Below are 182,475 nucleotides of genomic sequence, written 5' to 3'. Positions count from 1 at the left end.
TTTGAGAGTTTAGAAATGAATATTCAGCGTGAATATTGATTTCTAGTCTTTTGATTAGATCGTTCTTTAAAAATTTGGGTATGTGATAGAAAGATAGACTGAACGTTACTTTCACTGGTAACGGATCAGGCTAAGGTAAAATTTGTGAGTTCTCTTAATTGAGAAATTCGAATTTTCGGCGAATGTCGTCTTCACAGTATAACCAGATTGCTTGGGGTTATATGGTCAAGTGAAGAAGCGCATACGGTGGATGCCTTGGCAGTCAGAGGCGATGAAAGACGTGGTAGCCTGCGAAAAGCTTCGGGGAGTCGGCAAACAGACTTTGATCCGGAGATGTCTGAATGGGGGAACCCAGCCATCATAAGATGGTTATCTTGTACTGAATACATAGGTGCAAGAGGCGAACCAGGGGAACTGAAACATCTAAGTACCCTGAGGAAAAGAAATCAACCGAGATTCCCTTAGTAGTGGCGAGCGAACGGGGACTAGCCCTTAAGTGGCTTTGAGATTAGCGGAACGCTCTGGAAAGTGCGGCCATAGTGGGTGATAGCCCTGTACGCGAAAATCTCTTGGTCATGAAATCGAGTAGGACGGAGCACGAGAAACTTTGTCTGAATATGGGGGGACCATCCTCCAAGGCTAAATACTACTGACTGACCGATAGTGAACTAGTACCGTGAGGGAAAGGCGAAAAGAACCCCGGAGAGGGGAGTGAAATAGATCCTGAAACCGTATGCGTACAAGCAGTGGGAGCCCACTTTGTTGGGTGACTGCGTACCTTTTGTATAATGGGTCAGCGACTTATTTTCAGTGGCGAGCTTAACCGAATAGGGGAGGCGTAGCGAAAGCGAGTCTTAATAGGGCGTCTAGTCGCTGGGAATAGACCCGAAACCGGGCGATCTATCCATGGGCAGGTTGAAGGTTGGGTAACACTAACTGGAGGACCGAACCGACTACCGTTGAAAAGTTAGCGGATGACCTGTGGATCGGAGTGAAAGGCTAATCAAGCTCGGAGATAGCTGGTTCTCCTCGAAAGCTATTTAGGTAGCGCCTCATGTATCACTGTAGGGGGTAGAGCACTGTTTCGGCTAGGGGGTCATCCCGACTTACCAAACCGATGCAAACTCCGAATACCTACAAGTGCCGAGCATGGGAGACACACGGCGGGTGCTAACGTCCGTCGTGAAAAGGGAAACAACCCAGACCGTCAGCTAAGGTCCCAAAGTTATGGTTAAGTGGGAAACGATGTGGGAAGGCTTAGACAGCTAGGAGGTTGGCTTAGAAGCAGCCACCCTTTAAAGAAAGCGTAATAGCTCACTAGTCGAGTCGGCCTGCGCGGAAGATGTAACGGGGCTCAAACCATACACCGAAGCTACGGGTATCACCTTCGGGTGATGCGGTAGAGGAGCGTTCTGTAAGCCTGTGAAGGTGAGTTGAGAAGCTTGCTGGAGGTATCAGAAGTGCGAATGCTGACATGAGTAACGACAATGGGTGTGAAAAACACCCACGCCGAAAGACCAAGGTTTCCTGCGCAACGTTAATCGACGCAGGGTTAGTCGGTCCCTAAGGCGAGGCTGAAAAGCGTAGTCGATGGAAAACAGGTTAATATTCCTGTACTTCTGGTTATTGCGATGGAGGGACGGAGAAGGCTAGGCCAGCTTGGCGTTGGTTGTCCAAGTTTAAGGTGGTAGGCTGAGATCTTAGGTAAATCCGGGATCTTAAGGCCGAGAGCTGATGACGAGTTACCCTTTGGGTGACGAAGTGGTTGATGCCATGCTTCCAAGAAAAGCTTCTAAGCTTCAGGTAACCAGGAACCGTACCCCAAACCGACACAGGTGGTTGGGTAGAGAATACCAAGGCGCTTGAGAGAACTCGGGTGAAGGAACTAGGCAAAATGGCACCGTAACTTCGGGAGAAGGTGCGCCGGTGAGGGTGAAGGACTTGCTCCGTAAGCTCATGCCGGTCGAAGATACCAGGCCGCTGCGACTGTTTATTAAAAACACAGCACTCTGCAAACACGAAAGTGGACGTATAGGGTGTGACGCCTGCCCGGTGCCGGAAGGTTAATTGATGGGGTTAGCTAACGCGAAGCTCTTGATCGAAGCCCCGGTAAACGGCGGCCGTAACTATAACGGTCCTAAGGTAGCGAAATTCCTTGTCGGGTAAGTTCCGACCTGCACGAATGGCGTAACGATGGCGGCGCTGTCTCCACCCGAGACTCAGTGAAATTGAAATCGCTGTGAAGATGCAGTGTATCCGCGGCTAGACGGAAAGACCCCGTGAACCTTTACTATAGCTTTGCACTGGACTTTGAATTTGCTTGTGTAGGATAGGTGGGAGGCTTTGAAGCGTGGACGCCAGTTCGCGTGGAGCCATCCTTGAAATACCACCCTGGCAACTTTGAGGTTCTAACTCAGGTCCGTTATCCGGATCGAGGACAGTGTATGGTGGGTAGTTTGACTGGGGCGGTCTCCTCCTAAAGAGTAACGGAGGAGTACGAAGGTGCGCTCAGACCGGTCGGAAATCGGTCGTAGAGTATAAAGGCAAAAGCGCGCTTGACTGCGAGACAGACACGTCGAGCAGGTACGAAAGTAGGTCTTAGTGATCCGGTGGTTCTGTATGGAAGGGCCATCGCTCAACGGATAAAAGGTACTCCGGGGATAACAGGCTGATACCGCCCAAGAGTTCATATCGACGGCGGTGTTTGGCACCTCGATGTCGGCTCATCACATCCTGGGGCTGAAGCCGGTCCCAAGGGTATGGCTGTTCGCCATTTAAAGTGGTACGCGAGCTGGGTTTAGAACGTCGTGAGACAGTTCGGTCCCTATCTGCCGTGGACGTTTGAGATTTGAGAGGGGCTGCTCCTAGTACGAGAGGACCGGAGTGGACGAACCTCTGGTGTTCCGGTTGTCACGCCAGTGGCATTGCCGGGTAGCTATGTTCGGGAAAGATAACCGCTGAAAGCATCTAAGCGGGAAACTTGCCTCAAGATGAGATCTCACTGGAACCTTGAGTTCCCTGAAGGGCCGTCGAAGACTACGACGTTGATAGGTTGGGTGTGTAAGCGCTGTGAGGCGTTGAGCTAACCAATACTAATTGCCCGTGAGGCTTGACCATATAACACCCAAGCAATTTGTTTGCTTCGAGCTGAAAAGCGAAAGAGCACCAGATTGCGGTGTGTGAAGACGAAACGAACCGAAAGTTTGAATCTCACGGAAACACCGAAAGCTGTCACATACCCAATTTGCTGAAGCGCGGCCAGATGGCCACGATTCGGTACCCGAATTTCTTGACGACCATAGAGCGTTGGAACCACCTGATCCCATCCCGAACTCAGCAGTGAAACGATGCATCGCCGATGGTAGTGTGGGGTTTCCCCATGTGAGAGTAGGTCATCGTCAAGATTAAATTCCGAAACCCCAATTGCGAAAGCAGTTGGGGTTTTGTTTTAGTAGAAGTTCCTGTTTTTGCTGGCTTGTTACCGTGTTGACGGGCCAGATAAAGAATTTCTTGACGACCATAGAACATTGGAACCACCTGATCCCATCCCGAACTCAGCAGTGAAACGATGTATCGCCGATGGTAGTGTGGGGTTTCCCCATGTGAGAGTAGGTCATCGTCAAGATTGAATTCCGAAACCCCTGTCTGCGTGAGCAGTCAGGGGTTTTGTCATTTCTGGCCTGACCCAACCCACTTGTTCAAAGCGTTTTACGTATCTTGCTGATGCGCCTTGCCTGCCACTTACGCCACCAGATATAGACACCGGTACCTGACAAACCGGCAATCAGCACGCCCAGCACTGCAATCATCACTTGCCCTGTAACGCCAAAGATTCGGCCACCGTGTATCGGTAACTGCAGCCGATAAAACTGCTCGCCCCACGTTCCCTGCCCAGCGATTTCCTGTCCCAGTAATCGCCCGTCCGTGCCATGAAAGAACAACCAGGATTTGCCATGCGCCTGCGTGTCATGCTGTCCAAACCCCGCGCCGTAAAAGTTGTATTCGAAGCTGTAGTACAACTCCCCGATTGCCGCAGTCAGTCCTAACCGTTTCCCTTCTTCTAATGCCCTTTCATACGCCTGTTGATAACTTAGTTGCGTGACCCCCAGTTCGTCTGGAGGCATTCGGCCTCGCGCCTCATAGACACTCGGCTCAATGGGGGAAAACAACGACACGACCGGTTTGAACACCTGGCTTGGCAGGTTCATCGCCACACTGCTGACGGCGATCGGCAGCAGTAACAACCACAACCACAATCCCCCTGCACGATGCAGATCGAAATTAACGCGATAAGCATGTCCGCCTTTTACCTTCCAGGCGGTCGACCATTTCTTCCAGAACGGTTTACCACGTGGCAGCGTCAGCCATAACGCGACAAAACAATCGATCACCCAGGCGATGGCTACCAACCCCATCAGCAACAGCCCCCAGTTCTCGGGAAGCGTGAGGTTGTAATGAAACTCGAGGATGAAGGGGATGAAGTTCTCCCGCTGGAAACAGCATTCTCCCCAATAGCGTTGTCCTTTTTGCTCAGCGTCCACCGGATCCAGGTAAAACACTTGGTTCGGCTCGTCGAACGGCTTGCCGGTGGCCGGGTCCGTGCGTGGCACGGCCGCCAGCAACGCGGTATGTCCTGGTTCGTTCGGGTACTCCATGTACCAGACCTGCAGTGTTGGATGCGTAGTCTGCACTGCCTGGACCAAATCGCCGGGTGGCAGTCGTTGCCCCTCGGCAGACGCCGCGTAAAACTGCGGATTCAAGGCTTCATCCAGCTCATGGTTAAACGCCAGAATGCTCCCGGTGATCCCCGCCAGCAGCAGAAACACGGCGATTGCCAATCCGATATAGCGATGCAATACAACCAAAAACGCACGCATGAACATTTCCCTCACAGAGACGACAAAGCCAGCCCCCGAATATCAGGGGCTGGCTTTTTTATGCACAGGGCACAGGATTAGAACTGGTAGCTGACCGTCGCCGCGACATTGCGCTCTTCGCCCATGTAGCAGAAGTTCAGGCTGGCGCAGGACGCCACGTAGGACTCGTTGGTCAGGTTGTTTGCATTCAGGCGCAGGTCAACGCCCTTCAAGCCGACTTTGCCCAGGTCGTAACCGATCGATGCATCGAACAATGTGTAGGAGGGCACCTTCAGGGTGTTTTCTGCATCCGCCCAGCTGTAGCCGACGTAACGCACACCACCGCCCAGACGCAGGCCATCGAGCGCCGCGCTGTCGAACTTGTAGTCAGCCCACAGCGATGCCATGTGCCGCGGTGCCTGTGTCGGTGAGTTGCCTTTGTTCTCGATGACGTCGGTGGGTGTGCTCAGCGTGCTGACCATCGATTTGGAATATTCGATATCGGTGAAGGTGTAGCTGCCGAGCACCTTCAGGTTATCGGTCAGTTGTGTATGCGCTTCCAGTTCCAGGCCTTGAGAGCGGACGGCACCTACAGCGCGATAGAAGTTTTCCTGCGGCAGTTTGGTCGCCAGGTTTTCCTGATCGATGCGGAACAGCGACGCGGTAAACAGATTGTCGGTGCCTGGCGGCTGATACTTCAGGCCGACCTCCCATTGTTTACCGTCGGTAGGCGCAAGTGGGTTACCGGCACTGTCAGCGTAGGAATTCGGATTAAACGACTCGGAGTAACTGATGTACGGCGCCAGACCGTTATCGAACAGATACAGGGCACCCGCGCGGCCGGTCAGTTTGGTGCGACGGTCTTTGATTTCGGTGCCTTGCGGGCGACCTGCTTCGGCAATCCGGTTCTCATCAGAAGTTTCTACCCAGTCCTGACGCAGGCCCAGCGAGAAGCGCCACTGGTCCATCTCGATCAAGTCCTGCAAATACACACCGGTTTGCTCGAGGCGGCGCAGATAGCTGGTCTCGCCGTACATCTCGATCGCCGAGTTGCCGTACAACGGATTGAACGCATCGATCGGCGCCAATCCGCCGCTGGTCCAGTCGACCACCGTCTTGCGTCGTTGGTAATCGGCGCCCATCAGCACCGTATGCTTGGTCGCACCGGTGAAAAATTCGGCCTGGAGCATGTTGTCGACGATAAACGCATGCAGCCGCTCGTCGCCCCCGGTGTAATAACGGTTCAGCTCATTACTGGTCGGTGTGGTCCAGCCATACGCGTAGACCTGATCCATGTTTACTTTGGAGTCCAGGTAACGAAAGTTCTGTCGCGCAGTGAAGACGTCGTTGAAGCGGTGTTCGAACTGATAGCCGAACGACTGCTGATCACGTGAGTAGCCATCAACCCCCGGCTCGCCCTCAAAGAATTGCGGCGAGATGCGCTGGCCATTGCGCTGATGAATCGTGCCATCCGCCGGCACGCCACCGTGGTATCCGCCGTCCGGATCGTGCTGCAGGTACGCCTGCAGGGTCAGCGACGTGTCTTCGCTGAAATCGATGTTGACGGTCGGTGCGAGGGCGAAGCGCTTTTCCTTGTTGTGGTCAAATTGTGTGTCGGACTGATCGGTCAAACCGGTCAGACGATAGGCGATGCGCTTGTCGTCATCGACCGGACCGCTGAAGTCAAAGCCGACCCCGCGCTGGCCCTGCGTTCCAACTGTGGCTTGCACCTGATGATAAGCCTCGTACAGCGGCTTCTTGCTCGTCAGCGCCACCAGTCCGCCCGGCGAACTGCGACCATACAAAACCGACGACGGGCCTTTGAGAATGTCGACGCGCTCGAGAAAATACGGATCGACCTGCATGGTGCTGTAAGTGCCGCTATCGCCCATCGACTTGAGGCCGTCGAGATAGAGGTTATCCACAGAACCGTCGTTGAAGCCGCGCATCGCGACGTAGTCGTAACGGTGGGTGGCACCGTAGGGATTGGTCAACACGCCAGGGGTGTAACGCATCGCCTGGGAAACCGTCTGCGAACCTTGATCGTCCATTTGCTCGCGAGTCACCACGGACACGCTTTGCGACGTTTCCCGCAATGCCGTACTGGTTTTCGTGGCGATCTGGCTGTGCGTGGCGTTGTAGCCATCCATGCTGCCCAGCGCGTTACCGAGGGCGAAGCCCTTGATGTCGGTGGTCGGCAAGGCCAGCGCTTCGGTTTCCGCGACCGGGCGCAGAATGTAACTGCTGCCGTCCTGGCTGACCGCTTGCAAACCGGAACCGCCGAGCAAATGGCTCAACGCCTGTTCCGTCGAGTAGTCACCCTGAACGCCCGGCGACTGCCGCCCTTGGGTCTGTTGCGGGGTCATCGACAGGGTGATGCCGGCTTGCCGGGCAAACTGATTCAATGCGTCACCCAGCGCTCCGGCAGGGATGTCGTAGCGATGGCTGACTTCACTGTCAGTCAGCCCGGCCGCCAGGCTCAGGCTCGGCAACACCCCGGCGCCCAGAGCGGTAGAGAACAGCGCCGCCCGGATGGCGTGGCGTAATAAACCCGATTCAACCGGGAATTTCAGAGAATGCTTACAGGTAGCGCGGACAGTCATTGTAGGTTTCCGTAGGAAGTCGCGAAGGCTGAGTGGAACTGCTTACTGACTAAGCCGGACTCGTTGCGAAAACCCGCCAAAAAATATTCAGGCCAGCGATTCCAGCGTCACCCACCAGCGGGTGCGATAGCGCAACTGGACCGGCAGGGTCTGCGGCAGCACGGCCAGCAGCCTGTCGGTATCCTCCAGGCGAAACACGCCAGACAGTTGCAGATCAGCCACTTCAGAGGCGCACGTCAGAAAACCCTGGCGATAACGCCCGACCTCAGCGAGGAAGTCGCGCAGGCGCATATTGCGTGTGACGATCAAGCCGTCGACCCAGGCGCCGGCATCCATGGGCAGCGTCGGAGCCGGCCTTATCTGATGGCGGTCAATCAGATAGCTCTGCCCGGCAAGTGCTTCCACCGATGCTCCGCCGGTATGGATGGCGACCCTTCCACGGGTGACGCTGAGCCGTGTGCAATCATTGTCCTGACGCAGAATGAAGCGCGCATCAAGCGGTTCATAACGGCCGTGGCGGTTTTCGATGCGCAGCGGCCGATCGAACGGTGCGCCTTCATCGGCGCCGCCACAACTGACGATGATTTCGCCGCGAGTCAACTTGATCAGGCGTTGTTGCGCCGTGTAATCAAGATCCACGGCGCTGGCGGTATTGAGTTCCAGGCGCGTGCCATCGGGCAACTGAAAGCCGCGACGCTCGCCGGTTGTTGTGGCGTAATCGGCGCGCCATTGCTGCCACACCGCAGTGTCCTTGGCCAGCCACGCCGCTGAACCCATCACCAGCACGCCCGACAGCAGCTTCAACGCCTGGCGGCGGCCCAGCCCCTGTGCGCTGTTTTCCAGTGTGTTGAAGGCCACTTGCGCACCGGGTACGGCACGCAGGTTGTTGCTCAGCTCGGCTTGCAGCGACTGCACCCGTTGCCAGGCCAATTCGTGTTCAACCTGTTCGGCGCGCCATTGTTCGCATTGGCGCTGGAGGCGTGGGTTGCCGTGGTTATTACGCAGGCGCAGCAACCAGTGAATGGCCTGCTGGACCACTTTCTGCTGCGGCTCGGCGCGCCGGCCCAATGACAAGTTATCCACAGGCATCAGCTCTCATACCGCAGCACGTAACAGTGATAGAGGGCATCGGCGATGTAGCGCTCCACCGAGCGCAACGACAGACCCATCTGCTCGGCGATCTGCTTATGGGTCAAGCCTTCGCACTGCGCCAACAGAAAAGCCTGACGCACTTTCGGCTTCAGTCCTTCAAGCATGCGCGCGATGCTTTCGAGCAACTCGATCACCAGCGCTCGGGCTTCGGCACCGGGCGCCTGTGCTTCGGGCAAATGGGCGATGCTTTCCAGGTAGGCGCGTTCGATTTCCTCGCGGCGCCAGTGATCAATCACCAACCCGCAGGCAATGGTGCGCAGGAAGGCGCGGGGCGCCTTGAGTTCGAGGCGTTCGGTGCGTTGCAGCAGGCGCACAAACGTATCCTGGGCCAGATCCGCTGCGTCCGCCGCGTTGCCCAGCCGTGCGCGCAGCCAAGCGTTGAGCCAGCCGTGATGACTACTGTAAAGCGTCTGTACTGCGAACTCAGGAGAGGACATTTACGCAACAGCCCGAACGTCACAAATGATAATTAGTCGCATTGTCATCAAGGGTTACAGATTTTGCAACTGTCGCTCAACCAACACCCAGAAAAATTTCCTCGCAGGCGCTCTGGCACGCCGTTCGGCGGGAATCATGCGTAAACCTCATCCATTTCCTACGCCGCCCTAAGATTTCTTCCATGCGTGCCGACAGACTGGTGAGACATGCGTGCACCAAAGTAGAGCGGCCAGAAGAACGCTGCCTGCGCTGTACATGGAATGTTGCATCCGGAACGCATCCCCACTTTTGGCATAAGAAGTCCCATGAAATGAATCTCAAGTTCAGCCATAAAATCCTGTTGGCCGCCTCGGGCGTCGTGGTCTTGGCGTTCGCGCTGTTCACGCTCTACAACGACTACCTGCAGCGAAACACCATTCGCCAGAACCTCCAGTCTTCTGTGCAGCAGGCCGGTGACCTGACCGCCAGCAGTGTGCAGAACTGGATGAGCGGAAGAATCCTGGTGCTGGAAAACCTCGCGCAAAACGTGGCCCATCAAGGCAAGAGCGCCGATCTTCCGGGACTGGTCGATCAACCAGCCTTCACTTCGAACTTCCAATTCACTTACGTCGGTCAGGCCAACGGTGTCTTTACCCAGCGCCCTGACGCGAAGATGCCCGACGGTTACGACCCGCGTCAGCGCCCTTGGTACAAACAAGCGGTCGCCGCCGACAAGACCATGCTGACCCCGCCGTACATGGCGGCCGTCGGCGGTCTGGTGGTGACCATCGCCATGCCGGTGAAGAAGAACGGCGAGCTGCTGGGCGTCGTCGGCGGTGACCTGAGCCTGGAAACCCTGGTGAAAATCATCAACTCGGTGGACTTCGGTGGCCTTGGCCATGCGTTTCTGGTCAGCGCTGACGGTCAGGTGATCGTCAGCCCGGACAAAGACCAGGTGATGAAGAACCTCAAGGACATCTACCCGAACACCAGCGTGCGCATCGAAAAAGGCAATCAGAACGTAGTGCTCAATGGCCAGGAGCGGATTCTGTCGTTTACCCCGGTCAGCGACCTGCCAAATGCGCAGTGGTACATCGGTCTGTCGATCGATCACGACAAGGCCTACGCCGCACTCAGCCAATTCCGCACCTCGGCATTGATCGCGATGTTTGTCGCGGTGGCGGCGATTGCGCTGTTGCTGAGCCTGTTGATCAACGTGTTGATGCGTCCGTTGACCACCATGGGCCGCGCGATGCAAGACATCGCCCAAGGTGAAGGCGACCTGACCCGTCGCCTGGTGGTCGAGAGCAAAGACGAGTTCGGCGAACTGGGCAGCGCATTCAACCAGTTCGTTGAGCGGATTCACGCGTCGATTTCCGAAGTGTCATCGGCGACCCGTCACGTTCACGATCTGTCGCAACGGGTGATGGCGTCGTCCAACGCCTCGATTGTCGGCTCCGATGAACAGAGCGCACGCACCAATAGCGTCGCGGCGGCGATCAATCAGCTGGGCGCCGCCACTCAGGAAATCGCCCGCAACGCCGCCGATGCTTCGCAGCATGCCAGCGGCGCCAGCGAGCAGGCCGATGATGGCCGCCAAGTGGTGGAACAAACCATTCAGGCGATGACCGAGTTGTCGCAAAAGATCAGCCTGTCGTGCACTCAGATCGAAACCCTGAACGCCAGCACCGACAACATCGGCCACATCCTCGATGTGATCAAAGGGATCTCGCAGCAAACCAACCTGCTGGCGCTCAATGCCGCTATCGAAGCGGCGCGGGCCGGTGAAGCTGGGCGCGGTTTTGCCGTGGTTGCGGATGAGGTGCGCAACCTCGCCCATCGCACCCAGGAGTCGGCGGAAGAAATCCACAAGATGATCACTTCCCTGCAAGTGGGTTCGCGTGAAGCGGTGAGCACGATGAACGCCAGTCAGGCGTCCAGCGAACAAAGCGTTGAAGTGGCCAATCAGGCCGGCTTGCGCCTGGTCAGTGTGACCCAGCGCATCGGTGAGATCGATGGCATGAACCAGTCGGTGGCCGCTGCAACCGAGGAGCAGACCGCGGTGGTGGAAACGCTCAACGTCGACGTCAACCAGATCAACCTGTTGAACCAGCAGAGCGTCGCCAACCTCAACGAGACGTTGAAAGATTGCGATGCGTTGTCGCAGCAGGCCAACCGGTTGAAGCAGTTGGTCGACAGTTTCAAGATTTGATGGCGGTCCGTTAGATCGCGTTACCGTTCTTCGCGAGCAGGCTCACTCCCACAGGATTTTTGGTTGAACACAACATGTGTGAACACCCAATACGCTGTGGGAGCGAGCCTGCTCGCGAAAGCGGTGGTTCATTCACCGCCAATCCAAAGCCTTAAACAAACAGCTTCAAGACATTCCCCATCGCCTCATCAGCAAACCCCTGCACAAAATCCTTGAACCCCGGCAACGCTTCTTCACCTCCCGAAGCCGGCTCGGCAATGATCGTCCAGGTCGCCCGCGATTCGCCTTCGGCCAGCGATTCCACCTGCATCGCCGCCCACAGATTCGCCACCCCCAAGGTGTTATAGATCGTTGTCCAAGTCATGTTCAGCGCTTGGTCATCGCGTGAATTGAGCTGTTCGACGACGATGTTGCCGTCCTTGAAATGCTTCTTGCGCAGCGAAGACACGCCCTCGCCGGTCATCTCGATGTGCGACAGCGCCGGTATGAAACGGTCGAAACCGGCAAAATTGCCGACCACCGCCCAGACCTGCGCGGCGTCCGCCGGTATCTCCACTGAAGACACGACGTGGCAGCCGTGCGGGTTTTTAATCAGGGTATCCGGTTGCAGTTTGCTCATGGTGTTGCTCCTTTTTATGCACTAGATGAAATCGATCTGTTTCAGGTAATCGCAGCCGCGGCGTAACAGCGCCGGGGATTTGTGCGGGTAGTGCGCGCCCATCTGCCGCACGCCGGCGGCGGCGTTGGCGTGGCCGATCAGCGAGATATCGCCGATGTCTTCTTCGAAGCCGTTGAGGTAAAAACCGAGCACGCCGAACAGTGCGTTGTCGGCATCGACCCGGCTCAGTTGCTGCTGCCAGTCGGCGACGCTGACCAGCGAAAACTCGCGGCCGGTTTCCCGAAACGAAGCGACATAGGCGTCCCAGCTCAGCGGCTCGGGGTTGTGCAGGTTGAACACCGCGCGCTCGGGCGAATAGCGGCTGGCATGGAAGGCGATGAAGCGGGCGAGAAAGTCCACCGGCATCAAGTCGAAATTCAGCGCGAGGGCCGGCACCTGTCCGAGCTGGATCGAGCCTTTGAGCATCAACATCAGGCGGTTTTTGTGCGGCTGGCAGACACCGCTCAGGCTGTTGAAACTGATGTTGCCGGGGCGATACAGATTGACCCGCACGCCACGCTCGCGCGCCCGCTCGAGGAGGCGTTCGCCGACCCATTTGGACAGGTTGTAGCCGTTGCGAATGTAGATCGGCGGCGTCGCTGCGGCGGGCAGCTCCAACACTCGACCGGCCTCATCCACGGTGCTGGAGGCGGACAGCGTCGAGACAAAATTGAAGACCTTTTTGCACTGCCCTTCGCATAGCCTCAGGAGCGCGAAGATCGGCTCGACGTTGTCCGCCGCCAACGACTCGTAGTCGAGCACGTGATTGACGTTGGCGGCGTTGTGCACCAGCGCGCCGAACTCGCGATCCAGCCGCTGATAATCGTCATCGCCCAGGCCCAGCTGCGCGTGAGTCAGATCCGCCGCATAGACGCGCACCCGGCGCAGATCCAGGTGCTCGAGACGGTTCTCGCGCAGTGCTTGAGCAAAGCGCTGCGCTGCCGTTTGCCCACCGCCGTCGCGCACCAGGCAAGCCACCTCGCTGGCCCCCCAGCCGAGCAGTGCTTCAACGATGTGTACGCCGACAAAGCTGTTGGCACCGGTGACGATCACTTTGTGCACATCACCCATGCGGTTGATCGGCAGCGGCTCGATATCCAGCGTACGTTCGGCGTCGGCCATGGCCTGTTCGCTGAGCACGGCGCGATCATCGGTGCCGCGCACCAGCGTTGCCAGTTTGCGGATTGTCGGCAGTTCGATGAAGCGGTTGATCGAGATGCTGCGCCCGAACTCCTCACGCAGGCGCAGCAGCAGCCGCGACAGCAGAATCGAATGGCCGCCAAGATTGAAGAAGCTTTCGTCGGTGGAAATATCGTGGCCAGGCAGCTCCAGCAACTCCGCCCAGATTGCCAGCAGCAGCGCTTCGTCGGCATTCGCCGGCAGGCTTTTCGCTGCGCCCTCCTGTACGGTCACCGGCATTGCCAACAGCGCTTTGCGGTCGACTTTGCCGTTGCTGGCGAACGGCATGCCCGGCAGTTCGGTCCACGCTGTCGGGTGCATGTAGTCCGGTAAAAATTGCCGGGCATGCGCTTGCAGCGCCTCGCGGGCATCGTCCGACTGCGGCTGGGCGAGGAACGCCAGGATGCGCCGCTGACTGTCGATCACCACGGCAATCTGACGATACAACCGACTGTCCCGCAGGCAACGCTCGATCTCTTCCGGCTCGACGCGAAAACCACGAATTTTCACTTGGTTGTCACGTCGTCCGCACAACTCGATGCCGTGCTCGCCCCACTTGGCCATGTCGCCGCTGCGGTAGGCGCGCAAGGTCGCGCCTCCCGGCAAGGCCAGGGTCAGATAGCGTGCGGCGGTCTGCTGCGGATTGTTCAGGTAACCGAGGCAGACACCGGGGCCGACGATGAACAGTTCACCCACGGTTTGTTCGGGTACCGGTTGCAGATCGTCGTCGAGAATCAGCACCTGACTGTTGGCGATCGGCGCGCCGAGGCTGCGATTGCTGTCGCTGTTTTCGAGTCGCCGGGCGGTAATCAGTACCGTGGCCTCGGTCGGGCCATAGAGGTTATGCAACGTGCCCTGCCGGGTCAGTTGCTCGATGACGAAAGGCTCGCAGACATCGCCGCCGGTCATCACCTGCACACCTTGCAGGTGTTCCAGCGGCAGGATGCTCAACAGCGCCGGGGGCAGGAACGCATGGGTCAGTTGCCGTCGGCGGATCAGCGCAACCAGTTGCAGCGGATCGCGCCGCTGCGTGTCGTCGGGCACTACCAGTTCGGCGCCGGCGATCAGCGTCGGGAAGATGTCGATCAGCGACGAGTCGAAGCTCAGCGAAGAGAACTGCAATACCCGGCTTTCGCTGCTCAGTTGCACATAGTCGGCGTACCACGCGGTGAAGTGCGCGAGGTTGGCCTGGCTGAGCAGCACCCCTTTCGGATGCCCGGTGGTGCCCGAGGTGTAAAGCGCCATGCACGGCGCATCGAGGGCGGGACGTCTTTGCAGCAAGGGTTGGCTGAGATCGGCAGCCGCTGCATGGATGCCGCTGATATCCAGCGCCGACATCGTGCCCCCCAGCGCCTGCTCGCCATCGTGGAGCAGCAGCACCGCTGCGGCGTTCTGCACAATGTATTGCTGACGCGGCAATGGATGGCTCGGCTCCAGCGGCAAATACACCGCACCGCTGCCGAGAATCGCCAGAATCGCGGCGTACAGCGCCGGACTTTTCGGCAGGCAGACGGCAATTACCCACGGTTGCGGGTGGCGCTCAAGCAATGGCTGTAGTCGTTGTTGAATCGCCAGGCTGTGGGCCTGCAACTGGCGGTAGCTGATCGACTGCCCGTCCAGATGCAGAGCGGGCCGCCCGGCATGCTCGATCAGGCTCTGTTGCAGGCGTTCGATCACCGAGACCTGCGCCTGTTTCAGCAACGCTGCGTTGGCCGTGTCGTTGAAGCGATGGACGTACGCCAGGCTGTCGAGAAACAGCAGATCTTCCATGCGCTCGAAATCCGGCGCGGTCAGCGCAGGGGCGTGGCGAAGCGCGTCGGGGTCGCGGGAAAAGCGGCTGACCAGCAACGTCACTTCGTCCACTACCTGCGCCAGTACCCGTTGGCGCAACGCCTGACCGTTGCCGGACGGCTCATCGGCCATCGGCACGCGGCTGATCAGCGACGAGCCAAGAAAACACAGCAAGTCGAGTGACGGCAGACCACCGCTGCTCCGGGCGGCGACGCCCAATCGCAAATGTAGATGCGGGATCGCGCAGCCATCGCCGGCGGCAATAAAACCATCGTCAATGATCAGGTCCACCGCCGATGGCGCCGCAGCGCTGCGGCGTATTGAATGACCGTGTTGTTGCAGTTCTTGCGCCAGGTCGGTCATGGCCTGGCTGGTGCCTGTCAGCACAATGTCGAGACGTTTCATGTCGGCTTCCTTGTCAAACCAGATAGTCGCGCAGGGCGTGCTGCACGCAGGGGCTGTCGAGCAGCGAACTGTTGTGGAAGAACTTGACGATGTTGCCCACCAACGGGTGGTGGCGGTTGATCGGGAAGGCCAGCCCGGCGATTTCCTCGCGCAGCGATCGGCGCGTGGCATCGCTGACCGGCAGCGCGTCTATCAGGCGCAGGTCGAAGGCCTTCTGAATGTCGTGGGTCAGGTAGTGGCCGATGAATACCGGCAGGATCTGCGCGATGGTGTTGCGGTCCGCGTCGCTCGCGGTGTGCCAATAGATGCGCACCATGCGTGCCCAGAAACTGGAATGGCGGCCCTCGTCGAGCAAGTGGTCGGCCATCAGCCCCTTGATTGATGGCTTCACCGTGTCGTCGCGGGCGAACGCGGCGACATCGCCGGTCACGGTGTTTTCGGCGATGGCCACACAGATCAGTTCCACCGCGCCGCGCAGGTGCTCCGGCGCGAGCGCCACGGCGGCGGGAATCGCCCGGCTCAGCTCGATTTCGTCCGGCAACCGGATGGGCTCGATGCCGGTCAGCGCCACCGTCTGCTGCATGAAATCCATGGCCACCAGCGCGTGGTAATCCTCATCGACCACCACGGTCATGGCGTCATAGCGGCAAGCGAGCGGGAACGGCACGTCGAAGCGATTCTTGGCGATGCTGCGCGCGGTCTTGTCGACGATTTCAGTCTCGAAAATCACCACGTCGTTGATGAATTTGTACAGCGTCTGCACCAGGGCGAAATCACGTAGTTGCGGGCATTCGCGCAGGAACGTTTCGCTGAGCACCAATGGCTGGCGGCTGAGCGGATAAATCAGCCGCTGATCATCTTCCAGTACCCGCCGCGGACGTGTGCGGATGGTGGCGCGGCTCTCCCAGACATCGGCAAACGATTGATAGTCGGCAGGGTTCATCGGGCCACCTCCGCCAGTGGCGCGCCCATGCTCAGGCGCAGGCCGTCCCATAAAGCGATGCGGCTTTCAACGGCGGCGATGGCACTGGCGTAGACCTCGGCTTGTCGTTGCGGATCACCCGCGATCAGCCGCGCCAGCAGTTGCTCTGCCGCCGGGCCGTGGTCTTCGGAGTCGACCTCGATGTGCCGTTGCAGGTAGTAACGGAAGGTCGGTGCTTGTTCGATGCCGATGCCCCAATCATCGAGAATGCGCTGAAACATCGTCGGGATCACGCTTTCGCGGCCGTGCAGAAACGCGGCGGCAACGCTATGCCCCGGTGCCTGCAGGGCAGTGCGCAAGGTATCGCGGACAAACTGCGCAGCCGCCGGCTCAACCTCGACGCTTTGCAACGCCACGTCGTAGCTCACGCCTTCCTCTTGCAGCGCCACGAAGCGTTCCACTGCCGTGGTGCTGGCGCCGATTTCGCGCATCGCATCCAGATACAGTTCGAAGTGGCTGTAGTGCCCTTCGGCCAGGCGATCGTCCGATTCTTCACCAAGGACGATCTCGTTGATCAGTCGGGCGGCGTGGGGATCGCGCGGTGGCAGCCAGGGCAAACGGGTACAGGTCAGTTCCTGTTGCAGGCGTTTGGTCAGCGACATGAAATCCCATACGGCAAATACGTGGGTCTCCATGAATCGACGCAATACCGACAATGAAGTGATCTCGGAAAAGATCGGATGAACGCTAAGTTCAGCTTTCTTCAGGGCGAGTTGGTGCTTGAGGGGCATCATGATGTCCTTTATCAGTGATATGAAGTGGAAAAGCTTTATCAACTACGCAATCAGCGGAACAACAATTTGTTTATGTTCAAACGCCTAAGTTAAAAATGCCGAGGCATTGTTCAAGTGCGGTCATGCACATCTGTCAGGCTGAAGCGGTCGGCTGGTGTGGGCCTTGAGTCTGGCGCATCAGCGAGGCGATTTACCGAGGGTGAACGTTGAAGTTCAAACTTGGCGAGGAAAAATTAATACAGGCTCAAACTATTTAACAAGTTTATTTTCAATTATTTTTAGTTTGCGGTTTTCCAAGTATGAGTTGCGCCGATAAAACTATTGGTTGAAGTTTTATTTGGGCGTAGTTACTCCTTTCGGCAAATAACGGCCAAAATGGGACAAACAGAGTGAATGCCTCACTCGAAGCAACTTTCAACTGAAGAGAATTGATTGATTAAAGGGGGCGGAGGTTGGCCGTGATTGGCGCCAGAACGTCCTTTTTCCCGTGACAAGGCTCCTTCCGTAGGTTCCTGGTGCGGGGACTGCGCCGGCGGTGCGGGGCGTCGCCCGTTCTGTATTGGGTTGGCGCCTAAAGAGTGCGGGTAAATGGTGGCCACGGCTATGCCCGTTTCATTCACTCGGGGCCGGGAAACCGGGCTGATGGGGGCAAAACGGTCGGAGCGGGCAGGCGCATCCACCACCTGGCGGGGTGGCGGACAGAGCAGGGGATTTGTAAGCAGTTAATTCGAGGGGAGGGGAGCCGTTCAGGGTTTGGCTTGGCGGCTTTGACCGGCAGGGCTGTCGAGGTAGCGAGTAATGACTTCCACACCGCGATTGAGATGCTGGACCAATAGCGTCACCGAACCTTCTACGTCACCCTCGATGGTCGCTTGCAGCATCGCCCGGTGGTCGTCCTGGGAGATTTTGCCCAGACCCATGGCTTCGAGATTAAAGCGCAGGAAACGCTCCTCCTCGTTGAGGCCGTCTTCGACCAGGCGCAACAGGCGCCGGTTGGCCGCTTTGCTGTACAGGGTCATGTGGAACAAGCGATTGAGCCGACCGATTTCGCTGTAGTCGTGTTGATTTTCCAGCTCTTCGATCAGCGCGGCCGCGCGGTCATGGTCGGCGGGGGTCAGCAAAGGCACCGATTGGCGCAGTGCTTCGGATTCGAGCAGGATGCGCAATTGGTAGGTCTGCGTCGCGTCTTCTTGAATCAACGGTGCGACCACGGCACCTTTGTGTGTGGTTACGCTGAGCAGCGCCTGGGCTTCGAGCTGGCGCAAGGCTTCGCGCACCGGCATGCGGCTGACCCCGAACAGATCGGCCAGGTCCTGCTGGCGCAGGGCAGTGCCACAGGGCAAACGGCCATCGAGAATGGCCGTGCGCAGGGTTTCCTCGATGGTCGAACGGGCCAGGTGTGCGGGGATCGGCCCATCGACTTTAATGCTGTGCAGTGGTTTGGGCTTCTGAGTCACGACTACGCACCCTGTATGTCGACTGAATTTGGATCCAAATGACACTAGTGATTGCTTTACAGGTTGTCAAACCGTGTAGAAGAACGCGTCCTGTGTTGAGTTTAGCGCGTTACCGATGATCTCACGGTGCCATTGTTTTTTCGCAGACTAAGCTTCACCATCAAACGCTTTCCTCCCTGCCCTCTGGAAACTTGCTGTGGCGGTACGTTTCGCAATCCCCCGGACGTTGCGCTGGCTTGGCTGCGCACTGCTGCTGGCCGGCGTCATGCTGGGCGGCCTGCATGCCGATTGGGATTTTTCCGCGATCAGCCGCAAGGCCACGGCCATCTATGGGCCGCTGGGCGCCGGGCAGCAGCGCATCGATGCCTGGCAAAACCTGTTGGCGACGCAGAAACAGGTCAGCGAGCTGGACAAGCTCAACGTGGTGAACCGGTTTTTCAACCAACAGGTGCGCTACGTCGAAGACATCGATCTGTGGCGTGAGGTCGATTATTGGGAAACCCCGATCCAGGCGTTGTGGAAGGGCGCCGGCGACTGCGAGGATTATGCGATCGCCAAGTATTTCAGCCTGCGCCACCTCGGGGTCTCCAGTGACAAGCTGCGCATTACCTACGTCAAGGCCCTGCGCCAGAACCGCGCGCACATGGTACTCACTTACTATGCCACCCCCGACGCCATGCCGCTGGTACTCGACAGCCTGATCGACCCGATCCAGCCGGCATCGCAGCGAACCGATTTGCTGCCGGTCTACTCTTTCAATGCTGAAGGTCTGTATCTGCCGGGGGCCAAGGGCAACAAAAAGGTCGGTGACACCAAACGCCTGTCGCGCTGGCAGGATGTGCTGAAAAAAATGCAGGCCGAAGGTTTTCCGGTCGAGACGACTAACTAGGAGCACGCGCTCAGATGTCTTTGTTCAAACAGCTGTTGATCGCTATCTGTCTGTTCCTGGTGGTTGCCTTCACCGGCAGCTTCATGGTCAGTCTGGAGAGCTCGCGCACCCAGTACGTCAATCAGTTGCGCTCCCATGCCCAGGACGCCGCGACGGCGCTGGCCTTGTCGCTGACGCCGAACATTGACGATCCGGCGATGGTCGAGTTGCTGGTCAGCTCGATTTTCGACAGTGGCTATTACGCGAGCATTCGCGTGGTCGATGTGAAAACCGAGAAAACCATCGTCGAGCGAACCGGCATCCCGGCGGTGAGCAACGTGCCGGACTGGTTCGTCAACCTGATCGGTCTGGAACCGGCCGGTGGCGATGCGCTGGTCAGCCGAGGCTGGGAGCAAGCGGCGCGGGTCGAGGTGGTCAGCCATCCGATGTTCGCCGTGGCCAAACTCTGGCAGAGCGCGCTGGGCAGTCTCGGCTGGCTGCTGCTCTGCGGTGCGGTGAGTGCGGTGCTGGGGGCGTTGCTGCTGCGCCGACAACTGAAGCCGCTCGATTACATGGTCAAGCAGTCCCACGCCATCGCCCGTCGCGAGTTTCTCAGCCTGCCGGACCTGCCGCGAACCCCGGAATTGCGGCGCGTGGTGCAAGCAATGAATCAGATGGTCGAGAAGCTCAAGGCACTGTTTCAGGAGCAGGCTGAGCGCAGCGAAAAACTGCGTGCCGAGTCCTATCAGGACAACCTCACCGGGCTGGCCAACCGGCGTTATTTCGAGATGCAACTGAACGACCGGGTGAGCAATCCGGAGCAGACCAGTTCCGGTTATTTGCTGCTGTTGCGGGTGAAAGACCTGGCCGGGCTGAACCAGCGTCTCGGCGGCCAGCGCACCGATCAATTGCTGCAAGCGGTCGGCGAGCAATTGTCCCGCGAGTGCGCCAAGTACCCGGAAACCCAGAATCTCGTCACCCGTATCCGCGGCGGTGAGTTTGCCGTGCTGGCGCCGGGGCTGGTGCGCGAGGAAGCGCTGCAACTGGCGCAGAACCTCGACAGTGCCCTCAGCAGCCTGCATGCCACGGGCGCGACCGATGTGCCGGCGGTGGCGTCGATTGGTCTGGCGCCGTTCGCCCACGGCGATTCGCCGCAGCAGGTACTGACCCTCGGTGATCAGGCGCTGGCGCAGGCCGAAGGACAGGGTGAGCAGAACTGGGCCTGTATCGAGCAGAGCCTGAGCGCAGACGTCGGCGACGATCATCACGCCTGGCATCGCTTGCTTGACCAGGCCTTGAGTCAGCAGCGTTTCGAGTTGTATTTCCAGCCAGTGGTGTCCGCCCAGGACTCGCAACTGGTGCTGCATTACAAAGTGCTGTCGCGTCTGCTCGACGAGCAGGGCCAGACCATCCCCGCCGGGCGCTTCCTGCCCTGGCTGGAGCGCTTTGGCTGGACGGCACGACTGGACCGCCTGATGCTCGAACGCGTGCTCGAGCAGATGAAAACCCACGAAGATGCGCTGGCATTGAACCTGTCTTCCGCGACCCTGGCCGATCCCCAGGCGCTGAACAAAGTCTTCGACATCCTGCGCGCGCATTCCAATCTCGGCGCGCGCCTGACCCTGGAGATCGGTGAAGAGCAGTTGCCGGAACAAGCGGTGCTGGAGCAATTGACCCGACGCCTGCGCGAGTTGGGTTTTTCGCTGAGCCTGCAACGCTTCGGCGGGCGGTTCAGCATGATCGGCAACCTGGCGCGGCTGGGGCTGGCGTACTTGAAAATCGATGGCAGCTACATTCGTGCGATCGATCAGGAAAGCGACAAGCGCCTGTTCATCGAAGCGATTCAGCGCGCGGCGCACAGCATCGACCTGCCGTTGATTGCCGAGCGGGTCGAGACTGAAGGGGAATTGTCGGTGATTCGCGAAATGGGTCTGTACGGGGTTCAGGGGCAGTTGCTGGGTGAACCCAAACCTTGGCGGTGAGCGGTTGAACAGCGGCACTCACCCTGACCTGCCTGTGAAGCGAAGGCCAGGGGAGCGGGTCCGTCAGACCGCGTCCCGCGGCAGCATCAACCCTAACGGCAAGCGCACCCGCGCTTCCAGCCCGCCACCGGAGCGATTGCGCAATTCGACGTTGCCGCCGTGCATCGACGCGATCCGCTTCACGATCGCCAGCCCCAGCCCGGTGCCCTTGCCGCCGCGGGCCCGATCGCCGCGAGTGAACGGGTTGAAAATCGCCTCAAGCTCGGCAGGGTCGATGCCCGCCCCGCGGTCCATGACGCTCAGCACGACATAGGGTGCGCTGGTGTCGCCGGACACATAAGCGGCGACTTCCACGCCACTGCCCGCATGGTTCAGGGCGTTGCCGATGAGGTTGTTGAGCAGGCGCTTCATCGATACCCGACGCAGCGGAAACGGCTGGATGGGCTCCAGGCGCAAACGGACCTTTTCTTCATTCTGGTTGTACGGCGCGGCCACTTCGCGCACCAGATCACTGAGGTCGACCTCTTCGACCGACTCGTCGCGACCGTCGCGGATGAACGCGAGGAACTGGTCGAGAATCGCGTCCATGTCTTCGATATCACGGACCATGTCGTCGGTCAGGTCGTTGTGATCGCCCATCAACTCCAGCGACAACCGCAAGCGGGTCAGTGGTGTGCGCAAGTCATGGGAAACGCCCGCCAGCATCAGTTCACGCTCGCGCCCGGCTTGCTCGACGTCTTCGGCCATCTGGTTGAAGGCGCGGTAGACCTCGGTCATTTCGCTCGGCGTGTCGCTGATCGGCAGCCGCACGCTGCGGCCCTGTCCGAGTTGCCGCGCGGCATACACCAGGCGCTTCAGCGGCTGGTTGAGCTGGCTGACAAAAATCCACGCCGAGGCCGTCGACAACAAGCCGATGGCGAGGAACCAGCCGAGCACGTTCCAGATTTTCTGGCCACGCAATGGATGCGGATACAGCGGCACTTTCAGCCAGCCATCGCCCAGGCTCGGCGCGCGCACCCACAACGCTGGCGGCGAATGCATGCGCAAGCGCACTTCGGTGTCGGCACCCAGTTCCGCCTGCATCTGGCGTTGATAGATTTCGCTGTACGGCCAGTGCTGTTCGCCTTCCGGCACACCGGCACCGACCACGCGAATCAAGGTCGCGGCATCGGCAATTTTTGCGCGGTTTTCTTCATCGGCGGCCCAGTAGGCACGCAACGTCAGGGCGACGCCGTGGCTGTACTGACGGTCCACCAGCACGTCCTCGTTCATCAACAGATAAACCAGGGTCAGCGCCTTGGAAAACAGCACGACGATGAGCACCAGCCAAAGGGTGCGGGAGAAAAAACTTTGGGGGAACCAGACGGGGGTTTTCATCTTTAACCGCTACACACTTGCAGGAGCGAGCAATGCTCGCATATTGCGGATTGCGAGTCTGTGGCAATGGCCGTGCGACCAGAGCCTGGCAGACTCGCTCCTACAAATCACCGATCACTTGGTGGCGGTGCCATCCGGTACGAACACGTAACCCACGCCCCAGACAGTCTGGATATAGCGCGGTTTCGACGGGTCCGGCTCGATCATCCGGCGCAGACGCGAAATCTGTACGTCGATGGAACGCTCCAGGGCATCCCACTCGCGGCCCCGGGCCAGGTTCATCAGTTTGTCGCGGGTCAACGGCTGACGGGCGTTCATCACCAGCGCCTTGAGCACTGCGAACTCACCGGTGGTGAGCATGTGCACTTCGTCGCCACGCTTCAATTCACGGGTCGCCAGGGACAAGACGTAATCACCGAAGGTGACGTTTTCGTCCTCGCTCCCCGGCGCGCCCGGTACCGGTGCGGCCTGACGGCGCAGAACGGCCTTGACGCGCGCCATCAGCTCGTCGGGGTTGAATGGCTTGGCCAGGTAATCGTCGGCGCCCAGTTCCAGGCCCTTGATACGGCTCAGCTCGTCGCCCTTGGCGGTGAGCATGATGATCGGGATCTGGTTGTTCGCGCCACGCAGACGGCGGCAAGCGGTCAGGCCGTCTTCGCCAGGCAGCATCAGGTCGAGGACGACCAGATTGAACACTTCACGCGACAGCAGACGATCCATTTGCTCGGTGTTCGGAACGGTACGGGCGCGGTAGCCCTTGCTGACGAAAAAACGTTCCAGCAGGCTGCTCAGCCCTGGATCGTCATCAACAATAAGAATTTTTTCGCCTTCAGCAGTTTGTGCAGTGCTGCTCATTAGATGCTCCTTTTAGCTCGGCGCGCATTATGGCGTAGCTGCCGTTATACGCACCGTGTGCATTGTTAGCAGATTTTTCCTTCACTGCCAGAAAACCGGGGTTTATGCCTACAAGCTGCAACGCCCCCGAATGACAGAACGCTGGTTATAATGCGCGGCGTTTTGTGCCAGGCAACGTCTGAATCGTTACCGTAAGTGGCCGGCATTTTTTCCGGCCCTGTGCAGTAACCGTTCGATTTCACGGGTCAATGGGCTGCCTCTTGATCCAGGCAGCGGCAATTTTCTAGCCGCTCAATCAGCCTCCAGGCCTTTATTTGCGTGCCTGAGAGCCTGCTTTCACACTATGTCAGGTGGTTTTATGGACAGCATCAACAGCCGCATCGCCGAGGAACTCGGCGTACGCCCGCAACAGGTCGAAGCGGCCGTCGCGCTACTCGATGAAGGTTCTACCGTTCCCTTCATCGCCCGTTACCGGAAAGAAGTCACCGGCAGCCTCGATGACACCCAGTTGCGTCATCTGGAAGAGCGTCTGCGCTACCTGCGAGAACTCGACGAACGGCGCATCAGCATCCTCGCCAGCATCCAGGAACAGGGCAAGCTTACCCCTGCCCTGGAGCGCGACATCAAGCTCGCCGACACCAAGACCCGCCTCGAAGATTTGTACCTGCCGTACAAGCAGAAGCGCCGCACCAAGGGCCAGATCGCCCTGGAAGCCGGCCTCGGCGAACTGGCGGACGGCCTGTTCAACGACCCGAACCTCTCTCCGGAAACCGAAGCCGCACGCTTCGTCGACGCCGAAAAAGGCGTGGCTGATGTCAAGGCAGCGCTGGAAGGCGCCAAATACATCCTCATGGAGCGCTTCGCCGAAGACGCCAGCCTGCTGGAAAAACTGCGTAACTACCTCAAGCAGGAAGCGATCCTCAGCGCCCGCGTGATCGCCGGCAAGGAAGAGGAAGGCGCCAAGTTCCGCGATTACTTCGAACACGACGAGCCGCTGAAAAGCATGCCGTCGCACCGCGCGCTGGCAATTTTCCGCGGCCGCAACGAAGGCATTCTCAGTTCCGCGCTGAAAGTCGGCGACGAGCTCCCAGGCTCCATGCACCCATGCGAAGGCATGATCGCCCAGCAGTTCAATATCCAGAACCAGAATCGCCCCGCGGACAAGTGGCTGAGTGAAGTGGTGCGCTGGACCTGGAAGGTCAAGCTCTACACTCACCTGGAAACCGACCTGCTCGGCGAGCTGCGCGACGGCGCCGAAACCGAAGCGATCAATGTGTTCGCCCACAACCTGCACGACCTGCTGCTGGCCGCTCCGGCCGGGCCGCGCGCGACCCTGGGTCTCGATCCGGGCCTGCGTACCGGTTGCAAGGTGGCGGTGGTCGACGCGACCGGCAAGCTGCTCGATCACGCCACGGTTTACCCGCACGTGCCGCACAACAAATGGGATCAGACCATCGCGATTCTGGCCGCCCTGTGCGCCAAGCATTCGGTGGACCTGATCGCCATTGGCAACGGCACCGCCAGCCGCGAAACCGACAAACTGGCGATCGAGCTGATCAAAAAATACCCGGCGATGAAGATGACCAAGGTCATGGTTTCCGAGGCCGGTGCATCGGTGTACTCGGCATCGGAACTGGCGGCCAAGGAATTCCCGGACCTCGACGTGTCGATCCGTGGCGCGGTGTCGATCGCCCGGCGTCTGCAGGATCCGCTCGCCGAGCTGGTGAAAATCGATCCGAAATCCATCGGTGTCGGCCAATACCAGCACGACGTCTCGCAGCTGAAACTGGCGCGTGGCCTGGATGCCGTGGTCGAGGACTGCGTGAACGCCGTGGGTGTGGATGTGAACACCGCCTCCGTGGCATTGCTGGCGCGGATCTCCGGCCTCAACGCAACGCTGGCGCAAAACATCGTCGCGCACCGTGACGAACACGGCGCGTTCAAGACCCGTGCAGCGCTGAAGAAAGTCGCGCGTCTGGGCGAAAAAACCTTCGAACAGGCCGCCGGTTTCTTGCGCGTGATGAACGGCGACAACCCGCTGGATTCCTCGGCGGTGCACCCGGAAGCCTATCCGCTGGTGCAGCGCATCGCCGCTGAAACCGATCGCGATATCCGCTCGCTGATCGGCGATGCCGCGTTCCTCAAGCGCCTGGACCCGAAGAAATTCACCGACGAAACCTTCGGCCTGCCGACCGTTACCGACATCCTGCAAGAGCTGGAAAAACCTGGCCGCGATCCGCGTCCCGAGTTCAAGACTGCCGAGTTCCAGGAGGGCGTCGAAGACCTCAAGGATCTGCAACCGGGAATGATCCTCGAAGGCGTGGTAACCAACGTGACGGCGTTCGGTGCGTTCGTTGACATCGGCGTGCATCAGGACGGTCTGGTGCACATCTCCGCGCTGTCGGAGAAGTTCATCAAGGATCCGCGCGAAGCGGTGAAGGCCGGCGACGTGGTCAAGGTCAAGGTCATGGAAGTCGACATCCCGCGCAAACGCGTCGGCTTGTCGATGCGCATGAGCGACACCCCGGGCGAGAAGGTCGACGGCGCCCGTGGCTCGCGTCCCGGCTCGGCACCGCGCCAGTCTTCGGGCAGCGCGCCGCGCAAGGAAACCGTCAGCGCCGCCCCGGTGAACAACGCGATGGCCTCGCTGTTCGCCAACGCCAAGCAGTTGAAGAAACGCTGATGGAATTGCCGGCCGGGCTCGTCGAGAGCGCGTTTTTCAAGCTGTTGGGCTGCCGCCTGCACAGCCTCGAAACCGGGGTGGCGCAAGTCGCCCTCGCCCTTGAGCCCGAACTGCGCAACCGCGGCGGCAAACTGCACGGCGGCGCGCTGTTCAGTCTGGTCGACATCGCCATGGGGCTGGCCTGTTCCAGCACCCATGGCTTCGATCAGCAGAGCGCGACTATCGAGTGCAAGATCAACTACATCCGCGCCGTCTCGGATGGCGAGGTGTTGTGCACGGCGCGGGTGATCCACCCGGGCCGGCGCACGCTGGTGGTCGAAGCCGACGTGATGCAGGGCGACAAACTGGTCGCAAAAGCGCAAGGCACGTTCGCTGTGCTGTAGATGTTGCTCATCATTTTGAGTTAATTTCGGCGCTGTGATCGCAGCGTCGAGTTTTTCTGTGGGAGCGGGCTTGCTCGCGAAGGCGGTGTGTCAGGTGACTTTATATTGGCTGACACTCCGCCCTCGCGAGCAAGCCCGCTCCCACAGGTATTGCATGATCTTCGCGTGCATCTGCCAGATTCAGGGATTGAAGTCGGCGGTTCGAAAGTGCCTTTTGAGGCTAAAAAACCAGGCGATAACGCCAGTTTCAACTTCACCCTTGTAGACCGTCCTGCCCACCCCCATATTGGGGCGACTGACGCGTGAAGGAATCCAAATTGAGCGAACTTCTCAACCGCCGCCTGGCTCTGCTCGGCGAGCGCGCTAACCTCTCCCTGCTCAAGCAGTGCCTGCACGGTATCGAACGTGAATGCCTGCGCGTGACCAGCGAAGGTCGCCTGGCGCAAACGCCGCACCCCGAAGCCCTGGGTTCCGCGCTGACCAACGAACAGATCACCACCGACTACTCCGAGTCGCTGCTGGAATTCATCACGCCGGCCTTGCCGAACCCTGCCGACACGCTGGCGAGCCTGGACAAGATTCACCGTTTTGCCTACAGCAAGCTCGGCAACGAGTACTTGTGGAGTCCATCGATGCCGTGCCCGTTGCCGGCCGAGGAAGACATCCCGATCGCCTATTACGGCACCTCCAACATCGGTCAGCTCAAGTACGTCTACCGCAAGGGCCTGGCCCTGCGGTATGGCAAGACCATGCAGTGCATCGCCGGGATTCACTACAATTTCTCGCTGCCGGAACAACTCTGGCCGCTGTTGCGCGAGGCCGAAGGTTTCGTCGGTACGGACCGCGATTTCCAGTCAGTGTCTTACATCGCCCTGATCCGTAACTTCCGTCGCTACAGCTGGCTGCTGATGTACCTGTTCGGGGCATCGCCGGCGCTGGATGCCGGTTTCCTGCGCGGCCGTTCGCATCAGTTGGAACAGCTCGATCCGGACACGCTGTATCTGCCGTACGCCACCAGCCTGCGCATGAGCGATCTCGGTTATCAGAGCAACGCCCAGGCCGGCCTGACGCCGTGCTACAACGACCTGGCGAGCTACACCGACAGCCTGCGCAAAGCCGTAGCCACGCCGTACGCGCCGTACGTCGAAGTCGGTACGCACAAGGATGGCGAGTGGGTCCAGCTCAACACCAACATCCTGCAGATCGAAAACGAGTACTACTCCAACATCCGCCCCAAACGTGTGACGTACACCGGCGAGCGGCCGATCCAGGCGCTGATGGCGCGCGGCATCCAGTACGTCGAAGTGCGTTGCCTGGACATCAACCCCTTCCTGCCGATGGGCATCGACCTCACCGAGTCGCGTTTCATCGACGCGTTCCTGCTGTATTGCGCACTGAACGACAGTCCGCTGCTGACCAACACCACCTGCGGCAATGCCACGTCAAACTTCCTCAGCGTGGTCAAGGAAGGTCGCCGTCCGGGCCTGCAATTGCAGCGTGACGGTCAGCCGGTCGAGATGAAACAGTGGGCCGCCGAATTGCTTGAACAGATTGCTCCGCTGGCCGCGCTGCTGGACCAAAGCGTTGGCGGTGATGCGCACAGCAAGGCACTGGATGCGCAGTTGGCGAAAGTCAGCGACCCGTCCCTGACGCCATCGGCGCAGGTGCTGGCGGCGATGGCCGAGCACAAGGAAAGCTTTGCGCAATTCTCCCTGCGCCAGAGCCAGGCGCATGCCGAATTTTTTCGCAGCGAGCCATTGGCTGCGGATGAACAGGCGAAGTTCGAAGAGCTGGCGCGCGCGTCGCTGGCGCAGCAGACCGAGCTTGAGCAGAACGAGGTTGGCGATTTTGATGTGTTTGTCGGGGCGTATCAGGCGAGCATCCTCGCCATCAGCAACTGAGCAAATTCCCCTGTGGCGAGGGAGCTTGCTCCCGCTCGGCTGCGCAGCAGTCGTCAACTCATTCAACCCGGTGCACCCGACGCAACGTGATGAATGGAGGTGGGAGTCCTTCGGCCTCCAGCGGGAGCAAGCTCCCTCGCCACAGGTGCCAACCGCCAACTGCGCTTAGATTTTCTCGCTCGTACATGATCGTTCCCACGCTCCGCGTGGTAACGCCTCAAGGGACGCTCTGCGTCCCATGTGACGCGGAGCGTCACCGGCTGCATTCCCACGCAGAGCGTGGGAACGATCGGTCGGCTGCGCTTAGATTTTTCCGCTCATAAGCTCATTCTAAAAAGTTATTTATTTCTAGATTCTTAGATCATTTAGTCTCCATTCACGCCGACGCTCGGTCGCCTGATATGGAGCTCCCAATTGAAACTGAATGTCCCGCTTCGCCTGCTCGCCGCCGCTTCGCTGGCGGCCGCAAGTTTCCTCGCTCAGGCCGCCGACCTCACCGTCGCCTACCAAACCACCGTTGATCCGGCGAAAGTCGCTCAGGCCGATGGCGCCTACGAAAAAGCCACCCGTGCCGATATCAGCTGGCGCAAATTCGACAACGGCGCCGACATCATCGCCGCCATCGCGTCCGGCGATGTGCAGATTGGCTACCTCGGTTCCAGCCCGCTGACCGCCGCGATCACCCGCAAAGTCCCGGTCGAAACGTTCCTCATTGCCACGCAGATCGGCGCCGCTGAAGCCCTGGTCGCGCGTGAGGGTTCCGGCATCAAAACCCCGCAAGATCTGATCGGCAAGAAAATCGCTGTGCCGTTCGTGTCCACTGGGCACTACAGCCTGCTGGCAGCGCTGAAGCACTGGAACATCGATCCGTCGAAGGTCACCGTACTCAACCTCGCTCCGCCGGCGATCATCGCGGCGTGGAAACGCGGTGATATCGATGCCACTTACGTCTGGGACCCGGCGCTCGGCGTCGCCAAGGAAAACGGCAAAGTGCTGATCACCTCTGGCGAACTGGCCAAATTCGGCGCGCCGACCTTCGATGCGTGGATTGTGCGCAAAGACTTCGCCGAGAAGCACCCGGAAATCGTCACTGCATTCGCCAAAGTCACCCTGGACGCCTACGCCGACTACCGCAAGGATCCGAAAGCCTGGCTCGCCAATCAGTCCAACGTCGACAAACTGGTGAAACTCTCCGGCGCCAAGGCCAGCGACATTCCGTTGCTGCTGCAAGGCAACGTCTACCCGCTGGCGGCGGATCAGGTCAGTGACCTCGGTGCGCCGACCACCAAAGCCATCACCGACACGGCCGTGTTCCTCAAGGAGCAGGGCAAAGTCGAGGCGGTGCTGCCGGACTACGCGCCGTACGTCAGCGCCAAATACATCACTAACTGATCGGGAGTCGACCGCGATGGCCTTGCTACAGCTGGAGCGCATCAGCGCACAGTACCCGGGCAGCCCGGAACCTGTGTTGGCGGATATTTCTCTGACCCTGGGACCCCGGCAGTTGCTGGTCGCCCTTGGCCCGTCCGGCAGTGGCAAGACTTCGCTGTTGAACCTGATCGCCGGTTTTGTCGATCCGAGCGCCGGGCGCATTACCCTCGATGGCGTGCCGGTCAAAGGCCCGAGCGCCGAGCGCGGCGTGGTGTTCCAGGATGACGCCTTGCTGCCTTGGCAGAATGTGCTGGGCAACGTCGCGTTTGGCCTGGAACTGGCCGGCGTCGCCAAGCCCAAACGCGAACAGCGCGCCCGTGAAATGCTTGCGCTGGTCGATCTGGCCGGTTTCGAAGAGCGGCGCATCTGGCAGCTTTCCGGCGGCCAGAAACAGCGTGTCGGCCTTGCTCGTGCCCTCGCCGCCGACCCTCGGGTGCTGCTGATGGACGAGCCGTTCGGCGCCCTCGACGCGTTCACCCGCGAGCAGATGCAGGAGCTGTTGCTGCAAGTCTGGCAGCGCACCGCCAAACCGGTTTTTCTGATTACCCACGACATTGAAGAGGCGGTATTCCTCGCCACGGATCTGATTTTGCTGGCGCCGAATCCGGGGCAGATCGTTGAGCGTCTGGCGCTGGACTTCGGTCAGCGTTATGCCGCTGGCGAGCCGGCCCGGGCGATCAAGTCCGATCCGCTTTTCATCGAAACCCGCGAGCACGTGCTGAGCAAAGTGTTTTCGCAACGCAGTGCCGTGCATCGGCAGGAGCGCGCATGAGCAGTTACGACGTAAGCGCTGCGACGGTAAAGACGCCTTCGGTGATCCTCCCTGTGCGCCGCAGCCTGAGTACACGCTGGATCAGCTTGTTGACCCTCTTTGCCCTGTTGGCGATCTGGTGGGCGGTGACTGCTACCGGTCTGATCGAACCGCTGTTCCTGCCGCCACCCTCCGCCGTGCTGCAAAAAGGCTGGCTGCTGGCGACTTCCGGATACATGGATTCCACCTTGTGGCAGCACTTGGGCGCGAGCCTGAGTCGCATCGGTCTGGGCCTGGTCTTTGCGATTCTCACGGCAGTGCCGGTGGGCATCGCCATTGGTGCCAATCGCATCGCCCGGGGTGTGCTCGATCCGCTGATCGAGTTCTACCGACCGATTCCACCGCTGGCCTATCTGCCGCTGATCGTGATCTGGTGCGGCATCGGCGAGCTGTCGAAAGTGCTGCTCATCTATCTGGCGATTTTCGCGCCGATTGCCATCGCCACCGCGACCGGCGTGCGCACCGTAGACCCGGCGAAATTGCGCGCGGCGCAGTCGTTGGGCGCCACTCGCGCGCAACTGATTCGCCATGTGATTTTGCCCAGTGCATTGCCGGATATCCTCACCGGCGTGCGCATCGGCCTGGGGGTGGGCTGGTCAACCCTGGTTGCCGCCGAACTGATCGCCGCCACCAGCGGTTTGGGCTTCATGGTGCAGTCGGCCGCGCAGTTTCTGGTCACCGACGTGGTGGTGCTGGGGATTCTGGTCATTGCCCTGATTGCCTTCGCCATGGAAATGGGCCTGCGCGCGTTGCAACGCAAACTGGTGCCGTGGCACGGCCAGGCGCACTGAAATGTGCTGTGAATCCCTTGTAGGAGTGAGCCTGCTCGCGATGTCGGTGTTTCAGTCACCAGTGAGTCGCCGGTCTGCCTGAATCGCGAGCAGGCTCACTCCTACAAAAGCTTGAATCCCCCGAATTCGAAGAGAACCACCATGAGCACCCTCAATATCACCCCATTAAGCTCGGCCCTCGGCGCGCAAATCGACGGCGTCGACATCAGCCAGCCGTTGAACCCGCCAACCCGCGACGCCATCGAGCAGGCGCTGCTCAAGTATCAAGTGCTGTTCTTTCGCAATCAGCCGATCGAGCCGGCGCAGCAGGCACGTTTCGCGCATTATTTCGGCGACCTGCACATCCACCCGATCTACCCGAACGTGCCGGAACAACCGGAAGTTCTGATCCTCGACACCGCTGTCACCGACGTGCGTGACAACGCCATCTGGCACACCGACGTGACCTTCCTGCCAACGCCGGCGATGGGCGCGGTGCTCAGCGCCAAGTTGTTGCCGGCGTACGGCGGCGATACCTTGTGGGCCAGCGGCATTGCCGCGTATGAGGCGTTGTCGGCACCGCTGAAAAGCTTGCTTGAAGGCCTGACCGCGACCCACGATTTCACCCGCTCGTTTCCGCTCGAACGCTACGGCAACACGCCCGATGCGCTGGCGCAGTGGGAGGAGGCGCGGCGCAAGAATCCACCGCTGTCACACCCGGTGATTCGCACCCATCCGGTCAGCGGGCGACGTTCGCTGTTCGTCAACGAGGGCTTCACCTCGAAGATCAATGAGCTGTCGGAGACCGAGAGCGAGGCGATCCTGAAGTTTCTCTTCGCCCATGCCACCCGACCGGAATTTACGGTGCGCTGGCGTTGGCAGCAGGACGATATTGCGTTTTGGGACAACCGCGTGACGCAACATTACGCCGTGGATGACTACCGACCGGCGCGGCGAGTAATGCAACGCGCCACGGTGCTGGGCGACGTGCCGTTTTTCCGCTGAGCGCATCGCGAATGGCCCTGGCTTCAGGGAAGCATTCCAGATGTCGCGACAAATTTGATATTCCAGCAAGATATTAATAAATAGCTTCTTATTCCTTAACGAATATAAATCCTCTCCCTATACTCGGTCACGAACAGACACGACGCAGGAGAGCTCCCCATGCGCAACGAATCAATCCGCTACCTGATTGTGCCGGGCTGGCAAGGATCGCCAGATGACCATTGGCAAACCCACTGGCAAAACAGCCTGCCCAACAGCGCCCGGGTCGAGCAAGCCGACTGGCTGACGCCGCGCCGCGAAGACTGGGTCGCGGCCCTGGCCGAAGCGATCGCCGCGGACAGCACGCCGGTAATTCTCATTGCGCACAGCCTCGGCTGCATCACCGTTGCCCATTGGGCGGCCACCGCGCCGCTGCACTACCTGCGTCAGGTACGCGGTGCCTTGCTGGTCGCCCCGGCGGATGTCGAACGCCCGGCCTGTGCTCCGGCGCTGCGCAACTTTGCGCCGATTCCCACCGATTTGCTGCCCTTTCCCAGTCAAGTCGTCGGCTCCGACAACGACGCCGCCGTGAGTGCGCCACGTGCGTTGGAGCTGGCGCGCAACTGGGGCGCCGAGGCGGGGATTCTCGCCGGTGCCGGGCACATCAATGTCAAATCCGGGCACCAGCGTTGGGAGCAGGGGTTTGCTTACCTCTACCGCCTGCAAAACCGCATGGAGCATCACGCCCGCCGGCGCGCCTGATTTCTTTTTTTCAACGCCGCCGCCTCCAGGCGGTTTGGGCGGGAGTCTGCCATGAGTTTCGAAACGTTCGGCCAGCCGTTGCTGACCTTTCCCGATGCGGAAAAAAGCCCCCTGAGCATTCGCGCCAAGGCGCTGGTGTTTGTCGATCCGCGCTCGCGTCAGTTGCGCGAAGAACTCGAACAATTGGCACCGCGCTCGCTTTCCGTATTGATTCGCGGCGAGACCGGCACCGGTAAAGAACTGCTCGCCCGGCATATCCACCGCGCCAGTGATCGCAGCGGTCTGTTCGTCTCGGTCAACTGCGGGGCCATCAGCCCGACCTACGCCGATGCCGAATTGTTCGGCTATGCCGCCGGCAGCTACAGCGGTTCGGCCAGCAGTCGCGCTGGCTGGTTCGGTTCGGCCAATGGTGGCACTTTGTACCTGGATGAAATCGGCGACTTGCCGCTGCCGATCCAGATCAAATTGCTTGCGGCGCTGGAAAATCACGAAGTAACCCGCGTCGGCGCGCCTCAGCCGAGCCCGGTGGATGTCCGTCTGGTCGCAGCGACCAGCATCGATCTGGCCCAGGCTGTGGACGCCGGAAAATTCCACGAGCGGCTCTATCACTACCTCAGCGAGGGCCATCTGGAATTGCCGGCGTTGCGTGCGCGAACCGGCGATATCTTGCCTCTGGCCGAGTATTTCCTCGGCATCTACAGCCAGCGCCTCGCCTTGCCTGTGCCGTTGATCAGCGAAGCGGCGCAGCACGTGCTTGAGCAACATGCCTGGCCGGGCAATACCCGCGAGCTGGAAAACGTCATTCACTTCGCCCTGTTGGTCAGCACTGGCGATGAGATCCTGCCGGAGCATCTCAATCTGCCCGAAGCGTCTGCGCCGCCGCTTCACATCGAACGTCTGGTGAAGCAAATCAACATCGGCGGCAGCGCTGCTGAGCGTAAGGCATTGAAAGAGCTCCTGATTCGCTTGAGCGAGGGGCTGTGACCATTTTGTTCAACATGAACAAAATGGAATATGAAGCTGAATAAACGTTATTGTCCGGGAATAAAAAATCCCGGTATTGTCCGCCTCACGCCAGCGATATCACTTCACTGGCACACGTATTAATGCCGTCGTCGATGACGACCGTGATTTTCGATAAGGACACTGCATGAAAAAGGTTCTGTTGTTTACCGCATTGGCGGCTGCTCTGACGGCTTCTTTCGCCAACGCCGGCGAGAAACTGGTGGTTGCCGCAACGCCGGTGCCACACGCTGAAATCCTTGAGCTGATCAAGCCGACGCTGGCCAAAGAAGGCGTGGATCTGCAAATCAAAGTCTTCACCGACTATGTGCAGCCCAACGTACAGGTTGGCGAGAAGCGTCTGGACGCCAACTACTTTCAGACCCTGCCGTACCTGAACAGCTTCAACCAGGGTAAATACAAGGACGACAAGTCCAAGTACCTGGTGACCGTGCAGGGTGTCCATGTTGAACCATTCGGTGGCTACTCGAGCAAGTACAAGACCCTGGCCGAACTGCCGGACGGCGCGACCATCGCCATCCCCAACGAAGGTAGCAACAGCGGCCGTGCCCTGATCTTGCTGCAGAAGGCCGGCCTGATCGAACTGAAAGACCCGAAAAACGCCGTGGCGACGCCGAAAGACATCGCCAAGAACCCGCATAACTTCAAGTTCAAGGAACTGGAATCGGCGCTGCTGCCACGGGTGCTGAACGAAGTTGATCTGGACATGATCAATACCAACTACGCGCTGGAAGCCAAGCTCAATCCGCAGAAAGACGCGCTGTTGATCGAAGGCGCCGATTCGCCGTACGTGAACTTCCTGGTGGCCCGTGAGGACAACAAGAACAGCGACGCGATCCAGAAACTGGCCAAGGCCCTGACCAGCCCGGAAGTCAAAGCGTTCATCGAGAAGAAGTACAGCGGCGCTGTACTTCCGGCGTTCTGATTCAACGTTTGGGAATCCGCTGCACATATAAAAACGCCGATGACCAGCGATGGTCATCGGCGTTTTTGTGTGTGTTCGATAGAGAGTTTCGCGGTGATCGTTCCCACGCTCCGCGTGGGAATGCAGCCCGGGACGCTCCGCGTCCTATCAACAGCCGAACGCGGAGCGTCCGATGAGGCGTTCCCACGCGGAGCGTGGGAACGATCAAAAAATCGCAGCTTCCGGATTGATGTGTAATACCGGCTGAGCGCTGCGATTTTGATCTGGCCGTTACTTCAGACCCTGCGCTTTCACTGCCCGGCGCAACGCCATCAGCCACTTCACAATATCCTGCGGATCCAGGCGCTGGGGTGCTTTTACGTCAGCCATATTTCTCTTCCTTGTGATGGTTCGGCCGGGAGTCTGGCCAAAAGCTGTTCGTCCTTGGAGGGCTTTCCTGAAAAAAAGATCCTTCCTACAGCGAAAAGGAAAATAGCCTTCTTATTCCTTCCCGGCAAACCCACAGGATAGTTTTTGGGTGATATCAATATGCTTTAACAGTATTTAAGTTCTGGTTTTTATACCTATAAAGTCAGTGGCTGCCGGACAGCCACCCGCTGTCCATGGATTGCATCACCGCCGCTTACCGAGTGGCGTCAGGACGCTTCATGACTTTCGATTACGCGTTTATTCTCAGCACCCTGCCGGCCTTTCTCAAAGCCGTAGGCGTGACGCTGCAGGTCGGATTCATCGCGATCGGCACTTCGCTGCTGGTGGCGCTGCTCAATGCGACGATTCTGGTGTTGCGCACGCCTTATCTGCACAGGCTGGTCGGTGTGTACGTCGAGCTGGCGCGCAATACGCCATTGCTGATCCAGCTGTTTTTCGTTTACTTCGCGCTGCCGGCTCTGGGCATCAAGGTCTCCGGGTTTACGGCAGCGATCATCACCATGACCTTCCTCGGCGGTGCTTATCTCACCGAAGTGCTGCGTGCCGGCGTCGATGCGGTGCCCCAGGCACAACTGGAATCCGGCCGCTCGATCGGCTTGTCCCGCGGTCAATTGCTGCGCTACGTGATCCTGCCGCAAGCGGGAATCCTCAGCCTGCCGTCGCTGTTCGCCAATTTCATATTCCTGCTCAAGGAAACCACCGTAGTCTCGGCGGTGGCGGTGCCGGAAATTCTCTACACCACCAAGAGCTACATTGCGCTCTATTACAAAACCTACGAAATGCTCGCCGTGTTGACGCTGATCTGCGTGTTGTTGTTTCTGCCGCTGTCGCTGCTGCTCAGCCGCCTGGAAAGGAGGCTCCAGCATGGCCAGTTCGGGTCTTGAGTTGCTTTGGGTGTCGTTGCCGCAATTGGCCAAGGGCGCCGGGCAAACCTTGTCGATCTCGTTTCTGAGCATTGCCATCAGTACCGTCGGCGGCGTGCTCTATGGCGTATTGCGCACACTCAATGTGTCTTGGCTCAACGCAATCCTGCGGGTTTACCTGGAGCTGTTCCGGGCGATCCCGGTGCTGGTCTGGTTGTACCTGCTGTTTTTCGGCCTGCCGATTTTCCTTGGCCTGAGCCTGCCGAGCTTCTGGTGTGCGGTGCTGGTGCTGTCGCTGTGGGGTGCCAGCGAAGTCGGCGAAGTGGCGCGCGGTGCGCTGCATTCCCTGCCGCGCGGGCAACGTGAAGCCGGGCTGTCAATCGGCCTGAACGCCGCGCAGCTTTACGGCTACGTGCTGCTGCCGCAGGCGCTCAAACGCATGACGCCACCCACCATCAACGTCTACACGCGGATCATCAAGACCAGTTCGCTGGCGGTGCTGATCGGTGTGGTCGACGTGATCAAGGTCGGTCAGCAGATCATCGAGCGCACCTACGAATCGGTACTGATCTACGGCGCGCTGTTCCTGTTTTTCTTCTTCATCTGCTATCCGCTCTCGGCCGCCTCGCGCGTGCTGGAGCGGCGCTGGACGCAAGCATGAGCGCATTGATCGAGTTTCGCGGTTTCAACAAATTCTACGGCGAGCAACAGGTGCTCAACGGCATTGATCTGCGCGTGCAGAGTGGCGAGGTCATCGTCATTCTCGGCCCCAGCGGCTGCGGCAAAAGTACCCTGCTGCGCTGCCTCAACGGCCTGGAAACGGCGCACAGCGGCAGCATGACATTCGCCGGGCGCGAACTGCTCGACAAGGCCACCGACTGGCGCGACATCCGGCAGCAGATCGGCATGGTGTTTCAGAGTTACCACCTGTTCCCGCACATGAGCGTGCTCGACAATCTGTTGCTCGGTCCGCTCAAGGTGCAAAAGCGTCAGCGTCGCGAAGCGCAACAGCAGGCCGAAGCCTTGCTGGAGCGCGTCGGCCTGCTGGACAAGCGCGATGCGTTCCCGCGTCAGCTCTCCGGCGGTCAGCAGCAACGCATCGCCATCGTCCGTTCGCTGTGCATGAATCCGCGGGTGATGCTGTTCGACGAAGTCACCGCCGCCCTCGATCCGGAAATGGTCAAGGAAGTGCTGCAGGTCATTCAGGGCCTGGCCCGCGAGGGCATGACCCTGTTGATCGTCACCCATGAAATGGCCTTCGCTCGCGCGGTGGCCGACCGCATCGTGTTCATGGATGCCGGGCGCATCCTTGAACAGAACCGCCCCGAGATTTTCTTTACGAACCCGCAAACCGCACGCGCGCAGCAGTTCCTGGAGAAGTTCTCCTTCGTTGCCACACTGCCCAAAACGAATCCGACAAAGGAACTGGAACCGCTATGAAAACTGCCGCTTTTTTAATGCCTCTGCTCAGCCTCGCCTTGCTCGCCGGTTGCGGTAAGACCGAAGCACCGCCCAAACCCAAAGTTGCCAGCGAAAGTGCGGCCCCGGCGGGTTATCTGGACAAGATCAAAGCCCGCGACAAACTGATCGTCGGCGTCTTCACCGACAAGCCACCGTTCGGTTTCGTCGATGAGGCCGGACGCTACGTCGGCTTCGATACCGACATCGGTCGGCGCTTCGCCAAGGACCTGCTCGGCGATGAGAACAAGGTCGAATTCGTGGCCGTGGAACCGGCGAGCCGCATCCCGTTTCTGCAAAGCGACAAGGTCGACCTGATCCTGGCCAACATGACCGTGACCCCGGAGCGCCGGGAAGCGGTGGAATTTACCAACCCGAACCTCAAGGTCGCGGTGCAGGCACTGGTACCGCAGGGCAGCTCGGTGAAAAAACTCGATGACCTGGCGACCCGCACCACCATTGTCACGACCGGCACCACGGCGGATATCTGGCTGACCAAAAACCACCCGGACTGGAAGCTGCTCAAGTTCGAGAAAAATTCCGAGTCGCTGCAAGCTTTGGCCAACGGTCGCGGCGATGCCTATGCGCAGGACAATCTGGTGCTGTTCAGTTGGGCCAAGCAGAACCCGGGCTATCGCGTGCTGGAGGAAAAGCTCGGGGCAGAAGCGCCGATTGCGCCGGCGGTGAAGAAGGGCAATGTCGAGTTGCGTGATTGGGTCAACGCTGAGCTGGCGAAGCTTGGGGAAGAGAAGTATCTGCTCAAGCTGTATGACCAATATGTGCGCAAGGAGCTGAGTGATGACACCCGGCCTGAGAGTGTGATTGTCGAAGGCGGCAAGTGGCAGGGTTAGTTGACCGTTCATTCCCACGCTCCGCGTGGGAATGCCTCTGGGGACGCTCCGCGTCCAGTGACGCGGAGCGTCACGGGCTGCATTCCCACGCGGAGCGTGGGGACGATCAGAGCGGGGTTAGTCAGGCCAATGCCACGCCGGTTCATCCAGCACCCTCTGCCCGACAATCCCGGTCTGCCCCAGCGTCTTCTCCAGCACGATGCAGTTGCAATCCGGATCTTCCTGCAACGCCGAGATCAATCGCCGCGCATGGGACACCACCCACACCTGGCACTGCTGCGACGCGCGGATGATCAGGCGTGCCAGCGCCGGCAGCAGATCCGGATGCAGGCTGGTTTCCGGTTCGTTCAGCACCATCAGTGTCGGTGGTCGCGGTGTCAGCAATGCCGCGACCAGCAGCAGGTAACGCAACGTGCCGTCTGACAATTCCGCCGCCGATAACGGCCGCAGCAAGCCTTCCTGATAAAACTCGATGGCAAAACGGCCACCGGCCAACGGCGCGATGTTCAAGCGCGCGCCGGGGAACGCATCGCTGATTGCCGCCTGTAGCGCTTCCGGATCGCCGATTTCGATAATCGTCTGCAACGCCGCTGCCAGGTCTCTGCCGTCGTGATGCAGCACCGGCGTGCGGGTGCCCAGTTGTGGCTGACGCACCGGTGCGTCGGCGTCGCTGCGAAAGTGATCGTAAAAGCGCCAGCGACGGATGAACTCGCGCATTTGAAGGACCTCCGGCGAACCGCGCAGACTGCCGACCTGATCGAACAGGCTGTCGAAGTCCGGCGTGTGCTGCGCCAGTACCTCCCACGTGCGCTCGGCGCGGGCGCGGACCATCGGGCCGTTGCGGTCGACCAGCAGGCTCGCGGGGCGAAACACGGGGCCTGCCCAGATGCATTCGCGCTTGATTTGCGGATCGAGTGAAAAACAGGACTGGCTTGGTTCCGGCAGACCCAGACTGATCGAATAACTGAAGTCTTCCCCGGCAAACCCCAGGCGCAGACGTTTCACGCTCTGGCGAACCGTGGACTGGATGGCCACCTCGCCGCTGCGCATGCGCCGGCTGAGGGTTTCCGGCCCGGCCCAGAACGTCGAATCCAGCCCGCCTTCGCGAGCCAGCGCATTGACCACGCCACCCTGCGCGGTTTCCGCCAGCAGGCGCAAGGCCCGGTAAAGGTTGGACTTGCCACTGCCGTTGGGCCCGGTGATCAGGTTCAGCCGGCCCAGTGGAATCACCAATTTATTGATCGAGCGGTAATTGGCCACCGCCAGAGTGTTGAGCATGAAATCCTTCTCCGCATACGCTGAATCCGTCACACGATACCCGTGTCGGAGCTGGCGAAGGCTGCGATCTTTTGATGTTGTTTTCAATAAGATCAAAAGATCGCAGCCTGCGGCAGCTCCTGCAGATATAAATCTGGTATTAGGACGGGCAAGCGTGGAACCCTGTTCTAAGCTCTGAAGTCGTATCGTCTCGACAGCAGCATTACAGGCCAAGGAGTGTGCATGGCGGGTCCCGGATTGAAAGTGCTGATGGCGTTGAGCGCCATGGCGTTGCTCACCGCTTGCGGCGACAAGAAACCTGCTCAGGAATACTTGCCTAGGGTCTTTGTGCAAGAGGTCGAACCGGCGAACTACGCCGCAGCGGTGACCCTCACCGGTGATGTGCAGGCACGCGTGCAGACGCAATTGTCATTTCGCGTTGGCGGCAAGATCATCCAGCGCATGGTCGACGTCGGCGACCGCGTCACCGCCAAACAGGTGCTGGCCAGACTCGATCCGAAAGATCTGCAGACCAACGTTGATTCCGCCCAGGCCCAGGTCGTCGCCGAACAGGCCCGCGTGAAGCAGGCAGCGGCGGCGTTCGTCCGTCAGCAAAAACTCCTGCCCAAGGGCTACACCAGCCAAAGCGAATACGATTCGGCACAAGCGGCGTTGCGCAGCAGCCAGAGCGCATTGAGCGCGGCGCAGGCGCAATTGGCCAATGCCAGGGACCAGCTCAGCTATACCGCATTGATCGCCGATGCGCCGGGGATTATCACCGAGCGCCAGGCCGAAGTGGGTCAGGTGGTGCAGGCCACCGCACCGATCTTCAGCCTGGCCCGTGATGGCGACCGCGACGCAGTGTTCAACGTTTACGAATCGCTGCTCGCCGAGCGCCCGGCAGAGCGTTCGATTGTGGTCAGCCTGCTCGATAATCCGCAGATCAAAACCACCGGCACAGTGCGCGAGATTACCCCGGCGGTATCGGCGCAATCGGGCACCGTGCAGGTCAAGGTCAGCCTCGACAAACTGCCGCCGGGCATGCAGCTCGGTTCAGTGGTGAGCGCCACGGCCAAAGGCTCGGGCAAATCGGCGGTCGAGCTGCCATGGTCGGCACTGACCAAGAACATCAGCGCGCCGGCCGTTTGGATGGTCGATGGCAACGGTGAAGCGCAATTGCACAACGTCACGGTTGGCCGCTACCTGACCGGCAAAGTCATCATCAGCGAGGGTCTCAAGGGCGGTGAAAAAGTCATCGTCGCCGGTGGGCAATTGCTGCACCCGGGGATGAAAGTCGAAATCGCCGAAAACACCTACAAGGATTTGCAACCGGGAGCGCAACCATGAAGCGTTTCGGGCTGTTGTGCATGGCGCTGATACTCACCGCCTGCTCGGAAAAGGAAGCCGCGCCGGAGCCGGTGCGGCCGGTGCTGTCGGTCAAGGTCGAAGCCTTGAGCGAGGAAAATCTCGGCCGCTTTGCCGGGAGCATCCAGGCGCGCTACGAAAGCAATACCGGTTTCCGCGTCGGCGGGCGTATCGCCAGTCGTAACGTCGATGTCGGCGCCGAGGTGCAGAAGGGCACGTTGCTTGCGACCCTCGATCCGTCCGATCAGCAAAACCAGTTGCGCTCGGCTCAGGGCGATCTGGCCAGGGTCCAGGCGCAACTGATCAACGCGCAAGCCAGTGCACGGCGGCAGCAGGCGCTGTTCGATCGCGGCGTCGGCGCCCAGGCGCAACTGGACGTTGCCAACACGGATCTGAAAACCACCCAGGCTTCTCTGGACCAGGCCCGCGCGGCGGTCAACCAGAGCAAGGACCAACTCAGTTACACCGAACTGCGTGCCGACCACAAAGCGGTGGTCACCGCTTGGAACGCCGAGGCCGGGCAGGTGGTGACGGCGGGGCAGCAAGTGGTGACGCTGGCGCAACCGGACATCAAGGAGGCGGTGATCGACCTGCCCGACACGCTGGTCGATCAGCTTCCCGACGACGTGGTGTTTTCGGTCGCTGCACAGCTCGACCCGAGCATCCACACCACGGCGATCATCCGCGAGATCGAACCCCAGGCACAGAGCGCCACGCGTACCCGCCGCGCACGTCTGACCCTGACCGATACACCGGACGGTTTTCGCCTCGGCACCGCAATCAGTGTGACCCTCAGCTCAGCGATCAAACCGCGTATCGAGTTACCCGCCACGGCGTTGCAGGAGGTCGAGGGCAAAGCGCGGATCTGGGTGATCGATACCCAGAGCAAAACCGTCAGCCCTCGCGACGTCACGGTCATCAGCCGCACCGACAGCAGCGTGGTACTGGCCGGCGGTGTGAAGGATGGCGAGCGCGTGGTCAGCGCCGGCGTCAACAGTCTCAAACCCGGACAATCGGTAAAACTTGACGAGGACAGTCAATGAAAGGCTCTTTCAACCTCTCCGAATGGGCCCTCAAGCATCAGTCATTCGTCTGGTATCTGATGTTCGTCGGATTGCTCATGGGGGTTTTTTCCTACTTCAATCTGGGCCGCGAAGAAGACCCGTCGTTCACCATCAAGACCATGGTGATCCAGACCAAGTGGCCGGGCGCGACTCAGGAGGAAACCCTCAAGCAGGTCACCGATCGCATCGAGAAAAAACTCGAAGAGCTCGATTCCCTCGACTACGTGAAAAGCTACACGCGCCCCGGCGAATCGACGGTGTACGTGTACCTGCGCGACACCACCAGTGCCAAGGACATCCCGGAAATCTGGTACCAGGTGCGCAAGAAAATCGACGACATTCGCGGCCAGTTTCCCCAGGGGATTCAAGGGCCGGGCTTCAACGATGAGTTCGGTGACGTGTACGGCTCGGTGTACGCCTTTACCGCCGACGGCCTGACGATGCGCCAATTGCGCGATTACGTGGAACAGGCGCGGGCCGAGATTCGCAATGTGCCGGGGCTGGGCAAGATCGAAATGGTCGGCCAGCAGGACGAAGTCATTTACCTGAATTTCTCCACCCGCAAACTGGCCGCGCTGGGGATTGATCAGCGCCAGGTTGTGCAAAGCCTGCAATCGCAGAACGCCGTGACCCCGGCCGGGGTGATCGAGGCCGGTCCCGAGCGGATTTCCGTGCGCACCTCGGGCCAGTTCGCTTCGGAAAAGGATCTGGCCGAGGTCAACCTCAAGCTCAATGATCGTTTTTATCGTCTGGCTGATGTCGCCGATATCAGCCGTGGCTACGTCGATCCGGCAACGCCGGAATTTCGTTTCGACGGCAAGCCGGCCATTGGTCTGGCGATAGCCATGCAAAAGGGCGGCAACGTTCAGGAGTTCGGCAAGGCTTTGCACGCGCGCATCGACCAACTCACCGCGGACTTGCCGGTAGGCGTCGGCGTGCACACCGTGTCCGATCAGGCGGTGGTGGTCGAAGAGGCAGTGGGCGGCTTCACCAGCGCCTTGTTCGAAGCGGTGATCATCGTGCTGGTGGTGAGCTTCATCAGCCTCGGCGTACGTGCCGGTCTGGTGGTGGCCTGCTCGATCCCGCTGGTGCTGGCGATGGTGTTTGTGTTCATGGAATACAGCGGCATCACCATGCAGCGGATTTCCCTCGGCGCGCTGATCATCGCCCTTGGTCTGCTGGTGGACGACGCGATGATCACCGTGGAAATGATGGTCACGCGCCTGGAAATGGGCGAGAGCAAGGAGCAGGCGGCGACGTTCGCCTACACCTCGACGGCCTTCCCGATGCTCACCGGTACGCTGGTGACCGTCGCCGGTTTCGTGCCCATCGGCCTCAATGCCAGCTCCGCCGGTGAATACACCTACACCTTGTTTGCGGTGATCGCGGTGGCGATGATCGTCTCGTGGGTGGTGGCGGTGTTCTTTGCGCCCGTGATTGGTGTGCACATCCTCAGCGCCAATGTGAAGCCGCACGCTGCCGAGCCGGGTCGCGTTGGCCGAGCGTTCAATGGCGGTCTGTTGTGGGCCATGCGCAACCGCTGGTGGGCCATCGGCGTCACCGTGCTGTTGTTCGTGCTGGCGGTGTTTTGCATGCGCTTTGTGCAGAACCAGTTCTTCCCGGCCTCGGACCGTCCGGAGATTCTGGTTGACCTGAACCTGCCGCAAAACGCTTCGATCGACGAAACCCGCAAAGCAGTGGACAAGCTCGAAGCGACCCTCAAGGGCGATCCGGACATCGTGCGCTGGAGCACTTACATCGGCCAGGGCGCGATCCGTTTCTACCTGCCCCTCGACCAGCAATTGCAAAACCCGTACTACGCGCAACTGGTGATCGTCAGCAAGGATTTCGAAGCGCGCGAGGCGTTGAGTCAGCGCCTGCGCGAGCGTCTGCACAAAGACTTCGTCGGCATCGGCAGCTACGTGCAGGCGCTGGAAATGGGCCCGCCAGTGGGCCGCCCGATCCAGTACCGGGTCAGCGGCAAGGACGTCGATCAGGTGCGCAGGCACGCCATCGATCTGGCGACCGAACTGGACAAAAACCCGCACATTGGCGAGATCATTTACGACTGGAACGAGCCGGGCAAGGTCCTGCGCATCGACATTGCCCAGGACAAGGCACGCCAGCTCGGGCTGTCCTCCGAAGACGTGGCGAACCTGATGAACAGCATCGTCAGCGGCGCACCCTTGACACAGGTCGATGACGACATCTACCTGATCAACGTCGTCGGCCGTGCGGTGGATGCCGAGCGCGGGACGCCGGAGACGCTGCAAAACCTGCAAATCGTCACGCCGAGCGGCACCTCGATTCCGCTGCTGGCGTTCGCCACCGTGCGCTATGAACTGGAGCAGCCGCTGGTGTGGCGCCGCGATCGCTTGCCGACCATCACCATCAAGGCGTCAGTGCGTGACGAGATCCAGCCGACCGATCTGGTGAAACTGCTCAAGCCGTCGATTGACGCCTTCGCGGCCAAATTGCCGGTCGGTTACAAGGTCGCCACGGGCGGTACGGTCGAGGAAAGCGGCAAGGCCCAGGGGCCGATTGCCAAGGTCTTGCCGTTGATGCTGTTTCTGATGGCGACCTTCCTGATGATCCAGTTGCACAGCGTGCAGAAGATGTTCCTGGTGGCCAGTGTCGCGCCGCTGGGACTGATTGGCGTGGTGCTGGCGCTGGTGCCGACCGGTACGCCGATGGGTTTTGTGGCGATCCTGGGGATCCTCGCGCTGATCGGCATCATCATCCGCAACTCGGTGATTCTGGTGACGCAGATCGATGAGTTCGAACAGAAAGGCTATGCGCCCTGGGATGCGGTGGTGGAAGCGACTGAACACCGGCGCCGGCCGATCCTGCTGACCGCGGCGGCCGCGAGCATGGGCATGATCCCGATCGCCCGGGAAGTGTTCTGGGGGCCGATGGCCTACGCCATGATTGGCGGGATCGTGGTGGCAACGCTGCTGACGCTGTTGTTTCTGCCGGCGCTGTATGTGGCCTGGTACAAGATCCGCGAACCGCAGAAGGACGAGCAGGCGGCGCGGTGATGGCGGGCCACGCATCTTTGGGAATGGTCTGACTTACAGCAGCAACGGCTTGGGTTAACGTCCCTCCTTCATTTGAGGAGGGACGTCCGATGTCGACCGTTGCTGGCTGCTTGCGCCATCTCCTGCTGCTGGCTGGCCTGAGTCTGTCGCCGTCATCGCTGGCCGAAGTCCTGCTGGAAAACGCGCTGTGGCGAGTCGCGGTCGATCCGGCGACATTGGCGGTACGTGTCGAACCCACCGGTCGCCCCGCCGTGCAGGCCTCGACCGGTGGGCTGCGGCACACGGTCAGCCAACTGAACAGGCGCGACAACCGCCTCGACTGGCAGTGGGATGGAGGTGTCTGGGCGCTCAGTGTCGAGCTGGACCAACGCGAGGTGTCGTTCTCGATCACCGCGCGGACGCCTTCCGAACTCGAGTTTATGCATCAGCCCGGCAGTGCGATGGGCCAGGCACTGATCTGGCCGCTCGCCGAAGGGCATTACGTGCCCCGTGGCGATCCCGTCTGGCGCCGGTTCCTGATCAACCAAGGCGTGCTCGATACCACCCAGGACCTGAGCCTGCCGCTGTGGGGGATGGCGCATGCCGGGTTCAGCCTGCACTGGCTGATGACCGAGCCTTATAACAATCAGCTGCGCTTCACTGCGGACGGCGATGCGCTGGCGTTATCGGCGCGGCACCGCTTCACCTCGCTTGAACCCTCAAGGCCGCTGACGTTCCGCCTGTTTCTCGGCGCTGGCGAACCGTTGGCCGGCGCCCGACGCTACAAGCAATGGCTGATCGACAGTGGCCAGTACGAAACCTTGCAGGACAAGCTCGCGAAAACCCCGCAGGCCCGCAAGCTGCTGGGCGCCAGCCACGTCTACTTGTGGGGCAACGGCCTGTTGGGGCCGGACGACGTGCGCAATTGGCCGCTGCTGCTCGCCCGTTTGCGTGGTTCGGCGCCGCTTGCCGGCGAGCTGCGCGCCGCAATGGATGCTGAAGCGCTGCGACTGATCGCGAGCGAGACCTTGCTCAACCGCTATCAGCAGAGCCTGCTGTTGCGTAGCCTCAACCAGGCATTGAACACCCAGGCACGCAAGACCTGGCAGGCTCAAGCGGTCCCGGACATGTCGGCGCTGGTCAACAGTTACGCCGAGGTGCGCGCGCAACTGGCCAGTGCCTTGGCGAATGCGCTGACGTCCGACTCGACGCGCTGGGGCAGTACCTTGTCGCAACGTACCATCCAGCAACTGCAGGACGCCGGGCTGTCGCGTTTGTGGTTGGGACTCGGCGAAGGCTGGGAGGGCGGGCTGTGGCATCCGCAAGCGGTTCGCGCTGGGGTAAAGGCGGGCTATCTGATCGCGCCGTACGACTCTTACGAGACAGCGTTGCGCGGTGACGAAAACCCGGACTGGACCACTGCGCACCTGGGCGACCGGGCAAACCGCGATTGCGCAATTGTGTTGGAGGGCGGTGCGCTGAAACGCGGTTTTCAACAGGCGGGCCACTACACCGATCCGCGGTGCGTGCGACCGCTACTGGAGCAACGCGTGCGCGCCATTCAGCAGGCTGCCGGGTTCAACAGCTGGTTTCTTGATGCTTACGCCGCGGGCATGGTGTTCGACAGCTATCGTTCCGACGCGCCCCTGACCCAGGCGCAGAACGCCGAAGGCAATGTCGCGGCCTCCCGCTGGCTCAACGAAACCCTGCGAGTGCCGAGCGGTTCCGAGGGCGGCAACGCGACCACCGCCCGTGGCCTGCTGTTTGCCCATGGCATGCAGACGCCGGTGATCGGTTGGGGCGATGGCGAGATGCAAGAACCCGGCTCGCCGTTCTTCGTCGGTCAGTGGTATCCACCGGAACAACCGGCAGTGTTCTTCAAGCCGGTGCCGGTGAAGGCGTCGTATCGGCGCATTCACTTTGAACCCGAGAACCGGTTACCGCTGTACCAAACGGTGTTTCACGGATCGATCATTACTAGCCATCACTGGCTGTTCGACAGCCTGAAATTGAGCAACGTGCGCATCGAAAACGAACTCGCGCAGCTGCTCTACAACGTGCCACCGCTGTATCACCTGAGTGCAACGACGCTTGCGCAGCGGTTGCCGTTGATTGCGCGTCAGGAGCGGTTTTTCCGTCCGCTGCACGAGCGACTGGCGACCCAGGCGCTCAGTGCTTTCGAATGGCTGAGCGAGGACAGAAAAGTGCAGCAGACGACGTTCGAGGACGGCACGCGACTGATCGCCAACTTTGACGCCGTCCCGCGTGAACTGGAGGGGCAGACGCTGCCCGGGCATAGCGTGACGGCGCTGACACCGCAAGGTTCGGTCAGCCGTTACGAAGCGCTCGCCGCGCCGTGAATCAGACCTTGCGCCAGACGCTGGCCAGCCACGGCTGCTGCTCGCGGGGCAGCCCGGCGGGACGGTAATAGTGCTCCAGTTCGACGAACCCGGCATCCGTCAGCAATCGACGCCAGGCTTCAAGGTCGTGGTAGGCGCCGTATCGCGGGCCGTTCCAGCCCTCACGATTGTCCCCGCGCGGATTGGAACTGAACAACACGCCATCGGCTTTCAGCGTGCCGTGCAATTGCTTGAGCACCTGCGGCAACGCCTGCGACGGCACATGAAACAGCGTGGCGTTGGCGAAGACGCCGTCGAAGCGCGCGGTCGGCAAGTCCAGCTTGAGAAAGTCCTGCTGCCAGACCTCGCAACCGCTGTCCTCACGGGCCATCCGCGCGAATTCCAGCGAACCGTCGAGACCGACGGCGACATGCCCCATTCGCGTGAACGTCTGCAAGTCGCGCCCCGGGCCGCAGCCGAAATCGAGGATCGTGAACGGCGCCTGCGCCCTGATGTGGCGCAGCAACGCATCGATGTTCTGGCTGACGTCGTGGTCGCGGGTGCCTTCACGGAAGTCTTCGGCCACTGAGTTGTAGTGGCTCAGGGTCGTGGCGGTAATCTGTTCGAGGTCGGTAGGCGTCTGTTTCATGATCGGGGCTGTGTCGGCGAAGTCAGGCCTGACTATAAGCGTTTTCGCGCTTGAAAGATCGCCGACTTGGGCAGCGCCAACGGGGCCCTTGCAAGCTCTGCTGGCGCTGCCCGGGTCTGCGATCCTCAGGGCCGGTTTCAGTTGCGCTTCATCTCCAGACAGTCGATCGAGCGATCGACCATCGCCTTGGCCATCTCCAGCAAATGCCAGACCGAGAACACCATGGCCCGATCTTCGCCTCCGAGATGATCGCCACACTGGTGCACAGTCACCGAGGCGCAGCGCAGCAGGTCGGCGACATACAACTGGGCGTCCTCCAGCGATACATCATTGCTGATGCTGTACACGCGTTTTTGCCCTGGCAGGTTCATGGGGTTGCCGGCCAGATGGGTGTCCACTGCTCGGCAAAGGGCGGAGCGATCCTTGAGCAGATCCGCAGTAAAGTTCTGGTGAGAGGCAAGGTTGAACGGAGGATCGGGAAGATGTTTTTCCATAGGTAAACTCCTGACTTCAAGTGGGAGCCAACCATTTCGCGACTAAACGAGCAGGCGGCGGCTGCACGCGGGTCAGTCGCTGATCACAAGCACCGGCGCACTTGAAAGTGCCCCGCGCACAGCTGCCATCCATCAGATGAAAACTCTCTGCTGATGTCAGGTCTGACTGCACGCCCAGCGAATCCGAGCGACTACACCCGGTCACTGCCGAGCAGTGACGGTCGGAGATTAGCTACGGGATATTTCGGGTACAAGCGTCGAAAATAATCTAGGAATCGTCCTGCAAAGGGCGGTGGTCATGCCCGGTGAAACGGAAAATTACCTGTGGGAAATCTCTGGTTTTCACCAAGGATCTTGCCTTTTATTCGTAACAGCGACGTCATCAGACGAGTTCAGTGGCCATGAGCCATCGCGGTGCACGCAGCTTAGCACCTGTTAGTTCTTACAGTATCGAACCAAGGAAAACCGGCTCAGTATGGGGACACTGACCCGAGGACTCGCGTAGCCGTGAACACTCGCCGCGACACCACCACGCCGACCTTGTCGGTCATTGACCCGCGCGCATTGGCAATTCGTAGCGTTGCCTATTGTCGGCATCCGGACAAACCCGACATCGACGCGCGCATCACCCGCCAGGTGTTTGATAACGCGGGGCGTCAGGTGGCGTCGTGGGATCCGCGGTTGTGGGGCGTTGCGCCGAAGCCGAATCTGACCACAAGCTACGCATTGAGTGGCCAGGCATTGTTCACAGACAGCGTTGACGCTGGCTGGCAGGTGCGGCTGTTGAATGAAGCGGGTTCGATGTGTTCTGGCTGGGATGCGCGCGGCAGCCAGAGTCTTCGCCAATACGATGATCTGCAGCGTCCGCTGGCGCTGACTGAGCAAGCGCATGAGGGGCAGTCCTGCGTGGTCGAGCGCTGGACTTATGGCAGCGCCACGGATGATTGCGCCCAGCACAATCAATGCGGCCGTCCGATCCGCCACGATGACCCTGCCGGCAATCGGCATTTCAATGACTACGGCCTCGGCGGCGCAGTGCTGGTGGAGTCGCGACGTTTTTTGATTGAGCTGGAGACGCCTGACTGGCCAATCGAACCCGATCGGCGGGATGACTACCTCGAGAAAACAACCTACGTCACCCGGCAGACTTTCAATCCGACAGGCGACTTGCAGCATCACACCGACGCGATGGGCAACATCAGCACGCAGCACTACAACGTGGCCGGGCAATCTTGCGCAACCTGGCTGTTGCAGGCCGGCGACGGCAGGCAGCCGACGTGTCTGGTCAGTGCCATTCGCTACAACGCGCAGGGTCAGATCGAAAGTGAGACGGCCGGCAACGGCGTCATCGCCCGTGCCGAATACAGCCGCGATGACGGCCGGTTGCTCAGACTGCTCGCCAGTATCGGCGCGCGACCTGCGTTGCAGGATCTGAATTATGTCTACGATCCGGTTGGCAACATCATCAGCCTGGAAGACAAGACTCAAGTCGTGTCCTGGTTCAACAATCAGCGAATCGCTCCGGTCAGTCGGTATCGCTACGACAGCCTTTATCAGCTGGTCGAGGCCAGCGGCTGGGAGGTCAGCAAGCCGAGCCATGGCCCGGCATTGCCGGATCTGCTGCCAACGCCGCTGGACCCCAATCAACGGCGCAACTACACGCAGAAATTCGATTACGACGCAGCGGGTAATCTGATCACCCGCCACCACAGCGGTGCGACGGGGTTTTCGATGTACACCTCCCATCACAGCAATCGGAGCCTGGCGCAGCGCGACGATGGTTCTTTGCCCGGGGAAGCGGAGATAGCGCTGGGGTTTGATGCGGCGGGTAGTCAGTTGGAGTTGCAACGTGGTCAGGCCATGACGTGGAATGTCCGTAATGAGCTAACTCGGGTTGCGCTGGTCAACCGCGGGAATAAGACCGATGACTACGAATGTTATCGCTGCAGTGAACCGGGTCATCGGCTGCGCAAGACCCATGTCATTCAAGCATCCGGGAAGATGCGTCGAGCGGAAGTGCGCTATCTCCCGAACCTTGAGGTCCACCGCGGGGCGGATGGTCGAGAATGGCATGTGATCAGTGTCGAGACAGGGCTTAATCAGGTGCGCCTGCACTATTGGCCTGATGGCGATGAAATTGATCAGCAGCGTTATAGCCTTGGCGATCATCTCGGCTCCAGCACTTTGGAATTGGATGAGTCTGCCGGGCTTCTCAGTCAGGAGCACTTTTACCCGTATGGCGGTACGGCGTGCTGGGCAGGCAGAGATGCACTGACGGTAAAGCACAAGACAACCCGTTATTCGGGCCGGGAATTCGACGCTACCGGACTTTATTACTATGGATATCGATACTACGCGCCATGGCTGCAGCGCTGGATATGTCCCGACCCGGCAGGAAAGGCTGATGGGCTGAATCGCTATACGATGGTGGGAAATAACCCTGTCGGCTTTTACGACTGGCAAGGCACGGTAAAAATTCCGGCAGATATTTTCATCGGCGATATCGTCAACCCTATGGCCAAGAGCATTGGGACGGGATGGTTTGAAGAACTAATCTGGAACGACGAAGCACAATCGTTCGCGAGCACCGGCGTGGTTTATGGGCGGGGTATGCAAGTTTACGAGGGAGAGTCCTCAGTCTGGAGACCGACTGCATTCGGTGATGCAGTAGCCCTGTTCCGCGATCAAACCGGGAGGCTTCGTCTCTTTGCCAATATGTATCAACAACATATGGGCATACAGCCGGGTATGGGGTTGCCAGAGTTTGCGGGCATATTGAAAATCGATCCGCTGAACCCCGCAGGATTTTCCATCGACAATAGTTCTGGCCATTACAAGCCGGAACCTTCTGTTGGCCATGAAGCGCTGGTTGGTGAAATCGCACCGGCCCAGTCGGTCAGATTTGCCACGATTCCTGAAAGCCTGGGTTTTGGTTCGGCACTGCGAATGGATTCGATTGATTCCCCCGAGCAGTATTCAATTCTTGTCAATCGATTCAAACACGATTATCGAGGCCTTATCGGATACTTGAAGGAGCATGGTGTATGGGAGGCTGCCAAGGCGCTTTGGGAAAACAGTAAAGCGCTTGGCCTCATCTTCGAGATGGACGCGACAGGGCTGAGCGCTCAGGAAATCTATATGAAACGTTCCGTGCTGGCGACCGAACCTGTATCGGCGCCCATGTCGTCCTCACTGACCGTAAGCAATCCAGAGCCATCCACCCAACCCAAAACCAGCAAATCCTCCTTTTTCCAGCGTTTGTTTTCTCGCTAACCTTTGCTGCGGTGAATGCTATCAGCGCAAGAGGGCAGCATTCCCTTGCGCTGATTAAGTATGGACTCAACGCTTGTTCAACCCCCGCGCCAACCGATCCCCACCCAACTGGATCACCGCCACTAACGCCACCAGCAACACGATCACCGTCAACATGATCTGGCTGTCAAAACGTTGATAGCCGTAGCGATAAGCGATATCACCCAAACCGCCCGCACCAATCGCACCGGCCATGGCCGAGGAGTTGATCATCGTCACCAGGGTGATGGTGAAACCACCGACAATCCCCGGCAACGCCTCAGGCAGCAACACATGCCAGACGATGTGCCAGCGCCGGCAGCCCATCGCTTGCGCGGCCTCGATCAGACCATGGTCTACCTCGCGCAGACTGACTTCGGCAATCCGTGCAAAAAATGGCGTCGCGGCAATGGTCAGCGGCACCACCGCCGCCCACACACCGTAAGTGGTGCCGACGATCAACCGGGTGAACGGAATCAGCGCAACCATCAGAATCAGGAACGGGATTGAGCGGAACAGATTGACGAAGGCGCCCAGCGCACGGTTCAACAGCGGCGCCTCGTAGATGCCGCCCTTGTCGCTGGTGACCAGAATCACTGCCATGGGAATCCCCACCAGCAGCGCGATCAGTGAAGACACGCCGACCATCAAAAACGTATCGATAAAGCCCTGCAGCAAGCGATCAAACCACATAGCCCAGTACCTCCACCCGTTGCGCCCACTGCCCGGCGCTTTCACGTAATTGTCCGGCGTCGAGCGATGAGCCGCTGACGGCCAACAACAGTTGCCCGAGCGCATGGCCCTGAATTCGTTCAACGCCGCCCTGAAGCAACTTCACCCGGCCACCGAGCGCCGCAAATAATGCGGCCAGATCCGGTTCATCAGCGGCACTGCCAGTGAACTGCAAGCGCAACACCACAGCCGCTTCGCAAGAGGTTGGCTGCGTCAGCAAACGGCTCTGCAACTCCTCCGGCAACGCGTGTTGCAGCGGTGCGAGCAAGGTCTGGCTGACCTCGTGCTGCGGATTGCCAAACACTTCCCAGACCGGGCCTTGCTCGACGATACGGCCGTGCTCAAGCACGACCACGCGGTCGCAGATTTCACGGATCACCGCCATTTCATGGGTGATCAAGACGATGGTCAGACCCAGGCGTTTGTTGATCTCGCGCAGCAGGCCGAGGATCGATTGCGTGGTTTCCGGATCCAGCGCTGAAGTGGCTTCGTCGCACAGCAAAATGTCCGGGTCATGCACCAGCGCGCGGGCGATGCCGACCCGCTGCTTCTGCCCGCCCGACAGTTGCGCCGGATAGGCCTTGTGCTTGCTTTGCAGGCCAACCAGCTCGAGCAATTCGCGGACCTTTTTCTCGCGTTGCTCTTTCGGCACCCCCGCCACTTTCAGCGGCAATTCGACGTTTTGCCAAACGGTCTTGGCCGACATCAGATTGAAATGCTGGAAGATCATCCCGATACGCCGGCGCAATGCGACGAGTCGGTCTTCATCGAATTTGCCGATGTCCACCTGATCGATCAACACCCGGCCCGAGGTCGGTTGTTCGAGACGATTGATCGTGCGGATCAGCGACGATTTGCCAGCGCCGCTGCGGCCGATGATGCCGAACACCTCACCGCGCTGAATCGCCAGATCGATGCCCTGCAATGCCGCGACCGGGCCTTGCCCACCGTTATAGGTTTTGCCCAGGCCGATGAAGCGCACATGGGCGCGATTGAGTTCAGGATGAAGCTCGGTCTTTTCAGCGTTGTGTGGCTCTGGAATGGCCAGTCGCCGTTGGATCGCGGCCGTCATGCTCAGCTTTCCCAGCCGGCTTGATACAGCTTGCCGTGGGCCTTATCCAGCGCCGCGCGCACCACCGGTGAATGCTGGTAGATGTCGACGAACTTGATCAGGCGCGGGTCGGTTTTGCTTTTCGGCTGGATGACGAACTGAATCACGTATTCCTTGTGGTCGAGACCGTCGAACAGCAGTGCCGAGCCAGCATCGAAGGTCTTCGCCAAACGAATGTAGGCCGGATAACCCTGGACCAGATCGGCATCGTCATAGGCGCGCACCAGTTGCACGGCTTCGACTTGCAGAATCTTGATCTTTTTCGGGTTGGCGACGATGTCATCCTCGGTGGCTTTGTAGCCCACCCCCGGTTTCAGCGTGATCAACCCGGCCTTGGCCAGCAGTTGCAGGCCGCGACCGCTGTTGATCGGGTCGTTGGCGATGGCGACGCTGGCGCCTTCGGGCAGTTCATCGAAGCTTTTGTATTTCTTTGAGTACAGGCCGACGTTGTTGATGATTCCCGGTGCGAACGGCACCAGGTCAAAACCTGACGCGGCTTTGGCGTTTTCCAGAAACGGGATGTGCTGGAAATAATTCACGTCGATGTCGCCGGCGGCGAGGCTGACGTTGGGCGCGATCCAGTCGGTGAATTCCACCAGTTCGACTTTCAGACCTTGTTTGGAGGCCTCCTCGACGGCGGCTTCCAGAGGGATGGCAAACGCGGCGGTGGTGCCGATTTTCAGCGGTGCATCGGCGGCGAATACCGCCGAACTGAACAGGCCGAAGGCCAGGGCCAGTGCTTTGACTGGGTGGGACAGGAGTTTCTGGGTCATGATGGTTTTTCCAGTCAGTGCATGAATTTGTGGTGTCTGGGCGGGCCTCTTCGCGAGCAGGCTCGCTCCTACATTTGGAATGCGTTCCCCTTGTAGGAGTGAGCCTGCTCGCGAAGCTTTTAATGTCTGTACGAAGATCCGGTGTGTTGCTCAGGTAACTGCGCCCCCGCGTGAAACAACTTCTCGCGCAAGGTGCCACTGTCATACGCGGTCTTGTACGACCCGCGCCGCTGCAGCTCCGGAATCACCAGCTCGATAAAGTCGACGTAGCTCTCCGGGGTCACAATGCGGGTCAGGTTGAAGCCGTCGAGACCGGTTTCGGCGATCCACGCTTCCAGCTCATCGGCGACTTGCCCGGGCGAGCCGACCACGGTGATGTAGCGACCACCGAGCGCGTGCTGGTCGAGCAACTTGCGTCGGGTCCAGTCGTTGTTCTGCAGGTTTTTCGTCGCCGATTGAATGGCGTTGCTCTTCACGTACTGGATCGGTTCGTCGATCTGGTATTGGGAAAAGTCGATGCCGGTCGATGCGGAAAAATGCGCCACGCCTGCCTCGGCACTGGCGTAGCTCAGGTACTCGGCGTGCTTGGCCCACGCCGCTTCTTCGGTGGCGCCGACGATCACGTTGAGGCCCATGAACACCTTGACGTCTTCGGGGTTGCGCCCGGCTTCGACGGCGCTTGCGCGGACCTTGTCGACCTGTACTTTGGTCGATGGCTTGTTCTGGCCGCTGATAAACACGCACTCGGCATGACGCCCGGCGAAGAGCAAACCGCGATCGGAGCTGCCGGCCTGAAACAGCACCGGTGTGCGCTGCGGCGAGGGCTCGCAGAGGTGATAACCCTCGACCTGATAGAACTCGCCGGTGTGCTCGACCTTGTGCACTTTGTCGGGCTGCGCATAGATGCGCTGCTCGCGGTCGTTGAGCACCGCGCCGTTTTCCCAGCTGCCTTCCCAAAGTTTGTAAAGCACCTCAAGGTACTCGTCGGCCTGGTCGTAGCGGCGGTCATGTTCGACCTGTTCGCGCAAGCCCATGGCTTTGGCGGCGCTGTCCAGATAACCGGTGACGATATTCCAGCCGACCCGTCCACGGCTCAAATGATCAAGCGTCGACAGGCGTCGGGCGAACAGATACGGCGGCTCGTAAGTGAGGTTGGCGGTCAGGCCGAAACCGAGATTTTTGGTGACGGCCGCCATTGCCGAAACCAGCAGCAGCGGATCATTGACCGGTAACTGGATCGACTCTTTCAGCGTCACGTCAACCGAGTTCTGGTAGACGTCATACACGCCGACGATGTCGGCGATAAACAAGCCGTCGAACAGCCCGCGCTCAAGCAACTGCGCCAGTTCGGTCCAGTATTCAATGGTGTTGTAACGGGTCGAGGTATCGCGCGGATGCGTCCACAAGCCGTGGTTGATATGACCGATGCAGTTCATGTTGAACGCATTGAGCAGGATCTTCTTTTTCGCAGCGGGCATCAGATTGTCCCCCGCAGCGGCGGCTTTTCATCGTTGAGGTAGTAGTTGCCCACCGCGTGATACTTCCAGCGCACCGGGTCGTGCAGGGTGTGCACCCGGGCGTTGCGCCAGTGACGGTCGAGGCCGTGCTCGCTGAGGGTGGCCTGGCTGCCAGCCAATTCGAACAGTGTGCTGCCGGCGGCGAGAGAAATCTCTGTGCTGATCGCCCGTGCTTCGGCAACGGCAATCGAGGCAGCGGCGACGGTCTCGGCATTGGTGTCGGCTTGCGCGGCATCGAGAAATTCGCCGGCGCGTTCCAGCAGGGCTTCGGTGGCGTGCAGGCGAATGCTCAAGTGGCCGAAGCTCTTCAGCGTCAGCGGATCTTGGCTGGCGTTGTCGTTCCCCGAATCGATCCATGGCCGCGTCTTGCTGCGCACAAAATGCAGCGCATCCTCGTAAGCAGCGCGGGCAATACCGGTGTCGATGGCGGCATGAAGAATCTGCGCGAGCGGACCGACGGTGGTCGGGCGTTCGAAAGCGCTCTGGAACGGCAGCACATCGTCAGCCGCTACATACACATCCTCGAACAGCACCGAACCGCTGCCGGTGGTGCGCTGGCCGAAGCCGCTCCAGTCATCGATCACGGTCAGGCCTTTGCTGTCGCGCGGGACGAAAGCCAATTGCTGCACGCCGTGCTCATCGACCACGGACGTCGGAATGCGCTGCGCATAGATCGCGCCGGTTGCGTAGAACTTGCGACCATTGATGCGGTAGCCAGCACCGTCACGCTTGAGGCTGGTGACACGGTCGTGGGCGGTTTTGGTGCCCAGTTCCGCCAGCGCATTACCGAAGCGTTGGCCGGCGAGGACTTCGGCGTATAGCCGCCGTTTCTGCTCGTCGCTGCCATTCACGCGCAGCACTTCGAGTGCGTAGAAATGGTTCTGCGGAATCTGTCCCAGCGAGCCGTCGGCCTGAGCGATCAGCGCGATGACTCTGGCCAGGGTGACGTTGGATACGCCAGCGCCGCCATATGCCTTCGGCACGCTGATGCCCCACAGGCCGGAGCGGGAAAATACTTCGAGTTCCGCCAAGGGCAGGCGGCGTTCGCGGTCGCGCAGGGCACTGTCGCGTTTGAAGTCTTCGGCCAGGTCGCTGGCGACGATCAGCGCCTGCTCATCGCTGGTGATGACTGCGACGGGGTGAGAAAAAGTCATGTGCTTCTCCAGATGTCTGGTCGTTAGATCCAGGAGTGACGAGCAGGCAACGTGCCGTTCAGGCGATAGGCGCCGACCGCGTGGTATTTCCAGCGCACCGGGTCGTGCAGGGTGTGCACGCGGGCGTTGCGCCAGTGGCGGTCAAGATTGAATTCGGCGAGAGTCGCGCGGCTGCCGGCCAGTTCGAAAAGCTTTTCGCTGGCCTGCAGCGAGATTTCGGTGGTCAGCACTTTCGCCTCGGCCACCGCAATCGAGGCACGTGCGGCGGATTCGGCGGTGAGCGGCGCGGCGTGCACCTGATCGAGCACTTGCCCGGCCTTGCGCAGCAGCGCTTCGGCGGCGTGCAGTTCGATTTTCAGTTTGCCGATGTCGGCGATCACGTAGAGGTCATCGCTGGCGCGCTCGACCTTGGCATCGATCCAGGGCCGCGCGCGGGTTTTCACAAAGTCGATGGCGTCGTCGATGGCGCCACGGGCGATGCCGGCATCGATTGCTGCCTGGATCAACTGCGACACGGCGCCCTGGGTGTTCGGGCTTTCGTTGATCTTCCAGTTGTCGACCACCAACGCCGCGTCGACGCGCACGTTGTTGAGTAAGATCGTGCCGCTGGCGGTGGTGCGCTGGCCGAAGCCCGACCAATCGTCAACGATGCGCAAACCCGGTGTGCCACGACGGACGAAGGCCAGCACTTGCTTGCCGTCATCGTTGAGCGCTTTCACCGCGACCCAATGGGCAAACAGAGCGCCGGTGGAGTAGAACTTCTGGCCGTTGATCAGGTAATCGTCGCCGTCGGCGGTGATTCGCGCTTTCAGTTCCAGGGTATTTTTAGTGCCGCGCTCCGGGCCGGCATTACCGATGCGCCAACCTTCCAGAACGCTCTGGAACAGCTGTTTCTTCTGCGCTTCGGTGGCGCTGCCGAGCACCAGATTGAGGATGCCGAACTGGTTCTGCGGAATCTGCCCCAGCGCCGGATCGGCGGCGGAAATGATTGCGAACACCTCGGCCAGCGTCACGAACGAAACCTGCGGGCCGCCGTAAGCGCGCGGGATGGCAATACTGCCCAGGCCGCTGCGGGTGAACTGTTCGATTTCCGACCACGGCAGCTTGCGCTGGCGATCGCGTTTGGCCGCCTGTACGCGGGCGACCTGCGCCAGCTCCCGGGCGGCCTGGATGGCTTGGGCGTCGTTGCGCAAGACTTGTGCGGGCAACAACAGTGGGGCGATGTCCAGATCCGACTGGACGTTTGCATCGGCCAGACTGGACATCAGCGCCGCTCCCTGGCTGCACGCAATGCCCTGGCGATCTGCACTGGGGTGATTGTGTTCCGGACCATGCTACCTACCTCACATTTCATGAAAAACGCCGCGAAGTGCGACGATTGAAAGAATGTCCGGTGGTCCGGTGCATATACCCTAAGCGTGTATAAAAATTAAATAAACTAACTTTTAGGAATATGTATAGAAGGGTGTGTTGGCTGTCTGGTTAACCATTTATCGAGGAATCCTTGTGGGGCGGGGATTTTTCCAGGCCGGGTTGCGAAGCGAGCCCATGAAAGGGACTGCTACGCAGTCCAACGGGGATAAATCCCCTCGCCACGAGGCCCGCTGGCCACAGTCATTTCTTTATGGGGTCGGCGGCTTTGAGTGCTGGTTTCAGCGGCACCTTGAGGTACGGGTTTACACAACCGATTTTCAGCGTCCGTGGTGGCGCCCAGTTCGAGTTGTTGCCGACCCGGTCGATGACGCAGTAGGTCACGTCCAGACGTAGATCCTCACCGGCTTCGACGATGACCGCCGGCGGCACCCAGACCTGAATCGGCAGGTCGAGATCCGCCGCCGTGACCGGTGTCAGGTCCATGCGTACATCGCCCCAGCGCAAGGTGATTTCGTCGCCTTCGGCCATGTTCACATAGGGTTCGATAGTCAGCGGCACGCCGCGTTTGATCTGGTTCGGATTGACGCCCTGGCGGCGAATGGCGTCGGGGAGGGTAACGGGCGCCAATTGCTGGTTTTCATCGCCGCAGAGTGTCGATGGCTGGCCACCGGGACAATCGAGTTTGACCTGCACCCGAGTCGCCGCCGACAGCGCAGGGCCATGGCCGACCTGCATGACCCGATAGTGGATGCGCGCGGCGCCGCTGGCGATGAAACTCTCCGGCACGCGCAGGCTGACTGTGGTGCCGACGTCTTCGGTTGTCAGCACGCGGGAGGCGACATAGCACTTGTTCCAGAACAGTTCGATGAGGTCCCCGCAGTCCATCTCGGGGTAGGGCGGAACCTCGACAAACAGGTGTGCCGCGGCGGCCAGGTTGATAGCGGTTTTTTGCGCTGGCGCCAGAGTCGGCGCTGCCAGTTCGGGGGTATGCGAAGTGCGGGTCATCGATTTCTCTCCTTGAAGCCTTGCAGCGAAGTCCGTTTCTGAAAGAACAAAAGGGCGTGAATAAACTGGCAATAAAACCTGGAACTTTTATTCAAGTTGAATACGGGGTGGTTGAACTAATAGAGGCCAGTTGTCGACTAGATAAGAGGGCGTTGGTCGCGGTGTCAATAGACGGTTTTAGTTAACTCGTGAATTACGGGTTAATCAGAAAGTTCCTACGGCGGCGCCGCAGAATGCCTAGGCCTGAAGGCGAAACAAGCCACGTAACCAAGGCGTTTCTATGTTTTTTAGCGCAGGTTAATCTGCAGGCATTCACAGCGGTTTGGGGTGTTGCCAGACAAGGATTATCTGTTGCGGAACATGAATAGTTCACGCATCTGATAGTTTTTATCAGGAGGGAAGTGTGCGGCAGTATTTCAATGAGGCGGGGGTAACTTCCATCCGTGGAAGTTGTCGGTAGCGCAGTGAAAGTTCTCAGGCGTGGTTGAGAAACTTGCTGAGAAACTGTTGGGTGCGTGGCTCTTTCGGATTGGCAAACAGTGCTTTGGCTTCACCTTGTTCAACAATCACGCCTTTATCGAAAAACACTACCCGGTTGGCCACGTCGCGGGCAAAACCCATCTCGTGGGTGACGATCACCATGGTGCGCTTCTCTTCAGCCAGACTGCGGATGGTCGACAGCACTTCACCGACCAGTTCCGGGTCGAGGGCCGAGGTCGGCTCGTCGAACAGGATCACTTCCGGCTCCATCGCCAGCGCCCGGGCAATCGCCACGCGCTGTTGCTGACCGCCAGAGAGGCGGCGCGGGTAGGCATCCTCTTTGCCGGCGAGGCCAACCTTGGCCAGCAGCCTTTTGCCCAGGGCAGTGGCTTCGTCGCGTGGCATCTTCTTGACCACGATCGGGCCTTCAATGACGTTCTCCAACGCTGTGCGGTGGGGAAACAGGTTGAAGTTCTGGAACACGAAGCCGACGTGCTGGCGCAAGTTACGCACCAGGCTCTGCTGCTGGTTCAACGGGCGACGGGTATCGATTTCGATATTGCCGACCTTGATCCGGCCGCTGCTGGGCTCCTCAAGGAAATTCAGGCAGCGCAGGAACGTCGTTTTACCCGAGCCGCTGGGGCCAATGATTGCCACCACCTCGCCTTCCTGCACCTGCAGATCGATGCCGTTGAGCACCACTTGACCCTTGAATTGCTTGGTCAGTTTTTCCACGACGATCATGGGGTCAAGACTCCTGGTCGTGCCGGTTGACCCGCGCTTCCAACTTGTTCTGGAAGTGCGAAAGCACTGTGGCCAGAATCCAGTAGATCAGCGCGGCGGCAAGATACATGGTGAAGACTTCGAAAGTCCGGGCGGTAATCAACTGCGCCTGGCGGAACAGTTCCGGTACCTGAATGGTGGCAGCCAGCGCGGTGTCCTTGACCAGTGAAATGAAGCTGTTGCCCAGCGGCGGCAATGCCGTGCGCATGGCTTGCGGCAGGATGGCCCGGCGCAAGGTCTGCGCACGGGTCATGCCGATGCTCGCAGCGGCTTCCCACTGGCCCCGTTCGATCGAACCGATCGCAGCGCGCAGGATTTCACAGGCGTAGGCGGCCATATTCAGTGAGAAGCCGATCAGCGCTGCTGGCAGCGGATCGAGTTCCAGGCCCATTTGTGGCAGGCCGTAATAAATTACGAACAGCTGCACCAGCAACGGCGTGCCACGAAAAAATGACACATAGATGCGTGCCAGCCAACTGACCGACTTGAAGCGCGACAGGCGCATCAGCGCCAGGCCGAAGCCCAGCAGCAGGCCGAAGAACATCCCGCCGAGGCTGAGGACTACCGTGTAGTACGCGCCCTTCAACAGAAAGGGCGCGGAATCCAGCGCGAGTTGGAAAGCTTCTTCCATTATTTAGTAACGTCTGCGTTGAAGTACTTCTTCGACAGCTTCTCAAGAGTGCCGTCAGCACGCAGTTCGCCGAGAGCCTTGTTCACCGCAGCCAGCAGTTCAGGTTCGCCTTTACGCAGGGCGATACCGGATTCCTGACGGGAGAAGGCTTCACCGGCGGCCACGGTTTTCGGGGCTTTCTTGGCGTATTCGAGCGCGGCCAGACGGTCGATCAGGATGGCGTCGGTGCGACCGTTGTTGAGGTCGGCAAACTTGGTCGGATCATCGTCGTAGGTGCGCACATCGGCGCCCGGCACGTTGGCGCGGACCCACTGTTCGTAGTTGGTCCCCAGACCTACACCGACTTTTTTGCCGGACAGGTCAGCAGCGGTCTTGATGTTCAATGCCGCTTCTTTGCTTTTCAGCACCAGGGCTTGAATGCCGGAGACGGTATACGGTTCGGAGAAGTCGTACTTCTTCTTGCGCTCATCGGAGATGGTGACCTGGTTGACCACGAGGTCCAGACGCTTGGATTCCAGCGCAGCGAGAATGCCGTCCCATTTGGTCGGCTGAATCTTGGCTTTGACGCCGAGTTTTTGTGCCAGGGCTTCGGAGAGCTCGACTTCGAAACCGGACAACTTGCCGTTTTCATCGACGAAACTGAACGGTGGGTAAGTGCCTTCCAGGCCGACGTTGAGAACGCCTTTGTCCTTGATCTGCTGCAACTGCTCACCGGCCACTGCCTGGGTGATCAGGCCGGTGCTCAGCGCCAGGCCCAGCGAACCGACCAGCAGAGTGCGACGTAGTGCGGAAAAATTCATGACAAGCCCCTGTGTTTTCTTATGGAAGACGCTTAAGGAAGTAGGCAAATTCGTGATGTTGAACGACAGCGCTATCCTGCCTTAAAGCAGCTTATGCGTCTCGCCCGAAATTCGCCTGCGGCGAGACTATATGACGACGTCGTTAGACTTGAAAATAATAATTCTCTGATCCGTTAGTCTTTTCTGGAATATATCGGTGGCGAGGGAGCTTGCTCCCGCTCGGCTGCGTAGCAGACGCAAAATCTGCCACCACAATCCAATTGAACTCAGTGATGGCTGAGTTTCGGGGCGTTTCGCACCCCGGGAGCAAGCTCCCTTGCCACAGGATTATCTGCAGCCAGGAGGATCAGGTGTTCAGAAAATCCTTGTACGCAAACAACGCCGGCGCGCCACCGGTGTGCAGGAAGATGATCGGGCCGTCCTCGAAGCGCTGCCGGCCAATGCCGTCGAGCAGGCCGGCCATGGCCTTGCCGGTGTAGACCGGGTCAAGCAGCAGACCTTCCTGGCCCGCCAACAGTTTCACCGCGGCCAGTGTGCCGGCATTCGGTTCGCCATAACGCGGGGCGAAATATTCATCCCACAACTCAACCTTGAAGCTGGCCGGCAGCTCGACACCGAGCAGCTCTGCCGTGCGTTCGGCCAGACCCTGCACCTTCGGCCGCTGATCTTCTTCACTGCGCGAAACGGTCACACCAATCACCGGCAATTGTGGCAGCGCTTCCTGCAGGGCCAGCGCCAGACCGCTGTGTGTCCCGGCGCTGCCCGAGGCCAGCACCACCGCGGCGAAATCGAGGCCGCTGTCCTTGATCTGCTCAGCCAGCTCCAGACCTGCGCGCACGTAACCCAAGGCACCGAGTGCGTTGGACCCGCCAATCGGCACCAGATAGGGTTTCTTGCCATTGCTGCGCAGGCGCACGGCGAGGGCGGCCAGTTGTTCGTCGGCGTTGTCGAGGTTGTCGACCAATTCGACTTTGGTGTCGAACAGATCAAGCAGCAAGCGGTTGCCGTTGCCGGTGTAATTGCTGTCATCGGTGCCCAGCGGATTTTCCAGCAGGGCCACGCAGCCGAGGCCGAGCCTGGCGGCGAGTGCGGCGGTCTGGCGGACGTGGTTCGATTGCAAGGCACCGGCGGTGATCAGCGTGTCGGCGCCTTGGGCCAGCGCATCGGCGGCGAGGTATTCGAGTTTGCGCAATTTGTTGCCACCCATGGCCAGCGGCGTCAGGTCATCGCGCTTGATGTACACCTCGCGGCCGAGCCACGCGGACAGGCGCGCAAGTCTTTCCAGCGGGGTGGGGTGGCTGAGCAGGTCGAGGCGTTTAAAGCGTTCCAGTTGCTGTTTGAGCGGTTGTTTAAACATGGTTCCGTACTGGCGCAGAGAGATAAACGGACTATAGGCACGCCCTTTTGCAGGGGCAACCGCCAATCGCTTATAGCCAAACGAACTGAGCACAGCACTATCAGTTCTTAATTCGCCTTGGCAGGCATCCCTTAAAGTAGTTGCGGTGACGCGGCCAGACAGTCCGGCCGCCCGTGAGGAGTCTTTACCGTGAGCGAGCGTTCCAGCCATTGGCAACTACACACCATCGTCGGCCAGCTACGCAGTGCGCGGGATCAGTGGCGCGCCCAGAACGGCCGGGCCTCCGGCGAGCAGGGCGGACGCGAGTTACCGTCGCGAGCGGCGATGGCGGAGATTCTCGAAGCGCTGTGCGGCGCCTTGTTTCCGATGCGTCTGGGTCCGGTGGACCTGCGCGAGGAAAGTGAAGATTTCTACGTCGGCCACACGTTAGATGTCGCGCTGAACGCGTTGCTGGCGCAGACGCGGCTGGAACTGCGCTATGCCGCCCGGCACAGCGCGCAGCATGATAGCGAAGTCGAAGCCCGCGCCATCCAGATCGTGCAGGATTTCGCCTTGGCATTGCCGGGTCTGCGCACGTTGCTCGATACCGACGTGCTGGCGGCCTATCACGGTGATCCGGCGGCACGCAGTGTCGATGAGGTGCTGTTGTGCTATCCGGGCATTCTCGCCGTCATCCATCATCGTCTGGCGCACCATTTGTACCGCGCCGGGCTGCCGCTGCTGGCGCGGATCAGCGCGGAAATCGCCCATTCGGCCACGGGCATCGATATTCACCCCGGGGCGCAGATTGGCCGCAGTTTCTTTATCGACCACGGCACCGGCGTGGTGATCGGCGAGACCGCGATTATCGGTGAGCGCGTGCGGATTTATCAGGCAGTCACCCTGGGGGCCAAGCGCTTCCCGGCGGATGAAGACGGCCAGTTGCAAAAGGGCCATCCGCGCCATCCGATCGTCGAAGACGATGTGGTGATTTACGCCGGGGCGACCATTCTTGGGCGGATTACCATTGGCAAGGGTTCGACCATCGGTGGCAACGTGTGGCTGACGCGCAGCGTGCCGGCGGGGTGCAATCTGACCCAGGCGAATCTGCAGCATGATGATGGGACGCAGAAGTAAGCTTCTGAATGTGCTTCGCGGCTGCTGACCTCTTCGCGAGCAAGCCCGCTCCCACATTGGATCTGTAACCGGCACAAATCCCCTGTGGGTGCGGGCTTGCTCGCGAAAGACTTTCAGGCCGGATCGAGGTAGTGGCCTTCAGCCAATTCAGCAGTGAACGAATGCCCCAAAACCCACGTCATACGCCTCCCTGGGCTACTGTAGGAAATCTACCGCCCAGCCCTGCGATTAGTCCTTACCACCCTATCCATGTTTAACTTGAACGTTCATTCAAGTTAAACCGGTGGTTCGCTGCCCGCTCACAACAGGAGGCTTGCCTTTGCTGAGTCCGATCATTTCAGCCATGTTTCATTGCTTCGAGGTGCACGTTTCATGAGTGCATCGTCCACCCCCGCCAGCGGTCTGGTGCGCATGAATCCGCCGGTGTTCTACTTCGCCGCGACGGTGATTCTGCTGTTTGGCCTTGTCGTCATTGCCATGCCCGAACAGGCCGGCGCCTGGTTGCTGGAAGCGCAGAACTGGGCGGCCAATACGGTCGGCTGGTACTACATGCTCGCGATGACCCTGTATCTGGTCTTCGTGGTGGTCACCGCGTTATCCGGCTACGGCAAGATAAAACTCGGTGCCGACCACGACGAGCCCGAATTCAGTTACCTGTCCTGGGCCGGCATGCTGTTTGCGGCCGGGATCAGCATCACGCTGTTTTTCTTCTGTGTTTCCGAACCCCTGACCCACATGCTGCAACCGCCGCAGGGCGAGGCCGGTACGGCGGATGCGGCGCGACAAGCGATGCAGATTCTGTTTTTGCATTGGGGCCTGCATGGCTGGGGCGTGTTCGCCTTTGTCGGCATGGCGCTGGCCTACTTCGCCTATCGTCACAACCTGCCGCTGGCCCTGCGTTCGGCGCTTTATCCGCTGATCGGCAAGCGCATCAACGGCCCCATCGGCTATGCGGTGGACGGTTTCGGTATCATCGCCACGGTGTTCGGTCTCGGTGCCGACATGGGCTTTGGCGTGTTGCACCTGAATTCGGGCCTGGACTATCTGTTCGGCATCGCCCACACCCAGTGGATTCAGGTCGGCCTGATCACGCTGATGATGGGCGCGGCAATCATCGTTGCGGTCTCTGGCGTCGATAAAGGCGTGCGGGTGATGTCCGATATCAACATGCTGCTGGCCTGCGGGCTGTTGCTGTTCGTGCTGTTCGCCGGGCCGACTCAGCACTTGCTTAACACGTTGATCCAGAACGTCGGCGACTACCTCGGCGCCTTGCCGATGAAGAGTTTCGACCTCTACGCCTATGACAAGCCGAGCGACTGGCTCGGTGGCTGGACGGTGTTCTACTGGGCCTGGTGGATCGCCTGGTCACCGTTCGTGGGCCTGTTCATCGCGCGGATTTCTCGCGGCCGGACCATTCGCGAATTCGTCTTCGGTGTGCTGCTGATTCCGCTTGGTTTCACCCTCGCGTGGATGTCGATTTTCGGCAACAGCGCCCTTGATCAAGTGCTCAACCACGGCATGAGCGCGCTGGGCATGTCGGCCCTCGATAATCCCTCAATGAGCATTTATCTGCTGCTGGAAACCTATCCGTGGAGCAAAACCGTTATCGCCGTGACGGTGTTCATCAGCTTCGTGTTCTTCGTCACCTCTGCCGACTCCGGCACCGTTGTGCTCTCGACGTTGTCGGCCAAGGGCGGCAACCCGGATGAAGACGGGCCGAAATGGCTGCGGGTGTTCTGGGGCGCGATGACTGCGCTGATCACCAGTGCCTTGCTCTTTTCCGGCAGCATCGATGCACTGAAGTCTGCCGTGGTGCTGACCTCCTTGCCGTTCTCGTTGATCCTGCTGCTGATGATGTGGGGCCTGCACAAGGCGTTCTATCTGGAGTCGCAGAAGCAGATTGCGCAACTGCATTCGCTGGCGCCGGTCTCCGGTTCGCGGCGTGGCACCGGCGGCTGGCGACAGCGCCTGAGTCAGGCGGTGCATTTCCCGTCGCGCGATGAGGTGTACCGTTTCATGGACACCACGGTGCGCCCGGCGATCGAAGAAGTGACCGCGGTGTTTGTCGAAAAAGGCCTGAACGTGGTGACTCAGCCAGATCCGGCGCATGACAACGTCAGCCTGGAAATCGGCCATGGCGAGCAGCATCCGTTCATCTATCAGGTGCAGATGCGCGGCTACTTCACACCGTCCTTCGCCCGTGGCGGCATGGGTTCCAAGCAGCTCAACAACCGCCGCTACTACCGCGCCGAAGTGCATCTGAGCGAGGGCAGTCAGGACTACGATCTGGTCGGCTATACCAAAGAACAGATCATCAACGACATCCTCGACCAGTACGAACGGCACATGCAGTTCCTGCACCTGGTGCGTTGATCGACGACTCGGCGCTCAGCAGCTTCAGGCCGAAAAAAGCTTGATGGCGGTTGCGCGACTATGCCTGCAAAGTCTGCGGTATGTGATCCGCAGCCTTCGCGGGCAAGCCCGCTCCCACAGTTTTTTGGGTTGATACAGAGTTTGTGAACGACGCGAAATCCTGTGGGAGCGGGCTTTGCCCGCGAGGCATATTGTCAGTCGACAATTGAAGTAGCTGACACTGCGCTTTCGCGAGCAAGCCCGCTCTTACTGGCGTGCGCAATTGCGCAGGATGCTCTCGCGTTCGATGACTGTGCATTGCAACAAATTCAGCCGCTGCACCTCATCGCACGGCAGCACCCCAAGGCTTTCCAGCACCCGCATTGCCGCCAGCACTCCAATCTCCAGCGCCGGCGGCTTGACCGTGCTCAGACTCGGCAGCAGCATCTCGGCAAACGGGTAATCGCCGAAGCCCAGCACGGCGCAGTCTTCCGGGATTTTGATACCGGCGCGTTGCCCGGCGAGCAAGCCGCCGGCGGCGAGATTGTCATTGGCGAAGATGATTGCGTCGGGGCGCGGTGAGGCGTTCATCAAGACGTCCATCGCTTGCTTGCCGGCCTCGAACGGTGCGCGGTCGGCGTCTGGGGCGAACACCCATGGCTCAAGCCCTGCGGCGCGCAACGTCGCGGCATAACCGTCGCGGCGCTCCAGTGCACTGAAGTCGCCGGGCGCGCTGTTTTGTACAAACGCGATGCGTTGGTAGCCTTTTTCCAGCAGATGTCTCGCTGCCGCTACGCCCACTTCAACATGCGAGAAACCAATCTGCATCGGTCCACGTTCGGGTTGGTAATCCCAGGTCTCGATGACGGGAACATCTGCCTCGGCAATCATCTTCTCCGTGCCCGCGCTGTGGAAATGGCTGGTCAGCACCAGCGCCGCCGGCGACCAGCCGAGGAATGCGCGCACGGCGTTTTCTTCCTGCTCGATATCGAAGTAACTCGACGCCAACAACAGCTGATAACCGTGACGGCTGAGGGTGTCGCTGAAGCCTTGAATCGTATTGGCGAAGATTGGCCCGGAGATATTCGGGATCACCATGCCGACGATTTTCCCTCGCGCCGAAGCCAGACCGCCGGCGACGAGATTGGGCACGTAACCCAATTCGGCCACGACGGCTGCAATCCGTTCTCGGCGCTCGGGCGAGACCAGTTCGGGCTGGTTGAAATAACGCGACACGGTGATCGCCGAAACACCAGCCTTGCGCGCCACGGCACTTAACGTCACACGGCCGGCGCCTCGTCGTTTGCGGGGCTTTTGTTCGCTCAAGGCTCAGTCCTTTATAAAAACAAAATCGCATATAAAAGTAATTTTTCAGTATTGGACGCTCTATGCGCGGCTTGCCAATACTGACGATGTTAGCGCTAACAAAGCGCGTTGTCTGCTACTCGCTCGAGCGAATGCCGAAGACAGATTTCAGGCGCTGTCGTTGCAGAACGGCAGCGGTTCAGGGCCATTTTCGAGCGGATACACATGAATAACTTTCCTGGGGCGGGACACTCACTGGCGCAGGCGATTCGCGCTGCGGGCTGGATCTTTACCGGGTTGGCGGCGCTGCCGTTGCCCAGCGCATTTGCCGCTGACAGCAGCGATCAGGAACCGACCCTGAAATCGGTGACGGTCACCGCCACCCGCCGCGAAGAGTCGCTGCAAAAAGTACCGGTGGCGGTCTCGGTGATCGACGGCGAGCAACTGGAGCGCGACAACCGCAACGGTGTGGCGAGCATTGTCCAGCAAGTGCCGTCGCTGAATTTTCGTACCGGCGCATCGAACAAGGACACCTCGTTGTTTGTTCGCGGCGTCGGCACGATTTCCACCTCGCCCGGCGTCGAGCCGACCGTGGCCACGGTGATCGATGGCGTGGTGTATGCGCGTCCGGGGCAGGCGACGCTGGACCTTCTCGACCTGCAGCGTGTCGAGGTATTGCGCGGGCCGCAGGGCACGCTGTTCGGCAAGAATGCCTCGGCCGGAGTGCTCAATATCACCAGCAAGGCACCGACCGCCGAGACCCATGGCTACATCGATCAGGCGTACTACAGCGGCAACGAAAGCCGCACTCGGTTCGGCATTGGCGGCAGCCTGATTCCGGACACGTTGAAGGGCTCGATCAGCACGTTGTTCGGCACCTACGACGGTAACGTCGACAAGCAGCACAACGGCCAGGAGGTGAACGGTTATAACCATCGCGGCGCACGCGGCAAGCTCGAATTCACGCCGAACGATGACGTCACGTTCACCCTGATTGCCGACTACATGCAGTCCCATGATGACGGCCCTAACGGCGTCGTCAGCCAGTCGTTGACCCCGGCCTTCGCCAATGCGCTGAGCCCCGTCAATGCCACCGCACACAATCGCGACATCAACACCGACACCCGCTCTCACGTCGAGGACGTTAACAAAGGCCTGTCCGGTCAGCTCGACTGGCAACTGGGCGATTTCAAACTGACATCGATCACTGCGTGGCGCGGCTGGGACAACACCCAGTATCAGGACGGCGACCGTCTCGGCACTGTAACAGCCGCGTTCCCGGGTACGGCGGACAAGGGCGATCTGGCTTTTGACCAATACTCGCAGGAGCTGCGTCTGGCCTCGCCGAAAGGCGAATTCCTCGAATACGTCGCCGGCTTGTTCTACATGCACGGCAAGGACGACGAGACTTATCAGCGCACGTTGACCACTACCACGCGCACCGATCGCGGCGTCGCCGATTACAGCACCGCCAGCGATAGCTACGCGGTGTTCGGCGAGAGCACGCTGAATTTCACCTCGGATTTCCGCGGCATCGCTGGGCTGCGCTACACCCACGATGATCTGGAATACGATCATCGCCGCGTCTCGACTTCGGCAGCCACCGTCAGCGGCATTCAACCGGCGACCAGCAGCTCAGGCTCGGTGGACGAAGACGGTTGGTCCGGTCGCCTCGGTGTGCAGTACGACCTGAGCGACACGGTGACCACCTACCTGACCTACTCGCGCGGCTACAAAGGCCCGGCCTACAACGTGTTCTTCAACATGCAGCCGCGTGACACCGAAGCACTGAAGCCGGAGACCTCGAACACTTGGGAGGCGGGAATCAAAGCCACCTCCTGGAACAATCGCCTGACCACCAACCTGGCGGTGTTCCACAGCGAGTACGACAACTATCAGGCGAACTTTTTCGACACTGTCGCCGGTCAAGTGGTGACGCGGCTGATCAACGCCGGCAGCGTCATCAGCGAAGGTGTCGAGCTGGATTACGCCTTGCAAGCCACCCAGCAATTGAAGTTCTCAGGTGCACTGGCCTACACCCGCGCACGCATCGACGAATTCGCCTGCCCGGCCGGCGCGGCGGCATCGTGCAACGTCAACGGCAAGCCGCTGCCATTCAGCCCTGACTGGAAAAGCTACGTGCGCGCCGACTACAGCATCCCGCTGGACAACGGCCTGGATATCGAACTGGGCACCGACTACAGCTGGCAGAGCGAAGTGCAGTACGACATCAGCCAGAATCGGGACACCAAACAGGGCGCGTATGGGCTATGGAACGCCAGTGTCGCATTGGCCGATTACAGCAATGGCTGGCGCGTCGCCTTGCTCGGCAAGAACCTCGCCGACAAGTCGTATTCGTCGTTGCTGGCCAGTGGCGACAGCTACATCTATCGCGCCGTGCCACGGGATGACGAGCGCTACTTCGGCGTGCAACTGCGCAAGGACTTCTGAGATGAGCAGACAGATGAAACTCGGTGCGTTTCTCATGGCGACCGGGCATCACGTGGCGGCGTGGCGGCATCCGGATGTGCCGGCAGATGCGGGGCTGGACTTTGCCCATTACAAACGCCTGGCGCAGATCGCCGAAGGAGCAAAGTTCGATGCGCTGTTTGTCGCCGATAGCGTTGCCGCACCGACCCAGGACATCGCCAGCCGCATGGCCCGTTCCGATCACTTCGAGCCGTTGACGCTGCTCTCGGCATTGAGCGCGGTCACCGAGCGCATCGGTCTGATCGCTACAGCGACCACCAGTTACAACGAGCCGTATCACGTCGCACGCAAGTTCGCTTCGCTCGATCACCTGAGCGGCGGGCGCGCCGGTTGGAATCTGGTGACCTCGGACAATGCGGCCGAAGCGCTGAATTTCGGGCGTGATGAACATATCGGCCATGCCGAACGCTACAGCCGTGCGCGCGAATTTCACCAGGTGGTCACCGGGCTTTGGGACAGTTGGGAGGACGATGCGTTTGTGCGCAACAAGGTCAGCGGCGCTTATTACGATCCCGCAAAGCTCCACGTGCTCGATCATGTCGGCGAACATTTCCGGGTCAAAGGACCGCTGAATGTAGCCCGCTCGCCACAGGGCCAACCGGTGATCATCCAGGCCGGCTCTTCCGAAACCGGGCGCGAACTGGCGGCGCAAACGGCAGAAGTGGTGTTCACCGCGCAGACTTCGCTAACCGCTGCTCAGGTGTTTTATGCCGACATAAAAGGGCGCTTGAGCAAGTTCGGGCGCGGTCACGACGCGCTGAAAATCATGCCAGGCGTATATGTCGTGGTGGGTGCCACCGAGGCTCAGGCGCAGGAAAAGTCTGAAACGTTTCAGCCATTAGTCGAACCCGAGGTGGGCGTCGCGCTGCTTGGGCGTATGCTGGGCAACTTCGACTTGGCGAAGTATCCGCTGGACGGGCCGCTGCCGCCGTTGCCATTGACTGATAGCGGTCAGCAGAGCCGGCAGAAACTGCTGACCGAACTGGCGGGCCGGGAACAACTGACCCTCGCTGAACTCGGTCGAAAAATCGCCGGCGGGCGTGGGCATTACAGTCTCGTCGGTACGCCTGAGCAGATCGCCGATCGCCTGCAGGAGTGGTTTGAACAGGGCGCGGCGGATGGCTTCAATGTTCTGGTGCCGCACCTGCCGGGCGGACTGGAAGATTTCGCCAATGGCGTGGTGCCGGAACTGCAGCGGCGCGGGTTGTTCAGAACTGAATATGAGGGTCGGACGTTGCGCCAGAATCTGGGTCTGGTTCGACCTGCAAATCGCTTTGCATGATTGATGGGGCTTTTGTGGCGAGGGGATTCATCCCCGTTCGGCTGCGAAGCAGTCGTAAAACCAGCGCACTCGGTACACCTGACTCGCCGAAGTTCCAGGTTTTGGGGCGGCTTCGCCACCCAACGGGGATAAATCCCCTCGCCACATAGGTTTGATTTCAGCCTTCAATCTGCTGTTAATCAAACAAGAGAGGATTCGATGACTTACACCGCTGCCGAAAACCGCTACGACTCCATTCCTTACCGCCGCGTCGGCCGCAGCGGTCTGGTGTTGCCGGCGCTGTCGCTGGGCCTGTGGCACAACTTTGGCGACAGCACGCCGATCGACACCCAGCGCGCCTTGTTGCGCACCGCGTTCGACCTGGGGATCAACCACTTCGATCTCGCCAACAACTACGGTCCGCCCTATGGCAGCGCCGAAACCAATTTCGGTCGCCTGCTGCGCGAAGACTTCAAGCCCTACCGCGACGAACTGATCATTTCCAGCAAGGCCGGCTGGGACATGTGGCCCGGCCCTTACGGCCAGGGCGGTGGTTCGCGCAAGTACGTGCTGGCCAGCCTCGACCAGAGCCTGCAACGCCTCGGTCTGGACTATGTGGATATCTTTTATTCGCACCGCTTTGACCCGGACACGCCGCTGGAAGAAACCGCCAGCGCCCTCGCCACTGCCGTGCAACAGGGCAAGGCGCTCTATATCGGTATCTCGTCTTACTCAGGGGTGAAAACCCGTGAAATGGCTGCACTGCTGAAAGAGTGGAAAGTGCCGTTGTTGATTCATCAACCCGCGTACAACCTGCTCAATCGCTGGGTGGAAAAGGACTTGCTGGACACCACCGATGAACTCGGCACCGGCGTGATTGCGTTCACACCGTTGGCGCAGGGTCTGCTGACCGACAAATACCTCAACGGCGTGCCGGCGGATGCGCGAGTCAATCGTCCGGGCGGCGGTTCGTTGCAGGCCTCGCATTTGTCCGAGGCCAATATTGCCCATGTCCGGGCGCTGAATGAAATCGCCCGCCGTCGTGGTCAGAGTCTGGCGCAACTGGCGCTGGCATGGACACTGCGTGATTCGCGGGTGACCTCGGCGTTGATCGGCGCAAGCCGGCCGCAGCAGATCATCGAGAACGTCGGAGCCTTGAGCAACCTGAGCTTCAGCGCTGAGGAGCTGGCGGAGATTGACCGGTTTGCCCAGGAGGGCGGGATCAATCTTTGGGAAAAACCGTCGACGGCGGAATAAATGATGCCCGCGCCCGCTCTCTCGCCGCAGAGAGCGGGCGCGAGGTTTTCCGACGGCAAAGCGTCAGATCAAGCCGCCTTCCTCTTCGTCGATCAACTGGCTCAACCCGCCCAGCGCCTCACGCGCCTGCGTGCGGTCCATCAATTTGGCCTGGGCCGCCGGTGGCAGGTCGGTGACGCGGATCACGCCTTTCTGGGTCAGCACCTGAATCAGGTCATCGAGAACCCGAATCATTTCAAAGTCGCTCTGCTTGAGCTGCCTGAGGCTGTTTTCCACCGCCTCGTTGGCGTACCACGCCTGGATTTCATGGTTATCGGCGGGCAGCGTTTCCGTGGCCTCGGCATAGGCCGCGGCTTCCACGCGAATCAACTGACCTTGCGCATCGCGTTGCACGTAAAACATTGAGCATCCCTCGGAAGTGAACCAGCGTCATGCTGTCAGCAGCATAGCCAACTGCGCGTCAGTATGCGGTGCGACGGCGAAATCGTCACCGGGGGTGATCGGCACAGATGCAGCGGCCGCCTCGGGGCGGCCGCTTCGTCCAGGCATCAGCTGTTGTTGTGGTCGACCTTGATGGTCGGGTCGCTGCCGGCGATCAGGTTGTGCAGGCTGGCACTTGACCAGTTGTTACCTTCGAGTTTGATCGTCACGTCCGGCGTGGCCGCGGCGGCGTCAGCCGAATTGAACTTGCCGCCCGAGCTGACTTGCAACGACGACACGCCATCGACCGTGGAGATCTTCAGGAAGTTGTCGATGGTGCTGCCGGTCTCGCCCTGCAACAGGTCGCGCAGGTCGATGCGGTCGCCTTCGCTGGCTTTGAAGTCCTTGATCACATCATTACCGGTGTCGCCTGACTTCCAGACGAAGGTGTCGCCACCGGAACCGCCGATGAGGATGTCGTTGCCCCGACCGCCAATCAGCGTGTCGTTACCCGTACCGCCGAGCAGGATGTCATTGCCTTTGCCGCCGTCGAGCAGATCGTTGCCGCCGGAGCCGAACAGGATGTCATTGCCCGCGCCGCCCAGCAGCGTGTCGTTACCGTCATGCGCGCCGGACACATCGAACGCCTGATAGTGTTCGGTGATGTACTGGTGCACGTTGCTGGTGCTGACTTTGCTGACCTCGACCCCGGTTTCCTTGGCCACGAAGGCCTGCATCGCCTGATAACCCTCGCCGGCGATGCCGTTGAAACTCACCAGATCGCCGAACAGGATGTCATTGCCCTCACCACCGTTGACGGTGTCGCTGCCCGGCAGCGTTGCTTCGGTGTGGCCGATGATCGAGTTGGCGAGGTCCTTCGGATCGATGTTGGTCTGTGGCGTCTTGTCCGAATCGTACGGCTTGAGGTCGCTGAGGCTGACGTCGTTGTTCAAGCCGATTGCTTCGACGCTCGATAATCCGCTGAGCAAGGCAAAGCCGCTGGCCGAGTTACTGGTCGTCGACGTGTTGGTGCTGTTGCCGGTACCGGCCAGGTTCGACAGTTCGTAAGTGCCGTCGCCTTGCGCATGAATGGTCCCCAGGTTACTGCTGCTCCAGCCCCACCACGAGTTGTAGGTTTGCAGGGTCACGGTGCCAGCGCTGTTGATCGTCAACGCGTGAGTGTTGTCGATGTAGGTGCTGAAGGTGTCGCCCGGCTTGTAGTTGCTGGTTTTCACCACGTCATCGAGCTTCACGTTGCCGTACAGCGTCGGGTTGGTCTGCTCGCCGTTCTGGTAGTAGGTCGGCTGGCCGTCGGTGATGAAGTAGGTGAGATTCTTCGCCCCGGTGTTGGCTACCGCGTCAGCGCTCTGGAACCAGTTGGCCGTGGTCTTGAACACGTCCTCGTAGTTGGTGCCGCCGCCGGAACCCATCGAGTCCAGCACTGCCTTGAGCTGCGCCAGTGCGTTCGGATCATTGAGGTTCACCGACACCGACTTGTTGACCTGGGTATCGAAGTCGACGAGGAAGATGTTCACGGTGCCCGAGTTACTGCCGCCCAGACTTTGCTTGAGGCTGTTGAACACCGATGTCAGCGAGTCCTTGGCGGCGTTGAGCGAGGTGCTGCTCATGCTGCCGGAACTGTCGACCATGAACGCGATGTTGTAATTGGTGCCCGGCACCACCGTCAGACCGCCGATGTCGGCGACCATGATGTCGTTGCCGTCCGTGCCGTTGAAGGTGTCGTCGCCCGCCGTAGCAACCGTGGCGTTGTAGACCGCAGGCACCACGGTCACCGGGATGGTCGCGGTGCTGCTGGCCGAGCCGCCGACCTGTTCGGTGGACGTCGATGTGACGGTCAGGTTGAACTGGCCGTTGTAATAGGTTGGCGGGGTCACCGTCAGGGAGCCGAGGTTCCAGCCAGTGATATTGGCTTCGCCATTGCTCGCAGTGACGGTGAAGCTATGGCCGGCGCCATCGCTGAGGACCGAACCAACCGGGGCGCCACTGATTTTCAGGCTCAGGGTTTCCGAGCCGTCGGTGTCGGTCAGCGCTGTGGTGATGGCCGACAGTTTCACCGTGGTGCCTTCGGCGCCCGTGTTGAGTTTGTAGCCGTCGTAATAGCCTTCGCCGTTGCTGCCGTGCAGATCGGAAACGGTCACGCCGGCATTGATCAGGTCCTGCACGCCGGTGTAGATCGGCACACCTGCGCTGCTCAGGTCGATCGGCGCGCTGCCATTGACTGACAGGTTGACGTCGTAGCTGCCCGGGCCGCTCTGGTTGTGGTGGTAGATGTCCAGCGTGTAGTAGCCGCTGGTGGTCGGGGTGAACGAACCGTTGATCGCACCACCCGCGCCCCAAGTCCCCGAAGCCACGCTTTTGCCGCCGATGGTGATCAACAGGCTGTCGTCGGCGATGCCGCTGAAGGTGTAAGTCTTGCCGGCTTCCAGATAGATCAGGCCCGAGGTCTTCGATGCCGTGCCGGCGGCGACGCTGCCGTCCGACTGCACATTGGTGACGCTGCCGCTGGTGTTCGGTTTACCGGCACCGTCGATGACGTTTTTCAACGTGGTCGAGTCGGCGCCGTTACCGCTGGTGCCCAGGCCCGACAGGCCGGTCCAGACTTCCTTGATCAGTCCGGTGGACTTCACGCTGTTATCGGCCACGCCCACGGTCGGTGCGTCCGCCACGGGGGTGATGTCGATCTTGATTGTGCCGGTATTGCCCAGCGCCTGGCCGTCGGCGGGCTGGAACTTGATCTGCGCGTAGTCCGCCTGGTTGTTGCCCACACCGCTGCCGCCGTAACCGTTGGTCCCCGATTCATTGGCATCGGGCAGGAAGCGCAGTTTGCCGGCGTCGATATCGGCCTTGCTGAAGGTCTGGTTGGTGGCGACGTCTTTCCAGGTCGAACCGTCCAGATACTGCAGTTTGCCTTCGCCTGGCAGCTGGGTGATTTTCACCCCGAGGCTGCTGGCCGGGCTATCGACATCGCTCACACCGAAGGTCGACCAGCCAAGCACCAGCGGCGTGTCTTCGGTGCCGGTGACGTTGCCCGGCGCGGCGACCGGTGCATCGTTGACCGCCACCACGTTAACCGTGGTGGTCGCAGTGTTGGAGTAATTGCTGCCATCGGTCACCGTCACGGTGATGATGCGCGGCACGGTGCTCGGGTTTTCACTGCCGTTGGTGAAGCTGATGTTCTTGATGACCTGCATGTAGTCGGCCAGCGTCGCGTTGCCGGACAGCGTCAGGGTCACCGTGCCGTTGGTGCTGTTGGCGTTGATGGTGATGCCATTGACGCTGTTGCCCAGGTTCAGCGCATCGCCGTCCTGACGGTTGGTCAGTACCACGGTGGCGCCGGTCAGCAGGGTGCTGTCCGGGTCAGTGATGCTGAGGTCGGTGTCGGCAATCGACACGCCAGCGCCCGGGGTGTTCTCGGTGAACGTCACCTTGTAGTCGGCACCGGTGGCGCCGCTGGAATTGTTGGCGTCCAGGTCGAGCACGGGTGGTGCGTCGTTGTCGATGATCGAGGTGCTGACGCTGCCATTGGTGGCGCTGACGGCGAGGTTTTCAAAGTTGCCGCCGGTGGCCGAATCGATCTTGACCACGAAGTTCTCGGTGCCTTCGGTGATCTTGTCATCGAGAGTAGCGACGTTGAACTGCGCACTGCTGGCGCCCGCCGGGATCTTCACGGTGTACACACCGGTGAAGTCCGAACCGTCGGCGGCAGTGCCGCTGTAGACGATTTTCAGGGTCACTTCGGTTTGCGCCGGGTGATTCAGGCTGACGGTGTAGCTGGCGGTCTGGCCTTCAGTTACCGAAGTGCTGCCGCTGATGCTGACGGTGGTGGTGTCGACGGTGTCGGTGACGGTTGTCACGGCTGGCGTTGTGCTCGGCACCAGGTTCTCGAAGTTGCCGCCAGTGGCGCTGCTGATCGTTGCCTGCACGGAACCGGCGTCTTTGTAGACGTCGTCGGTTGGCGCCGAAACGGTCACGGTGCCGCTGGTTTTCCCGGCTTCAATGGTAATCGTGGCGCCGTTGGACAAGGTCACGGTGACGGGCGAGCCGGCGGCGTTGGTCAGTGTCGCGGTGTAAGTGATCTGACCGCCCTCGGCCACGGAACCGGTCGCGCTCAGCGACAGATTGGTGGTGTCGACGGTGTCGGTCACGTTTGTGCTGACCGGGGTTTTGTCGGCGACGAGGTTTTCGAAATTGCCACCGGTCGCGTTGGTGATCGAGTTAACCAGCGGCGCGTGGCCGGTCAGTACATCGTTCGGCACGACGGCGGTCGCGGTGCCAGTGGTCTTGCCGATGTCGATCGTGATCTGCTGACCATTAGCCAGGGTTACGACCACTGGCGAGCCGGTGACAGGGGCTCCGACTGTAGCGGTGTAGACGACATTGCCGCCTTCGGCCGCCGTAGCGGTCGCGGTCAGTTTTACGGTGGTGGTGTCGATCGTATCGGTGACGCTGGTGACGGCTGGTGTGCTGCTGGTGACCAGTTTCTCGAAGTTGCCGCCGGTGGCGTTGCTGATCGTTGCCTGAACCGAACCGGCGTCTTTGTAGACGTCATCGGTTGGCGCGGGAACGGTTGCAGTGCCGCTGGTTTCGCCAGCCTTGATGGTGATCACGGCGCCGTTGCTCAGCGTCACGGTCACTGGCGAGCCAGCGGCGTTGGTCAGGGTTGCGGTGTATGTAATCTGACCACCCTCAGCCACGGAACCGGTCGCGGACAGCGACAGGTTGGTGGTGTCGACGGTGTCGGTCACAGCAGTGCTGACCGGAGTCTTGTCGGCGACGAGGTTTTCGAAATTGCCACCGGTCACGTTGGTGATCGAGTTGCTCAGCGACGCCTGACCAGTCAGCGCATCGTTTGGCGCGGTGAAGGTCGCGGTGCCTGTAGTTTGGCCAACAGCAATGGTGATGTTCTGACCGTTGGCCAACGTCACGACAACCGGCGAGCCGGTAACTGGAGCGCCAACCGTGGCGGTGTAGGTCACGGTGCCGCCTTCAGTCACCGAAGTATCAGCGGTCAGTTTGACCGTTGAGGTATCGATGGTGTCGGTGACTTGAGTGATCGCAGGCGTCGTACTCGGAACGAGGTTCTCGAAGTTGCCACCGGTGGCGCTGCTGATCGTTGCCTGCACCGAACCGGCGTCTTTGTAGACGTCATCGGTTGGCGCTGGAACGGTTGCAGTGCCGCTGGTTTCGCCAGCCTTGATGGTGATCACGGCGCCGTTGCTCAGCGTCACGGTCACTGGCGAGCCTGCGGCGTTGGTCAGGGTTGCGGTGTACGTAATCTGACCACCCTCGGCCACGGAACCGGTCGCGGACAGCGACAGGTTGGTGGTGTCGACGGTGTCGGTCACGGTGGTGCTGACCGGGGTTTTGTCGGCGACGAGGTTTTCGAAATTGCCACCGGTCACGTTGGTGATCGAGTTGCTCAGCGACGCCTGACCGGTCAATGCATCGTTCGGTGCGGTGAAGGTCACGGTGCCGGTGGTTTTGCCAACTTCGATGGTGATGTTCTGACCGTTAGCCAGGGTCACGACGACAGGGGAGCCGGTGACTGGCGCGCCGACGGTAGCGGTGTAAGTAACCGTGCCGCCTTCAGCAACCGAGGTGTCAGCGCTCAGCTTGACGGTCGAGGTATCGATGGTGTCGGTGACAGTCGTCACAGCCGGAACATTGCTCGGCACGAGATTTTCGAAGTTACCGCCGGTGGCGCTGCTGATGGTTGCCTGCACGGAACCTGCGTCTTTGTAGACGTCATCGGTTGGTGCGGGAACGGTGGCATTACCGCTGGTTTCGCCAGCTTTGATGGTGATTACCGCGCCGTTGGACAGGGTGACCGTGACCGGCGTACCGGCCGGGTTGCTCAGCGTGGCGGTGTAAACGATCGAACCGCCCTCGGCCACTGTGCCAGTCGCGGACAGCGACAGGTTGGTGGTGTCGACGGTGTCGGTCACAGCAGTGCTGACCGGAGTTTTGTCAGCGACGAGGTTTTCGAAATTACCGCCAGTGACGTTGGTGATCGAGTTACTCAGCGAAGCCTGACCAGTCAGCGCATCGTTCGGCGCGGTGGAGGTCACGCTGCCGGTAGTCTTGCCGACTTCGATAGTGATCTGCTGACCATTAGCCAGGGCCACCACCACGGGCGAACCGGTCACAGGCGCGCCGACAGTCGCGGTGTAGGTGACGGTGCCGCCTTCAGTCACCGAAGTATCGGCGGTCAATTTGACCGTCGAGGTATCGATGGTGTCGGTGACGGTTGTCACGGCTGGCGTAGTGCTTGGCACCAGGTTTTCGAAGTTGCCGCCGGTGGTGCTGCTGATGGTTGCCTGCACCGAACCGGCGTCTTTGTAGACGTCATCGGTTGGCGCTGGAACGGTTGCAGTGCCGCTGGTTTCGCCAGCCTTGATGGTGATCACGGCGCCGTTGCTCAGCGTCACGGTCACTGGCGAGCCTGCGGCGTTGGTCAGGGTTGCGGTGTACGTAATCTGACCGCCCTCAGCCACGGAACCGGTCGCGGACAGCGACAGGTTGGTGGTGTCGACGGTGTCGGTCACAGCAGTGCTGACTGGGGTTTTATCAGCAACAAGGTTTTCGAAATTGCCACCGGTCACGTTGGTGATCGAATTGCTCAGCGACGCCTGACCAGTAAACGCGTCATTCGGTGCGGTGAAGGTCACGCTGCCGGTGGTTTTGCCAACTTCGATGGTGATGTTCTGACCGTTCGCCAACGTCACGACGACTGGCGAACCGGTCACTGGCGCGCCAACGGTGGCGGTGTAAGTGACGGTACCGCCTTCAACAACGCTGGTATCAGCCGTCAGTTTCACCGTCGAGGTATCGATGGTGTCGGTGACGGTCGTCACGGCTGGCGTAGTGCTTGGCACCAGGTTTTCGAAGTTACCGCCGGTGGCGCTGCTGATCGTTGCCTGAACCGAACCGGCGTCTTTGTAGACGTCATCGGTTGGTGCTGGAACGGTGACATTACCGCTGGTTTCGCCAGCTTTGATAGTGATCACCGCGCCGTTGCTCAACGTTACGGTCACTGGCGAGCCAGCGGCGTTGGTCAGGGTTGCGGTGTAAGTGATCTGACCGCCCTCGGCCACGGACCCGGTCGCGCTCAGCGACAGGTTGGTGGTGTCGACGGTGTCGGTCACGGTGGTGCTGACCGGGGTTTTGTCGGCGACGAGGTTTTCGAAGTTACCGCCGGTCACGTTGGTGATCGAGTTGCTCAGCGACGCCTGACCAGTCAGCGCATCGTTCGGCGCGATGAAGGTCACGCTGCCGGTAGTCTTGCCGACTTCGATAGTGATCTGCTGACCATTAGCCAGGGCCACCACCACGGGCGAACCGGTCACAGGCGCGCCAACGGTGGCGGTGTAGGTGACGGTGCCGCCTTCAGCCACCGAGGTATCAGCGGTCAATTTGACCGTCGAGGTATCGATGGTGTCGGTTACTTGAGTGATTGCTGGTGTGGTGCTCGGAACAAGGTTCTCGAAATTTCCACCGGTGGCGCTGCTGATGGTTGCCTGCACGGAGCCGGCGTCTTTGTAGACGTCATCGGTCGGTGCTGGAACGGTGACATTACCGCTGGTTTCGCCAGCTTTGATGGTGATTACCGCACCGTTCGACAGGGTCACGGTGACTGGCGAGCCAGCGGCGTTGGTCAGTGTCGCGGTGTACGTAATCTGACCACCTTCTGCCACGGAACCGGTCGCGCTCAGCGACAGGTTGGTCGTGTCGACGGTATCAGTCACGGTTGTGTTGACCGGGGTCTTGTCGGCGACGAGGTTTTCGAAGTTACCGCCGGTCACGTTGGTGATCGAGTTGCTTAGCGACGCCTGACCAGTCAACGCGTCATTCGGCGCGGTGAAGGTTACGGTGCCGGTGGTTTTGCCGACTTCGATGGTGATCTGCTGACCATTAGCCAGGGCCACCACCACGGGCGAACCGGTCACTGGCGCGCCAACGGTGGCGGTGTAAGTGACGGTACCGCCTTCAGCAACGCTGGTATCAGCCGTCAGTTTCACCGTCGAGGTATCGATGGTGTCGGTGACGGTCGTCACGGCTGGCGTAGTGCTTGGCACCAGGTTTTCGAAGTTACCGCCGGTGGCGCTGCTGATCGTTGCCTGAACCGAACCGGCGTCTTTGTAGACGTCATCGGTTGGTGCTGGAACGGTGACATTACCGCTGGTTTCGCCAGCTTTGATAGTGATCACCGCGCCGTTGCTCAACGTTACGGTCACTGGCGAGCCAGCGGCGTTGGTCAGGATTGCGGTGTAAGTGATCTGCCCACCCTCGGCCACGGAACCGGTCGCGGACAGCGACAGGTTGGTGGTGTCGACGGTGTCGGTCACGGTGGTGCTGACTGGGGTTTTATCCGCCACAAGGTTTTCGAAGTTACCCCCAGTGACGTTGGTGATCGAATTGCTCAGCGACGCCTGACCAGTCAGCGCATCGTTCGGGGCGGTGAAGGTCACGCTGCCGGTGGTCTTGCCGACTTCGATGGTGATGTTCTGACCGTTCGCCAGGGTCACGACGACAGGCGAACCGGTGACCGGCGCCCCGACAGTAGCGGTGTAAGTGACGGTGCCGCCTTCAGCAACGCTGGTGTCAGCCGTCAATTTCACCGTCGAGGTATCGATGGTGTCAGTGACAGTTGTCACGGCTGGCGCAGTGCTTGGCACGAGATTTTCGAAGTTGCCACCGGTGGCGCTGCTGATCGTTGCCTGAACCGAACCGGCGTCTTTGTAGACGTCATCGGTTGGCGCCGGAACGGTTGCATTGCCGCTGGTTTCGCCAGCTTTGATGGTGATCACCGCGCCGTTGCTCAACGTCACGGTCACTGGCGAGCCTGCGGCGTTGGTCAGTGTCGCGGTGTAAGTGATCTGACCACCTTCAGCCACAGAACCGGTCGCACTCAGCGATAGATTTGTAGGGTCCGCAATGTCTGTGACGGAAGTTGAGACTGGGGTTTTGTCCGCAACCAGATTTTCGAAATTACCGCCAGTGACGTTGGTGATCGAATTACTCAGCGACGCCTGACCGGTCAGCGCATCGTTCGGTGCGGTGAAGGTTGCGGTGCCTGTAGTTTGGCCAACAGCAATGGTGATGTTCTGACCGTTGGCCAATGTCACAACGACAGGGGAGCCAGTGACCGGAGCGCCCACAGTCGCGGTGTAGGTGACGGTGCCGCCTTCAGTCACCGAGGTATCGGCTGTCAGTTTGACCGTCGAAGTATCGATGGTGTCGGTGACTGTTGTCACGGCCGGCGCAGTGCTAGGCACCAGGTTTTCGAAGTTGCCACCGGTGGCGGTGCTGATCGTGGCCTGAACCGAACCGGCGTCTTTGTAGACGTCATCGGTTGGTGCGGGAACGGTGACATTACCGCTGGTTTCGCCAGCTTTGATAGTGATTACCGCGCCGTTCGAGAGGGTCACGGTCACTGGCGAGCCAGCGGCATTGGTCAGGGTTGCGGTGTACGTAATCTGACCGCCCTCGGCCACGGAACCGGTCGCGGACAGCGACAGGTTGGTGGTGTCGACGGTATCGGTCACAGTGGTACTGACCGGGGTTTTGTCGGCAACGAGGTTTTCGAAGTTACCGCCGGTCACGTTGGTGATCGAGTTGCTCAGCGACGCCTGACCGGTTAACGCGTCATTCGGTGCGGTGAAGGTCACGCTGCCGGTGGTTTTGCCGACTTCGATGGTGATCTGCTGACCATTAGCCAGGGCCACTACCACGGGCGAGCCGGTCACTGGCGCGCCGACCGTAGCGGTGTAAGTGACGGTGCCGCCTTCAGCCACGGAAGTGTCAGCGCTCAGTTTCACGCTGGAGGTGTCGACGGTATCGGTGACATCGGTCACCGCTGGCGTGGCGTTCGGGACGAGGTTTTCGAAGTTGCCGCCCGTGGCATCCTTGATGCTGACTTCGACTTTTCCGGCGTCCTTATAGACGTCGTCCTTCGGTGCGTCGACGGTCACGGTACCGGTGGTCTTGCCGGCCTCGATAGTGATCACCGAGCCATTGCTCAGATTCACGGTGACCGGGGTACCGGCCGGGTTGCTCAAGGTCGCCGTGTAGGTGATCTGGCCACCTTCGGCCACGGTGCCGGTCGCGCTCAGCGACAGGTTGGTGGTGTCGACGGTGTCGGTCACGGTGGTGCTGACTGGGGTTTTATCCGCCACAAGGTTTTCGAAGTTACCGCCAGTGACGTTGGTGATCGAGTTGCTCAGCGAAGCCTGACCGGTCAGCGCATCGTTCGGTGCGGTGAAGGTCACGGTGCCGGTAGTCTGGTCGACAGCGATGGTGATGTTCTGACCGTTGGCCAATGTCACGACGACTGGCGAGCCGGTCACTGGCGCGCCAACGGTAGCGGTGTAGGTGACGGTCCCGCCTTCAGCCACGGAAGTGTCAGCGCTCAGTTTCACGGTCGAGGTATCGACGGTATCGGTGACATCGGTCACCGCTGGCGTGGCGTTCGGGACGAGGTTTTCGAAGTTGCCGCCCGTGGCGTCCTTGATGCTGACTTCGACTTTTCCGGCGTCCTTATAGACGTCGTCCTTCGGTGCGTCAACGGTCACGGTACCGGTGGTCTTGCCGGCCTCGATAGTGATCACCGAGCCATTGCTCAGATTCACGGTGACCGGGGTACCGGCCGGGTTGCTCAAGGTCGCCGTGTAGGTGATCTGGCCACCTTCGGCCACGGTGCCGGTCGCGCTCAGCGACAGGTTGGTGGTGTCGACGGTGTCGGTCACGGTGGTGCTGACTGGGGTTTTATCCGCCACAAGGTTTTCGAAGTTACCGCCAGTGACGTTGGTGATCGAGTTGCTCAGCGAAGCCTGACCGGTCAGCGCATCGTTCGGTGCGGTGAAGGTCACGGTGCCGGTAGTCTGGCCGACAGCGATGGTGATGTTCTGACCGTTGGCCAATGTCACGACGACTGGCGAGCCGGTCACTGGCGCACCTACGGTAGCGGTGTAAGTGACGGTCCCGCCTTCGGCAACCGAAATGTCAGCCGTCAATTTCACCGTCGAGGTGTCGACGGTATCGGTGACATCGGTCACCGCTGGCGTGGCGTTCGGGACGAGGTTTTCGAAGTTGCCGCCCGTGGCATCCTTGATGCTGACTTCGACTTTTCCGGCGTCCTTATAGACGTCGTCCTTCGGTGCGTCGACGGTCACGGTACCGGTGGTCTTGCCGGCCTCGATAGTGATCACCGAGCCATTGCTCAGATTCACGGTGACCGGGGTACCGGCCGGGTTGCTCAAGGTCGCCGTGTAGGTGATCTGGCCACCTTCGGCCACGGTGCCGGTCGCGGACAGCGACAAGCTGGTGGTGTCGGTAACGTCGGTCACTGCGGTGGATACAGGCGTTTTATCGGCGACCAGATTTTCGTAGTTACCGCCGCTGACGTTGGTGATCGAATTGGTCAGTGCGGCATTGCCGGCCAGCGCATCGTTTGGTGCGGTGGTGGTCACGCTGCCGCTGGTTTGGCCGACGCCGATGGTGATGCTCTGACCGTTAGCCAGGGTCACAACGACAGGCGAACCGGTGACTGGCGCGCCGACCGTGGCGGTGTAGGTGACGGTGCCGCCTTCGGCGACCGAGGTGTCAGCGCTCAGTTTCACCGTCGAGGTGTCGACGGTATCGGTGATTTCCGTCACCGCAGGGTTGGTGCTCGGCACCAGGTTCTCGAAGTTGCCGCCGCTCGCGTCCTTGATCGTGACTTCGATCTGGCCGGCATCTTTATAGACGTCATCAGCCGGGGCCGGAACGGTCACGGTGCCGGTGGTCTTGCCCGCGTCGATGGTAATCACCGAGCCGTTGCTCAATGTCACGGTGACAGGCGTGCCCGCCGGATTGGTCAGGGTCGCGGTGTAAACGATCGAACCACCCTCGGCCACCGAACCAGTGGCGCTAAGGCTCAGGCCGGTGTTATCGACCGAGTCGGTAATCGTGGTGACCGCAGGCGTCGGATTCGGCACCAGGTTTTCGAAATTGCCACCGGTGGCACCAGTGATGGTGGTGCTGACGGTGCTGCCATTGTTGTACACGTCATTGGCGGCGGTCGGCACATTGACGGTGCCAGTGGTTTCGCCAGCAGCGATGGTGATGGTCGAGCCGTTGGACAGGGTGACGGTAACCGGAGTTTGCGCCGGGTTGGTCAGGGTCGCGGTGTAGGTGATCTGGCCGCCTTCAACGATGTTGTTGGTCGCCGTCAAAGTCAGGCCGGTGTTATCGACCGAATCGGTAATCGTGGTGACCGCAGGCGTGTTGCTTGGCACCAGGTTTTCGAAATTGCCGCCGGTGGCACCAGTGATGGTGGTGCTGACGGTGCTGCCATTGTTGTACACGTCGTTGGCGGCAGTTGGCACGTTGAGGGTGCCAGTGGTTTCGCCAGCGGCAATGGTGATGGTCGAGCCATTCGACAGAGTGACGGTTACCGGAGTTTGCGCCGGGTTGGTCAGGGTCGCGGTGTAGGTGATCTGACCGCCTTCAACGATGTTGTTGGTCGCCGTCAAAGTCAGGCCGGTGTTATCCACCGAATCGGTAATCGTAGTGACCGCAGGCGTCGGATTCGGCACCAGGTTCTCAAAGTTACCGCCGGTAGCGCCAGTGATGGTGGTGCTGACGGTGCTGCCATTGTTGTACACGTCATTGGCGGCGGTCGGCACATTGACGGTGCCAGTCGTCTGGCCCGCAGCGATGGTGATGGTCGAGCCGTTCGATAGAGTGACGGTTACCGGTGTCTGCGCCGGATCGGTCAGGGTCGCGGTGTAGGTGATCTGCCCACCTTCCGTGACGCTCGGGGCTGTCGTCAGGGTGACGGTGGTGGTGTCGACGGTGTCGGTGACTTGCGTCGTCGCCGGAGTGGTCGGCGGGGTCACCGTGATGCCGTTGCCGCCGGAGGTGCCGGTGACGGTCACGTCGATCTGGGTCGGGTCGTTGTACACCGTGTCGTTCGGCGCCAGCGGCACGTTGACGGTGCCGGTGGTCGAGCCAGCCGGGATGACGATCACTGCGCCGTTGGACAAAGTGATGGTCAGGTCGGTGAGTGGCGCCTGGGTCAGGGTTGCGGTGTACACCAGCACGCCGCCGGCTTCGGTGATGGTCGGCGTGGCGCTGAGGCTCAGGGTCGAGTCACGCAGTGCATTGGCGGTGGTGTCGGTGGTCTGGCCGCCCGTGGTGTTCTGCGCGACCTGCCCGGCAGCGTTGATCCCCGCTGTCGGGAAGCCAATGGTCGGATCGACACGGCCAGCGGTGGCGTCGAGCATCACGAAGCTGTGACCGCCGCCCGCCGCGCCACCTGTGCCGGCGGCGCTCGGGCCGGCGGCGGTGGACTCAAGGGCGGTGGTCGGGTCGACACCGGCGGCGATGGCTTGCTGCAGTTCTGCTACCGACGGCGCTGCCTGCGCGGTGGCTTCGGCCAGGTCGGTGCTGGAGTCGGGTGCGTTGGCGCTCCACTGGGTGTCTCGACCCAGATCCAGAGTGCGGCCATCGGCCAGTTCCAGCGACACGGCGCCGGACAGACCGGTATCGATCTGGTCGCCGACATACAGGCGATCGCCTTCAACGAGTACCCGACGCACGCCCTCTGGGGACACCACGAAAACCTGACCGACAATGCTTTTGACGACGGCAACAACACTGCTCATTGAAGACTCTCCGGGGTGCCACATTCAGTTGACTTCCATGGACCTGACGGGCCATCGCGCCACTTCAGTCTGGACGTACTTTTAAAAAATTCGATAACAAGTTGACGCTTTGTTTCGTCAATATTTTGGCTATAGTTTTTCGCGATTTACTTTATGCCAAACTATTGACCTTCTGGGAGCCATCCTAAACAATCGTCCCAGTAATGTCACATTGATATTTCCGCGGCGACCTGTCCTTCAGCGTGTGATCCAGTTCCTGTTTTGAACTTTCCGACATACGGTCATTCCGGGTTGCCATCATCCGACGCAGCGCCACGTTCTGCTGTGATTCAAGACAAGAAGTTCCGGGAAATTCCAACCATGCGTTCGCTTTTGCTCCTCGCCGCTCCCTTCGCTCTCGCCGCCTCTTTTGTACAAGCACAATCCTTACCAGAAGCCATGCAACAGGCTTTGGATGTCCATCCGGAGGTTCAGGCGGGGGTCAACAGTCGATTGGCGGCGGATTATCAGTTAAAGGCGGCGAAGGGGGGATACCTGCCCAAGGTCGATCTGCTGGGCGGTTATGGCCGTGAGGGCACCGACAGCGTGACCACTCGGGCCAACGGTGGCGGCAATCACTGGGAGACGTTGAACCGCAGCGAGTCAAGTTTACGTCTCTCGCAAATGGTTTTTGACGGTTTTGCGACGTCCAACGAGGTTGCGCGTCAACAAGCCAACGTCAGCTCCCGTGCCTATTCCTTGCTCGGCACCTCCGAGCGCACCGCACTGACCGTCGCCCAGGTGTATCTGGACGTGCTGACCCGCCGCGAATTCGTACGACTGGCCGAGGAAAACCTCAAAAGTCACCAGCGCATCTACGATCAGATCCAGTTGCGCACCCAGCGCGGCGTCGGCAGCGGTGCCGACCTTGACCAGGCTGAAGCGCGGATGGCTCAGGCCCGCAACAACCTGATCACCGAGCAGACCAACCTCGCCGACGCCGAAACCAACTTCCTCAGCGCCGTCGGCCAGATGCCTGATCAGCTGGAACGACCGGTGCCGTTCATGGCGATGATGCCGGCCAACCTCAACGAAGCCCGCGCGCAGATGCTGGAAAACAGCCCGATCCTGCGTTCGGCAGAGTCGGATATCGCCGCGGCCGAAAAGCAGTACGCCACCGCCAAGTCGACCTTCTACCCACGTTTCGATGCCGAACTGGGGCGCACCGCCGACAACGATCTCGACGGCCAGAACGGCCACAATAACGAATGGCAGGCCATGCTGCGCATGCGCTTCAACCTCTATTCGGGCGGCAGCAACAAGGCCGACCTGGAATCCAAGTCGTACCTGGCCAACCAGGCGCTGGACATCCGCAACAACGCCCTGCGGCAGTTGAACGAAGAGCTGGGCCTGGCCTGGAACGCCTTGAACAACGCCAACGCGCAAGTGCCGATCGCCCAGCAATACGTCGATCACAGCACCTCGGTGCGCACCGCGTACCAGCGTCAATTCAGCCTCGGTGAGCGAACCCTGCTCGACTTGCTCGACAGCGAAAACGAGCTGTTCACCGCCTCGCGGCGCCTGGCGGAAATCAAGAACATTCAGTTATTTACTCAGTACCGAATCAAGGCGACCATGGGCGAGTTGCTCAGAAGCCAGGGAGTGGTCGCGCCGTTGGCATCCGTTGTGCAGAACGACGTGAAGCCCAAGGTCCAGCTGCCTGGGATGAATTGAGTTATCCCTTTCAACTGTCAAAGAGTGTCGAGCGTGGAATCAGAAGTCAGTCGAGTTCATCTCAGTCATGATCCGCGCGCGTTGCACGACGATCCGTTACTGGACGGTCTGCTCGCCCTTTGCATGCTCCACCAGAAACCCGCCAGCGCGGCGATGCTGACCACCGGCCTGCCGCTGCCCAAACAGCGCCTGAGCGTCGAGTTGCTGCCGCGTGCGGCGGCTCGCGCCGGCCTGCAAGGTCGGGTGTTGCAGCGCAAGCTCGAAGAAATTCCGGCGATTGCCATGCCCGCGCTGTTGCTGCTCAAGGATGGTCGTAGCGCCGTCCTGCTCGGCTGGCAGGGCGAAAACGAAGCGCGGGTGCTGCTCAGTGAAAGCGATGGCGGCGAATCGGTGGTCAGCCGCGAACTGCTGACTGACGATTACATCGGCAAAGTGTTCTTCGCCCAGCCGCAGCATAAATTCGACGTCAACCACGGCACGCTGATTCCGCGTGCACGTTCGTGGTTTCGCGACACCCTCAAGCGTTCGCGCTGGCTGTACGCCGATGCGATCGCCGCCAGTTTCCTGATCAACATCATCGCCATGGCCGCGCCGCTGTTCGTGATGAACGTCTATGACCGCGTGGTGCCGAACCAGGCTGAGGCGACCCTGTGGGTATTGGCGCTGGGCATCACTGGCGCCTACATCTTCGACCTGATCCTCAAGAGCCTGCGCAGCTTGTGTCTGGATCTGGCGGGCAAGAAAACCGACCTGATCATCTCCGCCACGCTGTTCGAGCGCATCGTCGGCATGGCGATGAAGTACCGCCCGGCGCGGGTCGGCAGTTTTGCGCAGAACATTCATGAGTTTCAGAGCCTGCGCGACTTCCTCGCCTCGCTGACCCTGACCAGCCTGATCGACCTGCCGTTCACCCTTCTGATTTTCATCGTCATCGCAATTCTCGGCGGGCATCTGGTGTGGATTCCGGTGCTGGCGTTCCCGATTGCGCTGCTGATCGGCTACGCCTTGCAGAAGCCGCTGGTGGCAACCATGGAACGCACCATGGCCCTCGGTGCCGAGCGCCAGTCAAGCCTGATCGAAACCCTCGCCGGCCTCGACGCGGTCAAGGTCAACAACGCCGAAAGCGAGCGCCAGTATCAGTGGGAGCAGACCATCGGCACCCTCAGCCGTCTCGAGCTGCGGGTGAAAATGCTTTCCGGCCTGGCGATGAACATCACCCTGCTGATCCAGCAACTGGTCGGGGTAATCATGATTGTCTTCGGCGTGTACCAGATCATCGCCGGCAACCTGAGCATGGGCGGGCTGATCGCCTGCTACATGCTCAGTGGCCGCGCCCTGAGCCCGCTGGCCTCGCTGTCCGGTCTGCTCACTCGCTATCAACAGGCACGGGTGACCATGACCTCGGTCGACCAGATGATGGAGCTGCCACAGGAGCGCAATTTCGAGGAGCGCCCGTTGAGCCGCAAGGTGCTGCAAGGCGCGATCGAGTGCCGCCAGCTCAATTTCACCTATCCGGACCAGCAGAACCCGGCGCTGAAAAACATCAACCTGGTGATCCGTCCCGGCGAGAAAATCGGCATCATCGGCCGCAGCGGCTCGGGCAAAAGCTCTCTGGCCAAACTGCTGGTCGGCCTGTATCAGCCGGACGACGGCGCGTTGCTGGTCGATGGCGTGGACATCCGCCAGATCGACGTCAGCGAACTGCGCTACAACATCGGCTACGTGCCACAGGACATTCAACTGCTGTCCGGCACGTTGCGTGACAACCTGGTTTCCGGCGCACGTTATGTAGAAGACGAATTAGTCCTGCAAGCTGCCGAGCTGGCCGGCGTCCACGAATTCGCCCGCCTTCACCCGCAAGGCTACGAGCTGCAAGTCGGCGAGCGTGGGCAGAACCTCTCCGGCGGCCAACGGCAGAACGTTGCGCTGGCCCGGGCGCTGCTGCTCAATCCGCCGATTCTGCTGATGGACGAGCCGACCAGTGCGATGGACAACACCGGCGAAGAACGCCTCAAGCAACGCCTCGCGGCGGTGATTGAAAACAAGACCGTGGTGCTGGTCACGCATCGGGCTTCGCTGTTGTCGCTGGTCGATCGTCTGCTGGTGATCGACCGCGGGCAGATTCTCGCCGACGGCCCGAAAGCCGCGGTGATGGAAGCGTTGAAGAAGGGGCAGATCAGTGTTGCTTAAGTCCGGTGTCAAGGAGTCGATCCGTCGTTACTTCAAAGGCTCTGCCTCGCTGCAGGGTCAGCCGCTGCCGGAGGTCAACAAGGCGCTGATCGAAGACGCCCCGCGCGTTGTGCGCCTGACCATCTGGGCGATCATCGGCTTCTTTGTGTTCCTCATGCTTTGGGCCAACTTCGCCGTGATCGATGAAGTGACCAAGGGCGACGGCAAGGCGATTCCGTCGTCGAAGATTCAGAAAATCCAGAACCTTGAGGGCGGGATTGTCTCCGAACTGTTCGTCAAGGAAGGCCAGATCGTCGAGGCCGGCGCGCCGTTGATTCGTCTCGACGACACGCGGTTTGCCTCCAACGTCGGCGAAACCGAGGCCGATCGCCTGTCGATGCTGCTGCGGGTCGAGCGTCTGAGCGCCGAAGTCGACGACCGCCCACTGAACTTCCCCGAAGACGTGCTCAAGGCCGTGCCGGGTCAAGCGAAAAGCGAAGAGTCCCTGTACATCAGCCGTCGCCAGCAATTGCATGACGAGATCGGCGGCCTGCAGGAGCAGTTGATCCAGCGTCAGCAAGAGCTGCGTGAGTTCAGCTCCAAGCAGGCGCAGTACCGTCAGCAGCTCGGCTTGCAGCGCCAGGAAATCAACATGTCCGAGCCGCTGGTGGCGCAGGGCGCGGTGTCTCCGGTGGAAGTGTTGCGCCTCAAGCGTGCCGAAGTGGAAACCCGGGGTCAGCTCGATGCCACAACCCTGGCGATTCCGCGCGCCGAATCGGCGATCAAGGAAGTGCAGCGCAAAATCGACGAGACCCGGGGCAAATTCCGTAGCGAAGCGCTGACCCAGCTCAACGAAGCGCGCACCGATCTGAATAAGGCTCAAGCCACCGGCAAAGCCCTGGAAGACCGCGTCAGCCGTACGCTGGTCACCTCGCCGGTGCGCGGCATCGTCAATAAATTGTTGGTCAACACCATTGGCGGCGTGATCCAGCCGGGCAGTGACATGGTCGAAATCGTGCCGCTGGACGACACCCTGCTGGTCGAAGCCAAGATCCGCCCGCAGGACATCGCCTTCCTGCATCCGGGGCAGGAAGCGATCGTCAAATTCACCGCGTATGACTACACCATTTATGGCGGGCTGAAGGCGCAGCTGGAGCAGATCGGCGCCGACACCATCACTGACGAAGACAAGAAAACTACTTACTACGTGATCAAGGTGCGCACTGAGCGCAGCCATTTGGGCACGGATGAGAAGCCCTTGCTGATCATTCCGGGGATGGTCGCTTCGGTGGATATCATCACGGGCAAGAAGTCGGTGTTGAGTTATCTGCTCAAGCCGATCATTCGGGCTCGGGCAGAGGCGTTGCACGAGCGCTAGATCCTCGGTGCTCCTGACGGCCTCTTCGCGAGCAAGCTCGCTCCCACAGTTGATCTCCTGTGACCGAAAATTTTGTGTTCGGTAAAGATCCAATGTGGGAGCGAGCTTGCTCGCGAAGGCGTCGGTGAAATCGCCACCTCCGGCCAATTAGTGACACAAAACGTCACTCGACTCCCAATTCCATTCCTCACCATTCGCCATATCGTTATTCATTAACGGTATTTAATTTCCCATTCTTATAGCGATAAAGTCACCCACCTGCGTACCTGCCGACCAATCGGCGCGCCGCACGACCTGAACCGACACGCAATCGAGCGTGAGTGTCTGATCGACGTGCGCGCCCGTGAGCGCGCCGTGCGTGGGAGATGATTGATGTCCGCAGCTACTGCCACCCCGAGCGCCGCGACCGCCGCGCCACAAAGCTTTGAAATTCGTCCATTCAGCGGTGCCGTTGGCGCCGAAATTGTTGGTCTGGAGCTGAGTCGGCCAGTCAACGATCAGGATTTTGCGCGCATTCACCGCGCGCACCTGGATCACCATGTCGTGGTTTTCCGCGATCAGCAGATCACCCCACAACAGCAAATCGACTTCAGCCGCCGCTTCGGCGTGTTGCAGATCCATGTGCTCAAGCAATTCCTGCTGGCGGATCACCCGGAAATCCTCATCGTTTCCAATATCATCGAAAACGGCCAGAACATCGGTCTCGGTGACGCCGGCAAGTTCTGGCATTCCGATCTTTCTTACAAAGAACTGCCGAGCCTTGGCTCGATGCTGCACGCGCAGGAGCTGCCCGTCGAGGGCGGCGACACGCTGTTTGCCGACATGCACAAAGCCTGGGACGACCTGCCATCAGCCTTGCGCAATGCGGTTGAGGGACGCTTCGCCGCGCATTCCTATACCGCGCGCTACAGCGAAACCAAATTCGAAGGTAACTGGCGGCCGACCCTGACCCCAGAGCAACTGGCGCAAGTCGCCGAAGTCGTGCACCCGGTGGTGCGCACCCATCCGGAAAACGGCCGCAAGGCCTTGTTCATCAGCGAAGGCTTCACCACGCGCATCGTCGGCCTGCCGGACGACGAGAGCCGTCAATTGCTGGCCGAGCTGTACGCCCACAGCGTGCTGCCGCAAAACATCTACCGCCATCAGTGGCAGCCGCATGATCTGGTGTTCTGGGACAACCGTTCGCTGATCCACCTGGCCGCCGGCTGCCCGGCGCACCTGCGCCGAAAGCTGTATCGCACGACCATCCAGGGCGATGCGCCTTTCTGATTTGCCGGAGATTGTTGAACCATGAACGCTCCCTTGCCAGGCCACGCGGCCAGCAACCCGATTGCCCGCAGCGACGCGTTGCTGGCGGTCGATCGCGTCAGCCTCGAATACCGCACGCCGCAACGCGTGGTGCGCGCCACCCACCAGGTCAGTTTTGAAATCGATCCGGCCGACCGCTATGTGTTGCTCGGCCCGTCCGGTTGCGGGAAATCCACATTGCTCAAAGCGGTCGCCGGGTTCATCCAGCCCTGCGAAGGCGAAATCCGCCTGCAAGGCCAGCGTGTCGATGCGCCGGGGCCGGACCGGATTGTGGTGTTCCAGGAATTCGACCAATTGCCGCCGTGGAAAACCGTGAAGCAGAACGTGATGTTTCCGTTGCTCGCCTCGCGCACCTTGAACAAAAAAGACGCGGAATACCGTGCGCTGCACTATCTGGAAAAGGTCGGCCTGGCTGCGTTCGCCGACGCCTACCCGCACACCTTGTCCGGCGGCATGAAAGCGCGGGTGGCGATCGCTCGGGCGCTGGCGATGCAGCCGAAAATTCTGTTGATGGACGAACCCTTCGCCGCCCTCGACGCGCTGACGCGACGCAAGATGCAGGAGGAGTTGCTGCTGCTCTGGGAGGAAGTGCGCTTCACGTTGCTGTTCGTCACCCATTCGATTGAAGAAGCGCTGGTGGTGGGCAATCGCATTCTTCTGCTGTCGCCGCATCCGGGCCGGGTGCGCGCCGAAGTGCACAGCCATCAATACGATCTGCACAGCCTCGGCGGCGTGGCGTTTCAGGAGTCGGCGCGGCGCATTCATCGTCTGCTCTTCGATGAAGGTCAGTCGCCGGAGACCGAGCGTGACCATGACTTCAACGATATTCGCATCGCCTATTGAGCGGCCGAGAGGATTACCCGATGAGCCATTCACCCTCCGTGCGTGAAGAATTCGAAACCGTGCTCGAGCCGCTGACTGCCGTGCCGGTCGAGCGCGAATTACCGCTCGGCACGCGATTGTGGCAACAGGGCTGGCTGCGCAAAAGCCTGATCCTGATCGTATTGGCGATCGTCTGGGAAGTGGTCGCGCGGATTCAGAACAACGATCTGATGCTGCCGAGCTTTCTGCAAACCGCCCACGCCTTGTTCGACGGCCTGCTCAGTGGCGAGCTGTTGGCCAAGGTGTGGATATCCCTGGTGGTGCTGATCAAGGGGTACTTGATCGGCATTGTTCTGGCGTTTGCCTTGACCACCCTGGCAGTGTCGACGCAGTTGGGACGCGATCTGTTGAGCACGATGACCTCGATGTTCAATCCGTTGCCGGCGATTGCCCTGTTGCCGCTGGCCCTGCTGTGGTTTGGTCTGGGGCAGAACAGCCTGATTTTCGTGCTGGTGCATTCGGTGTTGTGGGCGCTGGCGCTCAATACTTATGCCGGTTTTCTCGGCGTCTCCGAAACCCTGCGCATGGCCGGGCGCAACTACGGACTCAAGGGGCTGCGGCTGGTGTTGTTCGTCCTGATCCCGGCGGCGCTGCCATCGATTCTCGCGGGGCTGAAGATTGGCTGGGCGTTTGCCTGGCGCACGTTGATCGCTGCCGAATTGGTGTTTGGTGCGACCAGCGGCAAGGGCGGGTTGGGCTGGTACATCTTCCAGAATCGCAATGAGCTGTACACCGACAAGGTGTTTGCCGGGTTGGCGGTGGTGATTCTGATTGGTTTGCTGGTGGAGAATCTGGTGTTTGATACGTTGGAGCGAGTGACCGTCAAGCGGTGGGGTATGCAACGATAGCTGTGGTGCAGCGACTGGCCTCATCGCGAGCAGGCGAAGGCCTACATTTGAAATGCGTTCCCCCTGTAGGAGTGAGCCTGCTCGCGATAGCTTTTTCAAAGACGCCGCCGATCCCAAAGGATGTTTGCTAGCATTGCACCCGGATCAATCCAGATCAGCCATGAGTGCTCAGCATGCAACTCCCGGACATGAACCTGCTGGTCGCCCTCGATGCCCTGCTCGACGAGGGCAGTGTGGTCGGTGCGGCGCGGCGAATGAACCTCAGCCCGGCGGCGATGAGCCGCACGCTGACGCGCATCCGCGAAGCCATCGGCGATCCGATCCTGGTACGTGCCGGACGCGGTCTGGTGCCGACTCCCAAAGCTTTGGAATTGCGCGAACAAGTGCGCGACGTGGTCGAGCAGGCGGCGCTGCTGTTCCGTTCGGCCGACAGCGTGGAGTTGGGCACTTTGCGGCGGCGTTTCAGCATTCGCGCCAACGACTTTTTCATCGGTGTCTACGGCGGCAAGTTGTTCGACACCCTTGATCAACTGGCACCGCACTGCGAGCTGCGCTTCGTCCCCGAAGGCGATGGCGACGACGAGGCATTGCGCGAAGGACGGATCGACCTGAGCGTGAGCAATACCCGGCCCGTCACGCCGGAAGTGAAAATCCAGAATCTGTTCTCCACTCACTTCGTCGGGCTTGTGCGCGAAGATCACCCGTTGCTCGACGGCGAGATCACCGCTGAGCGCTACGCCGGTTTCTCGCATATCAGCATGTCGCGCCGGGGTATCGCCCGCGGGCCTATTGATACGGCATTGAATGCCTTGGGGCTGGAACGGCGGGTGGCAGTGATTGCGCCGAGTTTTCATGCGGCGATGTTCGCCTTGCCGGACTCCGACCTGATCCTGCCAGTGCCCAAGGAAGCGCTGCTCAGCGTGCGACGGCTGGGCCTGAAACTGCGCTCATTCGACCTGCCGATCCCGCTGCCGATGCTGATGCTGACCCAGGCCTGGCACCCGCGTTTCGACAAGGACCCCGCCCACCGCTGGCTGCGCGAAACGCTCAAGGCCTGTTGCGATGAGACGTGGCTGGCGGCACAACCCTGATCCCGAATTTCACACAAATCCCCTGTAGGAGTGAGCCTGCTCGCGATAGCGGTACACCAGCCGACGGATTTTCAAACTGACACACCGCTATCGCGAGCAGGCTCACTCCTACAGGGATAACTGTTGTGTCTGATGCACTTATAACCTACCAATAAGTCAATTTTCGTCAGCACTAAGCCCCACTAAAATGCTCCGGTATTTCACCCCCCGGAGTTTTCATTCATGACATCCCTGACGGTCACGGCACCCCTCGCCGCGGCCAGCCCGGCGACGGCGACCACGCCCCCGGTGTTCGGGGCGCGGATCATCATCGGTCTGGTCGGCGTGCTGTTGGCCGTGCTGGTCTCGGGCCTCAACGAGATGGTCACCAAAGTCGCGCTGGCCGATATCCGTGGCGCGCTACACATCGGCTACGACGAAGGCACCTGGCTGGTCGCGAGCTACACCGCCACATCGGTCGCGGCCATGGCCTTTGCGCCGTGGTGCTCGGTGACCTTTTCGCTGCGCCGCTTCACCCTCTGCGCAATCGGCCTGTTTACCGCGCTCGGCGTCCTGTGTCCGTTCGCCCCGAATTACGAAAGTCTGCTGTTGATGCGCATCCTCCAAGGTCTGGCCGGCGGCGCGCTGCCGCCGATGCTGATGACCGTCGCGCTGCGCTTTTTGCCGGCAAACATCAAACTGTACGGACTGGCCGGCTACGCACTGACCGCAACGTTCGGCCCCGGCCTCGGCACGCCGCTGGCCGGTCTGTGGACCGAATACGTCGGCTGGCAATGGACCTTCTGGCAGATCATCGTGCCGTGCCTGATCGCTATGGCCGCCGTCGCCTACGGCTTGCCGCAGGATCCGCTGCGGCTGGAGCGGCTGAAGTCGTTCAACTGGAAAGGCCTGCTGCTGGGCTTTCCAGCGATCTGCATGCTGGTGATTGGCCTGTTGCAGGGCAATCGGCTGGACTGGTTCGAGTCGAACCTGATCTGCGGACTGCTCGGCGCCGGTGCGCTGCTGCTGGTGGCTTTCATGATCAATGAATGGTCGCAGCCGATTCCGTTTTTCAAATTGCAGATGCTCGGCATTCGCAATCTGTCGTTCGCGCTGATCACCTTGGCCGGGGTGCTTGTCGTGCTGCTGGCGGTGGTGCTGATTCCGTCGAGTTATCTGGCTCAGGTGCAAGGTTATCGCCCGGCGCAAACCGCGCCGATCATGCTCATCGCTGCGTTGCCGCAATTGCTTGCGCTGCCGCTGGTGGCGGCGCTGTGTAACTTGCGCTGGGTCGATTGCCGCTGGGTGCTCGGGATCGGGTTGAGCATGCTGGCGCTGTCCTGTCTGGGCGGTTCGCACCTGACGTCGGCGTGGATCCGTGACGATTTTTACGTTCTGCAGTGGCTGCAGGTTTTCGGTCAGCCGATGGCGGTGTTACCGCTGCTGATGCTGTCGACCGGCAGCATCACGCCGCTGGATGGCCCCTTCGCGTCGGCGTGGTTCAACACTGTGAAAGGCCTCGCTGCGGTGGTCGCCACTGGGGTGATCGAAGCGCTGACCACCGCGCGCCTGCATTTCCATTCGACGATGCTGGTCGACAGCCTCGGCAACTCGCCGCTGGCCGACCACAGCGATCCGGGCCTTGCCCATCGCCTGCACGAACAGGCCGTGGTGCTGACTTCTTCCGATCTCTACGTGTGCATGGCCGGCGTCGCGGTGACGCTGATCCTGCTGATTTTCTGGCTGCCGACGCGGATTTATCCGCCGCGCGCGCCGACCTGATTGCTGCACTGAAACAGAAGGTTTTTATGACGACTCAATCCAAACAAAAACTCGCGGTGGCCGTGGCTGCCGCGCTGGCGGTCGGCGTGCTGGTATACCTGGCGATGCCCGGGCTGTTCGGCAAACGCACCGAGCAAACCACCAATGACGCTTTTGTCTCGGCCGACTACACGCTGGTCGTGCCGCGCGTGGCCGGGTTCATCAAGCAGGTGCTGGTCGAAGATAACCAGCAAGTGAAGGCCGGGCAGTTGCTGGCGCTGATCGATGACCGTGACTTGCGTGCGGCAGCCGAAGCGGCGGATGCGCAAACCCTGGTGGCGCGGGCGCAGTTGCAGAACGCCAACGCGACCCTGGAACGGCAGGCATCGCTGATCGCCCAGGCGCAGGCTTCGGTGGTCTCGGCCAAGGCAGAAATGGCGTTCGCTCAGCAGGAGCTGAACCGCTACAACCACCTCGCCGGTGTTGGCGCCGGTACGGTGCAGAACGCACAGCAGGCACGCACGCGAATTGATCAGGCCTCGGCACGCCTCGACACGGCGACGGCGAAACTGGCGGCCGAACGCAAGCAGGTCGAGATACTCAGCGCCCAACGCAACGCCGCCGAAGGCAATTTGAAACACGCGCAGGCGGCGCTGGAAATCGCCAGTTTCAACCTGTCCTATACGCGCATTACCGCACCGCAAGACGGCATGGTCGGCGAGCGCGCGGTGCGTGTCGGTGCCTATGTGACGCCGGGCAGCAAACTGCTGGCGGTGGTGCCGTTGCAGCAGGCCTATGTGGTTGCCAATTTTCAGGAAACGCAATTGACCGATGTGCAGCCGGGGCAGGACGTGCAAGTGCGTGTCGACAGCCTCGGCGGCGAAGCCTTGAGTGGCCGCGTCGAGAGCGTCGCGCCGGCAACGGGGGTGACTTTCGCAGCGGTGAAACCGGACAACGCCACCGGTAACTTCACCAAGGTGGTGCAGCGCATCCCGGTGAAAATCGTGCTGGAACCGGGGCAGCCACTGGCCGAGCGGTTGCGGGTAGGCATGTCGGTGGAGGCGAGCATTGATACTGCGAGTTCAACGGCGTCCGGGCGCGAGGTGACGCAGCGATGAACCTGCGCAAAAACCTGTGGCGAGGGAGCTTGCTCCCGCTGGGCTGCGAAGTAGCCGCAAAAATCGCGAGTGCTGCGCACTCGAGCGGGAGCAAGCTCCCTCGCCACACAGGCCTGTTCCAGTCTCTTGTTGTGCTGAGCTTTTTCGGCCTCAGCGCCTGCACCGTTGGCCCCGACTTCCAGAAACCCGAGGCCACGCAACCTGCCGACTGGGCTAAACCGGCCCGGTCGGCCCCCAGCCAGGCCGTCAGCGAACCCCTGAATGAGCACTGGTGGGAAACGTTCCACGATCCGCAGCTTTCCGCGCTCACCCAACGCGCACTGAGCAACAACCTCGACCTGCAATTGGCCAGCAGCCGCCTGCAACAAAGCCGCGCTGCACGCCAAGTGATCACCGCCGAGCGTTACCCAAACAGCGCCGCTACCGGTAGCTACGCGCGCAAGCGCAACAGCGGCGAGGGCCTGAACGATCCATCGGGGCATGACGGCAATTCCGCTTTCAACCTGTGGGACGCTGGCTTTTCGGCCTCGTGGGAACTGGACTTCTGGGGCCGTGTGCGCCGCGAAACCGAAGCCGCTGATGCCAATCTCGAAGTGGCGGAAAACGATCGTCGCGGCGTGTTGCTAACGGTGCTCGCCGACACCGCGCAAAACTACATCCAGTTGCGCGGCGTACAGAACACTCGCGCCGTCACCGAGCAGAACCTCGACGTTGCCCGGCACAGCCTGAAACTCTCGCAGTTGCGTCTGGCCGATGGCGTGGCAACCGATCTCGACGTCGCCGAAGCTGCCGCGCAAGTCGCTGCCATCGAGGCACGCCTGCCGGCACTTGAGCAGCGTCAGGCGCAACTGATCAACGCGATCAGTCTGTTGATGGGCGAACCACCGCAGGCCTTGGCGAAGGAGTTATCCACAGACGCGGCGGTGCCGCAGTCGCCGCTGCAAGTCGCCATCGGCCTGCCTTCGCAACTGGCCGAGCGCCGCCCGGATATCCGCCAAGCCGAAGCACGCCTGCACGCCGCCACCGCCAACATCGGCGTAGCCAAGGGCGATTTTTATCCGCGCATCACCCTGTCCGGCAACCTCGGTTCGCAGGCGATGCAGCTCAGCGACTTCGGTTCCTGGGGCTCGCGCGCCTTTGGCATCGGTCCGCAGTTCAGCCTGCCGTTGTTCGACGGCGGACGCCTGCGCGGCATGCTGCAACTGCGTGAAGCCCAGCAACAGGAAGCGGCCATCGCCTACCTGCAAACCGTGCTGCGCGCCTGGCATGAAATCGACGACCAGTTGACCGCCTACAACGCCAGTCAGCGCCGTCGCGACAGCCTCGCCGAAGCCGTGCGCCAGAACCAGATCGCCCTGCGCACCGCGCAACAGCAATACGTCGAAGGCGTGGTCGATTTCGTCAACGTCCTCACCGTACAGAGCGCCTTGCTCGCCACGCAGGAACAATGGGTGGAAAGCTCAACCGGCGTTTCCCTGGCGATGGTCGGGTTGTACAAAGCGCTGGGCGGCGGATGGCAGTCGGTCTATCCAGCAGCGCAACTGGCCGCAGGCTCGCCGGACGTCGCCAAACCCTGAACCCGCAGCGACAGCTATGATCAACTCCTCTGCAACAAACGGCGTAACGCCGGGCCCGATTCCAGAGGAGTTGATCATGGAAAATCCGCAGCACAGCCTCCCGGCCCTGTTCAAACAGCTCGGCCTCGCTGACGACCCGACCGGCATCGACCAGTTCATCGCCAGCCATTCCCCGCTCAAGCCGGAATTGCATCTGGCTGACGCGTTTTTCTGGTCGGAAAGTCAGGCGCAGCTTTTGCGCGACGAAATTTTGGAAGACGCGGATTGGGCGGATGTGGTGGATCGGTTGGATGTAATGTTGCGTAAGGGGCGGGCGGGGTGATCATTGCGAATTTGCAGTCACGTCTGACGCCAAGGTTGTCCAAGTGGCATAAATAGACCAAAAATCACGCCCCAATTTAAGGTCTTTATTATGCAAAGCGTTCTCGCCGATATGGCTGTCAGTGTTTCTGAACTGAAGAAAAATCCTACTGCTGTGTTCAACGGTGCGCACGGTGGTGCCGTCGCTGTTCTCAACCACAATCGCGTCATGGGCTATATGGTGCCGGCCGAAGTTTACGAAGCAATGATGGAGCGGCTTGATGATCTTGAGCTGGCTGACATTGTTCGTTCGCGCCTTCACGAAACGCCCATTTCGGTAAGCCTGGATGACTTATAAGCTTGAGTTTCTGCCGTCTGCGCACAAACGGGATCTATCGTTTGGCATGAGGTGCAGCGTGTAAAAAAAATTGCGGGAAAAGGCTCAGATGTAAAAAAAACCTGCTTACTGTAAAAAAAACTTCGTTTTATCCCTCGCAGTAGATTTTTTCTACGGAAAATTACGAATCCGACTCGTGGGTACGCCTCCCTCCGTGACGCTCTCTGGTTGACGTATTTCTCCCATATGCATTGGGATGTCCTGTCTGTCGATCCAAATACCTTCCCACAGCGTGTCCCTCATTCGGCCAAGCGCGGCAATTTGTTTCAAAACTTGACTGAAATTCCCCTCCAGTGCGATATTGATAGTTAGCAAACTAACAGTGTCCGTTATCCCGTGCCCGATCCCCTCGACAGTCTCCAGATGAACATCAGCAGCGCCATGGTGGTGGCCGCCCGGCATTGGCGGAAGATCTGCCAGACCACGCTGGTCAATTACGGAATTTCCGAAGCCTGCGCCGTTCCATTGTTGATGATCGGGCGCTTGGGCGAGGGCGTGCGTCAGGTGCAGGTGGCGCAAGCGGCTGGGATGGAGAGTCCGTCGCTGGTGCGTCTGCTTGATCAGCTGTGCCAGGCCGGTTACGTCCGTCGCACTGAAGATGCCCAGGATCGTCGCGCCAAGTGCCTGAGCCTGACCGATACCGGCCGCGAGCTGGTGCAGGCGGTGGAGGCCGAACTGGTGCGCTTGCGCCATGAAGTGCTGGAAGGCATCGAGCGCAGTGATCTGGAGGCTACGCTTCGGGTACTCAGGGCTTTTGAGGCGGCGAGTTCGCCTGTGGTGGTCAATTCGTGAACGGTTTTTTCACTGGCATGCCGCCGGCCCGTGACTGGTTTTACGGGGTCCGTACTTTTGCAGCGTCGATGATTGCGCTGTACATCGCCCTGCTCATGCAAATGCCGCGTCCGTATTGGGCGATGGCCACGGTGTACATCGTCTCCAGCCCGTTTCTCGGCCCGACCAGCTCCAAAGCACTCTACCGCGCGGCGGGTACTTTTCTGGGTGCTGCGGCAGCGGTGCTGTTCGTGCCGATGTTTGTGCAGAGCCCGTATGTGCTGGTGGTGGTCATCGCCTTGTGGACCGGCATCTTGTTGTTCATGTCCCTGCACCTGCGCACCGCCAACAGCTACGCGCTGATGCTGGCCGGTTACACGTTGCCGCTGATTGCCCTGCCGGTGGTCGATAATCCGCTGGCAGTGTGGGACGTAGCCGAGGCGCGCACCGAAGAGATTTTCCTTGGCATCGCTGTTGCCGCCGTGGTCGGCGCGATGTTCTGGCCGCGGCGCCTGGCGCCGGTGTTCAACGATGCGGTGAGCAAGTGGTTCGCCGATGCGACGAGCTACAGCCTGAAGTTTCTCAGCCGCGACGTGCAGCCGGAAGAAGTTACCGCGCTGCGCATGGCCATGGTCGCCAATTTCAACAGCCTCGAACTGATGATCGGCCAGTTACCCCACGAAGGCGCGCGGCCGCAAACCGTGCGCAACACCAAGGAGCTGCGCGGGCGGATGATTCACCTGTTACCGGTGATCGATGCGCTCGAGGATTCGCTGTACGCCCTTGAACGTCGTACGCCGGAACTGGTGGAAAAATTCCAGCCGTTGCTCGCCGCGACCCAGGAATGGCTGAGCCATGCCGATGCCAATCTGGAACGCTGGCAAGCGCTGAGGGGGCAACTCGAGGCGCTGCAACCGAGCGCCGCAGCGCTGGAGGATCGCAAGCAACTGTTGTTCTCCAACGCCATTTACCGCCTCGGTGAGTTCATCGACTTGTGGCAGGACTGCCGCAGCTTGCAGGATGCGATTTTGTGCGAGCGCCAGGACAGCTGGCGCGCGGTGTATCGGCACTGGCGCCTCGGTCGTTTGACGTCGTTCATCGATCGCGGGCTGATGCTGTACTCGGCAACCTCGACCATTCTGGCAATCATCGCCGCTTCGGTTTTGTGGATCCTGCTCGGCTGGCCGGATGGCGGCAGCGCGGTGATTCTGGCGGCGGTGGCGTGCAGTTTCTTCGCCTCGATGGACGACCCGGCACCGCAGATTTACCGGTTCTTTTTCTGGACCGGCATGTCGGTGCTGTTCGCCAGCCTTTATCTGTTTTTGATTCTGCCCAACCTGCACGATTTCCCGATGCTGGTGCTGGCGTTTTCCGTGCCGTTCATTTGCATCGGCACGCTGACGGTGCAGCCGCGTTTCTACCTCGGCATGCTGCTGACGCTGGTTAACACCTCGTCGTTCATCAGCATTCAGGGGGCGTACGACGCGGACTTTTTTGCCTTCGCCAATTCCAACCTCGCCGGGCCGCTGGGGCTGTTGTTCGCCTTTATCTGGACGCTGGTGGCGCGGCCGTTCGGGGCTGAACTGGCGGCCAAGCGCCTGACCCGTTTCAGTTGGAAAGACATTGTCAGCATGACCGAGCCGGCCAATCTCGCCGAACATCGGCAACTGGGTGTGCAATTGCTCGATCGGTTGATGCAGCACCTGCCGCGTCTGGCCCTGACCGGTCAGGACACCGGCATTGCAATGCGCGAAGTGCGCGTCGGCCTGAATATGCTCGACCTGCTCGCCTACACCCCGCGCGTCACTGGCGTGCCGAAGGCACTACTACAGCAAGTGGTGGCCGAGGTCGGCGAGTATTTCCGCGCCTGCCTCAAATCCGGCGAACGCCTGCCGGCGCCGAGCGGTCTGCTGATGACTCTGGACCGTACCCGCCGTGCGCTGAATGGCCAGGGCGATGACGAAACCCGTCTGCACCTGTTGCACGCCTTGAGCGGTTTGCGTCTGGCCTTGCTGCCCGGCGTCGAATTCGTCTCCAGCGCCGAGCCCGAAGAACCGCTGCCCGATGGAGCGCCCCTATGATCGGTGATCTGGATATCAGCGGCATCTTCCTGCCGACCCTGCTGGTGCTGATGGGCATCACCTATGTGTTGTTTCTGCTGGTGCATGGCGTGCTCACACGTCTGCACTTTTACCGTCTGGTCTGGCACCGGGCATTGTTCAACGTGGCGCTCTATGCCGTGCTGCTGTACGGCGTGGACTCACTCAGTCGATACCTGATGACATGAAAAAACCGTTTTTGACCATCGGTCGCGTGGTTCTGACCTTGCTGATCGTGACGTTTGCCGTTGTCCTTGTCTGGCGCATGGTGATGTATTACATGTTCGCGCCGTGGACCCGCGACGGCCATATTCGCGCCGACGTCATCCAGATTGCGCCGGACGTGTCCGGGTTGATCCAGCAGGTCGAGGTGAAAGACAACCAGTTGATCAAGCGTGGTCAGGTGTTGTTCAGCATCGACCAGGACCGCTTCAAACTGGCGTTGCGTCAAGCCAGGGCCGCCGTTGCCGACCGCGAAGAAACCCTCGCCCAGGCGCAGCGTGAAGCCAAGCGTAACCGCGGGCTGGGCAACCTGGTGCCAGCGGAGCAACTGGAAGAAAGCCAGTCGCGCGTGGCCCGTGCGCAATCGGCGCTGGCCGAAGCGCTGGTGGCGGTGGACAGTGCGCAGCTCAACCTCGATCGCTCGGTGATCCGCAGCCCGGTCGACGGTTACGTCAACGACCGCGCGCCGCGTCCGCAGGAATTCGTCACCGCCGGACGTCCGGTGTTATCGGTGGTCGACAGCAATTCATTCCACATCGACGGCTATTTCGAAGAGACCAAACTCGACGGTATTCACGTCGGGCAATCGGTGGATATCCGCGTGATCGGCGACCGGGCAAAACTGCGCGGGCATGTCGAGAGCATCGTCGCCGGCATCGAGGACCGCGACCGCACCAGCGGCAGCAACCTGCTGCCCAACGTCAACCCGGCGTTCAGCTGGGTGCGCCTGGCGCAGCGGATTCCGGTGCGCATTGCGTTCGATGATGTGCCGGCAGATTTCCGCATGATTGCCGGACGCACCGCCACCGTGTCGATAATCGATGACCAACCGCAGGAGCCCCGGCCATGAGCAGGGCGCTTTTGGTCGCCGGTTTTGGCGTGATGCTCTCGGCGTGTCAGATGGTCGGTCCGGATTATCAGGTGCCCGCCGACGCGGTGGTGCAGCGCAAGGATATTCAGGGTGAACTGGCGGTCGCCGGCAAACCGGTGGTCTCGGCGCCAGTGCCGGCGGACTGGTGGCGGCTGTATAAAGATCCGCGCCTTGATCAGTTGGTGCAGCAGGCCATGGCGTCCAACACCGACCTGCGTGTGGCCGCGGCCAACCTGTCGCGGGCACGCGCTCAGGTGGATGAAGCCGAGGCCGCTGGCGGCTGGAGCGGCGGGGTGAAGATGGGCGCCCAGCGCTTGCAGGAATCCGGTCAGGCGTTCCTGTTGCCGGAAAAAGTCCCGGTGGCCAACATTGCCGATATCGGCATCAGCGCTTCGTATCAATTCGACCTGTGGGGGACTTTGCAGCGCGGCATCGAAGCGGCAAAAGCCAATGCCGATGCGACCCAGGCCGCCGCCGATACCGCGCGCATCACGCTGGTGGCGGACGTGGTTCGTGCTTACACCCAGGTCTGCGCCGCCAACGAAGAGCGGGAAATCGCCGAGCATTCCCTCGATCTGCAATCGCAGAGCACCACGTTGATCCAGCGTCTGCGCGACGCCGGGCGTGGCGATGAAACCCAGGTCACCCGTTCGCAAACCCAATTCAAATCCCTGCGCGCCGATCTGCCACGCTATGAAGCGGCGCGTCAGGCCGGGCTGTTCCGCCTGTCGATGTTGCTGGCCAAGCCGGTCGAGCAATTGCCGGCGGGCACGGCCACCTGCGCCGAACTGCCGAAAATCGCTCAGCTCGTGCCCGTCGGTGACGGCGCTGCGCTGCTCAAGCGTCGCCCGGATATCCGTCAGGCCGAACGGCGTCTTGCGGCGGCGACCGCCGGCATCGGTATCGCCACCGGCGAGCTGTACCCGGACATCAGCATTGGCGCGACGATCGGCACGGTCGGCATCATTGATGATCTTGGCGATCCGTCGACCAACCGCTGGGGCTTTGGCCCTTCACTGAGCTGGAAGGTCCCGACCAACGGCGCCCGCGCGCGTATTCGTGAAGCCGAAGCCAACACTCAAGGCGCACTGGCACATTTTGACGGCGTGGTGCTCAACGCCATCCGCGAGACCCAGACCGGTCTGGCCCAGTACAGCGCACTGCTGCAACGTCGCGATGCGCTGGCCGAGGCTGAGCAGTCGGCGAAGCTCGCCGCCGAGCAGACCCACCGCTTCTTCCAGGCCGGCCGGGAGTCGTTTCTTGCCGACCTGCAAGCCACGCGCACCTACACCGATGTCACCGCGCAGCTGGCCACGGCCAACACCCAGGTCGCGATGAGCCAGATCGATTTGTTCCTCGCCCTGGGCGGTGGCTGGGAAAGCGGACGAACGCACGCTTCTGACGCCAGCAATCCCTGAGGCCGTTGCTATGCTTTGAGGTATTGACGGGGCGCCCCGTGCAAAGCGCTCCCTGCATGCTCATTGCTCGTGCTGGTCTAGGGGAAACCAACGATGAAGAACCCTTACGCGCTCGGCTTCTGGTGTGTCCTGACGGCGCTCGTGCTGCTGTCGGCCACTTATTTCTACGGCATCATGCTGGCCCACCAGATCGACAAGGCGATGATTTTTCTCGACAGCGCCGTGGCGCTGATCGCGGTCATGGCAATCGTGGTGGTGGCATGGGCATCGGTCCAGGTTCAGCGGGTCAAGAAGCGCCAGTTGGAGCAGGGCAAAATGCTGGTGCTGATCTGGGACACCAAGGTCGCCCTGCGCCGGGTCGAAACGGTGTTCGACCGGTATTTCTGGGGCAGCTACTGGCAACCGGGGCGCACCTTCGCCGAAGTCATGGGCGAACTGACCGGAACGCCCCTGGAAAAAAGCCTCGAAGCGCTGAAAAAACAATGCCTGGAACTCGACAAGCAGATTGCCGACGAGGGTTGGCACTGGCTGAACAATGCCCGTGAGCTGTCCGATGTCGCCACGGCCATGGCCCGCGAGCGCTATCAGCTGGATTTTTGCGATGTGCGGGCTGACGGGGCGGGCGGGGCGGTGATCGACCGCGATTTTGAAGTGCTGGTGTACACCTGGACGGCGCGGCTCAAGAGCTTTGATCATCAGCTCGATGAAATCGAGGTTCAATATTCCTGATGTGTTGTGAATTCACCGGCGCTATCGCGAGCAGGCTCACTCCTACAGGGGAATGCATTCCAAATTGTAGGAGTGAGCCTGCTCGCGATAGCGCCTTTCCAAACACTGAAACTCTTAAACCCTGTCAGCTGTCAATTCCTCCCATAGACACTCTTTAACCTTTAATCATTGGGCCGTCTCCCGCGCCCGGTGCTAATCTCCACCGCTCAATTGCGCACAGTCGAGCCGCGACCCGATCCCGGGTTCAAGGAAGACGACCCCATTCACAGCCACGGAAATCGATCAGGTCATTCATGAATAAATCAGCAGGCGTGCTTCTCGGAATTGTTGTTGCCATCGGCGCGATCAGCGCAGGCGGGGCCTGGTACACCGGGACCAAGATCGAAGGGGTGCTGAACAACGCCGTCGGCAACGCCAACAAGGAACTGCAGAGCGCCATGGCCGGCTCCAACGGCAGTGCATCGCTGGAACTGCTGTCGCTGGACCGCCACACGTTCACCAGCACCGCGCACTATCGCCTGAAGGGCGAAGGCGAGATGTTCGGCGACGCGCCGGTCGAGCTGCTGTTTACCGACCGCATCGAGCACGGCCCGCTGCCCTTCTCGCGCCTGATCTCGCTGAAATGGCTACCGGTCATGGCCACCAGCAACTACGAACTGGAAAAGAGCCCGACCACCGAAAAATGGTTCGCCGCGACCAAGGGCGCCGCGCCGCTCAAAGGTGTGACCAACATCGGCTACGACGAATCGACCACCAGCACCCTCAACCTGCTGCCGTTCGAAACCGCACTGGATGAGCAGTCGAGCCTGAAATTTTCTGGCCTGACCATGGACATCGCCGCCAGCGCTCAGGCGCAAAAGGTCAAGGCTGACGGTTACATGGACAACCTGAAGCTGGTGACCGTGGCCGAAGACCTGACGCCGGTCCAGCTCGAACTCAATGGCCTGACCCTGGCGAGCAACCTGGCCAAGAGCAGCTTCGGCTACTACACCGGCGAAAACACCCTGGAAGTGACCAGCAGTAAAACCACGTTCGGCGCCAAGCAATCGGTGCTTGGGGTGAAGAACTTCGAAATGAAGAACCGCACCGAAGAAAGCGGCAGCAACGCTGCCGGCCGCGCCGACTACAAAATCGGCGAAGTGACGCTCAACGACAAGAAGATCGGTTCGGCCGCCATGGCCATGAGCCTGAAAAACCTCGACATCGCCTCGACGATGTCGCTGATGCAGATCTACCAGACCAAACTGCAGCCCTACGAAAAAGCCGCAGCCGAGGCCGAAGCAGCTGGCCTGCCGGCGCCGGAGCTGAATCTGACCGAAGCTGAGAACGCCCAAGTCAAAGCCGATTTGCAGAAGCTGCTGGCCGCCGGGCCGCAGTTTGCGCTGGAGAACCTGTCGTTCAACACCGCCAACGGCGAGAGCCGCGCCAATCTGGTGATTGACCTGACCAAGCCGCAATCGATGGATCTGCCGCCGGATCAGCTAGGCAAGCAACTGATCGCGCTGCTTGACCTCAACGTCCAGGTGTCGAAGCCGATGCTGGTCGATCTGCTCAGTGTGCAGGCACAACTCGATGGCCAGACTGACGCCAAAGCCATCGTCGACCAGTCCAAGGAAGCGGCTGATATGTTCGCTGGCATGGCGGTCGGTTCGCAATTGGCAGTCGCCGACGGCACCAACGTCGTGACCAAGCTGCATTACGCGGCGAATCAGGTTGAATTCAACGGCCAGAAGATGACCGTGGAGCAGTTTGTCAGCTTCCTGATGAGCAAGTTCGCTGGCGTCACCCAAGTGCAGTAACCCCACCGCGTGTCATCGAGACGCCCGGCCCTGTTTGACAGGCGCCGGGCGTTTTGCTGTCCGCCACCGCGGTTTTCGCTGACCTCGCTGAACCGCCTGCAGGATTCTGAACAATTATTGTGTTGTGAATTTTCGACTACGCTTGCGTGCAAGATTGCCCGGCTTTAAAGCCTGGCCGTGGATTGCACATCGCGGCCGCCGTTACGAATGGGCAAGGAGGGCATTGTGACCCGGCTGGCCATGTAAGGATGCTGACGAATGCCGCGTATTGATGTGCCTGTATTACATCGTGGTTTGCGCCCTCTGTTCCGAGTCGCCCTGTGCAGCCAGTTGCTCTGGCCGCTGCTGGCGCTGGCCGACACGCCCTACGACGAAATGGTCCGCGATGCCCGTGCCGGGCATTACACGCCGGCGCTGACGGTATTGCGCCAGGTGCCGCCGGGGCAGGCGAGTGACGGTCAGATCAGCGATCACCTGCAAATCGCCAGTTGGGCGGGGTTCGACGCCGAAGTCATCAAGGTTTATGAAACCCAGGGCCGCGACCGCGTCTTGCCGGTGCAGGCACTGACCGCCACCGCCCGCGCCTATCGCAATCTCAAGCGTTGGGATCAAGCCACTGAGGTTTACAACAAGGCCCTGGCACGGGAACCGGACAACGCCGACCTGCAACTGGGTCTGGCGCTGACTCAGGCCGACGCCGGCAAACCCGACGAAGCCGTCACGCGGGCCAAGGCGCTGGTGGCGGCGAAACCTGATGACCCTTCCCGCCGCCTCGCCCTGGGCTATGCCCTCGGTCGCGCCGGCAAACAGTACGACGCGCTGTTCGAATTCGATCAGGCGTTTATCCGCGCCGGCAACAAACCGGAAGTGGCCCGCGAATACGTGGTTGCCCTGCAAAAGGCCCGTCTGCCAGAACCAGCGCTGCGTCTGGCCCGACAGCGGCCGGGGCTGATCGATGCGGTGACCCTGCGCCGTCTCGAAGGCGATCTGGCGGCCGAGCGCGTGCGCCTCGCCGAGCTGGCCACGCGCAGCGAAAAAGAACGCTACGTAATCGCCGACCGCGCGCTGGCCGATTACGACAAATTGCTCGCGACCTGGGCACCCGATGCCGCGGCCCATGACGACGTGACCCGCTGGCGCATCGACCGCATGGGCGCGCTCAAGGCTCGGGCGCGGACCGCCGATGTCATCGCCGAGTACCAGAAATTGCAAGCCGAAGGCGTGGCGATTCCGACCTATGCCTTGCGTTGGGTGGCGGCGTCCTACCTCGATCAGCGCCAGCCGGACACCGCCACCGATCTCTACCGTCAGGTGCTGTCGGCCCCGGACGCGGATGCAGGCGATCGGCTCGTCGATACCACGGCACTGTATTACGCGTTGCTCGAAAGCGACCGCGCCGACGAGGCGCGCAAGGTCGCTGAAGACGCGGCGAAAGCCCAGCGCCCGCGCGTCGAGCTCAAAGGTTTGCCGATCGGCAACCCCAACGATGAATGGATGGACGCCCAGCAACTGGCGGCGCAGGCCGGCACCTACAGTGCCGACCTGCCCCACGGCGAGGAGCGCTTGCAGACCCTGGTCAATCAGGCCCCGGGCAACCTCGGGTTGCGTCTGGCCCAGGCAGACCTGTACCTGGCCCGGCAATGGCCGCGCCGCGCGGAAAACCAGCTCAAGGAAACCGAGAGCCTGGCCCCCCGCGATGCGGGTCTGGAAGTCGCTCAGGCGCGCACGGCGATGGAACTGCAGGAATGGCGGCAGAACGATGCGCTGGTCGACGACGTGGTCGCACGTTATCCGGACAACCGTCAGGTCCAGCGTCTGGCCCGCGAGCGGGAAGTCCACGACATGGCCGAGTTGCGCGTCGAAGCCTACGGCGGCAAGGCCAATGGCGGTGGCAGTGGCGATGCCGGTGCCGTCAGCGGCAGCCGTGATTTCGGTATCCAGAGCACCTTGTACAGCCCGCCGATCAACGAAGACTGGCGCGTGTTTGCCGGCGCCGGTTATGCCACCGGGGATTTCGCCGAAGGCACCGGCCACCACCGCTTCCAGCGGGTCGGCCTGGAGCGGCGCAGCCGCAACATGACCCTCGAAGCCGAAGTGTCGAATCACGATTACGGCTTTGGCGACAAACAGGGCGCACGCCTGGCGATTGCCCGCGACATCAACGACCACTGGCAGTACGGCGGCAGCCTCGAATACTTGTCCGCCGAGACGCCATTGCGCGCGCTCAACAGTGACATCAAGGCCAATGGCGGCAGTGCGTTTCTGCGCTGGCGCGCCAACGAGCGTCGCGAATGGCGCCTGTCGGTGAGCCCGTCGCACTTCAGTGACGGCAACAACCGCGTCGAAGCTTTGCTCACCGGCCGCGAGGGTGTCTACAGCGCGCCGAACCTGCAGGTCGACGCCGGTCTGGAAGTCGGCACCAGCCACAACTCCAAATCCGACGACGTGCCGTACTTCAACCCGAAATCCGACTTCAGCGTGATGCCGCTGGTCAACGTCAATCACGTGCTCTATCACCGCTACGAAACCGCCTGGAGCCAGCAATTCCAGGCCGGCGCGGGCACGTACAGCCAGCGTGAGCACGGTACCGGTGGCATGGCGCTGCTCGGCTATGGGCAACGGTATGCCTGGAACGATGTGTTCGAGGTGGGCGGCCTGTTCAGCGTGATCAACCGCCCTTATGACGGTGATCGGGAAACCGATCTGCGTCTGCTCGTCGACCTGACTTTGCGCTTCTAGAAGAGTTTGAAGATGCCTCTGATTTCGCGTTTCATCCTTTTGCTGGGAGCGCTGCTGATCAGCGCCTGCGCCCAGCAAGCCCCGGCCTTCGTGCCGCCCGCCGAGCGGACCGTGCCGGCCAGTGAAAAACCGTGGCCGAAAAACCATGTGCTGGGCATTGCCTATCACGATGTCGAAGACCGCGACCCCGATCAGGCGGTGGTGGCGGTGCGCACCGAGCGCCTGATCGAGCAGCTCGCCTGGCTGCGCGAGAATGGCTACCAGCCGGTCACGGTCGATCAGATCATGGCGGCGCGCAAGGGCGGCCCACAGCTGCCGGCGAAAGCGGTTCTGCTCAGTTTCGACGACGGTTATGCAAGCTTCTACACCCGCGTATTGCCGGTGCTACGTGCCTATAACTGGCATGCGCTGCTGGCGCCGGTCGGCAGTTGGGTCGACACGCCGCTCAACCAGCCGGTGGATTTCGCCGGCACACCGCGTGCGCGTTCCGACTTTCTGACCTGGGAGCAGGTGCGCGAGATTTCCCAATCCGGGCTGGTGGAAATCGCCGCGCACACCGATGCCAACCACAAAGGCATTCTCGCCAACCCGCAGGGCAACCTGCAGCCCGCCGCTGCGACCCGACGCTACGATCCGGTCAGCAAACGCTATGAATCCGAAGCCGACTTCCAGGCGCGGATTCGCACCGACGTCAACAACATCTCGGAGAAAATCCGCAAGGCCACCGGGAAACGACCGCGAGTCTGGGTCTGGCCATACGGTGCGGCAGACGGCACGTCGTTGGCCGTGGTGGGCGAACAGGGCTATGAAATGGCCCTGACTCTGGATGATGGTCTCGATGCCCTCGACAACCTGATGAGCGCTCCGCGCTTCCTCGTTGCCTCTGACCCCGACGGCGAGCATTTCGCCAACAGCATCGTCTCGGTGCAGGCCGAATCGGCTATGCGCGTGGTGCATGTCGACCTCGACAATGTGTATGACCCAGACCCGGCGCAGCAGGACATCAACCTCGGCAAACTGGTGCAGCGAATGGCTGACATGGGCGCCAACACGGTATTTCTGCAAGCCTTCGCCGATCCCAAGGGCGACGGCCTGGTGCACTCGTTGTACTTCCCCAACCGCCACTTGCCGGTGCGTGCGGATCTGTTCGACCGCGTCGCCTGGCAACTGCGCACCCGTGCGCATGTGAAGGTTTATGCGTGGATGCCGGTGCTCAGTTTCGAGCTGGATTCGAAGCTGCCACGCGTGACCCGCTGGGATCCGCAAACCGGCGTCACGTCAGTGGATCCGAGCCAGTACAAACGCCTGTCGCCGTTCAATCCCGAGGTACGGCGAATCGTCGGTGAAATCTACGAGGACGTGGCGCGCCTGGCCTCGGTCGACGGCATCCTCTACCACGACGATGCGCTGCTCTCGGATTTCGAAGACGCCAGCCCTGACGCCCTGAGGGCCTACGCTGCTCAGGGATTGCCGGGCTCGATTGCTGCGCTGCGTGACGATCCGGCGGCGATGCAACGCTGGACGCGCTTCAAGAGTCGTTACCTGATCGACTTCACCAACGAACTCACCGCCAGGGTTCGCGCGATTCGCGGCCCGCAAGTGCTGACCGCGCGCAACCTGTTTGCCGAGCCGATGCTCAATCCCGACAGCGAGGCGTGGTTCGCGCAGAACCTCGATGACTTCCTCACCACCTACGACTGGACGGCGCCGATGGCCATGCCGCTGATGGAAAAACAGACCCGGGAACAGTCCGGCCCATGGCTGGAAAAACTGGTGGAAACCGTCAAGCAACGTCCGGGTGCGCTCAACCGCACGGTGTTCGAATTGCAGGCACGGGACTGGACGCAGAAGGATCAGGCCGACATCGATGGCGCGCAGTTGGCGGACTGGATGGGGCGTCTGAAACGTCAGGGCGCGACCAGTTTCGGTTACTACCCGGACAACTTCCTCGACAACCTGCCGGACCTGAAAACCGTCAGGCCTGCGCTCTCCAATAAATGGAATCCATAACATGCTGGATAGACTGCTGGCCCTGCTTGTTCTGGCGATTGTCCTCGGTGTGCCACTGGGGCTGATCTTTCTGCTCACCGGGCAGTTCCTGATGGACTTCGTGTTCTTCTATCCGTTGTTCATGTCCGGGTTATGGATTGCCGGTGGCCTGTATTTCTGGCTGCACTGGGAGCGTCACTGGCCCTGGAAGGACGACACCTTGCCGCCGCCACTGGAAGGCGAGCCGCTGATCTCGATCCTGATCCCTTGCTACAACGAAGGCGACAACGCCGCCGACACCATTCATGCGGCGCTGGCCCAGCATTACCCGAACATCGAAGTTATCGCGATCAATGACGGCTCCAGGGACAATACGGCCGAAGTGCTCGACGCCCTGGCCAAGGAGGACCCGCGTCTGCGAGTGCTGCACCTGGCGGAAAACCAGGGCAAGGCTGTGGCCCTGCGCATGGGCGCCATCGCCGCGCGCAGTGAGTATCTGGTGTGCATCGATGGCGACGCATTGCTGGCGCCCAATACTGCGGCTTATCTGGTCGCGCCGATGCTGGATAACGCCCGTCTTGGCGCGGTGACCGGCAACCCGCGAATCCGCACACGCTCGACGCTTGTCGGGCGAGTGCAGGTCGGCGAGTTCTCATCGATCATCGGCCTGATCAAGCGCACGCAACGGGTGTTCGGGCGGATCTTCACCGTGTCGGGAGTGATCGTCGCGTTTCGGCGTACCGCGCTGAACCGCGTGGGCTACTGGAGCCCGGACATGATCACCGAAGACATCGACATCAGCTGGAAGCTGCAACTGGATCACTGGAGCATCTTCTACGAACCGCGCGCGCTGTGCTGGATTCTGATGCCCGAGACACTGGGCGGGCTGTGGAAGCAGCGTCTGCGCTGGGCCCAGGGCGGCGCCGAGGTGCTGTTCAAGAACATTCGCGGCATCTGGCAGTACCGGCACCGTTACCTGTGGCCCTTGCTGTTCGAATATTGCCTCTCGACCGGTTGGGCGTTCACCTTTTTGCTGTCGGTGATTTTCTGGGCCGTGGGCAAGTTCGTGGTGATGCCGGACGCCATTGCCGTGGATCATCTGATGCCGCCGGCGTTTACCGGTTTGCTGCTGGCGTTTGTCTGCCTGGTGCAGTTCGCGGTTAGCATCGTCATCGACCGTCGTTATGAACCGGGCCTGGGCAAGACCATGTTCTGGGTGGTCTGGTATCCGCTGGTGTTCTGGCTTGTCAGTCTGCTGACTACCTTGGTCAGCTTTCCGAAGGTTCTGTTCGGCCAACATCAGAAACGTGCGCGCTGGGTCAGCCCTGACCGGGGTATCAAACCGATTGGCGACGACCAGGAAGAGGTCATCAAATGAAAATTATCCGGACTCGTCAGCGGCCATTTCTGGTGGTGATCGATGTCATCCTCACCCTGCTGGCATGGATTGGCTTGTTGTTCTTGCTGGTGCGCGGGCTCTGGCCGCTGATCGAAACCCACGCCGGCGGACCGCGTATCGACAACTCGGCGTTCGAAGCGCTGGGGACCTTGCAGGTCTATCTCTGGGTGGCGCTGATCAACGCGGTGATTCTGATCGGTTGGGCGCGTTATCAACAGCGGAAAAGCCGCAGTTTTGCCCAGCGCCGTTTGCCATCGCCAGTGATCGACGATCAAGGGTTGAGCGAAAGTTTCAAGCTGTGCGATGAGCGTTTCCAGAAGCTGCGCACCCCCGGGGTGATGACCATTCACAACGATCAGGAGGGTGACATCAGTCACGTGGAAACGCATTTCTGGCCGGTGCAGCCGGAGCAATTGCCACCTCCGCTGGCGCCGCTGCAGCATCCGCGGGTGATCTTTGTGCATGCCGAGAAAGACGACAATCGCGAGCCGCTGAATCCGCTGGCCTGATTGATACGACAGCGGCGCCGGCGCCCTGTAGGAATCAATGTCAGGCCTGAATCAGCGTCCAGGCCTCTTTCATCCGCAAAGGTTGCTTCATCCGCTCGGCCAGCAGTGCCATCGCGCGTTGCTTGTCACATGCCACCGCCGCGACGACGAGGCCGTTGTTCACGAACAGGCCAATGAACGGCGGTTTCTGCGGCTCGCCGCTGAACTCGACTTCGTTCCATTCTTCGGCATGTCCGAGATAGTCGTAGTTCTTGCCGAAGTGGTTCGTCCAGAAAAACGGCACATCCAGATAATGTTCCTCGCCGCCGAGCATGTTGGCGGCGGCGATGCGCGCGTGTTGCTGGGCCAGGCGCCAGTGCTCGATGCGTGTTGGCTGACCGCTCAACGGGAACGTGGCGATATCGCCGATGGCCCACAGCCCTTCGCACACGCGCATGCCATCGTCGACGCGCAACGACTGGTCGTCTTCTTTGGGCAACGACGCGAATGCCTCGGTGGCCGGATGAACGCCGATACCGGCCAGCACCAGATCCGCGGCAAGCCGCAGCCCGTTGTCCAGCAACACCGCCTCGACCTTGTCTTCGCCGAGGATTTGCGTGGTTTCATGGCCGATGATGAACTTCACGCCGTGCTCTTCGTGCAATGCGCGAATCGCTTGACCCACCGCTTCGCCAAATTGCGCGGCGAAAGGCGTTGCATGCCGCGCCAGCACCGTGACGTCGAGGCCGTGCTGGCGCAGGGCCGAAGCACATTCGAGGGCGATGAAACTGTCGCCGATGATCACTGCACGTTGGCCAGGCGTGGCGGCATTCATGAGCTGTTCGGCGTGGGCCTTGGAGCGCAGAACGAAGACGTTGGCCAGCCCGGCGCCGGGCAGTTGCAGCGCATTGGGCACGCCGCCGGTGGCGAGCACGGCGGCGTCGTAACGCAGGGTGCCGCCGTTGTTCAGCTTAAGGACTTTGTCTTGCGCGTCGAGTGCGCTGACTTCGCCTTGCACCCGTTCGATGCGCTGCGCTTGATAGAACGCCTCTTCGCGCAGGTGCGGGACTTCTTTCGGCGACATCTGCCCGGCGAGAACGAATTTGCTCAGTGCCGTGCGGTCGTAGCCGGGATCCGCTTCGCCGTCGATCAACACGATGCGCCCGCCAAAACCTTTCTCCCGCAGGGCCGCGGCGCAAGCGGTGCCTGCCGCTCCCGCGCCGACCACCACGAAGGTGCGCGGATCGTCAGCCGGCGGGGTGTGTGGATCGGGCAGGGACTGGTCATCGACCCAGACGTCATCGCCGCGCAACTCCAAAGGATAACGCTTGAGGCTGTCGAGCGACGGCGGCTCGCACAGGCCGCCGTCCTCGGCGCGGAATGCGGCTTTGTGCCAAGGGCAGATCAGCCTTCCATGACACAGCGCGCCTTCCGCCAGCGGCGCCCCTGCATGGGGACAGAGGCCCTGAAACGCACGCAACTGGCCGTTGGCACGCAACAGAACGATCTTGCAGTCGCCGATTTCGACTTGCAGGCCACGGTCTTGCGGGACATCGGTGAAACGGGCGACACGGTGCAGGGACATCGTTGGCTTCCTCGCGGGCAATTTCTCTTGTGAGTTTGCGTGGCTGCGCGAGGTTCAGCCATTTGCCACTGCCACGGCACGAACGGTACCGCTATAGTTTGCAGGCCGACGACGGCCCCACTGCACAAAGGTGCTCCCGGAAATGACCCGATTGACCTCTCTCAACCCTTGGCTGGCGGCCGTTGCCGTCGCCCTTTGCGTGCAGTTCCCGGCGCAGGCCCAGGAGCGTTTCACCCTCAGCATCCCGGGCGTGTCCGATAACCGCCTGTTCACCTCGGCGGCGGCCAGCGATGCGCCCGGTTGCGGCGGCAAGAACCAGTCGCCGGCGCTGAGTTGGAACGCAGGCCCTGCCGGCACCCAGAGCTACGCGATCGTCATGCACGACCCGGACGGCCAGAAAGGCCTGGGCGTCGATCACTGGATTCACTACGGCATCAAAGCCGGCACGCGCCAGATTGCGGCCGGTGTCGGTGCAAAATCGAGCCTCGAAGGTGTCGGCGGCACCAACAGCAAGGGCAACACCCATTACATGGGACCGTGCCCGCCGGTGGGCGACAGCGCGCACCATTACATCATTCAGATCTACGCGCTGGATCTGGCCCCCGACGCCTTGCCGGCCGGGTTGACCCGCGCCGAGCTGATGGAAAAAATCAAAGGCCATGTGCTGCGCAACAGCAGCGCGGTGCGGCGTTATCACCGCTGATCGGCTGACCACACCGCGTGCGGCCTGTGGCCCACGCGGTGAGATTGCATTGCTCGATGACCGCGAGCACTCGCCAGCTGCGTCGACACGCGCCTGGCGCCTTCCCGGGTGCGGCCACGGTCGCCATCGCATCGCGCCGATGGCGATGTGCGCTACCCTTTGCAACGGTTCAACCCTGAACGCTGGAATTTGTCACCCGGACTGCTGAAGATATCGGGTGCCAGGCTAGCGACGCATGTTCATGGAGAACGCCGTGCCGATCACTCCCGGCACGTGGCGTGACGACTGAAAACGCCCATTGCTGATGACGCTTTTGCCCGACGGTATCGGTACGATGCCCGAGCGTTGGCATGGATGGCCGAGTGCAAGCGCTGGCCTCGAGGTTTTGACCTCGACGGGCGAGCGCAGTACCTAACGCACCAGGATTTGAAGCGATTGAGCATGAACCCAAGTAAAGATTCGACATTCGCCTACCAGGCTGTTTATCGCTATCTCGTCGAACTGATCGAAGCCGCCCATCCCGAAGGCGAGCAGAAACTGCCGTCGCTGCGGCAATTGGCGCAGCGTTTGAACGTGTCAGTCTCCACGACCAAATATGCCTACTCCCTGCTCGAGGATCAGGGGCGGATCTATGCGCGCCCCAAGCTCGGTTACTACACCCGGGCCATGCCTTCGGCGCTGGTCAGCGAGGGCTCGCCGAACCTGCTCGACAGCGTTTTCGCCAGTGCCCGGCAGCCCGGCATGCTGGCGCTGAGCAGCGATGCACCGGCGATGCTGCTGTCGTTGGAAAACCCGCTGCTGATGACCGAGCGCGAATTGACGCGCCAGTACCCGCGTTCCCACGCGCCGCTGTATCAGCCCTTTGGCGAGACCGAGTTGCGCAGCGTTCTGGCGGATCGCTACACCCGCTCGACGCGCTGCTACTGGCGCGCCGAGCACGTGTACATCGGCTCGGACCTGCGCAGCGTGCTGGAGTTATCCCTCGAAGCGCTGCAACTGACCGGCACCGTGGCGCTGGTGGAGTCGCCGTGTTCCTGGGCGATTCTGCGCCAGTTGCAGGCCGCGCGGATTCGCGTCATTGAACTGCCGTTGGGCGATGATGGGCGCTTTGACTTGCCGCAACTGCAGCTGTTGTTGCAGCGCGAGCCGATCAGCGTGGCGGTGCTGTCGTCGACGGTGAATATTCCCCATGGCAGCCTGATGCCGGGCGAGGACAAGAAACTGATCTGCCGCTGGCTGGCGGAACGGCGCATCTGGCTGTTTGAAAACGACAGCTACGGCGAGTTCTGTTTCGCGCCAGGCGCGACGCGCTACCGTGATTTTGCCGACCCCGAGCGTCTGGTGGTGTTTTCCACCTTCGACAAGATCATCGGTTCGGAAGCCCCCTACGGCTATGTGCTGAGCCGGTTTCAGGGCCCCGAACTGCATCGGCTGTTTCTTGAGCGGGCGTTTCGCTTGTCGCCGATCCGGCAAAAGGCGATCGCGCGCTTGTACACCACGCGCCGGATCGATCAGCACACACAAATGTTGCGCAGTCTGTTGGTCGGTCGCATGCAGCGCATGCAGGAAATGCTGCACGAACACACCGACGGTCAGTTGCGCATCGTCGCCCCGCTGGGCGGCGCCGCATTCTGGGTCGAAGCGACGCGGCCAGTGAACATGCGCCGGGTGTTCGAGCGTCTGCTGGCCAAACGCATCGTGATTGCGCCCGGCGAGATATTCAGTCAGCAGGGCGCATGGCAGCATCACCTGCGCTTGAGCTACACCCTCGACTGGAGCAAGGACATTGCCCACGCATTGAAGATGCTGACTCAGGCGATTCACGATGAGAGCGCCGTGTCCGCCGCTCAGTCGACGCCATAGCAGTGCCGGGCCTCGGGGAACGTGCCCTCGCGCACTTGCGTGGCAAAGGCGTCGCAGGCCTGAGTGATCAGCGCGCCGACATCGGCGTACTGTTTGACGAAACGTGGCACGTGGTCCCCGCCCAGGCCCAGCATGTCCTCGGTCACCAGCACCTGGCCGTCGCATGACGGCGAGGCGCCAATGCCAATGGTCGGCATTGGCGACAGCTCGGTCACCCGCCGCGCGACACCTTCGGCAACGCCTTCGAGCAGCAGGCTGAAAGCGCCGGCGGCAAGGTGCGCGCGCGCATCGGCTTCAATCGCCTGCGCCGCCGTTTCGTTCATGCCCTGTGCCTTGAAACCGCCCATGGTGTGAACGTATTGCGGCATCAGGCCGATATGCGCCATCACCGGGATGCCGCGCTTGACCAGAAACTCCACGGTTTCGGCCAGCACGGCGCCGCCTTCAAGCTTGATCGCGTCGCAGCCGGTCCGTGCCAGCACCTGCGCACAGTTACGGTAGGCCTGTTGCGGCGACTCCTGATAACTGCCGAAGGGCATGTCGGCAATCACACACGCCAGGCGCGTACTGCTGACCACCGCGCGGGTGTGCGCAATGATTTCATCCAGGCTCAGGTCCAGGGTCGACGTGCGGCCGTAACCGACCATGGCGGTGGAATCGCCGACCAGGATGAAATCGACGATCGGGTCCATCAACTTCGCTATATGGCTGGTGTAGGCGGTCAGGGAGACGATTTTCTGTTGTCCCTTCATGGCGACCAATTGCGGCACGCTCAGTCGTTTGGTTCGGGTATGCAGGCTCATGCTCTCTTTCCTTTTCAAGCCCCGTTGGCGGGGTTGTCTGTGGTTACAACCAGTCGCGTTCCCAGCCTCGCCACGCGGCGTGATCGGCCTCGATACGCGCGGACAGCGGGTGCAACAGAAACACCGCACCGGGCGAACTGTTCAGGTCAATGGTGGGCGTGATCGCTGCCCCCTCGGCGCGGCGGAATCTGACGTTATGAAAACTCGCCAGGGTTTCCAGGCGCTGGCGTGCCTGTTCCTGCGCAAACAGACCGGGGCGATGGGCGATCAGGTTCAGGCACCTGGCGTGTTGCAGCAGCTGATAGCGCTTGGGCCATTGGCCCAGACGCGCAGGCGCCAGATAGCTCAGACAGGTCAGCGCGACCTGATCGTTACCGGTCGCCGCTTGCAGGGCAGGCGGGCAGGCCAGCCCGGAAAGCCGCGCGCCGGTTTCCAGCAGACGCGGGCCTTCGGCGGTCAGAATCAACTCGGTGTGCGCCGGGCCATGGACGATGCCCAGTGCGTCGAGTACGCCCTGCACGTATTCGATCAGCTGTGGCAATTGCGAGGCGTCGGCTGGCAGCAGGTCCTCGCAGTCATAGATCTTGCGACCATCAGCAGCGAAGGTTTTCGAGCTTTTCCATACGTCCGTAATCCAGTGCTCGCCCTCATGACTGACGCTGTTGATCACGTACTCATCGCCGCTCAGGTATTCCTGTAACAGCAGCGCCTGGTTGTCGAGCATCATCAGGTTGGTCGCCCCGAGAATCGTTTCGACCGCGGCCTGCAGCTCCAGCGCGTCGTGGCAGATGAACACGTTGTCGGAGCCAGCACTGTCCAGCGGCTTGGCGACGACGCTGGCGCCGCCACGCGCCTTGAACCAGGCGAGCGCCTCGGCCATCGAGCGGGTGCGCAACTGCGCCGCCACCGGCAGTCCGGCCTGAGCGACCTGCTCGGCCATCAGCGATTTGTCACGGCGGGCCGCCGATGTTGCCGGGTCATTGCCGGGCAGGCCGAGGCGGGCGGCGAGCAAATCGGCCAGCTCGACGCCAAATTCACTGCCAGTCAACACTGCCGCCGGCTGGTGCGCGGCGAGCCTGGCAATCAACGCTTCCAGGCCTTCGTCGGCGACGCTGTAATCGGCGACGAACAGCTCCGTCGGGCAACTTGCGGCAAACGCCGCCGGCATCTGCGCGCGGGAGCGTACATGCAGCAAGCGCCGCTCGCCGGCCAGTGCACGGGCCAACAGGGCGCCCGTGGAATATGCGTCGACCAGAATGAACGGCGCGAGGCTGGAATCAATGCAAGGGTTGGTCATAACGATTTACCGTGTAATGCAACATCTGAAACAGTTCGCTGGAACTGACGCCGGGGCCGTTCAGCGACCCGCCGCTGCCACGCGGCAACGGCAGGCCGCCGGTATTGCCCCAGCGCAGCGCGCCGCGGTCGTCGATGCGGGTGGTGGCGCGTCCGGGGTTGTCCGGATGCAGGCAATAAGGGATGTCGAGCAAGCCGCGAGCGAATGCCTGGATCAGCGCCAGACCAATGTCGGCGTGCAGGTCCAGCACGGTTTCCACCAGTCGTCGCGCTTCGAAGAGGGTTTGCTCGTAGTAGCCAGCGCCGCCCGCGTCCATCGTTGGCAGCTCCCCGGCCGCCGCTTCGGCCGCCATGCGCAAGGCATCGAGGTTGTCGTCGACACTGGGGATCTGCCGCGATTCGGCGACGGTCTTGACGATCAGCCGTTCGCAACCGGCGGCCTGAGTCAGGCGCGCGCTGTCGCCAATCAAACGGCGGGCGCCGTGCTGTGTGGTCGGAAAGACGCCCATGTAGGAATACACCACGACATGCCAGTGGGCACCGTCCAGATAGTCGGCGGCCAATTCGCGTAATGCCTGCAACGCGCCGAAGTCCTGCTCCAGCGAAGTGCCCTGGGCGTAGCTGAGCGAAACACTGCGAATCCCGTGCTGGCGGAAGAACAGCGCTTCGAGCAAGGTCATGGCGACCAGCAGCGACGGCGGGCACAGCTGCCCGAGCAGGCAGCCACCGAAACTCTCGATGTGCGCATGCTCGGTCGCGTCGGCCAGTAACCGGCAGCTGTCGGCCCAGGCGCTGACCGCCTCGGCCAGCGGCAAGCGGCTGTAAGGCATGCAATACGACACCGGGCCGCCTTCCGTGGCGTCCAGCCCCAGGGCTGCGAGGCGCTGGAATACGTTTTGCGGTTTGGCCGTGCCGTGGCGGATCTGGATCGGAAACTGCGTACCGTACAGCCCGGAGAGCATGCTGCGCACCGCTTCGATAGGGTGGCTGATGATCGGAAAACCGTTCATCGGCGCAGCACTGTTGAGACACTGCAAGGCGCTCTGGTAATCGCCGACGCGGGTGTAGCTGTCCAGGGTGATGGTGCCGATGGCCGCGCAGGGCAGGTCGGCGACACTGGCCAGCCCGGCGCGCATCTGCTGAAGGGTGCCAAAGCCCATGCGCGGTTGCACCACCAGTTCGCCGCGGGCACGGGCACGCTCGATGAACTGCTCAAAATAGCCGCCGCAAGACGTGGTCATGCCTAGCGCCCCGAGACCAGTTCGACCACGGTTTCACCGGTGGCCGGGTCGTAGCGACTGACGCGGCCCTTATGCGGATCGCCGGCACGGACCCGGGCGATCAGCGTGGCATCGCTGTCGAAGTCGATCCGTTGGTGCGCATACAAGCTGCGCAACGCCGGTAACGGCAGACCGCTGACCTGGCTCAGCCACTGGCTGAGGCCCGGTTCGTTGTGTTCGCCGGCGAGGATCTGGTGCAGCAGGTCGATGTTGCCCAACTGCTGCGGGTGGCAAAGTCCTAGAAAGCTCGACAGCTCGCGGCCGCGGTCGACGAACGGGGCAAACTGCATGCAGACCAGTTGCGCCTCATCCAGTCCGAAGGCCTGCTCGGCAAAGCGCGCGGCAAGTGTGCGACGGGCTTGCATGCCCTGTTCGTCGGCATAGGCGGCCATGGCCAGATCGATCAGGCGCTGGGGCATTTCTTTTTTGCGCATCAGCGCCTGCGCCAGTTCGAGATATTCGGCAATCCCCTGGTTGTAGCGGCGGCCTTGGACGTACTCGGCTTTAAGCCCGCGAAAGTGCGCCATCAGCATTGGGTTGGCGCAGTCCGATTCGGTGAAACTGAACGCCAGCTCTTCGAAGCGGAAATCGAGAAACTCGGTGATCAGTTCCCAGTGATCCTCGACTTTGTAGCTGACCAGATCGTAAATACTGACGAACGCCGGGTCGGCATGCTCATCGCCGCAGGCGACGCGACGCTCCTCGCGCTGCTGGTCGAAGCCTTCGCCGAACAGCTCGATGAAATAGCTCTGGGCCACGCCATCGAGCGCTTGCAGCAGTCCGCGAAAACCCTGGCGGCGACACTCGTCGACGTTCAGGCCCAGGCGCTGCGCCAGACGCATGATCCAGGTGAAGTAGTGTTTCTGTTCCTTGCGCGAGTCGCCGGTGACGACCGCGTCGACCCCGCCCTGCCACCACGCTGCGCGTCCATAAAAATCGGCCACGGCCAGGTTGCAGCTGTTGCAGAAGGTCGGTCGGCCGTCGCCAGCGGTACGGTGGCCGTTCATCAACACGTCAAAACGGTTCATCGCCTGCACATTGTCAGGGAACGGCAGATGGCGTTCGAATGGGCGGATTTGCTGATGATCGACCACTAGCATTTCCACTCGCGAATCGTCGAACAGGTGCAAGGCGCGGTAGACCCGATCAATGTTGGCCATCACCGCATCCGGTACGCCGGCGTGGCGCATGTTGGCGATGCGCAGCTGAAAGGTGCGACCGTGCAACACCGACAGATGCAACTGCGTGGCGCGCAGCATGGCCACGGTGTAGGAGCTGTCCTTGCCACCGCCGTAGGCGACCATCAGTTTGTAGTCGGTCAGTCGGTCGAGGCCACCCGCCGCGGCGATCAGGCGCTCGCCGATCGTGGCGACGGCGCGACGTTCGTCGGCCTTCAGATAACGATTGAGTTCGCCCAGCAACGGTTCGTCGTGACTGGCTTGCAATTGAATGGCGTTCATAGCGCTTCAGCCTGGAATTGGTACGTCTGGGTGGTGTGGCGGATATCGTGCTCAGTCGCGACTTCGCTGCCGCCGACAAAAATGAAGCGGCCACTGTGCAGGGCGTCGTAACTGCCGCCGGCCTCGAGGATTTCTCCCGGTTGGGGCAACAGCTCGCGCCACAGGTTGGGCAATGCTTCGCGCAGTGATTGCGCCTTCACCACGCGGCAAGGCAGCTGTGCGGGTTTGGGAATGACCAGCCAGCCGCCACTCGGATCGTCGTCGATGACGGGCACGGGCACCTGATCGCCTGCGAGGCGGCGCAGCCAGTGTTCGTAAAGATTGACCCCGAATACCTTGTTGATCAGGTGCGGCACTTCACTGCCGCCAACCCGCGCGCCGATTTCGAGGAACACCAGCGACTCGTCCGGCTCGACGAAAATCTCAAGGTGAAACGCGGTACAGCGCAGGTTCAAGGCGCGCAGGATCTGTTGGCTGAACGCTTCGATGCGTTTGCGCAGGGGCGATGCCTGAACGATGACCGAGCCCAAAGGCTGGGCCTTGGCGAAATCCAGACAACTGTTGATGTAGCGCGATACCACTTGAAACGGCACGCTGCCGTCGACATCGGCAAAGCCGTCGATGTGGTAGGTCTGGCCGTGCATGAAGGCTTCGATCTCATAACGGCTGAGGTCGAGGGTGGCGAGCAGGCGGCGCAGGTCAGCTTCGTTCTCGACTTTCTCCACGCCCATGCTCGCGGCACCGTCGACCGGTTTGACGATCAGCGGAAACCCGATCTCGCTGGCAAAGTGCAGGGCCTGCTCGACCGATTGGCAGCGGGCAAACGCCGGCACCGGCAAACCCTGAGCCTGGAGGATTTCCTTCATGCGCGCCTTGTCGCGGTACACCGCCACTTCATCCGGCCCGTCTCCCGGGATATTCAGGGCCTGGCGTACCCGCGCGGCAATTTCCAGGGTGAACTCGGACAGCGCGATTAACTGGTCGACCGGCCCGACACGCGCGATGACCTCTTGGACCGCTCCCAGCAATTGCTCGTATTGATTGACGTCCTCGACCTGCACCTGATGGGCAATCTGCTGCGCCGGGGTGAGCACGCCCTGGGCGCCGGGCGCATCGACCACGTAACTGATGCGGTGCTGTTGATGATCGAAGAACGCCTCGTAGCGAGTCAGTTCATTGTCCCAGCGGCGCTCATCATGAAAACGCGGCCAGCGGTTGACGATAACGATGTGCATCGTAGTGATCCTTGAATGGGCGAAGTCGGCGGCGGTCGGGGATCAGCCCCAGGACGGCGCACAGAGGGCAAGTGCAGGTTCGGCGTCGGGTTGCGTGGGCAGGGTGCTCAGGTACGCGCTGAATTGCTCGATCGCATCGGCGCCGACGAACACCTGGTTGTAGCCGGCGTCGATCAACGCCCGGCGCACCGCCAGGGTTTGCGCCTCGGAGGTGGTCAGTTTGCCGCCGATCACACAGCGCAGATGGGGATACCGCTGGCGCACCTGACGAATCAGTTCCAGGCCTTGCGAATACCCATGGCCATTGACGCTGCTGATCACCAGCAGGTCGCTGCGACGCTGTTCAAGCGCGCCGAGTACGGCGTCGATCGGCGTGCAACTGCCCAGGTTTTTCACCTGCAAGCCGTGTTCGCCGAGCCACAATTGCAAGTACACCAGGTTCCACATGTGCGAGTCGGACTCGACGGTAGCGAGCAGGCAGTGCGGCAGGACTTTCATTGGGACGCCTCCATGGCGAGCGACGGAGCACCCAGAGCCAACTGGAAGCGCCGGGTGGTCAGGATGAACAGCAGAGTGCCGGGCACGGTCAGCACCAGCGCCAACACCAGAATCAGCACCTGCGGGCCGTAGACGTGGCCGACGCTGGCGGTGAGCAGACCGCCCAGCGGATAGGACAGCAGATTGACCAGGTAAAACGGCCCCATGACTTTGCCCAGATGGGCTTTGTCGATGGCTTTGATCCGCTGCGTGCGATTGAACACGTTGAACCACGCACACCCGGCCATCGCCAGCAGAAAGCTCAGGGCATACAGCACCACGCCGCTGGCCACGCCCATGCAGATCAGGCCCAGGCACAACAAGGCGAAGCCCAGCGCGCCCAGCCGATAGATCGACAGCCGGGCTAGCAGGCGCGGCACCAGAATGAAATTCAGCAGGCCGAGGGCGCCGGCCCCGGCGTTCATCAGACCGAACACGCCGTCGGCAGCGCTGAAGACCCCGCTGATGACAAACGCGTTGGCGCTCAGTACCGCGGCAAACGCCAGGTTGATGGTGAAGTTCAGGCCGGCCAGCGTCAGCACCGGCCGGTTGCCGAGCAACAGTCGCCAGCCCAGAGCCAGATCCTTGAGCACGCTGCCCGGACCGCTGGCAGGGGTTCGCGCCGTCGGCAGGTTTCTCCAGCACAACGCGGCGGCGAACAGCGCCAGCGCGGCGAGGCCCAACAACCAGCGCTTGTCGGTGTACATCGCCAAGCCGGCCGCGAGTGCCGGGCCGAGCGCCATCGCCAGCAGCTCCATGTTCTGCACCAGCGACTGACAATGGGCGAGGCGCTCGGGGCCAGCGATCAGCGGTACGCTTTTCTCCACCGCCATGCGCACCGGAGCCATCAGCACCGACAGCACGATGCCGTTACCGATCAGGGCCCAGATCGTCCATTGCGGCGCAAACCAGCAAATCCACAAGGTGACGCCCAGGCTCAGTCCGCGGGCCGTGTTGGCTGCGCGGAACAACAAGCGGCCGCCAAAGCGGTCGGCGAGTAACCCGGCAAACGGGTAGGCAATCAGCGCGGGCAGCCATTCAAGCGCGAAGGCGATGCCGGAATAGCGCACGTTGCCGGTCAGTTGAAAAATCATCAACGGAACGGCAAACAGCACGGTCTGTTCTGCGAGCAAGGCGCATAACAGTCCGGCACCGAACAGGCGAATCGCCCTGCGCCGGGCATCGGCGCTGACCTCAGGCATGATCGCGATCCCACACCGTTTCCAGCTCGCGCAGGTAAGGCAGCACGTACTTGCAGAACCGGCGCATTTCGTCGCGGGTCGGCCAGCCGGAGAAAATGAACTCGCTGACGCCAACCTTTTTGTACTCGAACAGGTACTCGGCGACTTCCTGATAACTGCCGACCACGCACAGTGCCGGGCCGCCGCGATAAGCTACCGCGCCCGACCAGAGCATCGGCGACAGCCAGTCGTGCTGAGCTTTTTCCGCCAGTTGGAACGAGGTCTTCACCGCTTGGGAATCGCAGCGCCCGACAAATTCGCGGACCCATTCGCGGTGCTGCTCGTCGGGGTTTTCCATCATGCTTTCGACGGCGGCCAGCGCTTCTTCACGAGTTTCGCGGGCCAGTACGTGCATGCGGATGCCCACCGAGCAACCGGCCTGCAACACGGTGCGGCTGGCCTCGGCAATCCCCTCGGGAGTATCGCCGTAACGCAGCCAGCAATCGCTGTGCGCGATGGCGATCTGCTGGGCAATGTCCGAGGCGCCGCTGAGGTAAATGCGCGGCCGCTCGGCATCTTTGAAGGGCAGGCCCAACTGGGCTTTTTCGATGCGGTAGTGGGCGCCGTGGTAGGTCAACGGGGATTCGCCTTTCCAGAACCGATGCAGGACGTCGAGGAATTCGCCGGTACGTTCATAGCGACCGTCGTGGGCAACGAAGTCGCCGTAATAAGCTTGTTCATCCGGCGAGATACCGGCCACCAGGTTCAGCGCAATGCGCTTGTCGGACATCCAGGAAACGGTGTTGACGATCTGGGTGAACAGCGTCGGCGGCAGCAGGCCGGGACGGTAGGCAAGGATGAATTTGACCCGCTCGGTTTCACGCACCAGCGCGCCGATCATCGGCAGCGGATCGGGCATGTGGTAGCTGATTCCCATCAGCAGCGAGTCGATGCCCAACTCATCGGCTTCCTGGGCAAAGTCGACGATGCCGGCGAAATCGAGGGCACCGGTGTTGTATTTTTCCGAAGCCTTTTGCTGACCGCTATCGAGCGGTGAGCACCAGTGAATGCGCAGTGCAGGCATAGTGTTTCTCCATGGCGCAGCCGGCCACCGCCGAAGCGGGGCAGGCGTTGCGATTCAGATGCGGATCAGAACAGGAAGCGGGTACCGACGGTGCGGTCGAACAGCGCGACGTCGCGGATGCGCCGCTTGCCGCAAATGAACTTGAGCAGGCGCTCGATGCCCAGACCGCCGCCGGCGCTCGGGTGCAGCAAGCCACGGCGAGCCACTTCCAGGTAATTGGCAAACGGCTGCAAGTCCATCGACAGCTCGTTCATGCGGTAGACGATCTGCTCGTATTCGAACTCGCGCTCGGCACCCGACAAGGCTTCGCCATAGCCATCGGGATAGATCAGGTCATAGTTGTTGTACGTACCGCGCTTGCCCGGGGTTTCGCGGTCGTAGAACTCGCGGCGGTAGTTGGTGACGAAGAACGGCGTGTGCGCTTGCGCCGACATGATTTTTTCGAAGTCGTCGCCATGCTCGGCGCGCAGTTCGTCGGAACTGTAGATCGGGAAAGCCGTGGCAAAGTGCGGCAGTTGCCGACCCAGTTGCTTCAGCTCGCCAGCGCAATGCTGGTTGACCTCGCTGAAGACATGCTTGATCAGGCCTTCGATCAGCGCCATGACCTGGTGCATGTCGCCATCGCGGATCTCGAAATCGAACTGGGAAAATTCCAGCAAGTGGTTTTCCGAGTCCTTGATTTCGGCCTTCTCCAGGCGAATGTTCGGCGCGACGATGAAGATCTTGTCGTGGCCCTTGGCAGTCAGTGCCAACTGCTTGTGAAAGATCATGCTCGCCGTCAGTTTCAGGCGCCGTTGTTCGTACTGGATCTCTGCCGGATACACCGCATGGTTCAACGGATCGGTGATCGGCGACATCAGGATCGGCATCAGCTGTTTGAAGTCGCGTTCCAGCAGATAGTGTTGCAAGGCTTGTAGGACGCGGCCTCGGATGATGGCAATGGACTCTGTGTCTGGATGCGCAAAATCGGCGAAGTTACTGGTGATTTCTTCCATGATTGGCCAAATATCCGGGGATTAGGGAGGGCCTGATTATTGTTTAAACAAGCGAAAACTCAATGTACAGATTTCCTCTAAAAAGCAGCACAGAGCTTGGGTTTTGTTGTCCGGCGTTGCGTTTGCATAGACGATACCGCGCTGTTGAAACTGATCAGGTGGCGCAGGAGCAAGCCGATTCGCAAGGGCGCTTCGTGCGCCGGTGTCGCTCCTTTACTGGCCTATTCAGAGCTCATCCATGACTGCTCTTTATGTCTCGCCCCCTCACCGATTTTCCCGGTCCGACTACAAGACCCTGGGCCTTGCCGCCCTTGGCGGTGCCCTGGAAATCTATGACTTCATCATCTTTGTGTTTTTTGCCCTGACCCTCAGCCAACTGTTCTTTCCGCCAGACATGCCGGAATGGCTGCGCTTGCTGCAAAGCTTCGGCATTTTTGTCACCGGCTACCTGGCGCGCCCGCTGGGCGGAATCCTGATGGCGCATTTTGCCGACCAGTCGGGCCGCAAACGCGTGTTCAGCCTGAGCATCCTGATGATGGCGGTGCCTTGCCTGGTGATCGGAATCATGCCGACCTACGCCCAGATCGGCTATTTCGCACCGCTGTTGCTGCTGCTGTTGCGGGTCCTGCAAGGCGCCGCCGTGGGCGGCGAAGTACCCAGCGCCTGGGTGTTCGTGGCCGAGCATGCCCCAGCCGGGCATCGTGGTTATGCGCTGGGGTTCCTTCAGGCCGGATTGACCTTCGGTTATCTGCTCGGCGCGCTGACGGCGACCCTGCTGGCGCAAGTGTTTACCCCGGCGGAGATTCTCGATTACGCCTGGCGCCTGCCGTTTTTACTGGGCGGGGTGTTCGGCGTTATCGGCGTCTGGCTGCGCCGCTGGTTGAACGAGACACCGGTTTTCGTGGCATTGCAGGCACGCCGTGCGGCGGATGCCGAACTGCCGTTGCGTACCGTGCTGCGCGAACATCGCAAGACTTTGCTGCCAGCGTTCATCCTGACCTGCGTGCTGACATCGGCCGTGGTGGTACTGGTGGTGATCACGCCAACCGTCATGCAGAAAAGTTTCGGCATGACGCCCGGCCACACCTTTGCCCTGAGCAGTCTGGGCATCGTTTTTCTCAACATCGGCTGCGTGATCGCCGGGCTGATCGTCGATCGCATCGGCGCCTGGCGCACGGTCAAGCTATACAGCGTATTGCTGCCGGTCGGCATCGCACTGCTTTATGGCTGCCTGATCAGTGGCGGCGCCTGGCTCGGGCTGGCTTACGCGCTGGCCGGGTTGAGCTGCGGCGTGGTCGGCGCGGTTCCGTCGGTGATGGTCAGCCTGTTTCCCGCGCACATCCGCGTCTCGGGCATTTCGTTTACCTACAACATCGCCTACGCACTGTGGGCGAGCACCACGCCGCTGCTGCTCATCGCCCTGATGCCGTGGAGCCCGTGGGTGTGCGTGGCTTATGCGGCGGTGATGGGCGCTGTGGGGGTTGGCTGCGCCCTGTTTTTCGGTCGGCACGAGCCGGCCTGGACGCGGCCGGCGCTGGTCCCGGAACGTTAAGGCAAGCGAAGCAGTTACGCACCACGGCTCTGGCACGGATGGCTATAGATGATGGCATTACACGATTTATCGGCGACGCAATTGCTCGACCTGTACGCCCGCCGCCAGTTGTCGCCGCTGGAGTATTTCGATCACCTGCTGGCCCACATCGAACGCTGGGAGCCGAGCATCGCAGCGCTGTGTGCGTTCGATCCGCAGCGCATACGCGAGCAGGCGCGAGCATCGAGCGAACGCTGGAGCCGGGGCGCGCCGCGCGGCGGCCTCGACGGCGTACCGGTGACTCTCAAGGAGCTGATTGCCACTCAGGGCGACTGCGTTACCCAAGGAACCGCTGCCATATCTGCGGTGCCGGCGAGCGAAGACGCGCCGCCGGCTGCGCGTCTGCGTGAGAGCGGGGCGATCATTCTGGGCAAAACCACAGTGCCGGACTTCGGCATGCTGTCCTCGGGCTTGTCGAGTCTGCATGGCATCACGCGCAATCCCTGGAACCCTGCCTGTAACCCCGGAGGTTCGAGTGCCGGTGCAGCCGCAGCGGCGGCCGCCGGTTACGGGCCGCTGCATGTCGGAACCGACATCGGCGGTTCGGTGCGGCTGCCGGCGGGCTGGTGTGGCCTGGTCGGTTTCAAGCCAACCCTGGGCCGGATTCCGATTGATCCGTATTACACCGGTCGCTGCGCCGGGCCGATGACCCGCACCGTCGATGACTGCGCGTTGATGATGGGCTACCTGACGCGCCCGGACCGCCGCGACGCAACCAGCCTCGCCGCGCAAACGCTGGACTGGCAGTTACAAGTGCCGGCGCTGCTGGGCGTGAAAGTCGGCTTGATGCTGGACCCTGGTTGCGGTTTTCAGCCCGACAGCGAAGTGTGCGACGCGGTGCGTCAGGCGGCGCGGCTGTTCGAGGCACACGGTGCGCAAGTGGTGCTGATCGGGCCGGTGATGGATCGCCGTTTGCTGGATGGCCTCGATGATTTCTGGCGCGCCCGACAGTTGGCGCAATTGCAGGCCCTGAGCCCGGAGCAGCGCAGCAAGGTCTTGCCGTACATCGAGGCGTGGGCGGCCCCCGCCGCAACGATGAGTGCGGTGCAGGCGGTCGACGGCTTCAACCAGACTTTCGAAATGCGGCGCCGCTGTGCAAGGGTCTTTGACGATCTCGACCTGGTCTTGTCTCCGACCAATCAGGTCAGCAGTTTTCCTGCCGAGTGGCCCTCGCCGGGCAACGATCCGCGCCAACCGTTCGAACACATCGTGTTCACCGTGCCGTGGAACATGGGCGAGCAACCGGCGCTGTCGATCAACTGCGGCTTCACCACCCAAGGCATGCCGATCGGTTTGCAGATGATTGCTCCGCGCTTCGCCGATCAGTGGCTGTTGCGCTGCGCCAAGGCATACGAGAGCTGGCGCGGACCGATCGAGCGCTGGCCGTCCGTACCGTTGCGCTGATGCCCTGCGCTTGTGTGTATCGCCCAAGCGCACCGCGTCGCAGCGGTGCGTCTTTTCTTTTGCAGGCACGTTTTGATGAAAGCACATGTATTTCGCGCGGTGGTTGCAACCCTGGCCGTCGTGCCATCCGGCTGGGCCGCCGAAGCGGTATCGCCGCAGGATCGGGCCACAGGTTTGCTCGAAGGTAGCCAGCTGAACCTGAACCTGCGCCACTATTATTCCAATCAGCACACCCAGCGCAGCACGCACCTGGTGATCAAGAAATACGGCGTGGCACAGCCAACCCGCGAGCGCATCACCTGGGTGCAGACCGGCATGCTCAATTACAGCTCCGGCTACACCCAGGGTGATTTGGGATTGGGTGTGGATGCCTCATTGTTCAGCGCGGTCACCCTCGAACGCGGCCACGGCGCGGTTGCCAATGGCGGCGACCGCTTACTGGTCGACAGCGCGGGCGACGCCGTGCCGACCTGGAGCCGGCTGGGGGTAGGGGCGATGAAGCTGCGGATGTCGAGCACCGAGCTCAAGGCCGGGCGCATGCTCACGGAAAATCCGATCCTGCGCTACAAAGACAACCGCGCCCTGCCTTCCACCTTCCAGGGCGTTGCCCTCAATAGCAATGAACGCGACTGGCTGGCGCTGCAAGCAGGAAGTTTCGAACGCGCCATTCCGCGCACCGGCAGCGGTAGCGAACGCTTGACCACCACCTTCGGCAATCGCGCCTACAGCGGCTCGCGCATCAGCTACGCCGGCGGCACTGCCAAGAGTCCGGGCGGCCTGACCTTCAGCGCCTACGGCTCGCGCTTCGAAGACATGTGGCAGCAGTATTATCTGGGCGTGATTCATCAGGCCGGCAGCCGCGCGGATCTGGCTGTGAAAACCAGTTTCAACTATTACCGCACCCGCGATCAGGGCGAGCAGCATCTGGGCTTTATCGATAACGACGCCTATAGCCTGGCGGTGACCGCCGCCCACGGTGCCCATGCGCTGACCGCCGCCTGGCAGCAGGTGTCCGGCGACGAATACTTCGACTACGTATGGGAATCGACCGGCAACTACATGGCCAACTCGCTGTACTCGGACTACAACGGTCCCAACGAAAAATCCTGGCAGGTGCGCTATGACCTTGATCTGGCCAGCTACGGCATTGCGGGCCTGACCGCCAGCCTCTGGCATGCCAAGGGCTGGAATATCGACGGCACACACTACGACGGCGATCGCGCAGGTCGTAACACGGGCTACAACGTGCGCGGCCTCGACGGTGCCAAACACAACGAGAATGGTCTGATGGTCGCTTATGTCGTGCAGTCCGGGACTTTGAAAAACACCGTGCTGCGCAGCATCGTCTACAACCACCGGGCCAGTGGCGGGCAGATTGACGGCAGCTACGACGAGTTTCGGCTGGTGGCAAACGTACCGTTCAAGCTGTTCTGAGCATTTGTCGGTTTTCGCACCCAGCCATTTGGCATTGCCTCGCAAAAACGCGCACTATCGGCCTATTGCCGATGCGCTGGAGGACACCGTGGCACCGAAAATCGACCGCATCGCCCAGTTACTCAACTGCCCGCAAAAGGGCGAGGACATGCGGCGAGCGATTACCGAGACGCGTAAGGAATTTCTGCTGAATCAGCCGCAAGAGGATGTGCTTGAAGAAGAGGACATCTTTGAAGAAGAGGTTGAGGAGGAAGACGATGATGATTACGACGAGTTTGACTGGACGACGGAGTGAAGCTGACGTGTTTGCATCAGCTACAAAAAAGCCCCGGACCATCACAGTCCGGGGCTTTCTCGTTTGATTCGTGGTGCACCAGGCGGGATTCGAACCCACGACCCCTGCCTTCGGAGGGCAGTACTCTATCCAGCTGAGCTACTGGTGCAGCGGGCGACATCATACCTAGGTCGGCTCGGGGCGTCCATGCCGGGTTTGGCGGGTTTTGTCAGTGCGCGTGTCGGCGCAAGTCGTGGCATTCCATAAAGCGGTAACGTTCTGCAAAACCCTCGCTTGGCCCTTTGCCGGGACTGTTCTATGGTTTTTCCTGCAGCAAGGGCGTTGGGTGCGTTGATCTGAAAAACGGCAATTTGTTCTTTTTTTCGAACGACCTATTGTCCTTTACCCCCTTTGAACCTACGATCCGTTTGAGATTTCAAACGCTCTCTGGTCGGGTGTTGCAGCGCCGGTGTCACCCATCGTGCACGGTTGAGGCGCCACACCCGGTCGCTGATTTCCCTGACGGCAGCCTTGCGAGGCGCCTTTCTACAATCATAATTTGCTCCGCGCCGGTCGCGGTGCTGTTAAGGAAAGCCGACATGCAGCTTAAAGACACCCTGTTGTTCCGCCAGCAAGCCTTCATCGATGGCGCTTGGGTCGATGCGGACAACGGTCAGACGATCAAGGTCAACAACCCGGCCACTGGCGAAATCCTCGGCACCGTGCCGAAGATGGGCGCGGCTGAAACCCGCCGTGCCATTGAAGCCGCCGACAAGGCGCTGCCGGCCTGGCGTGCACTGACCGCCAAGGAGCGTGCTGGCAAGCTGCGTCGCTGGTTCGAACTGATGATCGAAAACCAGGACGACCTCGCGCGCCTGATGACCCTCGAGCAGGGCAAGCCGCTGGCCGAGGCCAAGGGTGAAATCGTTTACGCCGCGTCGTTCATCGAGTGGTTCGCCGAAGAAGCCAAGCGCATCTACGGTGACGTGATCCCGGGCCATCAGCCGGACAAACGCCTGATCGTGATCAAGCAACCGATCGGCGTGACCGCCGCCATTACCCCGTGGAACTTCCCGGCGGCGATGATCACCCGTAAAGCCGGCCCGGCGCTGGCCGCCGGTTGCACCATGGTGCTCAAGCCGGCTTCGCAAACCCCTTTCTCAGCTTTCGCCCTGGCCGAACTGGCGCAGCGTGCCGGCATCCCGGCAGGCGTGTTCAGCGTGGTCTCCGGCAGCGCCGGCGACATCGGCAGCGAGCTGACCAGCAACCCGATCGTGCGCAAACTGTCCTTCACCGGCTCGACCGAAATCGGTCGCCAGTTGATGGCCGAGTGCGCCAAAGACATCAAGAAAGTCTCGCTGGAGCTGGGCGGCAACGCGCCGTTCATCGTGTTTGACGATGCCGATCTGGATAAGGCCGTCGAAGGCGCGATCATTTCCAAATACCGCAACAACGGCCAGACCTGCGTCTGCGCCAACCGTCTGTACATTCAGGATTCGGTCTACGACGCGTTCGCCGAGAAGCTGAAAGTGGCGGTGGCCAAGCTGAAGATCGGCAACGGTCTGGAAGACGGCACCACCACCGGCCCGCTGATCGATGAAAAAGCCGTGGCCAAGGTTCAGGAACACATCGCCGACGCAGTGAGCAAAGGCGCGACCGTGCTGGCTGGCGGCAAGCCGATGGAAGGCAACTTCTTCGAGCCGACCATCCTGACCAACGTGCCGAAAAACGCAGCCGTGGCCAAGGAAGAAACCTTTGGTCCGCTGGCGCCGCTGTTCCGTTTCAAAGACGAAGCCGAAGTGATCGCGATGTCCAACGACACCGAATTCGGTCTGGCATCGTACTTCTATGCGCGTGACCTGGGCCGCGTGTTCCGTGTTGCCGAAGCGTTGGAATACGGCATGGTCGGCGTCAATACCGGGCTGATCTCCAACGAAGTCGCGCCGTTCGGCGGCATCAAGGCCTCGGGCCTGGGCCGCGAGGGCTCCAAATACGGCATCGAAGATTATCTGGAAATCAAATACCTCTGCCTGGGCATCTAAGCCCTGCAAGAGATCGCTGTAAACGCAAAGGGCACGAGAGCGCTGTCCCTTTGCGTCGTTTCAAACCGAAATTTCTCTGCGGCCGGGAACGCCGTGGCAGTCGATCATCGCATGCTGCCACCGCCGATTCCTCCCGCTTCATCCTTGAACCACGCCGCCCGATGAGCGGCGAATGAGGACTGTAATGAGCAAGACTAACGCTGAACTGATGGCCCGTCGCACCGCAGCTGTTCCACGTGGTGTCGGCCAGATTCACCCGATCTTCGCCGAATCGGCAAAGAACGCCACCGTGACCGACGTTGAAGGTCGTGAGTTCATCGACTTCGCCGGCGGCATCGCCGTACTGAACACCGGCCACGTACACCCGAAAATTATCGCCGCCGTGACCGAACAGCTGAACAAGCTGACCCACACCTGCTTCCAGGTACTGGCCTACGAGCCGTACGTGGAGCTGTGCGAAAAAATCAACGCCAAGGTGCCAGGTGATTTCGCCAAGAAAACCCTGCTGGTGACCACTGGTTCCGAAGCCGTGGAAAACGCCGTGAAGATCGCTCGCGCCGCCACTGGCCGTGCCGGCGTGATCGCCTTCACCGGCGCCTACCACGGCCGCACCATGATGACCCTGGGCCTGACCGGTAAAGTCGTGCCGTACTCGGCCGGCATGGGCCTGATGCCCGGCGGCATCTTCCGCGCGCTGTACCCGAACGAGTTGCACGGCGTGAGCATCGATGATTCGATCGCTTCCATCGAGCGCATCTTCAAGAACGACGCCGAGCCGAAAGACATCGCCGCGATCATCATCGAGCCGGTGCAGGGCGAAGGTGGTTTCTACGTCGCGCCGAAAGAGTTCATGAAGCGTCTGCGCGCGCTGTGCGACCAGCATGGCATCCTGCTGATCGCTGACGAAGTGCAGACCGGCGCTGGCCGTACCGGCACGTTCTTCGCCATGGAACAGATGGGCGTTGCCGCTGACCTGACCACCTTCGCCAAATCCATCGCAGGCGGCTTCCCGCTGGCCGGTGTTTGCGGCAAGGCCGAGTACATGGACGCCATTGCCCCGGGCGGTCTGGGCGGCACCTACGCCGGTAGCCCGATCGCTTGCGCGGCTGCGCTGGCGGTCATGGAAGTGTTCGAAGAAGAACAACTGCTGGACCGCTGCAAGGCTGTCGGCGAGCGTCTGGTCACCGGCCTGAAGGCGATCCAGGCCAAGTACCCGGTGATCGGTGAAGTGCGTGCGCTGGGCGCGATGATCGCGGTCGAGCTGTTCGAAAACGGCGACAGCCACAAGCCGAACGCGGCGGCCGTTGCGTCGGTCGTGGCCAAGGCGCGCGACAAGGGTCTGATCCTGCTGTCGTGCGGCACTTACGGCAACGTGCTGCGCGTACTCGTACCGCTGACCTCGCCGGACGAGCAACTGGACAAAGGCCTGGCGATCATCGAAGAGTGCTTCGCTGAACTCTGATCCGATGGTGTGACCTGCTCTACAAAAACCCGCTTCGGCGGGTTTTTTTACGCCCCTTGAAACGCATCGGACGCGTTTGCGCTGTATCGAATGGCCAGCATTGGCTAAGGTTCAGGCATTGCAAGGAGAGCGCGCATGAATGCCGTTGATTTACCCGCCGCACCCAGGGTGCTGATTGCCGAGGCGGACCCGTGGTCTCGCGACCTGCTCAAGCAGGTGCTGCTGAACGTGCGTTGCGACGCCCGCCTGGATCTGTGCGCCGACGGCCAGCAAGCCATGTCGTTGCTCAGTGAGGTGCCGTATGACTTGGCTATCGTCGACTGGGAGCTGCCCGGTGTCGATGGTCTGAACGTGTTGCGCAGCGTGCGCCAGCGCAAGCGCAATCCGCCGCTGCCGTTCATCCTGATGAGCAGCCGCAACGACAGCGCCAGTGTTCGCGAAGCCATCCCGCTGGCGCCGACGGCGTACCTGACCAAACCGCTGAACATGGAAGGCCTGACCGAGCGCTTGCAGGGTTTGTTGCTCAATGCCGGCGAAGCCGTGGTATGCGAAGTGCCGGTCCTGGCGCCGGGTATGACTCTGGCGGTGTTTCTTGAACGGCGTCGCGAGCAGGCGGATGGCGCGCCGCTGATGACCGACGTGCAGGTGGCGGTCAAGCGCAGCCTCAATCCCGAGGGGCTGGATCTGAAGCTGCTGGAGCAAGAAGTCCGTACCGATCCGCAGATTACCGCCGTGTTGATCGCGGCCGCCAACAGTGCAGCACAGCACCATGGCGCGCCGGTGCAGACACTGGCTCAAGCCCTGCATCGACTCGGCACCGGCCAGAGCATGAATCTGATCCTGGGGTTGGCGCTCAAGCGCAGTGCCCGCCTCAGCGATCCGTGTCTGGCCGATTACGCCGAGCGTTACTGGGGCCTGTCGCTGCACACCGCAGAATACGCACGCACCCTGGCGCGCTTGCTCGATCTGGATCAGGAGCGCTGTTATTGCGCCGGGATGCTGCATCGGCTCGGCGATCTGGCGTTGCTGCGTTGTTTGCAGGAGTGGCAGCAGGCGGGCGGTGCGCTTGATGATCAGGAAGAGGTCGGCGAGGCACTGGCGCAGTTCGGTGCGGCGTATGGATCGGCGCTGCGGACACGCTGGCGCCTGCCACTGGAACTACGTGAGTTGATTGCCTCGGTTTATGCGCTGGGCGGCGGGGTTTACTCCCGCGAGGCGCTGGTGATGAACATGGCCGCGCAGATGGCGCGGCTGACTGAACATGAAGGTGTCGAAGAACTGGCGAAGAGCCGCACTGCGCGGTTGCTGAAGATCGGGTTGCCGGAATTGATACGGATGCGCAAGTAACCGGTCTACACAACCCCCCTGTAGGAGTGAGCCTGCTCGCGAAGCGGAGTGTCAGACGAAACTTTAATAACTGACACTCCGCTATCGCGAGCAGGCTCACTCCTACACGGGATGTGTTGAATTTCAGGCAGAGACAATCCGGTTCTTGCCCAGGCGCTTGGCTTCGTACATCGCCGCGTCCGCCCGGGCGAACAGGCTGTCGAGGCTTGCGTCGGCCTCGGTGAGGCTGGTCAGACCCTGGCTGACCGTGATGCCATACGTCTGTCCTTCATGGCTGAAGCGCAAACGCTGGATTTCCTGTTGCAAGCGTTCGGCCACCTGAACCGCCATGTCTGGCGCGCAGCCGGGAAATACCGCGGCAAATTCTTCGCCGCCAATGCGCCCGAACAGATCGCCGCGCCGCAAGGACCCGCGCCCGCAATCGGCGATCCGTTGCAGCACATGGTCGCCCTCCGGGTGTCCGTAGCTGTCGTTGATCACTTTGAAATCGTCGATGTCCAGCAGCAGGAATGCCAGCGGGGTGCCCTGCAGGCGGGCCTGTTCGAACTCGCGGTGGGCACATTCGAAGAAGTGGCGGCGGTTGCTGCTTTGCGTGAGCACGTCGGTTGTCGCCAGACGTTGCAGCTCGGTCTCCATGTGCTTTTTGTCGGTGATGTCTTCGGCGATGCCGACGATGATCACCGGTTGCCCCAGCTCGTCCTGACGGTTGATGAAGCATTTGTCGCTGAGCCAACGCACCTGACCATCGGCCGCGATGATGCGGTACTCGCGATCTTCCACCGCCCCTTTGTGCAGGACTTCGGCGAGGCTCTGTTCGGCATATTCCAGGTCATCGGGATAAATGCTGTCACGCCACTGGTTGTAATCAGCCAGCAGCAGTGCGGCGGAACGGCCGAAGACCCGTTCGTAGGCGGGGCTGACGTAGAGCACTTGCCGGGTTTCCCAATTGAAGGCCCATAACACGGCGTTGACGCTGACCAGCAGCGAACTGATCAGTTGTTCGCGTTCGCTCAGTCGGGCGACTTCGCCCTGGGCGTGCATGAGCGCCACAAGGGTTTGCGCGGCTTCGGGCCACTGCGCAAGGGGGGTGTCTTTCTGGTTATTGTTGACCATCGGCACAGATCTCAAAGGGCGTGCCGCAATATCGACAACGGCCACAGGACAGCCCGCCGGGATGGCGAAGTGCTTTTGAGATAGGGGAATTTTGCCGAAGTTCCGCGCTTTTGGTTGCGAGGTGGTGTGCTTCCGCCGGGTGGTACGGGTGACGCGTTTTTTGGAAAAACGCGTCACCCGATTTCGCGACTGCTGCGCAGCCGAACGGGGATAAATCCCCTCGCCACAGGGGCAGCGGTTACGCTGGACGCAGCGAGTAGGTTTTCAGCTGATCGGCAAATTCACGCAGGGACTGGATACCGCTGGCCTCCGCCTCGTGAATCCATTCCTTGATGGCTGCGAGCATGTCGTGACCATTGGAGCTGGTCTTGACCCAGATCTGCTGCAATGCCAGGCGTTTTTCGTAAATGACTTTCAGCGCCTGACTGTGCTCGAGCATGCTCTGTATGCGCAGGTGATGACGATCTTCCAGCAGGCTGGTTTCCCGCGACAGCAGGCGCTTGGCCCGGTGGAACTGGTGGCGCACCGAATGATCGACCTTGGCCAGTTCCTGCGTGACCAGCGGACCGATGACCAGCTTGCGGTACTGGGCCATGATCTGGAAACGGTTGTTGAGGATCGCCATCGCGGTGTCCATGTCCAGGCTGCCCTTGCCTTCGACGCGGTGGGCAATCGGGGCGACGCGCTGCACCTTGGCCAGACCCAGGAAGCTGAAGACTTTGATCCACGCCCAACCGAGGTCGAACTCCCATTTCTTCACCGACAGCTTGGCCGAGTTGGGGTAGGTGTGATGGTTGTTGTGCAGTTCTTCGCCGCCGATCAGGATGCCCCACGGCACCAGATTGGTCGCCGCGTCGCGGCATTCGAAGTTGCGGTAGCCGACGGCATGGCCCAGGCCGTTGATCACGCCGGCGGCCCACACCGGGATCCACATCATCTGGATCGCCCAGATGGTGATGCCGATGGTGCCGAACAGCAGCAAGTCGATCACGCCCATGATCGCCACGCCGAGCAGCGGGTAGCGGCTGTAAACGTTGCGCTCGACCCAGTCTTCAGGGCAGTTCTTGCCGTAGATGCGCAGGGTTTCCGGGTTCTGCGCTTCGGCGCGGTACAGCTCGGCACCGGTGCGCAGTACCGTGGAAAGGCCTTTGACGACCGGGCTGTGCGGATCGTCTTCGGTTTCGCATTTGGCGTGGTGTTTACGGTGGATAGCCGTCCACTCGCGGGTGTTCTGCGCCGTGGTCAGCCACAGCCAGAAGCGGAAGAAATGTTTCAGGCCAGCGTTCAGCTCAAGCGAACGGTGCGCCGAATAGCGGTGCAGATAGACCGTGACGGCGACAATCGTCACATGGGTCATCAGCAGGGTGACTGCGACCAGAGACCAGGCCGACAAGCCAAGAAAACCTTCGTACCACATAGGCTATAGGGCCCTCGATAAAGATAAAAACAGCCGTTGCATTATCACTAAGCACACAGATAAAACCAGTCGCCCTTCAAGAGAAGCGTCGCTGGATGTTTCTTGACCTATAATTCCAACCTTTTTGTAGGGACATGGACAGTCGAATGCCTGCCACTTATCGCGATGCCTTGCGTGCAGCGCTGCTCTATCTGGTACTTGCCGTGGTCTGGCTGCAAGGCACTGATCATTTATTAAACAATTTCTTCCATGACCCCGTCGATGTTGTCCGATGGCAACTGATCAACGGTTATGTGCTGGCCGCGATCAGCGCCGGGCTGATTTTCGTGGCGCGGGCACGCCTGTGCGCATTTATCGGCATCGGCGCGCGCTTGCGCGAGCGCCACGCTGACCGCGAGCGCCTGCGGCAGGCCGCCGCCGTGTTCGATTGCACCCGCGAAGGGGTGCTGGTCACCGATCGTCAGGGATTGATTGTCCACGTCAATCGCGCCTTCATGGCGATCACCGGCTATCAGCGCGACGAAGTGATCGGCCAGCAGCCCAGCCTGTTCAAGTCCGGCCATCACCCGCCGGGTTTCTATCAGGCGATGTTCGCCACGCTGAACGCGTCCGGCGAGTGGAGCGGCGAAATCTGGAACCGTCGTAAAAGCGGCGAGATCTATCCGCAATGGCAAACCATCCGCGTCATTCACGATGACCAGGGCCGGCTCAGCCATTACGTGGCGGTGTTTTCCGATATTACCGCCATCAAGAATTCCGAGCAGGAACTCAAGCACCTCGCCCACCACGATCCGCTGACGGACCTGCCCAACCGCCTGCTGTTCAGCGACCGCGCCGAACAAGCGCTGGCGTCGGCCCAGACACACAGGCACGGTTGTGCGCTGCTGATGCTCGATCTGGATCATTTCAAGCTGATCAACGACAGCCTGGGGCATAACGTCGGCGATCGCCTGCTCAAGGCGGTGGCGGCGCGCTTGCAGGGCCTGTTCGGGGCGGGCATCACCCTGGCGCGGCTTGGCGGCGATGAATTCGCGCTGCTGCTCGAACGTTGTCCACAGCCGGGACAGGCTGCGGCGTTGGCCCAGCGCATGCTCGATGCGCTCAAAGAGCCGTTCTGCATCGACGGCAATCAATTGTTCATCAATGCCAGTATCGGCATCAGTCTGTTTCCCAGTGACGCGCTGAACGCCGAGCAGTTGCTGCGCAATGCCGATGCGGCGCTGTCCAAGGCGAAAACCAGCGGGCGCAACGGTTATGCGCTGTACACCGAGGAACTCACCGCCCACGCCCAGCAGCGGGTCGAAATCGCCTTCGAATTGCGGCGCGCACTGGAGCAGCAGGAGCTGCGGGTGTACTACCAACCGGTGCATGACTTGCAAACCAGCCGCCTGATCGGCGTCGAGGCACTGGTGCGCTGGCAGCATCCGCAGCGGGGGCTGGTGTCGCCAGCGGAATTCATCCCGATTGCCGAGCGCACCGGGTTGATCGCCGACATCGACGCCTGGGTGATGCAGCAGGCCTGCCGGCAGATGTGCTAATGGCAGCAGAGTGGCGTAGTGCTGTCGTTCGTCGCCGTGAACGTGTCATCGCGCTTGTTTGCCCGGCGTGAGCTGTACCAGCAAGTGGCGCAGGTGCTGCACGACACCGGGCTGGATCCGGCCTGCCTGGAACTGGAAGTCACTGAAAGTGCAGTAATGGATGATCCGGAAGTGGCGCTTGAGCAGATGCATCGCTTGCGAGAGCTGGGCGTGCGCCTGGCCATCGATGATTTCGGCACGGGTTATTCGTCGCTGCTGCGGCTCAAGCGTCTGCCGGTACAGAAGCTGAAAATCGATCAGGGGTTCGTCGCCGGACTGCCGTGGGACGAAGACGATGCGGCGATTGTCCGGGTGATTATCGCACTGGCCCGGAGCATGGGGATGCAGGTGCATGCCGAGGGGATCGAGCAGGTTGAACAGGCGGCGTTTCTGCTGGCGCAGGAATGCGATCTGGGGCAGGGCTACTGGTTTGGGCGGCCGGTGTCTGCGGATCGGCTTGATTGGGCGAAAACGCCATTGATTGGCTGAATAGACCTATATGGCTATCACCGATCCTGTGGCGAGGGGATTTATCCCCGTTGGACTGCGTAGCAGTCCCATTTTTTTGGGGTCGCTTCGCGACCCAACGGGGATAAATCCCCTCGCCACAAGTTCTCTTAACGATTTCAAATCAGCGCAAACCCCTTGCCGTCTCTCATATTGTTTTTCCGGTTATATAAACATTCTTAAATAGTCTTTTTAAGAATATCTGTGGCTCTCTTATATTGCTCCCACGCCGAACGCAGTGCCGCCACTGCCAGGCAAATCCCCTTCAAAGGAGCAGCACCATGAGCGCATCCCTTCGCAGCGTTGACGGTCAGGACGAAAATACCATCTTGCGTGAAATCCAGAGCGCCCTGCGCGACCTGCGGTTCGGCGCGGTGGAGATCACTGTGCACAACGCCCAGGTCGTGCAGATTGAACGCAAAGAGAAATTCCGTTTGCAGCAACCGGGCAAACAACCGGGCTGAGATCAAAAGCCTTCGGCAGCTCCTACAGGGGGCTGTGTGCAGGAGCTGGCGAAGGCGGCGATCTTTCAACGGGACCCGATTCCAGCAATACATAAGAAAAAGCCACCACCAAGAATTCCAGGAGCTTTCACCATGTCGTCGATTCGCCGTTACGCTTTGGCCGCGCTGGCCAGTGCCGTGTTTGCCGGTTCCGCCGTTGCCAAGGATTACGAGCTGCTCAACGTGTCGTATGACCCGACGCGCGAGCTGTATCAGGACTACAACGCTGAATTCATCAAGTTCTGGCAGAAGGATCACGCTGGCGACACGGTGAAAATCCAGCAATCGCACGGTGGCTCGGGTAAACAGGCGCGAGCCGTCATCGACGGTCTGCGTGCCGACGTGGTGACCCTGGCGCTGGCCGGCGACATTGACGAAGTGGCGAAACTCGGCAAGTCACTGCCTGCCGACTGGCAGACACGTTTGCCGCAAGCGAGCACACCGTACACCTCGACCATCGTGTTCCTGGTGCGTAAGGGCAACCCGAAAGGCATCAAGGACTGGGGCGATCTGATCAAGAATGACGTCTCGGTCATCACCCCTAACCCGAAAACCTCCGGCGGTGCCCGCTGGAACTTTCTTGCCGCGTGGGCCTACGGCCTGAAAGCCAACGGCGGTGACGAAGCCAAGGCCAAGCAATACGTGCAAACCCTGTTCAAGCACGTGCCGATCCTCGACACCGGCGCCCGTGGTTCGACCATCACCTTCGTCAATAACGGTCAGGGTGACGTGTTGCTGGCCTGGGAAAACGAAGCGTTCCTGGCGCTGAAAGAAGACGGCGGCGCGGACAAATTCGATATCGTCGTGCCTTCGCTGTCGATCCTCGCCGAACCGCCGGTGGCCGTGGTCGACAAGAACGCCGAGAAGAAGGGCAACGCGCAGATCGCCGAGGCCTACCTCAAGCACTTGTACAGCCCGGCCGGCCAGGAAATTGCCGCGAAGAACTTCTATCGTCCACGGGACAAGGACGTCGCGGCCAAATACGCCCAGCAGTTCCCGAAACTGGAGCTGGTGACCATCGACAAGGACTTCGGCGGCTGGAAAAGCGCGCAGCCTAAATTCTTCAATGACGGTGGCGTGTTCGACCAGATTTATCAGGCGCAGTAAGCTGACTTCAGCCTCACATCAAGCCTGAAGCCAGGCGCGGAAAATGTGGGAGCGAGCTTGCTCGCGAAAGCGGAGTGTCAGACGACGTAAAGTTGACTGATACTCCCTCTTCGCGAGCAAGCCCGCTCCCACATTGGTGCGTTCAGCGGAATGCTTTTTAACCAAGGACTTATATGTCGCGTCGTATCTCCCCCGTCATACCCGGCTTCGGGCTGACGCTGGGTTACACCTTGGTGTACCTCAGCCTGATTGTGCTTATCCCGCTGGCGGCGATGTTCGTCCACGCCGCCCAGCTGACCTGGGATCAGTTCTGGACGATCATCTCCGCACCGCGGGTGTTGGCGGCGTTGAAGCTGAGCTTCGGCACCGCGCTGTGCGCAGCGATCATCAACGGCATCATTGGCACGCTGCTGGCCTGGGTGCTGGTGCGCTACACCTTCCCCGGGCGCAAGGTGATCGACGCGATGATCGACCTGCCGTTCGCGCTACCCACGGCCGTGGCCGGCATCGCCCTGACCGCGCTATACGCGCCGGCCGGACTGGTCGGGCAATTTGCCGCTGACCTCGGCTTCAAGATCGCCTACACGCCGTTGGGCATCACCCTGGCGCTGACCTTCGTTACGCTGCCCTTCGTGGTGCGCACGGTGCAGCCGGTGCTGGCCGACATTCCTCGCGAAGTCGAAGAAGCTGCCGCCTGCCTCGGTGCGAAGCCGTGGCAAGTATTCCGCCACATCCTCGTACCCGCGCTGCTGCCCGCCTGGCTGACCGGTTTTGCCCTGGCATTTGCCCGTGGCGTCGGTGAGTACGGTTCGGTGATTTTCATCGCCGGCAACATGCCGATGAAAACCGAAATCCTGCCGCTGCTGATCATGGTCAAGCTCGACCAGTACGATTACACCGGCGCCACGGCCATCGGCGTGTTGATGCTGGTGGTTTCCTTTGTCCTGTTGCTGCTGATCAACTTGCTGCAGCGGCGCATCGAAACCCCATAAGGAGGCGCGAACATGTCCCAATCGTCTATTGCGGCCGCTTCCTCGGCCAATGCTGCGCGGCGCGGCAGCGCCACTTCGCGCAGAATCCTGATCGGTCTTGGCTGGCTGATCTTTTTCCTGTTTTTGCTGCTGCCATTATTCATCGTCGTATCGCAAGGTTTGAAGAATGGTCTCGGTGCATTCTTCACCGCAATCTTTGAACCGGATGCACTGTCGGCATTGAAACTCACCGTGTTCGCCGTGCTGATTTCGGTGCCGCTGAATCTGGTGTTCGGCGTCAGCGCAGCGTGGTGCGTGAGCAAGTACTCATTCCGCGGCAAGAGCATGCTGGTCACGCTGATCGATCTGCCGTTCTCGGTATCGCCGGTGATCGCCGGTCTGGTCTACGTGCTGATGTTCGGCGCCCAGGGCCTGTTCGGGCCGTGGCTGCAGGATCATGACATTCAGATTGTCTTCGCCCTGCCGGGCATCGTGCTGGCGACGATTTTCGTCACCGTGCCGTTCGTGGCTCGTGAACTGATTCCGCTGATGCAGGAACAAGGCACGCAGGAAGAAGAAGCCGCACGGCTGCTGGGCGCCAATGGCTGGCAGATGTTCTGGCACGTCACTGTGCCCAACATCAAGTGGGGCCTGATCTATGGCGTGGTGCTGTGTACCGCGCGGGCCATGGGTGAATTCGGTGCGGTGTCGGTGGTGTCCGGGCACATTCGCGGGGTGACGAACACCTTGCCGCTGCACGTCGAGATCCTCTACAACGAATACAACCACGTGGCCGCGTTCGCCGTGGCGAGCCTGTTGCTGATCCTGGCGCTCTTCATCCTGCTGCTCAAGCAGTGGAGCGAAAACCGTATCAACCGCCTGCGCGCCAGCGCCGCGGAGGAATAATTCATGTCGATCGAAGTGCGTAACGTCAGCAAGAATTTCAATGCGTTCAAGGCGCTGGACAACATCAGCCTGGACATCCAGAGCGGTGAACTGGTGGCGCTGCTCGGCCCGTCGGGCTGCGGCAAGACTACGTTGCTGCGGATTATCGCCGGTCTGGAAACTCCGGATCAGGGCAACATCGTGTTCCATGGCGAGGATGTCTCCGGCCACGACGTGCGTGATCGCAACGTCGGTTTCGTGTTCCAGCATTACGCCTTGTTCCGGCACATGACGGTGTTCGACAACGTCGCGTTCGGCCTGCGCATGAAACCGAAGAACCAGCGCCCGAACGAAAGCCAGATCGCCGACAAGGTTCATGAACTGCTGAATATGGTGCAACTGGACTGGTTGTCGGATCGCTACCCGGAGCAGTTGTCGGGTGGCCAGCGTCAGCGCATCGCTCTGGCCCGTGCCTTGGCGGTGGAGCCGAAAGTGCTGCTGCTCGACGAACCGTTCGGTGCCCTCGACGCCAAGGTGCGCAAGGAGCTGCGCCGCTGGCTGGCGCGGCTGCACGAGGATATCAACCTGACGTCGGTGTTCGTGACCCACGACCAGGAAGAAGCGATGGAAGTCGCCGACCGCATCGTGGTGATGAACAAGGGCGTGATCGAACAGATCGGCTCACCGGGCGACGTCTACGAAAACCCGGCCAGCGATTTCGTTTACCACTTCCTTGGCGACTCGAACCGCCTGCTGCTCAGCGACGACAACCACGTGCTGTTCCGCCCCCACGAAGTGTCGCTGTCCAGACATGAACTCGAAGATCACCATGCCGCTGAGGTGCGCGATATTCGCCCATTGGGCGCGACGACGCGGGTGACGCTGAAGGTGGAAGGGCAGACCGATCTGATCGAAGCCGAAGTGGTCAAGGATCATGACAGCCTGATCGGCCTGGCCAAGGGTGAGACCTTGTTCTTCAAACCGAAGGTCTGGCAGAAAGTCGCCAACCTCTGAGATTGATCGTTCCCACGCTCTGCGTGGGAATGCATCCCGTGACGCTCCGCGTCACAGTGGACGCGGAGCGTCCATGGCGGCGTTCCCACGCAGAGCGTGGGAACGAGCGGATGTAGGAGCTGCCGCAGGCTGCGATCTTTCAAGCGGCCTAAGCCGCCGCTTTTCGATTCGGATTGACACGCACCGCTCCTGCCCGCGCTTCGATCGCCTGCTTCAACTCCTGCCGCATCCCGAGCAAAAACGCCAGTTCCGCCACGACAAACAGCGGCCCGACAATCAACCCGCTGATGTCATCGACAAACGCCGGCTTGCGCCCTTCGTAGTGGTGCCCGACAAACTGGATCACCCAGCCCACCACAAACATCGCCAACCCGCTGCTCAGCCAGACCATCGTGCTCTGCTGCGCCAGGGCATGCCCGGCCCAGACCGACAGGCCCATCAGCACCGTCATCAACACGCCGAGCTTCAGCTCCAGGCGCAGGTAAAACCACGCCGAGGCCAGCGCCACCACAACGGCGGGGGACAGCCACAACGGGCCCAGCGACCACTGCGGTCGCGACAACAAAACAGCCACCGCCACCACAATCAGCGGAATGCCGATAAAGTGGCTGGCAATGTTGCGCGGGTCGCGATGGTAGGCGGCGTATTGACTGAGGTGATCGACGAGGCTTTTCATTGTTGTTCCTCCAGTAGGATTGACCGCATCATCCCTCGGGATCCGCGTTCGCTCTGTCGGGCAGGCGACACTCCAGGAGTGGTTATGGAAATTCGTGCACGGCTGCTGAGCGGCCAGTGGTTCAGTCATCTGCCGGTGTCCTTTCAGGATAGCCTGCTGGCGCTGGCCCGCGAGCGGCGGCTGACGGCGGGGCAGCGTCTGTTCCAGCGTGGCGATGCGCCGTGCGGTCTGTACGCGGTGCTCGACGGCGCCGTGCGCATCGGCGCGGTCAGCGAGCAGGGTAAAGAGGCGTTGCTGAGCCTGGTGGAGGCGCCGCACTGGTTTGGTGAAATCTGCCTGTTCGACGGCCAGCCACGCACCCATGACGCCTATGCCGTCGGGTCGTGCACCTTGCTGAATATTCCGCAGGCAGCGTTGCTCAAGCTGCTCGATGAACAGCCGCTGTATTGGCGGCATCTGGCGCTGCTGATGAGCCATAAGTTGCGCCTGGCCTTTATCAACCTTGAACAGCTGAGCCTGTTGCCAGCCCCGGCGCGTCTGGCCCATCGCTTGCTGATGATTGCCGAAGGCTACGGCGAACTCGAGGCGCCACGTCGTGTGCTACAACTGCCGCAGGAGCAATTGGCGGCGATGCTCGCGCTGTCCCGGCAGACCACTAATCAGATCCTCAAGGATTTGCAGGGACAGGGGATTATTGGTCTGGCGTACGGCGAAATCGAAATCCTCGACGCGGCGCGGCTGCGTGTCCTGGCCACACTTTAAGGTTTCACACCGACCCTTGTAGGAGTGAGCCTGCTCGCGATCGCGGTGTATCAGTCAAAGATGAATCAACTGACAGATTGCTATCGCGAGCAGGCTCACTCCTACAGGGGGGATTTGTGCGGGGCTCAGGAACCGCGATAAGTCGAGAAACCATACGGGCTGAGCAGCAGCGGGATGTGGTAGTGCTGATCGGTTTGCTTCACCTGAAAGATCACCGGAATTTCCGGGAAGAACGTCTCGTGCCTGATCTTCTGGTAGTACTCGCCGGTCTTGAACACCACGCGGTATTCGCCCGCTTCGAAAGGCTGTTTGGCCGGGAACAGTTCGGCGATCCGCCCTTGCTCGTTGGTGGTGCCTTGCGCGAGCGGTTGCCAGTTCTCGCCGACGTGTTTTTCCAGGGTGACGTTGATGCCCGGCGATGGCAGGCCGTTTTCCAGGTTAAGCACGTGGACGCTCAGCGGATTGCCGGCGGCCAGCGCCAGGCTTGAAACAGCGCTCAGGCCAAGGGCGGCGAGGGTCATGCGCAGGGTGGTCATGGTGAATCTCCTTAGTGGGAACGGGTGATGGTCAGGCCGGCTTTGTCGGCCGCGGCGAGGGCGCAGTTTTCGTCTTGCTCGCCGCCGCCGGAACCGGCCACGCCGATGGCGCCGACCAGTTCGCTGCCGGCGAACAGCGGAATGCCGCCGCCCAGCAACAGCAATTCGTCGAGTGTGTTGAGGTTGGCGGTTTCCGGGTTGCTGCGGGCGCGTTCGGCGAACAGTCGCGTCGGCGTCTTGGTCGACAGCGCGGTGTAGGCCTTGCGCTGGCTGGCGACGGTGTTGTGCGGGCCGACGCCATCGCCACGCAGGGTCACCAGAAGGTTGCCGCCACGGTCGAGTACCGACACCGTGCCGGTGCAACTGCTCATCGCCTTGTCGGCCAGCCAGCGTGCGGTTTTCGAGTCGAGATCGGCGTGGCGCGGCAGTTCAGGCGTGGCAACGGCGGCGCCGCTGAGGCCGATCATCAGGCTGGCGACAAGGTATTTGACGGTCATGTGCAGGCTCCGGATGGGAAGGCCTGCACCTTAGCTGGCGCACTTCGTCAGAACCTCGTCAGTCTGATTACAAGTTTGTAATGGGCAACGGCGCCGAACACGCCTAGCCTGTGTGCCTGATCAATCGAGGTGTGCCATGCGTTTGCTGGTTGTAGAAGATGAAGCCAAAACCGCCAATTTCCTCGCCAAGGGCCTGGGCGAGTCCGGGTTTGCCGTGGACGTGGCGCTCAACGGCCTCGATGGCCGTTATTTTATCGAACAGCAGGAATACGACCTGATCATCCTCGACGTCATGCTGCCCGGTCTCAACGGCTGGCAATTGCTGCAGTTGATCCGCCAGCGCGGCGCCACGCCGGTGCTGTTTCTCACCGCCAAAGACGCCATCGAAGACCGCGTGCGCGGCCTCGAACTCGGCGCCGACGACTATTTGCTCAAACCCTTCGCCTTCGCCGAATTGCTCGCGCGGGTGCGCACGTTGCTGCGGCGCGGGCCGATGCGTGAAGCCGAGTCGTACAACATCGCCGACCTGGAAATCGACGTGCTGCGCCGCCGGGTCAGTCGCGGCGGCCAGCGCATTGCCCTGACCAACAAGGAGTTCGCCCTGTTGCAGCTGCTCGCCAGCCGCCAGGGCGAAGTGCTCTCGCGCACGCTGATTGCCTCGCAGGTGTGGAACCTGAATTTCGACAGCGATACCAACATGGTTGAAGTCGCCGTGCGTCGTCTGCGCGCCAAGGTCGACGATCCGTACATGCCCAAACTTATCCACACCGTGCGCGGCGTCGGCTATCAGCTGGAAGCGCCGGACGATGCGGAGTAAGTCGATCGCCTGGCGCCTGGCGCTGGCCTTCGCCATGGTCTGCGCCTTGGTGCTGAGCGCAATTGGCGTGTTCCTCTACCGCTCCCTGGCCTCGGAGTTGGCCTTTCGTGACGACATGGCCCTGCTCGGTCGCCTCGAACAAGTGCGCGCCTTGCTCGCCGACAGCGACAGCCTCGACGCCTTGCAGGCGCGGCCACGGCTGTATCAGAACATGCTCGGCAATCGCGACAGCCTGCTGCTGGTGCGCCGGGCTGACGGCTCCAGTGTCATCGCAATCAACCCGCGTCAGCGCGAGTTGCCAGCGTTGAACGCGCTGCCGCGAGAACAAATGCCGCAGCGCCGCGACGTGCTCACCTGGCAGGCCAGCGACGGTGCCGAACTGGCGTTGTTGTCCGGCCAGGCCCAAGGCCCCAACGGCGAACGGCTGACGGTGATTGCCGGCAAAGTCCTGAGCGAGCGCGAGCAGATGCTCGGCAGTTATCGCCTGCGTCTGTATCTGTCTGTCGGCCTCGGCGCACTGCTCGCCTTCGCCTTGGGATTGCTCTTGCTGCGCCGGGGGCTGCAACCGTTGCGTCAGTTGAGCGAAGCGGTACGCAGCATCGATTTGCGCAGCCTCGATCGACGCCTGCCCGTCGAAGGCACGCCGACAGAACTGCGCGAACCCGTGCACGCGCTCAACGCCATGCTGGCGCGGCTGGACGACAGCGTGCAGCGTCTGTCGCAATTCTCCGCCGACCTCGCCCACGAAATCCGCACCCCGCTGCACACCTTGCTGGCGAGCAACGGCCAGGCCCTGAACCATCCACGCAGTACGGCGGAATATCAGGAAGTGCTGGCCTCGAACATGGAAGAATTCGAACGGCTCAAGCGCATGGCCGAGAATCTGATGTTCCTTGCCCGCGCCGAACAGGCCGAACGCGCGCTCAATCTGCAGACCCTGAGTCTGCAAAACGTCGGCGACGAACTCTGCGACTACTTCGAACCCTTGGCGGATGATCGCGGCCTCCAACTGCAAAACCACATGCACGGTGAACTGCTCGCCGACCAGCAGCTGCTGCAACGCGCCCTCGGCAACCTGTTGGCCAACGCCGTCCGCCACGCCGACCCCGGCACCCTGATCAGCCTGCAACGCCGCGATGCACCGGGTATGTGCTGGCTGCAAGTGCACAACCACGGCCCGATCATCCCGCCTGAGCATCTGGGCAAGCTGTTCGACCGCTTTTATCGCGTCGACCCTTCGCGTGCGGAACCGGGGGATTCGGGTGGGTTGGGGCTGGCGATAGTGCAGTCGATCATGCAGTTGCATGGAGGGGAGGTGCGGGTGAGAAGTGATGCAGCCGGGACGTTGTTTGAGTTAGGGTTTGGGACGCGGCGCTAAGGCATTAGCGATGGCTAACCATCTACGCTAAGCTCATCAATGCGCATCGCTTATGATGCATTTTTACATTTTATGTGTGTTTGCATCGTAAACAATGCATTTGGAGCGCTGATGGAAAAGATTGGTGAGTTGATCAGAAGCTTGCGTAAAGCTCAAAAATTGTCTCAACAAGCTTTGGCGCAGCAATACGGCATGAGCCGCGCAACGATTTCGGGGATTGAAAACAACACAATCCCGGAAATCGGCCTGCGCAAAGTCGAAGCGATTCTTAACGGATTCGGTTATGAATTGGCCGCAGTCCCCCGCGCCACCCGCCGCCCGACGCTTGATGAGCTGCGAAAGGTGAACTTCCATGATTGAGGCTTTGGACCGCTTGCGGGTCAGTGTCGGCGGCTGTGAGGTTGGAACGTTAGGGCGCGGGCACGCAGATGTCGATAGCGTGTTCAGCTACCGGAACGATGCGACTGATGAAAATGCCGTTTCGCTGACGATGCCGGCTCGCCTGGAAAGTTATGGCTGTGAACGCGGCATTCATCCGATATTCGAGATGAATCTTCCCGAAGGTGCGTTGCGCGATGAGTTGGTTCGGCGTTTCAGCAAAGCCGTGCGCGGCTTCGATGACTTTGCTTTGCTGAGCATCATCGGCCCACATCAACTCGGGCGCCTTTCGATCGCGAGCGCATCGACAACTGATCGCCCTCCTGAGACCTCGCTGGCTGAATTGCTGGTTCATGATGGTGCGCAAGGTTTGTTCGAGGATCTTTTGCAGACTTACGGGCAGTATTCCGGGGTTTCAGGCGTCCAGCCCAAGGTGTTGGTGCGTGACAGTGCCGCTGCGATAGACCGATTGACTCACCGAGGCTCGACTCATCTGGTCAAAGCGTTTCGTGCCGAAGAGTATCCCGAGCTGGCGACCAACGAATATTTCTGCATGCGCGCTGCGCAGCTTTGTGGCCTTGACGTGCCGCATTTCGAGCTCAGCGAGCACGGCAAATTTCTCGTCATCGAGCGTTTTGATTTGAGCGACAGCGGATACCTCGGTTTCGAAGACTTTTGCGTCCTCAACGGCTGGCCGTCGAAGGCCAAATACGACGGCTCTTACGAAGGGGTAGCACGGCAGATCAACGCGTTTGTTTCACCCTCGCTGCTCCAGAATGCGCTGGAAGCTTTCTTCAAAATTGTCGCGTTATCAGCGGCATTGAAAAATGGCGATGCTCACCTGAAAAATTTTGGTGTGCTGTATGAAGATTGTGCAGAGCGCTCGTTGGTCAGGCTTGCTCCGGCGTACGACATCATCACCACATCGGTCTACATCAAGAGCGATAGCATGGCACTACTGCTGGGCGGTTCGAAGGCGTGGCCCAAGCATAAAATGCTTATGAAGTTTGGTCGTACGGCCTGCAATCTGAGTGAAGCCCGTTGCAACCAGTTACTGCAAATGGTCGCGCAGGGTGTACAGGAAGCGATGGGCGAAATGGCGGAGTACAGCGCCTATCATCCTGCGTTCGCTGAGGTGGGCGCTGCTATGACCGAACAATGGTCGGCCGGTCTGGCGCGTAGCCTGCTCAACAGTTGAAACTCAACGCAACCCATCCCGAAACTGCCCCGGCGTCATCCCTGTCCAGCGCTTGAACGCGCGGCTGAAGCTGCTGGTGTCGGCGAACCCCAGCAGATAGCTGACTTCACTCAAGGAACACTGCGGGTCACGCAGGTGCAGCAGCGCCAGATTTTCGCGGCTTTCGTTGAGCAGGGTGTCGAAGCGGCAACCCTCATCCGCCAGATGCCGTTGCAGGCTGCGCAGGCTCAGGTGCAAGGCCTGGGCGATGCGTTCGGCGCTCGGTTCGCCTTCGGGTAATTGTTCTTCAATGGCATCGCGCACCTTGCGTTCCCAGGTCAGCGGTTTGAGCTGGGCCATGGTGCGTTTGAGCACGGCTTCGTTGTGTTCGGCCAGTTCCGGGTTGGCGTCGTCGAGGTGGCTGTCAAAGTCGGCGAGGGCAAACTCCAGGCGATCTTCGCTGCAACCGAAATACACGGGGGCGCGGAAGACTTTGTGCCATTGCTGGGCGTCGCTCGGCTCAGGGCGGCGCAGATAGACCGCCAGTGGCGCGTAATCGCGACCGAGGCGATTGCGGCAGGTGCGCACGTAGATCGCGGTGAACGCGTCGATGGCTTCGAAGGCCGGCGCCGGATTGCCGGACGGAATGTTCAGGCGAAATTGATAGCGGTCGACGTTGCGGCTCAGCTCAAGCTCCAGCGCATCGCTGACCACCGGGTGATAACGCACGATCCGTTCAAACACCTCGCGCAAGCTACCGCTGGCCACCAGCGCATAACCCAGCGCGTGGAAGGTGGTCGGGCTGACAAAACGTGACACGCGCAGGCCCAGAGCCGGGTCGCCGCTGGCTTCGACGGCGAGCGCCCAGAGGCGCGTGGTGCCGGACAGCGGATAGCGCGCGTTGGGGTCGTCCATCAACGTCGGATCGAGTCCGGCCTGTTGGCACAGGGCAAGACTGTCCAGCCCCAGCGCGTCGAGTTGCTTGCGCAAGGCACGGGTCCAGCTGGCGAGGGAGGTCGGTTCCTTCATGCTGATTGGCGCTTCCGGTCAACAGGTTGGCGTGCTCGGCTACCGCGTTTCGAACCCGGCCGAGGCAGGATACGGACATCGATAACCAGAGGATGGAAGCATGGACGGTACTTCTGCAAGTCCCCAGCGACACAATGCTGTACTGCGATCGGCGCATATTCGCGAGGTGGTGCTGGCCAAGGGCGTGGAATTGCGTGAGCGTTATCCGATCCTGCGGCATCAGGATGCCCTCGGCGCGGGAATACTGGCTTTCGCCCTGGCCGGCATGATCGGTTCGGCGGCGCTGTACATCACGGGCCACATGGCGTGGTGGGTGTGCCTGTTGCTCAACGCGTTTTTCGCTTCGCTGACCCATGAGCTTGAGCACGACTTGATCCACAGCATGTATTTCCGCAAGCAACGCGTGCCGCACAATCTGATGATGGGCCTGGTGTGGCTGGCGCGACCGAGCACGATCAACCCATGGATTCGTCGCCATCTGCACCTCAATCACCACAAGGTGTCCGGTACCGAAGCCGACATGGAAGAACGCGCGATCACCAATGGTGAGCCGTGGGGATTGGCGCGGCTGCTGATGGTCGGTGACAACGTCATGTCAGCGTTCATTCGCATGCTTCGGGCCAAGACCTGGGCGCACAAGCTGAGCATTCTCAAGCGCGTTGTGAAAGTCTACGCACCGCTGGCGCTGCTGCATTGGGGCGCGTGGTATGTGTTTCTCGGGTTTCACGCGGCCAACGGCATCGGCTACGTGCTGGGCGCGCCAATCGAGTGGTCCGCCACCACGTTGTCGGTCATGCAGGTGGTCGATATCGCGGTGGTGGTGATCATCGGCCCGAACGTGCTGCGCACCTTCTGCTTGCATTTCATCAGCTCGAACATGCATTACTACGGCGATATCGAGCCGGGCAATGTGATGCAGCAATGTCAGGTGTTGAACCCATGGTGGCTGTGGCCGTTACAGGCGTTCTGCTTCAACTTCGGCAGCAGTCACGGGATTCATCATTTCGTCGTCAAGGAGCCGTTTTACATCCGCCAGATGACCGTGCCGGTGGCGCACAAGGTGATGCGCGACATGGGGGTGCGATTTAATGATTTCGGCACGTTTGGGCGGGCGAACCGCTTTGTGCGGCGGGATGCCGTTGTGCAGGAAGAGGTGCGTACAGTCCGAGCGTAATGGGTGACTGTGAAGACCTCTTCGCGAGCAGGCTCACTCCTACAGGGGGAATGCATTCCAGTTGTAGGAGTGAGCCTGCTCGCGATAGCTATAAATCGGTCACCATCAATCCGGCTGAAACGGCGAAGCACTCAGGATCACCCCGGTCTCTTCCACATAGCGCTGCCAATGCCCGATCAATGCATCGAGCTTGTCCGGCTGACTCAACGCCAAGTCATGAATCTCACCCGGGTCACTCGCCAGATCATAAAGCTGCCAGTTCGCCGGCCCCACCGGCCCGGGGATCCACACCGCTTTCCACGACCCTTGGCGAATCGCGCGGCGCCCGAACAATTCCCAGCCCGTCACCGTGTGTTCGTCATGCACCTGCGCGGTCTCGCCGGACAAAAAGCCCAGCCACGACTTGCCACGTAACGGCGCCACCGCTTTGCCTTTCCACTGTTTGCCGGGATGGCGCACGCCGGCCAGATCGAGAATGGTCGGGGTGATGTCCATCACCGTACCGAAGCCGTGGCTGATCTGCCCTTTGAGCGGCAGCTGCGGATAGTGCAGCAGCGCCGGTACACGAATCCCGCCCTCGGTTGTAAACGCCTTGAACAGCCGCGACGGTGCGGTCGCTACCTGCGCCCAGTTCGGCCCGTACCAGACGTAGGAGTTGGCCCGGCCGATGTTGTCGAGGCTGTTGTCGTAATGCTGGTTGAGGTAGGTCATCAGCTCCGGGCCGAACTTGGGAAACGCTTCGAGCAGCGCGCCTTCGGCACCGTTATCGGACATGAACAGAATGAAGGTGTTATCGAGCTGGCCCTGCTGGCGCAGGTAATCGACGACCCGGCCGATGTTCCAGTCCATGCGTTCGACCATCGCCGCGTAGACTTCCATTGCCCGTGCGGAAATCTGCTTTTGCTCTTTGCTCAATGCGTCCCACTGCGCACTGAGCTGGATCAGCGGATGCGGTTCGACATCCGCCTCGATCAGCCCCAGAGCCTTGAGTTTTTCCAGGCGTTCGAGGCGCAGCACTTCGGGGCCGGCGTCATAGCGACCGCGGTATTTCTCGACGATGTCGGCGGGTGCCTGCAACGGCCAGTGCGGCGCGGAGAATGGCAGATAAGCAAAGAATGGTCGGGTCTGGTCGCGCTCCTTGAGGTATTGCAGCAGCTTGTCGCCGAAGGCATCGGACGAATAGAAATCCTTGGGCAACTCGTCGAGAAACTGATCGTCCTCGATGTACAGCGCCGGGGTGGATTTCAGCAGGCCGGGTGTTTGTTCATCGTAGGTCGGCTCGAAACCATAATGGTTGGCGGCGCCCGGCAGCAGCGAAAACGAGCGTTCAAACCCCCGCGCATGTGGCGCCAGTTCGGCCTTCAGACCAAGATGCCATTTGCCACTCATCAACGTCTGATAACCGGCCTCGCGCAGCAGCTCGGGCAAGGCGACGACGCGGTCATTGAGGTAACCCTCATAACCGGGTTTGCCGATCAGTTCCGGAGTGAGTGCTTCGGCCATGGTGCCGATGCCAGCGATGTGGTGATCGGTGCCGGTCAGCAGCATCGAGCGTGTCGGCGAGCAGGTCGGTGCGGTGTGAAAGTCGGTCAGGCGCAGGCCGCTGTACGCCAGCGCATCGAGGTTCGGCGTGGCGATTTCGCCGCCGAACGCACCGATGTCGGAGAAGCCTAAATCGTCGGCCAGAATCACCAGAAAATTGGGGCGTTGCGGCATGGCGGAACTCCTGTTCAGCAGGCAATGAACGTCAGCGGCAGATCGCGGATCTGCACCGGTGCGCTCGGTTGGTAATGGTCATCATTGGTCAATTCGTGCAGCAGTTCTTCGCGCAGTTGATGGAAGTCGAAACTGCTGCGCTGACGCGGATGGGGCAGGGCGATGTCGACCACTTGCTTGATGCGCCCGGGGCGCGGCTCCATCACTACCACGCGGTCGGCGAGAAAAATCGCTTCCTCGACATCATGGGTCACCAGGATTGTGGTGATTTTTGCTCGTTCGCGAATCGCCAGCAGCTCGTCCTGCATTTGCTGGCGGGTCAGTGCGTCGAGGGCGCCGAAGGGCTCGTCGAGCAGCAGGATCCTCGGGCTGGCGACCAGGCCTCGGGCGATTGCCACGCGCTGCGCCATGCCGCCGGAGAGCTGATGCGGGTAAGCGCGGGTAAAGTCGCGCAGGCCGACCAGATCGATGAAATCGCTGATGCGCTGTTGCTTTTGCGCCGCACTCAGCGGCTCGTTGACCAGGCCCAGGCCGATGTTGTCGGCAACGGTCAGCCAGGGAAACAAACGGTGCTCCTGAAAGACGATGCCGCGCTCGCCGCCGATGCCGCTGACGGCTTTGCCATCGACGTCGATCTGCCCGCGAAACTGCGTATCGAGGCCGACCAGCAACCGCAGCAGGGTGGATTTGCCGCAGCCGCTTGAGCCGACGATGGCGACGAATTCGCCCTCGGCGATGTCCAGGTTGAATTCACGAATGGCCTCCAGCTCGAAACCGTCGACGTCGAAGGATTTGCCTACGTGGTTGAAGCTGACAATCGGTGCGTTCATGCGTGTCTCCAGCGAGTGGCGCGAATTTCCAGGCGTTGGCCAATCAGGTTGAGCAAGGCGCCGGTGAAGCCGACCAAGAGCATGCCGGCCATGATCAGATCCATGCGCAGCAGTTGCTGTGCGCCGATCATCTGGCTGCCGATGCCGCCGTTGGACGGCATGAAATATTCGGCGCCGATGGTGCCAAGCCAGGCGTAAATCAGGCTTAGCCTGAGTCCGGCGAAAATCCCCGGCGCAGCGCCCGGCAGCACCAGCCGACGCAGGCGCTGGCCGAGGCTCAGGCGCAGCACTTGCGCCGCTTCGTTGAGCTGCGGCGACAGGTTGGCGACGCTGCGCTGGGTGGCGATAAACAGCGGAAAAAACCCGGCGAGGGCGACGAATACCCACTTGGCCAACTCACCGAGACCGAACCACGCCGTGAGCAGCGGCACCCAGGCGAAAATGGCGATCTGGCGCAACGCGGCAAGGGTCGGGCCGAGCAAGCGTTCGCTCAAACGCGACAGTCCCAGCAGCAGGCCCAGGGCGAAACCGAGTCCGCCACCGAGCAGCAAGCCGCCGAGGGTGCGGCTCAAACTCAACGCCATGCCGTTGGCCAGCGTGCCGTCGAGCAGGCCATCCCATGTCGTGCTCACCACGGCCACAGGGCTGACCAGAATATTCGCGTCGACCCACTGCTGATCATTCGCCACCTGCCACAGCGCCAGCAAGCCCAGTGGCAACAGCCACGGTTGCAGGCGCTGCCAGCCCTGATAACGCGGGCCGCGGCGAATTTCCGCGGTGGCCGGATGCGGCCAGTGCACCAGTTTACGGTCAAGCAAACCGATGCCGCGATCCATGGCCACGCCGATCAGCCCGATGATCACGATGCACACAAACACGATATCGAGCATGAACAGCTGCCGCGCCCAGACCATCAGGTAACCGATGCCTTCGCTGGAGGCGAGCAGCTCGACCGCCAGCAGCGATGTCCAGCCGGCGGCGAGTGCCAGGCGCACACCGGCCATGAACGCCGGCAGCGCAGCAGGAAGTACCAGCCGACGAATCAACAGACGCGGCGGCAGGCGCAACACGGCGGCGGCTTCGCGCAGTTTCGGTTGCGCATCGCGTACGCCGACCAGCGTGTGCAGGGTCACCGGTACGACGATGGCTTTGATCAGTACCACCAGTTTCAACACTTCGCCGATGCCGAAAAACACCATGAACAGCGGAATCCACGCCAGCGTCGGCACCTGCGCCAACCCGGCGAAGGTCGGGAAAATCAAGCGCTCCAGACGCCGACTGAAACCCAGCGTGGCCCCCAGCATCGCGCCTGCCGAAATACCTCCAAGCAAACCCCAGAACAGCCGTTGCAGGCTGATCCACAAATGACTCCATAGCTCGCCTTGCGCAAGTTCGACAGCGCTGCTCCAGACCAGCGATGGCGTCGGCAGAATCTGCTCGCTCATCCACTGATTGCGCGCGGCCAACCACCACAGGGCAAAAAGACTGATGGGCAGCAGCCAGGGCAACAGACGCTGGTTCAGACTTGGCCAGGAGCGGCGGCTTTTCAGCGGCGGCGCGGCCAGCGGCAGGCTGAGCAGGGATTGACGGGCCATGGGTGACCTCCGTTGTCGGGTTGCATGACGAACCGCTTTGCCTCTGTGGGAGTGGGCTTGCTCACGAAGGCGTAGTGTCAGGTGCCAGTGATGGTGGATGGCACAGGGTCTTCGCGGGCAAGCCCGCTCCCACAGGTGACGTGCAGGTATGCAAAATTGGTCTAACAAAATTCAAGTCAATTCTATTAAGAGATAAGCAAGACCATTTAAGGCTTCCAGAGCGACGCGCATCCAATGCATTTGAAGAATATTTTCGATGTCCTTAATGCATGCGCCGCCACAGCCCCCGGCTACGCTTGCTTAGCGCAAAAAACTATAAAAATGTGCATTTTTAGTATTTAAGTGAAGATGCGCATTCAGCCTACTTTCGGCTTCTCAGCGATCAAGGAGCCGCACCCATGAACCTTCCCTTCAAACGTGTCATCAGCCTGTTGGCCGCCCCGGCACTGGCAGGATTGCTTGCGCTCAGTGCGCAGGCCGAGGAGCTCAAGGAGATTCGCATCGCCGTGCCCGACCTCAGCGCCGGTACGCAGCACAGCGGCGGCGGTATCGTCGATGTGTTGCGCGATCAGCAGATCTTCGAAAAGGCCTTCGCCGAGCAGGGCATCAAGATTCAGTGGAGCTTCTTCAAGGGCGCCGGACCGGTGATCAACGAGGCGTTTGCCAATGGCCAGGTGGATCTGGCCTATCTCGGTGATCTCGCCGCGATCATCGGCAAATCGAACGGCCTGGACACGCGCTTGCTTAGCGCGTCCGCGCGCGGCGTCAAGCAATACCTTGGCGTGGTGCCGGGTTCGGGAATCAAGACCCTGCAGGATCTCAAAGGCAAACGCGTGGCGATCTTCCGTGGGACGGCGACGCAGCTGTCGTTCGATGCGGCGCTGGCGAGCCAGGGCTTGAGCGAGAAGGATGTGAAAGTCATCAATCTGGATTTCAACGCAGCGGTGTCGGCGCTCGCGGCCAGACAGATCGATGCCTCGTGGGGCAGCTCCGCTTTGAGTGCTTTGCAAGCCAAAGGCCTGGCGGAGTTGCCGCTCAACACCAAAGACCTGGGCGGCGCTGGTAGCGTGCAGGCGGTTTTGCTCGGCAATGGCAAGTTTGTCGACGCGCACCCTGAAGTCATCGCCAGACTGCTCAAGGCGCAACAACAGGCTGTGCAATGGTTGACTCAGGACAGCAACAAAGACGCCTATGTACAGTTGGTGTCGGGGCTGGCGAGCTATCCGCCAGTGATCCTCGCTCAGGATCTGAAAGATCAGAATCTGAGCGAGATTTTCCCCTCGACGCTGGACCCGGTGTTCCTCAGCAGCCTGCAGGACAAGGTCGACCTGGCGGCGCAGCAGAAGCTGATTCGCAAACCGTTCAAGGTCAGTGATTGGGTGGCGCCTGAGCTTTCTGCAGCGCAACTTTGAATTTTCGGCGTCTGGTCTGGCGCTATCGCGAGCAGGCTCACTCCTACATCTGGAATGCGTTCCCCTGTAGGAGTGAGCCTGCTCGCGATGGCGTTCTAAACAGCAACGCGATCTTCTTGGCGATCCACCGCCACCAACGTCTCGATCATCGCCCGGGCCGCCGGTGACAGACGAAACCCGGTGCGGCTGACGATGCCGCAGCGTGCGTTCATGCTCTCAAGGTTTTGTGGCAGGTTGCGCCAGTGCAATAACACCAGCGAACCCTTGGCGACGTCCTCGACAAATGCCTCCTCCGTGCCGACACCGATCGCATTGGATTGCAGCACGACTTTGACCAGTGCCGGAAAGTGCTCGGTTTCGATGGTTGGCGAAAAATCGATGCGCCCGCTGAGGTTCGCCAGCAGCTTGCGAATGCCCGGCGGGATCAGCGTGGCGGCCAGCGGGTAGTCGAACATGTCGTTGGTCGACAGGCTTTCCTTGGCCAGCAACGGGTGCCCCGGCCGGCAGAAAAACACCCCGCGCTTGGGCGTCAGTGGTTGGGTCTGAAAGTTCGGATCGGCCTCGAAATGGCGGATGTCGGCGATGAAGAATTCGATCTCTTCGCGGCTCAGCGCTCGGCTGAGTTTTTCCCAGTTATCCACCTGGAAGCAGGTGCGTACTTTCGGGTGCGCGTTGATGAACTGCGCCACCGCATCCGGCACCAGTTTCACCGCCGGCGCCGGGCCGCAACCGAAGTGCACTTCGCCGGCATCGAGCTTGGTCATCTGCGTCACTTCGGCGCTGAGCAACGCCGCGCCCTGTACCAGGCTCAGGGCGTGTTGCAGCACGACCTGACCTTCTGGCGTCGGGCGCAAATCCTTGTTGCCGCGATCGACCAATACGCAGCCGAACTCCTGCTCAAGCCCTTGAATGCTGCGGCTGAACGCCGGTTGGGTGATGCCCATCGCGTCCGCCGCACGGACAAAACTGCGGTGCTCGTTGAGGGCGATGAAGTAGCGCAACTGGCGAAGGTCCATATGCTTTTCCGGCATCCTAAAAATAGCCCGAAGGCATTTGCGACGAGGGTTGCTTGAGGTTTTAAATGCAAGCTCTTATTCCGTCAACGAAGCATGCAAGTATCTATTAGATGTAAATTGAATATAGATAGAGCGTTGTTTCGCTGCCGTTCAACCGCAAGCAGTCGATGAGGGTCTTCCCATGAGCAATGCCGCACTCGCTGTAAAACCCGCTCTCCACACGCTGGACATTCACCCGGTGGCCGGCCGTATCGGCGCCGAGATTCGCGGTGTGCACCTGTCCGGTGAGCTGGACGCGGCCACTGTCGAAGCGATTCAACAGGCGCTGGTCGAATACAAAGTGCTGTTCTTCCGCGAGCAAACTCAGCTCGACGATCAGCGCCAGGAAGCCTTCGCTCATCTGCTCGGCGAGCCGGTGGCGCATCCGACGGTCCCTTCGCGCGAAGGCACGCGTTATCTGCTCGAGCTGGACGGCGCCGAAGGGCAGCGCGCCAACTCCTGGCACACCGACGTGACCTTCGTTGACGCTTACCCGAAAGCCTCGATCCTGCGTTCGGTGGTCGCCCCGGCCTTTGGCGGCGATACCCTTTGGGCGAACACCGCGACGGCGTACAGCGGCTTGCCGAGCGAGTTGCGTGAACTGGCCGACAAACTCGTCGCCGTGCACAGCAACGAATACGACTACGCCAGCGCCAAACCGGATGTATCGGCAGAAAAACTCGAGCGTTATCGCAAGGTGTTCACCTCCACGGTCTACGAGACCGAGCATCCAGTGGTGCGCGTGCACCCCGTCAGCGGCGAAAAAAGCCTGCTGCTGGGGCATTTCGTCAAGCGCATCAAGGGCTATTCGCAGGCGGATTCGGCGCACCTGTTCGGCTTGCTGCAAAGCCATGTGATCCGCCAGGAAAACACCGTGCGCTGGCGCTGGAAGGCCGGTGATGTGGCGATCTGGGATAACCGCTCGACGCAGCATTATGCGATCGATGATTACGGCACCCAGGACCGTGTGGTGCGCCGGGTGACGCTGAAGGGCGAGGTGCCGGTGGGCGTGAATGGGCAGCGCAGTCAGACCATCAAAGGCAATTGAGTTTGATGATGATCGTCGGCGTCTGATCGGGCCTCTTCGCGAGCAGGCTCGCTCCCACAGTGGATTTTTGTCGAACACAACGGATGTGATCGACGCCAAACCCTGTGGGAGCGAGCTTGCTCGCGAAGGACTTTTACCACACGCCGATCTGAACGACTTTCTCGCTTTCAGGCTCACCATAACGAAACCGCTGTCCGCGAAAATCGATCTCTTCATGGCTAATCGTCGTACGCCGCTTCAGCCCACGCACCCACTCGAACAGATACCCCAGATGCTCCTCGCGCACCGCCGCATAAGCCGGGTCATCCCCCAGATCGCGCAGCTCCTGCGGATCTTTCTGCAGATCAAACAGCTGCGGTCGAAAACCGTCGTACGCCAGGTATTTCCAGCGCTCGCTGCGCACCATGGTCATGCGGCAGCGGTCGATTGGCTGGCCGAGGCGTTCGCGCGCCGGGGCCTGGAAGGCATAGTCGTATTCGCTGATTGCATAGCGGCGCCAATCCGGATTCTCGCCCAGCAGCAGCGGTATCAACGAGTGCCCTTCGAGCCGGTGCTCGGCTCCCGGTAATCCCAGCGCCTGAAGAAATGTCGGCAGCGCGTCTATGGTTTCCACCAAGCGCTCATCCACTGTGCCGCGAGTGACATCCGCCGCTGCCCGCGGATCGCGCACGACCAGCGGCACACCCACTGCCTGTTCCAGCAAAAACTCCTTTTCGCCGAGCCAGTGATCGCCAAGAAAGTCGCCGTGATCGCTGGTGAACACGATCAAGGTGTCCTCCCAGCGTCCATTGCTCTGCAAAAAATCCAGCAGCCTCCCCAACTGATCATCCACTTGCTTGACCAGGCCCATGTAGGTGGGGATTACATTTAATCGTACTGAATCGCGGGAAAAATTGAGGCTTTCCTCATGCTGGCGAAAGGCAGTGTAGACGGGGTGATTGCTGGCTTCGGAGGGCGTCGCGCGGACCGGTTCGAGAATCGATTTCGTACTGTACAGCGCATGGTACGGCGCCGGTACGATGTAGGGCCAGTGCGGTTTGATGTAGGAAAGGTGTAAACACCATGATTTCTCGCCTTGCTCGGTGATGAAGTCGATGGCGCGATTTGTAGTGTAGACGGTCTCTGAGTGTTGCTCGGGAATACGTGCTGGCAAATTCGCATGACGCATTTTCCAGCCGCTGAGGATTTCGCCATCTTCGCCTTCGGCGGCGTTGGCCCAGTCGTGCCAGGGATTGCGCCCGTCGAAACCGTGGTCGCGCAGATAGTGGGTGTAAGGCGCGGATTCGCGTTTTTCGTCAAACAGCGGATCGTCGGGATAGATGCCGTCATGGCGCATGTACGGTTCAAAACCGACTTCGTTGAGGATGGTGGCTTGATCGCTTCCAGGGTCGATCGCCAGACGCTGCAGGGCGTCGACATTTGCGGTCGCATGGGTCTTGCCGACCAGCGCGGTACGAATCCCGTGGGGACGCAGATAATCGCCAATCGTCAGTTCATCCAATGGCAACGGCACGGCATTCCACGCCACCTGATGGCTGCTGACGTAGCGTCCGGTGTAAGCCGACATCCGCGACGGGCCGCAGATCGTGCCTTGGGTATAAGCGCGGGAAAAGCGCACGCCTTCAGCAGCGAGTCGATCGATGTTGGGCGTGTGCAGATGCGGGTGGCCGTAGCAGGACAGGTAATCGCGGCGCAGTTGATCGCACATGATGTAGAGCACGTTGCGCACGGGATTGGGCGGGGTGGGCATGGGGTTCACCGGTCAATGGGACAGGTGAGGGTTTTCGCTTTCGGTGGGGGAGTTCGGCAAGTGCATTTGAGGAATGCGATTTATGCAGCGATTGCATTGGTGCAAGGGCTGCCGCCATCGCGAGCAGGCTCACTCCTACAATTGGAACGCGGTCACCTGTAGGAGTGAGCCTGCTCGCGATAGCAATGGATCAAACAGCAAAATTCTCCAACGAACACACCTCCTCATCCATCGCATCAATCGCCTTGATCTGCTCAATCATCGCCTCGGCCAACGGCGACAATCGATACCCCGCGCGGCTGACGATCCCGTAGCGGGTGTACAGCTCCTCAAGATCATCGGCCAGGCCTTCGATCTTCAGGCACACCAGCTCAGCCTTGGCCAGATGCAGCGCATCGGAATAAGCGCCGACAATCCCGATCGCCTCCGAACGCAGCACCACGCTCAGCAGACTGGAGCTGTTTTCGCACTCTACGCTGGGCGTGAAATCCGGGCGGCCGCTGAGGTCGACGATGACCTTGCGCAGGTTCGGCGGACGAATGCTCACTGCCAGTGGATAACTCATCAACTGCTCGGCGCTGACGCGTGCAAACGCCGTCAGCGGATGCCCGGCGCGGCAGCAGAAATGCCATTTGCGCGGCCGCAATCGGTGCGTCAGGTAATCCGGGTCGGCCTCGAATTGCCGGGTGTCGGCGACGAAGAATTCGAACTCTGCGCTGAGCAGGCGTTTGCTCAGGCTCTGCCAGTCATCGACCTGGAACTGCACGCGCGCTTTCGGGTAACGGCCGATGAAGGCGCCAATCGCGCGCGGAATCAATCCGGCTGCCGGCGCCGGCCCACAACCGAAACGTAATTCTCCGGCTTCAAGCCCATTGAACTGGCTGATCTCGTTGGCCATTTGTTGCGCGCCGCTGACCAGTCGCCGCGCATGTTCGAGCAGCACCTGACCCTGTTTGGTCGGCGGCAGTTCCTTGCGCCCACGGTCGACCAACTGGCAGCCAACGCTGTGTTCCAGCGCCTGAATACTGCGGCTGAACGCCGACTGCGACAGGTTCACCGCCTGTGCGCCAGCGACGAAGCTGCGTTGTTCAGCCAAGGCGATGAAGTGACGAAGTTGGCGCAGATCGATATGCATTTTTCACATAAAAAATATCCGGGAAATGCATTGGATATGCATTACGTCGACTCCTTATAAAGGCAATCTCTTATGCAGTAAATATTTGTAAATCCATAAATAAATAACTTAAAAGAATATGCAGCGCTGAAGATGTCTGTGTGTTTTTTGACCAGGAGCCGCGCCATGAGTCCGTTGAACCTCGAGTCACCCCCATCACCCCGACGGCTCAAACGCCTGCCTCTGGCCCTGTTGCTGGCAGGCAGCGCCAGTTGGACCCACGGTTATGCTGCCGAGGCCGAAACCCCGCCGCCGGTCCCGGCAGATAAGGCGGCGGCCAACAGTTCGCAACTGGAAACCGTGACCGTCACCACCCGTCGCCGCGAGGAAAGTTCGCAAGACGTGCCGACGCCGATGAGCGTGGTCAGCGGGCAGAATCTTGAGGCGCAACGGGTCTACCGGATTCAGGATTTGCAGCAACTGGTGCCCAGCGTCAATGTGGCCTACATGCACGCGCGCCAGTCCAGCGTGTCGATCCGTGGTCTGGGCAACAACCCGGCAAGTGACGGCCTGGAAGGCAGCGTCGGCTTGTACATCGACAACGTTTATCTGGGGCGCCCGGGGATGGCGGTCTTCGATCTGATGGACATCGAACAGCTCGAAGTCCTGCGTGGGCCGCAGGGCACGCTGTTCGGCAAAAACACCACCGCCGGAGTGATCAACATCAGTACCCGCGCGCCCAGTTTCACGCCTGAGCGCAGCATCGAAACATCGGTGGGCGAGGACGGTTATTTTCAGACCAAGGGCACGATTTCCGGGCCGCTCAACGATCAACTGGCCGGACGCTTTTCCGCTTATCGCACGCGCAGTGACGGCGACATCAAAAATGAATACGACGGTCATGACCTCAACGGCGGTTCGCGCGAGGGCTTCCGTGCGCAGTTGCTGTTCAAGCCCAATGAAGATTTCAATCTGCGCTGGATCGGCGATTACAACGAAGAAGATTCCAGTGCAGGCACCCGCGTGCTCTACAACACCGGGCCGACCATCAACGGCGTCAATCTATATGAATCGCGGGCCAGCACGGCCGGGGCGACGCTGGTCAATGGCCGGCACCGCAAGGTCAATCTCGACAACGAGCAGCACGTCACCGTGCATCAGGGCGGCACGTCGGTGGAAGCCAACTGGACGCTGCCGAGCGACTTCACCCTGACCTCGATCAGTTCCTATCGCTTCTGGAACTTCACCCCGCGCAACGACGACGGCCTCAACGTGCCGGCCAGTTACAACGCCGGCGTGTCGGTGGAAGACAAACAGTATTCACAGGAATTTCGCCTGGCCTCGCCCAAGGGCGAGTTCTTTGATTACGTCGTTGGCGCCTACTATTTCGGCTCGGACCTGGACAACAAATCCTTCGCCTGGTACGGCCCGCAGGCCGATATCTGGAATGGCACGCCGGCGGGTGCGCTGGCTAACGTCACCAGTGTCGGCAATGGGCATATCAAGACCGATAGTTTCGCCCTGTTTGCCCAAGGCACCTGGCACCTGACCGAGCGCCTGGATTTCACCGCCGGGGTGCGTGGCACTTATGAAGAGAAAAACGCCTGGGTCAGCCGCAACGCGCCGTCCGGCGGTGTGGCGGTGGCGGGCGCGGCAGCCAATGCGCGCCGGGGGCGTGCCGGCGCCTACGATTCCGGTGACTTGAATCAGTACAGCTCCAGCCCCTCCGGTCTGCTCAATCTGAGCTATCGCATCACCGACGACGTGCTCGGTTACGCAACGCTGTCCCACGGCGAAAAATCCGGCGGGGTCAACCTTGCCGTCGGCTCTGCACCGACTGCTGGCGCCGACTCGCTGTTGATCGGTACCGAACGCGCAAATAACGCCGAACTCGGTTTCAAAAGCACCCTGTGGGATCACCGACTGCAACTCAACGCCAACGTGTTCTGGACGCAGGTCAACGCCTACCAGACCAACGCCTACGACGCCGCGAACCGCGTGCAGTACCTGACCAACGCCGGTTCGGTGCGCTCGCGCGGCATCGAGTTCGAAAGCACGGTGGTGCCGCTGCGTGGCCTGACCCTGAATTTCAACGGCTCCTATAACGACGTCAGCTATCTCTCCTACAAAGATGCGCCGTGCCCGCCTGAAGTCAGCCAGGCCCCTGGCGCACCGGCCTCCTGCGACCTCAGCGGTCATCAAGTGGTCGGCGCGTCGAAATGGATCGGCAACGCCAACGGCGAATACAAATGGAATCTCGATAACGGCTTCGAGCCTTATGTCACCGGCAGTTATGCGTTCCGCTCCAAAGCGGTGGGCACGGTCGAGGATTCCGATTACGGCCAGATCCCCAGCTACGCCGTGGTCAACTTCTCCACGGGCCTGCGCGGCGATTTCAATCAGGGGCAGTGGGATGTGTCGCTGTGGCTGAAAAACGCCTTCGACAAAACCTACTACACGACCCTGTGGACGGGCGGCAACGGCGGCTATGAAGGCCTGCTCGGTACGCCGCGGACCCTTGGCGTCACCGGCCGCTATGACTTCTGATGAGCGATGCCGGATTTTGATGCCGCGAGTGAATACTTTCGATGCCTGCAAAGCATGCGGTTTTTCAGCCATCGCTGCAGCCCGCGCGGCGTGCGGCTTTGGAAAAAATGACCGGTTTTTTATTCCATAAATGCCTAACTATAACGTCAAAGGTTACTTTCGGAGATAAGCGAAAGGCCCAATGATCGACTCGTCAATCGACCGTGGGGGATTCAACAAACGGTGGATCGACAGTTTTTGTAGCGAACGCAAAAGACCGCAGGGAGTGAATCAATGGGCAATGTCCAGACCGCCGCCAGCGCAGGGGAATTGCTGTGGCGTCAATCGCCGGTTGGCGAACTGGTCGATCTCGGCCGGCCGCACCGCCTGCCGTTAGGGCAGTTGCGTTTGCAGCGTGCGCCCAAGGGGACTTTGAGCCGGCGCGAAACCATTTTGCTTGGCGTGCTGGCGCTGCTGGTGCATGGCGCGGTGATCTACTGGATCAGCCAGAAACCGACACCGGTGCTACCCGTCGTGCCGCCGGAAATTCCACCGATGACTATCGAATTTTCACGCCCGGCACCACCAGCGCCTCCGGCCGTCGTGCCGCCACCGGCGCCTGTGGTCGAGCCGCCAGCGCCGGTGGAGGACGAGTTGGCGGTGAAACCGCCTCCGCCCAAGCCGATCCCGAAACCCAAACCTGTGGTTAAACCTGCGCCTAAACCAGCGCAGAAAGCGGTAGAGCAACCGCCAGCACCACCGAAACCGGCAGCGCCGGTCGCCGCGCCCGCTCCACCCGCGCCACCGCCCGTGACGCCGGCATCAGCCAACGCTGCGTACCTGAAAAACCCGGCGCCGGAATACCCGTCGCTGGCCCAGCGTCGCGGTTGGGAAGGCACGGTGTTGTTACGGGTTCACGTGCTGGCCAGCGGTAAACCGGGCGAAATTCAGATCGCAAAAAGCAGTGGCCGGCAGCAACTCGACGACGCCGCGCTCAACGCCGTAAAGCGTTGGAGTTTCGTTCCGGCCAAGCAGGGTGATGTCGCCCAGGACGGCTGGGTCAGCGTGCCCATCGATTTCAAGATTCATTAAACCGAAACCAAATTCGCGCGAAATGTTTACACGAGGGAACACATCATGACGTTACTGGCATCTCCACTGGAATCCATCGAAAGCGCGGTGATCTGGCTGCTGGTGGTTTTTTCCGTCGCCACCTGGGGTCTGGCGTTGCTCAAGGCTGTGCAGTTCGGGCGCCTGAAAGCGCAGGACCGCCAGTTCCACAAGCGCTTCTGGGCGGCGTCGAGTCTGAACGCTGCCGCCGAACTGAGCGAAACCCGGCCCGGCGCCGCGGCACGGGTGGCTCAGGCCGGGTATGCGGCGATACAGGTGGGCGAGGCGCCGCAGACCAGTGATCTGAGCCAGGCGATCAACCATCAGGATCGCCTGGAACGCGCCTTGCGCCAGCAGATCGTGCGTGAGCGACGTTCGCTGGAAACCGGGCTGGCAGTCGTCGCAAGTATTGGTAGCACCTCGCCGTTCATTGGTCTGTTCGGCACGGTGTGGGGAATCATGGAAGCATTGAAGGGCATCAGCGCGGCCGGTTCGGCGAGCCTCGAGACCGTGGCCGGCCCGATCGGTGCGGCACTGGTTGCGACCGGTGTGGGTATCGCCGTCGCGGTGCCGGCGGTGCTGGTTTACAACTACTTTTTACGGCGTTTGAAACTGACCGCGGCGGATCTTGATGACTTCGCCCACGACTTCTACAGCCTGGCGCAGAAGAGTGCATTCATGGTGCTGATCCACCCGACTGCGCACAAGGTTGCAGCGCCGGGCAACGCAACGAAAGTGAAGGAGGCGTCCTGATATGGCCTTCTCCACGCAAGACAGCGACGAGGTGCTTAGCGAGATCAACGTGACGCCGTTGGTGGACGTGATGCTGGTGCTGCTGGTGGTGTTTATCGTCACCGCGCCGCTGCTGACCAATGCGATACCGATCAACTTGCCGAAGACCGAGGCGGTCGCGCCGGTTGAGCAAAAGGATCCGCTGGTGGTGAGCATTGACGCTGCCGGCAAGCTGTTTATCAACAAGGATGAGATTCAGCCGGACTTGTTGGAGTTGGGTCTCCAGTCGGCGAAGGCCAAGGACCCGCAAGTGCGCGTGCAGTTGCAGGCCGATGACGGGGTGAACTACGGCGAAGTGGCGCGAGCCATGGCTTCGATCGAGCGCGCAGGGATCACCAAATTGTCGGTGATTACTGCGCGGTAACAGGATTGACGATTTTCCGGGGCCGTCTCCTTGGCAGGGTGCGGCCCTTTTTTTATCTGTTTGCCAGACCTCAGCCCTTGCCCTTGGTGCGCGTCATGTTTGGCCCGCCATTCTTCTCCAGGTGTTCGATGATGATCCCCGCTACATTCTTCCCGGTGGTGGTCTCGATCCCTTCCAGGCCCGGCGACGAATTCACTTCCATGACCAGCGGCCCGTGATTGGAGCGCAGGATATCCACCCCCGCCACCGCCAGCCCCATGACCTTGGCTGCGCGCAACGCAGTCATGCGTTCTTCCGGGGTAATCTTGATCAGACTGGCGCTGCCGCCACGGTGCAGGTTGGAGCGGAATTCACCCGGTTTGGCCTGACGTTTCATCGCTGCAATCACCTTGTCGCCGACGACGAAGCAACGGATGTCCGCACCGCCAGCTTCCTTGATGTATTCCTGGACCATGATGTTTTGCTTCAGGCCCATGAAGGCCTCGATCACTGACTCTGCCGCCGTCGCGGTTTCGCACAGCACCACGCCGATGCCCTGGGTGCCTTCCAATACCTTGATTACCAGCGGTGCGCCGTTGACCATGTCGATCAGATCGGGAATATCGTCCGGCGAGTGGGCAAAACCGGTTACCGGCAGACCGATGCCGCGGCGCGACAGCAGTTGCAGCGAACGCAGTTTGTCCCGTGAGCGGGCAATGGCCACCGACTCGTTGAGCGGGAACACCCCCATCATTTCGAACTGGCGCAACACCGCACAGCCATAAAACGTCACCGATGCACCGATCCGCGGAATCACCGCGTCGAAACCTTCCAGCGGTTTGCCGCGGTAGTGGATCTGCGGCTTGTGGCTGGCGATGTTCATGTAGGCGCGCAAGGTGTCGATCACCACCATTTCATGCCCGCGCTCGGTTCCGGCTTCAACCAGACGGCGGGTGGAATACAGACGCGGGTTTCGCGACAGCACAGCGATCTTCATGCAACACCTGTGGAAAAGGTAGATACCGGGAACACCGGCTTGTCTTGTACATATTTGATGCCCGGATTGACCACCAACTGACCATCGATCAAGGCTTTGGAACCCAGCAGCAGGCGATAGCGCATGGACTTGCGGCAAGCAAGGGTGAACTCGACCGGCCAGACCCGGTCGCCGAGGGCCAGGGTGGTGCTGATCACGTAGCGCACTTGCGCATGGCCGTTGGAGCTTTTAATGGTCTTGCGCGTGACCAGCGGCGCTTCGCAACGCCGGTGACGCAATTGCACCACCGTGCCCAGATGCGCGGTGAAACGCACCCACTTTTCACCGTCGCGCTCGAACGGCTCGATGTCAGTGGCGTGCAGGCTGGAGGTACTGGCACCGGTGTCGATCTTCGCGCGCAGACCGGCGACTCCCAGACCCGGGAGCGCCACCCACTCGCGCAGACCGACAACGGTCAAATGATCAAATGTCTTCAATGAAAATAACCAACGGTTAACGCGTCCAGGCCTCGGATGGCACTTGGGCCAAGGCTTTGAATGCAGGTTTGGCGAACCAGTAACCCTGCATCAGAAATATTCCACAGTCCGCCAGAAAATCCCGTTCCCCGGCGCTCTCGATGCCTTCGGCAATGACTGTAACGTCCAACTCCGCACAGATTGTGACAATCCCCCGTACGATCGCCTGGCGGACACGGTCGTGATCGACATTGCGAATCAGCGCCATGTCGAGTTTGATCAGGTCCGGTTGGAAATCAGCCAGCAGATTGAGCCCCGAATAACCGGCACCGAAATCGTCGATGGCGGTCTTGAAGCCGAATTCGCGGTATTCACGCAGAATATTGGTCAAATGGCGATAATTATCTACATGCTCGCTTTCCACGCTTTCGAAAATCAGTCGGTTGATCGGAAAGTTGTGTTTTCTGGCGGCCTCCAGCGTGCTGCGGATGCACAGCTCTGGACGGTAGACGGCGTTGGGCAAAAAATTGATCGACAAGTGTGTCTGCATATTAAGACTGGCCGCACCTTCGATGGCGCGGGTCCGGCAGAGCTGGTCGAAACGGTAGCGGTTGTCTTCTGTAACCTGATTTAACACCGACAGTGCGCCTTCGCCCGCCACGCCCCGGACCAGTGCCTCATGGGCAAATACGGACTGGTCGCGCAGGTCAACGATAGGTTGATAGGCGAAGGCGAAATCGAAGTGCAGTGGCTCGCTTTCCTGGCAGCCTTGGCAGCCGTTTTGGGGCGAGGTTAAGGAAGAAGGAAATCGGGTCACTTGGTCACTCCAGGCCGCTCAGGCGGCGAAGATCACAGTTTATCTGGAGGGCTGGATTGTTGCGCCCGCCAGAAACGGTAGTACAGTTCCGACTACTGGCTGACTGAGGAATTCATATGGCGCAAAAACAGGAGGAGGACGACAAGGTCCGTCTCGACAAATGGTTATGGGCGGCGCGTTTTTATAAAACCCGTGCCTTGGCCAAAGCGGCGATAGAAAGTGGCAAGGTGCACTGTCGCGGCGAGCGCTGCAAACCGGGCAAAGAACCGCGCATCGGTGATGAGTTCGAGATTCGTACAGGTTTCGACGTGCGCACGGTGAGGGTCGAAGCCTTGTCGATCGTACGACGCGGCGCACCTGAGGCGCAGACGTTGTATTGCGAGACTGAGGCGAGCGTTGCCAAACGTGAAGCGGCTGCGGCGATGCGCAAGGCCGGATCTTTGGGCGTGAGCACCGATGGCAAGCCGAGCAAGAAGCAGCGGCGCGACTTGTTCAAGTTTCGTGGCAACAGCCACGACGATTAAGCGCTGAACGCAAGTTGTGGCGAGGGAGCTTGCTCCCGCCGGCGGCCGAAGGACGCCCTGTGCGGTCGGGCAGTGTTTGCAAACCACAAGCGCATCGTCCGGTTAGCGACTGCTGCGCAGCCGAGCGGGAGCAAGCTCCCTCGCCACAGGTTTGTCAGTTTGCGCGGGACACCACGCTCATCCGCGACACCATCGGCAACTTGCCCAGCAGGGCGAAAATCGGCGCGGTCAGCTTCAAGCAGAAGTTCGAAGCATGATAGGCAAACGGCGTGTAATAACCCCAACCCAACGCCCATACCGCCAGCAGCACACCGCCGATGTAATCGTCCTGACCCCAATGCGCGCCGGCCACCAGACGCGGCAGCATGAACAGCAGCGCCAAGCCCCAGACCGTCAGAAATTGCGCAACAGTGCGGCTGAACACACCCATGAACAGCGCCCAGATCAACAGCACCGAAGCGTGATCGCCGGGGAAACTCTGGCCCGAGCGGTCTTTCAATTCCCAGGTTTTTTCCAAGTGGGGAAAGTAGTCGCTGAGGTGCACGGCGCCCTCAATCACCATTGAGGGGCTGCTGTGCTGCCAGCCCATGTGATCGGCGAATCTGGAAAACAGCGCGCGAATCACCACCATCAACAGCAAGATCGAGAAAAAACCGAAGAATGCGCGACGTACATCAATCGACCGGAATACCCAGTCGCCCTTGATCAGCAGTGACAGCAGGATCAACCCGACAACGATGTCGAACGGACGCAGACTTGCAATTGCCCAGATGTGGAGCCATATCGGGTGGCTGGCCAATGGCATATTGAGCGAGCGGAACAGCCATTCGTCGAAAACCACACACAGCAGTTGGCCCGTGGGCCATAACCAGAAAGCCAGCAGCGCCAGTGGCACTACGTTGCACAGAACCAGCCGGCCGAGGTTCCACCTGGATTGGAACAAACCCGGATTGTTCATAAAATGCCTCCCATGGCGAAAAAGCGCCGGCCCCAAAAAAAGTGCCAGCAAGCGCAAATTTTCACGTTTTGTAACCATTTTGTCATCACATTCAGATACCCAGACCTATGACCGATCTAGCGGATACCGATTTCACTCAACGCTTCATCTTCGATGACAGCGACACTCGCGGCGAACTGGTGGCGCTGGAGCGCAGCTACGCCGAAGTCCTCGCCAAACACCCCTACCCGGAGCCGGTCGCGCAGTTGCTCGGCGAACTGATGGCAGCGGCTTCGTTGCTGGTCGGCACGCTCAAGTTCGATGGCTTGCTGATTTTGCAGGCGCGCTCCGAGGGCCCGATCCCGATGCTGATGATCGAATGTTCCAGCGAGCGCGAGATCCGCGGCCTGGCGCGCTATAACGCCGAGCAGATTGCTGCTGACGCCACCCTCAGCGATCTGATGCCTGACGGCGTTCTGGCGCTGACCGTCGATCCGACTGTGGGGCAGCGCTATCAAGGCATCGTCGACCTTGACGGCGAAACCCTGTCCGACTGCTTCACCAACTACTTCGTCATGTCGCAGCAGGTTGGCACCCGTTTCAAGCTGTACGCCGATGGCCGTCGCGCCCGGGGCATGCTGTTGCAGCAACTGCCGGCCGATCGCCTGAAAGACGAAGAAGATCGCGCCGCGAGCTGGCAGCACATCACCGCGCTGGCCAGCACGCTGGCGGCCGATGAACTATTGAGCCTGGACAACGAAACGGTGCTGCACCGTCTCTACCATGAAGAGCAGGTTCGCCTGTTTGATGTGCAGCATCTGCGCTTCAATTGCAGCTGTTCCCGGGAACGCTCCGGCAATGCGCTGGTCAGTCTTGGGCTGGAAGACGCGCAGGCACTGGTCGCTGAACAGGGTGGCAAAATCGAGATCGATTGCCAGTTTTGCAATGAGCGTTACGAGTTTGATGCCGCCGATATCGCTCAATTGTTTGCTGGCGCAGGCGTCGACACGCCGTCAGATACCCGGCACTAAAACGGTTCAGCGCAGGTAAATTCACTGCGTAATGACGGAATATCGCCGTTACGACGGGAGGACCCTACTCTTTTTGGGCTTTTCTGGCATAATCCGGCCCACTTTTTTCGCGGTAGTAGTGCACGACTTTCTACTACAAAACGTTTGGAGCACACTCGGCCACTGGCCGACGGGGAACCTCATGACGCAAGCCAATAACGCCGTGTACACCGATCTGAGTGTTGATGATCTGGTAAAAGAAGCCCTGCAACGCGGTGAGGGCGAGCTTGCCGATACCGGCGCTCTGGTTGTTCGCACTGGTCACCGTACCGGTCGTTCGCCAGTCGATCGTTTCATCGTTGAAGAGCCTTCCACTCAGGCCGCTATCGCCTGGGGCCCGATCAACCGCAAGTTCCCGGCCGACAAGTTCGATGCCTTGTGGAACCGCGTTGAAGCCTTCAACAACGCGCAAGAGCACTTCGTTTCCCACGTGCATGTAGGCGCGGCCGAAGATCACTACCTGGCCGTGAAAATGACCACTCAGACTGCCTGGCAGAACCTGTTCGGTCGTTGCCTGTTCATCAACCCGGCCCAGTACAACCCGGCTGGCCGTGAAGAGTGGCAAGTGCTCAACGTCGCCAACTTCGAGTGCGTGCCTGAGCGTGACGGCACCAATTCCGACGGTTGCGTGATCATCAACTTCGCGCAGAAGAAAGTGCTGATCGCCGGCATGCGTTACGCCGGTGAAATGAAGAAAGCCATGTTCTCGGTGCAGAACTTCCTGCTGCCGGCCGCTGACGTGCTGCCAATGCACTGCGCTGCCAACATCGGCGAAGAGGGCGACGTGACCCTGTTCTTCGGTCTGTCGGGTACCGGTAAAACCACCCTGTCGGCCGACGAAAGCCGTTACCTGATCGGTGACGACGAACACGGCTGGGGCGAAGGCGTTGTCTTCAACATCGAAGGCGGCTGCTATGCCAAGTGCATCGACCTGTCCGAGAAGAACGAACCGGTCATCTGGAAAGCCATCAAGCACGGCGCCGTGCTGGAAAACGTTGTCATCGACGATGCCAAGCACGCCGACTACACCGATGTCAGCCTGACCCAGAACAGCCGCGCCGCGTACCCGCTGGAACACGTTGCCAAGCGCTCCGAGAAGAACCTGGGCGGCGAGCCAAACGCGGTGATCTTCCTGACCTGCGACCTGACCGGCGTACTGCCACCTGTGTCGATCCTCAACGAAGAGCAAGCGGCCTACCACTTCCTGTCCGGCTACACCGCACTGGTGGGCTCGACTGAAATGGGTTCGGGCAGCGGCATCAAGTCGACGTTCTCCACCTGCTTCGGCGCACCGTTCTTCCCGCGTCCGGCCGGTGAATACGCCGAGCTGCTGATCAAGCGCATCCGCGGCTTCGGCTCCAAGGTTTACCTGGTCAACACCGGCTGGACCGGCGGCGGCTACGGTGTCGGCCAACGTTTCAACATCCCGACCACTCGCGCAGTGATCGCAGCGATCCAGAGCGGCGCGCTGATCGGTGCCGCCACCGAGCACCTCGACACCATCAACCTCGACGTGCCACTGGCCGTACCGGGCGTTGACACCAACCTGCTCAACCCACGTAACACTTGGGCTGACAAGGCGGCGTACGACGAGGCGGCGAAAGCACTGGCCGGTCTGTTCATCGAGAACTTCAAGAAGTTTGAAGTGAGCGACGCGATCAAGGCTGCTGGGCCGACGTTGTAAGATCGTAACGAATGAAAAAGCCGCCTTTTAGAGCGGCTTTTTTATGGGCGATGGTTCGCAATCAATTCATTCAGCGACTTTTCTTCTTAGGTGGCAGTACTCCTGCATTTTTTAACCTGATATGACCAGAGTACTGTCATTTATCGGTATTCCCGTCTTTGTAGGCGTCTCTCTCGATTGACGGCCAATGCTGCCGGGCATGCATGACTCGCAGCACTTCAACGCATTCTTTTTTAATCGTATAAACGACGACGTAGTTGGAGGCAGCAACGATTTCTCGTGTGCCTTCGACTCTGCCCTTTCTATATAAGGTCGGGCGTTGTCGTGCGATCTCTCCTTTTGATTCGAACATCTCGTCGAGATCCGCAGCCGCTTCCGGACTGTCTTGGCTGATACGTTCCATAATTCGGTCTCGGTCAACAAGCGCTTCCGGACGCCAGACCAATCTCATCAGTGTCCTCGTTGACGCAGGGCATCACGTTTGGCGGCAAATATTCGGCGAGCATCTTCATCGCTGACGCTTGGTCTCGGGTCATCGATGCTGATTTGTACCTGGCGCTTGAACCATTCTTCATAGGCAGCAGCTTCATGCGCTTGTTTCAACGCCTCGGAGCGATCCGGGCGAGCGTAGGTTTTCAACTGCAAAGGGTCATAGCCGGTGGCATCCACGTTGAACTGACGGATGCCCAAACCTTGCAAATAGGTCACTAGCGTTTCAAGTCGTTTGAACAGACGCACCTGACCGCTGCGTTGTGCAGTCAGCAAGCATTTTTCACGGCCATGCTGAATCTCAATCGACCAGCCGCCCGGTTTGGCGACGATATTTGTGCTGTTCACAGATCCGTTTCCAACCAGGCGAGCAAGGGTGCTGTGATCGATGGTTTCAGTGTTCATAAAGGCGAGCCCTTCGCTGAATGATGGCTCCCATCGTACGCAATCAATAGTAGTTTGCAAAATTCAACTCCTTGCGCTGCACACTGAGTGTTCAGCGGTGATGGTTGGTTGATATTGGGCCGGGGCTTGTTGAGCATTTATGTCTGCGCGACTTGCAGATCACAGCCGTCCTGGGTCAGCAGGCAGAGCGTGGGGGACATGGGGATGTCTTAAACGTCGGCTTGTTTGAAGCTCGAATCGGCTGGCCGGAACCCTTCGCGGCTTTGGCGGCGACAGCCACGACTATAGGTTCGTAGACCCAAGGCGCGATAGCCGACAAGGCGTCGTGTGGAGTAGGAGTAGGCCTAACATTATGTCGGACGCTCCTGTGTATGACTCAACGGTTTTAAACGCAGATGTTCGTCCGCGTAATATTCCAACTGACTTGCCGCCACACCCTCGCCAGTGGATAGATCGTGTCCTTGATCGCAGCGACCAGCTCGCCCTTGCTACCCATAGAACTCAGGTCTTGGGCGGCGCGTCCGTCGCCACTACCGTGGCAAGTTCCGGCAGGCCATCGGGAACCGGCATGCACCCGCCCAGCAGCAGGAACGCAATGAGGAGAGTGAGGGGCAACTTCAGTGTGTTCGACATGACCATTCCTTTATGTGATTGCACGCGCATCGGCCTTTATGTCGCGGTACGGGTGCTTGAGCGGGAACGTTAACGCGAGACTGAAAAACACCGCGATAAACAAAACCTGGCGTGTGTTTCAGGCCATGACCGGGTGTCTGGGCTGTATCATCCCGTATCGATTTGCCCCGCAAGCTTTTCTCGACTCGCTGTGATCGCCCGCTAGGCTGTTGGCATGACAGCGGTCAAAGGAGTGACAGCGAATGCACAACACCTTGGAACAGGTTTTTGGTTATCCACAGTTTCGGCCCGGCCAGGAAACGGCCATCACTGCAGTATTGGCCGGGCGTTCGGTGGCGGCGATTTTCCCCACCGGTTCCGGTAAGTCTCTTTGCTACCAGCTGCCCGCGCTTTTACTGCCACATCTGACGCTGGTGGTCTCGCCGCTGCTGGCCTTGATGCAGGATCAATTGGCCTTCCTCAAGCGCCACGGCATTTCGGCGGGCAGTATTGATTCGGCACAGAGCCGTGAGGATGCCAACGAGGTCATGGCCCGTGCGCGTTCTGGCGAGTTGAAGATTCTGATGATTTCCGTGGAGCGCCTGAAAAACGAGCGCTTCCGTAACTTTTTGCAGCAGGTGCCGATTTCGCTATTAGTCGTGGACGAGGCGCACTGCATCTCGGAGTGGGGTCATAACTTCCGTCCCGACTACCTCAAACTGCCGGACTACCAGCGCCAGTTCAACATTGCGCAGGCCTTGCTGCTCACCGCCACGGCCACGCCGAAAGTCATCGCCGACATGCAGAGCAAATTCGCCATCGCCCCTGAGGACGTGGTGACCACCGGTTTCTATCGGCCCAATCTGAATCTGCTGGTGGAGCCGGTACGCGGCCAGGACAAGCGCCGGCGACTGGTCGAGTGGATGGCCGAGCGCCCCGGGCAACCGAGCATTGTCTACGTCACGTTGCAGAAAACCGCCGAACACATCGCCGAGCACCTGGAGCGTAACGGCATCCAGGCCGAGGCTTATCACGCCGGTCTGCCCCACGATCGGCGAGAAGGCATTCAGCAACGCTTCATGGCCGGACGGTCGAACTGCATCGTCGCCACCATTGCCTTCGGTATGGGCATCGATAAGAGCGACATCCGCAACGTCGTGCATTTTGATTTGCCCAAGTCCATCGAAAACTA

137 protein-coding genes, 1 tRNA gene, 3 rRNA genes and 2 pseudogenes (1 of these 143 running past the window's edge) are annotated in these 182,475 nt (G+C 60.7%); 85 read left to right on the top strand and 58 right to left on the bottom strand.

All coding sequences use genetic code 11. The features are described from left to right. The first annotated feature begins 223 nt into the window (after positions 1–223). The 3 genes from HU739_RS16985 (at position 224) to rrf (HU739_RS16975) (ending at position 3,625) form a co-directional block, all read left to right on the top strand. Positions 224–3,117: ribosomal RNA gene (locus HU739_RS16985) — 23S ribosomal RNA — on the top strand. A gap of 171 nt (positions 3,118–3,288) precedes the next feature. Beyond that, positions 3,289–3,404, top strand: a 5S ribosomal RNA gene (gene rrf, locus HU739_RS16980). Positions 3,405–3,509: 105 nt separating this feature from the next. Continuing rightward, a 5S ribosomal RNA gene (gene rrf / locus HU739_RS16975) occupies positions 3,510–3,625 on the top strand. Between the two features lie 73 nt (positions 3,626–3,698). Here the strand turns inward: rrf (HU739_RS16975) and HU739_RS16970 are convergent. From HU739_RS16970 to HU739_RS16955, 4 genes are all read right to left on the bottom strand, one after another. Then, complete coding sequence (locus HU739_RS16970; RefSeq protein WP_186551557.1) at positions 3,699–4,877, bottom strand: PepSY-associated TM helix domain-containing protein; 1,179 nt, start codon at positions 4,875–4,877, stop codon at positions 3,699–3,701. A gap of 77 nt (positions 4,878–4,954) precedes the next feature. Beyond that, entirely contained in the window at positions 4,955–7,459 is a 2,505-nt protein-coding gene (locus HU739_RS16965; RefSeq protein ID WP_186551556.1) for a TonB-dependent siderophore receptor, read from the bottom strand. Positions 7,460–7,546: 87 nt separating this feature from the next. Continuing rightward, positions 7,547–8,548: a FecR domain-containing protein gene (locus tag HU739_RS16960; protein ID WP_186551555.1), complete on the bottom strand. Its 1,002-nt coding sequence runs from the start codon at positions 8,546–8,548 to the stop codon at positions 7,547–7,549. Further along, positions 8,548–9,048 (bottom strand): sigma-70 family RNA polymerase sigma factor, encoded by a 501-nt coding sequence (locus HU739_RS16955; protein ID WP_186551554.1) that lies wholly within the window; start codon positions 9,046–9,048, stop codon positions 8,548–8,550. Before HU739_RS16955 ends, HU739_RS16960 begins: the two co-directional genes overlap by 1 nt. 182 nt (positions 9,049–9,230) lie before the next feature. Between HU739_RS16955 and HU739_RS27075 the strand changes: the two are divergent. Continuing rightward, a pseudogene (locus HU739_RS27075) lies at positions 9,231–10,385 on the top strand (HAMP domain-containing protein); the annotation flags it as partial. Positions 10,386–10,454: 69 nt separating this feature from the next. After that, the gene (locus HU739_RS27070) at positions 10,455–11,240 is read left to right on the top strand and encodes a methyl-accepting chemotaxis protein (protein WP_370593577.1); all 786 of its coding nucleotides are present in this window, start codon (positions 10,455–10,457) and stop codon (positions 11,238–11,240) included. Between the two features lie 151 nt (positions 11,241–11,391). On the opposite strand, the gene HU739_RS16945 is transcribed toward HU739_RS27070, so the two are convergent. The 5 genes from HU739_RS16945 to HU739_RS16925 form a co-directional block, all read right to left on the bottom strand. Then, on the bottom strand, positions 11,392–11,859 hold the full coding sequence (locus HU739_RS16945) for an SRPBCC family protein (protein ID WP_186551552.1): 468 nt from the start codon (positions 11,857–11,859) through the stop codon (positions 11,392–11,394). A gap of 21 nt (positions 11,860–11,880) precedes the next feature. Continuing rightward, on the bottom strand, positions 11,881–15,273 hold the full coding sequence (locus tag HU739_RS16940) for an amino acid adenylation domain-containing protein (RefSeq protein WP_186551551.1): 3,393 nt from the start codon (positions 15,271–15,273) through the stop codon (positions 11,881–11,883). 13 nt (positions 15,274–15,286) lie between these two features. Further along, positions 15,287–16,216, bottom strand: a complete 930-nt coding sequence (locus tag HU739_RS16935) for a diiron oxygenase (protein WP_186551550.1) — start codon at positions 16,214–16,216, stop codon at positions 15,287–15,289. Next, entirely contained in the window at positions 16,213–16,986 is a 774-nt protein-coding gene (locus tag HU739_RS16930; RefSeq protein ID WP_407681932.1) for a DUF3050 domain-containing protein, read from the bottom strand. The genes HU739_RS16935 and HU739_RS16930 overlap by 4 nt, the downstream gene beginning before the upstream one ends. 749 nt (positions 16,987–17,735) lie before the next feature. Next, positions 17,736–18,446, bottom strand: coding sequence for a GntR family transcriptional regulator (locus HU739_RS16925; protein WP_186551548.1), 711 nt, complete (start codon positions 18,444–18,446; stop codon positions 17,736–17,738). Positions 18,447–18,642: 196 nt separating this feature from the next. Here HU739_RS16925 and lapG point away from each other — a divergent pair, with 196 nt between their 5' ends. Together lapG and lapD are read left to right on the top strand one after the other, a co-directional pair. Then, complete coding sequence (gene lapG, locus HU739_RS16920) at positions 18,643–19,335, top strand: cysteine protease LapG (RefSeq protein ID WP_186551547.1); 693 nt, start codon at positions 18,643–18,645, stop codon at positions 19,333–19,335. 14 nt (positions 19,336–19,349) lie between these two features. After that, positions 19,350–21,296 (top strand): cyclic di-GMP receptor LapD, encoded by a 1,947-nt coding sequence (lapD, locus tag HU739_RS16915; protein WP_186551546.1) that lies wholly within the window; start codon positions 19,350–19,352, stop codon positions 21,294–21,296. 63 nt (positions 21,297–21,359) lie between these two features. Here lapD and HU739_RS16910 read toward each other — a convergent pair whose 3' ends face one another. After that, positions 21,360–22,673, bottom strand: a complete 1,314-nt coding sequence (locus tag HU739_RS16910; RefSeq protein WP_186551545.1) for an ATP-binding protein — start codon at positions 22,671–22,673, stop codon at positions 21,360–21,362. Between the two features lie 114 nt (positions 22,674–22,787). Further along, entirely contained in the window at positions 22,788–23,528 is a 741-nt protein-coding gene (ompR, locus tag HU739_RS16905; RefSeq protein ID WP_186551544.1) for an osmolarity response regulator transcription factor OmpR, read from the bottom strand. Between the two features lie 358 nt (positions 23,529–23,886). Here ompR and HU739_RS16900 point away from each other — a divergent pair, with 358 nt between their 5' ends. The 14 genes from HU739_RS16900 to HU739_RS16835 all read left to right on the top strand — a co-directional run bounded on the left by HU739_RS16900 (position 23,887) and on the right by HU739_RS16835 (position 38,802). Further along, the gene (locus HU739_RS16900) at positions 23,887–26,211 is read left to right on the top strand and encodes a Tex family protein (RefSeq protein WP_186551543.1); all 2,325 of its coding nucleotides are present in this window, start codon (positions 23,887–23,889) and stop codon (positions 26,209–26,211) included. Continuing rightward, the gene (locus HU739_RS16895) at positions 26,211–26,594 is read left to right on the top strand and encodes a PaaI family thioesterase (protein ID WP_186551542.1); all 384 of its coding nucleotides are present in this window, start codon (positions 26,211–26,213) and stop codon (positions 26,592–26,594) included. The genes HU739_RS16900 and HU739_RS16895 overlap by 1 nt, the downstream gene beginning before the upstream one ends. Positions 26,595–26,911: 317 nt before the next feature. After that, positions 26,912–28,495, top strand: coding sequence for a glutamate--cysteine ligase (gene gshA / locus HU739_RS16890; RefSeq protein WP_186551541.1), 1,584 nt, complete (start codon positions 26,912–26,914; stop codon positions 28,493–28,495). A 414-nt stretch (positions 28,496–28,909) separates the two neighbouring features. Further along, positions 28,910–29,887, top strand: coding sequence for a taurine ABC transporter substrate-binding protein (tauA, locus tag HU739_RS16885; protein ID WP_186551540.1), 978 nt, complete (start codon positions 28,910–28,912; stop codon positions 29,885–29,887). A gap of 16 nt (positions 29,888–29,903) precedes the next feature. After that, positions 29,904–30,698: a taurine ABC transporter ATP-binding subunit gene (gene tauB / locus HU739_RS16880; protein ID WP_186551539.1), complete on the top strand. Its 795-nt coding sequence runs from the start codon at positions 29,904–29,906 to the stop codon at positions 30,696–30,698. Further along, on the top strand, positions 30,695–31,528 hold the full coding sequence (tauC, locus tag HU739_RS16875; protein ID WP_186551538.1) for a taurine ABC transporter permease TauC: 834 nt from the start codon (positions 30,695–30,697) through the stop codon (positions 31,526–31,528). The genes tauB and tauC overlap by 4 nt, the downstream gene beginning before the upstream one ends. 141 nt (positions 31,529–31,669) lie before the next feature. Beyond that, the gene (gene tauD / locus HU739_RS16870) at positions 31,670–32,512 is read left to right on the top strand and encodes a taurine dioxygenase (protein ID WP_186551537.1); all 843 of its coding nucleotides are present in this window, start codon (positions 31,670–31,672) and stop codon (positions 32,510–32,512) included. Positions 32,513–32,671: 159 nt separating this feature from the next. Continuing rightward, entirely contained in the window at positions 32,672–33,253 is a 582-nt protein-coding gene (locus HU739_RS16865; protein ID WP_186551536.1) for an alpha/beta hydrolase, read from the top strand. A gap of 51 nt (positions 33,254–33,304) precedes the next feature. After that, positions 33,305–34,237: a sigma 54-interacting transcriptional regulator gene (locus HU739_RS16860; protein ID WP_186551535.1), complete on the top strand. Its 933-nt coding sequence runs from the start codon at positions 33,305–33,307 to the stop codon at positions 34,235–34,237. Positions 34,238–34,403: 166 nt separating this feature from the next. Then, entirely contained in the window at positions 34,404–35,201 is a 798-nt protein-coding gene (locus HU739_RS16855; protein WP_186551534.1) for a MetQ/NlpA family ABC transporter substrate-binding protein, read from the top strand. Positions 35,202–35,848: 647 nt separating this feature from the next. After that, the gene (locus HU739_RS16850) at positions 35,849–36,514 is read left to right on the top strand and encodes an amino acid ABC transporter permease (RefSeq protein ID WP_186551533.1); all 666 of its coding nucleotides are present in this window, start codon (positions 35,849–35,851) and stop codon (positions 36,512–36,514) included. Next, positions 36,495–37,154, top strand: a complete 660-nt coding sequence (locus HU739_RS16845) for an amino acid ABC transporter permease (protein ID WP_186551532.1) — start codon at positions 36,495–36,497, stop codon at positions 37,152–37,154. Before HU739_RS16850 ends, HU739_RS16845 begins: the two co-directional genes overlap by 20 nt. Continuing rightward, a complete protein-coding gene (locus HU739_RS16840; RefSeq protein WP_186551531.1) occupies positions 37,151–37,933 on the top strand; it encodes an amino acid ABC transporter ATP-binding protein in 783 nt (260 codons plus the stop codon). Before HU739_RS16845 ends, HU739_RS16840 begins: the two co-directional genes overlap by 4 nt. Next, positions 37,930–38,802, top strand: a complete 873-nt coding sequence (locus tag HU739_RS16835; RefSeq protein WP_186551530.1) for a transporter substrate-binding domain-containing protein — start codon at positions 37,930–37,932, stop codon at positions 38,800–38,802. The genes HU739_RS16840 and HU739_RS16835 overlap by 4 nt, the downstream gene beginning before the upstream one ends. Before the next feature lie 117 nt (positions 38,803–38,919). On the opposite strand, the gene HU739_RS16830 is transcribed toward HU739_RS16835, so the two are convergent. Next, complete coding sequence (locus HU739_RS16830; RefSeq protein WP_186551529.1) at positions 38,920–40,080, bottom strand: AAA family ATPase; 1,161 nt, start codon at positions 40,078–40,080, stop codon at positions 38,920–38,922. Between the two features lie 222 nt (positions 40,081–40,302). On the opposite strand from HU739_RS16830, the gene HU739_RS16825 reads away from it, so the two are divergent. From HU739_RS16825 to HU739_RS16810, 4 genes are all read left to right on the top strand, one after another. Then, positions 40,303–41,406, top strand: coding sequence for an efflux RND transporter periplasmic adaptor subunit (locus HU739_RS16825; protein WP_186551528.1), 1,104 nt, complete (start codon positions 40,303–40,305; stop codon positions 41,404–41,406). Then, the gene (locus HU739_RS16820; RefSeq protein WP_186551527.1) at positions 41,403–42,467 is read left to right on the top strand and encodes an efflux RND transporter periplasmic adaptor subunit; all 1,065 of its coding nucleotides are present in this window, start codon (positions 41,403–41,405) and stop codon (positions 42,465–42,467) included. Before HU739_RS16825 ends, HU739_RS16820 begins: the two co-directional genes overlap by 4 nt. Beyond that, positions 42,464–45,526, top strand: coding sequence for an efflux RND transporter permease subunit (locus HU739_RS16815; protein WP_186551526.1), 3,063 nt, complete (start codon positions 42,464–42,466; stop codon positions 45,524–45,526). Before HU739_RS16820 ends, HU739_RS16815 begins: the two co-directional genes overlap by 4 nt. Positions 45,527–45,615: 89 nt before the next feature. Continuing rightward, positions 45,616–47,865: a glycoside hydrolase gene (locus HU739_RS16810; RefSeq protein WP_186551525.1), complete on the top strand. Its 2,250-nt coding sequence runs from the start codon at positions 45,616–45,618 to the stop codon at positions 47,863–47,865. A 1-nt stretch (position 47,866) separates the two neighbouring features. Here the strand turns inward: HU739_RS16810 and HU739_RS16805 are convergent, their stop codons facing one another. Together HU739_RS16805 and HU739_RS16800 are read right to left on the bottom strand one after the other, a co-directional pair. Further along, positions 47,867–48,493, bottom strand: coding sequence for a class I SAM-dependent methyltransferase (locus tag HU739_RS16805; RefSeq protein ID WP_186551524.1), 627 nt, complete (start codon positions 48,491–48,493; stop codon positions 47,867–47,869). A gap of 137 nt (positions 48,494–48,630) precedes the next feature. Beyond that, a complete protein-coding gene (locus HU739_RS16800) occupies positions 48,631–48,987 on the bottom strand; it encodes a DUF6124 family protein (protein WP_186551523.1) in 357 nt (118 codons plus the stop codon). A gap of 507 nt (positions 48,988–49,494) precedes the next feature. Between HU739_RS16800 and HU739_RS16795 the strand changes: the two genes are divergently transcribed. Next, the gene (locus tag HU739_RS16795) at positions 49,495–52,260 is read left to right on the top strand and encodes an RHS repeat domain-containing protein (RefSeq protein ID WP_186551522.1); all 2,766 of its coding nucleotides are present in this window, start codon (positions 49,495–49,497) and stop codon (positions 52,258–52,260) included. A 66-nt stretch (positions 52,261–52,326) separates the two neighbouring features. Here HU739_RS16795 and HU739_RS16790 read toward each other — a convergent pair whose 3' ends face one another. From HU739_RS16790 to HU739_RS16740, 11 genes are all read right to left on the bottom strand, one after another. Then, entirely contained in the window at positions 52,327–52,971 is a 645-nt protein-coding gene (locus HU739_RS16790) for a methionine ABC transporter permease (RefSeq protein ID WP_039756400.1), read from the bottom strand. Beyond that, a complete protein-coding gene (locus HU739_RS16785) occupies positions 52,961–54,082 on the bottom strand; it encodes a methionine ABC transporter ATP-binding protein (RefSeq protein WP_186551521.1) in 1,122 nt (373 codons plus the stop codon). The genes HU739_RS16790 and HU739_RS16785 overlap by 11 nt, the downstream gene beginning before the upstream one ends. A 2-nt stretch (positions 54,083–54,084) precedes the next feature. Then, on the bottom strand, positions 54,085–54,894 hold the full coding sequence (locus tag HU739_RS16780; RefSeq protein WP_186551520.1) for a MetQ/NlpA family ABC transporter substrate-binding protein: 810 nt from the start codon (positions 54,892–54,894) through the stop codon (positions 54,085–54,087). Between the two features lie 119 nt (positions 54,895–55,013). Further along, the gene (locus tag HU739_RS16775; protein WP_186551519.1) at positions 55,014–56,372 is read right to left on the bottom strand and encodes an LLM class flavin-dependent oxidoreductase; all 1,359 of its coding nucleotides are present in this window, start codon (positions 56,370–56,372) and stop codon (positions 55,014–55,016) included. After that, on the bottom strand, positions 56,372–57,565 hold the full coding sequence (locus HU739_RS16770; RefSeq protein WP_186551518.1) for an SfnB family sulfur acquisition oxidoreductase: 1,194 nt from the start codon (positions 57,563–57,565) through the stop codon (positions 56,372–56,374). Before HU739_RS16770 ends, HU739_RS16775 begins: the two co-directional genes overlap by 1 nt. A 23-nt stretch (positions 57,566–57,588) precedes the next feature. Beyond that, positions 57,589–58,830 (bottom strand): SfnB family sulfur acquisition oxidoreductase, encoded by a 1,242-nt coding sequence (locus tag HU739_RS16765; RefSeq protein WP_186551517.1) that lies wholly within the window; start codon positions 58,828–58,830, stop codon positions 57,589–57,591. 349 nt (positions 58,831–59,179) lie between these two features. Further along, positions 59,180–59,944: a hypothetical protein gene (locus tag HU739_RS16760; protein WP_186551516.1), complete on the bottom strand. Its 765-nt coding sequence runs from the start codon at positions 59,942–59,944 to the stop codon at positions 59,180–59,182. A 474-nt stretch (positions 59,945–60,418) separates the two neighbouring features. Next, entirely contained in the window at positions 60,419–61,168 is a 750-nt protein-coding gene (tcyN, locus tag HU739_RS16755) for an L-cystine ABC transporter ATP-binding protein TcyN (RefSeq protein ID WP_186551515.1), read from the bottom strand. 4 nt (positions 61,169–61,172) lie between these two features. Further along, complete coding sequence (tcyL, locus tag HU739_RS16750) at positions 61,173–61,838, bottom strand: cystine ABC transporter permease (RefSeq protein ID WP_186551514.1); 666 nt, start codon at positions 61,836–61,838, stop codon at positions 61,173–61,175. Then, positions 61,838–62,638 (bottom strand): cystine ABC transporter substrate-binding protein, encoded by an 801-nt coding sequence (tcyJ, locus tag HU739_RS16745; protein ID WP_186551513.1) that lies wholly within the window; start codon positions 62,636–62,638, stop codon positions 61,838–61,840. Before tcyJ ends, tcyL begins: the two co-directional genes overlap by 1 nt. A gap of 346 nt (positions 62,639–62,984) precedes the next feature. Beyond that, positions 62,985–63,995 carry a D-cysteine desulfhydrase gene (locus tag HU739_RS16740; protein ID WP_186551512.1) on the bottom strand — a complete coding sequence of 337 codons (1,011 nt, stop codon included), beginning with the start codon at positions 63,993–63,995 and terminating at the stop codon, positions 62,985–62,987. Positions 63,996–64,184: 189 nt separating this feature from the next. Here HU739_RS16740 and epsC point away from each other — a divergent pair, with 189 nt between their 5' ends. Both epsC and betT read left to right on the top strand, forming a co-directional pair. Continuing rightward, positions 64,185–65,111 (top strand): serine O-acetyltransferase EpsC, encoded by a 927-nt coding sequence (gene epsC / locus HU739_RS16735; RefSeq protein ID WP_186551511.1) that lies wholly within the window; start codon positions 64,185–64,187, stop codon positions 65,109–65,111. Between the two features lie 411 nt (positions 65,112–65,522). Continuing rightward, positions 65,523–67,484, top strand: a complete 1,962-nt coding sequence (gene betT / locus HU739_RS16730) for a choline transporter BetT (protein ID WP_186551558.1) — start codon at positions 65,523–65,525, stop codon at positions 67,482–67,484. Between the two features lie 246 nt (positions 67,485–67,730). Here betT and HU739_RS16725 read toward each other — a convergent pair whose 3' ends face one another. Next, positions 67,731–68,789: a LacI family DNA-binding transcriptional regulator gene (locus tag HU739_RS16725; protein ID WP_186551510.1), complete on the bottom strand. Its 1,059-nt coding sequence runs from the start codon at positions 68,787–68,789 to the stop codon at positions 67,731–67,733. 204 nt (positions 68,790–68,993) lie between these two features. Here HU739_RS16725 and HU739_RS16720 point away from each other — a divergent pair, with 204 nt between their 5' ends. From HU739_RS16720 to mgrA, 3 genes are all read left to right on the top strand, one after another. Next, a complete protein-coding gene (locus tag HU739_RS16720; RefSeq protein WP_186551509.1) occupies positions 68,994–71,219 on the top strand; it encodes a TonB-dependent receptor in 2,226 nt (741 codons plus the stop codon). A 1-nt stretch (position 71,220) separates the two neighbouring features. Continuing rightward, on the top strand, positions 71,221–72,540 hold the full coding sequence (locus HU739_RS16715; protein WP_186551508.1) for an LLM class flavin-dependent oxidoreductase: 1,320 nt from the start codon (positions 71,221–71,223) through the stop codon (positions 72,538–72,540). A 198-nt stretch (positions 72,541–72,738) separates the two neighbouring features. Next, the gene (gene mgrA, locus HU739_RS16710; protein WP_186551507.1) at positions 72,739–73,776 is read left to right on the top strand and encodes an L-glyceraldehyde 3-phosphate reductase; all 1,038 of its coding nucleotides are present in this window, start codon (positions 72,739–72,741) and stop codon (positions 73,774–73,776) included. Between the two features lie 63 nt (positions 73,777–73,839). Here the strand turns inward: mgrA and HU739_RS16705 are convergent, their stop codons facing one another. After that, a complete protein-coding gene (locus HU739_RS16705) occupies positions 73,840–74,178 on the bottom strand; it encodes a tryptophan synthase subunit beta (RefSeq protein WP_186551506.1) in 339 nt (112 codons plus the stop codon). A gap of 146 nt (positions 74,179–74,324) precedes the next feature. Next, positions 74,325–87,863 carry a retention module-containing protein gene (locus tag HU739_RS16700; RefSeq protein WP_217844291.1) on the bottom strand — a complete coding sequence of 4,513 codons (13,539 nt, stop codon included), beginning with the start codon at positions 87,861–87,863 and terminating at the stop codon, positions 74,325–74,327. A 360-nt stretch (positions 87,864–88,223) separates the two neighbouring features. Here HU739_RS16700 and HU739_RS16695 point away from each other — a divergent pair, with 360 nt between their 5' ends. The 23 genes from HU739_RS16695 (at position 88,224) to pgaD (ending at position 116,929) form a co-directional block, all read left to right on the top strand. Next, complete coding sequence (locus HU739_RS16695; protein ID WP_186548695.1) at positions 88,224–89,576, top strand: TolC family outer membrane protein; 1,353 nt, start codon at positions 88,224–88,226, stop codon at positions 89,574–89,576. Between the two features lie 33 nt (positions 89,577–89,609). Further along, positions 89,610–91,766, top strand: a complete 2,157-nt coding sequence (locus HU739_RS16690; RefSeq protein WP_186548693.1) for a type I secretion system permease/ATPase — start codon at positions 89,610–89,612, stop codon at positions 91,764–91,766. Next, positions 91,756–93,123, top strand: a complete 1,368-nt coding sequence (locus HU739_RS16685; RefSeq protein WP_024011116.1) for an HlyD family type I secretion periplasmic adaptor subunit — start codon at positions 91,756–91,758, stop codon at positions 93,121–93,123. The genes HU739_RS16690 and HU739_RS16685 overlap by 11 nt, the downstream gene beginning before the upstream one ends. A gap of 372 nt (positions 93,124–93,495) precedes the next feature. Continuing rightward, positions 93,496–94,392: a TauD/TfdA dioxygenase family protein gene (locus HU739_RS16680; RefSeq protein ID WP_186548691.1), complete on the top strand. Its 897-nt coding sequence runs from the start codon at positions 93,496–93,498 to the stop codon at positions 94,390–94,392. Between the two features lie 21 nt (positions 94,393–94,413). Beyond that, positions 94,414–95,274, top strand: coding sequence for an ABC transporter ATP-binding protein (locus HU739_RS16675; protein ID WP_186548689.1), 861 nt, complete (start codon positions 94,414–94,416; stop codon positions 95,272–95,274). A gap of 20 nt (positions 95,275–95,294) precedes the next feature. Next, on the top strand, positions 95,295–96,161 hold the full coding sequence (locus HU739_RS16670) for an ABC transporter permease (protein WP_186548688.1): 867 nt from the start codon (positions 95,295–95,297) through the stop codon (positions 96,159–96,161). A gap of 173 nt (positions 96,162–96,334) precedes the next feature. Continuing rightward, positions 96,335–97,252 carry a LysR family transcriptional regulator gene (locus HU739_RS16665; RefSeq protein WP_186548686.1) on the top strand — a complete coding sequence of 306 codons (918 nt, stop codon included), beginning with the start codon at positions 96,335–96,337 and terminating at the stop codon, positions 97,250–97,252. 222 nt (positions 97,253–97,474) lie between these two features. Further along, positions 97,475–99,013, top strand: a complete 1,539-nt coding sequence (locus HU739_RS16660) for an MFS transporter (protein WP_186548683.1) — start codon at positions 97,475–97,477, stop codon at positions 99,011–99,013. Positions 99,014–99,039: 26 nt separating this feature from the next. Then, complete coding sequence (locus HU739_RS16655) at positions 99,040–100,110, top strand: HlyD family secretion protein (protein WP_186548681.1); 1,071 nt, start codon at positions 99,040–99,042, stop codon at positions 100,108–100,110. Then, entirely contained in the window at positions 100,107–101,687 is a 1,581-nt protein-coding gene (locus HU739_RS16650; protein WP_186548679.1) for an efflux transporter outer membrane subunit, read from the top strand. The genes HU739_RS16655 and HU739_RS16650 overlap by 4 nt, the downstream gene beginning before the upstream one ends. A 76-nt stretch (positions 101,688–101,763) precedes the next feature. Next, positions 101,764–102,009 (top strand): DUF2789 domain-containing protein, encoded by a 246-nt coding sequence (locus HU739_RS16645; RefSeq protein WP_186548677.1) that lies wholly within the window; start codon positions 101,764–101,766, stop codon positions 102,007–102,009. A gap of 90 nt (positions 102,010–102,099) precedes the next feature. After that, on the top strand, positions 102,100–102,345 hold the full coding sequence (locus tag HU739_RS16640; protein ID WP_186548675.1) for a type II toxin-antitoxin system Phd/YefM family antitoxin: 246 nt from the start codon (positions 102,100–102,102) through the stop codon (positions 102,343–102,345). A gap of 402 nt (positions 102,346–102,747) precedes the next feature. Continuing rightward, on the top strand, positions 102,748–103,176 hold the full coding sequence (locus HU739_RS16635; RefSeq protein ID WP_186548673.1) for a MarR family winged helix-turn-helix transcriptional regulator: 429 nt from the start codon (positions 102,748–102,750) through the stop codon (positions 103,174–103,176). Further along, complete coding sequence (locus tag HU739_RS16630) at positions 103,173–105,236, top strand: FUSC family protein (RefSeq protein WP_186548671.1); 2,064 nt, start codon at positions 103,173–103,175, stop codon at positions 105,234–105,236. Before HU739_RS16635 ends, HU739_RS16630 begins: the two co-directional genes overlap by 4 nt. Beyond that, positions 105,233–105,442, top strand: a complete 210-nt coding sequence (locus HU739_RS16625) for a DUF1656 domain-containing protein (RefSeq protein WP_027611129.1) — start codon at positions 105,233–105,235, stop codon at positions 105,440–105,442. The genes HU739_RS16630 and HU739_RS16625 overlap by 4 nt, the downstream gene beginning before the upstream one ends. After that, on the top strand, positions 105,439–106,326 hold the full coding sequence (locus tag HU739_RS16620; RefSeq protein WP_186548669.1) for an efflux RND transporter periplasmic adaptor subunit: 888 nt from the start codon (positions 105,439–105,441) through the stop codon (positions 106,324–106,326). The genes HU739_RS16625 and HU739_RS16620 overlap by 4 nt, the downstream gene beginning before the upstream one ends. Further along, a complete protein-coding gene (locus tag HU739_RS16615) occupies positions 106,323–107,765 on the top strand; it encodes an efflux transporter outer membrane subunit (protein ID WP_186548667.1) in 1,443 nt (480 codons plus the stop codon). Before HU739_RS16620 ends, HU739_RS16615 begins: the two co-directional genes overlap by 4 nt. A gap of 93 nt (positions 107,766–107,858) precedes the next feature. Continuing rightward, complete coding sequence (locus tag HU739_RS16610; RefSeq protein ID WP_186548665.1) at positions 107,859–108,494, top strand: NADH:ubiquinone oxidoreductase subunit N; 636 nt, start codon at positions 107,859–107,861, stop codon at positions 108,492–108,494. A 293-nt stretch (positions 108,495–108,787) separates the two neighbouring features. After that, the gene (locus HU739_RS16605) at positions 108,788–110,293 is read left to right on the top strand and encodes a YdgA family protein (RefSeq protein WP_186548662.1); all 1,506 of its coding nucleotides are present in this window, start codon (positions 108,788–108,790) and stop codon (positions 110,291–110,293) included. 258 nt (positions 110,294–110,551) lie between these two features. Then, positions 110,552–113,032: a poly-beta-1,6 N-acetyl-D-glucosamine export porin PgaA gene (gene pgaA, locus HU739_RS16600; RefSeq protein ID WP_186548660.1), complete on the top strand. Its 2,481-nt coding sequence runs from the start codon at positions 110,552–110,554 to the stop codon at positions 113,030–113,032. A 12-nt stretch (positions 113,033–113,044) separates the two neighbouring features. Further along, positions 113,045–115,042 carry a poly-beta-1,6-N-acetyl-D-glucosamine N-deacetylase PgaB gene (gene pgaB, locus HU739_RS16595; RefSeq protein WP_186548657.1) on the top strand — a complete coding sequence of 666 codons (1,998 nt, stop codon included), beginning with the start codon at positions 113,045–113,047 and terminating at the stop codon, positions 115,040–115,042. A 1-nt stretch (position 115,043) separates the two neighbouring features. Further along, entirely contained in the window at positions 115,044–116,399 is a 1,356-nt protein-coding gene (gene pgaC, locus HU739_RS16590) for a poly-beta-1,6-N-acetyl-D-glucosamine synthase (RefSeq protein WP_186548655.1), read from the top strand. Further along, entirely contained in the window at positions 116,396–116,929 is a 534-nt protein-coding gene (pgaD, locus tag HU739_RS16585; RefSeq protein WP_186548653.1) for a poly-beta-1,6-N-acetyl-D-glucosamine biosynthesis protein PgaD, read from the top strand. The genes pgaC and pgaD overlap by 4 nt, the downstream gene beginning before the upstream one ends. A 40-nt stretch (positions 116,930–116,969) precedes the next feature. On the opposite strand, the gene HU739_RS16580 is transcribed toward pgaD, so the two are convergent. Continuing rightward, positions 116,970–118,493 (bottom strand): apoptosis inducing factor family protein, encoded by a 1,524-nt coding sequence (locus tag HU739_RS16580; RefSeq protein WP_186548651.1) that lies wholly within the window; start codon positions 118,491–118,493, stop codon positions 116,970–116,972. 142 nt (positions 118,494–118,635) lie between these two features. Between HU739_RS16580 and HU739_RS16575 the strand changes: the two genes are divergently transcribed. Next, complete coding sequence (locus HU739_RS16575) at positions 118,636–119,196, top strand: YbhB/YbcL family Raf kinase inhibitor-like protein (RefSeq protein ID WP_186548649.1); 561 nt, start codon at positions 118,636–118,638, stop codon at positions 119,194–119,196. Positions 119,197–119,637: 441 nt separating this feature from the next. Next, the gene (locus HU739_RS16570) at positions 119,638–121,059 is read left to right on the top strand and encodes an aminotransferase-like domain-containing protein (RefSeq protein WP_186548647.1); all 1,422 of its coding nucleotides are present in this window, start codon (positions 119,638–119,640) and stop codon (positions 121,057–121,059) included. Here HU739_RS16570 and panB read toward each other — a convergent pair. From panB to HU739_RS16525, 9 genes are all read right to left on the bottom strand, one after another. Further along, entirely contained in the window at positions 121,044–121,862 is an 819-nt protein-coding gene (panB, locus tag HU739_RS16565; protein ID WP_186548645.1) for a 3-methyl-2-oxobutanoate hydroxymethyltransferase, read from the bottom strand. The two genes, HU739_RS16570 and panB, sit on opposite strands and share 16 nt — an antisense overlap. A gap of 43 nt (positions 121,863–121,905) precedes the next feature. Next, the gene (locus tag HU739_RS16560; RefSeq protein WP_186548642.1) at positions 121,906–123,159 is read right to left on the bottom strand and encodes an ATP-grasp domain-containing protein; all 1,254 of its coding nucleotides are present in this window, start codon (positions 123,157–123,159) and stop codon (positions 121,906–121,908) included. After that, positions 123,140–124,399 (bottom strand): methylaspartate mutase, encoded by a 1,260-nt coding sequence (locus HU739_RS16555; RefSeq protein ID WP_186548640.1) that lies wholly within the window; start codon positions 124,397–124,399, stop codon positions 123,140–123,142. Before HU739_RS16555 ends, HU739_RS16560 begins: the two co-directional genes overlap by 20 nt. A 2-nt stretch (positions 124,400–124,401) precedes the next feature. Then, a complete protein-coding gene (locus HU739_RS16550; RefSeq protein WP_186548638.1) occupies positions 124,402–125,898 on the bottom strand; it encodes a hypothetical protein in 1,497 nt (498 codons plus the stop codon). Next, positions 125,895–127,133: an ATP-grasp domain-containing protein gene (locus tag HU739_RS16545; protein WP_186548636.1), complete on the bottom strand. Its 1,239-nt coding sequence runs from the start codon at positions 127,131–127,133 to the stop codon at positions 125,895–125,897. The genes HU739_RS16550 and HU739_RS16545 overlap by 4 nt, the downstream gene beginning before the upstream one ends. 42 nt (positions 127,134–127,175) lie before the next feature. Then, complete coding sequence (locus HU739_RS16540) at positions 127,176–127,631, bottom strand: cobalamin B12-binding domain-containing protein (RefSeq protein WP_186548633.1); 456 nt, start codon at positions 127,629–127,631, stop codon at positions 127,176–127,178. Continuing rightward, positions 127,628–128,872 carry an MFS transporter gene (locus tag HU739_RS16535; protein WP_186548631.1) on the bottom strand — a complete coding sequence of 415 codons (1,245 nt, stop codon included), beginning with the start codon at positions 128,870–128,872 and terminating at the stop codon, positions 127,628–127,630. The genes HU739_RS16540 and HU739_RS16535 overlap by 4 nt, the downstream gene beginning before the upstream one ends. Continuing rightward, complete coding sequence (locus HU739_RS16530) at positions 128,865–129,935, bottom strand: LLM class flavin-dependent oxidoreductase (RefSeq protein WP_186548629.1); 1,071 nt, start codon at positions 129,933–129,935, stop codon at positions 128,865–128,867. Before HU739_RS16530 ends, HU739_RS16535 begins: the two co-directional genes overlap by 8 nt. Before the next feature lie 65 nt (positions 129,936–130,000). Beyond that, on the bottom strand, positions 130,001–130,930 hold the full coding sequence (locus tag HU739_RS16525; RefSeq protein WP_186548626.1) for an asparagine synthetase A: 930 nt from the start codon (positions 130,928–130,930) through the stop codon (positions 130,001–130,003). 238 nt (positions 130,931–131,168) lie between these two features. Here HU739_RS16525 and HU739_RS16520 point away from each other — a divergent pair, with 238 nt between their 5' ends. The 4 genes from HU739_RS16520 to HU739_RS16505 all read left to right on the top strand — a co-directional run bounded on the left by HU739_RS16520 (position 131,169) and on the right by HU739_RS16505 (position 135,654). Continuing rightward, positions 131,169–132,482, top strand: a complete 1,314-nt coding sequence (locus tag HU739_RS16520; RefSeq protein WP_186548624.1) for an MFS transporter — start codon at positions 131,169–131,171, stop codon at positions 132,480–132,482. A gap of 48 nt (positions 132,483–132,530) precedes the next feature. Next, complete coding sequence (locus tag HU739_RS16515) at positions 132,531–133,925, top strand: amidase (protein WP_186548622.1); 1,395 nt, start codon at positions 132,531–132,533, stop codon at positions 133,923–133,925. 75 nt (positions 133,926–134,000) lie between these two features. Continuing rightward, on the top strand, positions 134,001–135,359 hold the full coding sequence (locus tag HU739_RS16510; protein WP_186548620.1) for an OprD family outer membrane porin: 1,359 nt from the start codon (positions 134,001–134,003) through the stop codon (positions 135,357–135,359). A gap of 28 nt (positions 135,360–135,387) precedes the next feature. Then, complete coding sequence (locus HU739_RS16505) at positions 135,388–135,654, top strand: hypothetical protein (RefSeq protein WP_186548618.1); 267 nt, start codon at positions 135,388–135,390, stop codon at positions 135,652–135,654. A 71-nt stretch (positions 135,655–135,725) separates the two neighbouring features. Here the strand turns inward: HU739_RS16505 and HU739_RS16500 are convergent. Beyond that, positions 135,726–135,802 (bottom strand) — tRNA-Arg (locus HU739_RS16500). 430 nt (positions 135,803–136,232) lie between these two features. Between HU739_RS16500 and gabD the strand changes: the two genes are divergently transcribed. The 3 genes from gabD to HU739_RS16485 all read left to right on the top strand — a co-directional run bounded on the left by gabD (position 136,233) and on the right by HU739_RS16485 (position 140,484). Continuing rightward, positions 136,233–137,675, top strand: coding sequence for an NADP-dependent succinate-semialdehyde dehydrogenase (gabD, locus tag HU739_RS16495; RefSeq protein ID WP_186548616.1), 1,443 nt, complete (start codon positions 136,233–136,235; stop codon positions 137,673–137,675). Positions 137,676–137,859: 184 nt separating this feature from the next. Continuing rightward, complete coding sequence (gene gabT, locus HU739_RS16490) at positions 137,860–139,137, top strand: 4-aminobutyrate--2-oxoglutarate transaminase (RefSeq protein ID WP_186548613.1); 1,278 nt, start codon at positions 137,860–137,862, stop codon at positions 139,135–139,137. A 135-nt stretch (positions 139,138–139,272) separates the two neighbouring features. Then, a complete protein-coding gene (locus HU739_RS16485) occupies positions 139,273–140,484 on the top strand; it encodes a response regulator (protein WP_186548611.1) in 1,212 nt (403 codons plus the stop codon). Positions 140,485–140,607: 123 nt separating this feature from the next. Here HU739_RS16485 and HU739_RS16480 read toward each other — a convergent pair whose 3' ends face one another. After that, positions 140,608–141,597, bottom strand: coding sequence for a GGDEF domain-containing protein (locus HU739_RS16480; RefSeq protein WP_186548609.1), 990 nt, complete (start codon positions 141,595–141,597; stop codon positions 140,608–140,610). Between the two features lie 238 nt (positions 141,598–141,835). After that, positions 141,836–143,014: a delta-9 fatty acid desaturase DesA gene (gene desA, locus HU739_RS16475; protein ID WP_186548607.1), complete on the bottom strand. Its 1,179-nt coding sequence runs from the start codon at positions 143,012–143,014 to the stop codon at positions 141,836–141,838. A 146-nt stretch (positions 143,015–143,160) separates the two neighbouring features. Here desA and dibA point away from each other — a divergent pair. From dibA to HU739_RS16445, 6 genes and pseudogenes are all read left to right on the top strand, one after another. After that, positions 143,161–145,080 (top strand): annotated as a pseudogene (gene dibA, locus HU739_RS16470) (phosphodiesterase DibA). Between the two features lie 299 nt (positions 145,081–145,379). Further along, positions 145,380–145,562: a sulfur starvation response protein OscA gene (gene oscA, locus HU739_RS16465; RefSeq protein ID WP_186548605.1), complete on the top strand. Its 183-nt coding sequence runs from the start codon at positions 145,380–145,382 to the stop codon at positions 145,560–145,562. Positions 145,563–145,694: 132 nt separating this feature from the next. Further along, on the top strand, positions 145,695–146,708 hold the full coding sequence (locus tag HU739_RS16460; protein WP_186548603.1) for a sulfate ABC transporter substrate-binding protein: 1,014 nt from the start codon (positions 145,695–145,697) through the stop codon (positions 146,706–146,708). 173 nt (positions 146,709–146,881) lie between these two features. Further along, complete coding sequence (gene cysT, locus HU739_RS16455; protein WP_007917680.1) at positions 146,882–147,700, top strand: sulfate ABC transporter permease subunit CysT; 819 nt, start codon at positions 146,882–146,884, stop codon at positions 147,698–147,700. A 12-nt stretch (positions 147,701–147,712) separates the two neighbouring features. Beyond that, positions 147,713–148,585: a sulfate ABC transporter permease subunit CysW gene (cysW, locus tag HU739_RS16450; protein ID WP_007917679.1), complete on the top strand. Its 873-nt coding sequence runs from the start codon at positions 147,713–147,715 to the stop codon at positions 148,583–148,585. Positions 148,586–148,588: 3 nt separating this feature from the next. Further along, positions 148,589–149,578 carry a sulfate/molybdate ABC transporter ATP-binding protein gene (locus tag HU739_RS16445; protein ID WP_186548601.1) on the top strand — a complete coding sequence of 330 codons (990 nt, stop codon included), beginning with the start codon at positions 148,589–148,591 and terminating at the stop codon, positions 149,576–149,578. A gap of 148 nt (positions 149,579–149,726) precedes the next feature. On the opposite strand, the gene HU739_RS16440 is transcribed toward HU739_RS16445, so the two are convergent. Further along, a complete protein-coding gene (locus HU739_RS16440; protein ID WP_186548599.1) occupies positions 149,727–150,254 on the bottom strand; it encodes an Mpo1 family 2-hydroxy fatty acid dioxygenase in 528 nt (175 codons plus the stop codon). Between the two features lie 84 nt (positions 150,255–150,338). Between HU739_RS16440 and HU739_RS16435 the strand changes: the two genes are divergently transcribed. Next, positions 150,339–151,016, top strand: a complete 678-nt coding sequence (locus tag HU739_RS16435) for a Crp/Fnr family transcriptional regulator (RefSeq protein ID WP_186548597.1) — start codon at positions 150,339–150,341, stop codon at positions 151,014–151,016. A gap of 125 nt (positions 151,017–151,141) precedes the next feature. Here HU739_RS16435 and uraH read toward each other — a convergent pair whose 3' ends face one another. Continuing rightward, positions 151,142–151,552: a hydroxyisourate hydrolase gene (gene uraH / locus HU739_RS16430; protein WP_186548595.1), complete on the bottom strand. Its 411-nt coding sequence runs from the start codon at positions 151,550–151,552 to the stop codon at positions 151,142–151,144. A gap of 11 nt (positions 151,553–151,563) precedes the next feature. Further along, positions 151,564–152,049: a GlcG/HbpS family heme-binding protein gene (locus HU739_RS16425; protein ID WP_186548593.1), complete on the bottom strand. Its 486-nt coding sequence runs from the start codon at positions 152,047–152,049 to the stop codon at positions 151,564–151,566. Between the two features lie 136 nt (positions 152,050–152,185). On the opposite strand from HU739_RS16425, the gene HU739_RS16420 reads away from it, so the two are divergent. From HU739_RS16420 to HU739_RS16405, 4 genes are all read left to right on the top strand, one after another. Next, positions 152,186–152,866 carry a heavy metal response regulator transcription factor gene (locus HU739_RS16420; protein ID WP_186548591.1) on the top strand — a complete coding sequence of 227 codons (681 nt, stop codon included), beginning with the start codon at positions 152,186–152,188 and terminating at the stop codon, positions 152,864–152,866. Continuing rightward, complete coding sequence (locus tag HU739_RS16415) at positions 152,856–154,244, top strand: heavy metal sensor histidine kinase (protein WP_186548589.1); 1,389 nt, start codon at positions 152,856–152,858, stop codon at positions 154,242–154,244. Before HU739_RS16420 ends, HU739_RS16415 begins: the two co-directional genes overlap by 11 nt. Positions 154,245–154,355: 111 nt before the next feature. Further along, positions 154,356–154,604, top strand: coding sequence for a helix-turn-helix domain-containing protein (locus HU739_RS16410; RefSeq protein ID WP_186548587.1), 249 nt, complete (start codon positions 154,356–154,358; stop codon positions 154,602–154,604). After that, positions 154,597–155,820, top strand: a complete 1,224-nt coding sequence (locus tag HU739_RS16405; protein WP_186548585.1) for a type II toxin-antitoxin system HipA family toxin — start codon at positions 154,597–154,599, stop codon at positions 155,818–155,820. Before HU739_RS16410 ends, HU739_RS16405 begins: the two co-directional genes overlap by 8 nt. Before the next feature lie 3 nt (positions 155,821–155,823). Here HU739_RS16405 and HU739_RS16400 read toward each other — a convergent pair whose 3' ends face one another. Further along, positions 155,824–156,828, bottom strand: coding sequence for an AraC family transcriptional regulator (locus HU739_RS16400; protein WP_186548583.1), 1,005 nt, complete (start codon positions 156,826–156,828; stop codon positions 155,824–155,826). A 100-nt stretch (positions 156,829–156,928) separates the two neighbouring features. Between HU739_RS16400 and HU739_RS16395 the strand changes: the two genes are divergently transcribed. After that, positions 156,929–158,002 carry a fatty acid desaturase gene (locus HU739_RS16395; RefSeq protein WP_186548581.1) on the top strand — a complete coding sequence of 358 codons (1,074 nt, stop codon included), beginning with the start codon at positions 156,929–156,931 and terminating at the stop codon, positions 158,000–158,002. Positions 158,003–158,107: 105 nt separating this feature from the next. On the opposite strand, the gene HU739_RS16390 is transcribed toward HU739_RS16395, so the two are convergent. From HU739_RS16390 to HU739_RS16380, 3 genes are read right to left on the bottom strand one after another with little or no spacing between them, the layout of a single operon-like run. Next, positions 158,108–159,718 (bottom strand): arylsulfatase, encoded by a 1,611-nt coding sequence (locus tag HU739_RS16390; protein WP_186548579.1) that lies wholly within the window; start codon positions 159,716–159,718, stop codon positions 158,108–158,110. Positions 159,719–159,732: 14 nt separating this feature from the next. Beyond that, positions 159,733–160,548: an ABC transporter ATP-binding protein gene (locus tag HU739_RS16385; protein ID WP_186548577.1), complete on the bottom strand. Its 816-nt coding sequence runs from the start codon at positions 160,546–160,548 to the stop codon at positions 159,733–159,735. Continuing rightward, positions 160,545–162,143: an ABC transporter permease gene (locus tag HU739_RS16380; protein WP_186548575.1), complete on the bottom strand. Its 1,599-nt coding sequence runs from the start codon at positions 162,141–162,143 to the stop codon at positions 160,545–160,547. The genes HU739_RS16385 and HU739_RS16380 overlap by 4 nt, the downstream gene beginning before the upstream one ends. A gap of 398 nt (positions 162,144–162,541) precedes the next feature. Between HU739_RS16380 and HU739_RS16375 the strand changes: the two genes are divergently transcribed. Continuing rightward, positions 162,542–163,555: an ABC transporter substrate-binding protein gene (locus HU739_RS16375; RefSeq protein WP_186548572.1), complete on the top strand. Its 1,014-nt coding sequence runs from the start codon at positions 162,542–162,544 to the stop codon at positions 163,553–163,555. A gap of 95 nt (positions 163,556–163,650) precedes the next feature. Here the strand turns inward: HU739_RS16375 and HU739_RS16370 are convergent, their stop codons facing one another. Beyond that, on the bottom strand, positions 163,651–164,571 hold the full coding sequence (locus tag HU739_RS16370) for a LysR family transcriptional regulator (RefSeq protein WP_186548570.1): 921 nt from the start codon (positions 164,569–164,571) through the stop codon (positions 163,651–163,653). Positions 164,572–164,752: 181 nt separating this feature from the next. On the opposite strand from HU739_RS16370, the gene HU739_RS16365 reads away from it, so the two are divergent. After that, positions 164,753–165,658 carry a TauD/TfdA dioxygenase family protein gene (locus tag HU739_RS16365; RefSeq protein ID WP_186548568.1) on the top strand — a complete coding sequence of 302 codons (906 nt, stop codon included), beginning with the start codon at positions 164,753–164,755 and terminating at the stop codon, positions 165,656–165,658. Positions 165,659–165,791: 133 nt separating this feature from the next. On the opposite strand, the gene HU739_RS16360 is transcribed toward HU739_RS16365, so the two are convergent. Both HU739_RS16360 and HU739_RS16355 read right to left on the bottom strand, forming a co-directional pair. Beyond that, positions 165,792–167,408 carry an alkaline phosphatase family protein gene (locus HU739_RS16360; RefSeq protein ID WP_186548566.1) on the bottom strand — a complete coding sequence of 539 codons (1,617 nt, stop codon included), beginning with the start codon at positions 167,406–167,408 and terminating at the stop codon, positions 165,792–165,794. Between the two features lie 190 nt (positions 167,409–167,598). Next, positions 167,599–168,543, bottom strand: coding sequence for a LysR family transcriptional regulator (locus tag HU739_RS16355; protein ID WP_186548564.1), 945 nt, complete (start codon positions 168,541–168,543; stop codon positions 167,599–167,601). 165 nt (positions 168,544–168,708) lie between these two features. Here HU739_RS16355 and HU739_RS16350 point away from each other — a divergent pair, with 165 nt between their 5' ends. The 4 genes from HU739_RS16350 to HU739_RS16335 all read left to right on the top strand — a co-directional run bounded on the left by HU739_RS16350 (position 168,709) and on the right by HU739_RS16335 (position 173,314). Continuing rightward, positions 168,709–171,069 (top strand): TonB-dependent receptor, encoded by a 2,361-nt coding sequence (locus tag HU739_RS16350; RefSeq protein ID WP_186548562.1) that lies wholly within the window; start codon positions 168,709–168,711, stop codon positions 171,067–171,069. A 273-nt stretch (positions 171,070–171,342) separates the two neighbouring features. After that, entirely contained in the window at positions 171,343–172,140 is a 798-nt protein-coding gene (locus tag HU739_RS16345; protein WP_186548560.1) for an energy transducer TonB, read from the top strand. A 45-nt stretch (positions 172,141–172,185) separates the two neighbouring features. Next, positions 172,186–172,911, top strand: a complete 726-nt coding sequence (locus HU739_RS16340; RefSeq protein ID WP_186548558.1) for a MotA/TolQ/ExbB proton channel family protein — start codon at positions 172,186–172,188, stop codon at positions 172,909–172,911. Between the two features lies 1 nt (position 172,912). Continuing rightward, a complete protein-coding gene (locus HU739_RS16335; RefSeq protein ID WP_186548556.1) occupies positions 172,913–173,314 on the top strand; it encodes an ExbD/TolR family protein in 402 nt (133 codons plus the stop codon). Positions 173,315–173,384: 70 nt separating this feature from the next. Here HU739_RS16335 and rimK read toward each other — a convergent pair whose 3' ends face one another. The 3 genes from rimK to rimA are packed head-to-tail and all read right to left on the bottom strand — an operon-like array spanning position 173,385 to position 175,562. Beyond that, entirely contained in the window at positions 173,385–174,290 is a 906-nt protein-coding gene (gene rimK / locus HU739_RS16330) for a 30S ribosomal protein S6--L-glutamate ligase (RefSeq protein ID WP_007949201.1), read from the bottom strand. Continuing rightward, complete coding sequence (rimB, locus tag HU739_RS16325; protein WP_456154056.1) at positions 174,287–174,766, bottom strand: retropepsin-like aspartic endopeptidase RimB; 480 nt, start codon at positions 174,764–174,766, stop codon at positions 174,287–174,289. The genes rimK and rimB overlap by 4 nt, the downstream gene beginning before the upstream one ends. A gap of 16 nt (positions 174,767–174,782) precedes the next feature. After that, positions 174,783–175,562, bottom strand: a complete 780-nt coding sequence (gene rimA, locus HU739_RS16320; protein ID WP_186548554.1) for a S6 modification regulatory phosphodiesterase RimA — start codon at positions 175,560–175,562, stop codon at positions 174,783–174,785. A 116-nt stretch (positions 175,563–175,678) separates the two neighbouring features. Between rimA and HU739_RS16315 the strand changes: the two genes are divergently transcribed. After that, a complete protein-coding gene (locus HU739_RS16315) occupies positions 175,679–176,086 on the top strand; it encodes an RNA-binding S4 domain-containing protein (protein ID WP_186548552.1) in 408 nt (135 codons plus the stop codon). Between the two features lie 154 nt (positions 176,087–176,240). Here the strand turns inward: HU739_RS16315 and HU739_RS16310 are convergent, their stop codons facing one another. Further along, entirely contained in the window at positions 176,241–177,044 is an 804-nt protein-coding gene (locus tag HU739_RS16310) for a phosphatase PAP2 family protein (RefSeq protein ID WP_186548550.1), read from the bottom strand. Between the two features lie 107 nt (positions 177,045–177,151). Between HU739_RS16310 and hslO the strand changes: the two genes are divergently transcribed. Further along, positions 177,152–178,054, top strand: a complete 903-nt coding sequence (gene hslO, locus HU739_RS16305; protein ID WP_186548548.1) for an Hsp33 family molecular chaperone HslO — start codon at positions 177,152–177,154, stop codon at positions 178,052–178,054. A 181-nt stretch (positions 178,055–178,235) separates the two neighbouring features. Next, positions 178,236–179,777, top strand: coding sequence for a phosphoenolpyruvate carboxykinase (locus HU739_RS16300; RefSeq protein WP_186548546.1), 1,542 nt, complete (start codon positions 178,236–178,238; stop codon positions 179,775–179,777). Positions 179,778–179,913: 136 nt separating this feature from the next. Here the strand turns inward: HU739_RS16300 and HU739_RS16295 are convergent, their stop codons facing one another. From HU739_RS16295 to HU739_RS26910, 3 genes are all read right to left on the bottom strand, one after another. After that, positions 179,914–180,228 (bottom strand): type II toxin-antitoxin system RelE/ParE family toxin, encoded by a 315-nt coding sequence (locus HU739_RS16295; RefSeq protein WP_186548544.1) that lies wholly within the window; start codon positions 180,226–180,228, stop codon positions 179,914–179,916. Beyond that, positions 180,228–180,671, bottom strand: coding sequence for a hypothetical protein (locus HU739_RS16290; RefSeq protein WP_186548541.1), 444 nt, complete (start codon positions 180,669–180,671; stop codon positions 180,228–180,230). Before HU739_RS16290 ends, HU739_RS16295 begins: the two co-directional genes overlap by 1 nt. Positions 180,672–181,172: 501 nt before the next feature. Next, entirely contained in the window at positions 181,173–181,304 is a 132-nt protein-coding gene (locus HU739_RS26910; RefSeq protein WP_264082126.1) for a hypothetical protein, read from the bottom strand. A 242-nt stretch (positions 181,305–181,546) separates the two neighbouring features. Here HU739_RS26910 and HU739_RS16285 point away from each other — a divergent pair, with 242 nt between their 5' ends. Next, positions 181,547–182,475, top strand: partial view of a RecQ family ATP-dependent DNA helicase gene (locus HU739_RS16285; RefSeq protein ID WP_186548539.1) — the start only. Its footprint extends 1,006 nt past the window's final position; the window shows 929 of its 1,935 coding nt (coding positions 1–929); its start codon is at positions 181,547–181,549; the stop codon falls past the right edge of the window.

The organism is Pseudomonas hamedanensis, assembly GCF_014268595.2.
Lineage (GTDB): Bacteria > Pseudomonadota > Gammaproteobacteria > Pseudomonadales > Pseudomonadaceae > Aquipseudomonas > Aquipseudomonas hamedanensis.
The sequence above is the reverse complement of the archived record's forward strand: the minus strand, read 5'-3'. Positions and strand labels throughout refer to the sequence as shown.

What these genes read in the sequence shown, in the direction of transcription:
- HU739_RS16970 (WP_186551557.1), bottom strand. Translation starts at nt 4,877, where the DNA reads ATGCGTGCGTTTTTGGTTGTATTGCATCGCTATATCGGATTGGCAATC.
- HU739_RS16965 (WP_186551556.1), bottom strand. Translation starts at nt 7,459, where the DNA reads ATGACTGTCCGCGCTACCTGTAAGCATTCTCTGAAATTCCCGGTTGAA.
- HU739_RS16960 (WP_186551555.1), bottom strand. Translation starts at nt 8,548, where the DNA reads ATGCCTGTGGATAACTTGTCATTGGGCCGGCGCGCCGAGCCGCAGCAG.
- HU739_RS16955 (WP_186551554.1), bottom strand. Translation starts at nt 9,048, where the DNA reads ATGTCCTCTCCTGAGTTCGCAGTACAGACGCTTTACAGTAGTCATCAC.
- HU739_RS27070 (WP_370593577.1), top strand. Translation starts at nt 10,455, where the DNA reads ATGGCGTCGTCCAACGCCTCGATTGTCGGCTCCGATGAACAGAGCGCA.
- HU739_RS16945 (WP_186551552.1), bottom strand. Translation starts at nt 11,859, where the DNA reads ATGAGCAAACTGCAACCGGATACCCTGATTAAAAACCCGCACGGCTGC.
- HU739_RS16940 (WP_186551551.1), bottom strand. Translation starts at nt 15,273, where the DNA reads ATGAAACGTCTCGACATTGTGCTGACAGGCACCAGCCAGGCCATGACC.
- HU739_RS16935 (WP_186551550.1), bottom strand. Translation starts at nt 16,216, where the DNA reads ATGAACCCTGCCGACTATCAATCGTTTGCCGATGTCTGGGAGAGCCGC.
- HU739_RS16930 (WP_407681932.1), bottom strand. Translation starts at nt 16,986, where the DNA reads ATGCCCCTCAAGCACCAACTCGCCCTGAAGAAAGCTGAACTTAGCGTT.
- lapD (WP_186551546.1), top strand. Translation starts at nt 19,350, where the DNA reads ATGTCTTTGTTCAAACAGCTGTTGATCGCTATCTGTCTGTTCCTGGTG.
- HU739_RS16910 (WP_186551545.1), bottom strand. Translation starts at nt 22,673, where the DNA reads ATGAAAACCCCCGTCTGGTTCCCCCAAAGTTTTTTCTCCCGCACCCTT.
- ompR (WP_186551544.1), bottom strand. Translation starts at nt 23,528, where the DNA reads ATGAGCAGCACTGCACAAACTGCTGAAGGCGAAAAAATTCTTATTGTT.
- HU739_RS16900 (WP_186551543.1), top strand. Translation starts at nt 23,887, where the DNA reads ATGGACAGCATCAACAGCCGCATCGCCGAGGAACTCGGCGTACGCCCG.
- HU739_RS16895 (WP_186551542.1), top strand. Translation starts at nt 26,211, where the DNA reads ATGGAATTGCCGGCCGGGCTCGTCGAGAGCGCGTTTTTCAAGCTGTTG.
- tauB (WP_186551539.1), top strand. Translation starts at nt 29,904, where the DNA reads ATGGCCTTGCTACAGCTGGAGCGCATCAGCGCACAGTACCCGGGCAGC.
- tauC (WP_186551538.1), top strand. Translation starts at nt 30,695, where the DNA reads ATGAGCAGTTACGACGTAAGCGCTGCGACGGTAAAGACGCCTTCGGTG.
- tauD (WP_186551537.1), top strand. Translation starts at nt 31,670, where the DNA reads ATGAGCACCCTCAATATCACCCCATTAAGCTCGGCCCTCGGCGCGCAA.
- HU739_RS16865 (WP_186551536.1), top strand. Translation starts at nt 32,672, where the DNA reads ATGCGCAACGAATCAATCCGCTACCTGATTGTGCCGGGCTGGCAAGGA.
- HU739_RS16860 (WP_186551535.1), top strand. Translation starts at nt 33,305, where the DNA reads ATGAGTTTCGAAACGTTCGGCCAGCCGTTGCTGACCTTTCCCGATGCG.
- HU739_RS16855 (WP_186551534.1), top strand. Translation starts at nt 34,404, where the DNA reads ATGAAAAAGGTTCTGTTGTTTACCGCATTGGCGGCTGCTCTGACGGCT.
- HU739_RS16850 (WP_186551533.1), top strand. Translation starts at nt 35,849, where the DNA reads ATGACTTTCGATTACGCGTTTATTCTCAGCACCCTGCCGGCCTTTCTC.
- HU739_RS16845 (WP_186551532.1), top strand. Translation starts at nt 36,495, where the DNA reads ATGGCCAGTTCGGGTCTTGAGTTGCTTTGGGTGTCGTTGCCGCAATTG.
- HU739_RS16840 (WP_186551531.1), top strand. Translation starts at nt 37,151, where the DNA reads ATGAGCGCATTGATCGAGTTTCGCGGTTTCAACAAATTCTACGGCGAG.
- HU739_RS16835 (WP_186551530.1), top strand. Translation starts at nt 37,930, where the DNA reads ATGAAAACTGCCGCTTTTTTAATGCCTCTGCTCAGCCTCGCCTTGCTC.
- HU739_RS16830 (WP_186551529.1), bottom strand. Translation starts at nt 40,080, where the DNA reads ATGCTCAACACTCTGGCGGTGGCCAATTACCGCTCGATCAATAAATTG.
- HU739_RS16825 (WP_186551528.1), top strand. Translation starts at nt 40,303, where the DNA reads ATGGCGGGTCCCGGATTGAAAGTGCTGATGGCGTTGAGCGCCATGGCG.
- HU739_RS16820 (WP_186551527.1), top strand. Translation starts at nt 41,403, where the DNA reads ATGAAGCGTTTCGGGCTGTTGTGCATGGCGCTGATACTCACCGCCTGC.
- HU739_RS16815 (WP_186551526.1), top strand. Translation starts at nt 42,464, where the DNA reads ATGAAAGGCTCTTTCAACCTCTCCGAATGGGCCCTCAAGCATCAGTCA.
- HU739_RS16810 (WP_186551525.1), top strand. Translation starts at nt 45,616, where the DNA reads ATGTCGACCGTTGCTGGCTGCTTGCGCCATCTCCTGCTGCTGGCTGGC.
- HU739_RS16805 (WP_186551524.1), bottom strand. Translation starts at nt 48,493, where the DNA reads ATGAAACAGACGCCTACCGACCTCGAACAGATTACCGCCACGACCCTG.
- HU739_RS16800 (WP_186551523.1), bottom strand. Translation starts at nt 48,987, where the DNA reads ATGGAAAAACATCTTCCCGATCCTCCGTTCAACCTTGCCTCTCACCAG.
- HU739_RS16790 (WP_039756400.1), bottom strand. Translation starts at nt 52,971, where the DNA reads ATGTGGTTTGATCGCTTGCTGCAGGGCTTTATCGATACGTTTTTGATG.
- HU739_RS16785 (WP_186551521.1), bottom strand. Translation starts at nt 54,082, where the DNA reads ATGACGGCCGCGATCCAACGGCGACTGGCCATTCCAGAGCCACACAAC.
- HU739_RS16780 (WP_186551520.1), bottom strand. Translation starts at nt 54,894, where the DNA reads ATGACCCAGAAACTCCTGTCCCACCCAGTCAAAGCACTGGCCCTGGCC.
- HU739_RS16775 (WP_186551519.1), bottom strand. Translation starts at nt 56,372, where the DNA reads ATGCCCGCTGCGAAAAAGAAGATCCTGCTCAATGCGTTCAACATGAAC.
- HU739_RS16770 (WP_186551518.1), bottom strand. Translation starts at nt 57,565, where the DNA reads ATGACTTTTTCTCACCCCGTCGCAGTCATCACCAGCGATGAGCAGGCG.
- HU739_RS16765 (WP_186551517.1), bottom strand. Translation starts at nt 58,830, where the DNA reads ATGTCCAGTCTGGCCGATGCAAACGTCCAGTCGGATCTGGACATCGCC.
- HU739_RS16760 (WP_186551516.1), bottom strand. Translation starts at nt 59,944, where the DNA reads ATGACCCGCACTTCGCATACCCCCGAACTGGCAGCGCCGACTCTGGCG.
- tcyN (WP_186551515.1), bottom strand. Translation starts at nt 61,168, where the DNA reads ATGATCGTCGTGGAAAAACTGACCAAGCAATTCAAGGGTCAAGTGGTG.
- tcyL (WP_186551514.1), bottom strand. Translation starts at nt 61,838, where the DNA reads ATGGAAGAAGCTTTCCAACTCGCGCTGGATTCCGCGCCCTTTCTGTTG.
- tcyJ (WP_186551513.1), bottom strand. Translation starts at nt 62,638, where the DNA reads ATGAATTTTTCCGCACTACGTCGCACTCTGCTGGTCGGTTCGCTGGGC.
- HU739_RS16740 (WP_186551512.1), bottom strand. Translation starts at nt 63,995, where the DNA reads ATGTTTAAACAACCGCTCAAACAGCAACTGGAACGCTTTAAACGCCTC.
- betT (WP_186551558.1), top strand. Translation starts at nt 65,523, where the DNA reads ATGAATCCGCCGGTGTTCTACTTCGCCGCGACGGTGATTCTGCTGTTT.
- HU739_RS16720 (WP_186551509.1), top strand. Translation starts at nt 68,994, where the DNA reads ATGAATAACTTTCCTGGGGCGGGACACTCACTGGCGCAGGCGATTCGC.
- HU739_RS16715 (WP_186551508.1), top strand. Translation starts at nt 71,221, where the DNA reads ATGAGCAGACAGATGAAACTCGGTGCGTTTCTCATGGCGACCGGGCAT.
- mgrA (WP_186551507.1), top strand. Translation starts at nt 72,739, where the DNA reads ATGACTTACACCGCTGCCGAAAACCGCTACGACTCCATTCCTTACCGC.
- HU739_RS16705 (WP_186551506.1), bottom strand. Translation starts at nt 74,178, where the DNA reads ATGTTTTACGTGCAACGCGATGCGCAAGGTCAGTTGATTCGCGTGGAA.
- HU739_RS16700 (WP_217844291.1), bottom strand. Translation starts at nt 87,863, where the DNA reads ATGAGCAGTGTTGTTGCCGTCGTCAAAAGCATTGTCGGTCAGGTTTTC.
- HU739_RS16695 (WP_186548695.1), top strand. Translation starts at nt 88,224, where the DNA reads ATGCGTTCGCTTTTGCTCCTCGCCGCTCCCTTCGCTCTCGCCGCCTCT.
- HU739_RS16680 (WP_186548691.1), top strand. Translation starts at nt 93,496, where the DNA reads ATGTCCGCAGCTACTGCCACCCCGAGCGCCGCGACCGCCGCGCCACAA.
- HU739_RS16675 (WP_186548689.1), top strand. Translation starts at nt 94,414, where the DNA reads ATGAACGCTCCCTTGCCAGGCCACGCGGCCAGCAACCCGATTGCCCGC.
- HU739_RS16670 (WP_186548688.1), top strand. Translation starts at nt 95,295, where the DNA reads ATGAGCCATTCACCCTCCGTGCGTGAAGAATTCGAAACCGTGCTCGAG.
- HU739_RS16665 (WP_186548686.1), top strand. Translation starts at nt 96,335, where the DNA reads ATGCAACTCCCGGACATGAACCTGCTGGTCGCCCTCGATGCCCTGCTC.
- HU739_RS16660 (WP_186548683.1), top strand. Translation starts at nt 97,475, where the DNA reads ATGACATCCCTGACGGTCACGGCACCCCTCGCCGCGGCCAGCCCGGCG.
- HU739_RS16655 (WP_186548681.1), top strand. Translation starts at nt 99,040, where the DNA reads ATGACGACTCAATCCAAACAAAAACTCGCGGTGGCCGTGGCTGCCGCG.
- HU739_RS16650 (WP_186548679.1), top strand. Translation starts at nt 100,107, where the DNA reads ATGAACCTGCGCAAAAACCTGTGGCGAGGGAGCTTGCTCCCGCTGGGC.
- HU739_RS16645 (WP_186548677.1), top strand. Translation starts at nt 101,764, where the DNA reads ATGGAAAATCCGCAGCACAGCCTCCCGGCCCTGTTCAAACAGCTCGGC.
- HU739_RS16640 (WP_186548675.1), top strand. Translation starts at nt 102,100, where the DNA reads ATGCAAAGCGTTCTCGCCGATATGGCTGTCAGTGTTTCTGAACTGAAG.
- HU739_RS16635 (WP_186548673.1), top strand. Translation starts at nt 102,748, where the DNA reads ATGAACATCAGCAGCGCCATGGTGGTGGCCGCCCGGCATTGGCGGAAG.
- HU739_RS16625 (WP_027611129.1), top strand. Translation starts at nt 105,233, where the DNA reads ATGATCGGTGATCTGGATATCAGCGGCATCTTCCTGCCGACCCTGCTG.
- HU739_RS16620 (WP_186548669.1), top strand. Translation starts at nt 105,439, where the DNA reads ATGAAAAAACCGTTTTTGACCATCGGTCGCGTGGTTCTGACCTTGCTG.
- HU739_RS16615 (WP_186548667.1), top strand. Translation starts at nt 106,323, where the DNA reads ATGAGCAGGGCGCTTTTGGTCGCCGGTTTTGGCGTGATGCTCTCGGCG.
- HU739_RS16610 (WP_186548665.1), top strand. Translation starts at nt 107,859, where the DNA reads ATGAAGAACCCTTACGCGCTCGGCTTCTGGTGTGTCCTGACGGCGCTC.
- HU739_RS16605 (WP_186548662.1), top strand. Translation starts at nt 108,788, where the DNA reads ATGAATAAATCAGCAGGCGTGCTTCTCGGAATTGTTGTTGCCATCGGC.
- pgaA (WP_186548660.1), top strand. Translation starts at nt 110,552, where the DNA reads ATGCCGCGTATTGATGTGCCTGTATTACATCGTGGTTTGCGCCCTCTG.
- pgaB (WP_186548657.1), top strand. Translation starts at nt 113,045, where the DNA reads ATGCCTCTGATTTCGCGTTTCATCCTTTTGCTGGGAGCGCTGCTGATC.
- pgaC (WP_186548655.1), top strand. Translation starts at nt 115,044, where the DNA reads ATGCTGGATAGACTGCTGGCCCTGCTTGTTCTGGCGATTGTCCTCGGT.
- pgaD (WP_186548653.1), top strand. Translation starts at nt 116,396, where the DNA reads ATGAAAATTATCCGGACTCGTCAGCGGCCATTTCTGGTGGTGATCGAT.
- HU739_RS16580 (WP_186548651.1), bottom strand. Translation starts at nt 118,493, where the DNA reads ATGTCCCTGCACCGTGTCGCCCGTTTCACCGATGTCCCGCAAGACCGT.
- HU739_RS16575 (WP_186548649.1), top strand. Translation starts at nt 118,636, where the DNA reads ATGACCCGATTGACCTCTCTCAACCCTTGGCTGGCGGCCGTTGCCGTC.
- HU739_RS16570 (WP_186548647.1), top strand. Translation starts at nt 119,638, where the DNA reads ATGAACCCAAGTAAAGATTCGACATTCGCCTACCAGGCTGTTTATCGC.
- panB (WP_186548645.1), bottom strand. Translation starts at nt 121,862, where the DNA reads ATGAGCCTGCATACCCGAACCAAACGACTGAGCGTGCCGCAATTGGTC.
- HU739_RS16560 (WP_186548642.1), bottom strand. Translation starts at nt 123,159, where the DNA reads ATGACCAACCCTTGCATTGATTCCAGCCTCGCGCCGTTCATTCTGGTC.
- HU739_RS16555 (WP_186548640.1), bottom strand. Translation starts at nt 124,399, where the DNA reads ATGACCACGTCTTGCGGCGGCTATTTTGAGCAGTTCATCGAGCGTGCC.
- HU739_RS16550 (WP_186548638.1), bottom strand. Translation starts at nt 125,898, where the DNA reads ATGAACGCCATTCAATTGCAAGCCAGTCACGACGAACCGTTGCTGGGC.
- HU739_RS16545 (WP_186548636.1), bottom strand. Translation starts at nt 127,133, where the DNA reads ATGCACATCGTTATCGTCAACCGCTGGCCGCGTTTTCATGATGAGCGC.
- HU739_RS16540 (WP_186548633.1), bottom strand. Translation starts at nt 127,631, where the DNA reads ATGAAAGTCCTGCCGCACTGCCTGCTCGCTACCGTCGAGTCCGACTCG.
- HU739_RS16535 (WP_186548631.1), bottom strand. Translation starts at nt 128,872, where the DNA reads ATGCCTGAGGTCAGCGCCGATGCCCGGCGCAGGGCGATTCGCCTGTTC.
- HU739_RS16530 (WP_186548629.1), bottom strand. Translation starts at nt 129,935, where the DNA reads ATGCCTGCACTGCGCATTCACTGGTGCTCACCGCTCGATAGCGGTCAG.
- HU739_RS16525 (WP_186548626.1), bottom strand. Translation starts at nt 130,930, where the DNA reads ATGGAAGAAATCACCAGTAACTTCGCCGATTTTGCGCATCCAGACACA.
- HU739_RS16520 (WP_186548624.1), top strand. Translation starts at nt 131,169, where the DNA reads ATGACTGCTCTTTATGTCTCGCCCCCTCACCGATTTTCCCGGTCCGAC.
- HU739_RS16515 (WP_186548622.1), top strand. Translation starts at nt 132,531, where the DNA reads ATGATGGCATTACACGATTTATCGGCGACGCAATTGCTCGACCTGTAC.
- HU739_RS16510 (WP_186548620.1), top strand. Translation starts at nt 134,001, where the DNA reads ATGAAAGCACATGTATTTCGCGCGGTGGTTGCAACCCTGGCCGTCGTG.
- gabD (WP_186548616.1), top strand. Translation starts at nt 136,233, where the DNA reads ATGCAGCTTAAAGACACCCTGTTGTTCCGCCAGCAAGCCTTCATCGAT.
- gabT (WP_186548613.1), top strand. Translation starts at nt 137,860, where the DNA reads ATGAGCAAGACTAACGCTGAACTGATGGCCCGTCGCACCGCAGCTGTT.
- HU739_RS16485 (WP_186548611.1), top strand. Translation starts at nt 139,273, where the DNA reads ATGAATGCCGTTGATTTACCCGCCGCACCCAGGGTGCTGATTGCCGAG.
- HU739_RS16480 (WP_186548609.1), bottom strand. Translation starts at nt 141,597, where the DNA reads ATGGTCAACAATAACCAGAAAGACACCCCCCTTGCGCAGTGGCCCGAA.
- desA (WP_186548607.1), bottom strand. Translation starts at nt 143,014, where the DNA reads ATGTGGTACGAAGGTTTTCTTGGCTTGTCGGCCTGGTCTCTGGTCGCA.
- oscA (WP_186548605.1), top strand. Translation starts at nt 145,380, where the DNA reads ATGAGCGCATCCCTTCGCAGCGTTGACGGTCAGGACGAAAATACCATC.
- HU739_RS16460 (WP_186548603.1), top strand. Translation starts at nt 145,695, where the DNA reads ATGTCGTCGATTCGCCGTTACGCTTTGGCCGCGCTGGCCAGTGCCGTG.
- cysT (WP_007917680.1), top strand. Translation starts at nt 146,882, where the DNA reads ATGTCGCGTCGTATCTCCCCCGTCATACCCGGCTTCGGGCTGACGCTG.
- cysW (WP_007917679.1), top strand. Translation starts at nt 147,713, where the DNA reads ATGTCCCAATCGTCTATTGCGGCCGCTTCCTCGGCCAATGCTGCGCGG.
- HU739_RS16445 (WP_186548601.1), top strand. Translation starts at nt 148,589, where the DNA reads ATGTCGATCGAAGTGCGTAACGTCAGCAAGAATTTCAATGCGTTCAAG.
- HU739_RS16440 (WP_186548599.1), bottom strand. Translation starts at nt 150,254, where the DNA reads ATGAAAAGCCTCGTCGATCACCTCAGTCAATACGCCGCCTACCATCGC.
- HU739_RS16435 (WP_186548597.1), top strand. Translation starts at nt 150,339, where the DNA reads ATGGAAATTCGTGCACGGCTGCTGAGCGGCCAGTGGTTCAGTCATCTG.
- uraH (WP_186548595.1), bottom strand. Translation starts at nt 151,552, where the DNA reads ATGACCACCCTGCGCATGACCCTCGCCGCCCTTGGCCTGAGCGCTGTT.
- HU739_RS16425 (WP_186548593.1), bottom strand. Translation starts at nt 152,049, where the DNA reads ATGACCGTCAAATACCTTGTCGCCAGCCTGATGATCGGCCTCAGCGGC.
- HU739_RS16420 (WP_186548591.1), top strand. Translation starts at nt 152,186, where the DNA reads ATGCGTTTGCTGGTTGTAGAAGATGAAGCCAAAACCGCCAATTTCCTC.
- HU739_RS16415 (WP_186548589.1), top strand. Translation starts at nt 152,856, where the DNA reads ATGCGGAGTAAGTCGATCGCCTGGCGCCTGGCGCTGGCCTTCGCCATG.
- HU739_RS16410 (WP_186548587.1), top strand. Translation starts at nt 154,356, where the DNA reads ATGGAAAAGATTGGTGAGTTGATCAGAAGCTTGCGTAAAGCTCAAAAA.
- HU739_RS16405 (WP_186548585.1), top strand. Translation starts at nt 154,597, where the DNA reads ATGATTGAGGCTTTGGACCGCTTGCGGGTCAGTGTCGGCGGCTGTGAG.
- HU739_RS16400 (WP_186548583.1), bottom strand. Translation starts at nt 156,828, where the DNA reads ATGAAGGAACCGACCTCCCTCGCCAGCTGGACCCGTGCCTTGCGCAAG.
- HU739_RS16395 (WP_186548581.1), top strand. Translation starts at nt 156,929, where the DNA reads ATGGACGGTACTTCTGCAAGTCCCCAGCGACACAATGCTGTACTGCGA.
- HU739_RS16390 (WP_186548579.1), bottom strand. Translation starts at nt 159,718, where the DNA reads ATGCCGCAACGCCCCAATTTTCTGGTGATTCTGGCCGACGATTTAGGC.
- HU739_RS16385 (WP_186548577.1), bottom strand. Translation starts at nt 160,548, where the DNA reads ATGAACGCACCGATTGTCAGCTTCAACCACGTAGGCAAATCCTTCGAC.
- HU739_RS16380 (WP_186548575.1), bottom strand. Translation starts at nt 162,143, where the DNA reads ATGGCCCGTCAATCCCTGCTCAGCCTGCCGCTGGCCGCGCCGCCGCTG.
- HU739_RS16375 (WP_186548572.1), top strand. Translation starts at nt 162,542, where the DNA reads ATGAACCTTCCCTTCAAACGTGTCATCAGCCTGTTGGCCGCCCCGGCA.
- HU739_RS16370 (WP_186548570.1), bottom strand. Translation starts at nt 164,571, where the DNA reads ATGGACCTTCGCCAGTTGCGCTACTTCATCGCCCTCAACGAGCACCGC.
- HU739_RS16365 (WP_186548568.1), top strand. Translation starts at nt 164,753, where the DNA reads ATGAGCAATGCCGCACTCGCTGTAAAACCCGCTCTCCACACGCTGGAC.
- HU739_RS16360 (WP_186548566.1), bottom strand. Translation starts at nt 167,408, where the DNA reads ATGCCCACCCCGCCCAATCCCGTGCGCAACGTGCTCTACATCATGTGC.
- HU739_RS16355 (WP_186548564.1), bottom strand. Translation starts at nt 168,543, where the DNA reads ATGCATATCGATCTGCGCCAACTTCGTCACTTCATCGCCTTGGCTGAA.
- HU739_RS16350 (WP_186548562.1), top strand. Translation starts at nt 168,709, where the DNA reads ATGAGTCCGTTGAACCTCGAGTCACCCCCATCACCCCGACGGCTCAAA.
- HU739_RS16345 (WP_186548560.1), top strand. Translation starts at nt 171,343, where the DNA reads ATGGGCAATGTCCAGACCGCCGCCAGCGCAGGGGAATTGCTGTGGCGT.
- HU739_RS16340 (WP_186548558.1), top strand. Translation starts at nt 172,186, where the DNA reads ATGACGTTACTGGCATCTCCACTGGAATCCATCGAAAGCGCGGTGATC.
- HU739_RS16335 (WP_186548556.1), top strand. Translation starts at nt 172,913, where the DNA reads ATGGCCTTCTCCACGCAAGACAGCGACGAGGTGCTTAGCGAGATCAAC.
- rimK (WP_007949201.1), bottom strand. Translation starts at nt 174,290, where the DNA reads ATGAAGATCGCTGTGCTGTCGCGAAACCCGCGTCTGTATTCCACCCGC.
- HU739_RS16315 (WP_186548552.1), top strand. Translation starts at nt 175,679, where the DNA reads ATGGCGCAAAAACAGGAGGAGGACGACAAGGTCCGTCTCGACAAATGG.
- HU739_RS16310 (WP_186548550.1), bottom strand. Translation starts at nt 177,044, where the DNA reads ATGAACAATCCGGGTTTGTTCCAATCCAGGTGGAACCTCGGCCGGCTG.
- hslO (WP_186548548.1), top strand. Translation starts at nt 177,152, where the DNA reads ATGACCGATCTAGCGGATACCGATTTCACTCAACGCTTCATCTTCGAT.
- HU739_RS16300 (WP_186548546.1), top strand. Translation starts at nt 178,236, where the DNA reads ATGACGCAAGCCAATAACGCCGTGTACACCGATCTGAGTGTTGATGAT.
- HU739_RS16295 (WP_186548544.1), bottom strand. Translation starts at nt 180,228, where the DNA reads ATGAGATTGGTCTGGCGTCCGGAAGCGCTTGTTGACCGAGACCGAATT.
- HU739_RS16290 (WP_186548541.1), bottom strand. Translation starts at nt 180,671, where the DNA reads ATGAACACTGAAACCATCGATCACAGCACCCTTGCTCGCCTGGTTGGA.
- HU739_RS26910 (WP_264082126.1), bottom strand. Translation starts at nt 181,304, where the DNA reads ATGTCGAACACACTGAAGTTGCCCCTCACTCTCCTCATTGCGTTCCTG.